This is a genomic window from Ruegeria sp. BI7 (genome assembly GCF_056537925.1).
Window position 1 is genome coordinate 734862 of sequence record NZ_JBQFSK010000001.1, and the last position, 227996, is coordinate 962857.

218 protein-coding genes, 4 tRNA genes, 1 other RNA gene and 1 pseudogene (2 of these 224 cut by a window edge) are annotated in these 227996 nt (G+C 56.9%); 127 read left to right on the plus strand and 97 right to left on the minus strand.

The features are described 5' to 3' along the window. From ACR0JB_RS03675 to ACR0JB_RS03700, 6 genes are all read right to left on the minus strand, one after another. Nucleotides 1-586, minus strand: partial view of a YceI family protein gene (locus tag ACR0JB_RS03675; protein WP_170393733.1) — the 5' portion only. 11 nt of this gene lie to the left of the window's left edge; the window shows 586 of its 597 coding nt (coding positions 1-586); it begins with the start codon at nucleotides 584-586; the stop codon falls past the left edge of the window. Continuing rightward, the gene (locus ACR0JB_RS03680; protein ID WP_170393735.1) at nucleotides 583-1797 is read right to left on the minus strand and encodes an MFS transporter; all 1215 of its coding nucleotides are present in this window, start codon (nucleotides 1795-1797) and stop codon (nucleotides 583-585) included. The genes ACR0JB_RS03675 and ACR0JB_RS03680 overlap by 4 nt, the downstream gene beginning before the upstream one ends. A 64-nt stretch (nucleotides 1798-1861) precedes the next feature. Further along, nucleotides 1862-2482 carry an ImuA family protein gene (locus ACR0JB_RS03685; RefSeq protein ID WP_170348447.1) on the minus strand — a complete coding sequence of 207 codons (621 nt, stop codon included), beginning with the start codon at nucleotides 2480-2482 and terminating at the stop codon, nucleotides 1862-1864. A 59-nt stretch (nucleotides 2483-2541) separates the two neighbouring features. Further along, nucleotides 2542-3123, minus strand: coding sequence for a retropepsin-like aspartic protease family protein (locus ACR0JB_RS03690; RefSeq protein ID WP_170393737.1), 582 nt, complete (start codon nucleotides 3121-3123; stop codon nucleotides 2542-2544). 41 nt (nucleotides 3124-3164) lie between these two features. Continuing rightward, nucleotides 3165-3785 carry a MarC family protein gene (locus ACR0JB_RS03695; protein WP_170348449.1) on the minus strand — a complete coding sequence of 207 codons (621 nt, stop codon included), beginning with the start codon at nucleotides 3783-3785 and terminating at the stop codon, nucleotides 3165-3167. Next, complete coding sequence (locus ACR0JB_RS03700; protein WP_170374964.1) at nucleotides 3782-5635, minus strand: ABC-F family ATP-binding cassette domain-containing protein; 1854 nt, start codon at nucleotides 5633-5635, stop codon at nucleotides 3782-3784. Before ACR0JB_RS03700 ends, ACR0JB_RS03695 begins: the two co-directional genes overlap by 4 nt. A gap of 104 nt (nucleotides 5636-5739) precedes the next feature. Between ACR0JB_RS03700 and ACR0JB_RS03705 the strand changes: the two genes are divergently transcribed. Together ACR0JB_RS03705 and ndk are read left to right on the plus strand one after the other, a co-directional pair. Further along, nucleotides 5740-6942, plus strand: a complete 1203-nt coding sequence (locus ACR0JB_RS03705; RefSeq protein WP_480789687.1) for a multidrug effflux MFS transporter — start codon at nucleotides 5740-5742, stop codon at nucleotides 6940-6942. Between the two features lie 102 nt (nucleotides 6943-7044). Continuing rightward, complete coding sequence (gene ndk, locus ACR0JB_RS03710; protein WP_008757405.1) at nucleotides 7045-7467, plus strand: nucleoside-diphosphate kinase; 423 nt, start codon at nucleotides 7045-7047, stop codon at nucleotides 7465-7467. Nucleotides 7468-7520: 53 nt separating this feature from the next. Here ndk and ACR0JB_RS03715 read toward each other — a convergent pair whose 3' ends face one another. Beyond that, nucleotides 7521-7868: a TfoX/Sxy family protein gene (locus ACR0JB_RS03715; protein ID WP_170348452.1), complete on the minus strand. Its 348-nt coding sequence runs from the start codon at nucleotides 7866-7868 to the stop codon at nucleotides 7521-7523. Between the two features lie 244 nt (nucleotides 7869-8112). Here ACR0JB_RS03715 and ACR0JB_RS03720 point away from each other — a divergent pair, with 244 nt between their 5' ends. From ACR0JB_RS03720 to ACR0JB_RS03730, 3 genes are read left to right on the plus strand one after another with little or no spacing between them, the layout of a single operon-like run. Beyond that, nucleotides 8113-9609, plus strand: a complete 1497-nt coding sequence (locus tag ACR0JB_RS03720) for a CHAD domain-containing protein (protein ID WP_170577476.1) — start codon at nucleotides 8113-8115, stop codon at nucleotides 9607-9609. A gap of 3 nt (nucleotides 9610-9612) precedes the next feature. After that, the gene (locus ACR0JB_RS03725) at nucleotides 9613-10368 is read left to right on the plus strand and encodes a ParA family protein (RefSeq protein ID WP_170393744.1); all 756 of its coding nucleotides are present in this window, start codon (nucleotides 9613-9615) and stop codon (nucleotides 10366-10368) included. A gap of 2 nt (nucleotides 10369-10370) precedes the next feature. Then, nucleotides 10371-10832: a CYTH domain-containing protein gene (locus ACR0JB_RS03730; protein ID WP_254442392.1), complete on the plus strand. Its 462-nt coding sequence runs from the start codon at nucleotides 10371-10373 to the stop codon at nucleotides 10830-10832. On the opposite strand, the gene ACR0JB_RS03735 is transcribed toward ACR0JB_RS03730, so the two are convergent. The 5 genes from ACR0JB_RS03735 to ACR0JB_RS03755 form a co-directional block, all read right to left on the minus strand. Then, the gene (locus ACR0JB_RS03735) at nucleotides 10829-12199 is read right to left on the minus strand and encodes a sensor histidine kinase (protein WP_170393748.1); all 1371 of its coding nucleotides are present in this window, start codon (nucleotides 12197-12199) and stop codon (nucleotides 10829-10831) included. The two genes, ACR0JB_RS03730 and ACR0JB_RS03735, sit on opposite strands and share 4 nt — an antisense overlap. Next, nucleotides 12192-12872, minus strand: a complete 681-nt coding sequence (locus tag ACR0JB_RS03740; RefSeq protein WP_170348457.1) for a response regulator transcription factor — start codon at nucleotides 12870-12872, stop codon at nucleotides 12192-12194. The genes ACR0JB_RS03735 and ACR0JB_RS03740 overlap by 8 nt, the downstream gene beginning before the upstream one ends. Before the next feature lie 181 nt (nucleotides 12873-13053). Then, a complete protein-coding gene (locus tag ACR0JB_RS03745; protein ID WP_170393750.1) occupies nucleotides 13054-14490 on the minus strand; it encodes a DegQ family serine endoprotease in 1437 nt (478 codons plus the stop codon). 767 nt (nucleotides 14491-15257) lie between these two features. Continuing rightward, complete coding sequence (locus tag ACR0JB_RS03750; RefSeq protein ID WP_170393752.1) at nucleotides 15258-15857, minus strand: nucleotidyltransferase family protein; 600 nt, start codon at nucleotides 15855-15857, stop codon at nucleotides 15258-15260. 31 nt (nucleotides 15858-15888) lie between these two features. Next, on the minus strand, nucleotides 15889-18306 hold the full coding sequence (locus ACR0JB_RS03755) for a GcvT family protein (protein ID WP_170393754.1): 2418 nt from the start codon (nucleotides 18304-18306) through the stop codon (nucleotides 15889-15891). 194 nt (nucleotides 18307-18500) lie between these two features. Between ACR0JB_RS03755 and ACR0JB_RS03760 the strand changes: the two genes are divergently transcribed. After that, nucleotides 18501-20069: an ABC transporter substrate-binding protein gene (locus ACR0JB_RS03760; protein ID WP_170393756.1), complete on the plus strand. Its 1569-nt coding sequence runs from the start codon at nucleotides 18501-18503 to the stop codon at nucleotides 20067-20069. A gap of 55 nt (nucleotides 20070-20124) precedes the next feature. Here the strand turns inward: ACR0JB_RS03760 and ACR0JB_RS03765 are convergent, their stop codons facing one another. The 4 genes from ACR0JB_RS03765 to ACR0JB_RS03780 form a co-directional block, all read right to left on the minus strand. Continuing rightward, nucleotides 20125-21432 carry an HlyC/CorC family transporter gene (locus tag ACR0JB_RS03765; protein ID WP_170358106.1) on the minus strand — a complete coding sequence of 436 codons (1308 nt, stop codon included), beginning with the start codon at nucleotides 21430-21432 and terminating at the stop codon, nucleotides 20125-20127. A gap of 63 nt (nucleotides 21433-21495) precedes the next feature. Continuing rightward, nucleotides 21496-22449 (minus strand): tyrosine recombinase, encoded by a 954-nt coding sequence (locus ACR0JB_RS03770; RefSeq protein WP_480643717.1) that lies wholly within the window; start codon nucleotides 22447-22449, stop codon nucleotides 21496-21498. A gap of 2 nt (nucleotides 22450-22451) precedes the next feature. Beyond that, nucleotides 22452-23975, minus strand: a complete 1524-nt coding sequence (locus ACR0JB_RS03775; RefSeq protein ID WP_170505060.1) for a hypothetical protein — start codon at nucleotides 23973-23975, stop codon at nucleotides 22452-22454. Continuing rightward, on the minus strand, nucleotides 23965-24114 hold the full coding sequence (locus ACR0JB_RS03780; RefSeq protein ID WP_170348465.1) for a hypothetical protein: 150 nt from the start codon (nucleotides 24112-24114) through the stop codon (nucleotides 23965-23967). Before ACR0JB_RS03780 ends, ACR0JB_RS03775 begins: the two co-directional genes overlap by 11 nt. 79 nt (nucleotides 24115-24193) lie before the next feature. Here ACR0JB_RS03780 and ACR0JB_RS03785 point away from each other — a divergent pair, with 79 nt between their 5' ends. Further along, nucleotides 24194-24781, plus strand: a complete 588-nt coding sequence (locus ACR0JB_RS03785; protein ID WP_170374987.1) for a shikimate kinase — start codon at nucleotides 24194-24196, stop codon at nucleotides 24779-24781. Continuing rightward, the gene (gene aroB, locus ACR0JB_RS03790) at nucleotides 24781-25893 is read left to right on the plus strand and encodes a 3-dehydroquinate synthase (RefSeq protein WP_170393758.1); all 1113 of its coding nucleotides are present in this window, start codon (nucleotides 24781-24783) and stop codon (nucleotides 25891-25893) included. The genes ACR0JB_RS03785 and aroB overlap by 1 nt, the downstream gene beginning before the upstream one ends. On the opposite strand, the gene ACR0JB_RS03795 is transcribed toward aroB, so the two are convergent. Continuing rightward, nucleotides 25894-26964 (minus strand): site-2 protease family protein, encoded by a 1071-nt coding sequence (locus tag ACR0JB_RS03795; RefSeq protein ID WP_170393760.1) that lies wholly within the window; start codon nucleotides 26962-26964, stop codon nucleotides 25894-25896. A gap of 18 nt (nucleotides 26965-26982) precedes the next feature. Beyond that, nucleotides 26983-27477, minus strand: coding sequence for a single-stranded DNA-binding protein (gene ssb, locus ACR0JB_RS03800; RefSeq protein ID WP_170393762.1), 495 nt, complete (start codon nucleotides 27475-27477; stop codon nucleotides 26983-26985). Between the two features lie 206 nt (nucleotides 27478-27683). Here ssb and ACR0JB_RS03805 point away from each other — a divergent pair, with 206 nt between their 5' ends. Next, complete coding sequence (locus ACR0JB_RS03805; RefSeq protein ID WP_170348470.1) at nucleotides 27684-28262, plus strand: lytic transglycosylase domain-containing protein; 579 nt, start codon at nucleotides 27684-27686, stop codon at nucleotides 28260-28262. Nucleotides 28263-28389: 127 nt separating this feature from the next. Here ACR0JB_RS03805 and ACR0JB_RS03810 read toward each other — a convergent pair whose 3' ends face one another. From ACR0JB_RS03810 to miaA, 5 genes are all read right to left on the minus strand, one after another. After that, nucleotides 28390-30477 carry a dipeptide ABC transporter ATP-binding protein gene (locus ACR0JB_RS03810; protein WP_170393764.1) on the minus strand — a complete coding sequence of 696 codons (2088 nt, stop codon included), beginning with the start codon at nucleotides 30475-30477 and terminating at the stop codon, nucleotides 28390-28392. A gap of 97 nt (nucleotides 30478-30574) precedes the next feature. Then, complete coding sequence (locus ACR0JB_RS03815; RefSeq protein WP_170348472.1) at nucleotides 30575-32038, minus strand: ABC transporter permease; 1464 nt, start codon at nucleotides 32036-32038, stop codon at nucleotides 30575-30577. Nucleotides 32039-32051: 13 nt separating this feature from the next. Then, nucleotides 32052-33098, minus strand: coding sequence for an ABC transporter permease (locus tag ACR0JB_RS03820; protein WP_170348473.1), 1047 nt, complete (start codon nucleotides 33096-33098; stop codon nucleotides 32052-32054). 136 nt (nucleotides 33099-33234) lie between these two features. Further along, nucleotides 33235-34905 carry an ABC transporter substrate-binding protein gene (locus ACR0JB_RS03825; protein WP_170348474.1) on the minus strand — a complete coding sequence of 557 codons (1671 nt, stop codon included), beginning with the start codon at nucleotides 34903-34905 and terminating at the stop codon, nucleotides 33235-33237. Between the two features lie 312 nt (nucleotides 34906-35217). Then, nucleotides 35218-36123, minus strand: a complete 906-nt coding sequence (miaA, locus tag ACR0JB_RS03830) for a tRNA (adenosine(37)-N6)-dimethylallyltransferase MiaA (RefSeq protein WP_170393767.1) — start codon at nucleotides 36121-36123, stop codon at nucleotides 35218-35220. Nucleotides 36124-36219: 96 nt separating this feature from the next. Between miaA and pyrH the strand changes: the two genes are divergently transcribed. The 10 genes from pyrH to ACR0JB_RS03880 all read left to right on the plus strand — a co-directional run bounded on the left by pyrH (nucleotide 36220) and on the right by ACR0JB_RS03880 (nucleotide 48324). Further along, nucleotides 36220-36972 (plus strand): UMP kinase, encoded by a 753-nt coding sequence (pyrH, locus tag ACR0JB_RS03835; RefSeq protein WP_170348476.1) that lies wholly within the window; start codon nucleotides 36220-36222, stop codon nucleotides 36970-36972. A gap of 210 nt (nucleotides 36973-37182) precedes the next feature. Continuing rightward, on the plus strand, nucleotides 37183-38769 hold the full coding sequence (locus ACR0JB_RS03840; protein WP_480789688.1) for a BCCT family transporter: 1587 nt from the start codon (nucleotides 37183-37185) through the stop codon (nucleotides 38767-38769). 258 nt (nucleotides 38770-39027) lie between these two features. After that, a complete protein-coding gene (locus ACR0JB_RS03845; protein ID WP_170394321.1) occupies nucleotides 39028-40254 on the plus strand; it encodes an aminotransferase class V-fold PLP-dependent enzyme in 1227 nt (408 codons plus the stop codon). Between the two features lie 48 nt (nucleotides 40255-40302). Continuing rightward, nucleotides 40303-41724: a cryptochrome/photolyase family protein gene (locus ACR0JB_RS03850; protein ID WP_170393771.1), complete on the plus strand. Its 1422-nt coding sequence runs from the start codon at nucleotides 40303-40305 to the stop codon at nucleotides 41722-41724. A 69-nt stretch (nucleotides 41725-41793) separates the two neighbouring features. Then, nucleotides 41794-43002 (plus strand): SAM-dependent methyltransferase, encoded by a 1209-nt coding sequence (locus tag ACR0JB_RS03855; protein WP_170348480.1) that lies wholly within the window; start codon nucleotides 41794-41796, stop codon nucleotides 43000-43002. A gap of 16 nt (nucleotides 43003-43018) precedes the next feature. Further along, a complete protein-coding gene (locus tag ACR0JB_RS03860) occupies nucleotides 43019-43459 on the plus strand; it encodes a TrgA family protein (protein WP_170348481.1) in 441 nt (146 codons plus the stop codon). Between the two features lie 30 nt (nucleotides 43460-43489). Further along, nucleotides 43490-44605 (plus strand): NUDIX domain-containing protein, encoded by a 1116-nt coding sequence (locus tag ACR0JB_RS03865; protein ID WP_170393773.1) that lies wholly within the window; start codon nucleotides 43490-43492, stop codon nucleotides 44603-44605. Nucleotides 44606-44674: 69 nt separating this feature from the next. Further along, on the plus strand, nucleotides 44675-45709 hold the full coding sequence (locus ACR0JB_RS03870) for a cysteine synthase A (protein WP_170348483.1): 1035 nt from the start codon (nucleotides 44675-44677) through the stop codon (nucleotides 45707-45709). Continuing rightward, nucleotides 45709-48144: a DUF3772 domain-containing protein gene (locus ACR0JB_RS03875; RefSeq protein WP_480643721.1), complete on the plus strand. Its 2436-nt coding sequence runs from the start codon at nucleotides 45709-45711 to the stop codon at nucleotides 48142-48144. Before ACR0JB_RS03870 ends, ACR0JB_RS03875 begins: the two co-directional genes overlap by 1 nt. A gap of 90 nt (nucleotides 48145-48234) precedes the next feature. Next, nucleotides 48235-48324: transfer RNA gene (locus ACR0JB_RS03880), tRNA-Ser, on the plus strand. Between the two features lie 50 nt (nucleotides 48325-48374). On the opposite strand, the gene ACR0JB_RS03885 is transcribed toward ACR0JB_RS03880, so the two are convergent. Continuing rightward, complete coding sequence (locus ACR0JB_RS03885) at nucleotides 48375-49334, minus strand: radical SAM protein (protein WP_170393777.1); 960 nt, start codon at nucleotides 49332-49334, stop codon at nucleotides 48375-48377. 1024 nt (nucleotides 49335-50358) lie between these two features. Here ACR0JB_RS03885 and ACR0JB_RS03890 point away from each other — a divergent pair. From ACR0JB_RS03890 to ACR0JB_RS03910, 5 genes are all read left to right on the plus strand, one after another. Then, entirely contained in the window at nucleotides 50359-51918 is a 1560-nt protein-coding gene (locus ACR0JB_RS03890; protein ID WP_170505078.1) for a hypothetical protein, read from the plus strand. A gap of 77 nt (nucleotides 51919-51995) precedes the next feature. Then, on the plus strand, nucleotides 51996-52304 hold the full coding sequence (locus tag ACR0JB_RS03895) for a hypothetical protein (protein WP_170348487.1): 309 nt from the start codon (nucleotides 51996-51998) through the stop codon (nucleotides 52302-52304). A 5-nt stretch (nucleotides 52305-52309) separates the two neighbouring features. Continuing rightward, entirely contained in the window at nucleotides 52310-53392 is a 1083-nt protein-coding gene (locus ACR0JB_RS03900; RefSeq protein WP_480789689.1) for a hypothetical protein, read from the plus strand. After that, nucleotides 53389-55452, plus strand: a complete 2064-nt coding sequence (locus tag ACR0JB_RS03905) for a glycosyltransferase (RefSeq protein WP_480789690.1) — start codon at nucleotides 53389-53391, stop codon at nucleotides 55450-55452. The genes ACR0JB_RS03900 and ACR0JB_RS03905 overlap by 4 nt, the downstream gene beginning before the upstream one ends. Continuing rightward, entirely contained in the window at nucleotides 55449-55925 is a 477-nt protein-coding gene (locus ACR0JB_RS03910; RefSeq protein WP_170393784.1) for a hypothetical protein, read from the plus strand. Before ACR0JB_RS03905 ends, ACR0JB_RS03910 begins: the two co-directional genes overlap by 4 nt. A 40-nt stretch (nucleotides 55926-55965) precedes the next feature. Here the strand turns inward: ACR0JB_RS03910 and ACR0JB_RS03915 are convergent, their stop codons facing one another. After that, complete coding sequence (locus ACR0JB_RS03915) at nucleotides 55966-56673, minus strand: SDR family oxidoreductase (protein WP_170393786.1); 708 nt, start codon at nucleotides 56671-56673, stop codon at nucleotides 55966-55968. A 113-nt stretch (nucleotides 56674-56786) separates the two neighbouring features. On the opposite strand from ACR0JB_RS03915, the gene gcvA reads away from it, so the two are divergent. Together gcvA and ACR0JB_RS03925 are read left to right on the plus strand one after the other, a co-directional pair. Next, nucleotides 56787-57725 carry a transcriptional regulator GcvA gene (gene gcvA / locus ACR0JB_RS03920; protein WP_170393788.1) on the plus strand — a complete coding sequence of 313 codons (939 nt, stop codon included), beginning with the start codon at nucleotides 56787-56789 and terminating at the stop codon, nucleotides 57723-57725. 66 nt (nucleotides 57726-57791) lie between these two features. After that, the gene (locus ACR0JB_RS03925; RefSeq protein WP_170393790.1) at nucleotides 57792-58403 is read left to right on the plus strand and encodes a YrbL family protein; all 612 of its coding nucleotides are present in this window, start codon (nucleotides 57792-57794) and stop codon (nucleotides 58401-58403) included. Nucleotide 58404: 1 nt separating this feature from the next. On the opposite strand, the gene ACR0JB_RS03930 is transcribed toward ACR0JB_RS03925, so the two are convergent. After that, nucleotides 58405-59274 (minus strand): LysR family transcriptional regulator, encoded by an 870-nt coding sequence (locus tag ACR0JB_RS03930; protein WP_480789691.1) that lies wholly within the window; start codon nucleotides 59272-59274, stop codon nucleotides 58405-58407. Nucleotides 59275-59440: 166 nt separating this feature from the next. On the opposite strand from ACR0JB_RS03930, the gene ACR0JB_RS03935 reads away from it, so the two are divergent. Next, nucleotides 59441-59689: a hypothetical protein gene (locus ACR0JB_RS03935; RefSeq protein WP_170393794.1), complete on the plus strand. Its 249-nt coding sequence runs from the start codon at nucleotides 59441-59443 to the stop codon at nucleotides 59687-59689. Between the two features lie 44 nt (nucleotides 59690-59733). Then, on the plus strand, nucleotides 59734-60738 hold the full coding sequence (locus ACR0JB_RS03940) for a GlxA family transcriptional regulator (RefSeq protein ID WP_170393796.1): 1005 nt from the start codon (nucleotides 59734-59736) through the stop codon (nucleotides 60736-60738). Nucleotides 60739-60746: 8 nt separating this feature from the next. Here ACR0JB_RS03940 and ACR0JB_RS03945 read toward each other — a convergent pair whose 3' ends face one another. The 5 genes from ACR0JB_RS03945 to ACR0JB_RS03965 form a co-directional block, all read right to left on the minus strand. Continuing rightward, nucleotides 60747-61307 carry a sarcosine oxidase subunit gamma gene (locus ACR0JB_RS03945; protein WP_170393798.1) on the minus strand — a complete coding sequence of 187 codons (561 nt, stop codon included), beginning with the start codon at nucleotides 61305-61307 and terminating at the stop codon, nucleotides 60747-60749. Continuing rightward, nucleotides 61300-64245, minus strand: a complete 2946-nt coding sequence (locus ACR0JB_RS03950) for a sarcosine oxidase subunit alpha family protein (protein WP_480789692.1) — start codon at nucleotides 64243-64245, stop codon at nucleotides 61300-61302. Before ACR0JB_RS03950 ends, ACR0JB_RS03945 begins: the two co-directional genes overlap by 8 nt. Further along, complete coding sequence (locus tag ACR0JB_RS03955; protein ID WP_170393802.1) at nucleotides 64242-64529, minus strand: sarcosine oxidase subunit delta; 288 nt, start codon at nucleotides 64527-64529, stop codon at nucleotides 64242-64244. Before ACR0JB_RS03955 ends, ACR0JB_RS03950 begins: the two co-directional genes overlap by 4 nt. Nucleotides 64530-64541: 12 nt before the next feature. Continuing rightward, complete coding sequence (locus ACR0JB_RS03960; protein ID WP_170348499.1) at nucleotides 64542-65792, minus strand: sarcosine oxidase subunit beta family protein; 1251 nt, start codon at nucleotides 65790-65792, stop codon at nucleotides 64542-64544. Nucleotides 65793-65876: 84 nt separating this feature from the next. Beyond that, entirely contained in the window at nucleotides 65877-66734 is an 858-nt protein-coding gene (locus ACR0JB_RS03965; protein WP_480789693.1) for a LysR family transcriptional regulator, read from the minus strand. 107 nt (nucleotides 66735-66841) lie between these two features. Here ACR0JB_RS03965 and ACR0JB_RS03970 point away from each other — a divergent pair, with 107 nt between their 5' ends. The 6 genes from ACR0JB_RS03970 to ACR0JB_RS03995 are packed head-to-tail and all read left to right on the plus strand — an operon-like array spanning nucleotide 66842 to nucleotide 72527. After that, on the plus strand, nucleotides 66842-67441 hold the full coding sequence (locus ACR0JB_RS03970) for an amino acid synthesis family protein (RefSeq protein WP_170505080.1): 600 nt from the start codon (nucleotides 66842-66844) through the stop codon (nucleotides 67439-67441). After that, nucleotides 67413-68192, plus strand: a complete 780-nt coding sequence (locus ACR0JB_RS03975) for an alpha/beta fold hydrolase (RefSeq protein WP_480643729.1) — start codon at nucleotides 67413-67415, stop codon at nucleotides 68190-68192. Before ACR0JB_RS03970 ends, ACR0JB_RS03975 begins: the two co-directional genes overlap by 29 nt. Beyond that, nucleotides 68189-69097, plus strand: a complete 909-nt coding sequence (locus ACR0JB_RS03980; protein ID WP_170358163.1) for a flavin reductase family protein — start codon at nucleotides 68189-68191, stop codon at nucleotides 69095-69097. The genes ACR0JB_RS03975 and ACR0JB_RS03980 overlap by 4 nt, the downstream gene beginning before the upstream one ends. 12 nt (nucleotides 69098-69109) lie before the next feature. Then, nucleotides 69110-70144 (plus strand): LLM class flavin-dependent oxidoreductase, encoded by a 1035-nt coding sequence (locus ACR0JB_RS03985; protein WP_170505086.1) that lies wholly within the window; start codon nucleotides 69110-69112, stop codon nucleotides 70142-70144. Nucleotides 70145-70152: 8 nt separating this feature from the next. After that, nucleotides 70153-71631 (plus strand): aldehyde dehydrogenase, encoded by a 1479-nt coding sequence (locus tag ACR0JB_RS03990; RefSeq protein WP_170505089.1) that lies wholly within the window; start codon nucleotides 70153-70155, stop codon nucleotides 71629-71631. Between the two features lie 29 nt (nucleotides 71632-71660). Next, a complete protein-coding gene (locus ACR0JB_RS03995; protein ID WP_480643730.1) occupies nucleotides 71661-72527 on the plus strand; it encodes an urea carboxylase-associated family protein in 867 nt (288 codons plus the stop codon). Here the strand turns inward: ACR0JB_RS03995 and argE are convergent. Together argE and ACR0JB_RS04005 are read right to left on the minus strand one after the other, a co-directional pair. After that, the gene (argE, locus tag ACR0JB_RS04000) at nucleotides 72524-73681 is read right to left on the minus strand and encodes an acetylornithine deacetylase (protein WP_170505341.1); all 1158 of its coding nucleotides are present in this window, start codon (nucleotides 73679-73681) and stop codon (nucleotides 72524-72526) included. The genes ACR0JB_RS03995 and argE overlap by 4 nt on opposite strands. After that, nucleotides 73678-74862 carry a M24 family metallopeptidase gene (locus tag ACR0JB_RS04005; protein WP_170393813.1) on the minus strand — a complete coding sequence of 395 codons (1185 nt, stop codon included), beginning with the start codon at nucleotides 74860-74862 and terminating at the stop codon, nucleotides 73678-73680. Before ACR0JB_RS04005 ends, argE begins: the two co-directional genes overlap by 4 nt. 85 nt (nucleotides 74863-74947) lie before the next feature. Between ACR0JB_RS04005 and ACR0JB_RS04010 the strand changes: the two genes are divergently transcribed. From ACR0JB_RS04010 to ACR0JB_RS04060, 11 genes are all read left to right on the plus strand, one after another. Continuing rightward, nucleotides 74948-75991: a pyridoxal-phosphate dependent enzyme gene (locus ACR0JB_RS04010; RefSeq protein ID WP_170394323.1), complete on the plus strand. Its 1044-nt coding sequence runs from the start codon at nucleotides 74948-74950 to the stop codon at nucleotides 75989-75991. Beyond that, nucleotides 75988-77133: a M24 family metallopeptidase gene (locus tag ACR0JB_RS04015; RefSeq protein WP_170393815.1), complete on the plus strand. Its 1146-nt coding sequence runs from the start codon at nucleotides 75988-75990 to the stop codon at nucleotides 77131-77133. The genes ACR0JB_RS04010 and ACR0JB_RS04015 overlap by 4 nt, the downstream gene beginning before the upstream one ends. Next, a complete protein-coding gene (locus ACR0JB_RS04020) occupies nucleotides 77130-77840 on the plus strand; it encodes a maleate cis-trans isomerase family protein (RefSeq protein WP_170505099.1) in 711 nt (236 codons plus the stop codon). The genes ACR0JB_RS04015 and ACR0JB_RS04020 overlap by 4 nt, the downstream gene beginning before the upstream one ends. Nucleotides 77841-77986: 146 nt before the next feature. Then, a complete protein-coding gene (locus tag ACR0JB_RS04025; RefSeq protein WP_170348510.1) occupies nucleotides 77987-79078 on the plus strand; it encodes an ABC transporter ATP-binding protein in 1092 nt (363 codons plus the stop codon). A gap of 110 nt (nucleotides 79079-79188) precedes the next feature. Beyond that, on the plus strand, nucleotides 79189-80286 hold the full coding sequence (locus ACR0JB_RS04030; protein ID WP_170393819.1) for an ABC transporter substrate-binding protein: 1098 nt from the start codon (nucleotides 79189-79191) through the stop codon (nucleotides 80284-80286). A 70-nt stretch (nucleotides 80287-80356) separates the two neighbouring features. Next, nucleotides 80357-81631: an ABC transporter permease gene (locus ACR0JB_RS04035; protein WP_480789694.1), complete on the plus strand. Its 1275-nt coding sequence runs from the start codon at nucleotides 80357-80359 to the stop codon at nucleotides 81629-81631. Nucleotides 81632-81636: 5 nt separating this feature from the next. Next, nucleotides 81637-82848 (plus strand): ABC transporter permease, encoded by a 1212-nt coding sequence (locus ACR0JB_RS04040; RefSeq protein WP_170348513.1) that lies wholly within the window; start codon nucleotides 81637-81639, stop codon nucleotides 82846-82848. Nucleotides 82849-83008: 160 nt separating this feature from the next. Further along, entirely contained in the window at nucleotides 83009-84229 is a 1221-nt protein-coding gene (locus tag ACR0JB_RS04045; protein WP_480789695.1) for an aminopeptidase P family protein, read from the plus strand. A 134-nt stretch (nucleotides 84230-84363) separates the two neighbouring features. Continuing rightward, a complete protein-coding gene (locus tag ACR0JB_RS04050; protein ID WP_480789696.1) occupies nucleotides 84364-85206 on the plus strand; it encodes a glycosyltransferase family 25 protein in 843 nt (280 codons plus the stop codon). Nucleotides 85207-85334: 128 nt separating this feature from the next. Next, complete coding sequence (locus ACR0JB_RS04055) at nucleotides 85335-85703, plus strand: group I truncated hemoglobin (protein WP_170348516.1); 369 nt, start codon at nucleotides 85335-85337, stop codon at nucleotides 85701-85703. Then, complete coding sequence (locus ACR0JB_RS04060; RefSeq protein WP_170348517.1) at nucleotides 85700-86758, plus strand: adenylate/guanylate cyclase domain-containing protein; 1059 nt, start codon at nucleotides 85700-85702, stop codon at nucleotides 86756-86758. The genes ACR0JB_RS04055 and ACR0JB_RS04060 overlap by 4 nt, the downstream gene beginning before the upstream one ends. Nucleotides 86759-86761: 3 nt before the next feature. Here ACR0JB_RS04060 and ACR0JB_RS04065 read toward each other — a convergent pair whose 3' ends face one another. From ACR0JB_RS04065 to guaA, 9 genes are all read right to left on the minus strand, one after another. Continuing rightward, nucleotides 86762-87376, minus strand: a complete 615-nt coding sequence (locus tag ACR0JB_RS04065) for a TetR/AcrR family transcriptional regulator (protein ID WP_170393826.1) — start codon at nucleotides 87374-87376, stop codon at nucleotides 86762-86764. Nucleotides 87377-87451: 75 nt separating this feature from the next. Next, nucleotides 87452-88321, minus strand: a complete 870-nt coding sequence (gene ppk2 / locus ACR0JB_RS04070) for a polyphosphate kinase 2 (protein ID WP_170375068.1) — start codon at nucleotides 88319-88321, stop codon at nucleotides 87452-87454. 49 nt (nucleotides 88322-88370) lie between these two features. After that, nucleotides 88371-89318, minus strand: a complete 948-nt coding sequence (locus tag ACR0JB_RS04075; protein ID WP_170393828.1) for an alpha/beta fold hydrolase — start codon at nucleotides 89316-89318, stop codon at nucleotides 88371-88373. A gap of 7 nt (nucleotides 89319-89325) precedes the next feature. Next, nucleotides 89326-90264, minus strand: coding sequence for a homoserine O-acetyltransferase MetA (gene metA, locus ACR0JB_RS04080; RefSeq protein ID WP_170348521.1), 939 nt, complete (start codon nucleotides 90262-90264; stop codon nucleotides 89326-89328). 39 nt (nucleotides 90265-90303) lie between these two features. Beyond that, nucleotides 90304-91176: an ATPase gene (locus ACR0JB_RS04085; protein WP_170393830.1), complete on the minus strand. Its 873-nt coding sequence runs from the start codon at nucleotides 91174-91176 to the stop codon at nucleotides 90304-90306. Between the two features lie 223 nt (nucleotides 91177-91399). Continuing rightward, nucleotides 91400-91582 carry a hypothetical protein gene (locus tag ACR0JB_RS04090; RefSeq protein WP_170393831.1) on the minus strand — a complete coding sequence of 61 codons (183 nt, stop codon included), beginning with the start codon at nucleotides 91580-91582 and terminating at the stop codon, nucleotides 91400-91402. A 635-nt stretch (nucleotides 91583-92217) separates the two neighbouring features. Further along, nucleotides 92218-93351 carry an OmpP1/FadL family transporter gene (locus ACR0JB_RS04095; protein ID WP_170348524.1) on the minus strand — a complete coding sequence of 378 codons (1134 nt, stop codon included), beginning with the start codon at nucleotides 93349-93351 and terminating at the stop codon, nucleotides 92218-92220. Nucleotides 93352-93472: 121 nt separating this feature from the next. Then, entirely contained in the window at nucleotides 93473-94378 is a 906-nt protein-coding gene (locus ACR0JB_RS04100; RefSeq protein ID WP_170348525.1) for a DMT family transporter, read from the minus strand. 95 nt (nucleotides 94379-94473) lie between these two features. Next, nucleotides 94474-96033 carry a glutamine-hydrolyzing GMP synthase gene (guaA, locus tag ACR0JB_RS04105; RefSeq protein WP_480789697.1) on the minus strand — a complete coding sequence of 520 codons (1560 nt, stop codon included), beginning with the start codon at nucleotides 96031-96033 and terminating at the stop codon, nucleotides 94474-94476. Between the two features lie 81 nt (nucleotides 96034-96114). On the opposite strand from guaA, the gene ACR0JB_RS04110 reads away from it, so the two are divergent. After that, nucleotides 96115-96552, plus strand: coding sequence for a GNAT family N-acetyltransferase (locus tag ACR0JB_RS04110; RefSeq protein WP_480789698.1), 438 nt, complete (start codon nucleotides 96115-96117; stop codon nucleotides 96550-96552). Nucleotides 96553-96834: 282 nt separating this feature from the next. After that, nucleotides 96835-98379 (plus strand): trimethylamine methyltransferase family protein, encoded by a 1545-nt coding sequence (locus tag ACR0JB_RS04115; protein WP_170358206.1) that lies wholly within the window; start codon nucleotides 96835-96837, stop codon nucleotides 98377-98379. Here ACR0JB_RS04115 and ACR0JB_RS04120 read toward each other — a convergent pair whose 3' ends face one another. Further along, nucleotides 98380-98679, minus strand: coding sequence for a DUF6477 family protein (locus tag ACR0JB_RS04120; RefSeq protein WP_480789699.1), 300 nt, complete (start codon nucleotides 98677-98679; stop codon nucleotides 98380-98382). A 241-nt stretch (nucleotides 98680-98920) separates the two neighbouring features. Here ACR0JB_RS04120 and ACR0JB_RS04125 point away from each other — a divergent pair, with 241 nt between their 5' ends. Together ACR0JB_RS04125 and ACR0JB_RS04130 are read left to right on the plus strand one after the other, a co-directional pair. Beyond that, on the plus strand, nucleotides 98921-100048 hold the full coding sequence (locus tag ACR0JB_RS04125) for a DUF6456 domain-containing protein (RefSeq protein WP_480789700.1): 1128 nt from the start codon (nucleotides 98921-98923) through the stop codon (nucleotides 100046-100048). Between the two features lie 52 nt (nucleotides 100049-100100). Beyond that, the gene (locus tag ACR0JB_RS04130; protein ID WP_170577526.1) at nucleotides 100101-101024 is read left to right on the plus strand and encodes a hydrogen peroxide-inducible genes activator; all 924 of its coding nucleotides are present in this window, start codon (nucleotides 100101-100103) and stop codon (nucleotides 101022-101024) included. 50 nt (nucleotides 101025-101074) lie between these two features. Here the strand turns inward: ACR0JB_RS04130 and ACR0JB_RS04135 are convergent, their stop codons facing one another. Continuing rightward, nucleotides 101075-101623 (minus strand): peroxiredoxin, encoded by a 549-nt coding sequence (locus tag ACR0JB_RS04135; protein WP_170505113.1) that lies wholly within the window; start codon nucleotides 101621-101623, stop codon nucleotides 101075-101077. A 264-nt stretch (nucleotides 101624-101887) separates the two neighbouring features. Between ACR0JB_RS04135 and lipA the strand changes: the two genes are divergently transcribed. Together lipA and ACR0JB_RS04145 are read left to right on the plus strand one after the other, a co-directional pair. Continuing rightward, on the plus strand, nucleotides 101888-102838 hold the full coding sequence (lipA, locus tag ACR0JB_RS04140; RefSeq protein WP_170348533.1) for a lipoyl synthase: 951 nt from the start codon (nucleotides 101888-101890) through the stop codon (nucleotides 102836-102838). After that, the gene (locus ACR0JB_RS04145; RefSeq protein WP_170393844.1) at nucleotides 102835-103977 is read left to right on the plus strand and encodes an amidohydrolase; all 1143 of its coding nucleotides are present in this window, start codon (nucleotides 102835-102837) and stop codon (nucleotides 103975-103977) included. Before lipA ends, ACR0JB_RS04145 begins: the two co-directional genes overlap by 4 nt. Nucleotides 103978-103981: 4 nt before the next feature. Here ACR0JB_RS04145 and ACR0JB_RS04150 read toward each other — a convergent pair whose 3' ends face one another. Further along, nucleotides 103982-104398, minus strand: a complete 417-nt coding sequence (locus tag ACR0JB_RS04150) for a hypothetical protein (protein WP_170393846.1) — start codon at nucleotides 104396-104398, stop codon at nucleotides 103982-103984. 33 nt (nucleotides 104399-104431) lie between these two features. Then, nucleotides 104432-104974 (minus strand): hypoxanthine phosphoribosyltransferase, encoded by a 543-nt coding sequence (gene hpt / locus ACR0JB_RS04155; protein ID WP_170348535.1) that lies wholly within the window; start codon nucleotides 104972-104974, stop codon nucleotides 104432-104434. Between the two features lie 72 nt (nucleotides 104975-105046). On the opposite strand from hpt, the gene ACR0JB_RS04160 reads away from it, so the two are divergent. Further along, nucleotides 105047-105493 carry a type II toxin-antitoxin system RatA family toxin gene (locus ACR0JB_RS04160; protein WP_170393848.1) on the plus strand — a complete coding sequence of 149 codons (447 nt, stop codon included), beginning with the start codon at nucleotides 105047-105049 and terminating at the stop codon, nucleotides 105491-105493. Nucleotides 105494-105530: 37 nt separating this feature from the next. Then, nucleotides 105531-106826, plus strand: a complete 1296-nt coding sequence (locus ACR0JB_RS04165; protein WP_170505119.1) for an MmgE/PrpD family protein — start codon at nucleotides 105531-105533, stop codon at nucleotides 106824-106826. On the opposite strand, the gene pyrC is transcribed toward ACR0JB_RS04165, so the two are convergent. Then, nucleotides 106823-107860 (minus strand): dihydroorotase, encoded by a 1038-nt coding sequence (pyrC, locus tag ACR0JB_RS04170; protein WP_170348538.1) that lies wholly within the window; start codon nucleotides 107858-107860, stop codon nucleotides 106823-106825. The genes ACR0JB_RS04165 and pyrC overlap by 4 nt on opposite strands. A 134-nt stretch (nucleotides 107861-107994) precedes the next feature. Between pyrC and ACR0JB_RS04175 the strand changes: the two genes are divergently transcribed. Next, nucleotides 107995-108903, plus strand: coding sequence for an AAA family ATPase (locus tag ACR0JB_RS04175; RefSeq protein ID WP_170393852.1), 909 nt, complete (start codon nucleotides 107995-107997; stop codon nucleotides 108901-108903). Beyond that, entirely contained in the window at nucleotides 108903-110159 is a 1257-nt protein-coding gene (locus ACR0JB_RS04180) for a vWA domain-containing protein (RefSeq protein ID WP_170393854.1), read from the plus strand. Before ACR0JB_RS04175 ends, ACR0JB_RS04180 begins: the two co-directional genes overlap by 1 nt. A gap of 3 nt (nucleotides 110160-110162) precedes the next feature. Here the strand turns inward: ACR0JB_RS04180 and ACR0JB_RS04185 are convergent, their stop codons facing one another. Continuing rightward, the gene (locus ACR0JB_RS04185) at nucleotides 110163-110663 is read right to left on the minus strand and encodes a hypothetical protein (protein WP_170375108.1); all 501 of its coding nucleotides are present in this window, start codon (nucleotides 110661-110663) and stop codon (nucleotides 110163-110165) included. Between the two features lie 234 nt (nucleotides 110664-110897). On the opposite strand from ACR0JB_RS04185, the gene ACR0JB_RS04190 reads away from it, so the two are divergent. The 5 genes from ACR0JB_RS04190 (at nucleotide 110898) to ACR0JB_RS04210 (ending at nucleotide 116810) form a co-directional block, all read left to right on the plus strand. Beyond that, nucleotides 110898-111866, plus strand: coding sequence for an XdhC family protein (locus tag ACR0JB_RS04190; RefSeq protein ID WP_170393856.1), 969 nt, complete (start codon nucleotides 110898-110900; stop codon nucleotides 111864-111866). Further along, nucleotides 111863-112861 carry a molybdopterin-binding protein gene (locus ACR0JB_RS04195; RefSeq protein WP_480789701.1) on the plus strand — a complete coding sequence of 333 codons (999 nt, stop codon included), beginning with the start codon at nucleotides 111863-111865 and terminating at the stop codon, nucleotides 112859-112861. The genes ACR0JB_RS04190 and ACR0JB_RS04195 overlap by 4 nt, the downstream gene beginning before the upstream one ends. 137 nt (nucleotides 112862-112998) lie before the next feature. Then, the gene (locus ACR0JB_RS04200) at nucleotides 112999-113484 is read left to right on the plus strand and encodes a (2Fe-2S)-binding protein (protein WP_170348544.1); all 486 of its coding nucleotides are present in this window, start codon (nucleotides 112999-113001) and stop codon (nucleotides 113482-113484) included. A gap of 79 nt (nucleotides 113485-113563) precedes the next feature. Next, nucleotides 113564-115924, plus strand: a complete 2361-nt coding sequence (locus ACR0JB_RS04205) for a xanthine dehydrogenase family protein molybdopterin-binding subunit (RefSeq protein WP_170577528.1) — start codon at nucleotides 113564-113566, stop codon at nucleotides 115922-115924. 94 nt (nucleotides 115925-116018) lie between these two features. Continuing rightward, a complete protein-coding gene (locus ACR0JB_RS04210) occupies nucleotides 116019-116810 on the plus strand; it encodes an FAD binding domain-containing protein (protein ID WP_170577530.1) in 792 nt (263 codons plus the stop codon). Between the two features lie 43 nt (nucleotides 116811-116853). Here ACR0JB_RS04210 and ACR0JB_RS04215 read toward each other — a convergent pair whose 3' ends face one another. Continuing rightward, the gene (locus ACR0JB_RS04215; RefSeq protein ID WP_480789702.1) at nucleotides 116854-117753 is read right to left on the minus strand and encodes a MurR/RpiR family transcriptional regulator; all 900 of its coding nucleotides are present in this window, start codon (nucleotides 117751-117753) and stop codon (nucleotides 116854-116856) included. Nucleotides 117754-117842: 89 nt separating this feature from the next. On the opposite strand from ACR0JB_RS04215, the gene ACR0JB_RS04220 reads away from it, so the two are divergent. Together ACR0JB_RS04220 and ACR0JB_RS04225 are read left to right on the plus strand one after the other, a co-directional pair. Further along, on the plus strand, nucleotides 117843-118622 hold the full coding sequence (locus tag ACR0JB_RS04220; protein ID WP_170393864.1) for a beta-keto acid cleavage family enzyme: 780 nt from the start codon (nucleotides 117843-117845) through the stop codon (nucleotides 118620-118622). After that, nucleotides 118619-119935, plus strand: coding sequence for an aspartate aminotransferase family protein (locus tag ACR0JB_RS04225; RefSeq protein WP_170358239.1), 1317 nt, complete (start codon nucleotides 118619-118621; stop codon nucleotides 119933-119935). The genes ACR0JB_RS04220 and ACR0JB_RS04225 overlap by 4 nt, the downstream gene beginning before the upstream one ends. A gap of 78 nt (nucleotides 119936-120013) precedes the next feature. Here ACR0JB_RS04225 and infC read toward each other — a convergent pair whose 3' ends face one another. The 7 genes and pseudogenes from infC to cobA all read right to left on the minus strand — a co-directional run. Beyond that, complete coding sequence (gene infC / locus ACR0JB_RS04230; RefSeq protein WP_437436460.1) at nucleotides 120014-120604, minus strand: translation initiation factor IF-3; 591 nt, start codon at nucleotides 120602-120604, stop codon at nucleotides 120014-120016. Between the two features lie 116 nt (nucleotides 120605-120720). Further along, entirely contained in the window at nucleotides 120721-121554 is an 834-nt protein-coding gene (locus ACR0JB_RS04235; RefSeq protein WP_170393866.1) for a ferredoxin--NADP reductase, read from the minus strand. 106 nt (nucleotides 121555-121660) lie between these two features. After that, complete coding sequence (locus ACR0JB_RS04240) at nucleotides 121661-122068, minus strand: DUF934 domain-containing protein (RefSeq protein WP_170393868.1); 408 nt, start codon at nucleotides 122066-122068, stop codon at nucleotides 121661-121663. Then, a complete protein-coding gene (locus ACR0JB_RS04245; protein WP_480789703.1) occupies nucleotides 122065-122826 on the minus strand; it encodes a phosphoadenylyl-sulfate reductase in 762 nt (253 codons plus the stop codon). Before ACR0JB_RS04245 ends, ACR0JB_RS04240 begins: the two co-directional genes overlap by 4 nt. Continuing rightward, a complete protein-coding gene (locus ACR0JB_RS04250; protein WP_480789704.1) occupies nucleotides 122816-124480 on the minus strand; it encodes a nitrite/sulfite reductase in 1665 nt (554 codons plus the stop codon). The genes ACR0JB_RS04245 and ACR0JB_RS04250 overlap by 11 nt, the downstream gene beginning before the upstream one ends. 66 nt (nucleotides 124481-124546) lie before the next feature. Further along, a complete protein-coding gene (locus ACR0JB_RS04255) occupies nucleotides 124547-124861 on the minus strand; it encodes a DUF2849 domain-containing protein (RefSeq protein WP_170348553.1) in 315 nt (104 codons plus the stop codon). After that, nucleotides 124861-125607 (minus strand): annotated as a pseudogene (gene cobA, locus ACR0JB_RS04260) (uroporphyrinogen-III C-methyltransferase); the annotation flags it as partial. The gene ACR0JB_RS04255 and the pseudogene cobA, both read right to left, overlap by 1 nt. A gap of 171 nt (nucleotides 125608-125778) precedes the next feature. On the opposite strand from cobA, the gene ACR0JB_RS04265 reads away from it, so the two are divergent. Further along, complete coding sequence (locus ACR0JB_RS04265) at nucleotides 125779-126258, plus strand: Lrp/AsnC family transcriptional regulator (protein ID WP_170358247.1); 480 nt, start codon at nucleotides 125779-125781, stop codon at nucleotides 126256-126258. A 6-nt stretch (nucleotides 126259-126264) separates the two neighbouring features. On the opposite strand, the gene ACR0JB_RS04270 is transcribed toward ACR0JB_RS04265, so the two are convergent. Continuing rightward, nucleotides 126265-127437 (minus strand): cytochrome P450, encoded by a 1173-nt coding sequence (locus ACR0JB_RS04270; protein ID WP_480789796.1) that lies wholly within the window; start codon nucleotides 127435-127437, stop codon nucleotides 126265-126267. Nucleotides 127438-127484: 47 nt separating this feature from the next. Between ACR0JB_RS04270 and ACR0JB_RS04275 the strand changes: the two genes are divergently transcribed. The 6 genes from ACR0JB_RS04275 (at nucleotide 127485) to ACR0JB_RS04300 (ending at nucleotide 134465) form a co-directional block, all read left to right on the plus strand. After that, the gene (locus ACR0JB_RS04275; RefSeq protein WP_170505137.1) at nucleotides 127485-129218 is read left to right on the plus strand and encodes a sensor histidine kinase; all 1734 of its coding nucleotides are present in this window, start codon (nucleotides 127485-127487) and stop codon (nucleotides 129216-129218) included. Next, the gene (locus ACR0JB_RS04280; protein WP_170505140.1) at nucleotides 129215-130444 is read left to right on the plus strand and encodes a sigma-54-dependent transcriptional regulator; all 1230 of its coding nucleotides are present in this window, start codon (nucleotides 129215-129217) and stop codon (nucleotides 130442-130444) included. Before ACR0JB_RS04275 ends, ACR0JB_RS04280 begins: the two co-directional genes overlap by 4 nt. Nucleotides 130445-130816: 372 nt before the next feature. Continuing rightward, complete coding sequence (locus tag ACR0JB_RS04285; RefSeq protein ID WP_302476798.1) at nucleotides 130817-131818, plus strand: DctP family TRAP transporter solute-binding subunit; 1002 nt, start codon at nucleotides 130817-130819, stop codon at nucleotides 131816-131818. Between the two features lie 120 nt (nucleotides 131819-131938). Next, nucleotides 131939-132616, plus strand: a complete 678-nt coding sequence (locus tag ACR0JB_RS04290) for a TRAP transporter small permease (protein ID WP_170505143.1) — start codon at nucleotides 131939-131941, stop codon at nucleotides 132614-132616. Then, nucleotides 132616-133992: a TRAP transporter large permease gene (locus ACR0JB_RS04295; protein ID WP_170348559.1), complete on the plus strand. Its 1377-nt coding sequence runs from the start codon at nucleotides 132616-132618 to the stop codon at nucleotides 133990-133992. The genes ACR0JB_RS04290 and ACR0JB_RS04295 overlap by 1 nt, the downstream gene beginning before the upstream one ends. 161 nt (nucleotides 133993-134153) lie before the next feature. Next, nucleotides 134154-134465, plus strand: coding sequence for a DMT family transporter (locus tag ACR0JB_RS04300; RefSeq protein ID WP_170393881.1), 312 nt, complete (start codon nucleotides 134154-134156; stop codon nucleotides 134463-134465). 8 nt (nucleotides 134466-134473) lie between these two features. On the opposite strand, the gene tpiA is transcribed toward ACR0JB_RS04300, so the two are convergent. Both tpiA and ACR0JB_RS04310 read right to left on the minus strand, forming a co-directional pair. Then, on the minus strand, nucleotides 134474-135223 hold the full coding sequence (tpiA, locus tag ACR0JB_RS04305) for a triose-phosphate isomerase (RefSeq protein WP_170393883.1): 750 nt from the start codon (nucleotides 135221-135223) through the stop codon (nucleotides 134474-134476). A gap of 140 nt (nucleotides 135224-135363) precedes the next feature. Beyond that, the gene (locus tag ACR0JB_RS04310; protein WP_170358258.1) at nucleotides 135364-135729 is read right to left on the minus strand and encodes a HesB/IscA family protein; all 366 of its coding nucleotides are present in this window, start codon (nucleotides 135727-135729) and stop codon (nucleotides 135364-135366) included. Nucleotides 135730-135908: 179 nt separating this feature from the next. On the opposite strand from ACR0JB_RS04310, the gene ACR0JB_RS04315 reads away from it, so the two are divergent. Next, entirely contained in the window at nucleotides 135909-136244 is a 336-nt protein-coding gene (locus tag ACR0JB_RS04315) for a hypothetical protein (RefSeq protein ID WP_170409671.1), read from the plus strand. Nucleotides 136245-136467: 223 nt separating this feature from the next. On the opposite strand, the gene ACR0JB_RS04320 is transcribed toward ACR0JB_RS04315, so the two are convergent. The 3 genes from ACR0JB_RS04320 to ACR0JB_RS04330 form a co-directional block, all read right to left on the minus strand. Continuing rightward, nucleotides 136468-136830 carry an SUF system Fe-S cluster assembly protein gene (locus ACR0JB_RS04320; RefSeq protein ID WP_170409673.1) on the minus strand — a complete coding sequence of 121 codons (363 nt, stop codon included), beginning with the start codon at nucleotides 136828-136830 and terminating at the stop codon, nucleotides 136468-136470. A 96-nt stretch (nucleotides 136831-136926) separates the two neighbouring features. Beyond that, nucleotides 136927-137205, minus strand: coding sequence for an NfeD family protein (locus ACR0JB_RS04325; protein ID WP_170505152.1), 279 nt, complete (start codon nucleotides 137203-137205; stop codon nucleotides 136927-136929). Beyond that, complete coding sequence (locus tag ACR0JB_RS04330; RefSeq protein WP_170348566.1) at nucleotides 137205-138095, minus strand: SPFH domain-containing protein; 891 nt, start codon at nucleotides 138093-138095, stop codon at nucleotides 137205-137207. The genes ACR0JB_RS04325 and ACR0JB_RS04330 overlap by 1 nt, the downstream gene beginning before the upstream one ends. Before the next feature lie 174 nt (nucleotides 138096-138269). On the opposite strand from ACR0JB_RS04330, the gene ACR0JB_RS04335 reads away from it, so the two are divergent. The 5 genes from ACR0JB_RS04335 (at nucleotide 138270) to lon (ending at nucleotide 143513) form a co-directional block, all read left to right on the plus strand. After that, nucleotides 138270-139181, plus strand: a complete 912-nt coding sequence (locus ACR0JB_RS04335; RefSeq protein ID WP_480789705.1) for a nucleoside hydrolase — start codon at nucleotides 138270-138272, stop codon at nucleotides 139179-139181. 66 nt (nucleotides 139182-139247) lie between these two features. After that, nucleotides 139248-140378: a tRNA guanosine(34) transglycosylase Tgt gene (tgt, locus tag ACR0JB_RS04340; protein WP_480789706.1), complete on the plus strand. Its 1131-nt coding sequence runs from the start codon at nucleotides 139248-139250 to the stop codon at nucleotides 140376-140378. 89 nt (nucleotides 140379-140467) lie between these two features. Continuing rightward, entirely contained in the window at nucleotides 140468-140752 is a 285-nt protein-coding gene (locus tag ACR0JB_RS04345) for a hypothetical protein (RefSeq protein WP_480789799.1), read from the plus strand. Continuing rightward, a complete protein-coding gene (locus tag ACR0JB_RS04350) occupies nucleotides 140676-140882 on the plus strand; it encodes a DUF6636 domain-containing protein (RefSeq protein WP_480789707.1) in 207 nt (68 codons plus the stop codon). The genes ACR0JB_RS04345 and ACR0JB_RS04350 overlap by 77 nt, the downstream gene beginning before the upstream one ends. A 222-nt stretch (nucleotides 140883-141104) precedes the next feature. Beyond that, nucleotides 141105-143513 carry an endopeptidase La gene (gene lon / locus ACR0JB_RS04355; RefSeq protein WP_480789708.1) on the plus strand — a complete coding sequence of 803 codons (2409 nt, stop codon included), beginning with the start codon at nucleotides 141105-141107 and terminating at the stop codon, nucleotides 143511-143513. A gap of 32 nt (nucleotides 143514-143545) precedes the next feature. On the opposite strand, the gene ACR0JB_RS04360 is transcribed toward lon, so the two are convergent. The 3 genes from ACR0JB_RS04360 to ACR0JB_RS04370 all read right to left on the minus strand — a co-directional run bounded on the left by ACR0JB_RS04360 (nucleotide 143546) and on the right by ACR0JB_RS04370 (nucleotide 147236). Continuing rightward, on the minus strand, nucleotides 143546-145132 hold the full coding sequence (locus ACR0JB_RS04360) for an APC family permease (protein WP_170393889.1): 1587 nt from the start codon (nucleotides 145130-145132) through the stop codon (nucleotides 143546-143548). A 128-nt stretch (nucleotides 145133-145260) separates the two neighbouring features. Beyond that, nucleotides 145261-145335, minus strand: a tRNA-Val gene (locus ACR0JB_RS04365). A 125-nt stretch (nucleotides 145336-145460) separates the two neighbouring features. After that, the gene (locus ACR0JB_RS04370; RefSeq protein WP_170505163.1) at nucleotides 145461-147236 is read right to left on the minus strand and encodes a M10 family metallopeptidase; all 1776 of its coding nucleotides are present in this window, start codon (nucleotides 147234-147236) and stop codon (nucleotides 145461-145463) included. Nucleotides 147237-147947: 711 nt separating this feature from the next. Here ACR0JB_RS04370 and ACR0JB_RS04375 point away from each other — a divergent pair. The 3 genes from ACR0JB_RS04375 to uvrA all read left to right on the plus strand — a co-directional run bounded on the left by ACR0JB_RS04375 (nucleotide 147948) and on the right by uvrA (nucleotide 151187). Further along, nucleotides 147948-148024: transfer RNA gene (locus ACR0JB_RS04375), tRNA-Asp, on the plus strand. Nucleotides 148025-148076: 52 nt separating this feature from the next. Next, nucleotides 148077-148153 (plus strand) — tRNA-Asp (locus ACR0JB_RS04380). 175 nt (nucleotides 148154-148328) lie between these two features. After that, the gene (gene uvrA / locus ACR0JB_RS04385) at nucleotides 148329-151187 is read left to right on the plus strand and encodes an excinuclease ABC subunit UvrA (protein ID WP_170505167.1); all 2859 of its coding nucleotides are present in this window, start codon (nucleotides 148329-148331) and stop codon (nucleotides 151185-151187) included. Between the two features lie 11 nt (nucleotides 151188-151198). On the opposite strand, the gene ACR0JB_RS04390 is transcribed toward uvrA, so the two are convergent. The 5 genes from ACR0JB_RS04390 to ACR0JB_RS04410 all read right to left on the minus strand — a co-directional run bounded on the left by ACR0JB_RS04390 (nucleotide 151199) and on the right by ACR0JB_RS04410 (nucleotide 155898). After that, nucleotides 151199-151528 (minus strand): hypothetical protein, encoded by a 330-nt coding sequence (locus ACR0JB_RS04390; RefSeq protein ID WP_170375148.1) that lies wholly within the window; start codon nucleotides 151526-151528, stop codon nucleotides 151199-151201. Between the two features lie 96 nt (nucleotides 151529-151624). Next, complete coding sequence (gene mmsB / locus ACR0JB_RS04395; RefSeq protein WP_480789709.1) at nucleotides 151625-152497, minus strand: 3-hydroxyisobutyrate dehydrogenase; 873 nt, start codon at nucleotides 152495-152497, stop codon at nucleotides 151625-151627. 3 nt (nucleotides 152498-152500) lie between these two features. Continuing rightward, complete coding sequence (locus tag ACR0JB_RS04400) at nucleotides 152501-153541, minus strand: enoyl-CoA hydratase/isomerase family protein (protein ID WP_170393898.1); 1041 nt, start codon at nucleotides 153539-153541, stop codon at nucleotides 152501-152503. Nucleotides 153542-153548: 7 nt separating this feature from the next. Beyond that, nucleotides 153549-154691 carry an acyl-CoA dehydrogenase family protein gene (locus ACR0JB_RS04405; RefSeq protein WP_170393900.1) on the minus strand — a complete coding sequence of 381 codons (1143 nt, stop codon included), beginning with the start codon at nucleotides 154689-154691 and terminating at the stop codon, nucleotides 153549-153551. Nucleotides 154692-154782: 91 nt separating this feature from the next. Then, on the minus strand, nucleotides 154783-155898 hold the full coding sequence (locus ACR0JB_RS04410; protein WP_170393902.1) for a carboxylate-amine ligase: 1116 nt from the start codon (nucleotides 155896-155898) through the stop codon (nucleotides 154783-154785). A gap of 133 nt (nucleotides 155899-156031) precedes the next feature. Here ACR0JB_RS04410 and ACR0JB_RS04415 point away from each other — a divergent pair, with 133 nt between their 5' ends. Both ACR0JB_RS04415 and ACR0JB_RS04420 read left to right on the plus strand, forming a co-directional pair. Beyond that, nucleotides 156032-156883 (plus strand): class I SAM-dependent methyltransferase, encoded by an 852-nt coding sequence (locus tag ACR0JB_RS04415; protein ID WP_170393904.1) that lies wholly within the window; start codon nucleotides 156032-156034, stop codon nucleotides 156881-156883. A 60-nt stretch (nucleotides 156884-156943) separates the two neighbouring features. Next, nucleotides 156944-157420 carry a fasciclin domain-containing protein gene (locus ACR0JB_RS04420; protein WP_170348579.1) on the plus strand — a complete coding sequence of 159 codons (477 nt, stop codon included), beginning with the start codon at nucleotides 156944-156946 and terminating at the stop codon, nucleotides 157418-157420. A gap of 53 nt (nucleotides 157421-157473) precedes the next feature. On the opposite strand, the gene ACR0JB_RS04425 is transcribed toward ACR0JB_RS04420, so the two are convergent. Together ACR0JB_RS04425 and ACR0JB_RS04430 are read right to left on the minus strand one after the other, a co-directional pair. Further along, nucleotides 157474-158058, minus strand: a complete 585-nt coding sequence (locus ACR0JB_RS04425; RefSeq protein WP_170394333.1) for a L,D-transpeptidase — start codon at nucleotides 158056-158058, stop codon at nucleotides 157474-157476. 212 nt (nucleotides 158059-158270) lie between these two features. Next, nucleotides 158271-159770: a CoA-acylating methylmalonate-semialdehyde dehydrogenase gene (locus ACR0JB_RS04430; protein ID WP_480789710.1), complete on the minus strand. Its 1500-nt coding sequence runs from the start codon at nucleotides 159768-159770 to the stop codon at nucleotides 158271-158273. A gap of 105 nt (nucleotides 159771-159875) precedes the next feature. Between ACR0JB_RS04430 and ACR0JB_RS04435 the strand changes: the two genes are divergently transcribed. The 3 genes from ACR0JB_RS04435 (at nucleotide 159876) to coaD (ending at nucleotide 161850) form a co-directional block, all read left to right on the plus strand. Continuing rightward, nucleotides 159876-160778 (plus strand): LysR family transcriptional regulator, encoded by a 903-nt coding sequence (locus ACR0JB_RS04435; protein WP_170348581.1) that lies wholly within the window; start codon nucleotides 159876-159878, stop codon nucleotides 160776-160778. 57 nt (nucleotides 160779-160835) lie between these two features. After that, complete coding sequence (locus tag ACR0JB_RS04440) at nucleotides 160836-161273, plus strand: CBS domain-containing protein (RefSeq protein WP_170358288.1); 438 nt, start codon at nucleotides 160836-160838, stop codon at nucleotides 161271-161273. Between the two features lie 85 nt (nucleotides 161274-161358). Beyond that, nucleotides 161359-161850 carry a pantetheine-phosphate adenylyltransferase gene (gene coaD / locus ACR0JB_RS04445; protein ID WP_480789711.1) on the plus strand — a complete coding sequence of 164 codons (492 nt, stop codon included), beginning with the start codon at nucleotides 161359-161361 and terminating at the stop codon, nucleotides 161848-161850. On the opposite strand, the gene gap (ACR0JB_RS04450) is transcribed toward coaD, so the two are convergent. The 3 genes from gap (ACR0JB_RS04450) to gap (ACR0JB_RS04460) all read right to left on the minus strand — a co-directional run bounded on the left by gap (ACR0JB_RS04450) (nucleotide 161842) and on the right by gap (ACR0JB_RS04460) (nucleotide 164145). Beyond that, entirely contained in the window at nucleotides 161842-162846 is a 1005-nt protein-coding gene (gap, locus tag ACR0JB_RS04450; protein WP_226688498.1) for a type I glyceraldehyde-3-phosphate dehydrogenase, read from the minus strand. The two genes, coaD and gap (ACR0JB_RS04450), sit on opposite strands and share 9 nt — an antisense overlap. Nucleotides 162847-162928: 82 nt before the next feature. Beyond that, nucleotides 162929-163072 (minus strand): hypothetical protein, encoded by a 144-nt coding sequence (locus ACR0JB_RS04455; protein WP_170348585.1) that lies wholly within the window; start codon nucleotides 163070-163072, stop codon nucleotides 162929-162931. A gap of 71 nt (nucleotides 163073-163143) precedes the next feature. Further along, nucleotides 163144-164145: a type I glyceraldehyde-3-phosphate dehydrogenase gene (gap, locus tag ACR0JB_RS04460; RefSeq protein ID WP_170358292.1), complete on the minus strand. Its 1002-nt coding sequence runs from the start codon at nucleotides 164143-164145 to the stop codon at nucleotides 163144-163146. A gap of 181 nt (nucleotides 164146-164326) precedes the next feature. Between gap (ACR0JB_RS04460) and ACR0JB_RS04465 the strand changes: the two genes are divergently transcribed. Then, nucleotides 164327-165289 carry a DUF808 domain-containing protein gene (locus ACR0JB_RS04465; RefSeq protein ID WP_170358295.1) on the plus strand — a complete coding sequence of 321 codons (963 nt, stop codon included), beginning with the start codon at nucleotides 164327-164329 and terminating at the stop codon, nucleotides 165287-165289. 57 nt (nucleotides 165290-165346) lie between these two features. On the opposite strand, the gene tkt is transcribed toward ACR0JB_RS04465, so the two are convergent. Beyond that, complete coding sequence (gene tkt / locus ACR0JB_RS04470; RefSeq protein ID WP_170505170.1) at nucleotides 165347-167371, minus strand: transketolase; 2025 nt, start codon at nucleotides 167369-167371, stop codon at nucleotides 165347-165349. 234 nt (nucleotides 167372-167605) lie between these two features. On the opposite strand from tkt, the gene ACR0JB_RS04475 reads away from it, so the two are divergent. The 3 genes from ACR0JB_RS04475 to ACR0JB_RS04485 are packed head-to-tail and all read left to right on the plus strand — an operon-like array spanning nucleotide 167606 to nucleotide 169148. After that, a complete protein-coding gene (locus tag ACR0JB_RS04475) occupies nucleotides 167606-168403 on the plus strand; it encodes a hypothetical protein (RefSeq protein WP_170393916.1) in 798 nt (265 codons plus the stop codon). After that, on the plus strand, nucleotides 168403-168798 hold the full coding sequence (locus tag ACR0JB_RS04480) for a cell division protein ZapA (RefSeq protein ID WP_170358299.1): 396 nt from the start codon (nucleotides 168403-168405) through the stop codon (nucleotides 168796-168798). The genes ACR0JB_RS04475 and ACR0JB_RS04480 overlap by 1 nt, the downstream gene beginning before the upstream one ends. After that, nucleotides 168795-169148, plus strand: a complete 354-nt coding sequence (locus ACR0JB_RS04485) for an MliC family protein (RefSeq protein ID WP_170393918.1) — start codon at nucleotides 168795-168797, stop codon at nucleotides 169146-169148. Before ACR0JB_RS04480 ends, ACR0JB_RS04485 begins: the two co-directional genes overlap by 4 nt. Here the strand turns inward: ACR0JB_RS04485 and grxD are convergent, their stop codons facing one another. The 6 genes from grxD to ACR0JB_RS04515 all read right to left on the minus strand — a co-directional run bounded on the left by grxD (nucleotide 169149) and on the right by ACR0JB_RS04515 (nucleotide 176201). Beyond that, complete coding sequence (gene grxD, locus ACR0JB_RS04490; RefSeq protein ID WP_170348592.1) at nucleotides 169149-169511, minus strand: Grx4 family monothiol glutaredoxin; 363 nt, start codon at nucleotides 169509-169511, stop codon at nucleotides 169149-169151. It lies immediately after the preceding gene. Beyond that, nucleotides 169498-169788, minus strand: a complete 291-nt coding sequence (locus ACR0JB_RS04495; RefSeq protein ID WP_170393920.1) for a hypothetical protein — start codon at nucleotides 169786-169788, stop codon at nucleotides 169498-169500. The genes grxD and ACR0JB_RS04495 overlap by 14 nt, the downstream gene beginning before the upstream one ends. 250 nt (nucleotides 169789-170038) lie before the next feature. Continuing rightward, a complete protein-coding gene (locus tag ACR0JB_RS04500) occupies nucleotides 170039-170275 on the minus strand; it encodes a BolA/IbaG family iron-sulfur metabolism protein (protein ID WP_155147029.1) in 237 nt (78 codons plus the stop codon). 135 nt (nucleotides 170276-170410) lie between these two features. Next, nucleotides 170411-172570 (minus strand): phosphoribosylformylglycinamidine synthase subunit PurL, encoded by a 2160-nt coding sequence (gene purL, locus ACR0JB_RS04505; protein WP_170393922.1) that lies wholly within the window; start codon nucleotides 172568-172570, stop codon nucleotides 170411-170413. Nucleotides 172571-172729: 159 nt separating this feature from the next. Further along, the gene (locus ACR0JB_RS04510) at nucleotides 172730-175012 is read right to left on the minus strand and encodes a mechanosensitive ion channel family protein (RefSeq protein ID WP_170393924.1); all 2283 of its coding nucleotides are present in this window, start codon (nucleotides 175010-175012) and stop codon (nucleotides 172730-172732) included. 280 nt (nucleotides 175013-175292) lie between these two features. Continuing rightward, entirely contained in the window at nucleotides 175293-176201 is a 909-nt protein-coding gene (locus ACR0JB_RS04515; protein ID WP_170348597.1) for a LysR family transcriptional regulator, read from the minus strand. Nucleotides 176202-176370: 169 nt separating this feature from the next. Between ACR0JB_RS04515 and ACR0JB_RS04520 the strand changes: the two genes are divergently transcribed. From ACR0JB_RS04520 to ACR0JB_RS04565, 10 genes are all read left to right on the plus strand, one after another. Next, a complete protein-coding gene (locus ACR0JB_RS04520; RefSeq protein ID WP_480643751.1) occupies nucleotides 176371-179790 on the plus strand; it encodes an indolepyruvate ferredoxin oxidoreductase family protein in 3420 nt (1139 codons plus the stop codon). Between the two features lie 81 nt (nucleotides 179791-179871). Continuing rightward, nucleotides 179872-180750: a lysophospholipid acyltransferase family protein gene (locus ACR0JB_RS04525; protein ID WP_170505183.1), complete on the plus strand. Its 879-nt coding sequence runs from the start codon at nucleotides 179872-179874 to the stop codon at nucleotides 180748-180750. Nucleotides 180751-180758: 8 nt separating this feature from the next. Continuing rightward, nucleotides 180759-181568: a glutamate racemase gene (locus tag ACR0JB_RS04530; RefSeq protein WP_170393930.1), complete on the plus strand. Its 810-nt coding sequence runs from the start codon at nucleotides 180759-180761 to the stop codon at nucleotides 181566-181568. Nucleotides 181569-181662: 94 nt separating this feature from the next. Further along, nucleotides 181663-182691: an N-acetyl-gamma-glutamyl-phosphate reductase gene (argC, locus tag ACR0JB_RS04535; RefSeq protein WP_170505186.1), complete on the plus strand. Its 1029-nt coding sequence runs from the start codon at nucleotides 181663-181665 to the stop codon at nucleotides 182689-182691. A gap of 7 nt (nucleotides 182692-182698) precedes the next feature. After that, on the plus strand, nucleotides 182699-183145 hold the full coding sequence (gene ccmE, locus ACR0JB_RS04540; RefSeq protein ID WP_170348602.1) for a cytochrome c maturation protein CcmE: 447 nt from the start codon (nucleotides 182699-182701) through the stop codon (nucleotides 183143-183145). Nucleotides 183146-183260: 115 nt separating this feature from the next. Continuing rightward, nucleotides 183261-183872 carry a holin-associated N-acetylmuramidase gene (locus ACR0JB_RS04545; RefSeq protein WP_170505189.1) on the plus strand — a complete coding sequence of 204 codons (612 nt, stop codon included), beginning with the start codon at nucleotides 183261-183263 and terminating at the stop codon, nucleotides 183870-183872. Beyond that, entirely contained in the window at nucleotides 183863-184441 is a 579-nt protein-coding gene (locus ACR0JB_RS04550; RefSeq protein WP_480789712.1) for a holin family protein, read from the plus strand. Before ACR0JB_RS04545 ends, ACR0JB_RS04550 begins: the two co-directional genes overlap by 10 nt. Nucleotides 184442-184515: 74 nt before the next feature. After that, nucleotides 184516-186480, plus strand: a complete 1965-nt coding sequence (locus ACR0JB_RS04555) for a heme lyase CcmF/NrfE family subunit (RefSeq protein ID WP_170505192.1) — start codon at nucleotides 184516-184518, stop codon at nucleotides 186478-186480. Next, a complete protein-coding gene (locus ACR0JB_RS04560) occupies nucleotides 186477-186932 on the plus strand; it encodes a cytochrome c-type biogenesis protein (protein WP_170505195.1) in 456 nt (151 codons plus the stop codon). The genes ACR0JB_RS04555 and ACR0JB_RS04560 overlap by 4 nt, the downstream gene beginning before the upstream one ends. Nucleotides 186933-187004: 72 nt before the next feature. Beyond that, the gene (locus tag ACR0JB_RS04565; protein WP_170348607.1) at nucleotides 187005-187781 is read left to right on the plus strand and encodes an enoyl-CoA hydratase-related protein; all 777 of its coding nucleotides are present in this window, start codon (nucleotides 187005-187007) and stop codon (nucleotides 187779-187781) included. A 5-nt stretch (nucleotides 187782-187786) separates the two neighbouring features. On the opposite strand, the gene bmt is transcribed toward ACR0JB_RS04565, so the two are convergent. Together bmt and ACR0JB_RS04575 are read right to left on the minus strand one after the other, a co-directional pair. After that, entirely contained in the window at nucleotides 187787-188803 is a 1017-nt protein-coding gene (bmt, locus tag ACR0JB_RS04570) for a betaine--homocysteine S-methyltransferase (protein ID WP_170393938.1), read from the minus strand. A 122-nt stretch (nucleotides 188804-188925) separates the two neighbouring features. Then, nucleotides 188926-189243, minus strand: a complete 318-nt coding sequence (locus ACR0JB_RS04575) for a DUF1476 domain-containing protein (RefSeq protein WP_170393940.1) — start codon at nucleotides 189241-189243, stop codon at nucleotides 188926-188928. Between the two features lie 187 nt (nucleotides 189244-189430). Here ACR0JB_RS04575 and purC point away from each other — a divergent pair, with 187 nt between their 5' ends. The 7 genes from purC (at nucleotide 189431) to ACR0JB_RS04610 (ending at nucleotide 198550) form a co-directional block, all read left to right on the plus strand. Beyond that, the gene (gene purC / locus ACR0JB_RS04580) at nucleotides 189431-190186 is read left to right on the plus strand and encodes a phosphoribosylaminoimidazolesuccinocarboxamide synthase (protein WP_170358332.1); all 756 of its coding nucleotides are present in this window, start codon (nucleotides 189431-189433) and stop codon (nucleotides 190184-190186) included. Nucleotides 190187-190319: 133 nt separating this feature from the next. Then, nucleotides 190320-190982 carry a MarC family protein gene (locus tag ACR0JB_RS04585; protein ID WP_170505198.1) on the plus strand — a complete coding sequence of 221 codons (663 nt, stop codon included), beginning with the start codon at nucleotides 190320-190322 and terminating at the stop codon, nucleotides 190980-190982. A gap of 116 nt (nucleotides 190983-191098) precedes the next feature. Beyond that, nucleotides 191099-191329 (plus strand): phosphoribosylformylglycinamidine synthase subunit PurS, encoded by a 231-nt coding sequence (purS, locus tag ACR0JB_RS04590; protein WP_170348612.1) that lies wholly within the window; start codon nucleotides 191099-191101, stop codon nucleotides 191327-191329. A gap of 23 nt (nucleotides 191330-191352) precedes the next feature. Beyond that, a complete protein-coding gene (purQ, locus tag ACR0JB_RS04595) occupies nucleotides 191353-192021 on the plus strand; it encodes a phosphoribosylformylglycinamidine synthase subunit PurQ (RefSeq protein WP_170505201.1) in 669 nt (222 codons plus the stop codon). Nucleotides 192022-192057: 36 nt separating this feature from the next. Beyond that, complete coding sequence (locus ACR0JB_RS04600; RefSeq protein WP_170348614.1) at nucleotides 192058-193836, plus strand: sensor histidine kinase; 1779 nt, start codon at nucleotides 192058-192060, stop codon at nucleotides 193834-193836. A gap of 13 nt (nucleotides 193837-193849) precedes the next feature. Then, entirely contained in the window at nucleotides 193850-195184 is a 1335-nt protein-coding gene (locus ACR0JB_RS04605) for a sigma-54-dependent transcriptional regulator (RefSeq protein ID WP_170358340.1), read from the plus strand. Between the two features lie 513 nt (nucleotides 195185-195697). Continuing rightward, entirely contained in the window at nucleotides 195698-198550 is a 2853-nt protein-coding gene (locus ACR0JB_RS04610) for an Rne/Rng family ribonuclease (protein ID WP_480789713.1), read from the plus strand. 55 nt (nucleotides 198551-198605) lie between these two features. Here ACR0JB_RS04610 and ACR0JB_RS04615 read toward each other — a convergent pair whose 3' ends face one another. Then, nucleotides 198606-198839, minus strand: coding sequence for a sulfurtransferase TusA family protein (locus ACR0JB_RS04615; protein ID WP_170348617.1), 234 nt, complete (start codon nucleotides 198837-198839; stop codon nucleotides 198606-198608). 105 nt (nucleotides 198840-198944) lie between these two features. Between ACR0JB_RS04615 and ACR0JB_RS04620 the strand changes: the two genes are divergently transcribed. From ACR0JB_RS04620 to ACR0JB_RS04635, 4 genes are all read left to right on the plus strand, one after another. Then, on the plus strand, nucleotides 198945-199697 hold the full coding sequence (locus tag ACR0JB_RS04620) for a cytochrome c biogenesis CcdA family protein (protein ID WP_170348618.1): 753 nt from the start codon (nucleotides 198945-198947) through the stop codon (nucleotides 199695-199697). A 55-nt stretch (nucleotides 199698-199752) separates the two neighbouring features. Beyond that, nucleotides 199753-200967 (plus strand): hypothetical protein, encoded by a 1215-nt coding sequence (locus ACR0JB_RS04625; RefSeq protein WP_170393947.1) that lies wholly within the window; start codon nucleotides 199753-199755, stop codon nucleotides 200965-200967. Beyond that, nucleotides 200964-202313 (plus strand): cytochrome P450, encoded by a 1350-nt coding sequence (locus tag ACR0JB_RS04630; protein ID WP_170393949.1) that lies wholly within the window; start codon nucleotides 200964-200966, stop codon nucleotides 202311-202313. The genes ACR0JB_RS04625 and ACR0JB_RS04630 overlap by 4 nt, the downstream gene beginning before the upstream one ends. Nucleotides 202314-202386: 73 nt before the next feature. Further along, nucleotides 202387-203268, plus strand: a complete 882-nt coding sequence (locus ACR0JB_RS04635) for a fructose bisphosphate aldolase (protein WP_170393951.1) — start codon at nucleotides 202387-202389, stop codon at nucleotides 203266-203268. Nucleotides 203269-203274: 6 nt separating this feature from the next. On the opposite strand, the gene ACR0JB_RS04640 is transcribed toward ACR0JB_RS04635, so the two are convergent. From ACR0JB_RS04640 to fumC, 4 genes are read right to left on the minus strand one after another with little or no spacing between them, the layout of a single operon-like run. Beyond that, the gene (locus tag ACR0JB_RS04640) at nucleotides 203275-203877 is read right to left on the minus strand and encodes a DNA-3-methyladenine glycosylase I (protein WP_170358347.1); all 603 of its coding nucleotides are present in this window, start codon (nucleotides 203875-203877) and stop codon (nucleotides 203275-203277) included. A gap of 59 nt (nucleotides 203878-203936) precedes the next feature. After that, nucleotides 203937-204158 carry a ribbon-helix-helix domain-containing protein gene (locus tag ACR0JB_RS04645; RefSeq protein WP_170348623.1) on the minus strand — a complete coding sequence of 74 codons (222 nt, stop codon included), beginning with the start codon at nucleotides 204156-204158 and terminating at the stop codon, nucleotides 203937-203939. After that, the gene (locus tag ACR0JB_RS04650; RefSeq protein WP_170393954.1) at nucleotides 204155-204331 is read right to left on the minus strand and encodes a DUF4169 family protein; all 177 of its coding nucleotides are present in this window, start codon (nucleotides 204329-204331) and stop codon (nucleotides 204155-204157) included. The genes ACR0JB_RS04645 and ACR0JB_RS04650 overlap by 4 nt, the downstream gene beginning before the upstream one ends. After that, a complete protein-coding gene (gene fumC / locus ACR0JB_RS04655; RefSeq protein ID WP_170393956.1) occupies nucleotides 204331-205725 on the minus strand; it encodes a class II fumarate hydratase in 1395 nt (464 codons plus the stop codon). Before fumC ends, ACR0JB_RS04650 begins: the two co-directional genes overlap by 1 nt. A 243-nt stretch (nucleotides 205726-205968) precedes the next feature. On the opposite strand from fumC, the gene ACR0JB_RS04660 reads away from it, so the two are divergent. Beyond that, nucleotides 205969-206484 carry a PH domain-containing protein gene (locus ACR0JB_RS04660; RefSeq protein ID WP_254437337.1) on the plus strand — a complete coding sequence of 172 codons (516 nt, stop codon included), beginning with the start codon at nucleotides 205969-205971 and terminating at the stop codon, nucleotides 206482-206484. Nucleotides 206485-206496: 12 nt separating this feature from the next. On the opposite strand, the gene ACR0JB_RS04665 is transcribed toward ACR0JB_RS04660, so the two are convergent. The 7 genes from ACR0JB_RS04665 to ACR0JB_RS04695 all read right to left on the minus strand — a co-directional run bounded on the left by ACR0JB_RS04665 (nucleotide 206497) and on the right by ACR0JB_RS04695 (nucleotide 211246). Next, on the minus strand, nucleotides 206497-206955 hold the full coding sequence (locus tag ACR0JB_RS04665; RefSeq protein WP_170393958.1) for an SspB family protein: 459 nt from the start codon (nucleotides 206953-206955) through the stop codon (nucleotides 206497-206499). Nucleotides 206956-207031: 76 nt separating this feature from the next. After that, nucleotides 207032-208285: a chromate efflux transporter gene (gene chrA, locus ACR0JB_RS04670; protein ID WP_480789714.1), complete on the minus strand. Its 1254-nt coding sequence runs from the start codon at nucleotides 208283-208285 to the stop codon at nucleotides 207032-207034. Next, complete coding sequence (locus tag ACR0JB_RS04675; protein ID WP_170393962.1) at nucleotides 208282-209097, minus strand: chromate resistance protein ChrB domain-containing protein; 816 nt, start codon at nucleotides 209095-209097, stop codon at nucleotides 208282-208284. Before ACR0JB_RS04675 ends, chrA begins: the two co-directional genes overlap by 4 nt. 128 nt (nucleotides 209098-209225) lie before the next feature. Then, nucleotides 209226-209657, minus strand: coding sequence for an ester cyclase (locus tag ACR0JB_RS04680; RefSeq protein ID WP_170348630.1), 432 nt, complete (start codon nucleotides 209655-209657; stop codon nucleotides 209226-209228). 100 nt (nucleotides 209658-209757) lie between these two features. Continuing rightward, nucleotides 209758-210105, minus strand: a transfer-messenger RNA (tmRNA) gene (ssrA, locus tag ACR0JB_RS04685). A 36-nt stretch (nucleotides 210106-210141) separates the two neighbouring features. Continuing rightward, nucleotides 210142-210504 carry a DUF4345 family protein gene (locus tag ACR0JB_RS04690; RefSeq protein WP_170348631.1) on the minus strand — a complete coding sequence of 121 codons (363 nt, stop codon included), beginning with the start codon at nucleotides 210502-210504 and terminating at the stop codon, nucleotides 210142-210144. A 10-nt stretch (nucleotides 210505-210514) separates the two neighbouring features. Continuing rightward, the gene (locus ACR0JB_RS04695; RefSeq protein WP_170348632.1) at nucleotides 210515-211246 is read right to left on the minus strand and encodes a FadR/GntR family transcriptional regulator; all 732 of its coding nucleotides are present in this window, start codon (nucleotides 211244-211246) and stop codon (nucleotides 210515-210517) included. Between the two features lie 86 nt (nucleotides 211247-211332). Between ACR0JB_RS04695 and ACR0JB_RS04700 the strand changes: the two genes are divergently transcribed. The 18 genes from ACR0JB_RS04700 to ACR0JB_RS04785 all read left to right on the plus strand — a co-directional run bounded on the left by ACR0JB_RS04700 (nucleotide 211333) and on the right by ACR0JB_RS04785 (nucleotide 227499). Continuing rightward, nucleotides 211333-212124, plus strand: a complete 792-nt coding sequence (locus tag ACR0JB_RS04700) for a DUF2182 domain-containing protein (protein ID WP_170358364.1) — start codon at nucleotides 211333-211335, stop codon at nucleotides 212122-212124. Nucleotides 212125-212128: 4 nt separating this feature from the next. After that, nucleotides 212129-212833, plus strand: coding sequence for a DUF1326 domain-containing protein (locus tag ACR0JB_RS04705; RefSeq protein ID WP_170393967.1), 705 nt, complete (start codon nucleotides 212129-212131; stop codon nucleotides 212831-212833). Next, nucleotides 212815-213339: a DinB family protein gene (locus ACR0JB_RS04710; RefSeq protein ID WP_254437320.1), complete on the plus strand. Its 525-nt coding sequence runs from the start codon at nucleotides 212815-212817 to the stop codon at nucleotides 213337-213339. Before ACR0JB_RS04705 ends, ACR0JB_RS04710 begins: the two co-directional genes overlap by 19 nt. Beyond that, nucleotides 213340-214443: a dimethylsulfoniopropionate demethylase gene (locus ACR0JB_RS04715; protein WP_170505210.1), complete on the plus strand. Its 1104-nt coding sequence runs from the start codon at nucleotides 213340-213342 to the stop codon at nucleotides 214441-214443. It begins immediately after the preceding gene. A gap of 99 nt (nucleotides 214444-214542) precedes the next feature. Further along, the gene (acuI, locus tag ACR0JB_RS04720; protein WP_170348637.1) at nucleotides 214543-215538 is read left to right on the plus strand and encodes an acryloyl-CoA reductase; all 996 of its coding nucleotides are present in this window, start codon (nucleotides 214543-214545) and stop codon (nucleotides 215536-215538) included. 186 nt (nucleotides 215539-215724) lie between these two features. After that, nucleotides 215725-216288, plus strand: a complete 564-nt coding sequence (gene frr / locus ACR0JB_RS04725; RefSeq protein ID WP_170348638.1) for a ribosome recycling factor — start codon at nucleotides 215725-215727, stop codon at nucleotides 216286-216288. An 8-nt stretch (nucleotides 216289-216296) separates the two neighbouring features. Next, nucleotides 216297-217028: an isoprenyl transferase gene (locus ACR0JB_RS04730; RefSeq protein WP_170577549.1), complete on the plus strand. Its 732-nt coding sequence runs from the start codon at nucleotides 216297-216299 to the stop codon at nucleotides 217026-217028. Next, a complete protein-coding gene (locus ACR0JB_RS04735; RefSeq protein WP_480789715.1) occupies nucleotides 217025-217807 on the plus strand; it encodes a phosphatidate cytidylyltransferase in 783 nt (260 codons plus the stop codon). Before ACR0JB_RS04730 ends, ACR0JB_RS04735 begins: the two co-directional genes overlap by 4 nt. Then, complete coding sequence (gene dxr, locus ACR0JB_RS04740) at nucleotides 217807-218979, plus strand: 1-deoxy-D-xylulose-5-phosphate reductoisomerase (protein WP_480789716.1); 1173 nt, start codon at nucleotides 217807-217809, stop codon at nucleotides 218977-218979. Before ACR0JB_RS04735 ends, dxr begins: the two co-directional genes overlap by 1 nt. A 4-nt stretch (nucleotides 218980-218983) precedes the next feature. Next, a complete protein-coding gene (gene rseP / locus ACR0JB_RS04745) occupies nucleotides 218984-220336 on the plus strand; it encodes an RIP metalloprotease RseP (RefSeq protein WP_170577553.1) in 1353 nt (450 codons plus the stop codon). 90 nt (nucleotides 220337-220426) lie between these two features. Next, complete coding sequence (locus tag ACR0JB_RS04750; RefSeq protein ID WP_264187062.1) at nucleotides 220427-220555, plus strand: hypothetical protein; 129 nt, start codon at nucleotides 220427-220429, stop codon at nucleotides 220553-220555. A gap of 127 nt (nucleotides 220556-220682) precedes the next feature. After that, nucleotides 220683-223043 carry an outer membrane protein assembly factor BamA gene (bamA, locus tag ACR0JB_RS04755; protein ID WP_170393979.1) on the plus strand — a complete coding sequence of 787 codons (2361 nt, stop codon included), beginning with the start codon at nucleotides 220683-220685 and terminating at the stop codon, nucleotides 223041-223043. A gap of 126 nt (nucleotides 223044-223169) precedes the next feature. Beyond that, a complete protein-coding gene (locus ACR0JB_RS04760; RefSeq protein ID WP_480789717.1) occupies nucleotides 223170-223634 on the plus strand; it encodes an OmpH/Skp family outer membrane protein in 465 nt (154 codons plus the stop codon). A gap of 72 nt (nucleotides 223635-223706) precedes the next feature. Then, nucleotides 223707-224180, plus strand: coding sequence for a 3-hydroxyacyl-ACP dehydratase FabZ (gene fabZ, locus ACR0JB_RS04765; protein WP_170393982.1), 474 nt, complete (start codon nucleotides 223707-223709; stop codon nucleotides 224178-224180). Continuing rightward, nucleotides 224177-224962 carry an acyl-ACP--UDP-N-acetylglucosamine O-acyltransferase gene (lpxA, locus tag ACR0JB_RS04770; RefSeq protein ID WP_170375239.1) on the plus strand — a complete coding sequence of 262 codons (786 nt, stop codon included), beginning with the start codon at nucleotides 224177-224179 and terminating at the stop codon, nucleotides 224960-224962. The genes fabZ and lpxA overlap by 4 nt, the downstream gene beginning before the upstream one ends. Before the next feature lie 4 nt (nucleotides 224963-224966). Further along, nucleotides 224967-225761 (plus strand): LpxI family protein, encoded by a 795-nt coding sequence (locus ACR0JB_RS04775; protein ID WP_170348646.1) that lies wholly within the window; start codon nucleotides 224967-224969, stop codon nucleotides 225759-225761. Then, nucleotides 225761-226918 (plus strand): lipid-A-disaccharide synthase, encoded by a 1158-nt coding sequence (gene lpxB, locus ACR0JB_RS04780; RefSeq protein WP_480789718.1) that lies wholly within the window; start codon nucleotides 225761-225763, stop codon nucleotides 226916-226918. Before ACR0JB_RS04775 ends, lpxB begins: the two co-directional genes overlap by 1 nt. After that, nucleotides 226918-227499 carry a cadmium resistance transporter gene (locus tag ACR0JB_RS04785; protein ID WP_480789719.1) on the plus strand — a complete coding sequence of 194 codons (582 nt, stop codon included), beginning with the start codon at nucleotides 226918-226920 and terminating at the stop codon, nucleotides 227497-227499. The genes lpxB and ACR0JB_RS04785 overlap by 1 nt, the downstream gene beginning before the upstream one ends. Here ACR0JB_RS04785 and mnmA read toward each other — a convergent pair. Next, on the minus strand, nucleotides 227496-227996 hold the final stretch of the coding sequence (gene mnmA, locus ACR0JB_RS04790; protein ID WP_170348649.1) for a tRNA 2-thiouridine(34) synthase MnmA. The gene runs 645 nt beyond the window's last position; the window shows 501 of its 1146 coding nt (coding positions 646-1146); its start codon lies beyond the right edge, outside the window; it ends in the stop codon at nucleotides 227496-227498. The two genes, ACR0JB_RS04785 and mnmA, sit on opposite strands and share 4 nt — an antisense overlap.

A 227996-nucleotide genomic window follows, 5' to 3' on the forward strand; every position in this document is an offset into this window, starting at 1 on the left:
TTTTGATTTCCGCCCGGATGTCCAGCCCGACGGTGTCCTGTACCAGATCGGCATAGCCGGACGCCCCAAAGTCGTGGCGATTGAGCGAGCCGGTCAATTGGATCGAGAGCATATCCAGGATATTTGCGGCACTGCCCGGCGGTCGATGAAGGTTGGCTTGCAGGGTGATTGGGCGGGTCACGCCGCGCAGGGTCAGGTCTCCGGTAATCTCTGCCCCGCGCGAAATTCGACCGCCTTCGCCAAGCTGCACCTTGGTTGACGTGAAGTGAATGGTTGGAAAGTTCTCAACGTCCAGCACCCCGGCGCTCAGCATTGCGGTTCGGGCAAAGGGTAATCTGGTGCGGGCTTCAGCCGCGTTCAGGGTCACGCTGACGCGGCTGTTGATCAGATTGCTCAAGTCGATCTGAATATCCGCCGACTGGATTGGCATGGTGCCGGATTGTGCAAGGCCCGACAGATCAAAGGTAAAGTCGACGGATGTGCCCTGTGACACCAGCTCGTATTGAGTAAGCGCAGCTTGGGCCGGACGCGCCATGGGCAAGGCGGCCAACCCGGCCAGAACGATGCGCCGGGACAGCAGGCTCATGCCAACGCCCCGTGCCCGCGAGGGCGCGAGCGGTGCAGCAGCATCAGCAGGATGGCGATGTTCAACCCGTTCCAAAGAAGGCCGTTGACGAAGGCCAACTGATAGCTTCCCGTCACGTCGTATATCCACCCGGACATCCACCCGCCCAAAGCCATACCCATGATGGTCATCATCAGGACGAACCCCACCCGTGCGCCGGCCTCTTTCGGGGGCATGTATTCGCGCACCACTAAGGCATAGCTAGGCACGATCCCACCTTGCGCCAGCCCGAACAGCATACTGATGACATAAAGCGAGACCATCCCATCATAGGGCAGGAATAGAAACAGGGCGATGCATTGCAGGGTAGAACCGATAAGCAAGGTCCTGATCCCACCCAACTTGTCGGCGACCAACCCCGAAACGATCCGGCTGAGGACACCACCCAACAGCATTAGTGACAACATCTCGGCCCCGACCGCAGGGCCATAGCCCAGCCCGACGCAATAGGACACGATATGAACTTGTGGCATGGACATGGCTACGCAACAGCCGATCCCGGCCAGACCCAGGATGTATTGAAGGGTGCGCGGAGGTATTCCAACGCTGCGCGTATTAATTTGAGCAGTAGCAGCTGCAGTACTGTGGGCTTCGTCCGGAACCTTACGGCCTAGTAGTAAGGAAAGAGGTATAACAACGACCAGTGTCACGATGGCCAATGTCAGGTAGACTTGCTGCCACCCTTCTCGGGCCAGAATTCCGGCCAGCAGGGTGGGCCAGATGGCCCCAGACAGGTAGTTTCCGCTGGCGACCAGCGCGACGGCGATCCCGCGTCGCCGCATGAACCAATGGGAAATGTCCGCGATCAAGGGGCCAAACCCGATGGATGCGCCCAAGCCCATCAATAGATGCGCCACCGAGAGCATCAACATGTTCGGGGCCAATGTCGCCAATAGATAGCTGACTGCACTTAGCACAGAAGCCCCGATCAGCGCTTTGGTCACGCCCAGCCGATCCACCAGTTGCCCCAGCCACATATTACCCAACGCAAAGCCGATCATGGCGAGCGTGTAGGGCATCGACACTTCGGCTCTTCCGGCGTTGAACTGTACCTCAATGGCGGGCATCACCACGACCACCGCCCACATACCGGCATTCGCGACCATGGCGATGCCAAGCGTGATCAGAAGGCGAAGCCAGGAATATCGACTGTCATGGATTGGATGGCTCATGCTGGCACGCTAGGGTGGGGGTCCGGCTTTTGCCAGTCACAAGTTGCGTGAACTGCGTGATGTGTCACACCAAAACATCTTCGGCTTCGGTCCGGGTCAGATTCAGCCCGGCGCGCGGTTTGATCTGGGTGGCGTGCCAGCTGACCGGAGGCAGGGCGCGGGCGCGGCGGCGGGTCAGGGTCCAGCGGCGGGCCTCGCCCTGATGGTTCGCGGCCATGTGCCAGCGGGTCTCGACCCCCTGCGCGCCACCGTCGCCGGGCGTCAGCAGCAGCCCTAGCGGCGCCCGCCCCATCGTGCCACCCTGTTCAGCAGCCAGATGCATGCGCCGCACCGGCGTCAGCCCCGGTGCGCCCGGCAGGTCGCCGATGATCAGCGGAATGGCCCCGCTGCGCAGCGCCTCTTCCATGCACCACAGCAGGTCTTCGGCGCGGGTGGGGCGGACGAACAGGAACCGGGCAGGATCGGCAAAGGGCATCATCCCGTCCGGGTTCAATTGGCCGGACTCCCACGCTGGGGAAATCCACAGCACCGGCCCCTGCGCCTGGCCGGCCAACCACATGGCAAAGCTGCGCCGGGCGGGGCCGCAGGCCTCGTGCACGCGGGCCAGTTGCAGAGTGATCTGAGGGTGTAGGGTCAGCCCCGGCGCCTCACGCGCAGGTTTGCGGCCAAGAAGGTTTGTAGACATGCCCGCAGCTTAGCATGTTCTTATTTTGTTCTCAATTCGGAAATGCCGCCGCAGACCCTTTAACGAGACAGGATCAGACGGCCATCCGCGAACTGGATATTCGAAAAGCGATGCAGATAATCCATGCCCAGCAGCGATTGGCGCAAATCGCCTTCGTTGACCCAGGCCGAGACGTTGTGATCGGTGATCGGCCCCAGCTCAAGGCTATCCAGCCGAACGGGTGCGGTGCGGACCTCTCCATTCGCGGTCGAGGCGCGGCCGAGATAGTTCAGTTGGTCAGGGTCAATACCAATGCGTCGGGCGTCCTGATCGCTCAGCACGATCTGGCTGGCACCGGTGTCGACAAGAAAGGTTATCGGCTCTCCGTTCACCACAACGGGCAGGTAATAATGGCCGTCACGTGCCCGAGGCACCGCGATCGTTTCGCCAGTGACAGTCATCTGCGGGGCAGGGCTAACGGTTGATCGGATGTCTTCCCACAGTCCGACAACGGCAATGGCACCGACGAAAATGAACACCCAAGCCATCGCCTGTTGCATGGTCTTGTTCAGAGACTGACGGTTCTGCGAGACGAACCACGCCACCACTGCCGCACCAAGCACGGCCAGATATACCAAACGTCCAATGCTGTCGCCGTCCATGCCGTACCCCTTACCACGCTTACTTTAATCTATATGGGGATTTACGACGCAAAGCCAAAGGCCTTGAGCCCGTCCAAAATAAACTGAACCGACAGCGCCGCCAGCAGCATGCCCAGCAGCCGGGTCAACACATTCAGCCCGGTTTTGCCCAATACACGTGCCACCGCCCCAGATGTCAGATACATCACAAAGACCATTGCCAACACGACCAGCATTACTCCGACGACCACGGCCAAGCCCTGAATGCCGGGCTGCTGACCTGCCAGCAGGATCATGGTCGCAATCGAGCCGGGGCCAGCGATCAGTGGAATACCCAGCGGAAATACCGATGGATCCGGATGTTCCTCTTCCTCGGCACTGTTTTCCCGACGTTTGGTGCGGCGTTCAAACAGCATGTCGAGCGCGGTCAGAAACAACAGAACGCCCCCTGCGACGCGAAACGCTTCCATCGAGATGCCTACAAACCCCAGAAGGGCCTCACCGAAGGCGGCGAAGGCGGCCAAAATCACACCTGCTGTCAAACAGGCCCTGATCGCGATTGAGCGACGGGTGTGCCAGTCCATGCCCTGGGTCAACGCCACAAAGATAGGTGTTTGGGCCGGCGGGTCGAGGACCACGAAAAGCGTCGTGAACGCGGTGATAAGGAATGCGCTGTCTATCATGCTGCTGTTTCTGCCTGTTCAAGTCGTTCGGCGGCTGCCACCCACAAAGTCTCGGCCTTTTTCATGGCTTCAACCACTTCGGCAAATTTCCGGTTCCAGGTTTCCAGATCGTTGATGCGGTCGTCTTCGTACAATGCCGGATCTGCTAGTTTTGCGGACAGTTTCTCATGCATGTCCGTCAGCTTTTCAATCCGGTCCTCGCATTTGCGCAGATCGGCGCGCAGGGCCTGCATCGTATCACGCGAAGGGCGTTTGGGTTTCGCTGCCTTGGGTTTCTCTTTGACCGGTTTGTCACGGGCCAGCAGCATGGCGCGATAAGCCTCAAGGTCTCCGTCAAAGGGTTTGACCGTTCCGTCCGAGACCAGCCAAAGCCGGTCCGCGACCAGTGACAGCAGGTGCATATCGTGGCTGACCAGAACGACTGCGCCGGAGTATTCAGTCAGCGCCTCGACCAGCGCCTCGCGGCTTTCGATATCCAGGTGGTTGGTCGGTTCGTCCAAGATTAGCATATGAGGCGCGTCGATGGTTGCGATCAGCAGTGACAAGCGGGCCTTTTGGCCGCCCGAAAGGCGCCCAACCAGCGTTTCCGCCTGATCCGCGTTCAGCCCGAACCCGGCCAGACGTGATCGCCATTTGCCCGGAGCCTCGTCCGGGCGCAGACGGCGCAGGTGGTCCAGCGGTGTTTCGTCCACGTGCAGCTCATCCACCTGATGCTGTGCGAAATACCCGATGCGGAGTTTGTTGCTGCGGGTCATCTTCCCCGCCATCAGGGGCAGGCGGTCGGATAGCAGCTTGGATAGCGTCGATTTACCCTGACCGTTTTTACCTAACAACGCGATGCGGTCGTCCTGATCAATGCGCAAGTTCAGACGGCGCAGCACTTCGGTTTCGCCATAGCCAGTCACACCGCCTTCGATCTGGATGATCGGGGGTGACAACTCTTCGGGCTCGGGGAAGGAAAACGCCCGCAAAGCGGCCTCTTGTGGGGTCGAGACCAGCTGGATGCGTTCGATCATCTTCAGGCGCGACTGGGCCTGAACGGCTTTCGATGCTTTGTACCGAAACCTGTCCACGAAGCTCTGCAGGTGAGCGATGCGGGCCTTGGCCTTGGCGTTCTCAGATTCCGCCTGGGCCAGTCGCTCCGCCCGGCGTTCAGCGAATTTGTCATAAGGCACCGCGTAATAGGTCAGTTTGCGGTCTTCCAGATGCAAAATCGAGCCCACCGCACGGTTCAGCAACCCGCGGTCGTGGCTGATGATGATCACCGTATGCGGATATTTCGCCAGATAGCTTTCCAGCCACAGTGCGCCTTCTAGGTCCAGATAGTTGGTCGGTTCGTCCAGCAGCAATAGGTCGGGCTGCGAAAACAACACCGCCGCCAGTGCCACACGCATCCGCCAACCGCCCGAGAAGTCGGAACAGGGGCGCAATTGATCTCCGTCATCGAATCCCAGACCCTTGAGGATCGAGGCCGCGCGGGATTCAGCAGACCACGCGTCGATATCCGCCAGCCGGGTCTGAATCTCGGCAATGCGCGCGGGGTCTTCGGCGCTGTCGGCCTCGGTCATCAGCGCGCTGCGTTCGGTGTCGGCGGCCAGAACCGTGTTGATCAGCGACACGTCGGACGAGGGGACCTCTTGCGCCACGCCGCCGATCCGTGCGCGTTTCGGCAACACGATATTGCCCGATTCCAGCGCCAACTCGCCCCGGATCAAGCGGAACAGAGTGGTCTTGCCAGTGCCGTTACGCCCCACCAGACCAACCTTGTGGCCATCGGGAATGGTGGCGCTGGCACCGTCAAACAGGGGGCGGCCTTCGACCGCATAGGTGATGTCTTCGATCCGTAACATGAGCCGCTCATAACAGAGCATGTCAGACGCCGCCAGCGGGTTGGCATGTTCATCGGTCAGCCTATGTGCTAGCGCTGGTCCGGTTGGATTTTGACGGTTTTAACATGCGCGCGGCTTCTTCGCCTCCCTCTCTGGTCACTTTGGTGTTCGCCACGGCGATTTCCGTGCTGACGTTGAATATGTTCCTGCCGTCGCTGGCCCGAATGGCCGGGGATTTTCAGGTCGACTATGCATTGGTGAATCTGTCGGTGGCCGGATATCTGGCGGTGTCTGCAGTATTCCAACTGATCATGGGGCCGTTGTCCGACCGATTTGGTCGCAGGCCCGTTTTGCTGATCTGTATGTCGGTCTTTGTTGTGGCCTCGGTTGGTTGCGTATTGGCCGAGTCGATCTGGGCCTTTCTGGGCTTTCGCCTATTGCAGGCGGCTGTGGTGGCCGGGCCGGTGCTTTCCAGTGCTGCGATCCGGGACATGCATCCGCCGAACGAGGCTGCCAGTAAACTGGGCTATGTGGCCATGGCGATGGCGCTGGCCCCGATGCTTGGGCCAATGCTAGGCGGTGCGCTGGACGGCCTGTTCGGCTGGCGGGCAGGCTTTGTTCTGTACTCGGGCTTAGGGGCGGGGATGCTGCTGTTGCTGTGGGTCGATATGGGTGAGACCAATACCAACCGTTCTTCAACCTTCGCGGCGCAGTTGCGTGAATACCCCCACCTTTTTCGTGCTCGCCGGTTCTGGGGTTATGCCTTGTGTGCATCGTTTTCGATCGGCGGGTTCTACAGTTTCATCACCGGCGCGCCCCTTGTCGCCGCTGCTTGGTTCGATCTAAGCCCCGCGATGTTGGGATTGGGGATCGGCATCATCACCGGTGGCTTCATGGTGGGGAATTTCATCACGGGTCGGATCGCCGCCAGAACACCACTGACAACCATGATCCTGATCGGACGCATCGTCGCGTCGACTGGGCCACTTTTGGGTCTTCTGCTGTTTCTTGCGGATCTGGGCTCGGTCTGGGTGTTCTTCGCGTCGGCTATTTTTGTTGGCTTTGGCAACGGATTGACCAACGCCAATGCTTCGGCCGGTCTGATGTCTGTCCGGCCCAAACTGGCAGGCAGCGCCGCTGGCTTGTCAGGTGCGATGATCGTGGCGCTTGGGGCGGTACTGACCTCGCTGACCGGGTTATGGGTCAGCCCCGACAACGGGCCGTTTCTGGTTTTGGGTATGATGTGGGCATGCAGCTTTGCCGGACTGTTGGCCGTGGTTTATGTACGCTGGGTGGACCGTCAGGACCCACTGCCCGAGACGATCTGAGCCGCTGCGCATCATAGTCCTTTTCATATCAGACAGACCGTGCTACGCGGCGCGCGATGGATTTCGGCGCGACCCCGCGCCTTATGTTAAGGAGAGGCCGACATGGCACTGGAACGCACATTCTCGATCATCAAACCTGATGCAACCCGTCGCAACCTGACTGGCAAGATCAACGCCAAGTTCGAAGAAGCCGGCCTGCGCATCGTTGCGCAAAAGCGCATCCACATGACCAAAGCTCAGGCTGGCAAGTTCTATGACGTGCATGCCGAGCGTCCGTTCTATGACGAACTGTGCGAATTCATGTCGTCGGCTCCGGTTGTTGTTCAGGTTCTGGAAGGCGAAGGCGCCATTGCAAAGAACCGCGAAGTCATGGGCGCAACCAACCCTGCAGACGCAGCCCCCGGCACCATCCGCGCCGAGTTTGCTGAATCGGTTGGTGAAAACTCGGTCCACGGTTCGGACGCCCCCGAAACTGCGGCGGTTGAAATCGCTTACTTCTTCTCGGGCATCGAACTGGTCGGCTAAGCCGCCGTCAGATCGGATTCTTGAGCCGCTCCCGTTTACGGGTGCGGCTCTTTTTATTTCGGCTTGAGGTCGTCGGCAGACACCCGCACACCGATTGCATCCAGATCCGAGATCATCTGGGTTTCAGGCATCGCGGTGACGCTGGCCTTAATGGCATCGAACCGCTGCCGCAGGGCCTTTTTCTCATCGCCCTTGCAATCGTTCCACGGGCGGCCCTGCAACCCCATGACCAGCACGTAATAGCCGATGAAATGCGGCTTGGTTCCTGTCTGCAAAAGCCGGGAATAGGCTTTATCGGGACCTAATTCGCGCAATTCCCGTGCCGAATGAATACCTGCACGGGCGCAGGCTTGTTCGTAAGCCGGGCCAAGGTTGCGGATTGAGGAGATAGGGTCGGACATGCGCTACTTTTAGCGGGGTGTTTAGGGGCTGTCGACCTGACGCACGGTCAGTAAGACATCAAGCTTGCCAGACGGAATAGTATGCGATTTCATGTCACCATGCTGTCATGAGGGTGCCGATGTTCAAGAACCGGGAGACCGCTAAGAGACACGGCAAGAACCCGCGCTGGCAGTTCGATGGCACGGCACTACGAAGCCTTGATGCCTTGAAAACGAGGCGCGGGTGATGGGGCGGAAACGCAGGGTGTTCGTCCTTTCAGGCAAGTTCGACCAGGACGAATTCTCAGGATTAGTTAAGGGGTTGACTATCGCGTTTGAACCGCCTTCCGCTGCCCGCTCCTTTGACCTGCTAGACAGTCATGATCAGTCGCTACGGGCCAAAGGCCGGTTATTGATCGAAACAGGCGGCTCGTTGCAGCTGCTGAACGACAGGGACTTTTTGTTTCAGGATGGCGGCGGCACAGGCATGTTCGTACAGGACTTGCCGGATGGACCTGTCCGCGCGGCGTTGAAAGATTTCCCAAAGTTGCGCGCGCTTATGTGTATCGGCTCTGGCACCATCAAAGGCAGCACCTTAGCCGTATTGGACGATCTGCAAAAAACACAAGTTCGCGGCCGCGCCCTGACTTTGGGCACACACCACGGGCAGGTGACGATCCTGACCGTTCAACCCCTGCGCGGGTATAACCGCCCCTTTCAAAAGGTCTGTTTGGCGCTAGGGGAATTGGCGGCTGGCGCGTCAGGTGCAGAGGTGGTCATGCAAGGCCTTTTTGCAGATTTCCCTGCCTACAATGCCAAACCCGATATCGAGTTGGGCAAACAGGAACCCTCGATCGAAGTGGCGGTGGATATCATCTGCACCTATCTGGAGGTCGCGCGCAAGAACGAGGCGGGAATTGTCGCGGATATAGACACGGAATTTCTGCATGATTATCGCGTCTCGCTCAGGCGCGTGCGGTCCGTACTAAGCCTGTTCAAAGGCGTGTTTTCGCCACAGCAGACAAGCGCACTAAAACGCGAATTCTCGGACCTGATGGCGTCTACCGGGCGGGTGCGGGATTTGGATGTCTATCTTTTGGAAAAAGATATTTATTTCAATCTGATACCGCCTAACCTTCATCCTGGTGCCGAGGCGATGTTCGCGCAGTTTGAAAAAGAACGTAACCGCGAACTTACTGTGCTGAGTCGGCGTTTGCGCAGTGCCGCCTATGGCAGACAGATGAAGCAACTTCTAGCACTGTTTGCTGATACTAAACGGTTGGAACCCGGACCCAACGCCGAGCTCAGAGCTTATGACTATGCCCGTTCGTTGATCTGGAAACGCTACCGAAAAGTATGCAAGCTTGCCCGTGGGATTACCCCGAAAACTCCAGACGAGGCGGTGCATGAACTGCGGATAGACTGCAAGAAGCTGCGCTATCTGATGGAGTTCTTTGCGCCTTTGTTCGACAAGAGTAATTTCAAAACGCTCATTAAGCCATTGAAAAAAATGCAAGATAATTTGGGTTTGTTCAATGACTATTCGGTGCAACAAGAGGCGCTGCTTAATTTTGTTTCCACTCAAAGTGATGCCCGAAATCGGACAAGTGCGCCGCTTGCCATGGCCGCCGGAGGGCTGATCGCCGTACTCGATCAGCGCCAAAAAGCTGAGCGCGACCACGTGATTGCCAATTTTCAGCATTTCGATAGCCCCGAGATTCAGAACCTGTTCCGAGCCCTGTTTCGCCAAAAGGAGGATTGACTGGTGAAGATCATTGCCTGCTACAGCAACAAGGGCGGTGTGGGTAAAACCGCAACCTCGGTAAACTTGGCCTATGCCTATGCGCAAGCAGGGTACACCGTGTTGTTGTGCGACCTTGATCCGCAGGGTGCGGCGGGGTTCTATTTTCGGGTAAAACCTTCAAAAAAGTTGACCGACGCGCGGTTTTTCGAAGATGTTTCCCGGTTCACCAAATCTATCAAGGCCAGTGATTTCGAAGGGCTGGACGTGTTGCCAGCGAACCTGACCTTCCGCGACTTTGACGTGTTCCTATCGCGTATGCGAAACAAGCGATCCCGGTTGAAAAAGGCTCTGGCCGCCGCCGGCAGTGACTACGACGTGATCATTCTGGATTGCCCCCCGAACTTTTCGACCCTGTCCGAGAACGTTTTTAAGGCGGCGGATCAGATCGTGGTGCCGGTCATTCCGACCACTTTGTCCGAGCGAACGCTTGCGCAGTTGGTGGCCTTCTTTGACCAACAGAAGCTGCCCAAGAAAAAGATTAGGGCGTTCTTTTCGATGGTGCAGCGGCGCAAAACCTTGCATCTGGAAACGATGGAGAAGATGCGTAAACAGTACAAAAAACGGTTCCTGCAAACCGAAATACCTTTTGCCGCCGATATCGAACGTATGGGCCAAAACCGCGCCCCGGTCAGTATCTTTGCTGGTCGCAGTGACGCCAGCTCTGCCTATCAGTCGTTGTTCGATGAATTGGAAAACGGAGTGATTTCAAGCAAATGAGCATGGAAATTGAACGCAAGTTTTTGGTCGCAGACCTGCCGGACCTCAGCGGCGCAGAGAAAGCTGTCGTTCGGCAGGGATATTTGACTGCGCCCGACGATTCCACCGAACTGCGCCTGCGTCAAAAGAACGACCGGTTCTTCCTAACCCTCAAAGGTGGCGGCTCGATTGTGCGGGTCGAGCGCGAGGCTGAAATTACGGCCGAGCAATTCGAAACGTTCTGGCCGGAAACTGATGGGCGCCGGGTGGAAAAGGAACGTTTCACAGGCCAGTTGTCCGACGGGCGCGTGTTTGAGTTGGACGTGTTTCAGGGCGATCTGGCCCCGCTGCAATTGGTCGAGGTGGAATTTGAGACCGAAGCCGAGGCTATGGCCTACACTCCGCCGGATTGGTTCGGTGAGGATGTTACTGCTGATAAACGCTATAAAAACAAGACAATGGCGATCAACGGCGTACCCACTTAGGGTTTGCGCGCCAATTTGATTTTCGCTTCAAGCCCCGGATTGCAATTGCTGGCTTCAAACGCGCCGCCATGCATGTGGGAAATCGCAGCGACAAGGGCCAGGCCCAGACCGGCATTCCGCTCGGTTCGGGCCGGGTCCAGTGTGACAAACGGCATTTGCAGGCGCGGCAGGTCTTCTTGCGGAACACCGGGACCACGATCGCGAACGCTCAGATTTGTATAGGCACCATCTTCGGAAAGGTGGATCGTGACAGTGGTGTCCTGCGGCGCATAGCGCATCGCGTTTTCCAGCAGGTTCGACAGGGCCTGGGACAACAGCGGGCGATGCCCCGGTATTGGCGCTGCTGTACCCGTGACCTCAAGCTGGATACCCTGATCGACTGCCACGGGATCGTAAAGCTCCACTACATCCGCCACCAGTTGCTGCAGATCGACCGGTTCGAATTGTTCCCGACCAACACCAGCTTCGGCGCGTGAGATTTCGGTCAGTTGCCCCAATACTCGCAACACATGGTCGATTTCAACACTGGCCCGCGCGATATCAATCTCGCGCTCTTGATCCGTTTTCGAAGGGTCAGACAGCGTTTCAACTCGTTGCTTCAACCGCGACAGGGGCGAGCGCAGATCGTGGGCGATTGAGTTTGACGTTGTACGTAGATTGCTAACCAGTTCCTCAATCCGGTCCAGCATGGTGTTGAGCGTCCCGGATACCTGATCGAATTCGTCCCCAGTGCCACGCAGGGGCATGCGCCGGGTTAGGTCGCCCGATACGATGTTCTCTGCCGTGTTGGCGATATCGGATAAGCGAGAAAAGACCAGGCGGGTGAAAAGCCAACCGGTGAGTACACTCAGCGCCAGGGCAATTGCCAGCGCGATTCCGACCGACCGCAGCAAAACCCGGTCGAATTGCTGCCGCGCCAGTGCGTCGCGTCCTACCAGCAGGCGTTCACCGCCGGGCAGGCGAACCGAGGCGGCCGAGACGGGCACCAATTCATCATTTTCGGCCCGGCGCAGTTCCAGATCGACCCAGCCGCTGCCAGCTGCGATATTCTCGGGCCATTGTTTGAGGTTGCCAGCCAGATTGACGCCAAAGCGATCGGTCAGAAGATATAACGCATCGCGGTCTGCGGCGGTTGGAAGACGCCGCTCAATCGCCCGCATCAACCCGATCAGGCCTCGGCGTTCGTATTCATCCGCCAACCCTGTCAGCTCTGCCGACACGACCGAGCGTGTCTCGCTTTCGATGCTGCGGTTCGCCGTTACATAGACCAACGCCAGCACGGTCGCGGTCAGTAACGTACTGAGGACCATGCTGGCCAGTACGAGGCGTGTGCGTGAATTGTTGAAGGAAAGTCGCAGGTTATCCATCAGATATCATGTAACCGGCGCCCCGGACGGTTTCAATCAACGGCGGCTCGCCGCCTTCGTCCAGTTGACGCCGCAGTTTCGAGATATGGACATCGACCACATTGGTATTGGGGTCGAAGTGATAGTCCCAAACCCCCTCAAGCAGCATGGTGCGCGATACCACGCGGTTCTTCCGGCGCAGGAAGAACTCGAGGATCTGAAACTCACGCGGGGTGAGGGTGATTTCGCGCCCGTTGCGGGTGACCTTGCGGGTCAGCAGGTCCATCTCAAGGTCGCGGCAATTCAGGGTCGGGCTTTCCTCGGCCTCTTGCGGTCGGCGCAGAAGGGCCTCAATCCGGGCGTGCAATTCCTGGAACGAGAACGGTTTAACCAGATAGTCATCCGCACCGGCACGCAGCCCTTTGACACGTTCATCAACGGCGCTCATGGCGGTCAGCATCAGAACCGGCGTTTTAACGCCCGCCGCACGCATCGATTTGATCAGCGACAGGCCATCCAAACCCGGCAACATCCGGTCCAGAACAACCGCGTCAAACCCGCCGTCGGTGGCATGATACAGACCTTCTCGGCCGTCCTCGGCCTGCTCGATGACATAACCTTCTTCGCCAAATCCCTTGGCGATGAACTCTCGGGTATCTTCATCATCTTCCACGATCAGCAAGCGACGGCTCATGATGCGAGTTCCTTTCTACCGGGATTTAAACACAATTTTTGGGCAAAGCACATGGGTTGGCTAATCAATCTGCCGGGTGCGGTGTATCGCACCCGGCAGTCCCGGCGGTTTGCGGACAATTCAAACCACCGAGGAGGCGCCCGCCAGATTTCCCCATCACGTGGCGCGCGCTGGTGTCAAATCAGGCGATTTCCACCGCTACAAAGATCTGGTTTCCACCGCGATTGATAAGAACAAGCGCGGGGTCGGTTTTTTCGCTGTCCAGAGCGGCCTTCAACGCGTCCGGTGTTGCGGTTTCCTGGCCGCCCAATTTCACGATCACATCGCCCCGTTGCAGACCGGCTTTGGCTGCCGGGCTATCGGGTTTCAGGTCAGTGACGATCACACCATCGACATTTTCAGCCACACCCATCTCGGCGCGGTTGGTGTCGGTCAGCGGTGCAATAGTCACGCCCAATGCAGTACCTGAAACGGTTTCGTCCACTGACTTATCGATCTGGGCCGATGCGCTTTGATGCTGACCGACGGTCAACTCGATCTGTTGTTCCTTGCCGTCGCGCAGAACAGTCAGAACGCTGTCGGTGCCCACTTTGGTGGTACCGACAAGGACCGGAAGATCGCTACTGGAATTGACGACTTCATCGTTGAAGGTCAGAATGACATCACCCTGTTGCAGAACGCCTTCGGCCGGGCTGTCGGCAACAACGTCTGCAACCAGCGCGCCGGTTGAGCTATCGATGCCCATGGCTGCCGCAAGCTCGGGGCTGACATTCTGGATCGACACACCCAGCCAACCCCGGCTGACCTGGCCGTCATCGCGCAGGTCGGCCGCGATGTGTTCCACAATGTTCGATGTCACCGCAAACCCCAGACCCACTGAGCCACCGGTGGGCGAGTAGATCGCCGAGTTTACGCCGACGACTTCACCTTCCATGTTGAACAACGGGCCACCCGAGTTGCCTTTGTTGATGGCTGCGTCGGTCTGAATGAACTCAGCATATGGTCCTTGCGATATGTTGCGCCCTTTGGCCGATACGATACCGGTCGTCACGGTTGAATGCAGCCCGAACGGGTTGCCGATGGCTACGACGTCTTCGCCCACGCGGATGCCGTCGCTGTCTCCCAGTTTAACCGCCTGCAGGGTTTCATCCGCGTCGATCTTCAGAACTGCGATGTCGGTCAGCGGGTCGGTGCCAATAACCTCGGCGTCAAACGTACGGTCGTCCGACATGCGAACCGTTACGGAATCGGCATTGTCTACGACGTGGTGATTGGTAACGATGTAACCCGCTTCGTCCAAAACGAAACCCGAACCCAGACCTTGTGCCGGTCCACGCTGCGGGGCGTTAAACCCTTCGGGCGCGCCAAAGCGTTTGAAAAATTCTCCGAACGGGTGTTGGTCAAAGTCAAACTCCTGTCCCTGCGTGGGAACCGGTGTGGCACCTTGTTCGGCGATGATGGTGACGACCGAGGGCGATACATTTTCAACAAGATCGGCCAGTGCTTCGTCGGCCATCGAGGGCAGGGCGGTGGTCGCCAGCAATGCGGCGCTCAGTGCGCCAGCGCCAACCCAACTGGCTGTCCCGGGCAAAAGAAGTGAGGATTTGCGGATGCTCATTTTTATCTCCTGTTTATATCACGCGGGTGCGGCCGCGCGTTGAAACAGGAGATGCGCCTTCACTCTGTGTGTTTCCTGAGCGAATTGTTAAGATATCTTAATTTTGCCACAAACTAGCGGTTCTATCGCGACGTTCGAGGACCGGAGTCGGAGGATTCGTGCGAATCACTGAGTACGAATCGGTGGATTGTTGCCGATTTGGACGCCAAAGCGCAAAAAAGGTTGAATTGAATCAAAATCGTTAACAAGTGAGCCGTCGCAAACTCCGATTTTTAGGTGGTACCGTCTTGGTTGTGTCGACCTTCAAGTGTTAATGCGGTTATCGAAAACAATTTATAACATTTAGTCCAGATAGCACATTAGGTTTATGCTTAATGGTGAAATGTGGTGTTTCGGGCAAAAATGTCACTCATCCTAAGGTTGATTCACCGTTATTAAATGTTGCGGAAAAACCATCCTGATATCGGCAAAATTAACCGTTGTTTCCAATTTTACGTTGTTTGAATCCAACGGATGGGTGACGATGAATGTGCCCAAGCGAGGGGGAGCCAAAGGCACTAGGGGGTGCCCAAGGCTTGTCACAGTCACTGGAAACGCTGAGCGGCATGTTAACGAGGGGGTCTTGTTTAGGTTCGGCGGCGGAATAGCCAGAGTGTCGACAGACATTATTGGCCGCGTTTCCGGGATTGATGAAAAGTGGTAGTCCTGTTTTGGGTGCCGGCCCGGTCGTTATCGACCGGGCCGATTTACTTTCAGACCTGTCGATTTTAGATGGTCCGCTTTGCGCGCCATGTCGCCCAATCCGCGGGCGTGTCCAAATCCAGCAGTGCGTGTTGGGCGGGCAGGGCGTGCAGATGCACCTTGTCCGCATGCGCGCGCACCACGGATTGCGCGCCTTCGTCTCCGGTCAAACGGCTAAGCTGATCAAACAGGCTGCGATCAAAGATGACCGGATGACCCGGTTTGCCGTCCTCTGTGGCGCCACGCCATATCAGGTTGTCCGGGTGGGCCTGGACCGCGGATAGCACTGCATGCAAATCTTCGGTTGTGATGTCCGGCAAATCTGCCAACAAGATCAATGCGGCTTTAGCCTCGGGTGGCACATGCGCCAAAGCGCCACGCAGGCTGGCATTCATGCCTTCCAGAGCATCCGGAATTTCGACCTTTTGCATGTCCAGCCCATCAAGCGCTTCGTATCTGGGATGCGGGGCGGGGGGCAATGCGACGATGACTGGTGCGGCTTGCCCGGCAATCAATGCCGCGCGACGTAGCAAGGGTTGGTCGTCGATGATCTGCAACAACTTGTCCTGGCCGCCCATGCGGCTGGATTGCCCAGCGGCCAATAGAATTATGGGTATTTGTGTCATACCGCCACCATGCCGCCGCAACAGGGCAGAGTCATCCCCGCATGCGCGCGCCATCTGCGTCAAATAGTGGTTCCGAGATCACCCTAGCCTTACACAGTTGACCAAGGATTTCGATTTCAACCTGCAGTCCGTCAGTCACCCGGTCCACGGGCAAGAACCCCATTGCAACCGATCTTTGGGCATGGTGCGAGTATCCGCCAGACGTGCAGAAGCCAACAACCTTACCGTCCAACCAGATCGGTTCATACGCATTCGCATCGGCGTCGTCGGCGTCCACCTCAAATGCCACCAATTTGCGCGCCGGGCCCTGCGATCGGTCTTGCTCGGCGGCGGTTCGGCCGATGAAATCGGCGTTTTTCGAGAAAGATATGAACCGATCCAGACCTGTTTCCGCGGCGGTATAGTCAGGTGAGAATTCCCTCATCCATGAGCCAAAGAACTTGTCCAGACGCAGGCTCATCATCGCGCGCATTCCAAACGGCACCATCCCGTGCGGTTGCCCAGCCTGCCATAGAACCCACCAGAGCTGTCTTTGTGCCATCTGATCGCAATAAATCTCGTACCCCAGATCGCCGGTATAGCTGACCCGCTGCACGATACAATCAGTCATGCCAACGGTCATATGCCGTACATCCAGAAAGCGAAGGTCAGAAATATCGTCCCGAGTGCAGGCGTCCAGGACTTGCTTTGCTTTTGGACCCGCGATCTGAAACCCGTTCAACCGGTCGCTGATGTTATCGATTTGTACGCCGTCCTGCTGATGTGTCAGGAACCAGCGCATGTGGAACGCCTGACTGCCGTATGACGCGGTCAGTTGAAATTCGCCTTCCGCCAGGCACGAAACGGTAAAGTCCCCGATCAGTTTACCCCTAGGTGATAGCATCGGGGTCAGAGACACCCGGCCAGGTTGTGGAATGCGCCCGGCCATAATCCGATCCAGCCACGCGCGGGCCGTAGGGCCGGTAATGCGGTACTTGCCGAAATTGTGGACCTCGTTGATGCCGACACTGTTGCGAACGGCGCGCACTTCGCGCCCAGTCGCGTCAAACGCGTCCGAGCGACGGAATGAGGGAGTTTCATAGCCCGGCTCGTCCCCTTGGGCGAAATAGTTCGGGACTTCCAATCCGTATTGCTGACCCCAGACAGCGCCCAGATCGCTGAAAATATCGTACATCGGGGTTGTTCGGTTCGGGCGCGCGGCGGGCAGTTCCTCATTCGGGTAGGCGACGCTGAAGCGTTTCTGATAATTCTCGATCACTTTCGGGCGGGTGTACCCGGGGCTGATCCAATCTCCGAACCGGGCCACGTCCATCGCAAAGACATCGCGTTCCGGTTCGCCCTCGATCATCCATTGCGCCAACGTCAGGCCAACTCCGCCACCTTGGCTGAATCCGGCCATCACGCCGCAGGCTGACCAGTAGTTGCGCATCCCCGGTACCGGCCCGACCAGAGGGTTCCCGTCCGGTGCAAAGGTAAACGGTCCGTGGATCACCGATTTCACCCCGGCTTCGGCCAGAACAGGAAAGCGACGATAGGCGAATTCGATACTGTCCGTGATTTTGTCATAGTCGTCTGGCAGCAGTTCATGCCCGAACTCCCACGGGGTGCCGTCGACAGCCCACGGCTTGCAGGGCTGTTCATAGAACCCGATGCACAGCCCGCGCCCTTCTTGCCGCAAATAGCTTTCGCCGGCAGGGTCCATGACATGCGGGTGTTCTCCGCCAGCGTCGATGATCGCTTCGATCTGCGGGATTGAATCTGTCACCAGATACTGATGTTCCATTGGGTGCAGCGGGAAGTAGACACCGGCCATCGCGCCAACCTCGCGCGCCCAGAGGCCACCGGCGTTGACTACATGTTCGGCGTGAATGGTGCCCTTATCGGTGACCACATCCCAGGTGCCGTCGGGGCGTTGGTTGGTCTCGCGCACCATGCAATGCGTTTCGATTATGGCCCCACCCATCCGAGCCGCCTTGGCATAAGCATGAGTGGTGCCCGATGGGTCCAGATGCCCGTCCAGTGGATCATACAGCGCACCGATGATGCCGTCTGTATTGGTGATGGGCGCGATCTTCTTGATCTCGTCCGGCCCGACGATCTCGGTCTCCAATCCCATGAACCGATGCTTGGCGCGCTCGGCCAGTAACATGTCGAACCGGTCCTGGTTGTCGGCTAAAGTCACGCCACCTACGTGGTGCAAACCGCAAGACATACCGGTGATCTCTTCCAGCTCTTTATACAGGCGGATTGTGTACCCCTGCAGCGCGGCCATGTTGGTGTCACCGTTCAACGTGTGGAACCCGCCTGCCGCGTGCCAGGTTGAGCCGCTGGTGAGATCTGAGCGTTCCAGCAGCATGACGTCGGACCAGCCCAGTTTGGTCAGGTGGTACAGCACGGAACAACCGACGACGCCACCGCCAATAACTGCTACGCGGGTTTCAAGTTTCATGAAGGCCTCCGTCAGTGTTTTTGCCAGTCTGATCAGTGGGGAACAGGATGCAATTCCGAATGCGACAAAACGTGTCGCCGCAGCAAATCGCATCTGCGGAAAACATCCGCTAAAGGGTGTCGCGGTTCTGTTACGGAATCGATCTACCAGGCGTCCGGGAAGGAACCTGTGTAACTACTCTACAAGGACATAAGATGAGCAAGTTTGATCCCCAACCCCAAGCGCTGAGCCGCCGTGAATTCATGGCCAAAGCTGCGGCACTTGGCCTGACAGCCACTGCTGCGAACCTGATCTGGGCCGAGGCCGGTCTGGCCGAGACGCCCCAAAAAGGCGGTCATTTCGTTTTGGGGCTGACGGGTGGTGAAAGCACCAACTCGCTGGACCCGGCGCTGTCGGCGTCGCATGTGACGGCCAAGGCGCTGCGGGCCTATGGCAACACACTGACCGTGGTCACTGCTGATGGTGGAATCGAGCCAAGCCTTGCCGAAAGCTGGGAAGCGAATGAGGACGGTAAGGTCTGGACTTTCCTGATCCGCAAAGGCGTCGAATTCCACAATGGCAAGACACTGACGCCTGAAGATGTACAGCAGACCCTAGCGCGCCACTCGAACGAAGATTCGCAGTCGGGTGCTTTGGGCATCATGCGCGGGATCGAGGATGTGCGGGTCGACGGTGACTATGTGGTGATCACGCTGACCACACCCAACGCAGACCTGCCGTATCTGATGTCGGATTATCATCTGGTCATGCAGCCGGGTGGCGGGATCGATAACCCCGGCGAGGGGGTTTCGACCGGTGCTTACAAGGTGACCGCAGATGAACCTGGAGTGCGCTATGCGTTCGAGAAGTTCGCCAACCACTGGGATGAAAGCGTTGGCCATTATGACAGCCACGAGATCCTTGTTCTGAACGATGACACTGCACGTTCGGCAGCATTGCAGGCCGGTCAGGTACACGCCATTAACGTGGTGCCACCGCGTACCGCTAAGCTGTTTGGCCGCGCGCCGGGTGTCACCATCAACGCGACCTCGGGCCGGGGGCATTACATCTTTGTCATGCACACCGACACCGCACCGTTTGACAACAAAGACCTGCGGCTGGCGCTGAAATACGCCATCAATCGCGAGGAGCTGGTCGACAAGGTTCTGCGCGGTTTTGGCTCGGTCGGGAACGATATTCCGATCAACGAAGCCTATCCGCTGTTCGATGCGTCGATGGAGCAGCGCCAATTCGATCTGGCCAAGGCAGCTGAGCATTACAAAGCGTCTGGTCATGACGGCTCACCCATCGTTCTGCATGTGTCTGACGCCGCGTTTGCCGGTGCACTTGACGCGGCGCAATTGTTCCAACTGTCGGCACAAGCAGCTGGTATCCCGCTTGAGATTCAGCGTGAGCCGGCGGACGGCTACTGGTCGGAAGTGTGGAACAACAAACCGTTCTGTGCATCCTACTGGGGTGGGCGTCCGGTGCAGGATCAGATGTGGTCGGTTGGCTATCTGTCGACCGCAGACTGGAACGACACCAACTTTAAGAACGAAGAGTTCGACGCGCTGGTATTGAAAGCCCGTGCCGAGTTGGACACCGCTAAACGCAAAGACATCTACGCCCAGATGGCGCGCATCGTCTGGGAAGAGGGCGGTCTGATTAACCCGATGTTCAATCAGTTCATCGACGGATACTCGGACAAGGTGACGGGTTGGTCGGCACATGCGAACGGTGACCTGATGGATGGCTATGTCGCTAGCCGTACCTGGTTCGCGTAACCCCGGAAATGAAACCGGCGCCCGATGGTGGGCGCCGATTTTTTCTTTAGCCGAGTTATAGCGGTCGGATTTTCAACTCGGTCACCCGGTTGCCGTCCTTCGCGGTGACTTCGAACCGAAACCCGTGGAATGAGAAGACCTGACCTACCACCGGGATCATCTGTGCCTCATGTATGACAAGCCCGGCGACTGTGTTCGCCTCATCATCCGGCAATGACCAGTCCATCGCGCGGTTCGCGTCGCGGATTGTCATTGCGCCTTCGACCAGAAACTGCCCGTCTTCGGTGCGGGTCACCGGAACGTCTTCTTCGATATCGAACTCGTCGGCGATTTCCCCCACGATTTCTTCCAGGATATCTTCCAGCGTGATCAAACCGCGCAATGATCCGTATTCGTCGACCACCAGTGCAAAATGGCTGTGCATCCGCAGGAATTCCCGCATTTGGTCGTCCAGCGTCGTGGTTTCCGGCACAAAGTAGGGGTCGTTTGCCACCTTGGAGATATCGAACTCCTTAAGTCGGTTGGTATCGCTTTCGCTGGCCCCCGCATGGGCGTACATGGCGCGAAACAAGTCTTTAGCGTGAACGACTCCCACAATGTTCTCCGGCTCATCCCGGAAAACGGGCAGACGGGTGTGCGGGCTTTTCAGACATTGTTGCAGAATGGCCTCGGGCGCGTCGTCGGCATCAATCATCTCGATATTTGAGCGATGAAGCATGATCTCTTCCACCGTGCGATCACCCAGATCCAGCGCGCCAAGGATGCGGTCGCGGTCTTCTTTTTCTACCACACCTTCGGAATGGCCCAGCTGCAGCGCGCCCGCGATTTCTTCGCGTACGGCAAGAATGTTGCTGTCCGGGTCGATCCGAACACCGAACAAACGCAAGACACCGCGCACCAGCAGGCGTACGGCTGCGACCATGGGCGAGAAAACCGTCACCACAATACTGATGATCGGCGCGACCAATGCTGCCGCTTTTTCCGCGTTGGTAATGGCATAGGTCTTGGGCAGAACTTCGGCGAAAACCAGTACCAGCAAAGTCATGACAAGCGTTGCCAGCGCCACTCCGCTTTCGCCAAACAACCGGGTGAACAAGGCCGTGGCCAGCGAGGCGGCAAGGATATTCACAAGGTTATTGCCCAGCAGGACCGAGCCGATCAGCCGTTCATTGTCATCGGTGATGTCCAGTGCCTTTTGCGCCCCGCGTGAGCCTTTGTCGGCCTGCGCCCGCAACTTGCCGCGTGACGATGCGGTCAATGCCGTTTCAGAACCCGAGAAAAAGCCCGACAGGACGAGCAAAAGCAGAATGGCGCCTGTGGTAAACCAGAATGCGCCGTCGATCAGAGAAGAAGAGGGTTCCATTGGTCCTTGGTTGTTGGTGTTGCTGCATCCGTTATGGGGGCGCGCCCCCTGCGGATCAAGGGGTTAGCCCTTGTTGTCGGGGTCTTTCGCCAGTGGGTGATGCTCTAACACCAGCTCGGCCAGACGTTCGTCGAGAACATGAGTGTAAATCTCGGTAGTCGCCACATCCGCGTGCCCCAGCAGGGTCTGGATCGACCGCAAATCGGCACCGTTGGCCAGTAGATGCGTCGCAAATGCGTGGCGCAGCGTGTGCGGCGTGACTTTTTCCGGTGACACGCCGCCCTGAACAGCCAATTCCTTGACCAGCAGAAAGAACATATGCCGAGTTAGATGCCCGGATTTGCCGCGTGAGGGGAACAGGAACTTGGATCGCTGGCCGCCATCGGCAACCACTTGATCCTCGGCGTCATCCCGCTCCATTAGCCAGACCGCCAGTGCGTCGCGTGCAGGCGGAGATAGGGGTACCATCCGCTCTTTTCCGCCTTTGCCCAGCACCAGCAACATGCGCGGATCGCCGCGTGCTGATGAAACGGGCAGCGAGACCAGTTCGGTCACCCGCATACCGGTGGCATAGAGAACTTCCATCAGGCAGGTATTCCGCACCCGGTCTGCCTTGGTGCGCCCGGTCTGGCGGGCGGCTTGCAGCAGCCGGTCCACCTCGGGCACGTCCAGCGTTTTGGGCAGGCGTTTTTGGCGTCCGGGCCCTTTGATCTGAATGGCGGGGTTGGTGTCGCGCCAGCCTTCCTCGAACGCGAAACGGTAGATTTGTTTGATCGCTGACAATCGTCGGGCACGGGTGGACTGCGCCAGACCTTGGGTGTCGCAGTCGATCAGATATGCCTCGATCTGATCCCGCTCTGCCTCGGCAAAGTTGGTTTTGCGGCGCTGCAGCCAGGCGGCGAAATCCTTTAGGTCGCGGCCATAGGCCAACAGGGTATTGTTGGCTGCCCCAAGCTCGGCCGCCTGCGCTTGCAGGAAGGAGGAAATCCAAAGCTCAGAAGTTGCCGGGGACGCCATGATCATGTGCCCTGCAGGATCAAAAGGTTCAGGGCCGCACGCCGCGCCGTATCCTCAAGGCCCACCTGGCGTAGGGTCGCAATGGCAGCCGTCAGATCGACCAGATTGCCCCTGGCGCCATGAGCAAACATTTCCATCGTTTCAAGAATAGCTTCGCCCAGCTGGTTGTTGTTCAGCATCGCCTGAATGTCCGATGGGATCGGCGCCGCCCAGGCAAAGCCTTGAGCCACCGCATCGGCCAAAGGTGAAGGGCTGCGCGCACGCCCCGGATCACCTTGCGCCAAAGCGGTAAGAAAAAGCGCATCTTCTGATTTGTCCGGCGGAGACTCGGCTGCGGTTTCATAGAGATCGGACAGCAGCAGGATACGCCACCGCAGGTTTTCGGCTTTGTCATCCGGCAGAGAGACTTGTGACAGGCGACCAGCAAATAAATCGGCGAAGGGAACCTCAAGCCCGACACTGCGCATCTGTTCCCACACAAGGGGCAATGCCATGGCGATGGCTTCGGGTTTACCAGTTTCCAGCGCGTTTTCGAATTTCTGAATGGCTGACACCCGGTCCCAGACCGCACCCGACGCCGCCGGGGCACGCTCGGTATACAAGCCCAATAGCTGGTTAGGGGTCAGCGCGCCAATCCGCGTCAGGCGTTCGGCCGCTTCGATCTGGGCTTTCCAGCCCGCCACATCGCGCAGGTCAGCGTTGGCAAAAGCCCGCGGCAGAGGGGCCGAGGGCAAACGTTCGCCAATCGCTTCAAACAATCGAAAAGTCAGCGGATCGGGATTGTCGGGCTGGGGAAGGTAATCGGCATCCTCAAACAGCTCGGGGCTCAGGAAGCGGTCCAGCACATCCAGATCCTCGGGGGGCAGGACTTGCAGCGCATGGGCCGCCTCAAGCGTTAGCGCGGCAGAGTTCCAATCGCCTCGGCGCGCCTTGCAAAAAATCTGGGCTGCATAATCCAGCGATAGGTGCGGTTGCGCGATGAGCGCTGTGCAGCTGCGATCCTCATCCCCGGTCAGAAGCGTTGCATCGAACCAACGCTGAAACCGCGCGCGGCTGTCGGTGGGTCCGGCCAGTTGCACCAGCGATTGCGTTGGATCGGCGGCACCCAGCTGCATCAAGCGGTCGAGGCGAGCTAACAAGAGGGTTTCCTCCGCACTCGGCCCGGCAGGGGCCCGCGCTTCGGACAATAGCAGAGTGAATAACAGCCGCTGCATTGCTGGGTTGTACTTAACAGGAACCCGAGCGATCAGCCGCGCCAACCGGTCGGGATCACTGTTCTGCCATAGGCTCACAGGCAGGCCCGTTACAGAGGACGACACCAACCCCAGCGGTTGCGACAGCGCCTCAAGCGGTGTGACTTCGACATCCGGCCGCACACCGGTCTGTGTCACGGGCGGTTCCAGCAAAACGGTTCCCGGCAGGTTTTCTGGCGGGTTGCTCAACCAATCAATGACAGAAAGAGGTTCCTGCTGCGCTTGCGCCGAACCGGCCAAACACAGTGCGAACACTGCGGCCTTATTCGACATTCAGGATTACCGGCTCTCGTATCTCGTCTTGCGGCGCCGAGAAATCCGCACCGAAAAACGGCCCAAGATAGGCATATGCCACCAGCCCGATAAAACCCAGGCAAATCAGATATAACAGGAACTTGATTAGACGGCCCATTGCTCAACGCTGCCCCAATTTTCTCTTTTGTCATAGTTATAGCTAGCATTTTTCCTAAGATCACGTCATTCACAGTGAAATGAGCGAAATTAAGCATAACACCCACAGCTCGGACACAGATGCGGGCTTTGCACTGCACAAAACGGTTGTACTTGTAGGCATGATGGGGGCTGGAAAGACGGCGGTGGGCCGTGCGCTGGCTGCGCGGCTGGGCGTTCCCTTTCTCGACAGCGACGCCGAGATCGAATCGGCAGCCAATATGACCATCCCCGAGATTTTCGAACGTGACGGAGAACCGTTTTTCCGCGCTAAGGAATCTCAGGTTATCGGACGTTTGCTGGATGAGGAAAAAGGCATCCTATCGACCGGTGGCGGCGCGTTTCTGGCGGAACAGAACCGCACAATGATCACGGAACGCGGGGTCTCGGTCTGGCTGCGGGCCGATCTCGAGGTTTTGTGGAATCGCGTCAAACACAAAGACACGCGCCCCTTGCTGCGTACCTCTGATCCTTATGCGACTTTGCGCGGCTTGTATGAACAGCGTGTCCCGGTTTATGCGAAAGCGGATTTGATCGCCGAGTCCGACGGCGAGACCTCGATCGAGAATATGGTGAACCGGGTGGTGGATGCGCTGGCAACACGCCCCGATGTTTTGGAACGGAAGTAATGCATCAAACCGTACATGTAGAGCTGGGCGAGCGCTCGTATGATGTAGAAATCGGCCCGGAATTGCTTGCTCAGGCCGGTACACGGATCGCGCCGTTGTTGCACCGGCCCAAAGTGGCGGTTGTGACGGACGAGAACGTGGGCGCACTGCATCTGGACGCTTTGCGTGACGGTTTAGCCCAAGCGGGGATCGAGATGACGTCGCTGACTTTGCCCGCTGGTGAGGCGACCAAAAGCTGGCCGCATTTCGAACGCACTGTAGAGTGGTTGCTGGCTGAGAAAATTGAACGCCGCGATGTCGTCGTTGCCTTTGGTGGCGGTGTGATTGGCGATCTGGTGGGGTTCGCTGCTGCGGCTTTGCGACGCGGAGTACGGTTTGTGCAAATCCCGACCTCGCTGCTGGCGCAGGTCGACAGTTCGGTGGGGGGCAAAACCGGGATCAACGCGCCGCAGGGCAAAAATTTGATCGGGGCATTCCATCAGCCGTCGCTGGTGCTGGCAGATACTTCGGTGTTGGGGTCGATGACCCAGCGCGATTTCCTTTCAGGCTATGGCGAGGTGGTGAAATACGGCCTGCTGGGAGACGCAGCGTTCTTTGAGTGGCTGGAAACCAAGGGAATGGCCGTTTCTGGTGGCGACATGGCCGCACGGGTGCGGGCCGTAACCCGTTCGGTGCAGATGAAGGCCGATATCGTGGCGCGGGATGAGACCGAGCAGGGCGACCGCGCGCTGCTGAACCTTGGCCATACCTTCTGTCACGCGCTTGAGGCTGCCACTGGTTATTCCGACCGTCTGCTGCATGGCGAGGGCGTCGCCATTGGCTGCGCGCTGGCGTTCGAGCTGTCGTCGCGCCTGGGTCTGTGTTCACAGGAAGACCCCAGCCGCGTGCGGGCACATTTGCGCGCTATGGGCATGAAAACCGATTTGAATGACATCCCCGGCGACCTGCCTGGGGCCGAAGCCTTGGTCGATCTAATGGCGCAGGACAAAAAGGTCATCGACGGTCAATTGCGGTTCATCCTGGCGCGTGGGATCGGCGAAGCTTTCGTGACATCGGACGTCCCGCGTGAGGCGGTGATATCCGTGCTGGAAGACGCCCTGGCGACGGCCTGATCAGCGCCCCCGGATCACCATCAGCTCACCAATGTTTTCCCGGGTGATATAGCCGACCATTTTACCAGTCTGCGTGCAGACGGCGATAGCCGGTGCGCCCATGTGGAGCGTTTCCAGAACCATCTCAAGCCCGCTGGTCAGTTGCACCCTTGGGATATTGGTTTCCATGACCGACGTGGCGAGGTCGGACCGCGGAGTTTCCCCGGCTAGGGCTGCAAAAAGACGACCGCGGGTGACAAACCCAAGCAATGCGCCGTCACCATCCAAAACGGGAAATTCGTGCTGAGTGGTGTGGATGACGGCCTGCGCTGCCGTCGCCAGCGTATCGGACGGGGACAGGGTGTGGAACTCAGTGATCATCGCATCACGCGCCAGAACCCGCCGCGCGACCGAACGCATGGCCACGTCCTGACTTTCGGAATTGGCGGCGACAAAAACGAAAACCGCAATCAGGACCAGAATGGCGTTGCCGGTACTCAGCCCCCAAAAGCCAAAGGCGACAGCCACGATCTGTCCTGCGATTGCCGCGATCCTTGTTGCCTTCACCCGATCCATTTTGAGACATAACAAGGCGCGGAACACCCGCCCGCCGTCCATTGGGAAAGCTGGTATCATATTGAAGGCGGCCAGCAGCAAATTCACATATGCCAGACGGTTCAACAAACCCGGAACAGTGGTGTCGATTTGCGCCATTGTCTCAAACGGCATCCCAGCCCCCAGCGCGACCAGAATGATCCAGATGACGATATTCACTGCCGGACCGGCAAGGGCCACCCATACCTCTTGCATCGGCTTTTCCGGCATTCGTTCCAGCCGCGCCAGACCGCCGATCGGCAGCAGGGTTATGTCAGGGGTTTTGATTCCGTATCGCCGTGCCATCAGCGCGTGGCCGAATTCATGCGCGACGACGCAGGCAAACAAGGCCAGCACAAAGATCAGGTTTTCGATGGCGTCTGGCAGTCCGCCGCGGGAATAGGCGGCGAAACCGACCCAAGCCAGCAGCAGGAAAAAGGTGACATGGACCTTCAACTCGGACCCCAGAAACCGGCCGAGTGAGAAGGACCATGTCATGATTTGCCTCCGTTACGCTTAGAACGGAATCTCGTCGTCGTCGATTCCACCAGATGCCGGGGCAGGGGCGCTGGACTGTGCGCCATAAGGATCGCCGTATCCGCCCCCGGCCTGACCGCCGCCGTAACCGCCCGATTGGCCGCCACCGCCGCCGCCTTCGCCGCGGCCATCCAACATCACAAGGGTAGAGCCAAAGCCCTGTAGAACAACCTCGGTCGAATACCGATCCTGTCCGGATTGATCCTGCCATTTGCGGGTCTGCAGTTGGCCTTCAAGATAAACCTTGGACCCTTTGCGCAGGTATTGCTCGGCCACGCGGACAAGCCCCTCGTTGAAGATCGCGACCGAGTGCCACTCGGTACGTTCGCGACGCTCACCTGTGTTGCGGTCTTTCCAGGTCTCGGATGTGGCGATGCGCAGATTGCAAACCTTGCCACCGTTCTGGAATGTCCGGACCTCGGGATCGCGGCCAAGATTTCCGACCAGAATGACCTTGTTGACTGAACCCGCCATGTATTTCCCCGTTCTGAATTGACGTATGCGCGCCGAATCTGGCGCAGTGTTTCCCAGCGACCCTATACGGCCTGCGTCTTGGTTGAAACACAGTTACTGCATGCAACACTGAGCAAGAAATTACTCAGGTTCGGTTAACCATGCTTTCATTATAAACTGAGATATCTATACTCCATAAGGTTCCTGACTAGGCGAGATTGGCTTTAATGCGTTTTCTGGTTGGTTGTTTTGTTGGTTTATGTGTTGCTCTGGTCTCGGTTCCGGTGGCCGCACAAACGTTGTCGACCAAAAGCCGGAAGGACATTTTCCTTAAACAATCTAAGATTTTGGACACGCGCGCCGCAACCCAATATCGGGATTCCGAGCGGCTTAAACCCAAGACGGCTCAGCCGAAGTTCAACAAACGCTATACCGGGAAGTATCGCGGTCAGTATATGACACTGGCGCGTCAGGCGGCACGCAAACATAACGTCCCGGAAGAGCTTTTCCTGCGCTTGGTTCAACAAGAAAGCGGTTGGAATCCACGTGCAGTATCACACAAAGGCGCTTTGGGACTGGCACAGCTGATGCCCGGTACGGCGCAGCTTTTGGGTGTGAATCCGCATGATCCACAGCAAAATCTGGAAGGTGGCGCGCGGTATCTATCCTGGCAATACCGCAAGTTCAAATCGTGGCGTCTGGCGCTGGCGGCCTACAATGCCGGACCTCAGGCGGTTGAGAAACACGGCGGCGTACCACCTTACAAGGAAACCCAGAACTACGTGAAGGTTATCTGGGGCGGTTGAGCAAAATTCGATGCTTAGGTCTCTTTTGACCAGGTACATTTAGCTAAAATGCTTATGAGAAAATTTGTTCAAGTAATGCCAAAGGGCGCCGATCAGAAACCGACGCCCTTTGCACCAATTTTGAAGCCTATTCCGCGGCGATTTTGATGACCGGTTCCATACGGGCCAGAATATCGTCGGCCAGATGACATTTCACCTGATGACCATCGGCCAGAGTTTTCACTGGCGGTACGTCGCGTTCACACAACCCGCCCGGAACTTCGGATTTCCAACGGCACCGGGTCTGGAACGGGCAACCCGGCGGTGGATTCATAGCTGACGGAATATCGCCCTCAAGCACGATGTGCTGCTTCTCGATCGACGTATCCGCAATGGGAACAGCGCTCAGCAGGGCTTCGGTATAGGGGTGGTAGGGCGGCGCAAAGACCTGATCGGTGGTGCCCAGTTCGACCACATGACCCAGATACATCACCATCACCCGGTCGCTGAGGTAACGCACAATGGACAGGTCGTGGCTGATGAACAGCAGCGTGGTCTTGTGCTCGCGCTGAATCTCCATCAGCAGATCAGTCACCGCCGCCTGAACGGACACATCCAGGGCCGAGACGGGCTCATCCGCCACCACAATGCGCGCGTCCCCTGCAAAGGCGCGGGCGATACCGACGCGTTGCTTTTGTCCGCCTGACAACTGGCGTGGCATCCGATCCGCAAAGGCGCGGGGTAGCTTCACCAGATCAAGCAGTTCCAACATACGTTGCTTACGTTCGGATTCAGAATTGCCGACGCCAAAGATTTCCAACGCGCGAATGATCTGACGGCCCACAGTCATCGATGGGTTCAGCGTATCGAACGGGTTCTGGAACACCATCTGAACCTCGCCCACGGTCTTGGTGTCGCGTTCCTCAATCGGGACAGCCTCGATGTTGCGGTTGTCCAGCAGGATCTGACCGTCGGTGGCGGTTTCCAGCCCCATCAGTACCTTCGCGAACGTGGATTTGCCGCAACCGGATTCACCCACAATGGCCAGTGTTTCGGATTCATGAGCCTCAAAACTTAACGTTTCATTGGCCTTTACAACCTTGGTCTCTCCCCCCCCGAACAGGGCATTTGCGGCCACCTCATAGTATTTCTTGAGATTGTCCATCTTCAGAATTGTGCGCCCGATTTCGCCCTTTTCCTTCTGTTCAGCCATGGTGATCGGTGCGTTCCAATCGATTTCCTGGAACTTCAGACAGCGCGTGTGGTGCCGATCATTGCCCGGTACCGGCTCCATCAGAATGTTTTGCGTGTCGCAACGGCCTTCCTCAAAATAGTCGCAGCGCGGACCAAAGTTACAGCCCGACGGGCGTTCATGCGGCAGAGGGAAGTTCCCCGGAATGGCCACCAGCGGGCGTGCGTTCTTGTCAGCGCCCGGCAAGGGGATCGAGCGGAACAGCGCCTGCGTGTAAGGATGCTGCATCTCGTCGAACACATCATGAATCGAGCCACGCTCGACCGCTTCACCCGAATACATCACGCACAGCCGGTCACAGGTCTCAAGCACTAGACCCAGGTTGTGCGAGATGAAAAGCATCGAGGTGCCGTATTTCTTTCCTAGATCCTTGACCAACTCTACCACGGCGGCCTCAACCGTCACATCCAACGCGGTGGTTGGTTCGTCCAGGATCAGCAGCGCTGGTTTTGACATCAACGCCATGGCGATGACGATCCGCTGCTGTTGACCACCCGACAACTGATGGGGGAAGGAATTCAGCATACGCTCGGGGTCGGGCAGGCGTACATCGGTGACTACCTCAAGCGCGCGCGCATAGGCCTCTTCCGCGCCGACGCCTTCGTGGATCATGGGCACTTCCATCAACTGTTTGCCGATCTTCATCGCCGGGTTCAGCGAGGCCATCGGCTCCTGATAGATCATCGCGATTTCATTGCCACGAATGTCACGCAACTCGTCCGAGGTCATCTCGGACAGATCACGCCCCTTGAACTTGATGGTGCCGCCGACGATCCGACCGTTTTTGCCCAAGTCCTGCATGACACCCAGTGCCACTGTGGATTTGCCGCAGCCTGACTCACCAACCAATCCTACAGCTTCACCCGGTTGCACACTGACCGAGAAATCCATCACGGCCGGAATTTCCCGCAGACGGGTAAAGAAGGAAATCGACAGCTTGTCGATCTCGAGGATCGGGCCGTCATATTCCGCCAGTTTGTTCATCGTTTCCTACTCCCTGATGAAATTGATCAAGCGACCATTTTCATCTTTTCGAAAATACTTCTGGGGTCCGGGGGCAGGGCCCCCGGCCTCGATCACATCAGTCCTTCAGACTTTCCTCACGCAGGCCGTCCGCCAGCAGGTTCAATCCAAGAACCAGTGACAACAGGGCCAGCGCAGGCGGAAGGGCAGGGTGCAGATAGATCGACAACAGCTTGCGCCCCTCGTTGATCGTCGAACCCCAGTCTGGGCTTTCCGGTGGCAGCCCCAGTCCGAAGAAACCTAAGGTTCCTAGAAGGATGGTGGTGTAGCCAATCCGCAGGCAGAAATCGACGATCAGCGGACCGCGCGCGTTTGGCAGAATTTCCCACAGCATGATGTACCATGGACCTTCTCCACGGGTTTGCGCCGCCGCCACATAATCTCGCGTCTTTATGTCCAACGCCAAACCACGCACGATGCGGAACACGGTGGGTGAATTCACGAACACAACGGATACGAACACCACCAGGATGCCGCCAGGAATATCGAACAGGTCCAGATAAGTCGGCAGTCCCCAGATGCGATAGCTATCGGTATTGATGATGTAACCACCGGTCGAGATCAGCGACAGGTAGAACCAGATCGCAACGCCCAAAACCCCGATCAGCAGCGGTGTGCGGAAATTCGGTCGCGTGTAATAGCGTGAATTCAGCAGAACGCCTATGAATAGGATCGGAAAGACGAACAACACAGCAGCCATATAGTTCGGCACGCCCGTCGCTACGATTTCCGGTGTCACCAGCAGGTAGAACAGCAAGATCACCGGGAAGGCCAGGATAAGATTGGCCAGGAAGGACAGGAACGTATCCAACCGACCGCCATAGTAACCCGCGGGCAGACCCAGAGTGATCCCGACCATAAAGGCAAACAACGTTGCCAGCGGCGCAATCTGCACCACGATCCAGGCACCTTTGACCATGCGGCTGAAGACGTCGCGGGCAAGGTTGTCACCCCCCAACAGATACCAGGTGTATTCCCCCTCTTCCGGGCTGGGCAGAGGTGTTCCGGGAACTTTGTTTTTCATTCCAGAAATCTGTGACAGCGGGTCATGGGTAACGATCAGGTCCAATGCCCCAAAGATTCCGGTGAAAACCCAGAACATCACAAGGCCGAAGCCGATCATGCCGATGGGGCTGTCGAACAGTTTGCCATAAAGGCCCAGACGTCGCTTAAACGCGATCGACATGGCGTACAGGATGATCAGCGACAGCCAGACAGGTAGAAACTGCTGTGAGATCGCACCGATGATCCCCGCGCTGGTACCCAACACGATGCCCAGCACGATATAGGCCACGGCAAGCGCGACACAGGCAGCAAAGCTGTAGCGCAGCGCCTTTTGCGTCAACCCACGCATGCCCGATCCTGAGCTGAGCGTGCCGTCCAGATTCACACTCATCGGCGCCTCGGGCAGTACGATACTGCCAACTATCCAAGTCACGATGGAGACCAGAAGGGCTGCGATTGCGATCATCAGCAGCGGGTTCAGGAAGGCGATAGAGCCGGTCCAGGTAAGTGGTTCCATGTTCTAACCCTCCTTAAGAAATGCGAATGCGCGGGTTGAGGTAGACATAGCCGATATCCGAGATCAGCTGGGTCAACAGCACCACAAAGACCGACACCACGGAAATCGCTAGCAATAGCTGGATGTCGTTGTTGCCCGCCGCCTGCACCAGCGCCCAACCGAAGCCCTTGTAGTTGAACAGCGTCTCAACAATCACCACGCCGTTCAGCAGCCATGGGAACTGCAGCATAATGACGGTAAAGGGCGCGATCAGCGCATTGCGCAGCGCGTGTTTCATGACGATGTTGGGGAAGGATACGCCTTTCAGCCGTGCGGTGCGGATGTACTGCGCTGTCATCACCTCGGTCATCGAGGCGCGGGTCATTCGGGCGATATAACCCATACCATACAACGCAATGGTCAGTACCGGCAGGAAAAAGTTCTCGAAGGTCGGATTGTCCATCGCCTGCGTTGCAGTGCCTTTGAACCATTTCAGACCAACGGTGGATGAGGTGAAGATGGCAATGAAGATCACGCCCGACACATATTCTGGCGTCGCCGTCGTTATGATTGAGAACGTAGACAGAGACCGATCCAGCGCTGAGCCTTCGCGCATCCCGGCCAGTACGCCCACCAACAGGGCTGAGGGGACCATCAGGATCAAAACCCACATCATCAAGTAGCCGGTATTGCCCAATCGCTTGGCGACAATGGTGCCGACCTCATCCTTGAAAACAGTGGAATAGCCCCAGTCCCCCTGAAGGATGCCGCAAAACCGGGGCGTGGTTTCCTCAGTCAATCCGGGTCGGGTGCAGGTGCCCACGAATGTGCCGTCATCCAGAGTTTTGGAAAACCCCGGTGCCACGCCCAGCCATTGGCCATATTTGACCAACGTGGGTTGCAGGTAGCCACGATTACCCAGCCAGGCCTCGACCTGTTCGTCGGACATCCGTTGGTTGCCCTGGGTTTTGGCCAGCTTTTCCAAGTTTGGGTATAGGTTGGTCAGAAAGAAGACCACGAACGTCAGGCACAATGCTGTCAACAGCATGACGCCAAACCGTCGGAGGATGAATAGTCCCATGATGGCCCCTGTTTTTCGGGTGTTCCGCAGATCTTTGGACCATTTTCTGGCCTCGGACTTCCGACTTGACGCCGGGTTGTCTGCGGCTGGAAAGGGGCGCCTGGATCAGGCGCCCCCGTTGATTGTCTGACAGGTTTTAGGCCGACCAGCCCCACTTGTAGTGGTGATGTTCGAAAGCGATATGCATATCGGTTCCGACCAGACCATCTTTCATATGGCGATACAGCGCGCGCCAGTAGGGTTGAATGGTCACGCCTTCTTCCTGAATCAGCGCCTCGCCTTTGGCGACCACTTCGCGCCGTTTGTCGGCGTCGGCAATGGCCAGGGCTTCGGTCAGGATGGCGTCGAATTCGGAGTTGGCCCAACCGAACTCGTTCCAAGCTTCACCGGATTTATACGCCAATGCCCAGATCTGTACGCCCAGAGGGCGGTGGTTCCAGTTGGTTGAACTGTAGGGGTATTTCGTCCAGTCGTTCCAGAAGGTGTTCCCCGGCAGAACCGTGCGTTTTACATTGATGCCCGCGTCCCGCAGCTGCGCGGCAACAGCGTCGGTTGTGTTACGGCGCCAGTCGTCGTCAATCGACAGCAGTTCGTGCTCGAAATCAGCCATGCCAGCTTCTTCCATGAGCTTTTTCGCCCCAGCCGGATCGACCGTTTGCTTGGGCAGTTCTGCATAGTCCGGATGGATAGGCCCGACATGGTGGTTTTCAGCCAGCGTGCCGCGGCCGCCATAGCCCAATTCAAGCAGAACGCTGTTGTCCACCGCCATTTGCAGAGCTTTGCGCACGCGTTTGTCGGCATAAACCTGTTTGCCGTCAACTTCGGCCAGCTGATTGGGACGGATCACGAGGGTTCCCATGGTGATCACTTCGGATTTCTCATAGCCGAGGCCGTCCATCACATCGATGAATTCACCCACGGATTCGTGCAGCATATCGACTTCGTCCGATTCCAGGGCTGCCAGCCATGCCGACGGATCGGTGCCGTAGTCGATATATTCGATACGATCCAATGTCGCGGGACCAAACACTTCTTCACCCCACCAGGTGTGGTCAGGTGCGCGCACCAATGTGCATTTGACCCCGACTTCCAGCTCTTCAAGGATGTAGGGACCGGTTCCGACGTTGTTGAGTAGGTCGTTTTCATTGAACGAACTATGCACGATGGCCGACGGATAGTCGGACATGCCGGCAATCAATGAAATATCCGAGCTTGGCAGGTTCAGTTTCACCGTCGTCGGATCAACAACTTCGATCGAGCCTTCGATAGCCTGGCCGGTGTCCGCGTCGATCAGTGTCGCAAAGCGACCTGCCATCGAATTGGTTTCCGAGCTTTTGTCACACCAACGCGCAATATTGCGTGCCACGTCATCTGCAGTGAAATCATCGCCGTTGGTCCACTTCACACCCGGGCGCAGTTTCAGTGTGTAGACAGTGGCGTCATCATTGATTTCCCAACCTTCCAGCAACATTCCGCGGAATGTACCGTCCGAGTTGTATTCGACCAGGTATTCCATTGTGCCGCGGGTTTGGTTGCCCATTTCCGACCAGTCATACGTGCGTGGGTCTTTCAGGGCACGAACGCTCATCTGGACGCGCAGGGTGCCGCCTTCTTGTCTGGTATCTTCGCCCTCGGCGCGGACAGGGGCTGCCAAGCCAATCATGCCGTAAGCACCTACAGCAGTAACACCCAGACCCGTGGCGCGGGTCAGAAACTCGCGCCGGCTTAATTTGCCGTCCCGATATTCCTGAGCATGCATCTCTGCCGCCCAGTGAATCGGTGCTCCGGTAAAGGTTTGCTTATTCATCGATGTCTCTCCCTGTGACATGTTCTTTTTATTGAAGAAGGTTGGAACCGTTCAGACCATATTGAGGCGAACAGCAGGTTCTCGGAATACTCGTTGGATTTTCATCATCCCCATGGGGCTATTCCGCCCTAGAATTCAAATGAGGTCAATGTTCGAAATCGACGTAGATGGCACAAAAACGACATGGCTGGGAGTGTTTGCTGTTGTCTCGGGCCCGCAGCGTCTTATTTCAAGCGATGTATACAGTCGTGAACCGAAACAATTGGCGTTTTTGGGAATCGCTGGAAAGGACTCTCGGCGATGAAGTTTGAACTACGGCTTGTATCGTTTTGAGAAATCTATCTGATTCCAATTCTTCATCCGTGCGCGAAACCAGGTGCGCTGACGTTTGGCGAATCGGCGGGTGGCAATCGTTGCATGCTCTTTGGCGGCGTCCAGCGTAAGATGACCCTCAAGATAGGCCAGCAATTCGGGAACGCCGATGGCTTTGAAGGCGGGCAACGTCGGATCATAGAGGTCTCGCATCGCTTCGACCTCTTGCAGCGCGCCAGAGTCCAGCATCAGATCGAACCGCCGGGTGATGCGATCAAGAAGCCATTGTTTATCCACGTCAAAAACGATCGGAACCGTGTCAATCAAATTCAGAACGGGCGGCGGTGTCTCAGCCTGCCAGTCGCTCAGGCTTCGTCCGGTAGCCCGCTGCACCTCCCAAGCTCGCTGAACACGGGCGCGGTTCTGCGTGTCGATCCGTTCCTGTGTCCGCGTATCGACACCAGCAATTAATGCGGTCAGGTCCAGTTGATCTGCCTCGGCTCGGATTTCCAGCGGCGTGGCGGGGATGTCGGCCATCCCTTCGGTTAACGCCGAGAAATACAAGCCGGTGCCGCCCACGATGATCGGGCGCTGCCCCCCGGTCAGCAGTGGCGTTACCTCGCGCAGCCAATGACCCGTCGAATACTCCTGATCATACGCGATGTGGCCGTAAAGCAGATGCGGCGCGCGGGCCTCTTCTTCGATCGAAGGGCGGGCCGAAATTACACGCCAGCAGTCATAGACTTGGCTCGCATCCGCATTGACGATCACGCCGCCGAACGTCTCGGCAATCTGCAGGGCCAGGGCCGATTTGCCCGAGGCGGTCGGCCCCGCAATCAACACCGGTTTGTCGTCGGGGATGGGGGGCAGGCGGTCCCAAATCTGCGATCTGTCGTTATTGTCCATTCGGGCTGCCTCAATCGTCACCAATCGCATTGAACCTGCGGAGGTTTTGCTTCATTTTGCGCCGGAAAATAAACCCGTGCCAGCCCGGAGCGCAACATGAGCCTTTCCCCGACCCTCGAATCCACCGAGACCGCCAAAACCAAGTACAATCGCGTGATGCTGAAAATCTCGGGCGAGGCGTTGATGGGCGATCAGGGGTTTGGCTTGCATCCCCCCACCGTTCAGCGCATCGCACAAGAGGTCAAGTCGGTGCATGATCTGGGGGTCGAGATTTGCATGGTCATCGGCGGTGGCAACATTTTCCGCGGCCTCAGCGGTTCAGCACAGGGGATGGAGCGCACAACAGCCGATTATATGGGCATGCTGGCCACGGTGATGAACGCGCTGGGGATGCAGTCGGCACTTGAGGAAATCGGTGTGTTCACTCGTGTCATCTCGGCCATTCGCATGGATGAGGTGTGCGAGCCCTATATTCGCCGTCGCGCTGTGCGCCACCTTGAGAAAAAGAGGGTTTGCATTTTTGCTGCGGGAACTGGCAACCCGTATTTTACCACCGACACCGCCGCGACCCTGCGTGCCAATGAAATGGCGTGTGAGGCGATTTTCATGGGCAAAAACGGTGTGGATGGGGTTTATGACAAAGACCCCAAAGAACACGCGGACGCAGTGCGCTATGACACGGTTACTTATGATGACGTGCTGGCCAAGCGGTTGCGCGTCATGGATGCCTCGGCCATTGCACTGGCACGTGACAACAACCTGCCGCTGATCGTATTTGGCTTGGATGAGCCGGGCGGGTTCCGCGGAATTCTGGCGGGTGAGGGGACCTATACCAAGGTTCAGGGCTAAATCCTTCGACAGCTTTTTGTGTGCAGGCCGGGGCGATTGCCCGGCCTGTTTTCATTTACAGCGACCGATTTTCGTCATGGCGGTCATATGAAGCAAGCCTTTCACTTTTACGCATTTTGTCGCTTTTAAGTAATAGGTGGTCTTCTCAGTTACGCCCTTGCCGATCCGGATATTGGATGTCCTGCGCATCGATAAGGGGAAGGAAAGATAATGTCCGACAATTCGGAAACCGACTATGAAGTCGGTCAGGACAACGTTCAGATCATGGGTCTGGACGTCCACAATCCGGTCTTTGCCGTTTCGGGGCTAACCATCATTGCATTCGTGTTCTTCTCGCTGGTGTTCCGCGAGCAGGCGAGCGAGTTCTTTGGGTGGCTTCGACCGGCTTTGACCAGCAATTTCGACTGGGTGTTCATGATTGCGGCGAACATCTTTGTCGTGTTTTCACTACTGCTGATCGTCACGCCGTATGGTTCGATCCGTCTGGGCGGGGATGATGCCAAGCCGGATTACAGCTATGCCGGATGGTTCTCGATGCTGTTTGCCGCGGGTATGGGCATCGGTCTGGTGTTCTGGGGCGTGGCCGAGCCAATCTCGCATTACGGGTCGTCGCTGGGCGGGGTTGCCGCTGGCGAGGATGGTCTTCGCACCGACTGGGCACCGTTAGGTGCCGGTCTGGAGGACCCCGAAGCCTCGAAGAAGCTGGCGATGGCAGCCACCATTTTTCACTGGGGTATGCACCCTTGGGCCGTGTATGCGGTAGTGGCACTGGCGCTGGCGTTCTTCAGCTTTAACCGCGGTCTGCCGCTGACCATGCGGTCGGTGTTCTACCCACTGTTTGGCGAGGCGACATGGGGTCCGTTGGGTCACATCATTGACGTTCTAGCCGTGTTCGCCACGATCTTCGGTTTGGCGACATCGCTGGGCTTGGGCGCAACGCAAGCGCTGGCTGGTCTGAATTATCTTTTCGATGTTCCGATTACGGACGGGATGAAAGTTCTGCTGATCGGTCTGATCACGGCATTCGCATTGATCTCGGTGGTTGCTGGCCTCGATAAGGGCGTAAAGCGGTTGTCCGAGGCCAACATGATCCTGGCCGCGGCCTTGTTGCTGCTGGTGCTGATCCTTGGCCCTACCGTGGCGATTCTGACCGGCTTCTTCGACAGCCTGATTGAATACGTCGTCGCATTGCCTGCATTGTCGAACTGGGTCGGTCGCGAAGACACCAACTTTATGCAGGGCTGGACCACCTTCTACTGGGCGTGGTGGATCTCCTGGTCACCTTTCGTCGGCATGTTCATCGCCCGAATCTCGCGCGGCCGAACCGTGCGCGAATTCGTGACTTGCGTGATCCTGATCCCAACCGTTGTAGGTGCCCTGTGGATGAGCGTTTTTGGTGGAGCCGCGTTGGATCAGGTTATGTCCGGTTCGGGGCAGGCCCTGTCGGATGCTGCGCTAGAACTCAAGATGTTCTCCATGTTTGAACAATTCCCGATGACAGGTTTGCTGTCCTTCGTTGGCATCGTTCTGGTGGTTGTATTCTTCGTCACCAGCTCGGATTCCGGCTCGTTGGTGATTGATACGATCACGGCAGGTGGCAAAACCGATGCGCCGACGGCGCAGCGTGTGTTCTGGTGCATTCTGGAGGGCGCTATCGCGATCGTTCTGTTGCTGGGTGGCGGTCTGGGTGCGCTGCAGGCTGCTGCGATTGCAACAGGCTTCCCGTTTGCGATCGTTCTGGTACTGATGTGCGTGTCGATCTTCATCGGTCTTGCGAACGAAAAGCGACGCCGCTGAATCCAATTCAGCCCTTCGAAAGCCCCGGACAAGCGCCGGGGCTTTTTTGTTTCATGTCGGGTTGACCGAGCTTAGGGCCGCTGGCTATGTATCCGCGTCTTTTGATTGCCAGATTTGGTCCTGAAAGACTGCCCGTGCTCCTGTTTGTTTGACTGGGGCTGTGGCTGGGCTGGAAGACCTGCCGTGATTTCCGAGTTGTCCGAAATCATGCACGGGCACGTCATCGGAACAAGCAGCATGAGCAAGGAGCGACGTGCCATGGGCACTCTTGATATCGATTTCGTTAGGGCGCAGTTCCCGGCTTTTTCCGAGCCCAGCCTGCAAGGTCAGGCGTTCTTTGAAAATGCAGGCGGGTCATATACTTGTAAGCCGGTGCTGGACCGGTTGACGCGCTACTATACGCAACGCAAAGTGCAGCCCTACGGCCCCTATGACGCCAGCCGTCTGGCAGGCGAAGAGATGGATGAAGCCCGCGCACGCATGGCTGCGATTCTAGGTGTGAACACCGATGAGCTGAGCTTTGGCCCCTCGACCACTCAGAACACCTATGTTTTGGCGCAGGCATTTCGCCAGTGGATGCAGCCGGGCGATGCCATCGTTGTCACCAATCAGGATCACGAGGCCAACTCGGGACCGTGGCGGCGTCTGGTCGAGGACGGGTTTGAAATCCGCGAATGGCAGATCGACCCGGAAACCGGATCGCTCAACCTGCAGGATCTTGAGAACCTGCTGGACGAGAAGGTGCGTCTGGTCTGTTTCCCGCATTGTTCCAACGTGATCGGAGAGATCAACCCGGTCACCGAAATCACCGCTATTGCCCATGCGGCGGGGGCGTTTGTCTGTGTAGATGGCGTTTCATACGCGCCACATGGGTTCCCAAATGTCGGCGATCTGGGGCCGGATATCTATCTGTTCTCGGCCTATAAAACCTACGGTCCTCATCAGGGTTGCATGGTGATCAGGCGTGCGCTTGGAGAGCTGCTGCCAAACCAGGCGCACTATTTTAATGCAGACGCGCTGTACAAGCGTTTCACCCCGGCGGGCCCGGATCACGCGCAGATCGCGGCCAGTGCAGGAATGGCGGATTACGTTGATCTGTTGTGCTACCACCATAACGGCCCCAAGGGTAACGCAACCGAACGTGGAGCCTTTGTGCATGACCTGATGCGCGGGCAGGAGGTTGCGCTGCTGCAGCCCGTATTGGACGCGATCAAGGATCGAAATGCAGTACGCTTGATCGGTACCTCAGATGCTACACGTCGCGCTCCGACTGTAGCGTTGTCGCTGAGCCGGAATGCCGAAGCCGTGGCCACCGATTTGGTTGAACACGGGATCATGGCAGGAGGTGGCGATTTTTACGCCGTGCGCCCGTTGCAGGCGATGGGTGTGGATTTGGATCACGGCGTGCTGCGGGTCAGCTTTACGCACTATACCTCGCAACAGGAAATTGATCAGTTATTGGGCGCACTTGACGCCGTTTTGTGATCCGGTTTCTGCTCGGCTTCGTAATGCGAAGAAAACAGCCGGGCGGTCATGGAAAACAAACAATCACCGATCATCATGTGGTTCCGGCGGGATTTACGTCTGTCGGACCATCCCGCGCTAAGTGCCGCGGCCCAAACGGGTCGTCCTATTCTGCCGGTTTTCATTCTGGATGATTTGGCTCAAGCGCTCGGTGCCGCGCCGAAATGGCGGCTTGGGCTGGGGCTTGAAACTTTCGCGCAATCTCTGTCGCACATTGGCAGCCGGTTAATCTTGCGGCGCGGGGACGCGCTGACTGTTTTGCAGAACCTTATCGCAGAAACCGGAGCCAGCAGCGTCTATTGGACGCGAGCGTATGATCCTGATGCCATCGACCGTGACACACGCATTAAGTCTGCTTTGGCAGAGCAGGGGGTAGAGGCCAATTCCTTTGCGGGTCACTTACTGTTTGAGCCCTGGACCGTAGCGACCAAAACGGGCCAGCCGTTTCGTGTGTTCACGCCGATGTGGCGATCCGTTCAAAGCCGAGAAGTTGCCACGCCTGATGGCGTGTCGTCGATCAAAGCACCCTTGACTTGGCCGACTTCGGAAAACCTGACCGATTGGAACTTGGGTGCGGCAATGAACCGGGGCGCAGCCGTGGTCGCACCTTTTGTCCGCCCCGGCGAGAATGCCGCCTTTGAGGCTTTGCACGAGTTTCTGGACCGAATCCAAGACTATTCGCACGATCGGGACTGTTTGGATTTGGAGGGCACCTCGGATCTGTCCGAATACCTTTCGCTTGGCGAAATCAGCCCCCGCAGTGTCTGGCATGCGGTACAGCGAGCTGCGATGACCGGCACGCAAGGGACAGACGCCTACTTGCGTCAATTAGTTTGGCGTGAGTTTGCGTATCACTTGATGTATCACACACCGCGTTTGCTCAGCGGGAACTGGAAACCAGAATGGGACAGTTTCCCTTGGAACACGGACGCCGATCATCCCGCAATTGTCGCTTGGCGACAGGCCCGCACCGGAATTCCGGTTGTCGATGCGGGATTGCGTCAAATGTATGTGACCGGCCGTATGCACAACCGCGCGCGCATGATTGTCGCCAGCTACTTGACCAAGCATTTGATGACGCACTGGAAAATCGGATTAAACTGGTTTGCAGATTGCCTGATTGACTGGGATCCGGCGGCCAACGCGATGGGCTGGCAGTGGGTTGCAGGCTCGGGTCCAGATGCTTCACCGTTCTTTCGGATATTTAACCCGCTGACACAGCAGGAAAAATTTGATCCTGATGATATCTATCTAAAGCACTGGATCGCCGAAGGGCAGGCCAAGCCTTCGGCTACGGCGTTGGCTTATTTCCGGGCGGTGCCGCATTCGTGGGCGCTTGATCCGGCGGAAAACTACCCTTCACCAGTGGTTGATCTGGCCACTGGCCGAGCACGGGCCTTGGCGGCTTATGAAGGCCGAAAAACCGGGTAAGGAACTGAAAACTTGCCAGAAACACAAACTCGGCCTAGCTTTTAACTGCGGCCGCACAGGGGAGAGCGGATGATCCTGACGACAACTGAAGGGCAAAAAGACCTGCCCAGATACTTTGCTCAAGTGTTCAAAATGTTGAACCGGATGGGTTCGGGGCGAATGGATATCGCTTTGCCCGATGGGCGCGTGTTCCGATCCGAGGGTGCCAAGCCGGGGCCAGTGGCGCGCGTGGACATTCACGATCCCGACGTATTTGCGCGTTTGATCCGAGAGGGTGAACTGGGTTTTTCGGATTCTTACCTAGAGGGTGGGTGGAGTACGCCCGACCTGCGATCTTTCATGGATCTGGTGCATTTAGGAACCGAGACGGTGTATGACGATTTCACCGGAAGGTTCCTGGTGCAAGCCTATGAACGCCTTCGATTTTGGTTGCACAACAACAACCGTCGACAGGCCAAGAAGAACATCTCGTACCATTACGATTTGGGGAACGATTTCTACAGGCTGTGGCTGGATGAAACGATGACCTATTCCAGCGCGTTGTTCGAAACAGGGCAGGAAAGCTTGGAAAAAGCGCAGACTGCGAAATATGCCAGCCTAGTCGATGAAATGGGTGCCAAACCCGGTGACCACATCCTTGAGATCGGTTGCGGATGGGGCGGTTTCGCTGAATATGCCGCAAAAGAGCGTGGCCTTCGGGTCACAGGTTTGACGATCAGCCAGGAACAGTTGAACTTTGCGCGACAAAGAATTGAAAAAGCAGGACTTTCTGACCTTGTTGAGTTCAAATTGCAAGATTATCGCGACGAGCGTGGCCAGTATGACGGCATCGCCTCGATTGAGATGTTCGAAGCCGTCGGACAGAAATATTGGCCGGTTTACTTTGAGACTGTGCGTGATCGGCTAAAACCCGGTGCGCACGCGACCCTTCAAATCATAACCGTTGCCGATCACCGCTGGGACATTTACAAGAACGGCGTTGATTTCATTCAGAAATATATCTTTCCCGGCGGAATGCTCCCCGCGCCGACGATCCTGAAACAGCAGGTGGCAGAGGCAGGATTGAACGTCGTGAAATCGCGGGAATTCGGTAAAAGTTATGACCTGACATTGCGGCGTTGGTACGAAACGTTCAACGACAAATGGGACGAAATTTCGGAAATGGGCTTTGACGAACGTTTCCGGCGCATGTGGAACTATTATTTAACCGCGTGTGGCGCGGCCTTTGACACTGGCAACTGCGATGTGACACAGATCACTATAGCAAAACCCAGTTAACAAAGGGAAATTCCGAATGCCCACTGCGCCGCGACTTGTTGCTTCACTATGCCTATTGGCAGTGGCCTTTATCGTGTCGAGCATGATCATCAGCAACGGCGAAGAGGGCAAGGACTATGGCTGGTTCACCTATGTCAACATGATTATTGCGGTGGCCTGTGGTTGGAAGGTGATGGGAAAGCGCGTTGGTCGCGGCTGGACCGCCGCGGTCAATAATGGCATCGCTGGGGTTGTATCATTGGTATTCTGGGCCCTTTTTGTTCAGGGTTGCTACGAGATGTTCCGACTGGCCATGCGTCATCGCTATGACGGCCCGTTTGAGGCGCTCACGGCCATTTTCCAGATTGGTGTGGAGTACGGCAAACTGCTCATCGTTCCGGAAATTCTGTGGACTTTGGCTATCGGAGCTCTTATCGCAGGGCTTGCAACCGAAGAAGCCGGCCGTCGCTGGCGATAACTCACCAGAATTCAGACGAGCTTTACTCTAGTGTCCGATTTGTTTTTTTACGGCACGCTCAGGCATTTGCCGCTGCTGGAATGTGTGCTTGGCCACCCGCTGTCACAAATAAAAATATCTCAGGCCAGTTTGCCGGACCATGCGGTTTATGGCGTGGCAGGCCAGGCCTTCCCGATGATTGTTCCAGAAAAGGGCAGTCAGGCCATGGGGTTGCTGGTTCAGGGTTTCAGCCCCGAAGACCTGAAACGATTGGCTTTTTACGAAGGTGGGTTCGACTATGACCTCAGCCCGCACGGTGTGGACGTTGCTGACGGCTCACGCGCCGAGGCTAGTGTGTTCTTTCCCGAACCCGAGTTGTGGACACCAGACAAGCCGTGGTCGTTGCAGGCCTGGGTTGATGAATGGTCCGAAGTGACCTTGCTGGCTGCACAAGAAGAGCTGGCCTATTACGGTAAGGTCGGCGCAACCACGATCGCTCGTAACTTTGCGCCGATCCGCACCCGGGCTTGGGCTAAGCTGGCTGCGCGAAAACGCCAGACGGGCGATCCGCGTGACGTCGCAAAAGATGTGATCGTGCAAAGCCATCGGCGGGCCTATGTCAATTATTTCGGTGTGGAAGAATTGGATGTGCAGCACCGCCAGCATGACGGAACGATGGGTCCCGTGCTGCACCGGAGCGGATTGATGCAGGGGGCCGCCGTCGTTGTTCTGCCTTATGACCCGGTGCGCGACACTGTTCTTTTGGTTGAACAATTCCGCGCGCCGGTTTTTCTGATCGACGATCCCGAACCGTGGATGTGGGAGCCGGTAGCAGGCATGATCGACCCCGGTGAAACGCCGGATCAGGCCGCCCACCGCGAAGTGCAGGAAGAGGCGCAGGTGTCGCTGAACGCCTTGGAATATGCAGGCGGTGCCTACTCCTCGAGCGGGTCATCGACCGAGTATGTCTATCTTTATGTTGGGTTGGCTGATTTGACCCGGACCATCGACAATGGTGGAGTTGCTACGGAAGGTGAGGATATTCGCACACAAATCCTGCCATATGACGCGTTCCTTCAAAAGGTCGACAACAACGAATTCAAGGATTTGCCCCTGTTGATGATGGCAAATTGGCTGGCCCGGCATCGCGATCGTTTGCGTGGTTAACTATCGCCGCTTGTGGTTGTCGCACGGCATCTGTAAATCTTCGTTGATACGTAATGAAATGAGGGCGCCATGCGCATTGCACGAGACCTTGCCGACGCAGTCGGGAAAACACCGCTGATCCGGTTGAAGCGCATCAGTGAAGAGACCGGTTGCGAGATTCTCGGGAAGGCCGAGTTCATGAACCCGGGGCAATCGGTCAAGGATCGCGCAGCGCTCTACATCATCAAGGACGCAATTGCGCGCGGTGAGCTGAAGCCCGGCGGAACCATTGTCGAAGGCACGGCCGGTAACACCGGTATTGGCCTTGCATTGGTGGGCGCGTCGATGGGGTTCAAAACGGTGATCGTGATCCCGGAAACCCAATCCGAGGAAAAGAAAGACATGCTGCGTCTGGCGGGCGCGCAACTGGTTCAGGTTCCGGCCGCCCCTTACCGCAACCCCAACAACTTTGTGCATTATTCGCGCCGTCTGGCCGAGGAACTGGCGCAGACTGAACCCAATGGCGCCATCTGGGCCAACCAGTTCGACAACGTTGCCAACCGTCAGGCCCATGTGGAAACCACCGGCCCCGAAATTTGGGAGCAGACGGGCGGCAAAGTCGATGGCTTTGTCAGTGCAGTAGGCTCGGGTGGTACGCTGGCCGGCGTGGCCGACGCGTTGCAGCCCAAGGGCGTCAAGATCGCTTTGGTCGATCCGATGGGGGCAGGACTATACTCGTACTACACCACTGGTGAAATCGCTATGGAGGGCAGCTCGATCGCCGAAGGTATCGGTCAAGTGCGCATTACCAAGAACCTTGAAGGGTTCAAGCCAGACTTCTCGTACCAGATGACCGATAACGAGGCGCTGCCATACATCTTTGATCTGCTGCGCGAGGAGGGTCTGGTCATGGGTGGGTCGACCGCGATCAACATGGCGGGTGCGGTGCGTCTGGCCAAGGATCTGGGGCCAGGCCACACCATCGTGACGATCCTGTGTGACTTTGGCACGCGGTATCAGTCCAAGCTGTTCAACCCTGAATTCCTGCGCGAAAAAGAACTGCCGGTGCCGGATTGGATGACCGAAGCCCCGCGCAGCATTCCCGGCGTATTCGAGGACGTATGATGCTGCGGCAGGTTCGCCTGTTTCTTGCGTTTCTTCTGGTTTGTTTTGCCATGCTGGGCGGCCCCGTTGCCGCCCAGTTGACTGATCGGCAAAGCGAATATTACCAGAACTGGCTTGAGACGGCGGATCGCGCCGAGAAGGATATCGAATCCGATCGCACGTCAAACGCGGCATTGGAAAACCTGCGGGCTGAAATCCACAACTATCGTGAGGATTTCAACAAGGCACGTGGCGCCAATACCGACCGTATCCAGACGCTGGACGCGCAGATCAAGGCGTTGGGGCCAGCCCCCGAAGGGGATGCGACCGAACCCGAAGAGATTGCCAAGCTTCGCGAGCATCTGGAAAACCAACTGACCAGCCTGCAGGTGCCGCAAATCATCTCGGAAGAAGCGTTCAGCCGCGCCAACGGCCTGATCAGCGAGATAGACAGCCTGTTGCGCGAGCGGCAGACAAAAGAGCTTTTAGAACGCGGTGTATCGCCGCTTAACCCTGTCTATTGGGGCCCAGCCTGGGTCGATATTGTCGAGGCCGTGCGAGGCCTGATCAATGAATCTGCGCTGAACCTGAAAACCAAAATCGTTCAAAAACACCTGAAAGAGCGCGGGCTGGGCATTTTCTTCCTAACCGTCGCTGCGGGGGTTTTGCTGTATTACGGGCGTTACTGGTCCGAGGCTGCCGGTGAATATCTGCGGCAGTTGGGCGGCCGGGGCAGCGGCGTGTGGTCGTTTCTGGTTTCACTGCTGCGGATTCTGCTGCCATGGCTGGGTGTCTGGTTGCTGGTTCAGGCGATCATCATGACTGGCCTGCCGGGATTGCGCGGAACGCTATTAATCCAGAATGTTCCTTATTGGGCCGCGATTATCTTTTATTACGACTGGATCGGGCGTCAGGTTCACATCTCGCAGGCGGCACAGAACTTTAACCGGCTATCCCGCAAGAGTGTCACGCAGTTGCGGGTATACTTGGATATTCTGGCGATCTTCCTGATCGTGTACGAATTCGGGCTGCTGTTTGATCAGATCGAAAACATTTCGGACGCGACCCGGGCCGTTATCAGCTTTCCTGTGGTAGTGGGAACCGCGCTGGTTCTTCTGCGTATCCGCCGGATTCAGACCTCAAAACCGGAAGCCGAAGATGGGCAATCTGGTGAAACGCCGCGAAGTGCCGGGCTGACCCAGCTGATGGACTTTCTGCGCAAGGCGATTTTTTTGCTGGGGATCGCGAGCCCAATTTTGGCGGCTATTGGATATACCAACGCAGCCGAGGGGATCGTTTTCCCGGCGGTGAAAACGCTGGTTCTGTTTGCGGCTTTGACGATCTTTCATCGCTTTATCACCTCGGTTTACGGCTGGCTCAGCGGGCAAGGTGAGTCGGCGCGGGACTCACTGTTTTCGGTGTTGGCCGGGTTTATAATCGCCATTCTGACCTTGCCGGTTCTGGCGCTGTATTGGGGCGCACGAAAGACTGACTTGCTTGAAGTCTGGTCGCGTTTGCTGCTTGGTTTTGACATTGGCGGCGTTACGATTTCGCCCAGAAACTTCTTTACCTTCCTGATCGTGTTTGTCATCGGCTACGGACTGACCCGGCTGCTGCAAAGCGGGCTGCGGAATTCGTTGCTTCCCAAAACCAGTATCGATCCGGGCGGTCAGAACGCTATTACTGCTGGCACCGGTTATGTGGGGATTTTCCTGGCCGCGCTGGTGGCCATCATGTTGGCGGGATTTGATCTATCCTCGCTAGCCATTGTCGCGGGTGCCTTGTCGGTTGGTATCGGTTTTGGTCTGCAGACCATCGTGTCGAACTTCGTCTCGGGCATCATCTTGTTGGTTGAACGTCCGATTTCAAAGGGGGACTGGATCGATGTGAATGGGATGATGGGTTATGTGCGCGATATCTCGGTGCGGTCTACGCGGATTGAGACGTTTGATCGTACCGATGTGATCGTTCCCAACTCGGACCTGATCAGCGGGGTGGTGACGAACTACACGCGGGGCAACACGATCGGGCGTGTTATCGTGCCGGTGGGCGTGGCCTACGGCACGGATACCCGCGTGGTCGAGAAGATTTTAGGTGAGATTGCCAATTCCCATCCGATGGTTCTGGCGCATCCAGCGCCCAGCGTGGTGTTTCAGGGCTTTGGTGCGGATTCGCTGGATTTTGAAATTCGCGCCATCTTGCGCGACGTGAACTGGGTGCTTTCGGTGAAATCGGATATGAACCACGAGATCAATCGCCGGTTTGTCGAAGAAGGTATTGAAATCCCCTTCGCGCAGCGCGATGTCTGGCTGCGCAATCCTGAGACGCTGCGAGGGCAGGGGCCTGCGCAAGAAACCGAACCTGCAACGGAAAAAACACCTACCGAACCCCTGTCTTCCAAGCCTGCGGACATGACCGAGGCCGATCTTGCAGACGGTGATGGGGACGAGCTGTAACGGGGTCTGTGGCGGAACTGCGGAAGGTTGAATTTTCGCTTTAATCGCCCCTTGCAAATCCCTCGGCGATGGTCCAAATATCGCGCGCACGGAGAGGTGGCCGAGTGGTCGAAGGCGCACGCCTGGAAAGTGTGTAGGCGGGAAACCGTCTCCAGGGTTCGAATCCCTGTCTCTCCGCCATCCTTACCTGATTTTCGCATTTGAACTTTGACCTATTAATTGCGCGGAAGTTACATCTCCTTACGGATCAGGATGTCGGCCAGACAAGAGCATGCGTCTTTTGTGCATCGAATTTGACCGCGAGGCAGGTCAAGCACGTCGCCGAGAGTCCCTATTTTGCCCCCAACGCCGCAGACGCCCCGGAAGATTTCGCCATTCCCCCGGACCCGAAGGGATTCAAGCCCTACGTTGCATTTATATCCACGCCAGCGGTTCATATCCCTAAGAAGGAAGTCATTGGGGCGGAGTATCTCAGTGTGGCCCGACCGCGTGGTTGCGCGCATCACTGATCGAGGTTCTTCACCAACCGGGGCCCTGTCCGAGGGCAAACCCATTGCGAGAACCTGCAACTGGTCGTCGGTGTAGTCGTACAGCTGCACTCCGAAATCTTTCCGCAACGGTTTCAAGGAAATCGAAGCGGTGGGCAGCGCCGCGCGTAATTCTCGCGCATCTTCAAGCGTCTGATCAAAACGATCTGGATGCATCGTCACGTTGATATGAACGGTGATACGGTCAGTCATCGTACCCGCCACTTGGATAAAATGGCTCAGCTCCGCAAATTCGGCATGATAGGTCAGGATAACGCTGTTCAGGCGGCTGTTGATCATCTCCCAAAACCGAAGTGTGCGCGACGCATTGCTGATCAGGCTGACCTTGAACCCTATATCGGACGCATGACCTAGCAGATCAATGATGCGAGGATGCATTGTGGGTTCGCCGCCTGTAAACTGCAGCCAGACAATCTTGCCTAATTCATCCACATAGTGTCGATTTAATTGACGGTACAGTTTCAGAACGTCATCGGTTTTCTGCCACTCAAGCGAACCGTCGTGCAAAGCCTTTGGGCAATAACTGCACGCATAGCTGCACGAATTCCCGAGCGTCCAGTCCACCACGACCATGTTGCCACACGCAGGATCGGGGTGATCAATCAGAGTAAATAGGTCCGGATGGTTCTGGATATCTTCCATTAAAATCCATGCGTTTAGCTAAGTTCCTCCGACAGTGCGACCAGAGTGGCCCTGTGGCCCCCACCAATTTTCCACAGCTTAGCTTGAAATTGGAATTGGAACAAAATTTTTGGAACACTAGGCAACAATGGCGCTTTGGTGGACGGTTTCGGATACCTGAGAACCCATTTCACAAGGCCAATTGCCTATGTGACAGGGCGATTGCGGGTTCGGTCGACTTGTTTTCGAGTGGCCATCTTTTTATAGTTTAAACATAATCTTTTAGAATTTACGGCGCTAAGGCGTAATCGGTTTGTCGAATTTACAATAAATTAGGGCCTGTTTCGGCGGCCAGTCGGGGGAATTTATGACAAAGGCTAACGGCCCAAGAACTCGACCTAAAGTTGCCAAGAAAACTGCCAATCAAACGGCGGATATTTATGATTTTGTGCAATCCCCCGAGTGGCAGAAGGTGCTTGAAAAAGCGCGGGTAGAACGAGAGAAAAACCTTTCGGCGCCTGCGCAGCAAAACAAAGAGGGTCAACAACCCAAACCGGTTCGCCGTAGGACCAACCAATCAACCACAAATGAGCGTGCCCAAAGCATGCAAAAGCCATGGTCCGCTCAGGTCGAGGAAGCAAGACACAAAAGAAATGAAGTGCTTGCCCGTCGTGCAGCCGAGTCGAAAAAAGCAGACCCCAGTAGTCCTGAGGCTCGTCAGGGAGATCTGCAAGGCGGAGACAAAGCAACCTCTACACGGACACCCAGACAGAAAGACAAGCCGACCAATCGTGAACAGACTGATCGTGCAGCTGCTAAACCAGACCAAGCAACAGCCAAGAGCGTTCTGGAAGAAAAGGACGCAGGGAGGCCGGGCCCGTCTGATGACGCTCTGGTCAGCGAAGACGCGTCCTTAAGCGCGCTGACGAGGGCAGAGTTAAGTTTAATACTGTCTTCCGAGGAAGTTGATCATCGCCTGTCCAAAAAGCTCCTGCAACAGCTGAAAGATCACCAACGGACGCGGCGCAGGATCAGGTGGAGCTTGGTGGCCCTTGGATGCACCATCGGTGTGGTTGCTTCGTCTTCGATATTTCTGACTTTGTTCGGATTGGGTGTATCGAACCCGATTGAAAGCGCGGCTATTGGGTCTACTGATGGTACAGCGGCAGACGATTTTGGCCAAACCGGACCATCGCAACCTGATGTGCCGAGTGGAGCAGGGGGCGAAGCTGTCATTTCCGCCGATTTGTTCGACGCGTCATCATTGCCGTCGTCATCCGGCGCAGAATTGGAAGAGACGCAGGATTTGAGCAGTCTTGCCTCATCAGCGCCCCTTCAGTCCGAGTTGGCGGAAACGGCCGAGATCGTTGAGCCCGGCACTCCAAGTCTGGCCCCTAGCGTTCTGTCGTATGTTCCGACGCTTGAACCACCGTTACTACCGGTAGGCGGCGCTGGCTATTTGCCGAGACGAGAGGCTAATCCCAGTTTCCTGCCTTATGAGTTCGAACCAGAGTTTTTTACTACGTCGATCGCTTTGCTGGACGAAGTTTCGGCAGGCTTTGATCCAGTGGCGATTTCGATTGACCCGATCCCGCCCTCGCGGCGTACGACTACTGTTTCTTCTAGCACCGAGGTTGTTGAGCCCAGCACCTCAAGCGTGCCGCCTAGCGTTTTGTCATTTGTTGCGGCGCTTGAACCACCGCTGTTGCCGGTGGGTCGGGCTGGTGACCTACCAAAACAAGAGGCAAACCCGAGTTTTCTGCCTTATGAACTTGAACCAGAGCTTTTCGCCACGCGGATTGCCTTGGTGGATGAGTTTTCCACAGAAATTGATCCTTTGACGATTTCGATCGAGCAGATCATTCCCCCGCAGCGCGCGCCCAGCGTGTCTTCACAGCTTGTGTCGTTGCAATCTCCGGTGGCTTTGGAAGCCGCAGAAGATCACCAGTTGCCGTCAATTCGGATCCAGGAACCTCAGCCAGATCGTCCTTTGGCGGGTAATCCTGCTGAGCGTCTTTTGAAAGTCGTTTCATCTGATCCTTCGATCCTGCTGGAAGACGTGGCGCTTAGCCCGCCAATCCCACAGGCGCTTACTTTGAAACAGATGCCAAACCCGCTGGATTCGGCCACGCCCGCGGCATTGCCTGCCGAGGATATTGCGGCGCTACCGGGCGAAGATGCCAAGCCATCGAATCCGAGTGCAAGTGGTGGCGGCGCGTCATTCAGGCTCTACGCGCCAAACAAGATTCCCAATGATGCTGTGGACTCATTTGTTGCTGAATTAACAACGACGGGGCATGAACTTAGCGGAACGGCGCGCGTTGGTTACAAAGTATCCCAATCCAATGTGCGGTTTTATCACAGACAGGATGCGGCCAAAGCTGCCGCCCTTGCTAAGGACGCAGGCGCCTTGTTGCGCGATTTCACTGGATCGAAATCCAAAACACCCACTGGGGTGATCGAATTGTATTTGGCCGGCGAAGGTCTTGGGCAAGCTCCGGTCAAACGGGTGGCCAAGAAAAGCCGCCGGTCCACAACCCAAAGTAGCCCGGTTAACCGCCTTAAAAGTCAGGTTCTGAAAAAACTCAGGACAACGACAAACTAATGGCGCTATTATAGGGTAAGTGCGAAGGACTAAGTTGAATTGTGAAAAGTTAAAAAGTATCGACGGGTTTTTGTAAAATGACTGAAAGCAGACTTATTGGCATAGTAACCGCGCTACTATTTCTGACGACGGCGCAGGATGCGCGCGCTGAGATCACGCTTGAGCATCTCCTTGCCATCGATCAACTCTTGTCGGCCAACGACACCCAGGCGCTACGCTCGTATCTGGAAAGAAATCCCGGATTGCTGACCGGAACCGATGAACTGTCGGTCGAATTGCGCAGCTTTTACGAGGCCGCGTCCACGGGCACTTTGAATTTTGGCTATACCGCCGGACCGACAGCCGGTACCGCGGCTGCTGCGACCGACAACGAGCTGGCGCATTAAAGCTTATGTCGGCGCTTGAGGCCATCAATTGCTCAGCGCGTCCAAAGATCGCCTACATCATTGAATCGCGGTTTTCCGGTGGAACGTCAGCAGCGGTTGCGGCCGAACTGCGGGTGGCTGTGGACTTTGGAACGCTAGAGGTGCACGCGATAACTTCGCGAACTTTTGGTGAAAATCAATATGTTGCGCCGGCACTGCGGCAGGTGTTGGACCAATTGCATATCCCGCTGATTTGGGATGTACCGCGTATTAGTGCAGATTACGTGATCCTGCACAATCCATCGTTTCTAAAGTTCAACGAGGCACTGAACACCAAAATTTTTGCCCGTGATCTGATCGTGGTGACGCATGAAAATTTCTTGCGTCCGGGCGGCGAGGAAGGGTTCGACGTTTCCGGCTGCCTGAACCAGATTGAGGCGTCATCTTTTGTGCTGAGGCGAACCCTGGCACCGATTTCACCCCATAATCGCAAGACCGTGAACGATTGGTTGGACAGCTCGCGCTTGGCAAGGCAGTGGAGGGTTCGGGACACCGACTGGTTCAACATCTGCCATACGGATGTAAGTCTTCCGTGCGAAAAGCCACAGGACCGTCGGGGCAGGCATTCACGACCGGGGTTTGAAAAGTTCCCATCGCTTTCCGACCTCGACATGTGCTTTCCCGAGCATTCTCAAAGCAATGTAATTCTGGGTGCTGATGCCATGCTGAACGCGGGTATTCTTCGGGCCCATTGGACCTTGCTGCCTTTTGACGCCATTAGTGTGGACGAGTTCTTTGGAATGATCGATTTCTACGTCTATTTTACAGCGCCGACCTGGCAAGAGAGCTTTGGTCGCGTCGTGACCGAAGCGCTGGCCGCTGGCAAAGTGGTTCTTACCAATCCGGAAACCGGGGCAAATTTCGGCGATGGTGTCCTTACGTGTCATCCGGGCGACGTGGACCGGGTCATATCTGATCTGGTCGCTGACCCGCAACGATATCATGAACAGGTCTCACGGTCGCAAAAGGTGCTGGAGCGTTATTCGGCAGAGAGTTTCAGGGCAATGTTGTCAAATGTCCTGACCGCAGACAGCGGGGTTATGAAATGATTTTTATCGAGGCCGGCACGCGCTCGCTGCGGACCTTTGATGCGCAATTGATCTTTGCCGATCAGCTGACCGCACGCGGTTTCAACGTGTGTATCGATGCCGAATACTTGCCGAAAGACGCGGGTCGCGGCCGGGTTTACGATGCTGCCAAGTTTTTGGTCGATCCGGGCGAGCATGAGGTCGAAAGGGTATTTGTGCTTGGCGCCGAGGAGATTGATGATCTTCTTCTTGCGTCCCTGCGGCAAAGGCAACTGGCGGCAAACGTACCAGTGGTTGCCACGGGCCGTTTCGAAACGCAGCAAAGTTATATCGGTGCAAAGGCGCGTCTGGCATATGCCCTTGGGCGTGAAGCCACGGTGTTGGACCTTGCGGACTTCCAGCCGCGCTTGATGCTACCTTCGGCGGCCTGTCCCTTGGTCGCCGACATTCGGCCAACGGCCCGTTCTGCGGTCGAAAAGCCAAATGTTGCCGTGGTCTTGGGGTCCATGGAACTTGACGCGCCCGAGACGCTCTCTTGCTTGGCCCGGATGAGCAATCGCAGTGACTATACTCTGCAACTTATCGTCAACGGGGCGCAGAACAAGGTGATCAATGAGTCGCCCTTCTACGATTTGCCTACCATTCTGTATACAGATCTTTCAGCCCGCATCCTGGCAAATACGACAGACGTCTTAGTGATGTTTGGTCATGGTGTCGCCGGGGTTCGCATGGCCGCGCTTGCAGTCGAACTGATCGCCACTGCTGGGGTCGCGATAGATTGCACGGATGATGAGGCCATTGTGTCCTCTGGCGCCCCGGCTTTGATCGGGCCTAAAACGCCGCTTGCGCTGGACGGGTACCTCACAGGAAAGATACTTGAAAACCTTGCCGGGGTGGCTGAACAGGCGACAAAATCCCAGTGGCTGCATTCGGTGGACATTTCCCGTTTGGAAAAGGCAGCAGACCTAAAGCCCCAAAAACGGGAACCTATTCGAACGGCACAGCGAACAGTGTTTTTTCCAACCAACGGGGTTGGATTGGGGCACGCTCAGCGATGCGCTATCATTGCCAAAGAATTGCCGGATGATGTGGCCCCGATTTTTGCGGCCTTTCCCAGCTGCGTTCCACTTGTGCGCCGCGAAGGCATGGACAGTATCCCTCTGGTTCAGCGGACTGAAGTATCAGCCAACTTTAATGGCAACGATATCCTGACTTACCGCCGACTTGGCGCAGCGCTGCAGGAAAATGACAGGTTGGTGTTTGACGGCGGCTATGTCTTTGATTCCGTCTACCGAACGATCCTTGAGCGCAACTTGTCGGCGGTTTGGATACGGCGTGGGTTGTGGCCTGATGGGCGGTCCAGGCCAAGAATGCTCCAGCGTGAGGCCGTATTCGACAAGGTCATAGTGCCATCCGAAGCCTTTGAAGAGCTAAACGACACCTACAGTTACGGCGATCACGTTCGAAACGTTGGCCCGATCTTTCGCCATGTGGTTCAGTCGGGTGATGAACGCCAAGGACTTAGGGGTCGGCTGGCTGAACGGTTTGGGCGTGAGTTTGATCATCTGGTTGTCAGCATGTTAGGCGGCGGCGTGGCGTCGGACCGGTCAGCGCAACTTCAGGCAATTTCCGGGATGCTTGAGGACCGGTCAGATTGTTTGCACCTTGTCGTAACCTGGCCGGGCAGTAAGGTTCAGCCGGCCACCTTCGGTTGGTCAAATACTCACGTCGTTCAGACCTTTGAGGCCACAACCCTTTGCCTGGCCGCGGATTTGGTCATTTCGGCGGCCGGATATAATTCTGTTCTCGAAATCCTTTACAATAAGATTCCGGCAATCCTGATCCCCCAATCAGCACCGTATCTGGACAATCAGGAACGACGCGCCCAGGCGTTGGCTGACCGTGACCTGTGCGCGATCATCACCGAAAAAGAGTTCATGAAACTCGAGCGAACGGTTTCAGACTGCCTGGATCAAGGTGATCTGGAGGTCTATCGGACCGCATTGAATAAAATTGAATTGCCAGAACCGGGGGCGGCGAAAGCGGCCGAAATCATTGCAGAGGCCAAGTACAGAAAATGACAGATATTTCATGGTACGATATCCTAAGCAGAACGACGCCAAAACGGCCGGTTCAATTGGATGACCTGATCTCTGGCGATCAAGGACCCAAGCCGCACGGGATTGTTGTATTTCCTGAAATGAGCCTGATTCCTTCCGTTGCGCTTTGGGAGCGGGATGAGGGCGGGCCAACGCATATCGGTGTTCGGATCGTGAGCCCCATGAAATCAGTGTACAATGTAGCGAGATTTCTTGCTGCAGCTGCGTTGGAGCGCGAGGTGTATCCGGTCATTCTAAGCCGCATAGATTACAGCGGATTTGAGCAGTTCGGCTTCCGCGTTGAGCGCGTACCGGATGAACCGATGGCTGCGCAGTTCGCTGAAGAAGAGATCCGAAAATTCTGGGATCTGGCGATCATTATCGACGGCGACGATATCGGGCTTTGGGCCGGTCAAAAGGCTCAGTCCCAGAGCCCGGCGGATAACAGCAAATGACCGTACAGTGTTATGAGCCGGGGCAGGGCGGTCGCCGGTGTTACACCGACCGTGTCAGCCCACCGTCTACTCGGATGTTCTGGCCGGTGATATATGCTCCACCGTCCGACGCTAGAAAAGCTACGGTTGCTGCGATTTCGTCATAGGCCTTGCCATATCGTTCCATCGGAATACGGGCCTTCCAGTCCGGGTTTTCCGGCAGGCTGTCAATGAAGCCCGGCAGCACGTTGTTCATGCGCACATTGTCAGTCGCATGTTTGTCCGCGAACAATTTGGTGTAGGCTGCCTGACCCGCCCGCATCACACCAGACGTTGGAAACACCGGGTCGGGTTCGAACGCCGCGAAGGTCGAGATGTTGATGATTGCTCCGGACTTTTGGTCGATCATGATCGGGGCGATGATCCGCGTGGCCCTTACCGCGTTGAGGAAATAGACCTCAAGCCCTTCGTGCCAGTCGTCATCACTGATCTCAAGAACCGGGGCGCGGGGGCCGTGACCAGCTGAATTCACCAACACATCAACGCGACCCCAGCGGTCCATGGTCATGTCCACCAACCTTTGCATGTCTGCGCTGGATCTGTTGGTGCCGGTCAAGCCGATGCCGCCCAATTCAGTCGCCAAAGCTTCGCCTTTACCCGATGATGACAGGATGGCGACGTTGAACCCATCAGCTGCCAAACGACGGGCGCTTTCCGCGCCCATGCCGCTGCCGCCGCCCATGATGATTGCGACTTTGTTGTCCGACATGTTGCACCTCATTGTGTCTACTTAGGATGAAAAATGGCGTCAGCGGTGGCGTTTGACCAATCAGTAATTCTGCCTTAACCTTGTAGAAAATCTATCGTGTTGAATCCCTAACCATGCGTAATTTACCCCCCTTGAACGCGTTAAAGGCTTTTGAAGCGTCCGGGCGCCATCTGAACTTCAGTCGGGCCGCTGATGAGTTGGGCGTCACGCAAGGCGCTGTGGCCCAACAGGTGCGGTCGCTTGAGGAAATATTGCAAATCAAACTGTTCCACAGGCAGGCCAGAGGGCTGTCCCTGACTGATGAGGGTCGGGCTTACCTTGCACCGATCCGTCGCGCTTTTGATATGATGGCCGAGGCAACGGAGAACTTATCACCGCAAGACGTTGTTGCCACGATCAGTTCAACCCCTTCTTTTGCTACACGGTGGTTGGTGCCGAGATTGGGGTATTTCGCACAGGATCATCCCGATATCCGGCTACGTCTGGATGCGTCGAACACGCTGGCGAATTTCCAGACGGACGGGGTCGATATTGCGATCCGGCAGGGTAAGCCACCGTTTGGTCCGGGATTGGTCTCCGTGCCTTTGTTTTCTGCAGAGTTGATCGCTGTCTGCCATCCTGATCTCGCGTCAGGGCATAGCCCCATTCAGTCGCCTGCAGACCTGATCAACCATGTTCTGCTCGAAGACACCCATGGCCAGTGGCCTCTGTTTCTGGAGGCCGCTTTGGGAGAGGTGCCTGTATCCGGGCTAAAGACGATGGCGTTCAGCCAGACTTCGCTGGCCATCGATGCAGCAATCGCCGGGCAGGGCATCGCGCTGGCCAACCGGGAATTTGTCGCTGGGGACCTTGAGGCCGGGCGCTTGTGCCAACCCGTTTCTTTTGCAACCCCGGTGCAAGAAGGGTACCACGTCGTCACCCAACGCACGCCCAGACAGGCAAAGGTCGCCGAGGCGGTTCGGAACTGGTTGATCAAACAGGTTCAGGAAGCGTCATCGCCAGTTCAGGCTGAAACAAAGGTGAATTGTCACGGAAATCAGAACGCCCTATGAAGGGCACTGATTTTAGCACTAAGTGCCCCTGCGGCGCACGTTTCTCATGATTGGGACCTGACAGACATGATTGACCTAAGCGGCCACACCCCGCTGCGCGAAAGCCGCAACTACAAGATTTTCCAACACCCTGAAATTGAAGGCGCGTTGTTGAAAGTTCGGGTGGATGAACCTATTCGACATCATACGATTCCGCGATATGCGGCCTGGCGCTATGGCAATCTGCGGCAGTGGAATCGAGAAGCGAACGAATATCTGGCCGCGTTGAATCGCGGCTGCCCGGAAATCGAACGCCTCGCGCGGTTCATGGGGTATGCGCCGACGTCGCAAGGCCCGGCATTGGTTGTTGAAAAACTGACCGGTTCAGATGGTGGGCTTGCGCCGACCCTGCAATCCGAAAAGCGTGCGGTTGCGTCGGACAAGGAGGCGCGCCAACGGCTGCATGATGAGTTCATGGAACTGATGGACGATCTCAAAAAAGGGCAGATCATTGTCGGTGACATGGGGTTTGAAAACATCGTCCGCGCGCAGGAACGCGGCGGAAAGCTGGTCATCATCGACGGGCTAGGGGAACGGGTGATGTTCCCGCTTGTTTTGTTCAGCAAGTTGGCGTTTCACAAGTCGATCGAACGTCGCCGGGAACGTATGTCCAAAGCGTTCAACCTCGGGGCGAGTTAACTTAGCCTGCGCTGGTCACAGGCATCGTGGTCTCAACCTCTTTGCGGATTTCCTGAATGAGAGCTATTGCAGCCGGGTTTCGGCGCTTTAGATGCGTGCGCGCGACAAAGGCGATACGGGGCGGGACAGGGAATAGCTTGTCGATGATTTCCATGTCCGAAGTGATGTGCATACCGTTCAACAATGCGACACCCAAACCCGACCGCACCGCCGATTGGATGCCCGCCGCACTCGGGCACTCCAGAACGTTATCGAACTGGTGCAGCTTTCGTCCCATGCCCCATTGTTTGTAAAAACATTGGCTATCGAAGGATAGAAATGGCACGGGTGAGGATAAATCCAAGTGAAATTCCGGCGATTTGACCCAGTGCAGCGTGTCTTCAAACAGGATCAAATCGTCAGGCAGAATGTCCTGACGAAAGATCTGCATCACCGCCACATCCAGCTCTCCGGCTTTCAACCAGGTCTGCACGTTTAGGCTTTGACTGGTGCGGGTGCGGACACGAATGTCAGGGTACAACCGCGTGAAACGACCCACAATTCGGGCGATGTCGCTTGTGGCGGTGTCCTCGGTCATGCCCAGGCGGATGGTTCCGGTCAGAGGTTTCTTGCCCAAAGATGACAACGCTTCGTCATGCAAATCAGTGATCCGGCGTGCATAGTCGCACAGCCGTTGACCGGCTTCGGTAAACAAGGGGCCACCGGCGCGGCGGGCCAGCAAGTTACAATCCAACGTCTGCTCTAGCCGACGAATTTTGTGGCTGACCGCAGATTGAGACAACGCCAGATGTTCCGCCGCGCGGGTCACGCCACCATGTGCAGCAATGGCCAGCAAGGCGCGTAGGGCGTCAATTTCTAGGCGTTCGTTCATGTGCCGCCATATGACAAAATAAGATCACAGAATGACAATCATTCATTTGAGTCACATGATAACCTTGGTCTAGTCACAGGAAAAGACAAAACGTCAAAGGCCCAAAATGACATTTTTTATCACTAAGCCCGCTCCGATAAACCGCATGACAGGACAGGGGTGAAGCATGGAAAAACTCGAAACCTCGCGTCGCAGTCTGACTACGGTGTTTGAAATCACCGGGTCCGTGTTGGCGATGGCCTATGCCTTGCTGATCGCCTCGAATATCGGGGCGGAGTTGTTGGGTTTTACGCTTCTGCTATTGTCGTCGGGTCTGTTCGCAGCCTGGGCTGTAATCGACCGTCGCTGGACATTTCTGTTGCTACAGGGGTTTTACGCAACATCAGCCATCATCGGGTTGATCCGCTGGGCTTGAAACTTCGCTTAGGGCAACGGCGGATTTCCTGCTAGGACAGGTCCATGCGGACTGAAAACAGAATCGAGATCGGCTTTTTGCTGTTTGATGGCTTTCCCATGGCATGCCTGACCTCGGTGATCGAGCCGCTGCGGGCGGCCAATGAAATCGCGGGGCAAGAAGCGTTCCTCTGGTCGCTGATTTCCGAGAATGGCCAAAAGGTCCAATCCAGTGCAGGTGTCGGATTCGAAGCCGAGCGATCTCTGGCAGCCTGCAAGGACATTGACATTATTTTCCTTCTCAGCAGTCCGACTTCGGTCTTCGACAACCCGAGTTTTGGCAACGGTGCCCTGCGCAGTCTAGGCCGCCACGGGACGGTTCTGGGCGGGATCAGCGCAGGTGTTTTTCCGTTGGTTCGGTCGGGTGTCATGCAGGGTCATCCGGTGTCGGTTCATTGGTGTTATGAGGCCGCGTTCAAAGCTGAATTCCCTGACATGGATGCCCGCAGTGAAGTGATCGTCAGAGATGCGAGTCGAACAACCGTTTCGGGTGCGGCGGCAGGGTTTGATCTGGCATTGCATCTTATTCAGGATAGGCTGGGTGGGGACGTCGCACATGAAGTCGCCTGTTGGTTCCAGCACCCGATGATGCGCGGCGCCGGTGTTCAACAGCAGGTGCCCAGAGCAACTGCGCCCGACACGGGCGATAACCTGCCGCCTCTGGTTTCCCGCAGTGTTGCGTTGTTCGCTGCGCATATGAGCGAGCCGATTTCCGTGGCAGAGGTGGCGCAGCAGATGGGGGTGACGCCCCGACAGATCGAACGGGCTTTCAAACAGGCAACCAGTCAAAGTCCCAGCCACTATTACCGCGCCATGCGCATGAAGGCGGCGCGGCAGATGGTGGTTTATACCAAGGACCCGATCCCCCAGATCGCCTCAGCCGTCGGGTACGGTTCGGTCGCGCCTCTGGTGACGCATTATCGGGCGGCCTTCGGACTAAGCCCCAGCGAAGATCGCCGCAGAATCAACCGTTTTCGCGTTGAAGATAACGCGCCGCTCCCGTCGGTCTGACCGATGGATCAAAGTGCCGAGCGCATCGCCGTCAAAAGGGCATGATGCAGTGAACCGGCCGAGGATCGTGGACCGTAGAAACTGAAGCTCTCGGGTGCACGGCCCAGAACAAAACAACCGATATGATGGATCGAACAGCGCGCCGCGCTGCCTGGGTCAAGCTTGCGCAGATCAAGCTGGCACAGGAGTTCCAGAACCGCAGGAATATGATCTCCGTTCAGGTCGAACCGCGTCCAGCCGTCCGTTTGCTCGGTGACCGAGGCGGCATCTCCCATGGCGGTTTTGACCTGTTCGGCAAGCGCTTCGTGGGTGTCAAAGGGGGCCTCAATCATCCATTGATCGGGGCCGGCCCAGAACGCGCTGATCGTTGTACCCGCCCAGCGACCAATATCGGGGGTGGGGGCATCGATCAACTTGGCCAGAGAAGTGGCGGCTTTGTCTTCCTGCCCCATTCGGGCCGCGACCGAGGCTAGCGCCACGCCGGGCACTTCGGTACATGTGACACCTCCGACGGTGTCCACGTGTGGGTCAGTCCCGCCCAGGGCGGTTATCGCAACAAGATCATGCACGTAGACGCTCTCCTTCAGGGTCGACGAAATGGGCCGAGACAAGTTCCACCTCGACAGTCAGGTCAGTCAGCGGCGAGACCAGACGCATTTTCTCGCCCAGCCGCTCAGCCCCGTTTTTCACAAGGCCTAGACCGATATTGCTGTTGAGGATCGGCGAGTAGACAGCCGAAGTGACATACCCCTGATCATGCGCCGCATCGACCGGGCCTTCGCTGTTCATCAGATGCCCGCCTGCTGTGACCTTATCTTCGGGTTGCAGAGGTTTGATCCCGACAAGTCGCAGGACATCCGGCTCGACCAGAGCCTCGCGTTCGGACAGGACCGAGCCGATGCTGTCTTTCTTCTTCGACACCATTTTACCCAAGCCAAGGTTCAATGCCGTGGTGGTGCCGTTCAGTTCACTTCCGGCAGCATGGCCCTTTTCAACCCGCATCACGCCCAGCGCTTCGGTGCCATAGGGGGTGACGTCAAATTCCTCACCCTCGGCCATCAGCCGCCGCATCAGCGCGTCGCCATAACGTGAGGGCACCGCGATTTCATAGGCCAGCTCGCCCGAGAACGAGATCCGGAACAGCCGCGCCCGTAGCCCACCGCAGACGGTGACGTTGCCGCATGCCATGAACGGGAAGGCGTCGTTCGAGAGATCAAACTCTGGGTCCACGATCTTTTGCAGCAGTTTGCGCGAATTGGGTCCGGCCACGGCGTATTGTGCCCAGGCTTCGGTGGTAGAAATCAGTTGCACATCCATGTTCGGATACAGGCACTGGCGCGCAAATTCCATGTGACGATAGACACTTACAGCGTTCGCCGTGGTTGTGGTGACAACGAAGTGATCCTCGGCCATCCGCGCGGCGGTGCCGTCATCCATGACCATCCCGTCTTCGCGCAGCATCAGGCCGTACCGGGTTTTTCCAACCGCCAGCTTGGCAAAGCCGTTGGCGTAGATGCGGTTCAGAAACTCGGCCGCATCGGTGCCTTGCACGTCGATCTTGCCCAGCGTCGTACAATCGCACACCCCGACTGAGGCGCGGGTTTGACGCACCTCACGGTCCACCGATTGCCGCCAATGGGTTTCACCGGGCAGGGGGAACCACTGCGCGCGCAGCCAGTTGCCAACCTCGACAAACACCGCGCCGCGTTCCTTGGCCCAATAGTGCGAGGGCGTCAGGCGGGTCGGGTGGAATTCCTGCCCCTTCATCCGGCCCGCAAAGGTGCCAATCGGCACGGGCGAATAGGGCGGGCGGAAGATGGTGGTTCCGACTTCGGGGATCGATTTGCCAGCCACCTCGGCCATGATCGCAAGGCCGGTGATATTCGAGGTCTTGCCCTGATCCGTCGCCATGCCCAGTGTTGTATAGCGTTTCAGATGCTCGACCGAGCGGAACCCTTCCTGATAGCTGAGCTTGACGTCCTTGACTGTCACGTCGTTCTGCTGATCCACCCAGGCGCGCTTGCATCCTTGCACATACCAGAATGGCGTTTGCGAGACCGGAGCATCCTCTGCTTCGGGCAAGTCGGGCAGGGCACCTGTCAGTTCCAGCGCGTTGGCCGCGCCTTCCGCACCGGATTGCAGGGCGCCATGTGTCGACATCAACCCGTTTGCCGCCCCGGCAACAGACATGCCAATGGGCAGGTTATCACCGGGCGCAAAAGCGGCCAAAGCGTCATCCCAGATCGGGCGTCCGCGCTGGTGACATGTCATATGCACGTTCGGGTTCCAGCCGCCGGACACGCCCAGCGCCCCGCTTTCCAGAGTACGGGTTGAGCCGTCAGCCAAGGCGACCTCGACAAAGGTCAGCCCGTGGCGGCCTTTGGTATCAATGACTTGTGCGCCTTTCAGGACCTCATAATCATAGCAGGTAGGTGCGTCCTCGCGCACATCCACGACGGCAGTGATTGTGACGCCCTTGGCATGCAGATCGGCTGCGGTGCGATGGCCGTCATCATTGTTGGTAAAGATCGCCACACGTTGCGACGCGGTGGCAGCGAACCGGTTGGCATAGGTTCGCAATGCGCTGGCCATCATGATGCCGGGCCGGTCGTTGTTTTCGAACGCGATGGGGCGCTCCGTGGCTCCGGCACAAAGCAGTGCTTTTTGAGTGTAAATACGCCATAGGATCTGACGGGGTTTGCCCACTGGTAGGGTGGCTAAATGATCCCCAGTCCGCTCCACGGCTCCATAGACGCCATGATCGAACGCGCCGATCACTGTGGTGCGCGGCATCAGTCGGACGTTGGGCAAAGACGATAGCTCTGCAACCGCTTGAGCCGCCCAGTTCGGGGCGCTGTGGTCACCCAGCGCATAGGTCTCGCTGTTTAGACGTCCGCCAAGGGTGAAATCCTCATCCGCCAGAATAACGTCTGCCCCGGCACGTCCTGCGGTCAGGGCAGCCATCAGGCCAGATGGTCCAGCGCCGATGATCAGCAGATCGCAGTGACGGAACCCTTTGTCATATTCATCCGGGTCAGCCTCTTGCGACAACGATCCCAAACCGGCGGCGCGGCGGATCATCGGTTCGTAGAGTTTTTCCCAGAACGCGGCAGGCCACATGAAGGTCTTGTAGTAAAACCCTGCCGACAGGAAGTTCGAGAACATATCGTTCACGGCCAGCGCGTCGAATTTCAGGCTGGGCCAGCGGTTCTGCGAATTCGCCTCAAGCCCGTCGAACATTTCAATCGTTGTGGCGCGGGTGTTGGGTTCCTTGCGGGCACCGGTGCGCAGTTCGACCATGCCGTTGGGTTCTTCGGATCCGGCGGTCAGCAGCCCGCGCGGGCGATGGTATTTGAACGACCGCCCGATCAGCCGCACGTCATTGGCCAGCAAGGCCGAGGCCAGAGTATCGCCGGGATGCGCGGTATAGTTGCGCCCGTCAAATTTGAAGGACAAAGAGGTGTTGCGGTCGATCTGGCCGCCATTCAGCCGGTTTGTCTGCGTCATTTGGATCGCCCCCGTGCGCGGGCCACGTCGCGGGCCAGTTCCACCTTTGAAATCTCATGCGTCAGCGTGTTGCGCGTTACGACCAGCCAGGATCGGTCTCCGGCCTCGTGATACCACAGTTCCTGATGCTCACCGGCCGGGTTGTCGCGGACATAGCCGTATTCATAGAACGCCTCAGCTGCGTTTTCAGACTGCCAGTCCGGGCGGTCGATCAGCGACGCGTCACCCAGATAGGTGAATTCCGAGGCATCGCGCGGACCCAAAAGGGGATGGTTGATAATCATTGTACAGTCCCCTCAGTGCAGATTGGGCTGGTTGCCCACGCCTTTTTCGTCGATCATCCGGCCCGTCTGGAACCGGTCGAGGCGGTAGGCGGTGGCTACCGGGTGCGGCTCGTCCTTCGCCAACAGATGCGCAAAGCAATGGCCCGAGGCCGGGGTTGCCTTGAACCCGCCGTAACACCAACCGCCGTTGAAATAGAGCCCCTCGACCGGCGTACGGTCGATGATGGGCGAGCCATCCATCGACATGTCCATCACACCGCCCCACATTCGCAAAAGGCGGGCGCGGCCGATCATGGGCATCAGGGCCACGCCGCCTTCACAAACATCCTCGACCACGGGCAAGTTGCCGCGTTGGGCGTAGGTGTTATAGCCGTCGATATCACCGCCAAAGACCAGCCCTCCCTTATCGGATTGGCTGACATAGAAATGGCCCGCGCCAAAGGTGATGACACTGGGCAGAACTGGTTTCAGACCCTCGGACACAAACGCCTGCAAAACGTGGCTCTCGATGGGCAATCGCATTCCGGCCATTCCCATCACGCGGCCGGAACTGCCCGCAACCGCACAGCCCACTTTGTTCGCGCCGATGAAGCCCTTAGTCGTTTCAACGCCCAGGCATTTGCCATTCTCAATCCGCAGGCCTGTGACCTCGCAATTCTGGATGATGTCGACGCCGTGCAGGTCAGCCGATCGCGCAAACCCCCATGCCACCGCGTCATGACGAGCAGTACCCGCGCGGCGCTGAACCAAGCCGCCTTTGATCGGAAAGCGGGCATCGTCGAAATTCAGATAGGGATGTTCCTTACGAACCTGATCAGCGTCCAACAGTTCAGCGTCCGCACCGTTCAGGATCATCGCATTGCCGCGCCGCGTATAAGCATCTCGCTGACCGTCGGTGTGGAACAGGTTGATGATCCCGCGCTGGCTCATCATCGCGTTGTAGTTCAGGTCCTGTTCAAGCCCTTCCCACAGCTTCATTGAGAACTCGTAGAACGGTTCATTCCCGTCCAGCATATAGTTCGAGCGCACAATCGTCGTGTTCCGCCCCACATTGCCGCCGCCGATCCAACCTTTTTCGACCACCGCCACATTGCGCTGACCATAGACCTTGGACAGGTAGTGCGCTGTTGCCAGCCCATGACCACCACCGCCGATGACGATGATGTCGTAATGCGCCTTGGGTTCGGGCTCACGCCAGACCGGTTTCCACCCTTTGTGGCCGGTGAGCGCCTCTTTGATGACTCGGAAGCCGGAATATCGCATGAATCGGACCTTTTTCGCCAGAATTCACTAAAATAAGGCCCTTGGATATCCTCAGATGCGACATCCACTTGTTTGAATCAGACGTTAAATGCGACTTATCTCAGGCAGTGCGCCGGAAAACCAATCCAGAAATGCGTCTACCTCGGACGAGCGGCGTTGGACCGCCAGAAAATACCCTTCGGTTGCGGGGGCCGAAGCTTCGGTGGCACGTTTGACCCGACCGGTGCGCAATGCGTGTTCCGCGACCAAAGCGTTGACCAAAGCCACCCCGTTTCCGGTGGTGGCGAGTTGTAGAGCGAGACCGTAAGAATCCACGTAGAAGGTGGGGGTTGGGATTGTGTACCCAGTTGCCTCGGACCAGGACGACCAATTGCCGGATGTGCCGACCGCCTCGATCAAAGGCAGGTCCGGCAAGTCGCCGTCCAACTGGGGAGATTTCACCGCGATCAGGTCATTGGGCAACAGTTCGGTTGCGTCCCGACCCACCTGTTTTGCAGATCCGAACCGTATTTCGATGTCCGCGCGAGAGGCCGAGTATTCATCCGGCCAGATCGTGCTGACAAAACGCACGGATGTGTCCGGGTTTCGCGACCGGAAATGCGGCAACGCGGGGGATATCACCCATTCCAGCACGCTGACCGACGCCGCAACGGTAAGGTGACGCGCGCGTTCCTCGGCCAGATACGGTGACGCCGCCGAGTGCAGCATCTCCAGCGCGGCTTCGACCTGTGGCAGCAGCTTGCGGCCCTCGTCGGTCAACGACAGGCCACGCGCGTGGCGGTGAAACAACACCACACCCAACCGCGTTTCCAGCGATCTGATCTGTTGGCTGACGGCGGATTGCGTCAGGCCGATCTCATCAGCGGCTGCGGTGGAACTGAGCCGTCGTGCGGCGGCTTCGAACGATCTGAACCACGTGAGCGGGGGCAGGGTTTTGGGCATTTGTAACCTACATATTAGAGTCACTAATACCTAAGACCAAAGTTCTTTCGTTTGTCAAAGCAGCCCCTGGCCGAGGATAGTTTGCCAATCAATCACAGGGGGCGTTTGTGCAGCCAAATATTCGAAAAATCGTGACCTACGACGAAGAGGTTCTGGTTGAAGGGTTTCGCAAGGCAGACCGCCCATGGCGGATGTTCGCGGTGGCGGCTGTGGTCACCAACCCGTGGGCCGGACGTTATGTCGAGGACCTGAGGCCTGAGATTCTGCGCTTTGCCCCTGTTTTAGGTGAGGAACTGACCGGACGAATGATTGCGTTGGCTGGCAGCGGCGATGCAATCGAAGCCTATGGTAAGGCCGCTGTTGTCGGGCTGGACGGAGAGGTCGAGCATGCCTCGGGCCTGATCCACACGCTGCATTTCGGTAATCATTTCCGGCAGGCGGTTGGGGCGAAATCCTACCTGTCTTTCACCAATACCCGAGGGCCAGCCAACGCACCGATCATGGTGCCGCTGATGGACAAGAACGATGCCGGTCGCCGGTCGCATTATCTGACGCTGCAATTCGCCATTCCCGACGCACCGCGCGCTGATGAGGTTGTAATTGTGCTGGGCGGGGCGACGACGGGGCGTCCGCACCACCGGATCGGGGATCGTTATCAGGACTTGAAGGATTTGGGTCATGACGTGGACAACCCGGCCTCGGTCTAAGTTCGATGATCTGGCCGCGATTGACGTGGGCGAGGGGCCTCTGGTCGTGCTGTTGCACGGCGTCGGTCTGCGGGCCGAAGCATGGGGCGGGCAGATCGAGCCTTTGGTTTCTGCTGGGTATCGCGTGGTTTGCCCGGACATGCTGGGTCACGGGGAAACGCCATTTACCGCGTCAAGTGGACTGAATAGCTTCGCCGCGCCGATTGCCGCGTTGTTGAACGAGCCTGCGGTGCTGATCGGGCATTCGATGGGTGCGCTGATTGCGACGCAAATAGCGGCCTCGGACAATCGAAATGTCAAAGGGGTTGCGGCCCTGAACGCCATCTACAAGCGCTCTGACGCGGCGCGACAAGCGGTTTTGTCGCGGGCTCATGCGCTTGATGCGCAGCAGCCGAACGACGCCTCGGTCACTCTGCGCCGGTGGTTTGCAGAGAGTGCATTAACGGAACGCGACGCCTGCGCGCGATGGCTGCAAGAGGTCGATCCACGCGCCTATAAGGCGGCCTATACGGTCTTTGCCGAAAGCGACGGCCCGACCGAAGCGCAGTTGGCTGCGGTTACATGTCCGGCCATGTTTGTGACCGGCGCGGATGAGCCGAACTCGACCCCCGTTATGTCGCTACAGATGGCCAGCCTTGCACCAAAGGGGCGGGCAGAGATCATCCCCGGTGCAGCACACATGATGCCGATGACCCATGCGGCGCAGGTCAACGCCACGCTGTTGCCCTTTGTTCAGGAGTGCCTGACATGACCACGTTGGACCCACGCGCCCTGCGCGATGCCTTTGGCAGCTTCATGACCGGCGTGACAGTGGTGACCACCCGCGATGAAAATGGCGTGCCGGTTGGATTCACGGCAAACTCGTTTTCCTCGGTGTCTCTAGACCCGCCGCTGCTGCTGGTGTGCCCAGGCAAGTTCCTGTCCAGCTATGAAGTGTTCACCGATTGCCGTCATTTCGCCGTCAACATTCTGGCTGAAGGTCAGCAAGAGGTTTCGAACACTTTTGCAGGGTATAAAGGCGACCGGTTCGCGAAAGTTCCCCATCATAACGGCGAGCATGACTTGCCGCTGATTGACGGAGCGGTGGCGCAGTTTTGTTGCGAAACCCATCAGGCCATTCCGGCAGGCGATCATACCATCCTGATGGGCCGTGTGCTTGAATTCTCACACGTTGCAGGCGACGGATTAGGCTATGTGGGCGGATCGTATTTCAGCCTGGGTCTTGAGGCCGAAATGGACGCCAAAGTCCCAACGGTTTGCGGTGCGATTATTACTGCTGGCGACCAAGTGCTTCTGGAACGCCATGGCGCTGCGTTTCGCCCGGTTCAAGTCTCGGGTGCTGAGACTGGTGGTCAACGGAACAGGCTGGCGCAGGGGTTGTCGGAACGCGGTATCCATGCGCGGATCGAACAGGTTTATTCGTCGTTCAATGACGCCGAGACCAAGCTGCAATATACGTTTTTCCTGGCGTCAGCAGATCAGCCCTGCGCATCTACGAATGCCCAGTGGGTACCGGTTGCGAACCTGCCCAACCTGACCTTCGCCACCCAAGGCATTCACCACATGATGACCCGCTTTGCACGCGAGGTTCAGACCGGGGATTTCGCCTTGTATCTGGGCGACGCCGAACGCGGCGACATTCACAGTTTTCGCTAAAGGAGCCGATTGATGGAGTTTTCGCTGTTTGCCCATATGGAACGCCTGACGCCGGATCAGCCGCAAGACGTTCTGTATGACGAGTTCGTTAGTCTGGTGAAAATGGCCGATGAGGGCGGCATGCGCGCGGTTTGGACGGGCGAGCATCATGGCATGGAATTCACCATTGCGCCGAATCCGTTCCTGTCTCTGGTCGATCTGGCGCATCATACAAAGAATGTGCGCCTTGGCACGGGTACGGTGGTCGCGCCATTTTGGCATCCGATCAAGCTGGCCGGTGAGGCCGCAGCGGCAGATCAGATCACCAAGGGCCGGATCGAATTGGGCATTGCACGCGGGGCCTATTCCTTTGAATACGAGCGTCTGATGCCCGAGATGGACGCTTGGGAAGCCGGCCAAAGGATGCGAGAGTCTACGCCACTATTGCCGCAAATTTGGCGAGGGGACTGCGCGCATGATGGTGAGTTCTATACCTTCCCGGCCACGACTTCGGCCCCGAAACCGTTGCAGGATGGTGGCCCGCCTATATGGATCGCCGCTCGAGACCCGAACAGCCACGAGTTCGGCGTCCATAACGGATTTAACATTCAGGTCACGCCGCTGTGGCAGGGCATGGAGGAGATCGAAACGCTGATGGGCCGCTTCAACGATGCCTGCGACACCTATGCGGGGCCGCGTCCAAAGATCATGTTGCTGCATCACACCTATGTTGGAAAGGATGATGACGACGTGGCGCAGGGCATTCAGGATTTGCGGCGCTACTATAACTATTTCGGTGCGTGGTTCCTGAATAAACGACCAATCCAGCAGGGCTTGATCGAACCGATCACGCAGGCCGAAATGGACGCCAACCCGATGTATACCACCGAAAAGCTGGGCCGCGATCTGACCGTAGGAACCACGCAGCAGGTGATTGACCGGATCAAACGGTACGAGGATCTGGGATATGATGAATTTTCGTTCTGGGTCGACAGCGGCATGACCAACGAACGCAAACGCGCCTCTCTGGCGCGGTTCATCGACGACGTTATGCCAGCTTTTCAGTGAGGACCACCATGGGAAATCTTCCGCATTTTCAACTGTTCATTGATGGCAAATGGTCCGAAGGGTCAAACGCACAGGTCATGACATCAGAAAACCCAGCGACGGGGCAGGGATGGGCCACGTTCGCCTGTGCCTCGGCCGCGGATGTCGATCGCGCAGTTGCGGCTGCCAAACGCGTTCTGGACGATCCGGCGTGGCGGGATATGACGCAGACCGCACGAGGCAAGCTGTTGTACCGGCTGGCCGATCTGGTGGCCGAACATGCGACTAAGTTGGGTGAACTGGAGACGACCGATAGCGGCAAGCTGCTGGCGGAAACTTCGGCACAAACGGGTTATGTAGCGGACTACTACCGCTATTTCGCGGGTCTGGCGGATAAGGTCGAAGGAACGGTTCTGCCTATTGACAAGCCCGACATGCACGTCTTTACGACCCGCGAACCTATCGGAGTTGTTGCTGCCATCGTGCCATGGAACGCGCAGATGTTCCTGACGGCGACCAAATTGGGTCCGGCACTGGCGGCGGGGTGCTCGGTCGTTTTGAAGGCTTCAGAAATTGCGCCTGCGCCGATGCTGGAGTTTGCGCGGTTGATTGAACAGGCCGGGTTTCCACCCGGCGTCGTCTCGGTCATCACGGGTGACGCTGAAAACTGCGCCATTCCGCTGACCCGCCACCCGGATATTGACCGTATTGCCTTTACGGGTGGGCCAGAGACTGCGCGGCATGTGGTGCGCAACTCGGCCGAGAACTTTGCTGTCACCTCGTTGGAACTGGGGGGCAAATCCCCTATTCTGGTGTTTGAAGATGCCGATCTGGATGGCGCGGCCAATGGTCTAATTGCCGGGAACTTTGGCGCCTCGGGGCAGAGTTGCGTAGCAGGAACACGAGGTTTGGTGCATCGATCCACTCTGGAACCGCTGATCGAACGAATTGAGCAAAAGGCCAACGGCATCCGGCTGGGCGACCCGCTGCAGGCGGAAACGCATGTGGGGCCGCTTTGCACCGCAACTCAGGTGCGACGGATCGAGGAGACGCTGGCCAAAGCGCGCGGGCAGGGCGCGACGGTCCGCTTTGGGGGCGAGATCGCGGATCGACCGGGGAATTACATGAAGCCAACACTGGTTCAGTGCGCCTCGGCTGATACAGAAACGCTGAAGGTCGAAATGTTCGGGCCAGTGATGTCTCTGTTGCCGTTTGATACCGAGGATGAAGCGATCGCGCTGGCGAACAGCACACCTTATGGGCTGGGGTCAGGCGTGTTCACGCAGAATCTCGCGCGGGCGCATCGGGTGTCGAAACGGATCAGAGCAGGGATTTGCTGGGTCAATACGTATCGTGCGATCTCACCGATTGCGCCCTTTGGCGGGTTCAACCAATCGGGCTATGGGCGCGAGGCCGGGGTTGAGGCAATATTGGATTACACCAGAACCAAAACAACCTGGATCAACACCGCGCAGGAGCCGATGGCGAACCCGTTCATTATGCGCTAAGCCTGTGCAAAAGCATGGGGAGAGCGTTGATGAAACTGGTAAACCCGAACTTCGCGGCACCAACGGATGCAGATGACCGCAAGGCCATCCAACCGGTCATTTGCTACCCGCCCGAGACGTTGACGCAACCGGACCTGACCGCGTTGGCCAAACTGCGGCAGGGGGCCAGCAAGACCGCCGAGGCCATCGCAGCGCCACGTGATGCGGCCTGTATCGACGTACCCGCAGGCGCGTTTGTTCGGGTGTTGTCGGTCGATGGGCCGCAGGTCGGCGACCTGAACATGTGGAACAAGCACGACCTGTCCGAGCGGTTCTATTCCGGCAAAACCCGCGCTTTGCACGGCACCCATCTGTCGACCGGGGATCGCATGTGGTCGAGCTTTCCCAACATGCGCCCTATGGCGACTGTCGTCGATGATACGCTGGATTGGTACGGGTTCGACGCGTTCGGCGGTTCGGTCCATGACGTAATCGGCACGCGCTGCGATCCCTATACGGGGCGGTTGTTGTCCGGCGACGATTACCATTATTGCTGCCATTCCAACCTGACCCGTGCGCTGGCCAGCCATTGCAACCTGCCGCTGCACGAGGCCGAGATGCTGGTGCATGACGTCCTGAACGTGTTCATGTGCACCGGGTTCACCCGAGACACCGGGCAGTATTTCATGAAGGCAAGCCCGGTGCGCCCCGGCGACTATCTTGAGTTCTACGCCGAGATCGACTTGATCGTCGGTCTTTCGGCCTGTCCCGGAGGGGATTGTTCGTCGGAGCATTCCTCGGACGCTGCCGCCTGCTATCCGCTGGTGATGGAGGTCTATGATCCGGGCGAGGATGCGCGCGCCGCGCATGTGCAACCCGCGCGCTCGGCCTATAACCGCACACACGGAGCTGGTTAAGCGATCAGGCGGCGGCCCAGGCGGTTCAGCATTCGGCAGCACAGATCAAGCTGCTCGATCTCGACATACTCGTCCGCCTTGTGCGCTTGGGTGATTGAGCCCGGCCCGCAGACAATGGCGTGAACGCCCAGTTGCTGAAACAGACCGGCCTCGGTGGCAAAGGCGACGACGCCGGTGCCATTGGCACCGGTCAGTTCGGTCACCAGCTCGCGCGCGGCGTTTTCGTCCATGGGCTCAAGACCCTCAACCTCGGCCACGGCTTCCTGCGAGATGCTCGCCTCGGGGTGGACGGCCTGCATTTCGGGCAACAAGCTGTGTTTGACGTAATCCGACAGGGTGTTTCTGACCAGTTCGGCGTCGCTGGATTGTACAGGGCGCATTTCCCACGCGACCTCGGCTTTGCTCGCAATAACATTATGGGCAACACCGCCCGAGATCCGCCCGACATTGACCGTGGTCCAGGGTGGTTCAAACGGGCTGCCCTTTGGGGCGCGCGATTTCAAGATATGACGCAGTTCCAGCAGCTTTCCGATATAGCGCGCCGCGTATTCAGCCGCATTGACGCCGTCATCAGGGGCCGAACTATGCCCTTCAAGCCCGACGAAACTGGTGGTGTATTCGAAGCATCCCTTGTGCCCTTCGATCACGCGCATCTCGGTCGGTTCGCCGATGATGGCAATGTCTGGTACGATGCCGCGCTCGGATAGGTCACTGACAAGGTTCTGCGCGCCCAGACAGCCGGTTTCTTCGTCATAGGTAAAGGCGAAATGCAGCGGTTGGGTCAGCTTTCTTACGTCCAGCGTTTCGGCAAAAGCCAGCGCGGCGGCGATAAACCCTTTCATGTCACAGGTGCCGCGACCGTAGAGTTTACCGTCTCTCTCGGTCATCTCAAACGGGTTCGTTGTCCAGTCCTGATCGGCCACCGGAACCACATCCGTATGGCCTGACAGCAGGATGCCGCCCGCCATATCCGGGCCAAGCGTGGCAAAGACATTGGCCTTTTTCCCGGTCGCGTCCCGCGTTTCGATACAGCGCGCGCCCAAAGCCTCAAGGCGGTCGGTCAGATAGCGGATGATCTCAAGGTTGCTGTCAGCGGATACCGTTTCAAAGGCGATCAGATCGGCAAGGATTTCCGTGGTTCTTAATAGGGTCATGGCTTTACGAACAGTTTTCGGGGCCGGTTGCAAAAGCACTCCGCGGCTCCGGTCTCGGTGATCAGGATCGACTCGGTGATCTCAAGCCCCCAGTCGTCCATCCAGAGACCGGGCATGAAGTGGAAGGTCATGCCGGGTTCCAGAACGGTCTCATCCTCGGGGCGCAATGAGATTGTGCGCTCGCCCCAATCCGGCGGATAGCTGAGGCCAATCGGATAGCCGCACCGCGCACCGCGTTCGATTCCGGCGCGTTCCAAAGGGACAGCCAGAGCCAGTGCAATATCCCGCGCCTGATTGCCCGCGCGGGCAGCGTCCAGCCCGGCCTCTAGCCCTTCGACCAACGCCGCTTCGGCTCGCAGCAGATAATCGGGTGGTTGACCCAGAAAAACTGAGCGGCAGAAAGGCGTGTGGTAGCGGCGGTAACAGCCAGAGAGTTCAAAGAATGTGCATTCGCCGGATTTGAACGGCGCACCATCCCATGTCAGATGCGGGGCGGCAGCATCCGAGCCGGAAGGCAACAGCGGCACGATGGCGGCATAGTCCCCCCAATCCTCGCCCACACCCAGGATCGTATCGTGGTAAATCTGCGCGACCAGTTCGTTCTTACGTAGGCCGGGTTCGATCCGGTCAAGCACACCGTCGATAACATGTTCCGAGATCCGCGCGGCCTTGCGCATCAGGGCAATTTCTTCATCCGATTTCACCGCGCGTTGCCAATTCACCAGCCCATTCGCGTCGACCAGTTCGGCCTTCGGTAGTTCGGCCATCAAGGTCAGATGCGCCTTGGCCGAGTAATAGTAGTTGTCCAATTCGACACCGATCCGACCCGCTGACAGTCCACTGTCCCGGATCAAAGCCGCAAGGTCCTGCATCGGGTGGCGGACGGTCGATTGCACATAGTGATCCGCGTATCCGCGAATCCGATCGTCTTTCATCCAGACCGTGCGCCGCGCGCCGTTGGCGTCCTGATTGCGGCCCCACCAAATCGGGTCACGGTCATGCAGAACCAATACGCCCTGATGCACGTAGAATGACCAACCCTCATATCCCGTCAGCCATGTCATATTAGACGGGTCTTCAATGAACAGCGCATCCAGACCAGCTGCTGCCACGGCAGCACGCGTCTTTGCCAGCCGACGATCATACTCAGATGGGCTGAATGCCGGATTGGCATGGGCCATGGGACGCTCCTGTGGTGACCGAGTTTTGTTGACAGAACTTGACGAATCCGATCACGTCAATGGGCAACTCAGGAAAGACGCTCAATTGAAAATCACATCCAACCCTCATCGCGGCGGCCAGAAACTGATCGAGGCCGCGCCGTACCCTTCGACCAATGTCGCGCGCGCGTCAGAATTGATCGCACGCTGCCTGTCGGACAAAGAAACGCCTCTGACCGAAGTGAAGGGGTTGGCCGATGTCGCACACCTGTGGGCAAAGGATGAACGTGGTCGGATGGATCTGGGGTCGTTCAAAGCCTTGGGTGCGGCCTATGTCATCGCGCGCCACGCGGCGGATATCGCGGAAAACCCGGACGCCTCGACACTGGCTGGTCGGACCTATGTCACCGCCAGCGCAGGCAATCACGGCCTAAGCGTCGCGTCCGGTGCGAGCCGTTTCGGGGCCAATTCTGTCGTCTTTATCGCAGACACCGTACCAGAAAGCTTTGCCGAACGCCTGCGTGCGCAGGGTGCTGATGTTGTGCGCGAGGGCGTGGACTATGCCGCCAGCATGGAGGCCGCAAGTAAAGCAGCGCAGGATAACGGATGGATATTGCTGTCGGACAGTTCGTGGGAGGGGTATTACGAACTGCCGCATACTCTGATGGAGGGGTACCTGCAGATGGCCGCCGAAGCTGTGCGCCAATGCCCGCAAGTGCCGACCCATATCATGTTGCAGGCCGGTGTTGGTGGTTTGGCCGGAGCGGCCGCAGCCTATATGAGGACGGCTTGGGGACAAGAACCTCAGATCATCGTTGTCGAACCTGATGCAGCTCCGGCCTTGCAAGCCAGTATTGAGGCTGGCGCTTGCGTGTTCGCCGATGGTCCGGACAGCGTCATGGGGCGTCTCGATTGCAAGGAACCGTCTCTGATTGCCTTGAACGGATTGGCGAGGGATGCCGACAGTTTCCTGACGCTGACCGATGAACAGGTGACTGAACATCTTCCCGCAATGGCCGATGCTGGCATCGCTACAACGGCTTCGGGCGGGGCGGGGGTTGCCGCCGTGATGAATGCGGATGCGCGGGCGGGTCTGGGCATCGAACCAAATGCTCGTGTTCTGTGCATTATCTCAGAGATTGCCGAATGAGGGGCTTTGAAGCGTCCGAATTCCAGTCGCGGACCGAGCGTGCGCAACATCGGATGGCGCAAGAGGGGCTGTCGGCGCTGTTGCTGACCACAGAACCCGAGGTTCGCTATTTTACAGGATACCTGACCCGATTTTGGGAAAGCCCGACACGCCCGTGGTACCTGATCGTGCCCGCAACTGGCAAACCGATCGCTGTCATCCCCTCGATCGGGTCGGCATTGATGGCGACAACCTGGATCGAAGACATTCGCACCTGGAGCGCACCAGACTTGACCGACGATGGTGTTAGCCTGCTGGCCGACGCTTTGTTCGAAATCTGCCCTGCAGATGCGGTAATCGGTCTGCCGGATGGTCACGAAACCCATGCTCGCATGCCTTTGGCCGATCTTAACAGGTTGCAGGAAAGGTTGGGTTCCCGTCGTCTGGGCAGCGACGGAGGTATTCTCCGTGCGTTGCGAATGGTGAAATCCGAGGCAGAGATCGCCAAGATCGAAACCGCCTGCTCAATCGGGGGCAGGGCCTTTCAACGCGTGCCCGAGATCGCCGGAGAAGATGTTGCTTTGGACGAGGTGTTCCGCCGTTTTCAGATGCTGTGCCTTGAGGAAGGCGCGGATTGGGTGCCGTATCTGGCTGGCGGGGCCGAGCAGGGCGGGTATGCCGATGTGATTTCTCCAGCCCGTCCAACCGCATTGGTGCCGGGGGATGTTTTAATGCTGGACACGGGTTTGGTGTGGGACGGGTATTTTTGCGATTACGACCGAAATTGGTCGGTCGGGCAGGCGTCGGCGCAGGTGCGCGACGCTTATGCCACGTTGATCGAAGCATCAGATGCGGGGTTTGAAGCGGCACGCCCAGGCGCAACTGCAGCTGATCTGTTCCACGCAATGAACGCGATCTTGTCCCGAAACAGCGAAGACACCGGTGCAGGGAGGTTGGGACATGGCCTTGGCATGTCGTTGACGGAATGGCCTTCTCTGATCCCATCGGATCACACGGTATTGGAACCCGGGATGGTCCTGACATTAGAGCCAGGCATCGCCGTGGGCGATAAAATACTGGTCCACGAAGAAAATATCGTCATCACGCAAGGCGCACCGCGCTTTATCAGCCCAAGAGTCGGCCCGGAGTTGCCCCAGATATGAGCTATCTTCCCTATACGTTGGATGCGGATGATCCAGCTGCCTCACCAATGGGCCTGATCGTTTTGCAAACGGATGAGACCATTGAGCCAGAGTTCAATGCCTATTTCGCCGATCGAACCTATCCGATCTATGTCTCGCGTATTCCAAGTGGGACAGAAGTTACGACTGATACCTTGGCGCAAATGGAAAAGGCTTTGCCCGCAGCGGCGGATTTGCTGCCGAAAATTCGCCCCTACAAGGTGGTTGGATATGGATGCACATCCGCCAGTTCGGTCATCGGATCCAAACAGGTCGAGCGTATGGTGCAAGAGACCTGCAATACTGCCGTGGTCACCAACCCTTTGCGTGCCGCATCTGCTTGCGCGGCGCATTTGGGAGTCTCAAAATTCGCGCTGCTGTCGCCATATATACAAGATGTGAACGAACCATTACGTCGGGCATTCGCCGAAAACGGGGTTTCAATGGATGTTTTCGGCTCGTTCGGAGAGGCTGAAGAATCGAAAGTTGTGCGCATTTCGCGGCGCTCTGTGGTTGATGCAGCGCTCAAGCTTGGGGCTGATTCTTCGGTTGAAGCTATTTTTCTAAGCTGCACAAATCTAAGAACTTTTGATGCGATCCGTGAGATTCAGGAGCGGCTAGGAAAGCCGGTTTTGTCCAGCAATCAAAGCCTTGCGTGGCACATGCGGGAACTGAATTCGCATCATTGAAGGGGTAACCGTATCTAAAATTGTAGTGCTTCAAATATATTTTTGGTTGCACGGCGCGCCCTGCATGTCCTTAAATGTCCCCAATGGTCTTTGAGATCCGGATAAACCGGGCAACCAACAGACCGCACAGGGAGCCAAGTCGGTATATGTCCAATGACGCTGCGTTCGTCGAGTTTCAACGTGTCCAGAAGTCTTATGATGGTGAAATACTCGTTGTAAAAGATCTAAACCTCTCGTTACCAAAAGGTGAGTTTCTGACAATGTTGGGCCCGTCAGGGTCTGGCAAGACAACTTGCCTGATGATGTTGGCAGGGTTTGAAACCGCCACACATGGCGAGATCATGTTGGACGGGAAACCGATCAACAATATTCCCCCGCATAAACGTGGAATCGGGATGGTGTTCCAGAACTATGCCCTGTTTCCGCACATGACCGTGGCCGAAAACCTGTCCTTTCCTTTGGAAGTGCGGAAAATGGGCAAGGATCAGCGCGAGGAAAAGGTCAAGCGCGCGCTGGATATGGTTCAGATGGGGGCCTTTGGCAGCCGCCGCCCGGCGCAGCTTTCGGGTGGTCAGCAACAGCGTATCGCCTTGGCGCGGGCGCTGGTCTTCGAACCCGAATTGGTGCTGATGGACGAACCGCTGGGCGCGCTGGACAAACAGCTGCGCGAACATATGCAGTTTGAAATCACCCGACTGGCGCATGAGCTTGGGATCACCACGGTCTATGTGACACACGACCAGACCGAAGCGTTGACGATGTCGGACCGTGTCGCAGTGTTCGACGATGGGCGCATTCAGCAATTGGCCCCACCTGATCTTCTGTACGAAGAACCCGAAAATAGCTTCGTTGCGCAGTTTATTGGCGAAAACAATACGTTGGAAGGCGTTGTTAAATCCATCGACGGCGATTCATGCGTGGTGGCTTTGGACGATGGGTCTGAGATTGACGCCAAACCGGTAAACGTCCACAACCCGGGAGATCGGACCAAGGTTTCAATCCGTCCCGAACGGGTTGAGTTCAACAAAGACCGTCTGCACGCAGATGCGCATACGCTGAAGGCAACGGTCAAAGAATTCATCTATATGGGTGACGTGTTCCGTTTCCGCCTGTCTGTTGCGGGGAACGACGATTTCATCATCAAAACCCGAAACGCGCCGGATGCGGTAAAACTGCAGCCGGGCCAAGAGGTTGAAATCGGCTGGCTGGCCCATGACTGCCGGGCGCTTGACGCCTGAGCAGGGAAATACCCGCGCGCTCTGCCCGGACGCGCGGGATATCAGATGATCAGGCACCCCGTGACCTGATCTGAAAAGCTAAAATTAACGGGAATAACAGGGAGTTAACAATGAAAGTTACCAAAACCACTCTATTGGCGAGTGCGGTTGCCGCAATTGCTGGTGGCGCTATGGCCGAAGAGATGACAATCGTCTCGTGGGGCGGCGCGTATTCCAAATCGCAGTTGAAAGCGTACCACGAGCCCTATTCGGAAAAGACTGGTGTCACCATTCTGAATGATGACAGCTCGCCCGAAGGTGTTGCCAAGCTGCGCGCTATGAACGAAGCGGGCAACGTCACGTGGGACGTTGTCGATCTTGAAGCCGCTGACAATATTCGAGCCTGCGACGAAGGCCTGATTATTGAAATCGACCCAGACGTGCATCTGGCCCCTGCGCCTGATGGGACACCAGCGTCTGAGGACTTTGGCGATCAGCTTGTCTCGCCTTGCTACATTCCGACGATTGTTTATTCGACAACCTTCGGCTATCGCACCGATATGGTGCCTGAAGGTGTAGATGCTCCGACCGGAGCATGTGACGTATTCGACCTTGAGAAGTATCCAGGCAAACGTGCACTCAACAAACGCCCGATCGCCAATATGGAATGGGCCCTGCTTTGTGATGGCGTAGCGTACGAAGACGTATACGACACGCTTGAAACTGAAGAGGGTGTTGAACGTGCGTTGGCCAAGCTGGACACGATCAAGGACCAGACGATCTGGTGGTCGGCCGCCGCCGAGCCGGTTCAGCTTTTGGCTGATGGTGAGATCTTTATGGGATCCACCTATAATGGCCGTCTGTTCTCGATGATTGTCGAGCAGAATCAGCCTGTTGGCATGGCTTGGGACTGGCAGATGTTTGATCTGGACGGCTGGGCCATCCCGGCTGGTCTGAGCCCTGAGCGTGAGGCACGGGCCTTGGATTACATCCGGTTCTCGTCCGATACACAGCGTCTGGCGGATCAGGCAAAATACATCTCGTATGGTCCGGCACGTAAGTCCTCGGCGCCTCTGGTCGATAAGCATGCCGATCTGGGTATCGACATGGCACCGCACATGCCGACTGATCCGCGTAACGCGAAAAACACCTTTGTGAACAACTACGAATGGTGGGCTGACTACCGCGATGATCTGGACGCACGTTTCCAGGCCTGGCTGTCGCAGTAACCTTTCAAGTTCAAAAAACCAGTCAGGGGGCGGCACGCTGCCCCTTGACCCATAAAACCAAGGGGCACTGATGACTGACGCAAGCCAAAACGCAGGACCGATGCTGGCCGCGGACGGAACGCCGCTCAAGCAATCTCTGGCACGTTCATTAAGACGGCAAAAGCTGCGCGCTCTGTTATTGATTGCGCCCCTTCTTCTGTTCGTTCTGTTCTCGTTCATAATTCCGATTGCGTCGATGCTGTTCCGTTCGGTGGAAAACGGTATCGTGGAAAAAACGCTGCCTCTGACGGTCGTGGCGTTGGAAAATTGGGATGAAAAAAGCGGCGAACTGCCGGACGAGGCCGTCTATGACGCCTTTGTCAATGACATGATCATTGCGGTTGCTGAAAAGAAACACACCCGGTTGGGATCACGGTTGAACTATGAAGAACCGGGCATCTCGTCCCTGTTCCGTAAATCCGGTCGAAAAATCCGGAAATGGGACCCTGAAACGGATGCGCCGTTCAAAGAAAAGCTTATTGACGCGGACAAAGGATGGGGGGACGTCGAAAACTGGCGTGTGATCAAGACCCATTCCCGAAACGTGACCCCCGGCTATTTTCTTGCAGCCGTCGATTTAAGGCTGACGCCCGACGGCGTTGCTGCGCAGCCGGAAGACAAGCAGATACTTGTAAAGCTGTTTGGCCGTACGCTGTTCATGTCCCTGATCATTACTGGGTCCTGTATCCTGCTGGCCTATCCGGTTTCCTACCTGTTGGCGAATTTGCCGATGCGTGTTTCGAACATGCTAATGATCCTGGTGCTGTTGCCCTTCTGGACATCGCTTCTGGTGCGAACTTCGGCTTGGAAAGTGATGCTGCAACAACAAGGTGTCATTAACGAAACTCTGGTTTGGCTTGGGTTGGTCGCAGATGATGCGCGACTTGTGATCATCAACAACCAGATCGGCACGATAGTCGCGATGACGCATATCCTGCTGCCGTTCATGATCCTGCCGATGTATTCGGTGATGCAGACGATCCCGCCGTCTTATACCCGTGCGGCCAAGTCGATGGGGGCCACCAACTGGACCACCTTCTGGCGAATTTACTTCCCACAATCCATTCCGGGAATTGGGGCCGGTTCGATCCTCGTGTTCATTCTGGCCATTGGCTACTACATCACGCCCGAGATCGTGGGTGGCACCAAGGGTGTCTTCATATCGAACCGGATTGCGTATCACATCTCGTCCTCGCTGAACTGGGGACTGGCTGCGGCGTTGGGGACGATCCTGCTGGCGGTCGTCATGCTTCTGTACTGGTGCTACGACAAGATCGTGGGCATCGATAACGTGAAATTGGGATAAATATCATGGCAGCACTTACACCAATATCCCGCAAGCCGTTGTCGATGGTTCTGCCCACAGTCGCCGCCGCCGGAGGTTTCCTCGGCATGTTCGTCGGGGCCGGGCAGGGCAGTGCCCTGCTGGGCATCCTGATAGGTGCCGCGCTGATGGCGGCGCTGGCCTGGGTCTATATCACGGTTCTGGACAATGAACGTGTCGCACGCTGGATCACCATTCTTGGGATGGGGGTGATCGGTTTTCTGTTCGCCGGATTCACGGGGTTGATCGTCGGCTTGCTGGCCGGTTGGTTCTTTGCCTTCTTCATCTTCTGGCTGTACGAAGGGCGCTATCGGCAAAGGCTGCTGCCCTATTTGACGGGCCAGCAGGTGTTTGGACATTACCTGTTTCGGGTTATCTGCGGCGCGATCTTCGTGTTCCTGATCACGCCCATCCTTGTGGTTTTGCCGCTATCGTTCAACGCGCAGGACTTCTTTACCTTCACGCCTGAGATGTTGCGTTTGGACCCCGAAGGCTACTCGCTCAAGCATTACCGTGATTTCTTCACCAACAATGAATGGCAGCGCAGTTTCAAAAACTCGCTGATTATCGCGCCAATCGCGACCGTCATATCGGTTTCACTGGGGACGCTGGCTGCCATTGGTCTCAGCCAGTCGCACGTGCCCGGTCGTCGGGCGATCATGGGTATCCTGATCTCGCCCATGATTGTGCCGCTTATCATTTCGGCCACGGGTATGTTCTTTTTCTACAGCGACATCGGTCGTTTCATGGAGGGAACATTGGGCATGGACAAGAACTTTGTCGGATACATCAAAGTTGTTCTGGCTCATGCGGTTCTGGGTATTCCGTTCGTTATCATTACGGTGACGGCGACGTTGGTCGGGTTTGACCGATCCCTGACGCGGGCCGCGGCGAATATGGGGGCAGGGCCAGTACGGACCTTCTTCAAAATCCAGATGCCGCTGATCTTGCCGGGCGTAATCTCGGGTGGCTTGTTCGCCTTTATCACGTCGTTTGATGAGGTTGTTGTGGTTTTGTTCGTCGGTTCGGCCAGTCAGAAAACGTTGCCCTGGCAGATGTTCACTGGCCTGCGCGAGCAGATCAGCCCGACCATTCTGGCGGTTGCGACCATTCTTGTTGTGATCTCGATTGCGCTGCTGACCACGGTCGAACTGCTGCGGCGTCGGTCTGAACGCTTGCGGGGTCTCAGCCCGGCTTGACGCGACTCGAAAGCTGATTTAGCGATTTCACCATGCACCTCGGTCACGATGGCGTCGTGACGCAACGCGGGGTGCATGGCTCTCGGTTCCCGAGGCCGCTTGTCCTGAACGCCGGGACTTGTGGCCGGGCTTTGCCTGTCCGGCATTGAGGAGAGAGAAGATGAAAGACCTGATCAATCGCCCCGAGTTCTTCACCAGCCACAATGGTGACAAGGCGCCGTTGCCGTTTAGCAAGGCAGAATATGACCGACGCCTAGCCAACCTGCGTGCGACGATGGCGGCACGTGATATCCCGGCGGTGCTGCTGACGTCGATGCACAACATCGCCTACTACTCGGGCTTTTTGTATTGCGCGTTTGGACGCCCGTATGGCTGCGTTGTCACCCAAGAAAGCTGCACCACGGTTTCGGCGAATATCGACGCTGGCCAGCCTTGGCGGCGCTCGGTCGAAGAGAATGTGATCTATACCGATTGGCAACGGAACAACTATTGGCGTGCGGTGGCCAGCCTGATTGGGTCTGCGGGACGGATCGGTATCGAGGGCGATCACATGACACTGGCGATGCGCGATACGGCGTTGGACATGTTGGGCGGGCCGGAACTGGTGGATATCGCACCGGATACGATGGCTGCGCGCATGGTGAAATCCGCGGAAGAAATTGATCTGATCAAAGGTGGTGCGCGTACGGCTGATGTCGGTGGCGCGGCCATCCACGCCGCGATCCGCGAAGGCGCGACCGAGATTGAGATCGCCATGGCCGGTCGCGACGCGATGGAGGCTGAGATTGCGCGCGCCTATCCAGATGCAGAATATCGCGACACGTGGGTTTGGTTCCAGTCCGGTCTGAATACCGATGGGGCGCATAACCCGGTCACAAAACGGGCGCTGCAAAAGGGCGATATCCTGTCGCTGAACACGTTCCCGATGATCTCGGGCTATTACACTGCGCTGGAACGCACCTTGTTTCTGGGTGAACCCGACGCCGAAAGCCTGCGCATCTGGAAGGCGAATGTCGCTGCGCATGAGTTGGGCCTGAGCCTGATCAAACCCGGCGCGACCTGCTCTGGAATCTGTGAAGAGATCAACCGGTTCTTCGCTGACGAAGGTTTGCTGCAATACCGCTCGTTCGGCTATGGTCATTCCTTCGGCATTCTCAGCCACTATTACGGTCGCGAGGCTGGGCTTGAGCTGCGCGAAGACATCGACACTGTGCTGGAGCCCGGTATGGTCGTATCCATTGAACCGATGCTGTGGATCCCCGAAGGCCAGAAAGGCGCAGGCGGGTATCGCGAGCATGACATCCTTGTGGTCGAGGATTCTGGAGCCGAAAACATCACCGGCTTCCCCTATGGCCCCGAACACAACACGATCAGCACCTGATCGGATCGGCAGGAAGGGCGATCTGCCTTTCCTGCCTCACGTTGACGGCAAGGGTCAGCGTGGTCACGCCCTGGTGGGGTTGATTGTCCGGCTCAGCGGTGTGTATCTGACGACAGTGTTTGAAAGGATGCGCCGTGGGACATTACGAACTGCCATCGGGAGCTGCTGCCTATTTTATTAACCTGGATCGGGTGCCCGAGCGGGCCGAGTTCATGGAAGGTCAGTTCGCCGACACAGGATTGCGTGGCGCACAGCGGTTCAGCGCAGTGGACGGTCAGCAACCCGGCGCACTGGATGACAATTGCTACGTTCCCGGCGCCGGTACCCGATGGGGGCTGACACAAAGCGAAATCGCCTGCTTTGAAAGCCACCGGGCCGTTTGGCGGGTTGCTGTGGATCAGAACCTGAGCAAGGTTGCGATTTTTGAGGATGACGTTGAAATGTCGGCTCAGGCCGGGGCCGCCATCGCGGCTTTGCTGGCGGATGATGCGGGTTTTGATCTGATCAAGCTGGATTATTCGCCACGTTCCATGCGGTTTGGGCCGCTTGAGTCGATTGCAGACGTTCCAGTTCGCCCAATGTTGGAAATGGCCCCCAGTTCTGCTGCCTACATTCTGACGCAAGCGGCTTGTCGCAAACTGCTGTCCTGGTCTGAGGAGTATTCGGACCATCTGGACGACTTTATCTCGCTCCCACGTCCCGACTGGCGCATGTGTCAGTGTTTTCCGGCTGTGGGGGTGCAGATGATGTGGTCCAAGCAGCAGGATCAGACTGCCGAACCCGTAAAGGTCAGTGAGCGGTCGCAGGATCAGAAAACCAACAGCGGGTTGGACAAGGGGCCATTGGGGTTCCGTATACGCCGCGAGCTGCAAGCCGCGCGGCGCAAACTGTATTGGCGCGCAGGCGGGCAGGACAGGTTGTTGGCACAGGGTGGGTTTGCGGGCTTTATTCCCTGCGCCGAAGACCTGAACGTCTAACTTGTTACATAGGCCGCCCAAAGGGCGTTCGTGACCATTGATCTGGTAACCCTCGCATAAGCGTTAACAAAACTGTCAGTTTGATATAAGCTTTCAGTGTTTTTGTGGTTGAAGCTTGGGTGTGCGGTGTGAGTCAGACAATCTATGAAAGATACGGCGGATTCAAAACGATCAGTCGGATCGTTATGACGTTCTATGAAATGGCATTGGACTCCGATCAGATCGGTGGTCATTTCGAAGACATCGACATGCCGCGCCTGATCGATCACCAGACCAAGTTCGTGTCTTCTCTGGTTGGTGGTCCTGCTTCTTTTAGCGATGACAGGATTGAGGCGGTTCATCGACACCTGAATATCTCTCATGCGGATTTTGATGAGATGGCCGAACTATTTGCCGAGGCCCTTTCTATGCACGGTATGGAAGACGGTCACATCAAGATCGCCTTGAACGCCATTGAATCCAAACGCGCAATTATTGTAACCCGTGACGCCGCATGAGTATTTCAGCGATAAACGAACAGTTGCTGCGGGCGATCGGAGTTGGCGTGGCTGTTGTGCGTGCCTCAGACCTGAGTTTTGTGTTTCACAATGGGCCGTTTGCCGAATGGTTTGGGGTTCCGACCGAAGGACAGACGCTGCTGGATTTGCTCCCATCTTTGGATCAGCGTGAATTGGAGGACGTCAAGCAATCGGGGCTTCGATACACCGTTGAATTGCAGATCAAGCCAAAACGCAGAACGCTGATTTTTGCAACGGCTGTATCGCTCGCGAATGGCTTGTCTGAACAGGTTTTGGTTGTGGAATGCCAGAACATTACTCGCATCCGCGAGCTGGAAAGCATGATCGATAGCTACTCGACAATGGTCGAACGCAACACGCGCGAATTGGAGCGTGAGAAAGAGCGTGTCGAGCGGTTGTTGCTAAACCTAATGCCGCGGGCGGTGTACGAAGAGTTCAAGACTTTCGGTGTCGTCACGCCGCAACTATATGATCAGGTGTCGGTGGTGATGCTGGATTTCGTGGGCTTTACCGATTTCGCCGCCAAGACCGATCCAACCGTCACGCTAAGCGAGTTGAATGACATTTTCACCGCGTTCGACCGTATCGTCGAACAATTCGGATGCGAGCGGATCAAGACCATCGGTGACGCCTATCTGGCGGTGTCTGGTATGCCTGACGCGACACCGGATCATGCCACGGCCGTGGCACATTGCGCCGTTCGCTTCCTACGGTATCTGGAGCGGCGAAACGAAAGTCACCCCCATAAATGGCAGGCCCGGATTGGCCTTGGCATGGGGGCTGCGGTGGGCTCTGTCGTTGGGATACAGAAATACGTCTATGACGTGTTCGGTCCGGCTGTGAACATTGCTTCGCGCCTGCAAGTCTTTGCAAACCCAATGCATATCGTCGCCCCAGAAGAGATGAAATTTGCCTTGATTGATGAGTTCCAGGTCGCGGATATCGGGCGCGTGGATATCAAAGGCATGGGGGAAATGGAGTTGATTAACGTCACCTCTGGCCTCAGCGCGCCACAGCCGCTGAGCAGGTTCTGATTGTCAGTCGTCCTGCGGCACCAACCCCAAACCCCGCAAATAAATGCCGATGCCGGATTCCAGCAAGTCTTCGGGTGAAAATGGGGAACTGGCGCCAGTGTTGCGGGCGTAAAGTTCAACAACGCCGTGGCTCATGGCCCAGATATGGGCGCTGAACATGGATGCGGGCGGGCGCTTTTCCGGTGGAATGTGTTGCGACAGATCAGCCGCCGCTTTCTCCAGTACTGATTTGGCACGGTTTGCGGCCAAGGATAGTTCAGGCGTTCGATTGATCGAAATCCCGCTTTCGAACATCGCGATGTAGTGGCCAGGATGTTTGCGGGCAAATGCCAGATAGGCACGGCCTGTCGCCTCGAACGCGGCGAGCGCCGAGGGCTGGCCCTTGTCATAGGCGTATTGCATCAGATCCGAGAACATCTCGAACCCTTGCCGGGCGGCTTCGGCGATCAGGTCTTCGCGCCCGTGGAAATGCCGGTAAACCGCAGCGGGGGTGACGCCGGCGGTTTTCGCAGCTTCGGACAGGGTAAAGCCGGTCGGACCTTTTTCTTCGATCAGAGACAGAGCAGCCTCGATCAAAGCCTGTTTCAGGTTCCCGTGGTGATACCCGCGTTTTGTCATTCCTGCTTCAGGTGCCCTTTTTCAAGTTATAGAATTCATGACATAATTCGCGAAAAGACATTCGTCCACCACCTGTCACGCATCCCAAATCTCTGGCCCGCCACAGATATCGGGGTCATTCGCGCCTATGGCGTCTTCGTCCTTTTCGTCATAGTCCAGCGCGTGCAGAACCGTACGAATGGCCGCCAGCCGCGCGCGTTTCTTGTCGTCGGATCGCACGATGGTCCAGGGGCAGTGTTCCGTGTGGCTGCGCGTCAGGGTTTCTTCGATCGACTGGCTGTATTCATCCCATTTGTTCAGACCCGCGATATCAATCGGGCTGAGTTTCCATTGCTTCAGTGGGTCAGTTTCACGCGCCAGAAAACGGTTGAGCTGTTCTGCTCGCCCGACATTGAGCCAGAATTTAAACAGTTTGATCCCGTCATTCACCAAACCGGTTTCCAACGGCAGGACCTGTCGGAAAAACCGTTCACGTTCTTCTGCTGTGCAAAAGCCAAAGACGTTTTCAACAACACCGCGGTTATACCAGCTGCGGTCAAAGAACACGATCTCACCAGCGGCAGGCAAATGTGCGATATATCGTTGAAAATACCACTGACTGCGCTCAGTGTCCGAGGGTTTGCTTAGCGCAACATTGCGTGCGCCGCGTGGGTTCAGGTTTTCGCGGAACCGCTTGATCGTGCCCCCTTTGCCAGCGGCGTCCCGACCTTCGAAAATAAGCAATATGCGATGGTCGGTTTCCTTGAGCCAGGACTGCATCTTGACCAGTTCGATCTGAAGCATTTCCATCTGTTTTTCGTATTCCTTACGCTTCATTCGTTCGTCGTAAGGGAAGGTGGGGTTCAGGATGTCGCCTTTTTCGGACTTTTCGATGGCCGAACGCACCTCTTTCGGGGCGTCATTCTTAAAGTACTTTTCGATGGAGCCTTTTTCGGAACGGGCCATGTGTTACCTCGCCATAAAATCCATATCCTACTATGGATTAGCGGCGGGCCTAACGCAAACCCGCACGTTGCGCGGCACGGTCGATGGCGGCAGCAACTTCTGGTGCAGCAACGACCTGTGGCATGTGCCCAATTCCAGGCAGTTCAATCAGTTCCGCGCCGGGGATTTGTTCGATCAGTCGATGTGAATGCCAGCCCAACCCAACGGTATCATCGGCGGTACCATGGACGATCTCGGTCGGCACGTCGATCTCGCCGTATCGCGGTTGTAGGGCGCGGACTTCTTCCAGCAAATTGGCGCGCTGCTTGGCATTTGCATGCATCGAGGCCCGGCGCATGGTTAGTCCGGGGCCGAAATGGTCGGCATATCCTTCGGGTGCGGTTTGCGGTTCGAACACCTTGTCCAAAGCTTTTTCAACGTACCATTCGGGCACGAAGGCAGTGATCAGGGGCAGGGCGGTGACACTGCCGGTGGGTGTCGCCGCCAATGTGTTGAACCCGTCCAGAGGTGTCTCCCAGGGGATGGCGGCAGCTGCGATCAGGACCAGCCCCGAGATATTGCCTGGCCGCGTAACAGCCCAAGCAAGTGAGACGGATCCGCCATAGCTTTGCCCTGCGACGATGGGCTTTTCCGCACCTAGTTGCGCGGCAGCCTTTTGCAGGATTTCCGCTTGCTCCTCAATGGTCTCACCGTCCGAATTGAAGCTGGCGCTATATCCCAGACCCGGTCGGTCAAACACAATCACACGGTAGTTTTCCGCCAGGATAGGAGCCAGGGCAAAGGTCATGTCGCGCGTGTTGCCGCTGGACCCATGGATCAGCACAACATCCGGGCCTTCACCCATCACCACCGCATGCACTGGGATGCCATTGACTTCGACGATTTGACCTTCGGGGGGAAAGGCGGCTTCGGCACGGGCTTCATTCCGACCAGCGCGCCAGAGTGCGAGGGCCCACAGCACGACCAGCAAAGTCAAAGCTATGAGGCCGACGCGCATCACCGGATCAGGCCCTCAGATCGGTCTGATCGACACCGATCCGATTGATATCATAGGGCGTTGTCCCATAAATCTCGCTGATCCAGTTGCCATAGAGCAAATGCGCATGGCTGCGCCACCTGTTCTGTGGTGTCTGGCTTGGATCGTCGTCCGGATAGTAATTCATGGGCACGTTGATCGGCGTGCCGTTGGCAACATCGCGGTCGTATTCTTGCTTCAACGTATCGCTGTCATATTCGAAATGGTTGAAGATATAGATGGCACGATGGTTCCGATCTTCGACCAGACAGGGACCGACATCGTCGCTGCCCAGCAGGGTTACCAAACCGTTAGCGGCATCAATCTCATTCTGTTTCATTTCCGTCCAGCGGCTGACCGGAATCACGCAATCATCCGAGAATCCGCGCAGGAACGGCGAGGCCGGATTAAGGTTCGCATGCCGGAAACAACCAAACGCCTTAGCGTCCAACATATGTTTCTTGACGCCATGGAAGTGATTGATCATCGCCATTCCACCCCAGCACACACCAAAGGTAGAATGCACATTGGTCTGCGTCCATTCGAACACTTCGCGCATTTCGTCCCAATAGGTGACGTTGTCGAATTCCAGATGCTCAATCGGGGCACCGGTGATGATCAGCCCGTCAAATTTCTCGTCCTTCACCTCCTGAAAAGGGCGATAGAATTCGGCCATATGCTCGGCCGCGGTGTTCTTGGTGCGGTGTTCCGTCATCCGGATCAGCGACAAATCGATCTGCAACGGAGTCGCCCCGATCAGGCGGGCAAACTGATTTTCAGTCTGAATCTTCTTGGGCATCAGATTCAGCAACCCGATCCGCAGGGGGCGAATGTCTTGACGCATTGCCTGATCCTCGGCCATGACCGATACGCCCTCTTGGGTGAGAACGTCAAATGCGGGCAGGTCAGAGGGGATCTTGATCGGCATCAGGTACAAGCCTTTGGAGTTACAGTGTAGAGGCCGTAATTAAGCCCGGTTTGCGCGGGTCTCAAGGGTGCGTTCGATCAACTCATCGAAATCAGCGGCATCACGGACCTTGTGCATGTCATCAGCGGTGACTGTTACACCCCAATTGTCCGCCATCGCCTGATAGCGGGGTTGCCGATGCGCCAGCGCCTGCGCGTAAGTCCAGCGGATGAACGCGTCGGGGTCTACATCCTCGGATCGGCAGTTATACTGGGTCAGGTAGTCGTCCCAAACACGGACCAGAAATTCCGGCTGATAAGACATCGGTTTGGGCGCTTTATCAAAGCGGCTGATCAGCTCTGCCGTGTGATCTTCATCCCCTTGAATCCAAATCATCAAGGTTTGGCGAGACAGTTCGGACAACACGTGATCTGTAGAATTTTCCGGGTCTACCCATTCGCAGATCGACCCGCCGGTGTCGCAGATAAAATGCGGGTATTCGTACAGACGTTGTGCCCGGTCGATGAAATACTCGGTATCCAGAAGCGCGTGAATTTCCGCCTGCCGGAATTGTTCCTGCCTGCGTTTGTATTCGGGCAGCTTCAAACCACCTAGCGCTGGATTTCCGGGCTTACCCAAATAGGCGGCGACAGGCGTCAGGTTCTCGAACGAGATATTCGAGCCGATAAAGATCGAATCCGACAACAGCAGTTCGCGCAGAAAGGGGACTTTCATCGCCTCGGCTTTGGCGTTGTCGGCTATGTATTCGCCCATGTACCGGGTACCGATGCGGTAATCGATCGAATAGTGGAACCAATCGCCCGAGTCGCGCAGCACGTTCGACACATAGGTTTTGCCCAGGCCCGACATGCCAAAGAACAGCACCTTTTTTCGCGCCGCATCGCGCCAGTCTTTAGCCGAGCCGTAGATCATCTTCCGACATCCCTTTTTCCGACCTTGCTAAAACGGGCAGCGGGTGGCGTCAATCGCGTGTGTCCGAACGGTTTGGGATTAGCCGCCTGACAATGGTCGCACCCCAATAAACTAACCGGCCCCCTCTGGCACGAGATCTGGCTAGTATCGATATACAACTGCTCTCAAATCATCCCGGAAAACGGAATGGCGATGATCAGCAGCCCTATGATCCCAAATGCCATCAAGACGCGCGGGCTGTGCTGTTGAACAGAGTGGAGGAGGTGGGGCCGCTAAGGGGGAATGTCAGACCAAAGCGAAGGGTATCGATATCGCCGCTTGCACGGCCGATTTCGATATCCGTTCTGGCCTGTTCCAGAGACACTTGTCCGAGAGCTTCGCTGGTCTCAAGCAGGTTATAGTCCACGCCGATACCCTGCGTTGTGGAATCCAAATCGAGGTAGCTAAACGACTGATGCACGAGACTGGCGTAAGTTCCCAACCGTTGTTGAATCGATAGTAACCACCCAAGCCGACGCAATACAGATCAAGGTTTACACCACCACCCGGCACATCGCTGCGAACATAGTGACCACCGAATACCGCATTGTCCGACACTTGATAGTGGAAGCGCGCACAGAAATCGGCTCAATCCGTGCTGTTTGGCAGGCTTGAGGATGTATCCAAGTCGCCGATCCAGGCTTCGAGCCCGGCATAGTCGAGGTTGCCACCCAGAACGCCGCAGTTATCAAATTGGTAACCCTGCGTCGCGCCCAGATCTCAGAAGGTAAGATCCCCAGAAACATTGTCGGGATCGGCGTTGTAATACTTGGCGTCAATCCCCAATGCAGACGGTTGTCGAAGCTCAAAGCGACAGTGAAATCTCCGGTGAAGGTGCCGAAATCGCCACCACCGTTGGAAGTGGAAGATTGTCCATAACCCAAGGTTGCAGCACGGTGAAGTTCCTGTGCGCCTGCAATGGCCGAGGTAATTGAAATCTTGGTAACGCACAAAGAAAAACCCCGCCGGAAGGGCGGGGTTCAACGTTCATTGTTTTATGGATCAGCCCAGCGAGTAAGTGATCTGGAAGCCGACGCTCCAAGCGCTGTTGCCGCTGAATTCTCCCCCGGTGGTGGTAGTGGCGTCTCCAATGTCTGTATACCGGACACCACCGGAAATCTGAGCGCGTTCGAGAGAGTAGGTTCCACCGAGCCCAAGACTCCAGAACCCATCTGTCGGGCCCAAATTTGTGACTTCGGAACCAGTGGATGTTTCATACCCAGCAGTTACCGCACCCGAAAACTCTTCCGAGAACTGATAGCCGAGCCCCAGTGTATACGTGAACGTATCATCTTCGTAGTCGACGAGGTTATCCCCGACAATGTTGACATAGTTGGGCGGCGCAAAAACAGTTTGCGGCCAGTCCACCCATCGAATTGAACCAAACAGCAATGTTTTGGGGGCTACACCGGTTTGGAAATCCAGATTGATGGATTGAGGTGATTCAATCTCAGACTCGGTTTCCGCTGTGACCAGCACCGCACTAGGCGGGAATACAGGCGGCACGAAGTTGAATGACTCTGTCTGGGAAAAATCGTGTGTGATTTTTGAGTTGTAAGTCAGAGCCACACGTGCGGCAATTTCTGGCTTTTCCCACGCAACGCCGACGACATACCCAAATGCGATGTCAGAATCTGTGTCGACTTCGTACCCCGCAGCGGCGGGCACAGCCACGTTGGCTTTCAAACGTTGCGCGCGCAGACCTCCGATAGCGCTGAAGCCACCGTCGAACTTATACCGAACAAGCGCAGTAATTGCGTCCACATCTGCTTTGGCGCGCAGAACATCCGTGCGCCCACCAAACGGCGTTGTCGGGTTGATCGACAACGGGTAGTTTGACGGATACTCGATATCCGCGCCGAACGGCTCATCATAGACCAGTGCGAAATCCAGCCTGTCTGTAAAAGCATGTTTATAGGCTAAATGCGGTGTGAAGAATGACTCGGCAACGTTGCCTGAATCTACGCCATTTTGAGTGCCGCTTACGCTTGGATCAGTATAGCCGAGACGGAATTGTACAACTGATCCCTCTTCGAACAGGATATTGACACCCTGTCCGCTACGATCCAGACCGCCGGCGTAAGCTCCTGTTGTCCCAACGCACACCGCGCACGCCTGTAGAAGCGCTTTTTTCATTCTGTCCTCCCAAAAGGTGTCCTGTTATTCAGACCGGACTATCGAGTGGTGAAGGCCGATCTGTCTTGTGGTGCTCGATACTTTCTTGAGGGTTATATTACCGTCAACTAGTGACGGTGCGTTATTCAGGGTGAGTGTGTCGGGAAACTGTTGCCAAACTGTTACGATTTTCGGCGTGCACGTTCAAAAAGATGCCCGAAAAGATCACGACGGCCCCTAGCAGCGTCCAGTGATCCAGCGGCTCGTGGTACAGAATCATTCCGATCACGGCAATTGTGGGCAGGCGGACAAAATCGAACGGTACAACCACAGTCGCAGGCGCAATAGCCAGAGCGTTGGTGATGCAATAATGCGCCAGTAGTCCTGCCAACCCAATCAATACCAGGAAGGGGATCGTGTTCGCGGTTGGCAGAGCGATCTGCCCATCGATCCCTGCGGCCATCAATCCCAGGACAGCCTGCATGACGGTCAGCCAGAACATGATGCATCCAATGCTGGCAAAACGGGTCAGGGTTTTGGTGGAAATCGTTGTAAATGCGAAGAATACCGCAGACATGGCAGCAGCCAAAATACCAGCGCTCAGAGGCACGGCACCGGGGCGGGTAATAAGCAGGACACCGGCAAAACCAATCAAGGCAGACAGCGCGCGTACAGGTGTTAGCCGTTCCTTCAGCAGCAGCGGAGACAGCAGGATCACCCAGATGGGTTGCGTGAACTCAAGCGCAAAAACCTGTGCCAGAGGAATGACGGTTACCGCGTAGAACCACAAATTCTGACCAATAAAATGCGTCAGGTTTCGGACGCCGTGCAGCCCCAGTCTGTATGTCGAGACCTGATCCCATTTGCGCGACAGTGTCAGAATCACCGCTACAACGAGGATGCCGACGAGGCTGCGGTAAAACATGATTTCGAATGTATCGTGGGCCACGCTCAATTCGCGGCCGGCAACCGCCATCGATGAGAAAGAGGCAATTGCCCCCGTCATCCAAAGCGCGGCTTTGCCGATCTGCGGTCTGCTGCTGTCCATTTACCTGCCTGCGGGATTCGCGGAACTCTAATTTAAAACCTATGGGTTTCTTGCAGGACTTAAACAAAAAAGCCGGGTCAAAGCCCGGCTTTTTGTCATTCCCACTCAATCGTTCCCGGAGGTTTCGAGGTGATGTCATAAGTGCATCGGTTGATGCCCTTGACCTCGTTGATGATCCGCGTGGCGGTCTCACCGAGGAATTCGTGGCTGAACGGATAGTAGTCGGCGGTCATGCCATCGACCGAAGTTACAGCCCGCAGCGCACATGCATAATCATATGTGCGTCCGTCACCCATCACACCGACGGTGCGTACCGGAAGGATGGCAACAAAAGCCTGCCAGATATCATCATACAGACCATGTTTGCGAATCTGGTCGATATAGATGGCGTCGGCTTCGCGCAGGATTTCCAGTTTTTCACGGGTGATCTCGCCTGGGCAGCGAATCGCCAGACCCGGCCCGGGGAAGGGGTGGCGCCCGATGAAGCTCTGCGGCAGGCCAAGTTCGCGGCCCAGTGCGCGAACCTCGTCTTTGAACAGCTCTCGCAGGGGTTCGACCAGTTTCAGGCCCATCTTTTCAGGCAGGCCTCCGACATTGTGGTGCGATTTGATCGTGACCGAGGGGCCGCCCGAGAACGAAACCGATTCGATCACGTCAGGATAGAGCGTGCCCTGGGCCAGGAATTCGGCCCCTTCGATCGTATCAGCGTGTTTCTGGAACACGTCGATGAACAGCTTTCCAATGATCTTGCGTTTGGTTTCCGGGTCGGATTGGCCGTCCAGCTCGCCCAAAAACAGGTCGCTTTCATCTGCGTGTATCAACTGAATGTTGTAGTTGTCGCGGAACATACCGACGACTTCTTCGGCCTCGTTCTTGCGCAACAGGCCGTGATCGACAAACACGCAAGTCAGTTGATCACCAATCGCCTCATGGATCAGGATCGCCGCGACCGAGCTGTCGACGCCGCCGGACAGGCCGCAGATGACTTTTTTGTCGCCGACTTGCTCGCGAATCTTTTCGATCATCTGTTCGCGATAGGCACCCATGGTCCAATCGCCGTTGAAGCCAGCCAGTTTTACGAAGTTTTCGTACAGTTTCGCGCCTCTGGGCGTGTGGTGCACCTCGGGGTGGAACTGAACGGCATAGAAGTGCCGGTTGGTATCAGCCGTGATCGCATAGGGCGCGTTGGGAGAGGTGCCGAAGACCTCGAACCCGGGGGCGATTTCGCTGACGTGGTCGCCGTGGCTCATCCAGACTTGTTCGTCGCCATCCGCGAACCAACCGTTCAGAATATCCAGTTGGTTTTTCGGAGTGACAAAAGCGCGACCGAACTCGGCAGTGCCATGGCCGCTTTCGACCTTGCCGCCAAGTTGATGCATCATCACCTGTTGACCGTAGCAGATGCCAAGTATCGGCACGCCGTAGTCAAAAATCTCTTGCGGGGCGCGGGGGGACCCCTCGCGCGTCACGCTGTCCGGCCCACCGGAAAAGATCACGGCCTTGGGCGCCATTTCGCGCACAAAGTCCATCGTGACGTTTTGATAGGGGTGGATTTCACAATAGACATTCAACTCGCGCAGGCGGCGTGCGATCAGCTGCGTCACCTGGCTGCCGAAGTCGATGATCAGAAGGCGGTCATGGGATGTCTGGCTCATGACTGGCTCTTAGGTCGCGCGGCGGTTATGTGCAAGCGTTATGAAGGCGATTTCAGCCAGATGCAGAGGGAGATGGGATCAATGGCCGTCATTCGTTTCACGGATGCAACGCAGGATGACGTCGAGGCGGTCACAGACTGCATTGCGGCGGCTTATGCCAAGGCGCTTAAAAGCATCGCAGATCTGCCCGATGTAACGGGTGGTTTAGCGAAGGACATCGCGGACCATCGCGTGGTCCTGGCCCACAATGATGATGGGTTGGCAGGGGTGATTATCTTTGCGCAACAAGGTGCTGTGATGAAGGTCGTCAACTTGGCGGTCTCACCTTCGGCGCAGGGGCAGGGAGTTGCCGGAAAGTTGTTGTCTTACGCCGAGGCCGAAGCGTGCGAGGTTGGCTGCACCCATATGGAACTGCGCACCCATCGTTTGAAGCAGGATACGAGGGCGATTTACGCGCATCTCGGCTGGATCGAAGCTGAAGTGGCCGGGAATTCGGTTGCTATGCGCAAAAACCTTTGAGGTTTGTCAGCCCGTCAATTTAGATTTCTCATAACCATCTTGCGAAATGCGACGTACCCAAATTCTGTCGCGTAAAGGGGTTTTCGCTCAGCTAGCGGTTAGGCGGTTTTTGCGAATTCGGTTCCATGCTTTTATCATGAGCGTCAGGAATTAGGGGTTCAAACGACATCGAATAGGCGATCATGTCGCTTTTACCCCTATAGCGCCGTAATCCACGTCTGGTGTGATCTGCGGTTCCGGTAACACGATTTGCAACGTGAACATGACTAACGGGATTATCTCATGGCAGAGGCAAACACCCGACGCAGAGCCAGAGGCGGTGGTGGTGCCGCCCGCAGGGCCGAGCGCACCGCAGTTCGAATCGAAACTGCAAAATACATCGAACGGAATATTCCGAATTTCGAGGTCCTCAACGCAGAAGCGTTGGAGATCATTGAAACCAATGCGGAAACCATTCTGGCTGAGGTCGGCGTTAACTTCGTCGACAATCCGGGCGCGCTGCAGCGCTGGAAAGATGCCGGAGCCGATGTCGATGGTGAACGTGTTCGCATCCCGCGCGGTTTGGCGCGCGAGCTGATCAAAACTGCCCCTAGCGAGTTCACACAACACGCGCGCAACCCCGAGAAATCGGTTGTCATCGGGGGCCGCAATCTGGTGCTGGCACCGGTATACGGCCCTCCATTCGTGCGCGACGCGCAAGGTGGCCGTCGCTATGCGACCATGGACGATTTCAACAAGTTCGTGAAACTGGCCTACATGTCCAAGTGGTTGCACCACTCGGGCGGGACTGTGTGCGAACCGACCGACGTGCCGGTGAACAAGCGTCACCTGGACATGCTGATGGCGCACATGACCCTGTCGGACAAGCCATTCATGGGCTCGGTCACCGACCCCAGCCGGGCGCAGGATTCGGTAGAGATGTGCGAGATCTTGTTCGGCAAAGAGTTCGTGCAGGAAAACACAGTGATGACCTCGCTGACCAACATCAACTCGCCGATGACATTCGACGACGTGATGATGGGATCGCTTGAAGTTTACGCGGCTAACAATCAGGCCTGCATTATCTCTCCCTTTATCGTGGGTGGCGCGATGGCACCGGTTTCGGTGGCAGGGACGCTGACGCAGGTTCTGGCCGAAGTTCTGGCCGGTGTCGCGTATAGCCAGATCATCCGTCCGGGTGCCCCGGCAATCTTTGGTGCCTTCGTGTCATCGATTGACATGAACTCGGGCGCACCGACCTTCGGTACGCCCGAGGCGTCGATGGTTACCTATGGTGCGGGTCAGCTGGCGCGTCGCCTGAACCTGCCGTTCCGCTCGGCCGGGTCGTTCTGTGGCTCGAAACTGCCCGACGCGCAGGCTGCTTACGAAACAGCAAACTCGCTGAACATGGGCCTGATGTCAGGCGTGAACTTCATGCTGCATTCCTGCGGTTGGCTTGAAGGCGGTTTGGTTGCGGACTTCGAGAAGTTCGTCATGGATGCGGATCAACTTGGCGTGCTGCACGGCTTGGCCAAAGGCGTGGCTTACGACGAGAACGCGCAGGCGATGGATGCTATCCGCGAGGTTGGTCCGGGCGGCCACTATCTGGGTTGTGCGCATACGCAGGCGAACTTCAAGGACGCGTTCTGGAAGTCGGAATTGCTGGACTACAAACCGTTCGAAACCTGGGAAGATGAAGGCGCGCGTGACACGCGCCAACTGGCCTCTGCCCGGGTCGAGCATCTGCTGGCCAACTATCAGCAGCCACAACTCGACCCGGCAATCAATGCTGCTCTGAACGAGTACATTGACAAGAAAAAAGCATCCATGCCGGATGCCTTTACCTGATCACTGATATTGCGCGGCGTGGCTTGCCTGAAACAGCTGCGCCTCGCCCAACAACGCGATCAGCAGGTCCAAATGACGGACCAGCGAATAGGCTGCGTCCTCTTCTACGCGCTGCGTGTTAACCTCTCGCTCCATTTCCATCAGACGCATCAGTGCCGCGCCCGTGCCGGGTAGTGATCCATAGCCAAGGATGCGCTGCAGGTGCCGATCCCGGTCATAGTCCTGCGCCCCGTGTTTCGCGGCCCGTGCCAACAGGCGAGGGCGGCGGAGGGTGGTAATCATGGTCATCAGGTCCTGCATTCCGGGGTTCCCTTGTGTGAGTGAACGTCCCTGAATGTGTGACACAACCTAAGCGGGTGTTGCCTTGATTGGGTTCGCGCCGAACTCTGACTTCATGAGTGTTTATGTTTTTGAATCAAATCTGGTCCTTGTCGCTGCGGGTTAACGAACGAGTAACGAAAGCAACTCTAGTTAGAATTGGTTAACAAATTCATCGGGGGCGATTGAAAACAGATTGTTGTGTCGACGAGGGCAAGTAACTATGGAAAACAACATGGCATTCACCATTCCGGCTTGGGTACCTGAGGGGGCACAACGATATCTTGCCCACACAGAGACCGGACAGTCGATCCGCGATATTGCGCGATCTGCAGGGTGCCATGCTTCGACCATACTCAGACAAATCAGGCGCATCGAAATGCGACGGGACGATCCCTTGGTGGATGCCGCGCTGCAATCTCTGGCGGAAACGCATTTCTCGGATTCAGCCGATGGCACGGGCTCGATCCAATTCGGGGCCTTGGCTGTGACCGAACAGGAAACCGCCGCCGCCAAGGACGAAGAATTCAACCGCGAGGCACTGCGAATTTTGCGTCGTTTGTGTGAAACGGGGTCAGTGCTTGCAGTGGCTGAGGAAATGGACAAGGCCGTGGTGGTCCGCGACACCGGAGACAGCGGCGCCACACGAACAGCTGTTGTGGATTGCAAGATTGCGCAGGCGCTGGCGCTGAAAGACTGGATTTCCTGCGACAATCCCGGACGGATTTCGCGGTATCGGATTTCTTCGTCGGGCCGCACGGCGCTGAGTCGCCTTATTGCCGAGGCCGAGAACAAAGCGCGTGAGCGTAGTGAATTTGGATTTGGAATGGCAGATGCACAAGCGCCGTTCCAAGCGCAAATGGCGCCCTGTCAGAGCGTGACTGCAAAACCCGACCGGCCTCGGCGGATTCGCTATAGTGCAGCGGAAAGCCCCCTGATCGCATTGGCACGTCGGCGAGATCGGGACGGAAAGCCTTTTCTTGATGAAACACTTGTGGCGGCGGGCGAACGCCTGCGTGAGGATTTCGAACTGGCGCAGATTGGCCCTCAGGTCGCACAGAATTGGGACCATTTTCTGACTGCAGGGGGGCGCGGTGGTTTCAACAGTGAAGCCCATGCTGGGCACGGGGCGTCGGACGCACGGAATCGGGTTGAACATGCTTTGTCAGATCTGGGTCCGGGTCTCAGCGATGTTGCTTTGCGCTGCTGTTGCTACCTCGAAGGGCTAGAGCTTGCGGAAAAGCGGATGGGCTGGTCGGCGCGCTCGGGCAAGATCGTGTTGCGGATCGCGTTGCAGCGGCTCAAGCGACATTATGAAGGGCAGTCCGAGCGCAATCGCATGATCGGTTAACGGTGCGATATGTTTTGGTTGCACTTGGGTGGATGGGTGATAATCAAAGGTTATGAATTTTACCCTTAGACAGCTGAAATACTTCAGTGCAGTCGCAGAACAGCGCAATTTTGGTCGGGCCGCCCAGGTGTGCCACGTGTCTCAGCCCGCCTTGTCCGTGCAGATCAAGGCGTTAGAGGACAGTTTGGGCGGTCCGCTTTTTGAACGTCAGGCGCGTGACATTCTGCTGACCCCGCTAGGGCGCGACGTGCTGGATCATGCGCGTCAGGTTCTTGGAGCGGCGGACAGGTTAGATCAGTTTGCCAAGGATCGCTCTGGGGGGCACAGGTCGTTGGCGATCGGGATCATCCCAACGATCGCGCCGTATTTGCTGCCGGGTGTGCTGGCTGGGTTGCGATCGTCCGATGTGTCGTTGCGCGTGCAGGTGCGCGAAGCCAGAACTGAGCGTTTGCTGACTATGCTGCGCGCCGGGGAAATCGACGCCGGCGTCATGGCTTTGCCCGCCGGTGGGAGTGAGTTGTTTGAGCTGCCTTTGTTTCAGGATCGCTTCCTGTTGGCTGGCAGCTCAGCGCGCTTGAAGGGCATGGTCCCCAACCCCGAAGCATTACGGCCGCTGGACCTGCAGACCGCGCAACTGATGTTGCTTGATGACGGTCACTGTCTGACCGATCAGGCGCTTGAGGTCTGCGGTCGGGATCGAAGCAGCGGCCTGATCAATATGGGTGCGTCATCGCTTGCGACGTTGTCACGATTGGTGGCTGAGGGGTTTGGTCTGACTCTCATGCCCGAACTGGCCGCGCGCGCGGAATCTGACGCCGTTCCCGGATTGAAACTGCTGCGCTTTGGCACGCCGCAACCGGCGCGGACGGTTGGTCTGGTCCGGCGTGCATCGACTGTGAGCGAGGATTGGTTCGACGGTCTGGCTCAGGTCATCCGCCAAGTCGGAGAAGGCATCGTCACCGCAACACGCGCCTGAAATGAAAAGACCCGCCATGGGCGGGCCTTTGCTTTGATTTAGCGCGAAGCTTAGGCCAGTGCGGGCTCTTTGGCTTCGTTCAGGTGCTTTTTAAGGTTGTCCGGGGACGACACGCCATAGGGGTCTTCGGGGCAGTTATCCATCAGGCCGGGCTCTTCGAACCATGCCTCAACCACACCGTCATTGATGATGGCGGCATAGCGCCACGAGCGCATGCCGAAACCCAGATTGTCCTTGTCGACCAGCATGCCCATCTTGCGAGTGAACTCGCCAGATCCGTCTGGAATGACCTTGACGTTTTCCAGACCTTGGTCCTGTGCCCATTTGTTCATGACAAAGCTGTCATTTACTGACATGCAATAGATGTCGTCGATGCCTTTTTCCTTGAATTCGGCATAGCCGTTTTCAAAGCCGGGCAGTTGGTAGGTCGAACAGGTGGGGGTGAATGCACCGGGCAACGAGAACAGGATCACCCGTTTACCGGCAAAGTAATCTGCAGTGGTCTTGTCTTCCCAACGGAACGGGTTGGGGCCTTCGACAGCCTCGTCACGGACGCGGGTGTGAAAGGTTACGTCAGGCAGTTTAGTACCGGATTTCATGCTCAATTTCCTGTGATTCATCTGTGAACTGATGAAGATTTAAAACAGTTCTAAATTGGCTTCAACGTGATTGTTGCTGCGAACGCGAATTCTTGTGAAGTCCTCAAAGCGTGCTGTTTTCAATGAAACTTTGTCGGGATTTTCTGGGTGCTCTTCTGCAATTGCATAGTGCGCTGTTATGGCAGCTATGCATGGGTGGCGTAGCTAACCGCTGCAGTTTATATTATGTCGAAGCAAAATGACCCAAAGTCAGGAAAGCAAACCGTGCGTGATCTGAAGATCCCCGAACAACGTCATCCCGAAAAGGCGCATCGTCAGGACAATGCGCAACCGAAAAAGCCGAAGTGGATTCGCGTAAAGGCACCCGGTGGTAAGGGCTATGCTGAAACTCACAAAATCATGCGAGAGAACAATCTGGTTACGGTCTGCGAAGAGGCCGGGTGTCCGAATGTGGGCGAATGCTGGAGCCAGGGCCACGCCACCATGATGATCATGGGCGAGATCTGTACCCGCGGCTGTACATTCTGCAACATTGCCACCGGCCGCCCAGATGATCTGGACGCGTTTGAGCCCGGACGCGTGGCACACGCCGTGCAGAAACTGGGGCTGAACCATGTGGTCATAACGTCTGTGGACCGCGATGACCTGGCCGACGGTGGGGCGGAGCATTTCGCGCAGACCATTCGCGCCGTACGGCACCGTTCGCCCAAGACAACGATCGAGATTCTTACGCCAGATTTTCTGAAGTGTGACCCCTCGGTTCTGGAAGTTGTAGTCGAAGCCAAGCCGGACGTGTTCAACCACAACCTTGAAACCGTCCCGGGGCTGTATCCCGAAGTGCGCCCCGGTGCGCGCTATTTCCATTCGCTGCGCCTGTTGCAGCGGGTCAAAGAAATGGACCCTTCGATTTTCACTAAATCGGGCATCATGGTCGGTCTGGGGGAAGACGAACAGCAGGTCCGGCAAGTCATGGATGACATGCGCGCCGCTGACATCGATTTTCTGACCATCGGCCAATACCTGCAGCCCACGCCGAAACACCATGGCGTCGACCGCTTTGTCACGCCTGAAGAGTTCGCATCTTATGAGAAAGCGGCCTTTGGCAAAGGCTTCCTGATGGTGTCGGCAACGCCTCTGACCCGGTCGTCCTACCACGCGGGCGACGATTTTGCCCGCCTGCGCGATGCACGTCAGAAGAAGTTGGAGCAAGGGTGACACCTGACACACGCGCGCAGCTTAACCGCCTGCGTCACGAACTGCACCAATCCCCGGAACTTTCGGGCCAAGAAGAGTTGACGGCCGCTCGGATCGCGGACGAATTGCGTGCCCGTGGCGCAGATCAGGTTTTGACGGGAATCGGTGGGCACGGCGTGGCGGGTGTGTTCGACAGCGGGCAGGCCGGGCTGACAGTTGCCATTCGATGCGAGCTTGATGGTTTGCCCATTCAAGAGCTGTCCGGCGCAGCCTATGCCTCGCGCATTCCAGGCAAAGGACATCTGTGTGGGCATGACGGGCATATGGTGATGGTTCTGGGTGTCGCAGACCATCTGAACCAGAATCGTCCTCAGCTAGGCCGGGTGGTTTTGATCTTCCAACCCGCTGAGGAAACCGGGCAGGGGGCCATTGCCTATCGGACCGATCCCAAGTTTCCCGAGGTAGCGCCGGATTATGTGTTTTCCCTGCACAATCTGCCGGGGCTACCATTGGGTGATGTGCAGTTGTGCGAAGGACCAGCGAACTGCGCGTCTCGCGGGATGAAGGTTGTTCTGTCGGGCAAGACCTCGCATGCGGCGGCGCCGCAGGATGGCGTTTCTCCGGCTGGGGCGCTGGCCGCGTTGATGCCGCAAATGGCACGGCTGGGAAGTGGCGGTTCGCTGGACGCCGATTTCGCGCTGACGACCGTGACGCATGTCAATCTTGGTGAACCGACCTTTGGCGTGGCGCCGGGCCGGGCTGAGCTGTGGGTGACATTGCGCACCGTCGCTGATGCGCGGATGCAAAGCCTGATCGATGAGGCCGAAGCGCTGGTTGCCCAGGCGGCTTCGGATCAAGGGTTGGGATATGAGATCACCTATGAAGATGTGTTCGAAGCCTGTGTGAACGCGCCTGACGCCGTCGATATCCTAAGCGGGTCTTGCGCGCGCGCAGGAGTGAACTGTGAAGTGACACCTTACCCGCAAAAGTTCTCGGAAGATTTCGGACAGTTTGGCAAAGACGCTAAAGCGGCGATGTTCTGGCTGGGGTCGGGTGAGAAGCACCCGCAACTACATAACCCGGATTACGATTTCCCGGATGAACTCACACCAGTGGGGGTCTCAGTGTTCGTGGCGACAATCCAATCCCTGCTGAGGTGAACGCTCAGTTTACAAGGTCGCTGACAATTCCAACCGCCTCGATGACGGTTTGCGTATCATTCGAGATCGAGAGAATTTCATCATCGACACGAATATAACGTTGCCCTTTGGGCAGAGGTTTGAGCTTCCAGCCGTTCAAATCATCAAGGTAGTCGAAATCCAAATCGTCAGGCAGTTTCTGGCCGCGCGTGTACCGCTTGATCTGTCCCGGTGGAACAGCGACCCCGTTGTTGGACTTAATCGGCTTTTCGATTTTGGCTTTGTCCGCCCCTTTACCCTTGCCTTTGTTGTCTTTGGCATCGGCAAACCCTGAAAACAGGACTACGGCGCTGGCGGCAAGAATACCTGCTGGCAATAATTTCATGTGCGAAAACCTCCCATAATTTTGCGAGGTTAATCCGCAGTCCACCCAAATGTCCATTAATATTCCGAATTGAGAATTTGTTCGGTGAACTCAATCCTCGGTAAAGCGCACCTTGCCAATGAATGGCAGGTTTCGGTTGCGCTGCGCATAGTCGATTCCATAACCCACAACAAATTCATCCGGAATCTCGAACCCTATCCAGTCGGACCGGAAATCGACCTCGCGCCGGCTGGGTTTGTCTAGCAGAGCAATGGATCTCAGTCGCGCGGGTTTACGGCTTTGCAGCAAATGGGTGACGTGGTTCAGCGTGTGACCTGTATCGACGATATCCTCGACGACCAGAACGTCGCGCCCTTCGATAGCGCCACGCAAGTCCTTAAGAATGCGAACTTCTCGACTACTTTCCATTGAATCGCCATAGGATGAAGCTTCAAGGAAATCCACCTCGATCGGCAGGTCCAGCTCGCGCACTAGGTCGGCAATAAAGACGAAACTACCGCGCAACAGGCCGACCACGACCAGCTTGTCGGTGTCTTTGTATTCAGTGCTGATTTCGCGACACAACTCCTCGATCCGGGCGGCGATGGCCTTCGCCGAGATCATCTCATCTATCACATATGCACGGTCGCTCATCGCTGCCCCCTTGATCTTTGGCGCGCAACATACGAAATCACGCGCCATTGTCACCTGTTAATACTGGACGCCATGCCTACTCATTCGGAAACCCGCCACCTGCCGTATACGGCGCAGCAGATGTACGACCTGATCGCGGACGTGGCGAAGTATCCCGAATTTCTACCCTGGTGTGCCGCGGCCCGTATTCGCCGGACCTATGCCGCGGGCGAGGCGCAGGTGATGGAGGCGGACCTGATCATCTCGTTCAAAGTTTTCCGTGAAAGGTTTGGCAGCCGGGTGACGCTGTTTCCTGATCAGATGAAGATCGACACGGAATATCTGGACGGCCCGTTCAAATACATGAAATCCGATTGGCAGTTCGAAGACGCGCCTCAGGGGGGCTGCAACGTGTCCTTCCATGTGGACTTTGAATTCAAGAACGCCATCCTGCAAGGTATCATCGGTGTTGTGTTCAACGAGGCCATGCACCGGATCGTGCAGGCGTTCGAAACCCGTGCTGCGGATTTGTACGGCTAGGTCTTTACCCGCATACGGCGCACGCTAGACTGCGCCCATGAGCGATTTTTCCACATCACTTGCAGGGTTTGCTGCCGGACCCGTCGAGACGACAATGCAAACGCGAGTCGTCACGTCTTTGTCTGTATTAGACTGGATTGCTGTAGGTCGGGCTGGGGTTGATGAGCCTGTCTCTAAGACGGTGCGTGACCTTGTGTTAGGCGAAGAGGGCGCCGCGCAGGCGCATCTTTTTGGCGGTAGGTCGGCGCCGTTGCGTGGGGCGGCATTGGTCAATGGCACCGTGTCGCATGCATTGGATTACGATGACACGCACTTTGCCCATATCGGTCACCCTTCTGTTGCGATTCTGCCCGCCGCGCTGGCGCTGAGCGAATGGGATGACCGCATCCTGGTCGATTTCCTTGAGGCCGCGCTGGTGGGGATGGAGGTTTCGATCCGTGTAGGGCTGTGGCTTGGACGGGATCACTATCAGGCGGGGTTTCACCAAACCGCTACGGCAGGCGCGTTCGGTGCGGCCGTTGCGGCAGGGCGTATCCTCGGCTTCGACGCGGATCAGATGCAAAAAACGCTTGGGTTGACGGCCACCCGCGCGGCTGGCCTCAAGACGCAATTCGGAACAATGGGCAAACCCTATAATGCTGGGCTTGCGGCCTCGGCCGGGGTCGAGGCAGCGTTGCTGATCGCTAAAGGCTTCACGCCGAACATGAACGCTTTGGAAGGTCAGTATGGGTTTGGTGCGACCCATAGCGGCCAGGCGGATGCGCAAACCGCTTTAGATGGGTTGGGTGATGAATGGCTGTTCGAAACAGTCAGCCATAAGTTCCACGCCTGTTGCCACGGCCTACACGCCGCGCTTGAGGCCGCGCGTGATCTGGACATCGCCGAACCCGAAGTGGCCGAGATCAAGATCAAGACCCACCCGCGCTGGATGAGCGTTTGTAACCAGATGTCTCCGACGACCGGGCTGGGGGCGAAGTTTTCATATCGCACCGTGATCGCCATGCAGGCGCTTGGCCATGATACGGCCTTGCCGGGGAGCTATTCGGAAAAGGTCTGTGCTGACCCGCGACTGATATCTTTACGCGACAGGATCGCGGTTGAGGCGGATGAGACCCTGACGGAAACGCAGGCGCATCTGACCCTGCTGCGCCGTGACGGTGCGCAGCTTGAGGTAACGCATGACCTGATGGCACCGATGACCCTGTCTGATCGCGAAGACCGCGTGCGCGGTAAGGCAGGCAAGCTGATCGGTGGCGAAGAGGCGGACGCGATCTGGTCGATGCTGCGCACCGGCGGTCGCGCCCGCGATTTGGCACGGATGCTGGCGGGTTAAACCACGCGCCAGTGCAAAGCGAAGCCCGGCTCAAACACCGTCACGGGGCCGTCCTCGGTCTCGATTTTGTTCGGGTATTCCACGGGGGCGCCTTTGGTCAGGGTAATGGTGTCTTCGTTCACCGGTAGGCGGTAGAACGCAGGCCCGTTGAGCGAGACGAAGCCTTCCAGCTTGTCCAGCGCACCTTGGGATTCGAACATCTCGGCCACCAGCGACATTGTGTTTGTCGCGGTGAAACAGCCGGCACAACCGCAGGCCATTTCCTTATTGGCATCCGTATGCGGCGCGCTGTCGGTGCCCAGGAAATACCGCGCATCGCCCGAGGTTGCAGCGGCCAGCAGCGCCAGTCGGTGTTCCTCTCGCTTGGCGACAGGCAAGCAGTAATAGTGCGGTTTGATCCCACCGACCAGAATGTGGTTGCGGTTGATGATCAGGTGGTGCGCCGTGATGGTCGCGCCCAGATCAGCGTTGTTCGATTTCACATAGTCCACACCGTCTTTGGTGGTGATGTGTTCCATCACCACGCGCAGTCCGGGTGTCGCCTTGCGGATCGGATCCAGAATACGGTCGATGAACACGGCCTCACGGTCGAAGATGTCGACCTCAGGGTCGGTGACCTCGCCATGGACGCACAAGGGCAGTCCGATCTCGGCCATCTTTTCCAACACCGAGCGGACATTGTCGAAATCCTGCACGCCCGAGGCTGAGTTGGTCGTGGCGCCCGCCGGATACAGTTTGACCGCTTTGACCAACCCGCTGGCATGCGCGGCGGCGACATCGTCGGCATCGGTGTCTTCGGTCAGATACAGCGTCATCAGCGGCTCAAAGCTCATGCCATCGGGCAGGGCAGCCAGGATACGGTCGCGATAAGCGGCGGCCTGATCGCCGCGCACGACAGGCGGCACCAAGTTCGGCATGATGATGGCACGGGCAAAATGTCGCGCGGTTTCGGGCAAGACGGCCTGCAGCATTGCGCCGTCGCGCAAGTGCAGATGCCAGTCGTCGGGGCGGCGGATCGTGATGCTATCGGTCATGGCGCACCGGCTAGCACAGAGCCCGCCGCCGGAAAAGACCTTGTCAACGACTCAGATCACCGTATGTCTGGAAAGGTTATGGCCTTGACGCTTGAACACAGCCATGACCAGTTGAGGCGAAGGAGAAGATTGACATGACACAGCCGGATTCCATCGACGCCGTTCAAAAAATGCTGGGCGCGCAGGGCTATGTCTGCGGGCGGGCGTTGGCTACGGTTGTGTTCCTTTCGCTGAAACTGGGTCGCCCCTTGTTTCTGGAGGGCGAAGCCGGAGTTGGCAAAACCGAGATTGCCAAGGCACTGGCCGCCGGGCTGAACCGGCGGCTGATCCGACTGCAGTGTTATGAGGGGCTGGATGCGTCCTCGGCTGTGTACGAATGGAATTTCCCGGCACAGATGGTGGCAATCCGCACGGCCGAGGCGGCGGGCGGGGCAGATCGCGGGACCTTGCAGTCTGAGTTGTTCTCGGATGAGTACCTTGTCGAGCGCCCATTGCTGCAGGCCATGCGCCCGGACGAAAATGGTGCGCCGGTCCTGCTGATTGACGAACTGGACCGAACCGACGAACCCTTTGAGGCCTTTTTGCTTGAAGCGCTCAGCGATTTTCAGGTCACCATTCCCGAACTGGGTACTGTTAAAGCGCCCCAGCCACCGATCGTGATCGTGACCTCAAACCGCACGCGCGAGGTGCATGACGCGCTGAAACGGCGTTGCTTATATCACTGGGTCGACTATCCCGATTTCGACCGTGAGATCGAAATCCTTCACACCAGAGCCCCCGAAGCGACCGAGGCGCTCAGCCGTGAGGTCGTTGCTTTTGTCCAACGTCTGCGCACCGAGGATCTGTTCAAGAAACCCGGCGTGGCCGAGACGGTAGACTGGGCCAAATGCTTGCTGGCGCTGGACGTGATCAACCTAAGCCCCGAAGTGATCGGCGACACGCTGGGCGCGATCCTGAAATACCAAGACGACATTCAAAAGCTGCAGGGGTCCGAGGCTAAGCGGATTTTGGATCAGGCGAAAGCTGATTTGGAATTGGCCTGATGGCCGAACAACTGCCGCTTGATATCCCCGACGATCCAAAGCTGGCGCAAAACATCACTCATTTTGCGCGAGCCTTACGCAAGGCCGGTTTGCCCATCGGGACAGGTCGGGTGGTTGATGCCATACGTGCCGTTCAAGCAGCAGGATTTACAGAGAAACAGGATTTCTACTGGACCTTGCACGCTTGTTTCGTGAACCGCCCCGAACATCGCACGGTGTTTGCGCAGGTCTTTCGCCTGTATTGGCGCGACCCGCGGTATCTTGAACATATGATGTCCTTGATGTTGCCCGCGATCCGCGGCGTGCAAGAGGAACGCAAGGCCGACGCCGCCGAAAAGCGTGCGGCTGAGGCGTTGTTGGACGGAGTCGAGCGTGACCCGCCAGACGTTGATGAGGACGAGGGCGAAACAGAACTGGAGATCGACGCCTCAAAAACCGCGTCGACCGAGGAATTGTTGCGCAGCCTGGATTTCGAACAGATGAGTACTGCCGAGATCGCGCAGGCCAAACGCATGCTGGCGCGATTGGCTTTGCCCGTAAAGCCGATCGAATCTCGCCGTGGGCAAGCCAGCCATCTGGGGCACCGGATTGACCGTGCGCGGACCTTACGAGCGGCCATGCGCCAGGGCGGAGAACTGCGCGATATCGCCCGCCTGAAGCCTAAGCCGCGTTGGCCCAACCTTGTGGTACTGTGTGATATTTCGGGATCGATGAGCCAATACAGCCGGCTTATCTTGCACTTCCTGCACTCTGTTTCGAACACCAAGGGGGCGGGATGGGCAAAGGTGCATGCCTTTACCTTTGGCACACGCCTGACCAACATCACCCGTCATTTGCAACAACGCGATGTGGATGCAGCACTTGCTGCGGCTGGTGCCGAAGCGCAAGACTGGGAGGGCGGAACCCGGATCGGAGAATGCCTGCACGCGTTCAACCGCGATTGGTCGCGCAGGGTTATGGGGCAGGGGGCGGTGGTTTTGCTGATCTCAGACGGGCTGGATCGCGGCGACCCCGACGCGTTGGGTCGAGAGGTGGAACGGCTACATCTGTCGTCTCGCCGCCTGATCTGGCTTAATCCGCTGTTGCGTTGGGATGGGTTCATGCCCAAGGCGCAGGGCGTGGTGGCCATGCTGCCGCATGTGGACAGTTTCCGCGCCGGTCATTCAATTGCGTCACTGGAAGACCTAGCCGCCGCAATCTCAAAGCCTGATGATATGGGTGAGAAAGCGCGGCTGATGACCGCGCTTTCCGGCTGACCCTTAGCCCAGCTGTTCTTCGTTGCACTTACGCGCCATTTCCATGGCCTTGTAGGTGCCGGTCAAATCAACGGTGAAGGCGAATTCCTTTTCCGGGAACACGATCATGACCTTTTGTTTTGCGATATCCTCAGCGAATTGGGGATCATCTGACAGAACATAGCCGCCAGAATAGCCCTTGGTAATGTTACCCTTCATGCCGGTGGCTTCGCCGACATAAACGTTGTCGCCCAGCAGAATCGCCACGGCTTCTTTTTCGCCACGCTTGATGTCGGTCTTGGCTTTGGTGAATACGCCCACATAGCCTACGCCACGATCTTCGGTCAGCCCCATCTGCACCACGTTTTCAGCGCTATCTACGGCCTCGATCAGGCAGGATTTCTTTTCTTGGTCGATGAAGACCTTCCACCCTTCAACTTCGCCATAACGCAGGAATGTGTCCGCGCTGACTGCGGTTGACGCCAACAGGGCAATTGCTGTTCCGAGTGTAAAAATGCGTTTCAAGTCTCTGTCTCCCTTGCGAAAATAAAATATGCGCATACTAAAATGCACTAGTCGCGCGTGTAAGCTAGAATCAGGCTCCGTGACAATCAATCCCTTGCGGTTATGGCGGGTATCCGGGCTAAATTGCGCCGAAGGTTCCGAACTTCGAACTCACGCACAGAGTTGATGACCGGGTTTCCTTTTCATATGGCGAAACCTGCCTATGTTGGGTCAGAACGCTGGCGGAGAGTGTTAATGGACAGATTCGACAACAGCCCGGAAACGGCCTTGCGCTGGTTCAGTGAAGGGCAGCCCACAGCCCTGGCCACAGTGGTGGAGACCTGGGGCAGTGCCCCGCGCCGTGTTGGTGCGCAACTGGTCATAGGTGCGGATGGACGGATCGAAGGCTCGGTCTCGGGCGGTTGCGTCGAAGGCGCCGTTGTGGTCGAGGCGCTGGAGGCGATCGACGAAGGCGAAGCGCGCCTGTTGGAATTCGGCGTCAGCGACGAGGACGCCTTTGCCGTGGGTCTGGCCTGTGGTGGTACTATCCGGGTTCTGGTCGAGCCGGTGGGCAGCGTGCTGCCCGAACCTATGCTGCGTGAGCTGGTTAAGGCGCGTGCCGGGCGTGACCCCGTGGCATACGAAGTGAACATCGAAACCGGTCATCGAGCCCTGCGCCGCAACGCTTATGCAGACCGGTTGCGTATGGACCGTTCGGGGTTTGAGGAAGATGGCCAAACATTCGTCGCGGTCCATAATCCCCCGCTGCGGCTTATCATTGTCGGTGCAGTTCATATCGCGCAGGCGTTGGTGCCGATGGCGCGGATCGCCGGGTATGACCCGGCTATCATCGATCCTCGCGACGCCTTTGCTTCGGACGCACGATTTCCGGGTGAGAAGATTTTGACCGATTGGCCGGATGAGGCGGTGGCCAAGCTGGGCTTGGACGTGCGCACGGCGGTGGTGCTGCTGACCCATGACCCAAAGCTGGACGATCCAGCCTTGGAATCAGCTTTGCAGGCGGGTGTGTTCTATATCGGCGCCCTGGGATCGACCCGAACTCATGCCAAGCGGGTGGCACGGATGAAAGAGGCTGGCTTTACCGACGCACAGATCGCCCGCATTCATGGCCCCATCGGGTTGGATATCGGGGCTGCGGGGCCTTCGGAAATCGCCGTGGCCATTTTGGCACAAATGACAGCCGTGCTGCGAGGCAAAGCGTGAAGTTCGGCTCCGTTCCCGTCGATCAAGCTGCCGGAGCCATCCTTGCGCATTCCGTGCAGGTCCAGGACGCCAAACTGCGCAAAGGGATCGTTCTGACACCCGAGCATCAGGAACAACTGGCCGCCGCTGGGTATGAGGCCGTCACGGTCGCCCGGTTGGAGCCCGGAGATTGTCATGAGGACAAGGCCGCTGGGATGCTGGCCGATGCCCTGGCGCCCGATCCGAAAGCTGCCGCGCTCAGGGTGACCCAGCCATTCACCGGGCGCGTGAACCTGTTGGCGGACGGGCCGGGTGTTGTGGTTCTAAAAGTCGAAGCGCTTGAGGCGTTCAATCAGGTCAACCCAATGATCACAGTTGCCACCGTGCCGCAACATCAGCAGATGGGCGCAGGAGGTATGGTCGCGACGATCAAAGTCATATCCTATGCCGTTCCAAAAGCGGATGTTTTTGAAGCCTCACAAGTGGCAAAGGGTGCCATCCGCCTTGCCACACCAGTTTACAAAAAAGCCGGGCTGGTGGTGACCGACATTCCTGGCGGGCCTTCGAATGAAAAAGGCATTGCCGCAATCCGGGGCCGGGTCGAGGCACTGGGGATGGAGATGACCGATGTCCGCATCGTCCCGCACCAGACGGATGCGATTGCGCAAGCTGTCTCTGAGATACAAGGCCAGGTAGCGATGATCCTGACCGGGTCGGCCACCTCGGATGTGGCTGATGTCGCCCCTCAGGCGGTGCGGGCTGCAGGTGGGCAAGTGGATCGGTTCGGCATGCCGGTCGATCCGGGCAATCTGCTATTTCTTGGCTCGCTAGGATCGCGACCGGTGATCGGGTTGCCGGGATGCGCGCGGTCACCAGCGTTGAACGGGGCCGATTGGGTGCTGTCCCGTGTCGCCTGCGGAATCAACACGACCGGAACAGACATTGCCTCAATGGGCGTGGGTGGGTTGCTTAAAGAGATTCCGACGCGGCCGCAACCGCGGGCATCGCGGCGATAATTTGCCTTTCTGAGTCAACGTAATACTTATGAAGGCTACCCAAATGACCTCCTGGGCAAATCGCTAAATATTTTTGTTCTCAAACAAAAATTCCCGTGTTTAACTCGGGCCAGGGAGTTTCATTTTGGGAGGAGCGAATGACACAGGTCTCAATGACCGTGAACGGAAAACCCGTGAGCGGTGATGTCGAGGGCCGGACATTGCTGTCCAGTTTTCTGCGCGATCATCTGTCACTGACCGGAACGCATGTAGGATGCGACACTGCACAATGCGGCGCGTGTGTGGTCCATGTGAATGGCGAGGCGGTCAAATCCTGCAACATGCTGGCGTTGGAAGCTGACGGCGCAGATGTTGGCACGATTGAAGGGCAGGCCAACGACGATGGTTCGCTCAACACCATCCAACAGGCCTTTCAGGATCATCACGGGTTGCAATGCGGTTTCTGTACGCCAGGCATGGTGATGAGTACGGCGGCGTTGCTGAAAGACAATCCGCGCCCGACCGAAGCTGAAATCCGCAAGTATCTGGAAGGCAACCTGTGCCGTTGCACCGGATACCACAACATCGTTAAGGCGATCATGGCCGCGTCAGGCCAGGACGTCAGCAGCATCGCTGCCGAATGATGCCGCTGCGGGCGTAAGCGAGACGCCCGTGGGATGACAAAGGGTGCATAAGCATCCGTTAATGGGAGGAGAACAAGCAATGCCCAAAGACAGTGGCATCGGAGCCAGTTCCAAGCGCCGCGAAGACGTGCGCTTTCTGACCGGAGACGGCAATTATACCGACGATATTAACGTGGCCGGCCAGGCCTATGTACATTTTCTGCGTTCCGACATCGCGCATGGACGGATCAAAAGCGTCGACACCTCGGCCGCCGAGGGTATGCCCGGCGTGGTCAAGGTATTCACCGGTAAAGATTTCGAAGGTGTGGGGGGGATGCCCTGCGGCTGGGAAGTCACCGACAAGCATGGCGCGCCTATGCAAGAGCCGCCGCATCCCATTCTGGCGCAAGGCAAGGTACGCCATGTGGGCGACCCGATTGCGGCGGTTGTCGCTGACAGTCTTGAACAGGCACGTGATGCCGCCGAGGCGATTGACGTCGACATCGAGGAATTGCCTGCCGTCATGGATATGAAAGCCGCCGCGCAGGATGGCGCGACGCTGGTTCATGACGATCTGAAGAACAACATCTGCTATGACTGGCAGTTGGGTGAGGCAGATGATGCCAAGGTAAATGAGGTTTTCGCCAATGCGGCGCATGTGACCACATTGGATCTTGTGAACAACCGTCTGGTGGCGAACCCGATGGAGCCGCGCGTGGCCGTAGCCGAATACAAGCGCAGCACGGACGAATATACGCTGTACACAACATCACAGAACCCGCATGTGATCCGGCTGCTGATGTGTGCATTTGTTCTGGGCTTGCCCGAACATAAGGTGCGCGTTGTGGCCCCGGATGTCGGCGGCGGCTTTGGCACCAAAATTTTCCACTATGCTGAAGAGGCGTTCTGCACCTTCGCCGCCAAGGCCTGCAACCGTGCGGTCAAATGGTCGTCCAGCCGGTCCGAGGCTTTTATGTCGGACGCCCATGGCCGCGATCACGTCAGCACCATCGAGCTGGCGCTTGATGCAGATAATAACTTTGTCGGTCTGCGCACCAACACCTTTGCCAATCTGGGCGCTTATCTGTCGACGTTCTCAAGCTCGGTTCCAACATGGCTGCACGGCACGCTGATGGCGGGCAATTACAAGACGCCGGTTATTCAGGTGAACGTGAAGGCGATGTTCACCAATACGGTGCCGGTGGATGCGTACCGAGGAGCAGGGCGGCCCGAGGCGACATTCCAACTGGAGCGTGTCGTGGACAAGGCCGCGCGCGAGTTGGGCGTCGATCCGATTGCCCTGCGCCGTCAGAACTTTGTCACCCAGTTCCCTTATGACACGCCGGTGGCGCTGACCTATGACACCGGGGACTATAACGGGACAATGGACAAGCTTGAATCCGCAGCTGATCTGGCAGGGTTTGCTGCGCGACGAGCAGAAAGTGAGGCGAAGGGCAAGCTGCGAGGTTTGGGCATCAACTGCTATATTGAAGCCTGCGGTATCGCGCCTTCGAACATCGTTGGCATGCTTGGCGCTCGTGCGGGTCTTTATGATGCGGCGACGGTGCGGGTGAACGCCACCGGCTCGATCAGCGTAATGGTAGGAGCGCACAGCCATGGGCAAGGGCATGAAACCGCCTTTCCGCAGGTTGTGGCTGACATGATCGGCATTGACGAGTCGATGGTTGAGATCGTGCATGGCGATACCTCCAAGATTCCATTCGGCATGGGCACTTATGGTTCTCGTTCGTTGGCGGTTTGCGGCTCGGCCATGGTCAAGGCGACCGAGAAGGTGATCGATAAAGCCAAGCGGATCGCGGCGCACCTGCTTGAGGCGTCCGAGGCCGATATCGAGCTGAAGGACGGTCAGTTTAGTGTCGCAGGAACCGATAAATCGGTTGCTTGGGGAGATGTGACCCTCACGGCTTATGTTCCGCACAATTACCCGTTGGAGGTCGAACCGGGATTGGAGGAAACCGCGTTCTATGATCCGGCCAACTTTACCTTCCCCGCAGGGGCCTATGCCTGTGAGGTTGAGGTCGACCCGGAAACTGGACAGGTCAGCATCGAAAAGTTCACTGCCGCGGACGATTTCGGCAACATCGTCAACCCGATGATTGTGGATGGCCAGGTGCACGGTGGTATCGGTCAGGGCATTGGCCAAGCGCTGTTAGAGAACTGCGCATATGACGAGAACGGCCAGCTGCTGAGCGCCTCCTACATGGATTACGCCATGCCGCGTGCCGATGATGTTCCGTTCTATGCGGTCGACCACTCCAGCCAAACGCCCTGCACGCACAACCCGTTGGGTGTCAAAGGCTGTGGTGAGGCTGGCGCGATCGGTTCGCCGCCCGCAGTGGTGAACGCGGTGCTGGATGCGCTGAACTCGGGTGGCAAGGCGGTGGATCACATCGACATGCCAATGAGCCCATCGCGCGTTTGGGCGGCGATGAACAGCTGAGTGGTTTGGGGTGCGAGGGGCCACCCCTCGCGCTCTCCGAAAAAATTACAGCCAGATGAAGGGCGGTTCCGCGCCTTTCGGAAAGGAAGACGAAATGTACAATTTCGAGTTTGAGAAACCCTCGACCATTGCGGATGCGGTTGCTGCTCTGGCGGTTGAGGATGCCCAAGCCCTAGGAGGCGGGCAAACACTGATTCCGACGCTAAAACAACGGCTGGCGGCACCTTCCGCTCTGGTCTCGCTGAGCGGGATAGCCGAGATGAAGGGTGTATGTGTTGACGACGACGGCTCGGTGTCGATTGGGGGAGCGACAACACATGCAACCGTCGCGGCAGAGGCGGCGGGCAGCTATCCTGCACTGGCGGCGTTGGCTGGTCAGGTTGGTGACCCCGCGGTGCGCAATCGCGGCACCATTGGCGGTTCGGTTGCCAATAACGATCCTGCAGCTTGCTATCCGGCGGGCGTTTTGGGGTCGGGCGCGACAATTATCACCAATACGCGCCAGATTGCGGCGGATGATTTCTTTGAAGGGATGTTCTCGACCGCACTGGATGAAGGTGAGATCATCACCACAGTCCGGTTCCCGGTGCCACAGGCGGCGAGCTACCAGAAGTTCCTGCAGCCTGCGTCGCGGTTTGCACTGGTTGGGGTCTACCTTGCACGTTTTGCGGATGGGGTGCGCGTTGCTGTGACCGGTGCCAGTGAAGACGGTGTCTTCCGTTGGTCCGAAGCGGAGGAAGCTTTGAACAAAGAGTTCAGGGCTGATGCTCTGATGGATCTACGTATCAATCCGGCAAACATGATCGGTGATCTGCATGGTAGCAAAGAATACCGCGCGCATCTTGTTGGTGTCATGACAAAACGGGCCGTCGAAGCCTGTATGTGAATGGTAGAAAACCCTAGAAGCCCCGGCCGCAAGTCGGGGCTTTTTACGTACGGCGTAGTTTTGGGGGTTTTGAGGGCTGCCAGTATGCGCCGGTGTCTTCGCGGGCTTTTTGATAGGCTTCCAGCCGTTGACGGGCCGCGTCACCTCCTGCGTCGAAAAGATGACCCAGCAGGCACTCCAGAACGGCCATTGCGCCTGTGAAACAGGAAAACGGGTGCAAGGCGCGGGTGCTGACGGTGAAGGCAACATCAGGCTCGACACCTGGTGCAATCACGTCACTGTCCGAGATCAGGATCAGGCGCAGCCCCTGTTGCTTCGCAATTCGCATCGATTGGATTGTATCTGCCGAGTAGGGATGAACAGTGATGGCGATCAGGCAATCCTGTTGGTCCGCATCCAATAGGTCGTCAGTTGCGGATCCCACATGGCGCGGCACCAGTTGAATGCCCGGATGCGCCATGCGCCCTGTATAGGAAAAATAATAGGCCAGCGCATAGCTGGCGCGCGTGGCCGCCACGAAACACCGGTGAGACGTGTTCATGTACTGGATGGCCTCGCGCACTCCTTCGAGTTTCATAAGGCGCAGCGACCGTGTGACGACGTTCTGTTCGTTCTGCACCAGTTTGGCTTGAAAGGTGCCAAAAGTATCCTCGGATTGAAGGGCTGTCAGCCAATCTTGTCCCAGATCGCTTTCCCTGTCGGTAACCAGAGCATTTCGGAACGGGGTGCGGAAGGCCTCGAAACCATCGAAACCCATGCGTTGCGCCAATCGAACCAGAACATTCGAGCTGACGCCGATCCGGGTGGCTGTGGTACGAATCGGATCAAGGCCGAAGTCTCCGGGGTAGTCGATGATGTATTTGGCAGCAGCTTGCAGGGCAGCTGGCATCTGTTCAATCTCTTGACGCAGATGGTCGATGATCTGGGTTGGTGTGCTGTTCATAGCTGTAAAAAAACAAATGTTATGCAATTAGCAAGTAAAAAACAATTTTTGGCGGATTAGATAGGGCAAGTATTAGCCGAGGAATGTGCATGTCGGACTCGCAATCAAAAATCCAAACTGTTGGACGGCCCTATGTTCTTGTCGCCCCAAATGGCGCGCGGCGTGGGGTGTCGGATCACCCGGAATTACCGGTATCCACTGATCAGATCATCCAGACCGCACGCGCCTGTTTTGCGGCGGGCGCGAACGGATTGCATCTGCATATCAGGGATGCGGAGGGGCAGCATTCTCTGGACGCTGGTCAATACCGGGAAACGATGGCCGCGCTGCGTCAGAGTGTACCCGGGCTGGACTTGCAAATCACGACCGAGGCCGCGGGCGTGTTCGATGTGGTCGCCCAGTTTGCGTGTCTGGAACAGGTGTGCCCGGATTGGGCGTCGATTTCCATACGGGAGATTGCGCGCTCGACTGAATCGGCCGACCGGGTTTACGGCCTGTGTGCTGCGCAGGGGACACGGGTGCAGCATATTCTGTACGATGCTGACGATGCCGACTTGCTGGCGCAATGGCAAAAGGCCGGAATTGTGCGTGAAAATCAGGCGGAGTGTATTTTTGTTCTGGGGCGCTATACGGCCGGCCAGCAATCTACCCCGCAGGACCTGGACAGATTTACCAAAGGGTCGTCGCCATGGATGGTGTGTGCCTTTGGAGCGCATGAACATGCCTGTCTGGCATACGCTGCTGGGGAGGGCGGGGACGTTCGCGTCGGGTTTGAAAACAGCCTGACCGATGAGAGCGGAACCCCTTGGAAAGACAATGCCGAGTCGGTGTCGGCGCTTGTTGCCAAGTTGGAAGGGGTAGTCAAATGAGTCACGTATTTCCACGCCATACAAAATCAGAGCTGCCGATCGCGGCTGGTGGGGACGGGTGTTACCTGTTTGATGCGCAGGGCCGCCGCTATCTGGATTGTGGTGATGCTGCGGTGTCGTGTCTGGGGCATTCCAATCCATCCGTCATCCGGGCAGTGCAGGAACAGGTGGAACAGATCGCCTTTGCGCATACCGGGTTCATGACCTCGGAACCGGCCGAAGCGTTGGCGGATTTGCTGGTCGAGCATGCTCCGGGTGACTTGGACCGGGTGTATTTCGTGTCGGGTGGATCCGAGGCGACCGAGGCTGCGATCAAGCTGGCGCGGCAATACTATTTGGAAATTGGCCAGCCTGAGCGGCGACATGTAATTGCCCGGCGGCAGAGCTATCACGGGAACACTCTGGGGGCTTTGTCAGCCGGAGGTAACGCGTGGCGGCGGGCGCAGTTCGCACCGATGCTGATCGAGATGACTCATATCGCGCCCTGCTATGAATACGCGGAGAAACCCGACGGCGAGAGCAGCTTTGACTACGGTCAGCGCGTGGCCAATGAGCTTGAAGCCGAGATCCTGCGGCTGGGCCCTGATACCGTGATGGCGTTCATGGCCGAGCCGGTTGTTGGCGCGACCTTGGGCGCGGTGCCAGCGGTTGAGGGGTATTTCAAACGCATCCGCGAAATCTGCGACCAGTATGGTGTGTTGTTGATCCTGGATGAGGTGATGTGCGGCATGGGTCGGACCGGGCATCTGTTTGCCTGTGATCACGATGGGGTTGCCCCGGATATTCTATGCATCGCTAAAGGGTTGGGCGCTGGATACCAACCCATCGGCGCGATGATGTGTACCGCACAGATTTTTGATGCGATCCGCAATGGGTCTGGTTTTTTTCAGCACGGCCACACCTATATCGGCCATCCGGTCGCGACAGCGGCAGCCCTGGCAGTTGTCCGCGAAATGACACAACGCGATCTGCCTGCTCGGGTGGCGGTCATGGGTCAAAGGATTCAATCCAAACTTGAGGCTGCTTTGGGCCAGCATCCGAATGTCGGAGATATCCGGGGTCGGGGATTGTTCCGGGGCATTGAACTGGTGGCGGATCGTGACACCAAGGCACCGCTTGACCCCGCGCTTGGGGTGGCTAGCAAGATCAAAAAGGCCGCGCTGGCCGAAGGCCTGATCTGCTATCCCATGTCTGGCACACGCGATGGGCAGCTGGGGGATCACATCCTGTTGGCACCGCCCTTCATAATCGAAGACGCGCAGATTGATGAGATGGTCAGCAAGCTGAGCAAGGCTATTGCGTCCGTGATCTAGCGGTATGGGACAGCGCGCTTGAAATGAAAAAAGCCCCCTTATGAAAAGGGGGCATTAATCATTCATTCTGTGAGAACTTTATTTCTGTGGCAGAGGCCCGATCATCATGATCATCTGACGGCCTTCCATTTTGGGCATGTTTTCGATCTTGCCCAGATCCTTAACGTCTTCGGCCACGCGTTCCAACAACTCACGGCCCAGGTTCTGGTGCGCCATCTCACGACCACGGAAACGCAGGGTGACTTTGACCTTGTCGCCGTTTTCAAGAAACTTGAACACGTTGCGCATTTTCACATCATAATCATGCGTATCGGTGTTGGGTCGGAATTTGACCTCTTTCACCTCGATGATTTTTTGCTTTTTGCGTGCTTCGCTTTCGCGTTTCTGCTGTTCGTACTTGAACTTGCCGAAATCCATGATCTTGCAGACAGGCGGGTTCGCATTGGGCGAGATTTCAACCAAATCAAGTCCGACATCGGCGGCCATTTGCATTGCTTTGGCGGGATGAACCACCCCGACGTTTTCACCTTCGGCGCCAATCAGGCGAATTTCGGGGGCACGGATCTTATCATTGACGCGCGGGCCGGTGTCTCGCTGCGGCGGCGCGTTGTGAGGTCTGCGAGCTATTGGTTCATTCCTTTGATAATTGCAGAATTTCGAGCCCGAAATTTAGACTGCTGCGCGGCCCGTTTCAAGCGCCATCCGCGCGGAAATGGCTGAAATTCACAGGTTTGCAGCGGGTTTATGCGCGAGCCACAGTAATTCCAGCGGCCCGCGACAGAAGATCAGCCCACAAAGGCCTTTTCGATCACGAATTCCTTGGGTTCGGAATTGGCGCCTTCGCGCAGGCCGAACTCTTCCAGGATCGCCTTGATGTCCAGGTTGAAGGCCAGCGAACCGCAGACCATGGCACGGTCGGTGTCAGGGTTGATGCCGCCTCCGATGCCCAGATCGGCAAACACGGTCCCGTCCTTCAGCAGGTTGGTGATGCGGCCCATCTTGGGGCTCTCTTCGCGGGTCGTGGTGGGGTAATAGCGAATCTTGTCGGCAAAGCCTTCACCCATCAATTCGGCCAGCATCTCGTCCTGACGGATGCTTTCGATCAACTGACGGCCGTATTCCAGTTCCGCCACTTCGCGGCAGGTGTGTGTGATGATGACCTCGTCATAATCCTCATAGGTCTGCGGCTCACGCAGCAGCGAAGCGAAGGGTGCAAAGCCGGTGCCGGTGGCGAAGAACCACAGGCGTTTGCCGGGCAGCAGGGCGTCATGGACCAGCGTGCCAACGGGTTTGGGCCGCAGGATGATCTGGTCACCTGGCTTGATGTGCTGCAGTTTCGAAGTCAGCGGGCCGTCCTGCACCTTGATCGAGTAGAACTCCAACTCTTCGTCCCAAGATGGCGAGGCGATGGAATATGCGCGCAACAGCGGCTTGCCGTTGTCGCCCAACAGGCCGATCATCACGAACTCACCCGAGCGGAACCGCAGCGAGGCAGGGCGCGACACCTTGAACGAGAACAGGCTGTCGGTCCAGTGTTTGACGTCGGTTACGGTCTGGGCGTCCGGCAGAACGGGGGCCTTCACGGCGGTTGCTTCGGTCACGGGCTTCATCTCTGTCATGGTTTCACTGTCGGTCAGCGTGACCGGCATCTCCGTTTAAACGTTGTTTCAAGGCAGGAAAAGGGGACAGTTTGCCCCCTTTAGTCACAAGCTGGCGATTGCGATCTCAGCCGCGCAGGCGGTCCTGATAGTGGTGATCTTTCCAGTTGGCGCGGGCCAGCCACTGATCTTCGGTCTGACGCTTAGCAAGCACGTGATCGATTTCAACCTCGTCAAAACCACTGCGGCGGGCCATCGCGTATTGGTCGGCCAGCACATGACCCTTGGCACGCAGGCGACCGGTGTAACCTTTCAGGCGCAGGACACGCGCAATGGTGAAGCCGCGACCATCGGCCGAGGATGGAAAATCTACACGCACCATTTTGGCGTTGCCTAGGCGGTCAAACAACTCATCCGGGTCCGTATCCGAGGCCACGTCAAGTGCGACCACATCATTGGCCGCATCTTCCAGTGTGACAAAGCCATCGGTCCAGTCATCGGGGGCGAACCCCGTATCCGTTACGATTACGTTCATGTTTTCTCTCCTGCGCGCACCATCTTACCATCGACAAAATGGATGCCGCATTCTTCCTTGTTCTGATCGCGCCAACGTCCGGCGCGGGGATCTTCGCCCTCTTTGACCGGCGAGGTGCAGGGCGCACAACCGATCGAAGGGTATCCTTTGGCCACCAGCGGATGCCGGGGCAGGTTGTTCTCTTCCATATAGGCGCGCACATCTTCGGGCGCCCAATGGGCCAGCGGGTTGACCTTGATCCGACCGGTTCCGTCCTCGACCTCAAAGAAATCCAGGGCGGACCGCGAGCCGGACTGGAACCGTTTGCGCCCGGTAATCCAGCCGTCGAATCCCGCCAGCGCCTTTTGCAGTGGGAAGGTCTTGCGCAGGTTGCAGCACGCATCCATGTCGTTCAGCCGCAAAGCACCGTATGGGTCGTCACGCTCAAGGTCTTCGTCCTCGGCCCGAATGATGCGGACATTCGACAGGCCCAAACGCTCGCTCACCTCCTGCTGGTATTCCAGCGTTTCGGTAAACAGCATTTGCGTATCCACAAACAAAACCGGTGTGGCCTTGTTCACCACAGCCGCCATATGCAGCAGCACAACCGATTCAGCCCCAAAGCTTGAGACCAGAGCAAGTTCGTCGATCTCTTCAATCGCGCCGTGCATCACATTATGAGCGCTGTGATGGCGGAACTGGGCGTTCAGTGCTTCGACCTGTTCGGTCAGTTCAGCACGATCTTTACCCAGTTCCGTCTGGATTAGGTCAAGCGGCATTGGCCTGCGCCTCGGGGTAGAGGGCAGCCTTGAATGGTGCCATGCCTACCCGGCGATAGGTTTGCAGGAATTCTTCCTCTGCGCTTTCGCGTTGTTCAAGATACGTGTCAACGATGCGTTCCACGGCAGGCACGATTTCGTCATAGGCAAAGCCGGGACCCGTGCGATCGCCGATGGCCGCGTTCTCGGTGCCGTCACCACCCAGAGTGATCTGGTAGTTTTCGACGCCTGCACGGTCTAGACCCAGAATACCTATATGACCAACGTGGTGGTGACCACAGGCGTTGATGCAGCCCGAGATCTTGATCTTCAGGTGGCCGATATCATGCTCAAGCTTGAGGTCATCAAAGCGTGTCGCGATTTCCTGGGCAACAGGAATTGAGCGCGCTGTCGCCAGGGCACAGTAGTCCATGCCAGGGCAGGCGATGATGTCGCTGATCAGGCCGATGTTGGCGGTCGCCAGCTCGTACTCTTTCAGCTTCGCGTGGATCGCGGGCAGGTCCGACTTGTGGACGTGCGGCAGGATCACGTTCTGCTCATGGCTGATGCGCAGCTCGTCATAGGCAAACTCTTCGGCCAGATCGGCCATCACGCGCATCTGCTCGGCAGTCGCGTCACCCGGTGTCGCGCCGTGTTTTTTGATCGAGATCGTAACAATCGCATGATCCGCGTTCTTGTGCGGCGCGATGTTGGTGTCGACCCACGAGCGGAAGACCGGATCGTCGGTATAGGCGCTTTCAAACGACGCAACCGAACCTTCGCGGAAGGCAGGCGGGGCGAAGTGGCCCTTGATTTCCTCCAGCAGGGCCATATCGGCCCCTTTGAACTGCGAGCGAACCTGCAGGAAGCGCTCGTTAACCTTCGCGCGAATTGCGTCAATGCCGTGCTCATGCACGGTGATCTTGATGCGCGCCTTGTACTTGTTGTCACGGCGGCCGATCTGGTTCCAGACGGAAACGGTGGCTTCGAGGTAAGCCAGCAGATCGTCAAAGGCGACGAATTCGGACAGTTCCTTGCCAATCATCGGCGTGCGGCCCAGACCACCGCCCACGATGACGCGGGCACCCAGAACGCCGTTACGCTCGATCAGTTGCAGGCCAATGTCATGCGCCTTGATCACGGCGCGGTCCTCTTCCGAGCCGGTGATGGCAATCTTGAACTTACGCGGCATGAACTGGAATTCCGGGTGGTCGGTGGACCACTGGCGCAGAAGTTCGGCATAGGGGCGTGGATCGGCGACCTCATCAGCCGCGGCGCCGGCAAAATGGTCGGCTGTCACGTTGCGGATGGTGTTGCCCGAGGTCTGGATGGCATGCATGCCAACCTCGGCCAGCGCGTCCAGCATATCCGGAACGTCGTTCAGTTTCGGCCAGTTGTACTGAATGTTCTGGCGGGTGGTGAAATGGCCATAGCCCTTGTCCCATTTCTCGGCCAGCAGAGCCAGCTGGCGCATTTGCGCACTGGACAGCGTGCCGTAAGGGATCGCGACGCGCAGCATATAGGCGTGCAACTGCAGATACAGGCCGTTCATCAGGCGCAAGGGCTTGAATTCATCTTCGGTCAGCGAACCGTCAATGCGGCGCTCGACCTGGGCGCGGAACTGTGCGTTACGCTCTGCCAGAAAATCGTGGTCAAATTCGGAGTAGCGATACATGTCTAGCTGTCCTTAGTTGCAGCCCCGATACCGAGGGGCCTTGAAGGGGAGAGATTAGGCCAGAGGTCAGGCCCGGGGCTGCGTTGCTGTTTCCTGCTTGCCGTGGGCATAGTTTGACGGGCCGGTACGGCGGAAATCCTCGCGGAAATGGGTGGGTTCGGGGCCGGTTGCGCCAGCGACGGCATCTGCCAGATAGGCACCGACAATCTTGTTGGCCTGGCGTTGGGCATCCAGCAAGCGAACCTGCGCATGTGCTTCGTCAGTGATCAGTTCTGCTTCGCGCAGATCACGCGACCAGCGGTCGTCCTCGGTCAGGTAAATGACGTCACCTTCCAACAGATCGTTGGCGGTCACTACTTTGGGGGTAAAAGCGCGGGCCATCAGGCGTGCTCCTTCTTGAATTCGGTCAGGGCCTGGGCCGCTTGGCGCGGGGCGAGGCCATAAAAGGTCAGGGCGGGGCCGTCCATTTCAGCGGCGGCCAGGTCATTGGGCAGTTGGTCCAGATTGGTAGCCAGAATGCGTTGATCGGGGCGCGAGGCATTTTCGACCAGCGTCACCGGCGTGTCCCGGTCGGCACCGTGCATGATCAGGCGGCCCTGAATGAAGCGGGCGGATTTCTTACCCATATAGATCGCCGCAACGGAACCAGCACGTGCCAGCGCCGCCCAGTCGTGATCGGCAAATCCTTTCATGTCATGGCCGGTCAGGATGCGCACGGACGAGTTGCGGCCACGGCAAGTCAGGCTTTGACCAATCCCGGCGACGGCTGCCGACGCAGCAGTGATACCAGGCACGATTTGCCAGGTGATGCCTGCGGCCTGAACCGCTTCGATCTCTTCATCCAGGCGCCCGAAAACGGTCGGATCGCCAGACTTCAACCGTACCACGCGCTGACCTTTCAGAGCGTAATCCACAAGCAGGGCATCAATGTCTTCCTGCTTCCATGACGGACCAAACCCGGCCTTGCCGACATCGACCAGAACAGCGGTCTTTCCAGCCAGTTCCAGAACCTCGGCGCTGATCAGGCGGTCATGCAGTACGACGTCAGCGCGCCCGAAAGCTTTCAGCGCCTTGAGCGTCAGCAATTCCGGATCGCCCGGGCCTGCGCCGACAAAGTCGACGTGCCCTGTGCCATCATATGAATGCGTAAACTGCATGTTCTGTACCGCTTGGTTTGACTTGACCTGCAATATAGGAAATATTCCCGGTAATGCGCCATATGGGCGACCAAATAAGGACAAATGTTCTTCTGGCATCGCCAATTGGGACGCTGGTTTCGAAACAAAGGGAAAATTGGAATGTCGGTGCGGATAGATGACACGGATCGGAAAATTTTGGCCGAGCTACAGCGCGATGCCAGCCAATCGCTGGATGAAATAGCCGCCCGTGTCGGCAGCTCCAAGACCCCCGTCTGGAATCGAATCCGCAAGCTGAAAGGGGCCGGAGTCATCGGTCAGCAGACCGTTTTGCTGGACGCCGAAGCGCTGGGGTTTGAGGCCACATTCTTCGTTCTGATCCGAACCTCTGAACATGAGGCAGAATGGCAGCGCAAGTTCCTCAAGGCCCTGCGTGACCGGCCCGAAGTGCAAGAGGCACACCGACTGGCCGGTGACATTGATTATATCTTGAAGGTGCGGGTCAAAAACGCGCGGGCCTATGACGTCTTCTATCAGACCCTAATTTCCGAGGTGCGCGTGCATAACGTGACCGCCTTGCTGTCGATGGAAGAGATCAAATCCACCACAATGCTGCCGCTGAATGCGCTGATCGAAGGCTAAAGCCGCTTAGAGCTGAACCATCAACCGGGTCAGCCCGTGGAAATGATAGGTATTCGAATACTCCGGTTCGTCGACCAAGCGCAGTTCTTGGCATCGGTCGAACAACGCTTGTAACGCAATTCGCATCTCTAACCGGGCCAGCGGGGCACCGACGCAGAAATGCAAACCGCCACCGAAACTGGTATTGGTGACAATCGGGCGCGAGGGGTCAAAGCGCCTCGGATCGCTCCAGATCAAAGGGTCACGGTTTGCGGCACCCAGTAGCAGGGCAACCTCTTCTCCACGTTTGAAGTCGTGGCCGAAAACCTCAATATCTTCATACGCATAGCGCGTGAACATATGAAGGGGCGGATCGTAACGCAGGATTTCCTCGACCAACCTGTCCGGATCACAAGTTCGGGGATCAAATCCTAGTTGCAGAACCGTTTTCACACCGTTGCCCAATGAATGAACCGTCGCCTCATGCCCCGCATTCAGCAGCAATATGCAGGTGGCGACCAGTTCATCGTGCGAAAGCTTTTCACCCTCTTCCTCGGCCGCGATCAAGCGGGTGATCAGATCGTCCTGGGGATCGGTCCGGCGCTGTTCGATATAGTCAGTGAGGAAAAGTGTAAAATCACGCGCGGCGTCTGCGGCTTTGTCCTCGGTCTGGCATGTCCGGCTGGCCTGATACATTGCCACCATGGCATGCGACCATCGTAACAGATCCGGCGATATTTCTTCGGGTACACCCAGAAGACGGCAGATGGTGATCACGGGAACCTGCGTGCAAAACGCGTCCAGCAGGTTGAAAGGCGTGCCGGGAAATTGGTCGATCAAGCTGTGGCTGAGGTCTTGGATGGAAGGTTCCAACGCGACAATCGCACGCGACGTAAAGGCGCGCATGACCAGCGCGCGCAGCCGCGTGTGGCGGGGTGGTTCAGCCTCAAGCAGGGAATGCGCCTCGGTCATCAACCAGGGCGCCAAGTGGTCAGGCCCTTGGCGTTGCAGTTCGGTGGGAACCTCCCGACCAAAGCGGCGATCTTTCAGGAAGGCCTGTACAGCCCGGTGCGAAACTGCTGCGACCTTCTGGTAATCCTCCCAATATACAAGGTCCCCATGCGCACGGACGGCGTCATAGAACGGATAGGGGTTTTGAACAAAACCCAGTTCGACCGGGGATTGGAACACCGTCTTCATGCTCGGCAGACTTGCCATGTGGCCCGTCGAATGCAAGACCCTAAGTCATGCAAAGGATTTGGTTGATCTTGGGTTTTCTGTGTGTCGTCGGGCTGTTGTCCGCCGGGGTGTGGTCTTATGGGTATCGGCAGGCGCTGTCACAGCTGAGTGAAAAGGCCGAAGCGGATCTGGAATTGGCTGCAGATCGGCTCAGTACTCAGTTGCAGGTGTATCAGGAGCTCGCCGTTCTAATGTCAGGGCACCCTGAATTGCGCAACCTGAACAATCCTGTGGATTTGGCTGTTGCCCGTGCCTTGTTGCTGGAGGTTGCTGACAAAACTGCGGCTGTCGATGTTTTGTATGCTGATGCTTCGGGACGCGTATTGGCGGCAGCGCATGACGTTGTAGGCGGCAATGTTTCGGGTCAACCTGCGTTCGAACGTGCGATGCAAGGCGCATTAGGCAGTTCCCACGGCGTCCTGCCCAAGATGGGAAGCCGGATTTTCACCTACGCTGCGCCGGACTTTGCACCCAATGGTAAAGTCTTAGGCGCTTTGATCGTCATCGCCGATGTCGAGGGTATCGAGCAGACCTGGCGCGGTAGCACCGAAGCCGTATATTTTGTTGATCGCACCGGCTTGGTGTTCATTTCCAACCGATCTGAATTGTTGTTTTGGCAACGCACAGAGGGGCAATTGGGATTGATCCCTCCGAACGGTGAAAGGGTTGTGTTTTCCGAAACCCGCCTTGGTTCGTTCGAGTTATGGCAGCTGGGGTGGGGGCCATACCTGCCGCAGCGCGCCTTACATCTCAGTCGGGATTTGCCGGTGATCGGTATGACGGGCGAAGTGGTCATGGATGTGGCGCCCGCACGGCGACTGGCCGGATTGCAGGCGGCTACCGTTGCGGCGATCTGCCTGGCCTTTGGCGCCCTGCTGTTTCTGGCGACCGAGCGCAGGCGTACCCTGGCCGAGGCCAATTCGGAACTTGAGATTCGCGTCGCCGAGCGCACCCATGCTCTGACTGCGGTCAATACTGCTTTGCGCCGCGAGGTTCACGAGCGGCAAGAGGCTGAGGCCGCGTTGAAACACGCGCAGGAGGAACTTATTCAGGCCGGCAAACTGAGCGCCCTGGGTCAGATGTCGGCGGGCATCAGTCATGAATTGAATCAGCCTCTGATGGCAATCCGGCAATTTGCTGACAATGGGGCTGCGTTCCTGTCGCGAGGCCGCGCAGAAAAGGCTGGCGAAAACCTGACACGCATTTCTGATATGGCCGCCCGGATGGCGCGGATCATCAAAAACCTGCGCGCTTTTGCCCGCAATGAAAGTGAGCCAATGGGCAAGGTCGATTTGGTGCAGGTGATTGACACGGCTGTGGAGCTGACCGAAGCGCGCCTGCGTGCCGAGAGCGTCACGATGGAATGGCATCCCCCAGAAACGTCGGTATATGCGTGGGGCGGGGAAGTGCGGCTGGTTCAGGTCTTTGTAAACCTGATCAACAACGCCGCAGACGCGATGAGCCAGCAGGATGATCGGCTTATTCGAATTGCAATCAACAACAGAAAGAAGCTGTCTGTTACTGTGCGAGATATCGGGCCCGGCATTGAAAACACGGAAAAACTGTTCGAGCCGTTCTACACGACAAAGGCTGTTGGTTCGTCCGAAGGGATGGGTCTTGGCCTTTCGATATCGTATGGTCTGGTACAGAGTTTTGGCGGTAACATTCGGGGGTCCAACGCCGGAACAGGTGCGATGTTTACGGTCGAGCTTGAATATTACCGGGAAGATAAAGTGGCATGACGCGCAAGGTTCTATTGGTCGATGATGACGCCGCCGTTCGCGAGGCATTGGCGCAGACGCTGGAATTAGCAGAATACCATCCGGTCACGGCGGGGTCGTTTGTTGCGGCCAAGGACCACATTCGTGATGATTTTCCGGGTGTGATCGTGTCGGATATCCGCATGCCGGGGCGGGACGGGTTTCATCTTTTGAACTACGCGAATGAGGTCGACCCGGAACTGCCGGTTGTTCTGTTGACAGGCGAAGGGGATATTCCCATGGCAGTGCGGGCCATGGGACAGGGCGCTTTCGATTTTCTGGAAAAACCCTGTGCGGCTGCGGACCTGCTTGAGGTGTTGAATAAGGCTTTTTCTGCTCGCGCTCAGGTTCTGGAACGGCGAGCCTTGAAGAACGAACTGATGCGCGGAGATCCGGCCGCGCGATTGCTATTCGGTCTATCCGCACAGGCCGAAGCGTTGAGAGAGCGTGTTCGGACCGTCGCCCCCACCGGGGCCGAAGTTTTGGTTACCGGGCCCGCAGGCAGCGGGATTTCGAAAGTGGCCGAGGTCGTTCATCTGATGTCGCCGCAGGTTCATGGCTCGTTCGTGAAACAGCCGTCATCGGGTTTGACGCCTGATGCGCTGGTCCAGGTCTGCGAAGATGCCGCGGGGGGATCACTGTTTTTGGATGAGATTTCAGCTATGCCAGAGGCCACTCAGTATGCCGCGCTGGAGTTGGTCGAGCAGGGCGTGGGCGCGCGTATTTTGGCGGGCACAACGGCTGATTTGGCCGCACTGTCTGCTGAGGGGCGGTTTCATGCGGACCTGTTCTATCGCTTGGATGTGATGCGCGTGCGCATTCCGTCTTTGGCGGAACGGCCTGAGGATATACCGGTGATCTTTCGCCACTATGTGGCTCAGGCCGCCGAACAGTCGGGCATTGCGGAACCCGAGATAACTTCGGATCATCTCGCCACGCTCATGGTCAGAGAATGGCCAGGGAACGCGCGATCCTTGATGTCTGCGGCGATGCGGTTTGTTCTGGGGATGCCCGAAGAGGTTTCACAAGCCGTCGACTTGGGGCTGAGCGAACAGATGGCGCGGGTTGAGAGGTCATTGCTGATTGCAGCGCTGGGGCGGCACAACGGAAAGGCATCAGAGGCGGCAAAGGCGCTGAAGCTGCCGCGTAAAACCTTCTATGACAAACTGGCCAGATATCAGATTCGCCCAGAGGATTACCGCAGGTAGTCGCAGGTTATCCCGCCCCCTTTGACCGCATTATCATGCGGTTAAAGGCGTTGGGCAGGGCAGCCCGCTGGCGCGGGCTGCTGTTGGATCAAGCCAAGAGAGACCTGATTCTTTCGAAGTGATTCGAGAGAAGTGCGAGAATCCGCACAACGATCGTCAGGCGTGTGCGGATATTCACACAGCGGGTCATGTTGCGTTATAGGTTAATCGAAGGTTCACCATTTAACAGACTAATTTAAAAGGGAAAAAATTTGAATGTGGCGCGTTGTAACAAATCGTTGAGCCGTACCTGCTGATTCAGTTCACTTCCCGGCATCCGGCGCTGATCAAGCGCCAATTGGAGTATCTAGGAAGTCCGGGAGGAAAAGGCTGATGAAATTTCTGACAACCGCTGCAACGGCGATTGCACTGTCCGCAATTGCGACGACTGGCATGGCGGCTTGCGACGATGGTGAAATCGTTGTGAAGTTTGCGCATGTGACGAACACTGATAAGCACCCCAAAGGCATCGCGGCATCGCTGCTGGAACAGCGCGTGAATGATGAGATGAACGGCGTGATGTGCGTTGAGGTCTATCCGAACTCAACACTTTATAACGACGACAAGGTGCTTGAGGCGATGCTGCAGGGCGACGTGCAATTGGCTGCACCGTCGCTGTCGAAATTCGAGAAGTTCACTAAGCAGTTCCGCCTGTTTGACCTGCCGTTCATGTTCAAGAACATCGACGCTGTGGATGCATTCCAGGCCTCGGCGGAAGGTCAGGCAATGAAAGACAGCATGCAGCGCCGTGGCCTGCAAGGTCTGGCGTTCTGGCACAATGGCATGAAGCAGATGTCGGCCAACAAGCCGCTGGTTGATCCGTCGGATGCGGATGGCCTGAAGTTCCGCGTGCAGTCCTCGGACGTGCTGGTTGCACAGATGGAGGCCATCGGCGGCAGCCCGCAGAAAATGGCGTTCTCGGAAGTGTACGGCGCACTGCAACAGGGCGTTGTGGACGGGCAGGAAAACACCTGGTCGAACATCTATGGCAAGAAGTTCTTTGAGGTGCAGGACGGCATCACCGAGACCAACCACGGCATTATCGACTATCTGGTCGTAACCTCGGTGGATTGGCTGGACAGCCTTGATCCAGAAGTGCGTGAACAGTTTCTGACCATTCTGGCAGAGGTTACTGAGACCCGGAACAAAGAAGCCTTTTCTGTGAACGAAGCGGCCAAAGCCTCGATCACCGACGCGGGTGGAATCATTCGTGATCTGAACCCCGAACAGCGTCAGGCCTGGGTCGATGCGATGAAACCGGTTTGGGACAAGTTCGCCGACGACGTGGGTCAGGACAAGATCGACGCTGCTCAGGCAATCAACGCCGGGTTCTGATCCTGGTTGAGGCCGCGCGTCAGGGGGCTGGGGAGTTGCTGACGCGCAGGCCGGGCGGGCCGACATAACAGGCCCGCCCGCTATCACTCTCATCACAAAAAATTTGCGGGGACTAAAGAGATGTCTGGTGCGAAATCCGGCCAAGGCGGGCTGGTCGACCATATCGAAGAAACCCTGATCGCGTTGTTGCTGGGCCTGATGACGGCCGTGACCTTTGCCAATGTGATCGCGCGGTTCGTGTTCAATTCCAACATTCTGTGGGCGCTTGAGCTGACGGTGTTCACCTTTGGCTGGCTGGTGCTGCTGGGGGCGTCATATGCGGTGAAAAAGCACGCGCATCTGGGTGTGGATGCCATCCTGAATATGCTGGCCCCAGCGCCACGTCGCGTTCTGGCGTTAGTTGCAGTGGGGTGCTGTCTGGTGTTTTCGCTGCTGATGCTCAAAGGCGCGTATGACTATTGGGCTGTATTCGCTGATCTGCCGCCCACGTCGGGCCGTTGGTTCCCGACAGGTTTCAATTTCGACGCCCGTAGTCAGAGTTTCTACGAGGTCGACGATATCCCCATGGTCGCGCCGCTGCGATTCCTGGAAGCGATGATCAACTACGACGAGGCCTACGAGAAACTGCCTAAAGTCGTCCCGTATCTCATCCTACCGTTGTCGATGCTGCTTCTGGTGATCCGCTTTACGCAGGCCGCCATTCAGATCTGGCGGGGCGAGGCCGATCGCATTGTCGCCAGCCATGAGGTTGAGGACGAGATCGAAGAAGTGCGCGCTCAACAGGGGGAGCATGACTGATGGACGTTGTATTCCTTTTCTCGATGGTCATCGGCTTGCTGCTGATTGGGGTTCCGATTGCGGTGGCTCTGGGCCTAAGCTCGACCCTGTTCCTGCTGATGTATTCCGACAGTTCGCTGGCTTCGGTGGCTGGCACGTTGTTCGAAGCGTTTGAGGGGCATTTCACACTGCTGGCGATCCCGTTCTTTATCCTCGCGTCATCATTCATGACGACGGGCGGTGTAGCGCGGCGGATCATCCGGTTTTCGATTGCCTGTGTGGGCCATTTGCCGGGCGGTCTTGCAATCGCGGGCGTGTTTGCCTGTATGTTGTTCGCGGCGCTGTCGGGGTCATCTCCGGCGACTGTTGTGGCCATCGGCTCGATTGTGATCGCAGGGATGCGCCAAGTGGGTTATTCCAAGGAATTTGCCGCCGGTGTGATCTGTAACGCGGGTACGCTGGGCATTCTGATCCCACCGTCAATCGTGATGGTTGTGTATGCCGCGGCCGTTGAAGTCTCGGTTGGGCGTATGTTCCTTGCCGGTGTTATTCCGGGCCTGATGGCCGGTCTGATGCTGATGATCACCATCTATGTCATGGCTAAGGTCAAGAACCTGCCGAAAGGTGAATGGAAAGGGTGGGGCGAGGTCTTTACCTCGGCACGCGAAGCCGGTTGGGGGCTGTTCCTGATCGTCATCATCCTTGGCGGGATCTATGGCGGTATCTTTACCCCAACCGAAGCTGCGGCTGTGGCTGCCGTCTATGCGTTCCTGATTGCTAGCTTTGTCTACAAGGATATGGGGCCACTTAGCACGGAAGAGGGTCAGGCGAACCTGTCGCTGATCAAGAAACCCTATGCACTGATCACGGCCTTCTTCCACCCTGACACCAAACACACCTTGTTTGAGGCCGGTAAGCTGACCGTCACGCTGCTGTTCGTCATTGCCAACGCGCTGATCCTGAAGCATGTGCTGACAGACGAACAGGTGCCACAGCACATCGCCAGCGCCATGCTCTCGGCTGGTCTGGGGCCGGTAACCTTCTTGATCGTGGTTAACGTGATCCTACTGATTGGCGGTCAGTTCATGGAGCCTTCGGGCCTACTGGTCATCGTTGCACCACTGGTCTTTCCGATTGCGATTGAGCTGGGCATCGACCCGATCCATCTGGGCATCATCATGGTGGTGAACATGGAGATCGGGATGATCACGCCCCCAGTCGGTTTGAACCTGTTCGTGACATCCGGCGTGGCGGGCATGCCGATGATGGGTGTGGTGAAGGCGGCGCTGCCGTTCCTGGCCGTCCTGTTCGTCTTCCTGATCATGGTGACGTATATCCCGTGGATATCGACCTTCCTGCCCAATACCTTCATGGGGCCGGAAATCATAACGAACTAGCGAAGAGAACCCTTCGTTCAGGCCGGGCAGCGCAATCTGCCCGGCCTTTTTCTTTGCCAGCCACTTGAAGTTGTGGCCAACCTTCCCACATCGGTGGCAGAGGACGACCTCCCCATTAGGGTGATCATTCGGGACGACCCGAAGAGTTTCGAGGTGTCCTTATGTCCTGGATTTATCTGTTGTTCGCTGGCCTGCTTGAAATCGTGTGGGCCGTCGCCATGAAGCAATCCGCGGGTTTCACGCGGCTTTGGCCGACCGCCATCATGGGGGTGTCCATGGTTGGCTCGTTCGGTTTGCTGGCCATGGCGATGCGTACACTGCCCTTGGGCACGGCCTATGTTATCTGGACCGGCATCGGCGCAGTAGGGGCGTTTGTTGTCGGAATCATGCTGTTGGGCGAAACAGTAAATGCCGCGCGTATCATCGCGGCGGTTCTGATCGTGACAGGTCTGGTGACAATGAAACTGGCCTGAGCTGCCGCTCAGGCCTTTTGCAGCGCATCAACAATGCCTGAGAAGTCCTGCGCCTTCAGGCTGGCGCCACCGACAAGCGCGCCGTCCACATTCGACACGGCAAAGATATCGGCAGCGTTGTCGGGCTTGACCGACCCCCCATACAGCAGGCGCACAGACCGGCCAACTCCTTCACCGAAGCGCCGCTCCAGACGGTTGCGGATAAAGTCGTGAACCTCTCCGATTTCGTCCAGCGTAGGCACCTTACCTGTGCCGATGGCCCAGATCGGCTCATAAGCGACGATCAGGTTCTCACCGGTCGACTGATCCGGGATCGAACCCGACAATTGGCCGCCGATGATATCCAGCGTATTGGCGGCCTCACGCTGTTCCAGACTTTCGCCGACGCAAATGATCGCCTTCAACCCGGCATCCATGGCTGTGCGGGCCTTGGCGCGGACGGTTTCGTTCTGTTCACCGTGATCTTCGCGACGTTCGGAATGGCCCAGAATGACGGCATTGGCTCCGGCATCGACTAGCATATCCGCGCTGATATCACCCGTGTGCGCGCCCGAGGGCGCAGCGTGACAGTCCTGTCCTCCAGTGGCGACACCGGTCTCGCGTACAGTTTCGGCGGCACGGTGCAGCAACGTTGCAGGCGGGCAGATCAGAATGTCGATCGTCGGCGAAGGAAAGGCGCGGGCCAGAGCGTCCAACTCGCTCAGCGCTGCTGTGGTTCCGTTCATCTTCCAATTCCCAGCCGCCAGCTTGCGCCGCATATCCCGATCTCCTTGAAATTCGTAAATTCTGGAACCGGATAGCATCGCCAGCTCGGGCTGACAATTGCGGTTCCAGCGCAGCCATCAAAACGGCAGCTTCCACCGCAGTCGAAGGCAGGGGGTCGTTAACTTCGGGGGACTTAAGATTGAGAAGACAGTTTTTCGTCGAACTTAATCGATTCGCCACACCCACAAGCGTCAACGACATTTGGATTGCGGAACTTGAACCCGGATTCCAGCAGCGAGACCTCATAGTCGATCTCGGTTCCGAACAAGAACATCTGCGCCATCGGTGCAATCATGATCCGCGCGCCATCCTGTTCTACGACTTCGTCGTTCGTTTCTGGCTGATCGACATAGTCCATCGTGTATTCCATGCCAGCGCAGCCACCTTTTTTGATGCCGATGCGCAGGCCCGCATGGCCGCCAGTATCCATCAGGCGGGCAATCTGCTCTGCCGCCTTAGGCGTCATGGTCACGGCCTGTTTGCCGGGAATGCCGAACATTGTGATCTCCGTTGTCGCGCGTAGCCTTCAATTTAGTGCCGACCGGACAATGGCTCAAGGCATAGCAGCCATTCTTACCTAACAATTCGCGACTTTGGGGATTGTTCTTGCGTTTTTAAACAAGCTGACCTTAGCTGAGCATAGGTTATTTCCGGCAGTTTGATACAGGGTGAAGCAAAATGGGAAAGATAAATTTTACCTGCAAAAGCATTGCGTTGGCGTCGTTTGTTGCTATGTCTCCGTTAATTTCAAGCGCGGCTTTGGCTGAGGCAAAGTTAAAAAGACATCCCGTTAATTGTGCAACTGCCGAAGGTGACTTGCGCGCAATTGCAGCCGAAAAAAAACATGCGCAGGATCAGCAAGTGGAAAGTGTGGTATCAATTCTGCCCGCTGGGGCGCTTTTGGGTCTAATAACAGGAACCGAAAACAAGAGATTGTCCATGTTGTCAGGCGATTATGTAGAAGCCTTGGATGAACGAGCGGCGGAAATTAAATCCAAATGTGGCGTGCAATAAGTTGCGCTTTGGCATGAAAAAGACCGCTCTCGGGCAAGAGCGGTCTAGTGTTCTGGTCGTTAAGCCGGGTCTTTAACGGGGGGGGGCAAGCACAGGCCCGGCCAGCGCTTGGTGGGGTGCAAGCATGGACACGTGGAAACTATCACCAGGTTTTGGTAACGGTTTTTCAACGCGGTGATGACAGAAATATAAAGCTTTTATGTCAGGGGGATATTTGCCCGGCTTACATAAAGCCAAGCTCAAGCCGCGCTTCGTCGGACATCATTTCCATGCCCCAGGGGGGTTCCCATGTCAGCTCGACGTCAACCTCTTTGATGCCTGCGACGGGCTCTACCGCTTCGACGATCCAACCAGGCATTTCACCGGCAACCGGGCAGCCGGGTGCGGTCAGCGTCATGATGATTTTCACTGCGTTTTCTTGACTGATATCGATCGTGTAGATCAGACCAAGGTCGTAGATATTCACCGGAATTTCAGGGTCAAAGACCGAGCGGCAGGCTTCTACCACGTTGTCATATAGGGGGTGTTCAACGCTCGAAGGTGCAATCAGTGGGGTGCCTTCCAGGTGTTCACTCGGATGAGTCATTTGTGCCTCGGGTCTGTTACCTGAGCAATTATATAGGGAAAGCCAACGGCAGCGTCCAGAGGCGCAATGACGCCCCCTGAGGGGCGCCAGAAACTTTTAATCGTTAATGTCGTGCCGGAAGGTTTTCACCTGACCATGGGGCAGGGAATACACCCGGCGCAACACCAACCAGGCGATCAGCGACAGTGCCGCAAAGATCAACAGAAGGATTGGCAGAGACAGTGTGAGACCGGGGATAACCAGCAACACCCCTGTAACAGCGGCCCCTACCGCAAAGCCCAGAAAGATAAAACCGGGCAGTACGATCTCAAGGATACCCAAGGCCAGCGCTCCGGCCAGCCATAGCCACCAGGTCAGCCAGAAGGGATCGGCCATTATTTTCCTCCTTTCAGCATCTTGAAGGCGTCGCCAAAGGCCTCCAGCGCATTGGCGGGCACAACGATCGTTTGCGAACCGGTGCCGTTGCCCAGGGCGTTCAGAGCTTCGACCTGCTTCAGGGCAACCTGATATTGCGCGGCTTCAATGCCGTTGTCCTGAATGGCCTTGGCGACCACGCCGGTTGCATAAGCTTCAGCCTCGGCCTGAATGCGACGCGCCTTGGCGGTTTGCTCGGCGGCATACAGTTCGGCATCTGCCTGCAGCTCGACCGAACGCTTTTGACCTTCGGCCTCGGTTACCTGCGCACGGCGGGCGCGTTCGGCGTTCAGCTGCTGCAGCATCGCGTCGCGGGTGGCCTGATCCAAATTCACGTCCAGAATCTCGGCCCGGGTCACTTCGATACCCCAGTCATCCACGGCGGTTTCGACGCTTTCCTGAATGCGTTCGATCAGTTGTGCGCGGTTCGATTGGACCTCATCCAAGTCCATTTTACCGATTTCCGCCCGTACGATACCGGCCACAGTTGTCGCAATCGCACCGTCTACGTCACGGATACGATACACCGTCTTTTCCGGTTCGAGAATGCGATAAAACACCGAGGTGTCGATCTGCACAAGAACATTGTCTTTGGTAATCGCATCTTGGGTCGCGTTGGGCAACTGGCGTTCCAAAATAGATATCTTGTGACGTGCAACATCCAGAAAAGGAACGATAAAATTGATGCCGGGGCCAAGCACCGAATGCAGGCGGCCAAACCGTTCGACCACGTATTTTTCCGATTGAGGGACGATTTTAATGCCCTTGAAAATGACAACGACGATCAGCACCGCCGCCAGCACGTAAATGATATTGGACGTCAGCAAGCCAATAATCTGGTCTTCGATCATATCTGTCCTCTTTTATTGTGTACTATGGTATACATGTGGGGATTGAGTCGCCCGATTTCAACTCTGGTATGGGGTGAACAGGCGCAGATGCAAATCTTTGAAGCTGCGGATGCGGGGTGGAAATTCAGGAATGTGACCGCTTTGCATCCTGACTAGTTTGCGGTATCGGGCGCTATGAAAATGATTATCGATACAGACCCCGGCATCGACGATGCCATGGCGATCGCTTATGCCGCTGCCGCGCCCGAGATTGACCTGATCGGTCTGACGACGGTTTTCGGTAACACACACATTCACCAATCCAGCCGCAATGCGCGGTTTTTGCTGGACAAACTGGGGTTGGAAGTACCAGTGGCCGAAGGTGCGGCTTTTGCAGTGGGACAAAGCAGTCATGACCCCTCGGATCATGTGCATGGGCCTGAAGGTTTTGGCGATGTGACCGAGATTCCAGAGATTGGGGCCAATCATACGCTGACAGCAGCTGAGTTTTTGGTCGATATGGCGCGTAAACATAAGGACGAGTTAGTCGTTTGCGCAGTTGGTCCACTGACGAATGTCGCCGCTGCTATGCGTTTGGATCCGCAGTTTGCGACAAATATCAAACGGTTGGTGATCATGGGGGGCGCGGTTTACTGCCCCGGAAACGTCACTCAATTCGCCGAAGCCAACATCTATCACGACGCCCTGGCTGCAGATCAGGTATTCGCTGCACCACCACAGACCGTATTGGTGGGTTTGGATGTAACGTTGAAAACCCTTTATGAAACCGCGGATTTCGAGGCGTTGGCGAGCCGATCACCGAATATGGGTGGGTTCCTGCGCGATATCTCTCGGTTCTATTTGAAGTTCTACAAAGAGGTTGGCGGGCTAGAGGGATGTGGGTTACACGACTCGACGGCAGTGATTGCCTACACCCATGAACCAATGTTCGATATGGTCGAAACAGGGTTGCGCGTGGTGACCGAGGGGGCTGAAGTTGGCGCGACTCGTCCCGATCCTTCGCGACCTTTGGTTCGTGTGTGTCGGGATGTAGATGGGGCAGGGGTGGTGAATCTGTTTACCGAGCGCGTCGCCTCGCTTCCCTGACGGGTTGCATTGGACCGACAGATCGGGCAAATGCTGCCCGGTTCAGAGACCCCGAGGCACCCCCCCATGACCGAGCGTTTTTCATTTGACCTGAAAGCCACCGATGGCAAGGCCAGAACCGGTGTGATTAACACGCCGCGGGGCGAAGTGCGCACGCCAGCCTTTATGCCAGTGGGCACCGCAGCGACGGTCAAGGCGATGATGCCGGAAAGTGTGCGGGCGACCGGGGCGGATATTCTGCTGGGCAACACCTATCACCTGATGCTGCGTCCCACGGCGGAACGTATCGACCGGTTGGGTGGGTTGCACAAATTCATGAACTGGGACCGACCCATTCTGACGGACTCGGGTGGGTTTCAGGTCATGTCACTGGCCGGGCTGCGCAAGCTGACCGAAAAGGGTGTGACGTTCAAATCCCATGTCGACGGATCCAAACACGAGCTGACGCCGGAACGGTCGATGGAGATTCAGCGCTTGCTGGGGTCTGACATTGTCATGTGTTTCGACGAGTGCCCCGCCTTGCCTGCCGACCGCGACCGCATCGCTGAGTCGATGCGCCTGTCGATGCGTTGGGCCGAACGCTCACGCGAAGCCTTCGGGGATCGCCCTGGTCACGCGTTGTTCGGCATTATGCAAGGCGGTTTGGAACAGGACTTGCGCGAAGAAAGCGCTGAGGCCCTGAAAGCCATCGGTTTCGAAGGTTACGCAGTCGGTGGTCTGGCTGTGGGTGAGGGGCAGGAAGCGATGTTCGATTGCCTCGACTATGCGCCTGACTTCTTGCCCACCGATAAACCGCGTTATCTGATGGGGGTCGGCAAGCCGGACGACATCGTCGGCGCAGTTGCGCGTGGCATCGACATGATGGACTGCGTCTTGCCTTCACGTTCGGGGCGCACTGGCCAGGTGTTCACTCGCTATGGCGTTGTGAACATCAAGAACGCCCGTCACGCCGATGATCCGCGACCGCTGGATGAGGCATGCTCTTGCCCGGCCTGTTCGAACTATTCGCGGGCCTACCTTCATCACGTGTTCCGGTCTAACGAGATGATCTCGGGCATGCTGTTGACCTGGCACAACCTGCATTACTTTCAGGAAATCATGCAGGGCATGCGAGACGCCATTGCAGCCGGTATTTTCGAGGCTTGGCAGGCAGAGTTTCACGCACAGCGGGCGCAAGGCGATATCGAACCGCTGTAGCGCTGAACCCTTGATGACAGAACGTTGATTTTTTGGTAATCTACAGACTGATTAACCAAGAAATTTTCTGTTTTTCGTTGGGGGTTACGATGCCTCGCCTATTTGGATTCTTACTTGTTCTATCTGCGATTGTGACGTCGGCTTATGCCGACGTCTGGACTTTTGAAACTCCGTCGGAAAACATCCAATGCTCGGTTGGACAAGAGCTGAACACCGCAGATATCTACTGCACCATCATTGAGCGCCGGGGTGATCCAGCCCTGCCGCGCCCGTCTAATTGCCAATCCGATTGGGGGCATGATTTTTTCATGGCAAATACCGGGCCAGTCGAAATGCTGTGCCGTCCTCTCAACCGTCATCGCGACGGATTTTGATCGGGCCGAATATGGTGTGACTGGTAAATTCGGTGGATTTGTTTGCCATTCCTCGAAGACGGGTTTGGAGTGCAAAAATGAGGACGGGCACGGGTTTTTTCTGTCTCGTGCAGTTCAAAGGGTATTCTGACGCACGCATTCTAAGCCTTGTTGGCATGTTTTGTTAAATTCCGTGGATATGTTCGTTGGACGCCTTGCAGTCCGCTAAACCTCGGGCCATTCTGAATCGCGATACATGGCGGTAAGGTTGAAAAAGGGCGATGAGGCCCCACCTTTATCGTCCAAGACAGGAGATGGCCGAGCGTTGCCTGAACAGGGACCGGAGCCATCTTGCCAACGATAAGGATTGAGCATGCAAGAGCCCCTTAATTCCTCATACCCCGTACTTCCGCTGCGCGATATTGTGGTGTTCCCGCACATGATCGTACCGCTGTTCGTGGGTCGGGAAAAATCCGTCCGCGCACTGGAAGAGGTGATGCAGGACGACAAACAGATTTTGCTGTCTAGCCAGATTGATCCGGGTGATGATGACCCGGCAGAAGATGGAATTTACCGCTCGGGTGTTCTGGCCAATGTTTTGCAGTTGCTGAAGCTGCCCGATGGTACCGTAAAGGTGCTGGTCGAAGGTCAAGCACGCGTGCAGATCACCGAGTTCCTTGAAAATGAAGAGTTTTTCGAGGCTCGCGCCGAATATCTGACCGAAATTCCGGGCGATGTCACCACGACCGAGGCGCTTCTGCGCACCGTTGCGGATGAGTTCGAGCGCTACGCAAAAGTGCGCAAAAACATCCCCGAAGAAGCTTTGACCGCCGTAGGTGAAACCGCCGAACCCGCCAAGCTGGCCGACCTTGTGTCAGGTCATCTGGGTATCGAGGTCGAGCAAAAGCAGGAACTGCTGGAAACCCTCAGCGTTAGCGAGCGGCTTGAGAAGGTCTATGGCCTGATGCAGGGTGAAATGTCGGTTCTGCAGGTCGAGAAAAAGATCAAGACGCGCGTCAAATCCCAGATGGAGAAGACGCAGCGCGAGTATTATCTGAATGAGCAGATGAAGGCCATTCAGAAGGAGCTTGGCGACGGCGAGGACGGCAGTAATGAAGTCGCTGAGCTGGAAGTCAAGATCAACGAGACCAAGCTGTCGCAAGAGGCGCGTGAAAAGGCCGAAGGCGAGCTGAAAAAGCTGCGCAACATGAGCCCAATGTCGGCTGAGGCCACCGTTGTTCGTAACTATCTGGACTGGATTCTGTCACTGCCGTGGGGCACCAAATCCCGCGTCAAAAAGGATTTGGGCCGGGCGCAGGACATTCTGGATGCCGATCACTATGGCCTGGAAAAGGTCAAGGAACGGATCGTCGAATATCTGGCAGTTCAACAGCGATCGAAAAAGCTGAAGGGCCCGATCCTGTGCCTTGTCGGTCCTCCGGGTGTTGGTAAGACCAGCTTGGGTAAATCGGTTGCACGGGCAACGGGGCGCGAGTTCATTCGCATCTCGCTGGGTGGCGTGCGCGACGAATCCGAGATTCGCGGCCACCGTCGGACTTATATCGGCTCGATGCCGGGCAAGATCATCCAGGCGCTGAAAAAGGCAAAGACCACGAACCCTCTCATCCTGCTCGACGAGATCGACAAGATGGGTCAGGACTTCCGTGGCGATCCGGCCTCGGCCATGCTTGAGGTGTTGGATCCTGAGCAAAACAGCACGTTCATAGACCATTACCTTGAGGTCGAATATGACCTGTCCAATGTGATGTTCTTGACCACGTCGAACAGCTACAACATGCCAGGGCCTCTTCTGGACCGGATGGAGATCATCCCGCTGGCCGGTTACACCGAAGAAGAAAAGAGCGAGATCGCCAAGCAGCACCTGATCAGCAAACAAGTGAAAAACCATGGTCTGAAAGCCAAGGAGTTTGAACTGACGGATGAGGCGCTGCAAAAGATGATCCGCACTTACACTCGCGAAGCGGGCGTGCGGAACCTTGAGCGTGAGATCGCCAAGGTAGCGCGGAAATCGCTGACCAAGATCATCAAGAATGAGGCGGAAGAAGTCATTGTTACGCCTGACAATCTGGATGAATTCCTGGGCGTGCCGAAATTCCGTTATGGTCTGGCCGAACAAGATGATCAGGTCGGTGTGGTCACCGGTCTGGCGTGGACATCCGTAGGTGGCGACCTGCTGCATATCGAGGCGCTGAAACTGCCGGGTAAGGGTCGGATGAAGACCACCGGTAAGCTGGGCGATGTGATGAAAGAATCCATTGACGCGGCTTCGTCCTATGTGCGGTCAATCTCGCCCCAGATCGGGGTGAAGCCGCCGAAATTCGACACGTTGGATATTCACGTCCACGTGCCGGATGGTGCCACGCCCAAGGATGGCCCAAGCGCCGGTTTGGCGATGGTGACCTCGATCGTGTCTGTGCTGACCGGTATTCCGGTGCGCAAGGATATCGCGATGACGGGTGAGGTTTCACTGCGTGGTAACGCGATGCCGATTGGTGGTTTGAAAGAAAAGCTGCTGGCGGCTCTGCGTGGTGGTATCAAGACCGTTCTGATCCCGGAAGAAAACGAAAAGGATCTGGCGGAAATTCCGGACAACGTGAAAGAAGGGTTGGAAATCATCCCGGTTACACATGTCTCGGAAGTTCTGAAACACGCGCTGATCCGCAAGCCCGAGCCTGTCGAATGGGATGAAGCCGCAGAAGAGGCCGCCGCAGCAGCAGCCAAGGCGGCCGAAGGTGCCAGCCCATCGGCAACAGCGCATTGAGCAAATCAAAGGCGGGGGAGACCCCGCCTTTTTTACAACCCGATGATGGGTTTTTTCGGGTCCAGAATCTCTTCTTCGTCGATGTATTCTTGGAACTTTTCCTGGGGCAGGGCAGAACGTACTGCCAACCCAAAGATCACAGCAGAAAACAACACGCACAACGCAATATCCCACCCAAACGGGATTTGCTTCAGCGCGCCATCCCCGAACTGTCCGAGATATGAGATCAGGCCGACACCCACCAGATAAGGGAGCAGCCATAGCGCTTCGGTCACGTCCATCTCATCCAACCTGTTGCGGAACCGTACCAGCAGCAGGGCCATCCCGATGGCAAGGGCGACACCCAGACGCCAGACCGTGTCCCAACCGCTCCAATAAACCACAAGGGTTGCGATGGCGAAGGCCGAGACCGCAACCAGTTTCACGGCGGGGATGCGGATGGATCTGGGGCGATCCGGCATTAGATGGCGCAGGCACACGACGGCTATAGGACCGACCGCAAAAGACAGCACGATGGCGGCGCCATTCAAGGCGATGACGGTGGTGAAGGGAACCGTCAAAAGAAACAAGGTGCCGATCAGAAAGTTCAGTGCCAGTGCCCAAAGGGGCACTCCGAACGACGACAACATCATCAGGCGCGACGGTAAAAATCCGTTTTTTGCCAAAGCCATAGAGATCCGCGCATTTGATCCGGTTGAGACAAGGCCATTGCCGAACGGACCGATGACCGATCCGATGTTCAGTACGCTCAGGAACCAGACAAACCCGACCGATATGATGACGCCGTCCAACGGGCCCTGACCGCCGAAACTCAAGCTGGCCCAACCGTTGCTCAGCATTTTCGAGTCGAGCGCACCGATAAAGGCGATTTGCAAGCCCACATAGATCAACGCGCAAAGCACGATGGACAGAATCAGTGCGGCAGGGATGGCGAATTTGGGGTTTCGAACCTCACCGGCCATATCAACCACATGACGAAAGCCGATGAAGGAGAAGATAACGCCTCCGGTCGAGACAGCAGCCATGATGCCTTGCAGCCCATAGGGTGCGAATCCATCTGGTTGAGTGAAGTTCTGAGTGTCGAACCGATTGCCGATCAACAAGGCGGCCAATACGATTGGAATCGCGATCTTGGCCCATGTCAGCGTCGCGTTCACCTGAGTGAAGAACTTGACGCCTAACGCGTTAACCGCGACGAACAGCAGCATGAAGAACAGCGCCACGGTGATTCCCGCGCCAGTCAGGTCACCTGTGTCTGCTGTGTGGAGCCAAGGGGCGTAGGGGGCCAGGTACTTCAGCATCGCCTCGACCTCGATCGGGGCGGTGGTGTTATAGCCGATCCAGGCGGTCCAACCCATCGTCATCGAGACGATATTGCCGTGTGAAAACTGCGGCACCCGCGCGATGCCCCCTGGGATCGGCAGCATGGCCGATATTTCGGCGAAGGTGATTGCCAGAATGAACATGGCCGCGGCGCCAATGATCCATGAAAAGATGGCAGCAGGCCCTGCATGTTGCACCGCCAGCAGCGGACCGAATAGCCACCCAGAGCCAATGATTCCACCAACCGAGATGAAGGTTAGCCCAACGAGGCCGATGTCCCGCTTCAATCTGGCCACGTTCCTACTCCATCCCAAGGCGCCACAAAATTATGCGGCCGTTCAAAACAGGATACGCAGCCCAGGAGAAATCTGGCAAGCATCCGTCAAGAAACGGAAATTTGGATGGTGCCTACCAATGAGAGGAATGGTGGGTGATAAGAGATTTGAACTCCTGACATCTTCGATGTGAACGAAGCGCTCTACCACTGAGCTAATCACCCATAAGCGCGCCTAATACAGAGTGTTCCGCAGGCTTGCAAGGGTGCCCGAAGGGTAAATTTTCTATGCTGCGGACACAAAAAAACAGGCAGCATAAACCTGCTGCCTGTTGATTTCGCATACAGCCTTACAGGATGAAGTCGTTCGCTGTCAGGTCATGCAGACCAGATAGCTTGATGACCATCTCAGGATCACTGTCATTGTCTGTGTCAACGTAAACCAGGGTCTGGTCGAATGCCGTGCCAGCGTTGTCCTGCTTGACGAAATAGATCTCACCTTCGTCGGACGATCTGATTGGGGTCGTGCCGTTGAAGACGAAAGCGTCATCGCCAACAAGAACCGTGCTGGCGTCGATACCGCTCAGATCGATCTTGTCTTCGCCTTGGGTGAAATCCGTGATCTTGTCGGCCAGAGACCCTTTGGTACCGCTGTCGGTGATATCATTAAAAACAAACGTATCCGTTCCGATACCGCCGGTCATCGTATCCACGCCGGCGCCGCCGATGATCGTGTCGATCCCTTTGCCACCGAAGATCGCATCATTGCCTAGACCACCGTCAATGATATCAGAGCCGTTGCCACCACGCAGTGTATCCCAACCATTGCCACCGGAAATCGTATCTTTGCCAACGCCACCCTGAAGCAGATCCGCGCCTTTCTGGCCGTCAAGCGTGTCGTTTCCATCGTTACCAATAAAGGTGTTTGCCAGATCATCGCCAGTAAGCTGATCGTCCTGCGCAGTTCCTACGGCGTTTTCGACCAAGGTGATCGTATCCATGCCGTATCCGGTATCCTGAGCGGTCGTAACCGACAGATCCACGGTCGCAGCAGATGAGCCGTTGAACGAGAGGGTATCAATCCCAAGGCCACCTGTGATGGTGTCGTTGCCATCGCTGTCTTTGATGATGAAATTGTCCAAACCGTTGCCGCCGGTCAGGGTGTCGTTGCCTTGACCACCGATCAAGAAATCGTTTCCTTGGCCGCCTTTAATGGTGTCGTTGCCATTTCCGCCTGCAATCAGGTCATTGCCACCATTACCGACCATGAGGTTTGCAACGTCGTTGCCATAAAGGAAGTCTCCGGCGTGGCCACCAGCAGCGTTTTCAATGACAACACCATTGGCGATCGTGAAGCCACCGCTGACGCCGGCCGCGTGCGACGGCGTTCCCCCAGCATCGTGACCTTCCAGATCAGCTGCCTTCAGGCTGATCCTCACGCTTTTCCAAAGGCCACTGGCTGAAATTGTATCAGTTCCACCCGTATCCCAGATCGCCTCCCAATAGGTGCCGGGAGCATTGGACCCTTTCAAAGAATAGACGTTGTTGCCGGTATTGTTTGACGTGGTTCCATAAATCGCTTGAAGCGCGGCGATGTCCAGTGCCATGGGCGAGGCCACGCCGCCGTAGTTGAACGAAGGCAGCGGCACAACCTGCGGGTAGCCAGAATTATAGGACATGATCGTGTAAACGGCTTGGTTCTGACCATCGGTTCCATAGTCATCGAACGCTTGTGTCACACCGTCGAAGACGGTTGATTGTCCACCGTCATCATGCGGATGGGCCAGGCCAAGGCCGTGCATGATCTCGTGCAGAATGGTCGCAAATCCTTCACCGCCTTTGGCCAGTGCAGCTTGGCTGAACAGAGGTGTGTCATAAGCAAACAGTCCAAACAAGGTGTCGATGCCCTGGTTTTCGTAAACCGGAGTGTCGCCAGGCACCTGATGAAAACCCAACGCGCCACCAATATCCTCAGATTTCACAAGACCCCAGGAGATGTTCACGTTGTTGATGGTTCCTTGAGGCGCGAGGAAGTTCGCCTCAACAAAATCAATCGGAATGTATTGCTCGATCACGGCCAAGGCTTGGCGGAACGCTTGTTTTTCATGGGGGAAAAAATCTACCAAACCCTGAACCGACGAGTCCCCGAATGAATAGGTAATCGTGCCAGCCGGTCCTCCGTTATTTGTGCCGAGGTTCCAAGAGGTCCCCCAAATTAATCCGTCAACATACTCATGACCAGTTGGGCTGGCGCCCGGGTAATTTTGGTTTGCAACTGACATTCCGCTAATTCCATAATTAACAACGCAACCCATAGGTCATCACAAATCATGACTTTTGATTGCGTTAAGCTTCCTTCCGATCTCGTAAGCCGAGATTTTGTTATCCGCTGGGATACTTCACTTCGAGACTTGCCTGCGCAAGTTTGCCGGCACGTTTTTTTGATTTTGTGAGGGCGGTGTCGCCTCTTGCACACGCAATGTGGCTGAATAATGGCAGGGTGCCAAGCCTCGCAAAAGGCCGTTGCGTTAGGTTCAGATATATCGAGGATTATGTTCGGGTTTTTCAGAAATCATACATCTTATGCGTGTGCTTCGATGGAATCGTTTGAAAGTATAAATCCTTGGATACCTCAGCATTTCCAATAGAAGGAATCATCTTAGCCAAAGGGTGTTTGGGATCTTGCGGTAGATTCGGAAGGGTTTGGTTCCGAGGAAGCTGGGACGTGATGCCCGGAAACAATTTCTGCCTTCTTTAAAAAAACTTCAAAACCCCGCTTGACGATGCCGGGGCGTGGCCATAATACACCCCAACGTTCAGCAACGAACGGGCAGCGGGCGGTTGTAGCTCAGTTGGTTAGAGTACCGGCCTGTCACGCCGGGGGTCGCGGGTTCGAGCCCCGTCAACCGCGCCATCGCTGCCAGCCTTTGATCCGGGTTAATGGATCGCACATAGACCCTAAATGCGCGGTTGTAGCTCAGTTGGTTAGAGTACCGGCCTGTCACGCCGGGGGTCGCGGGTTCGAGCCCCGTCAACCGCGCCATTTTCCTGAAATACCGAATATTCAATCAACCCCTTCCGGGGCACGCATCGGATCGGGGTCATACTGTCAGGAGATGTCGGCAATAATCCGATTGTTCACACTTTGTTCTAACTTTTCTATTGGAGACTCGGAGCCGCTCGCCTATTTCTAGGACACTTGTGTGTTGGGGGCCAAAATGGCTGAGCTGAAAAATATCGAGGTGCGCGGCGCGCGCGAGCATAACCTCAAGGGCATTGACGTGGATATCCCGCGCGATCAGCTGGTGGTGATCACCGGGTTGTCGGGTTCTGGCAAGTCGTCTTTGGCCTTTGATACGATTTATGCAGAAGGTCAGCGTCGCTATGTCGAAAGCCTGTCGGCTTATGCGCGTCAGTTCCTGGACATGATGGAAAAGCCGGATGTGGATCATATCAGCGGCCTTTCCCCGGCAATTTCGATTGAACAGAAAACCACATCGAAAAACCCGCGTTCGACCGTTGGGACGGTGACCGAGATTTACGACTATATGCGTCTGTTATTTGCGCGCGCAGGCACGCCCTACAGCCCCGCGACCGGTCAACCGATTGAGGCGCAACAGGTGCAGGACATGGTCGACCGTATCATGACGATGGAGGAGGGCACGCGCGGGTATCTTCTGGCGCCCATCGTGCGGGACCGGAAGGGGGAGTACAAAAAGGAATTCCTCGAACTGCGCAAACAGGGTTTTCAGCGCGTGAAAGTTGATGGCGAGTTCTATGAGCTCGATGAGCCGCCCACGCTGGACAAGAAGTTCCGCCACGATATCGATGTCGTGGTCGACCGACTGGTTGTGCGCGAGGGGATGGAAACGCGTCTGGCCGACAGCCTGCGGACCGCTCTGGATCTGGCAGACGGGATCGCGGTTCTGGAAACCGCGCCGCGCGAAGGTGATCCTGAGCGGATTACCTTCAGTGAAAATTTTGCGTGCCCGGTCAGCGGCTTCACCATCCCCGAGATCGAGCCCCGCCTGTTTTCATTCAACGCGCCGTTCGGGGCCTGTCCGGACTGCGATGGCCTAGGGGTCGAGCTGTTCTTTGACGAACGGCTTGTAGTGCCGGACCAGACGCTGAAACTCTATGATGGTGCCTTGGCCCCGTGGCGCAAAGGAAAGTCGCCCTATTTCCTGCAAACCATCGAAGCCATCGCGCGGCATTACGAATTCGACAAGAATACGCCTTGGAAAGACCTGCCGCCAAAGGTCCAACAGGTGTTTTTGCGCGGGTCTGGCGATGAGGAGATCCAGTTCCGTTATGACGAAGGCGGTCGGGTGTATCAGGTCACTCGCAGTTTCGAGGGCGTGATTCCCAATATGGAGCGCCGTTATCGCGAGACCGACAGCGCCTGGATTCGGGAAGAGTTCGAACGCTACCAGAACAACCGCCCCTGTGGGTCCTGCGAAGGGTATCGCCTGCGCCCCGAGGCTTTGGCCGTCAAGATCGCAGGTCTGCATGTGGGACAGGTTGTTCAGATGTCGATCAAAGAGGCTCTGGCGTGGGTCGAGGATGCTCCGAACCACCTGAGCGTTCAGAAGAACGAAATCGCGCGGGCGATTCTGAAAGAGATTCGCGAGCGGTTGGGTTTCCTGAATAACGTGGGTTTGGAATACCTTACGTTGTCCCGTTCAAGTGGAACACTGTCCGGGGGCGAAAGCCAACGGATTCGTCTGGCCAGCCAGATCGGTTCCGGCCTGACCGGCGTTCTGTACGTGCTGGATGAGCCCTCAATCGGGCTGCACCAGCGGGACAACGACCGCCTTCTGGGCACGCTCAAGAACCTGCGCGATCAGGGCAACACGGTGATCGTCGTAGAACATGACGAAGAGGCAATCCGTGAGGCCGACTATGTGTTTGATATAGGACCTGGAGCCGGTGTTCATGGCGGACAGGTGGTCAGTAAGGGCACACCTGAACAGATCGCTTCAGATGCCGCCTCTATGACCGGTCAGTATTTGGCAGGCACAAGGGAAATTGCCGTTCCAACAGAACGGCGCAAGGGGAATAAGAAAAAGGTCTCGGTGGTTAAGGCGACGGGCAACAACCTGAAGAACGTCACCGCCGATTTCCCGCTGGGTAAGTTCGTCTGCGTGACCGGAGTGTCGGGCGGTGGCAAATCGACGTTGACGATTGAGACGTTGTTCAAAACCGCTTCGATGCGTCTGAACGGTGCGCGCCAAACTCCGGCACCCTGTGAGACGATCAAGGGACTGGAACATCTGGATAAAGTCATCGACATCGACCAGCGGCCTATCGGGCGGACTCCGCGTTCGAATCCAGCAACTTACACTGGGGCCTTCACTCCGATCCGTGATTGGTTCGCCGGTTTACCCGAAGCCAAGGCGCGTGGTTACAAGCCGGGTCGGTTCAGCTTTAACGTCAAGGGCGGCCGGTGCGAAGCCTGTCAAGGTGACGGCGTCATTAAGATCGAGATGCACTTTCTGCCCGATGTTTACGTCACCTGCGAAACCTGCAAGGGCGCGCGCTACAACCGCGAAACGCTTGAGATCAAGTTCAAGGGTAAGTCCATCGCCGATGTTCTTGATATGACAGTGGAAGATGCGCAGGAGTTCTTTAAGGCCGTGCCCTCGATCCGCGACAAGATGGATGCGCTGGCACGGGTCGGGCTTGGCTATATCAAGGTCGGTCAGCAGGCGACTACGCTGTCTGGTGGTGAGGCGCAGCGGGTGAAGCTGTCAAAGGAGTTGTCCAAGCGTTCAACCGGGCGGACTTTGTATATCCTGGACGAGCCGACTACCGGTCTTCATTTCGAAGACGTCCGTAAGCTATTGGAAGTGCTACATGAACTGGTCGATCAGGGCAATACGGTTGTGGTGATCGAACACAACCTGGACGTTGTGAAAACCGCCGACCACATCATTGATATCGGCCCCGAAGGTGGCGATGGTGGTGGTGAGATCGTCGCGACCGGCACACCCGAGGATGTGGCTGCAGTGGAACGCAGCCATACGGGGCGGTATCTGAAGCAGATGCTTGAGGGCGCGCGTGTTGCTGCGGAATAGGGGGCTGATCCTCAGTTGAGGATGTCAGCCACCGCACCGATCAGGTTCAGCACTTTTCGTGTATCAGGATCGACGCGATAGACATAGTCACCTGCGCGGATGTAGCTGCCACGGTTCAGCCCATAGCGATACGGGTCGTTGATCCAGCGATAGTCGCGGTTGATGTAGTCGCCCGTGCGATAGAGGTTCTTAACCTGACCCGGCGGCACACACGGAACGGCTTTCTTGGCCAGTCCAGGAGGGCAATGCCCGGCTTTCCCTTTGCCGTTCCCGGCGTCGGCAAGCCCAGCGCTGAGCGCTAGCGCGAGGATTGACGTGGAAATAGTTAAGACTCGCGACATCTAACTTCCCTCTGCAAACATGCCGTATTAAAGACAAATGGCCGTTGGTTCCTGTATGGTCAACCCCGTGGGCAAGAAGCCGCCCACGCAGCGCGCCTAACTACGACCGCGCTTTTCGAACCGCGGCAGCATGGCAGAGAAGTCCATGCCCAATCCCCCCTCAGACTCAACGAACTGTTCATAAAGCGCGGTTGCGGCCTGACCCATCGGCGTATCGGCATCCGAGCTTTCGGCGGCCTGTTGGCTTAGACGCAGGTCTTTCAGCATCAATTCAGCGGCGAAACCGGGTTGGTAATTGTTGTCTGCCGGGCTTTCCGGCCCCACGCCGGGCGCGGGACAATAGGCGTTCATGGTCCAGCTATAGCCCGAGGATGTGCTGACCACATCAAACATCTTTTGCCTGTCCAGGCCCAGTTTATCTGCCAGCGCAAAGGCTTCGCACGTGGCAATCATGGTGACACCGAGGATCATGTTATTGCAGATCTTGGCAGCCTGACCGGCGCCGGATTCACCGCAATGAACGGCTTTTTGACCCATGATTTCGAACAGCGGCGCTGCTTTCGCAAATGCGGCATCGCTGCCACCTGCCATGAAAGTCAAAGTGCCAGCCGCTGCGCCGCCGATTCCACCCGAAACAGGGGCATCTACCGCCAGAATTCCAGCCTGCTTTGCCTGATCCGCGACAGCGCGGGCGCTGTCGACATCGACGGTTGAGCAGTCGATCCACACAGACCCGGATTGCATTGCAGGGATGATCTCATCCCCGACAGCGCGCAAGATTTTTCCGTTTGGCAGCATGGTGATGACGATATCGGCGTTTGCGGCAGCTTCGGCACCCGAACCGGTCATGGCGACACCAGCGACACTGACCTCGGCCATGTCAAAACCAGTTACCTCATGCCCGGCCTTTGCCAGATTGGCGGCCATTGGATTGCCCATGTTGCCCAGACCGATAAACCCGATTTTCATCTCTCAAACCTCCTCAAATGTCAGCATGTCTTTGCCCAGTGGCTGCAGCATTTTCGACACCGCCACCGCTGGTACGGATTGGTCGGCAAACCGCCATTGTGGATTACGGTCCTTGTCGATGATCTGAGCGCGAATTCCTTCCAGAAAGTCGCCATGCTCCATCGCGCGGAACGTATAGCGGTATTCCAGTTCCAACGCCTTGCGCAGCGTCAGGCTGGGCCCCCGTAGGCGATGCAGCGCTTCGATCGTACAAGCCATCGACAGCGGCGAATTGCGGCCCATCAGCGTCAGCGCGTCCGCAGCCATTGCGTCGCTGGAATGGGTCAATGCGTTCAGGACATCGCCCAGGCTTTCCCCGGCGAATAGGGCTTCGATAACGGAGTGCTGTTGTTCCAACGTGCTTTCGGGCGGCGGCGTGGAGTGTTTTGCAATCAGTTCGGCATCACCCGAAGCCTCGAGCATCTCGATTAAGGCGGACCAATCCGATATCGGGATGAAGTGGTCGGCAAAACCGGCAAAGACGGCGTCTCCGGGGCCCATGCGATGACCGGTTGTGCCCAGGTATTCGCCTAGACGACCGGGGGCCATCGCCAGCATCAATGTGCTGCCCACATCCGGCAAAAGCCCAATCGAACATTCCGGCAGAGCAATCTTCGAACTTTCCCCAACGATCCGGTGGCTGCCATGGCATCCAATGCCCACGCCACCGCCCATGGTGAAACCCTGCAGAAAGCTGATGACCGGTTTGGGGTATTCGAAGATCAGCGCATTCAGCCGGTATTCATCGCGCCAGAAGGTACGTCCATAATCGAAATCCCCCTTGCAACCTGACGCGTAAAGGTCGGCGATATCGCCGCCCGCACAAAAGGCCTTGTCGCCTTCGGCGTCCATGATGACCAGATCCACGGCATCATCTTCGCGCCAGTTGCGCAGGGCCGTGTCGATGGCCATGCACATATCATAGGTCATCGCGTTCAGGGCCTTTGGTCGGGTCAGGGTGATGCGCCCGGCGCGACCAGTGATGCGGATGTCGATGTCTGGCATGTGTTCCTCAGTGTTCGGCAAGCATTTGACGGGCGACGATGACCCGCATGATTTCATTGGTGCCTTCCAGAATCTGGTGAACGCGCAGATCGCGCACCAGTTTTTCGATGCCATAATCGGCCAGATAACCATAGCCACCATGCAATTGCAGGCATTGGTCGACAACTTTCGATCCAGTCTCGGTCACAAATTTCTTGGCCATGGCGCAAAACTTGGTGGCATCGGGCGTGCCCTGATCCAGCTTCCAGGCGGCCTGCCGCAGGAAGGTACGGGCGGCTTGCAGTTCGATCTCCATATCCGCCAGCCGGAATTGCAGCGCCTGAAACTGGTCGATCGATTGGCCGAATGCCTTGCGTTCAGACATGTATTGCAAGGTCATGTTGAGCCCGGACTGGGCAGCCCCCAGGGAACAAGAGGCGATATTGAGCCGCCCGCCATCCAGACCCTTCATCGCATATTTAAACCCATCCCCTTCGGTGCCCACCAGATTTCCGGCCGGGATGTGGCAGTCATCGAATTGCACCTGCGCTGTCGGCTGGCTTTTCCAACCCATCTTCTGTTCCAGCGCGCCAAAGCTGAGGCCCGGCGTGCCGTCCTCGACATAAACCGTTGAAATGCCCTTTGGCCCATCCTGGCCGGTGCGCACCATGCAGACATAGGCATCAGAATAACCACCACCCGAGATAAAGGCCTTGGTGCCGTTCAGCGTATAGCCCTCATTCGTGCGATCCGCGCGGGTTTTTAGTGCAGCCGCGTCCGAGCCTGATCCGGGTTCCGTCAGGCAATAGCTGAGGATGGTATTGAGGCTTAGCACATCCGGCATGATGCGGGATTTCAGATCGTCGCTTCCGAAACTGTCCAACATTTTGGCGCACATGTTGTGGATCGACAGAAAGGCCGCGACGGAAGGGCAAGCCATTGACAGCGCTTCGAACACCAATGTCGCGTCCAGACGGGTAAGGCCGGACCCGCCGCTGTCTTCCGAGACATAAAGCCCGCCGAACCCCAGCTCGCCAATTTGCGGCCAAAGGTCTTTAGGGATGGTTCCGTCAGCCTCCCACTGGCGCGCGTTCGGGGCGATCTTGTCCTGCCCGAAATCATACGCCATGTCGAAGATTGCGGTTTGCTCTTCTGTTAGTGCGAAATCCAAGGCTTGCCTCCCACGCTGCCGAATGAATTGAACGACTGTTTATTTCCGAATTCTTACAGAAATTTTGCACGGCCAGCAATCGGCAGGGGCATTAAAGATCGTGATGAAATTCTTCGATCAGGTGCTGCACGACGGCTTTGCCGGGATCATCGCCGCGTGCTGCAGCTTCGGCATGGACGCGGCGCTGTCGGGTGGCCGACGTGCCGGTCTGTGCGATTTGCTGCAGGCGCGCCAGCTCGGTCATGGTGCCCAGTGCCTCGGCGTCTTCAGCCAGCATTCCCATCAGTTCACCCATCAACTCGGGCATGGGTTTTATTGAACGGTCGCCAAAGTCGATCAGACCTTCGCCCACGCCATAGCGCTGCGCGCGCCAACGGTTTTCACTGATCAGGAACTGATCGTAATGCCGCCAGCGCAGATTGCGGTCCTTCAGGCGGCACAGCATGCGGGTCAACGCCTGGACCAGGGCCGCCAACGATAGTGTGTGCTCTAACCGTGGCTGCACATCCATGATGCGCGTTTCCAGCGTGGGAAATCGGTGTGACGGGCGAAGGTCCCACCAGATTTTTGTCGTGTCTTCGATCACGCCCAACTCGACCAGAATGCCGGTGGTGCGTTCATAATCCGACCAACTGGCTAGAACCGGTGGCAACCCTGTGCGTGGCAGGTTGTCAAACACGGTCAGGCGGTAGGAGGAAAGGCCAGTGTCCTCTCCATTCCAGTAGGGGGACGACGTCGACAGGGCCAACAGATGCGGCAGGAAGTAGGATAGCTGAGGCATCAGGTCGGCCCGCAGGGCAGGGTCTTCGACACCAACGTGAACGTGCATCCCGCAGATCAACATGCGCCGGGCCACGCCACCAAGGGCATGTTGCAGCGCGTCATAGCGATCCTTGCGGGTGTGGTGCTGTTTCTTCCAGTCGGCAAACGGGTGGCAGGACACAGCAATTGGCGCGAGGTTGTATTCAGCCGCCCGATCCGCAACGCATGAGCGCAGGCGTTTCAAATCTTCTCGGGCCGATTTGATCGTCGAATGGGGCCGGGTGCCGACCTCAATCTGGCATTGCAGGAATTCGGGGCTAACCTGTCCTTCGAAATCCGCCTGACAGGCCTCCATCAGTGCCGTGGGCGCTTGGGCAAGTTGAAAGCTGTCGCGATCGACCAGCAGATACTCTTCTTCAATGCCCAGCGTAAATTCCTGCTGCATGGCAACCCTCGTGCTACTATTCTGACCAGTGAATACGGAAATTTCTGTTTTGCCAAGCGTTTGGGGCGGCTCTTCTTGCACAAGCCCGGCCTGCAAAGGTATGGAACACACGAACCGCCAAGTGGAGCCGCCCGTGAAACCCAGAAAATTCCCGCAGATCAACGCAGCCCTTGAAGAGTTAGGGGTGAAGCTGGTCGATAAGGTCACGGAACTGGACGAGCGTGCGCGGCTTGAGGCGTTTGAACGGGCAGGCGGGTTGACCCGCCCGGCCTATGCCTTGTCGCCGGGGATGGAGGGATTTGATATCACCGAGCTGGTTGCAGAATATGGTCAGCACGCTGCCGCACTGGAGGCGTTGAAAGACCCTGCGCGCAATCAAACCGGCTATCGCCTGGGCAATGGATATTACGACAGCCCGGATGCTGACGCGTTGTACCTGATGATCCGGCGGTTCGCGCCCAAACGGGTGATTGAGGTCGGCTGCGGCAATTCAACCCGCGTCACCCGGCAGGCCATCATCGACGGTGGTTTGGATACGCAGATCACTGCGATTGATCCGTATCCACGGGCGGATATCGCGCATGTCGTCGATCACTTTGAACAGAAGCGGCTGGAAGAGGTCGATCCGGCGCTGTTCGATCAGCTTGAAGCAGGTGACGTTCTGTTCATCGATTCCAGCCACGTCGTACGGATGAGCAACGACGTGGCACATCTGTTCTGCCGCATCATTCCCGCGCTAAAGCCGGGTGTGGTGATTCACGTACATGATGTTTTTCTGCCCTTCGAGTACCCCAAGCGGTTCTTCTATGATTGCCCCGGCTGGGGAGAGCAGTACATCCTGCATGCTTTGTTGCAATCTGGCGCGTATTCATTGCTTTGGCCGGGGTACTTCCTGCAACAGGATCGTCCTGATGCGGTTGAAGCATTGCCGTTTCTCAAAGACGGGCGCGCGCAGAGTATCTGGATTCAAGTCAAAGAAAAGTGATCCGGGCTGGCTAAACCTCCGTAACCCTTTTCATAACAAGCTGGAGAGGAGATAACAGCCATGTTTCGCCGCACATTCATGGGCGCCGCCGCCGCACTTGCACTTGCACTGCCCGTCAAGGCACAAGCTGCCGACATCGTGGACACCGCCGTTTCGGCCGGATCGTTCAACACTCTGGTCGCCGCTGTGCAGGCCGCAGGTCTGGTTGACACGCTAAAAGGTGATGGACCGTTCACCGTTTTTGCACCCACAGACGAAGCTTTTGCCGCTTTGCCTGAAGGCACGGTTGAAACGCTGCTGTTGCCGGAAAATAAGGATCAACTGGTCGAGATTTTGACCTATCACGTGGTCCCGGCCAAGGTGATGTCAGGTGATATTGCCGGCAAACGCGCCAAGGTTCGCACGGTACAGGGCGACCAGCTGAGCGTGAACGCCAAAAAAGGCGTCAAGGTCAATGATGCCAAGGTTGTTCAGGCGGATATCGAAGCCAGCAATGGCGTGATCCACGTGATCGATGCAGTGATACTTCCGGAATAAACTCGATCCCCGTCAAGTAGAAAGCCCCGGTCCTGATGGCCGGGGTTTTTTTGTCAAACCAGTCTGACCTGAGTTCCAACCTGGACCAGAGGGTACAGTTCCTCAACGTGCTGGTTGTAAAGGCCGATACACCCTGACGAACTTTGGCGGCCAATCTTGCGCGTGTCATGGGTGCCATGCACCAGATAAGCGGGCCAGCCCAGATACATCGCGCGAGTCCCCAACGGGTTGCCGGGATCGCCACCTTCCATGCGTACGGGCAGGGACGGATCACGTTCACGCATAGACGCGGTTGGAGTCCAGCTTGGATTTTCAGTCTTGCGCTTGACCTCGGTATAGCCGCGCTTGGTAAGCTCTTCGCTCATCGGGACTGAGCTGGGGTACAGCTTATACGTTCCGTCCGGTCCCCAGTAATGCACTGCTCGGCTAGTGATATCGGCCAGCAGGCAGCCAACGCCCAGCTCATCGAAGTGATCCTGCCAGTTCTGCTGTGAGAATGATGACACATTGCGGCGTACTGGCAATTGCGTGCTGATGGCCTCTTCATCCACCGGGAAGGCATCAGAGCTTTGAGCGCGCACCAAGGTGGGCGTCGCCAAAAGAGAAGCTGCGCCCAACAGGGCAGAGCGGCGGGTCATGTACGGATTTGACAAAGCGGCCTCCGGTATTCGTACTGCTCGAAACTAGGAAATTGGCAACAAACTATTGTCGCTGTAGTTGCTTTTCCAGTGGCAGAGCTGTGAATTTATCGTGAAGCCCGGATTTTCTTAACCACTGTGGCAATACTTCGCCAAAAAATACCGGCCCGTTGGGGGCCGGTATTGGTGGTAGGCAATTTTGCGGATGCAGATCAGTCCATCGCTTTGAAGTTGAACTCACCACCTTCTTTGATGCCCGACGGCCAGCGCGAGGTCACGGTTTTGGTGCGGGTGTAGAACTTGAAGCTGTCTGGGCCGTGCTGGTTCAGGTCACCAAACATGGACTTTTTCCAACCACCAAAGGTGTGATAGGCCAGCGGAACCGGGATCGGAACGTTGATGCCGACCATGCCGATGTTGACACGGCTCGCAAAGTCACGCGCGGTATCTCCATCGCGGGTGTAGATTGCGGTACCATTGCCATATTCATGGTCCATCGCCAACTTCAGCGCTTCTTCATACGAACCTGCGCGAACGGTAGACAGAACTGGGCCAAAGATTTCTTGGGTGTATATGTCCATGTCGGGTGTGACATGGTCGAAGAGGTGCGGGCCAACAAAGAAGCCGTCTTCATATCCCTGCAAGCTGAAATCGCGGTTGTCGACGACCAGCTTTGCACCTTGTTCAACACCCGAGTTAATCAGGCCAAGAATACGCTCTTTAGCAGCACCGGTTACAACCGGTCCCATATCAACATCGTCCCCGGCGGTGTAGGGGCCAACCTTCAGTTTCTCGACACGCGGGATCAGTTTCTCGATCAACGCGTCGGCGGTCTCTTCGCCTACGGGTACAGCAACCGAAATTGCCATACAGCGTTCGCCAGCTGCTCCGAAACCAGCTCCGACCAGCGCGTCGGCGGCTTGATCCAGATCGGCATCCGGCATGATGATCATATGGTTCTTCGCACCGCCAAAGCATTGTGCACGCTTCCCGTTTGCGGTTGCGCGGGAATAGATATATTGCGCGATCGGTGTTGAACCGACAAAGCTGACGCCTTGAATGATTTCGCTGTCAAGCAGAGTGTCGACCGCTTCCTTATCGCCGTTCACGACCTGGAATACGCCCTTGGGAAGGCCAGCTTCGACGAACAGTTCTGCCAGCATCAGCGGCACGGAAGGATCGCGCTCGGACGGTTTCAGTACCACCGCGTTGCCGCAGGCCAAAGCCGGGCCGACATGCCACAGAGGCATCATGGCCGGGAAGTTGAACGGCATGATCGAGGCGACAACACCTAGAGGCTGGCGCATCGAATACATGTCAATGCCGGGACCTGCGCTGTCGGTAAACTCACCCTTCAGCATCTGCGGTGCGCCGATGCAGTACTCGATCACTTCCAGGCCACGCTGAAGGTCACCCTTGGCATCGGGGATGGTTTTGCCGTGCTCGCGGCTCAGCGCTTCGGCAAGTTTGTCCATGTCGCGGTTCATCAAGCCAACCATTGCCATCATCACGCGAGCACGTTTCTGGGGGTTCGTTGCTCCCCATTTAGGCTGAGCAGCAGCGGCGTCGGCAATCGCTGCTTCGGTTTCGGCAACACTGGCCATCGGGCAATGGGCCTGAACCTCGCCGGTGGCGGGGTTGAACACGTCGGCGAAACGGCCAGATGTACCTTCTACATTCTCGCCGTTGATATAGTGGGTCAGGTTCTGCATGACAAATTCCTTCCGGGTAGATCTGTCGGCAAAATAGACTTGCAAAAATTTGGTGAACAGAGGCAATGTTTCAAAATTGCTTTGCAAAAATGCAAAAGGGAAAATATGAATCCGAACTGGGATGATATGCGGGTTTTCCTGGCCGTCGCGCGCGAGGAAAGCCTGTCATCGGCGGGCCGTATCCTCAAGATTGATCCTGCAACTGTAGGGCGGCGCATTGCGCGGCTTGAGACAACATTGGATGCGCTGTTGTTTACGAAGTCGCAACAGGGATACATCCTGACCGCCGCAGGTGAACGCCTGTTGGACCACGGTTTGCAGGCCGAAGAGGCGATGCGCGCGGCGGCTGGTGTGGTCACTGGGTCGACCAAATCCCTCAGTGGGCAGATACGGATTGGTGCGCCCGATGGCAGCGCCAATTACCTGTTGCCACAGGTTTGTGCGAAAATCAGTGATGCCAACCCTGATCTGGACATCCAGATCCTGGCGCTGCCAAGGATCATAAACCTATCCCGGCGCGAGGCCGACATGGCCGTAACTGTCAGCGCGCCCACAGCAGGAAGGTTGCTGGTCAAGAAGATCAGCGATTATAAGCTGCATATGGTGGCCACGCAGGATTATCTGGATCGCCATGCGCCTATTGGTTCAGTCAACGATCTTAAGGGGCACCGCCTGATTGGTTACATCCCGGATATGATCTTTGACCGAGAGCTGGACTATCTCAACGATATTGGCGTTGACCGTGTCGCACTTGCATCGAATTCGGTCTCGGTTCAATTGCGACAGGTTTCATTGGGTACCGGTGTTTGTGTTGCCCATGACTTTACTTTGCCGTTCCATCCAAACCTGCGGAAAATCTTGACGGATCAAGTGGGTTTGACGCGAAGCTTCTATCTTGTCCGGCATCAGGGCGATCAGCGCAACGAACGGTTAAACCGCTTTGCCGAGGCTTTAACGCAAGGCATCCGTGACGAAGTTGCGCGGCTTGAAGCCGATGCCAACGCTTGACAGGTCGACACAATCGCGCAACGCTTTGGATAAATTCATTATTCCGGAGGTGCTTTCATGCTCGTTCAGGGCATTCTAAAATCCAAGGCGACAGACAGCGTCGTGACGGTCGAGCCTTCGATGACTGTGTCGGAGGCTGCGAAAATCCTTGCGGAAAAGCGCATTGGTACCGTCATCGTTTCCGAAGATGGTGGTCAAACGGCAGCCGGCATTTTGTCTGAACGCGATATCGTTCGTGAATTGGCTGCCAGTGGCAGCGGATGTTTGACGCAGCCGGTCAGCTCTTACATGACAAAGGATCTGATCACCACCACACGACAGGCCACCGTACAAGACATCATGGCCCGCATGACCGAAGGCCGCTTTCGCCACATGCCCGTGGTCGAAGAGGGTAAGCTGATAGGCATTGTGACCCTGGGCGATGTGGTCAAGGCGCAATTGGCCGAGCTGGCGATGGAAAAGGATGCCCTACAAGGTATGATTATGGGTCACTGACAGGGCTGGTTGCGATAGCAACCTCTTGCGCCGACAGCAAAGTTATGTTTGCTGACGCAGAATTTCCAGAACGCAGGAGAGCGTGATGCGGGTTGGTCTATACCCCGGAACCTTTGACCCGATAACTCTGGGCCATATTGACATTATCCGGCGCGCCTCGGCTTTGGTCGACAAGCTGGTGATCGGAGTAGCGATCAACCGCGATAAGGGACCGTTGTTTTCTCTGGAAGAGCGCGTGACCATGATCGAGGCGGAATGCGCGCTTTTGTCTGAACAAACCGGAACCGAAATTGTCGCTCATCCGTTCGAAAACCTTCTGATCGATTGCGCCCGCGATGTGGGTGCACAAATCATTGTTCGCGGGCTGCGGGCCGTGGCGGATTTCGAGTATGAATTCCAGATGGTCGGAATGAACCGTGCTTTGGACGATTCAATCGAAACCGTCTTTCTAATGGCCGAAGCACGGCATCAGGCCATCGCATCGAAACTGGTTAAGGAAATCGCGCGCCTGAACGGGGACGTGTCGAAATTCGTGACGCCCCGCGTTCATACTGCATTGAGCGAAAGGTTAGGCTAACGCGCCCATCGCGGCGGCTGTGTCCAGCATCCGGTTCGAAAAGCCCCACTCATTGTCATACCAGGCCAGAACGCGCACCAATGTGCCGTCGGTGACTTTGGTCTCGGCCAATGACACAGTCGAGCTATGGGAATCGTGGTTGAAATCCATCGACACCAGTGGGCGGCTTTCGGCGGCCAGAACGCCCGGTATTTTGGCGGCGGCTTCGACGAACAGCGCGTTGACCTCTTCTTCGCTGGTGGGGCGCGATACTTCGGCCACCAGATCGACAACAGACACGTTGGGCGTCGGAACACGGATGGCCTGACCGGTCAGCTTGCCTGCCAATTGCGGCAGGACAAGACCGACAGCCGCTGCGGCACCCGTGGTGGTCGGGATCATCGACAAAGCCGCAGCGCGCGACAGATAGGGGTCTTTACCCGCGGCATCGTGAACTGGCTGGCTGGCGGTATACGCATGGACCGTGGTCATGTTGCCATGGACGATGCCAAGCCCGGCATCCAGCGCGGCGGCAACTGGCGACAAGCAGTTGGTGGTACATGAAGCATTTGAAACAACGGTATCCCCGGCTGTCAGCTCATGCTCATTCACACCATAGACGATTGTTTTGACGGCACCTTCGCCCCGCGCAGGCGCAGAGATCAGGACTTTCTTGGCACCGTTTTTCAGGTGACGTTCAGCCGCTTCGCGGGTGCGGAAAACGCCTGTGCATTCCAGAACTACGTCGATATCCGACCAATCTAGCGCTTCGGGGTCGCGCTCGCTGGACAGACGAATGGGGCCTGCGCCAACGTCCAGGCGTTCGTCGGTCAATGTCACCTTGTTGGAATAACGGCCATGTACGCTGTCGAACTCGAACAGATGAGCGTTCATCTCGGGTTTTGCCAAATCGTTGATGGCAACAATTTCTACATCTGTGCGTCCCGATTCCATCACTGCACGCAGAACTCCGCGTCCGATCCGACCAAATCCGTTGATTGCCAGCTTGAGTGTCATGTTCCGCTCCGTCCGAATTTCGACTTTAGTAAAGTTAGCGCTAACAAAGCCAGATGAGCGGAAAAGTCAAGCAAAACCTCTGTCAGCGCCAGAAAGCCAGCCAATCCAGAAAGGCGTAAAGCTTTTTCCCGAGGAAAACCAAATGTTCGGGTCCAAAGATGGCGTAGTCCAGAATCAACCCGCCAAGGATCAAGAGGCCAAGCCAGATAGCGATTTGGTTGGTCATAGCGGCCCCGAACGAAAATGCCCGCCCAGATAACCTGAGCGGGCAAAAATGTTCAAGATTTCAAACCGGTCTTAGTTAAGCCGACCCATGGCAACGGCGACATCGGCCATGCGAACCGAGAAGCCCCATTCGTTGTCGTACCAGGCCAGAACCCGGACAAGGCGGCCGTCTACAACGCGGGTTTGTTCCGGCGCAAAGATCGAGCTTTCTTCGGTGTGGTTGAAATCGGTCGAAACCAGCGGCGCGGGTTCATAACCCAGAACGCGCTGCATCGGGCCAAGCGCGGCTTCGCGAACGATTTCATTGACCTCTTCGACAGACACTTCGCGCGATGAGCGGAAAGTCAGGTCCACCGCCGACACGTTCGGGGTAGGTACGCGGATGGCGGAACCGTCCAGACGGCCTTTCAGGTTCGGCAGAACCTCACCCAGTGCTTTCGCAGCTCCGGTCGATGTCGGGATCATCGACATGGCAGCGGCACGGGCGCGATACAGATCGCTGTGACGGCGATCCAGGGTCGGCTGGTCGCCAGTATAGGCGTGGATCGTGGTCATGATGCCGTTTTCGATGCCGACACCTTCGTCCAGAACCTTGGCAAGCGGAGCAAGGCAGTTCGTGGTGCAAGACCCATTCGAGACCATGTTGTCGTTGGCGGTCAGCGTGTTGTGGTTCACACCAAACACGATGGTTTTGTCGACGTTCTTGCCCGGTGCGGACAACAGAACCTTGCCAGCGCCACGCTCGAGGTGCGTTTTCGCCTTGGTGCCGTCATTGAATTTGCCGGTGCATTCCAGAACGACGTCGCAGCCTTCCCAATCCAGCTCGTTCATGTCGTAGGTCGAGAACATCTCCATCGGGCCGCGGCCCAGATCCATGGTGTTGCCATTGATGGCGATGTCGCGCGGAAACCGTCCATGAACGCTGTCGTATTTCAGCAGATGAGCCGAAGTTTCCAGCGGTCCGGTCGCGTTGACCTTGATAACTTCGATATCGTTCCGGCCTGACGCCGCGATATGCGACAGGGTACAGCGGCCGATGCGGCCAAAACCATTGATGCCGACCTTTATGGTCATGTGACGTCTCCAAATGCGCTTGCCTTGCAGGCCATATAGCCGCGATTGGTGAATCTCAAAAGAGCAAAAGCGGCATATTTTTAATGTGTTAGCGCAAACTTCGTACGATTGCGCTAACGCTTGCACTGGCTGTAAGATTGGGTAGGTTCCTGAGGCGGCAGGTGACAGGAAAGGTAGCGCGATGAGCGGTCTTTTGGCTCTTTTGGATGACGTGGCGGGGATCGCCAAGGTTGCAGCGGCGTCGGTGGACGACGTGGTGGCGGCGGCGGGAAAGGCCGGGGCCAAGACGGCAGGGGTGATTATTGACGATGCAGCCGTCACTCCGAAATACGTTCAGGGTTTTGCGCCTGCGCGCGAGTTGCCAATCATCTGGCGGATTGCGCGTGGATCGGTATTCAACAAGATCGTGCTGTTGCTGCCTGTGGCCCTTTTGCTGGCCAATTTTGCGCCCTGGCTTATTACGCCGCTGCTTATGATCGGTGGGTCTTACTTATGCTTCGAGGGGGCTGAAAAAATATTTCATGTTCTGTTTCCACATGGCAGCCATGCCATTGATGAAGACATGAACGTGCGCGACCCTGGTCATCTAGAGGAGCAGAAAGTCAAAGGTGCGATCAAAACGGATTTCATCCTGTCCGCCGAAATCATGACCATCGCTCTGGCCGCGATCGAGGCGCCGAATCTGTGGATGCAGGCGGCGACTCTGGCGGTTGTGGGCATCGGGGTGACGGTGGCCGTCTATGGCTCGGTCGCGTTGATCGTGAAGATGGATGATGTCGGATTGTTTCTGGCAAACAATGCCCCGACACCTGTCGGGCGCGGGCTGGGGCGTGGATTGGTCAAGGCAATGCCCGGTGTGATGAAGACCCTGTCTATTGTTGGAACCGCGGCGATGCTGTGGGTCGGCGGGTCGATCATCATTCACGGGATGGAAGTTCTGGGCTTCGGCTGGCTGGGCCATCACATCCACGACTGGGCATATGCGATTGGGCATTCCGTGTCAGACGGCTGGGTAGGGGCTGTCGAATGGATTTCCAAAGCAGCAATGGATGGTGTGTTTGGTCTGGCGTGGGGCTTTGTTCTGATCCCTGTAGCCACCAAGGTGATCGGGCCATTGCTATCAAAGAAGACCGCAACACATTGAAATAAAAATAAAAAGGGCGGCTGATGCCGCCCTTTGTCTTATTCTTCGTGTGCTGGATTACAGTCCGAGCAATTCCTTGACCTTAGCAACGGTCGCCTCGGCAGTGATGCCAAAATGCTTGTACAGCTCATTCGCCGGAGCGGACGCGCCGAAGCTGGACATACCGATGAAGCCGGCCTTGGCTTCGCGGCCACGCTCACCCAATAGCCATCGATCCCAGCCACCGGCGCGAACGGCGGCTTCGATACCGACGCGGACCGGACCACCGGGCAGAACGCGCTTGCGATAGGCTTCGTCCTGCTGTGCGAACAACTCCATACAGGGCATGGACACGACGCGAGTACCGATGCCTTCAGCCTCAAGCATCGCTTTGGCTTCTATAGCCAAAGAAACCTCGGAACCCGTTGCGATCAGGATGGCCTGACGTTTGCCTTCGGCATCAGCCAGCACATATGCACCTTGCGCGGTCAGGTTCTTGGCTTTGTGTTCCGTGCGTACGGTCGGAACGCCCTGACGGGTCAGCGACAGAACCGAGGGGCTGTCCTTGAACGTCAGTGCTAGTTCCCACGCTTCGGCGGTTTCCACAGAATCTGCGGGGCGGAACACATAGGTGTTCGGGGTCGCGCGCGAAATTGCCAGATGCTCGACCGGCTGGTGGGTCGGACCGTCTTCGCCCAGACCGATCGAGTCGTGAGTCATCACGAAGACCGAAGGAACCTTCATAAGCGCCGCCAGACGCATGGACGGACGGGCATAGTCGGTGAAGGCCATAAACGTGCCGCCATAGGGGCGAATGCCGCCGTGCAGCGCCATACCATTCATTGCCGCGGCCATGCCGTGTTCGCGGATTCCGTAATGGATGTAACGACCCTTACGATTTTCCGGCAGGAAGACACCCATATCAGCTGATTTGGTGTTGTTCGACCCGGTCAGATCAGCCGAACCGCCCACGGTTTCGGTCATGATCGGGTTCACGACATTCAGAACCTTTTCGGACGAAGCGCGGGTGGCCAGTTTCGGTTGATCTTCCGAGATCTGCTTTTTGAACGCGCGGATCGCACCGGCCAGTTTTTTGGGCGCTTCAAACGCATAGGCGCGGTTGAATTCGGCTTGCTTGCGCTCGGACAATTGCGCGAAACGTTCTTCCCAAGCCTTACGCTCGGCGACGCCGCGGGAACCGATGGCCTCCCATGCGGATTTCACTTCGGCGGGAACATGGAACGCGTCATGCGGCCAGCCATAGCCTTCTTTCGCAGCCTTCAGTTGGTCCTGATCGGTCAGCGCACCGTGACCTTTCGAGGTATCCTGAGCTGCGTGACCCAAAGCGATGTGACTTTCGCAGGCGATCATAGTCGGCTTGTTCGACTTTTTTGCCTGCACGATGGCTGTATCGATGGCTTGCGGATCATGCCCGTCAATCTCGATCACGTGCCAGCCCGAAGCTGCGAAACGGCGCACCTGATCGGTGCGATCAGCCATATCGACGGTGCCGTCGATTGTGATGTTGTTGTTGTCCCAGAAGACGATCAGCTTGCTCAGCTCATGACGACCGGCCAAGGTGATTGCCTCTTGGCTGACGCCTTCCATCAGGCAGCCGTCGCCGGCGATCACATAGGTATAGTGATCCACAACCTTCTTGCCATAATGCGCGCGCTGGATTTCTTCGGCCATGGCAAAGCCCACAGCGTTCGAGATGCCTTGGCCCAGCGGGCCGGTCGTGGTTTCGATGCCATCAACCAGGAAGTTCTCCGGGTGACCGGCTGTCTTTGCACCCAACTGGCGGAAGTTCTTGATTTCCTCAAGGGTCACATCGCCGTGGCCGGTCAAATACAGCAGCGAATAGATCAGCATTGAACCGTGACCGGCCGACAGGATGAACCGGTCGCGGTCAGGCCAATTCGGGGCCGAGGCGTCGAATTTCAGGTGCTTTTCGAACAGCACGGTCGCAACGTCGGCCATGCCCATCGGCATACCGGAATGGCCGGAATTGGCGGCGGCGACGGCGTCAAGGGTCAGGGTGCGGATGGCCGCAGCTTTGTCCCAGTGTTCGGGGTTTGCATTGCGCAGCGCAGTCAGGTCCACGGGCGTTGTTCCTTTGGATTACAGGCAGATGTGGCGCTCAATACCATCCAGCCTCCAAAGTGCAAGTAGAACCGGGATTTCTGATGAGGTAGTGGTTCAAGAAAGCTGCCCAAGTTGTTGAAAGCAAACAGTGGGTATTTTCCGCCTCGTTAGGTTAGACTAGGGCAAGACGTGGATGATATTGATTCGGACTATCCGCGATACAAGGAACCTTGGTTAAGAGGTGGCAGGGGCATGAGCCAGATCGAAGAATTACATCGCCGTATTGTTGCTGCAATGGATCGGATAGGGACCGGCGTCGATACGCTGCGGGATACGTCTCCGGTCAGCGGTGGTGCAGATGACGCTCTGCGGACGGCATTGGATGATGAACGTGTCGCCAATGCGCAGTTGGAAGAACGTCTGAAATCGCTGAAAGAGCGCCACGAACTAGAAGTCGACGCCATGCGTTCGGACATGGAACGGCTGCGGACCACGCCCGTTGAAAGCCCGGAAAACGGGGCATTGCGCGAGCAATTGGCAGAGGCGCAGGCAAAACTGGCCTCGGTTGAGGCCGCCCGCGCCGAGTTGGCCGCGGCCAAGGCCGCGCTGGAAAATCAGGATGAGGTTGAGGCGCTAAAGGCCGAAAATGCACAGCTCAAGGCCGCCGCGGCTGCGACACAGGGTGTCGAAGCCGAAAACGCTCGCCTGCGGTCTGAACTGGCGGACAGCGAACGCGTCTCCGAGTTGAGCGCCGAGCTGGATATGTTGCGCGCTGAGCGATCCAGTCACGGGGCGGCGATGTCCCGTCTGGATGACGATCTGCAACGCATGCGCAAGGCGAATGAACAGTTGCGGCAATCGGTGGATGAACTGCGCGCCGCCGCCGAAGACGGCGTGCCGGATGCTGATCTGCTTAACCGCGCAACAGTGGCCGAACTTGAGGCGACGCGCGCCGCACAAGCAACCGACGCTGCCGAAGCGCACGCAGTTCTGGCGCGGTTAGAGCCGTTGCTGTCGAAGGCGAAACTGGCAGAAGGAGAGGTTGAATAATGCCCGAATTGACTATTCAAATCGGTGGCCGCGGCTTTGATGTCTCGTGCCAGGAGGGGGAAGAGGCATTCCTGCATTCGGCTGCCAAATTGCTGGATGACGAGGCGCAAGTTTTGTCCGATCAGATCGGGCGCATGCCAGAATCACGGATGCTGCTGATGGCCGGGCTGATGCTGGCCGACAAGGCCGCCGGAACCGATGACAAGATCAAGGCGCTCGAGGCAAAGCTGGCCGAGGTTGAGACCGAGCTTCGAACCCTCAGAAACATGCCACAGCCCGAGCCTGAGCGTATCGAGGTGGCCGTGGTACCTCCTTCAGTGACGGACACGCTGGCGGAAATAGCCGCGCGGGCCGAAGCCTTGGCTTCCGTGATCGAGGAGAAGTCAGCGGGATGAACTCTGTAAAGACGGTCGCCTGCGCCGTGGCATTTGCTTTGCCCGGTGGCTTGGCTTGGGCTGAGATCGACATTCTGCCAGTGACATTCACATGCCAGAACGGCGTGCCATTGGAAGTGGCCTATTTCAACGCGCCGGACGGGTCGAGTGCAGCAGCAATGATGGTAGACAACCAATTGGTCACTCTGCGTCAGGTCCAAAGCGGTTCCGGCATACGCTATGAATCCGACGGAGGGACAGGGACGTACATCCTGCGCTCAAAAGGATGGGACGCAACGGTGAGCTTTCTGGCGACAGGATCGGATGCCGCCAGTGAGCAGGTCATTCTGGATAATTGCGTCAGCCGCTGATCAAGCGTTTGCTTCGCGAATCTTGTCGGCTGCTTCTTTGTTATAGCCGACACCGTTGTCGTCAAACAGCGTGTCCAACTCGCCTGACAGGGTCATCTCGGTGATGATATCGCAGCCACCAACGAACTCGCCTTTGACGTACAGCTGAGGCACGGTCGGCCAGTCGGAATAATCCTTGATGCCCTGACGCACGTCTTCATCGGCCAGAACGTTCACGTCAGTGAAATCCACACCCATGTAGTTCAGTACACCGGCCACACGGGACGAAAACCCGCACTGCGGCATGTCCTTGGTGCCTTTCATGTACAGTACAACATCATTGGCTTTGACGGTTTCGTCGATTTGGGTCTTAACGTCGCTCATCTTGCTTGTCCTTTTCGCCCGCATCCGGGGCGGTCGTTTCATTCTGTGACGGGTCAGAGGTCCATCCTTCTTCCTCCAACCGTCGGTGTTCGGCTTGCGCCAGGGCCAGCGGATCCAGCCCGTATCTTTCAATGCCGCCGACCTTACTGATTTTGTCCGGGTCGGGACGCATATCGGCGAGGTTACGTTTCCGGTTGCGTTTCACATAGGCTTCGATCAGCGCGGCGGCAACTATCAATGTTGCGAGTACACCTATCCAAAAGAGCCAGCTGTTCATTTTTTCGGAGCCATGGCTTTGGCATATTGTTGCGGATCGCGAGGGATCGCCATGGCGCTTACCCCACCGCCTTTACCAGTGTCGGTGGTTGATGCAACTAAACTTGAGTCCTGACTAGGGGTCGCACCTTTGGGGGTCCGGGTAACTCGTTTTCGTTCTGATCTGCTACGTCTGAAAATTGCCACCACGTACACACCGATGATGGCTAACAGCACAATGCCCCAAATCGAGTATGCCCAAAAACCTGTGCTCATTCAGGCACTTTCGTCGTCAACGCCAGCGCGTGTAACTCTCCATCCGGGCCGTCCATTTTGCCTTTCAACGCAGCATAGACCGCGCGCTGCTGCTGAACCCTGTTTTTCCCACGAAAGCTCTCGTCCACGACCATGGCCGACATATGCACGCCGTCATGCCCGCCAACCTGTATTTCCGCATCCGGAAAGGCTTCGCGCAGCAAGTGTTCGATTTCGTGGGCGCTCATCGGCATGTAGGTAACTCCTGAAGATCTTTCCCAAGATGTAGAGCGCCGGGGCGGGGCGCGCAAGGGTGTGATGGTTGGCTTGAAACGACAAAACCTGCGCCGGTGTGGGCACAGGTTTTGCGAATAAGTTTCAAGATATGATCAAGCCACGGCAGCGGCAAAGCTGTCGCGGAACGTGTCCGTCAACTCGGCCAGAGGGACCTCGGAATTGCCGACCTTGACGGCGTCACCAGTAAAGCGACCGACCGAGACCAGTGGAACACCGGCCTGACCTGCTGCGATCATCAACGCCTCGGCCTGGTCAAAGTTGCAGGCAACCAGATATCGGGCCTGATCTTCGCCAAACAAAAACTCGGTCGAGGCTTCGTCGAGGTGAACGCCAACGCCTGCGGCTTCGGCCAGTTCGAAAGCCGCCAGGGCCAGACCACCATCACCCAGATCGGTGCAGGCTTTGATCATCTCGCGATTGGCGCGGATAAACTCACCATTGCGCTTTTCGGCGTCGAGATCGACATGCGGCGCGTCGCCGTCTTCGCGGTTGAACACTTCGGCCAGAAGGGCCGACTGACCCAGATGCCCATTTGTTTCGCCGATGACCAGCGCGACGTGGCCTTCGCGGACCTCGTTACCGATGATTTCGTCGGTGTGGTCCAACAGGCCAACCGCGCCAATGGTCGGGGTAGGCAGGATCGCTTGACCGTCGGTCTCATTATACAGCGACACGTTGCCCGACACGATGGGCATGTCCAGCGCGGCGACCGCAGCGCCGATACCCTGAATTGCGCCAACAAACTGGCCCATGATCTCGGGCTTTTCGGGGTTGCCGAAATTCAGGTTGTCCGTGGTGGCCAGTGGTTTTGCCCCGACGGCAGTCAGGTTGCGGTACGCTTCGGCGACGGCCTGCTTGCCACCCTCAACCGGGTTGGCGCGCACATAGCGGGGGGTGACATCACTGGTGAAGGCCAATGCCTTGTCTGTGCCATGCACGCGAACCATGCCCGCACCCAGACCCGGCGTGCGCGCGGTGTCGGCCATGACCATGGTGTCGTATTGTTCGTACACCCATTGCTTGCCCGCATAGTTCGGCGAAGCGAGGAGGGCGCGCAGGCCGTCGATCGGGTCGATCTGCGGAACCTCGGCCAGTTCTTCAGCTTCGGGCGTAGGTTCCCACGGGCGGTCGTATTCCGGTGCGGTGGAAGACAGCTTCGACAGCACAAGATCGGCTTTAACCTCGCCGTTATGGACAATCAGGAAGCGATCTTCGGCGATGGTCTCGCCGACAATGGCAAAATCCAGATCCCATTTCTCGAACACGGCGCGGGCTTCTGCCTCAAGCTCAGGCTTCAGGACCATCAGCATGCGTTCCTGAGACTCAGACAGCATCATCTCGTACGCTGTCATATCCTCTTCGCGCTGAGGGACGTTCTCCAGATCGAGGCGCACGCCCAGACCACCTTTGTCGCCCATTTCAACGGCGGAACAGGTCAGACCAGCTGCACCCATGTCCTGAATCGAAATCACGGCACCGGTTCGCATCAATTCCAGCGTCGCCTCCATCAGGCGCTTTTCGGTGAAGGGGTCACCGACCTGAACGGTGGGACGTTTTTCCTCGATCGTGTCGTCGAACTCGGCCGAGGCCATGGTTGCACCACCAACCCCGTCGCGACCGGTTTTGGCACCCAGATAGACGACGGGCATGCCAACGCCTGAAGCCGCCGAGTAGAAAATCTTGTCACTGTCGGCCAGACCTGCGGCAAAGGCGTTCACAAGGCAGTTGCCGTTATAGGCGGGATGGAATCGAACTTCGCCGCCGACGCAGGGTACTCCGAAGCAGTTGCCATAGCCGCCGATGCCTTCGACAACGCCATTGACCAACTGGCGGGTCTTGTGGTGGCCGGGCTCGCCAAAGGACAGTGCGTTCATTGACGCAATGGGACGCGCACCCATTGTAAAGACATCGCGCAAAATACCACCAACCCCGGTCGCCGCGCCCTGATAGGGTTCGATGTAAGACGGGTGGTTGTGGCTTTCCATTTTGAAAACAACCGCTTGTCCATCGCCAATATCAACGACACCGGCGTTCTCACCTGGACCGCAGATCACCTGCGGACCCGAAGTGGGCAGGGTGCGCAGCCACTTCTTCGAGGATTTGTACGAGCAGTGCTCATTCCACATGGCGGAAAAGATGCCCAGCTCGGTGAAGGTCGGCTCGCGGCCGATGATCTCAAGGATCATGTCGTATTCGTCGGGCTTCAATCCGTGGGCGGCAATCAGATCCGGTGTGATGGCGGGCTCTTGCATCGTCTGTCCTGTTCTCAAGGTGGCCGAGATTGCGCGCCTTTTAGGGCAAGGGCGCGTCGGTGGAAAGGGTTAAGACCGGGGTCTGATGGTTTCCTGTGCCAATCCGATGAAAAAAGGCCGCCCTGAGGGCGGCCTTTGCGTGTTTGTAGTGTCAGTTCGTTATTTTGGCGCACCGTGTTCGGAACCCGATTTCTGACCCTGCTGTTCCGCTTGTTGGTTTGCTGCTTCTCCGGCTGCTGCACCGATAGCTGCCTTTTGCTCCTCGTTCAGGTTATCCGCGTCATCCAGGCCGGGGATCGCAACGCGCACCTCGCGGCGGGCAAAGTCGATGCCGTTTTCCTTGAACGCGGCCTTAACACGGTTGAAGATTTCCTTGCGCAGGGTGAACTGCTTGCCCGGCTTGGCCATGAACTTACCGCGGATAATCATGCCGACATCATCAAAGTCGAACACGCCTTGCGACTTAAAGGGCTGCAGGAAACCGTCCTTGTGGGTTTCGTCCTCCATCATCTCGGCACCGATCTTCTTAAAGATCTTCTTGACCTTGTTGGGGTCGGTGTCGAAGGGCACGGTGAACTTCAGCTTCATGATGACCCAGTCACGGCTGTAGTTGGTCAGCTTTTGAATCTCACCGTAGGGAATAGTGTGAACCGGCCCGCGGTGGTGGCGCAGTTGCATCGAACGGATCGAGATTTTTTCGACCGTACCGGTGGTGCCGCCGACATCCACGTATTCTCCAACGCGGAAGGCGTCATCGACCAGGAAGAAGATTCCGCCCACGATATCCGCCACTAGCTTTTGTGCGCCAAAACCAATGGCCAGACCCAGGACACCAGCACCGGCCAGCAGGGGGGTGATGTTGATCCCCAACGCCCCAAGCGCCAGCAGCACAAAGATGACCGCGATAGCGACCTGAGCGGTCACACGCAGCAGGGGCAGGACGGTGGCCAATCGTGACCCACCCGAGCCACCACCTTCGCCAGCCTCTTCATCCGGGCTTTGATCGGCTGCTTGTTCTTTGGCCAGACGGCGATTGACCCAAAGCGACACAAGCTCGTTGAGGATGTAGCCAACGGCAATAATAATAAAGAACTGGATAACCTTGCTGCCGGATTCATCGCCGCCGCCTGCGATTTCCCGAAGATCAAGGTCCCAGGCGTTGGCGATCATCAAGATGACCAGAATGCCAGCCAATACCCGTCCGATGCGGATATAGCTGCGCTTAGTCGATTTATACGCCTTTTCGGCAACCGGCCCTTCGCCCTGCATCGGTGGCTGCAGATGGCGCACCAAACCACGTATCAGCGTGTCCAGAGCGGGTGCAATCAGCAGCCAGAACATGGTGGTGAAATGGGCACCCTGCAACAATAAGGCCCGTAACATCGGGTCGCGCTGTGCAGCCAGAAACTCGACAAGTAGCCAGATCACCGCCGATACGCCGATGGCGAAATAAGGGTAATAGTGAGCAACCTCCTCGTCGAACTTGGTGTGGTCCGGGTCTGTCCCCAGCATCATCTGGGACAGGCCTTCACGGGCTTTCCAGGCAATCACTCCGATATAGATGTGGATAGCACCGTTCAGCCAGAACCCGATCCGGGTTTCACGCCCGGTGATGCCGTTCAATTCGTTGAAATGGATAATGAACAACGTCAACCCGATCAGGATCAACAGCCCGATCAGATTGCGGTGCAGATATTTTGCCCAGTGGTCGTCAATGTTGACCAGCCGATATTGGGGTTGGTTCGGGGCCAGTATGAACCGCGAGGCAGCCGCGCCCAGGCGTGGAACCCAGATCAGGTAAAGGACGAAAGGTGCGGCGTAGGTCAGTTGTTCAGGCGTCAACAATCCGCGTCCCAAGGCGCGGATCACGACATAAAAAACGACTAGCCCAGCGATCTCGCGGCAAAAGCGGCGAAACAGGAAGCTTACCGCACCCCAAAGGTCACTTTCCTCGGTCGCACTTGCTTGACTGTGCCATCTGTTGGTGAGCAGGTAGAAAAGTTTTTCCGCAATGTAGCCTGCAATCAAAACGCTCAGAATCAAACCCATCAGCGTAAGAGCGCCGCTTGATCCGAATGTGCCTATAAAGTTCTTGGCCGCATGGGCCTGAGCGCTGAATATATTTGGCACCGTGACTACGACCTGCGTCCAGGACGTCACCATTGCCGCCCAAATCGCGCCGATTTCCTTGATGGGATCTTCGCGATCCTCTGCTTCGGCAGCCTTTTGTTCAGCGACCGCGTCCAAACGCTCAAGCAAAATGGCGCGGACCTGATCGTCAGACATACGCGCGACCAGATCGTCCACCTGTTCAGGCGTCAGATCATCGGGAATGCTGATAGTGGTTGAGGAACCGGTCGATCCGCTATCCTGCGCAAGAACCGGCCCTGAAAGGCAAATGACGGAAAGTATCGCCAACAAAAGGCGAAGGGGCTGAAACATCGAATCTGTCCTCGAACACAAGTCTTCGTGAATTTTTCGTGATCATAGGTCTAAGTGCCCGAGTTTCCCAGATGTTTTGCCAGCCGAACACAGCGCGCGTTGCCGAATGGCCAAAAAAAAGGCCGAGCACTAAGCTCGGCCGTAGTCCAACAGGGAGGTATGAAGATGATGAGCGTTTCAGCATCACCGCCTTCAAGAGTTCATTTAGGGATCACTTTGTGAACGATCAAGAGATTTCAGATTGATTGCTGATCAACCCCGCTATGCCAGTGGTGCATAGCTAGAGTTTTCCCATCTGCTTCAATTGTTTGCGTTGTGTTATGATCTCATCCTGAACAAAGTCACGGAAGGCCGCGACGCGTTTGGAATGGCGCAATTCCTCGGGATAGGCGAGGTATACGGGAACATCCGCGCTTTCGATATCCGACAGGATCGGCGCAACATTGGGAAGCCCTTGGGTAACGTAATCCGGCAGGACGCCGATACCCAAGTTATGCAGCACCCCCTGAAGAACACCAAAATAATTGTTCACGGTCAGCAGCGATCCCGGATTGTACGTCATCAGATGGCGCACCATCGCAGCGCCCGCGCCAACCTGCGGTGCCGAAGGTGTCTGACAGATCAGCCGGTGATTTTTAATTTCGTCCAGGGATTTCAGCATACCGCCATGAGTATCGATGTATTCCTGCGTCGCATACAGCTGCATCTGCACGGTCATCAGGCGTTTGCGGACCAGATCAGCCTGGCTGGGCTCTTTCATACGGATGGCTACGTCAGCCTCGCGCATGGGCAGGTCTAGCACGCGCTCTTCCAGCATCAGGTCGATATTGAGATCAGGGAACTGATCATAGAGTTTCGGCAGGCGCGGCGCCAGCCAAAGCGTGCCAAAGCCGTAAGTAGTTGTGACGCGCAGAACGCCAAACACTTCTTCTTCGCTGTCGCGAATGCGCGCAGCAGCAGCGTCCAGACGTTTTGTCATGGCCGAGGTTGCGTCAAACAACAACTCGCCCTGTTCCGTCAGGATCAGCCCACGCGCATGGCGGTGGAACAAGGTCGAATCAAGCGACTCTTCCAACGCTCGGATCTGTCGGCTGACGGCCGATTGCGACAAGTTCAGCTTGTCACCCGCATGAGTCAGGCTGCCTGCATCCGCAACTGCGTGAAATATTCTAAGCTTGTCCCAATCCATCGCCGCAACTTTCGTTATCTTTCGAACTGCCTATATGAAATAGGTAACAACTTCTACAATCAAACGGTGAAATCCTTACGTTTCAGGGGATAAACCCTATGCAGGTCAGTATTTGTGACCTAATATGTTGAAACATGTAGCACACTGATCTGACGAGGGGAGGCGTTTGATGAGTCAGCCACAAATATCGCTGAATGATCGGTTCGATCTGGATAAAAACCCAATTCTGTTGAATGGCACGCAAGCGTTGGTGCGCCTGATGCTGATGCAGAAGGCGAGGGATACGCGGGCGGGGCTGAACACAGCGGGCCTAGTGACCGGATATCGTGGGTCACCGTTGGGTGCGGTGGATTTGCAAATGACACGGGCGCAGAAACAGCTGACCGAAAGCGACATCACTTTTCAGTACGGTTTGAATGAAGATCTGGCCGCCACGGCGCTATGGGGCAGCCAGCAAGCTGGGCTGCGCGGCGACGGGCGGTTCGATGGCGTGTTTGGCCTCTGGTACGGCAAAGGGCCCGGCGTGGATCGGTCCGGCGATGTTATGCGTCACGCCAATATGGCGGGTACGGCCAAGCACGGTGGCGTGCTGGTGGCGATGGGTGATGACCATACCGGCGAAAGCTCGACCGTTCTGCATCAGTCGGAATGGTCTTTGGTTGATATGTACATGCCAATTGTCAGCCCTGCGGGTGTGCAAGAGATTTTAGACTATGGCGTTTACGGTTTCGCGCTCAGCCGGTTTTCGGGGCTTTGGGTTGGCCTGAAGACGATGAAGGACACGATTGAGGTCACGTCGGTCGTTGATGGCAGTGCTGACCGGATGAAGCTTGTCGTGCCCGAGTTCGACATGCCCGAGGGCGGATTGAACATACGTTTGGGCGACACGCCGCACCTGCAAGAAGGGCGGATCATCGACCATAAACGTTTCGCGGCCGAGATGTTCTCGTACGCCAACAAGATGGACAAGCGTGTGTGGGGCAAACCCGGCGCTAAGATCGGGTTTGTCGCGGCCGGCAAGAACTGGCTGGATCTGTCCCATGCCATGTCGTTGCTGAACATCGACGCGGATGAGGCTGAACGGTTGGGGATCACAACCTACAAGATCGGCCAAACTTTCCCATTGGATATGACTGGATTTCACGACTGGGCTGAGGGACTGGACCTGATTGTTATCGTTGAAGAAAAGCGAAAATTGATCGAGGTTCAGGTCAAAGAAGCCATCTTTGACGACCGTCGCGGTCGCCGGGTTTATGGCTGGTACAAGGGTGGGGCCGGGACTCTGCATCGCGAGGAACTGTTTCCAACCCGCGGCGCGCTTGACCCCAACATGATCGCCGAAAAACTGGGCGAGATTCTGATTGAAGAGGGCCACGACACAGAAGGCGTCCGCGCCGGTTTGGCCAAACTGTCCGAGGCCCGCCGAGCCGACAACGCCGAAGAAATCGCGACTCGTCTGCCGTATTTCTGTTCGGGCTGTCCGCATAACAGTTCTACCCGGTTGCCCGACGGCAGTCGCGCCTACGCGGGTATTGGCTGTCATTATATGGTGCAATGGATGGACCGCGAGACCACCGGGTTCACGCAGATGGGGGGTGAGGGCGCAAACTGGATTGGCGAAGCGCCATTTTCGACCACCAAGCACGTGTTCCAGAACCTTGGTGACGGGACGTATAACCATTCCGGTGTGCAGGCGATCCGGGCGGCGTTGGCTGCGGGCACCAACATCACTTTCAAAATCCTGTTCAACGATGCGGTTGCCATGACCGGCGGCCAGGAAAACGAGGGCGGACTGTCGGCGGAACGGATTGTTGCAGAGGTCAAGGCTATGGGCGTGCAGAACGTGGCCGTAGTCTATGATGAAAAGGAAGATGTGAATTTCAAGGCGATGCCTGCTGGTGTGGAAACCTTTGAGCGCGCGGATTTGATGCGGGTACAAGAACAGTTCCGCGAGACCGAGGGTGTTTCGGTCATCGTCTACATCCAAACCTGCGCAGCCGAAAAACGGCGTCGGCGCAAACGAGGTGAGTTTCCTGACCCCGATAAGCGCGTATTCATCAATACTGACATTTGCGAGGGATGCGGCGATTGCGGCGTGCAATCGAACTGCGTCTCGATTGTGCCGAAAGAGACGGAGTTCGGTCGCAAACGGGCTATTGATCAATCAAGCTGCAACAAGGATTTCTCTTGCCTCAACGGGTTTTGCCCGTCGTTCGTAACCTTGGAAGGTGCAAAAATCCGCAAGGAAGCAACCACCGATATCGATCTACCGGATCTACCTGAACCAGTGCTGCCTGAAATCAAAGGGACACATAACGTGGTGATCACTGGTGTTGGCGGCACAGGTGTGGTGACGCTGGGTGCGATCTTGGCACAGGCGGCACAGATCGACGGTAAAGGCGCCGGAATGATGGAGATGGCAGGTCTTGCTCAAAAAGGTGGTGCCGTTCATATCCATTGTCGCTTGGCAAACCGGCCCGAGGATATCAGCGCCATTCGTGTTGCCACAGGTGAGGCACATGCACTGATCGGTGGCGATCTGGTTGTCTCTGCCGGGGCCAAGACGCTGGGTCTGACGCGCGCGGGTCAAACCGGGGCCGTGATCAACAACCATGAGACGGTGACCGGAGATTTCACCCGCGATACCGATTTCCGTATTCCGGGTGACCGGCTTGAACTGGCCTTGCAGGCGCGGTTGAAGGATGACGTCTCACTGTTTGACGCAACCGATCTGGCGCGCGCGGTGATGGGCGACTCGATCTATTCCAACATGATGGTTTTTGGTGCGGCCTGGCAGAAGGGCTTGCTGCCCATCAGCCATGATGCCGTAATTCAGGCCATCGAACTGAATGGAACTGCGGTCGAGCGCAACAAGCGTGCTTTTGACATTGGCCGTTGGGCGGTTCTGCACTCGCAGGAGGTCGCAGGTATTTTAGAGCCTAACGTGTCAGATATGCCAAAATCTTTAGAGCAAAAGATCGACTATCGTGCGCAGCACCTGACAGCGTATCAAAGCGGTCGGTTGGCCAAACGATATCGCAAAATGGTGGACATGTTTGATGATGAAGCAATCCGCGAAGCCGTGGCAAAAGGCTATCATAAGTTGTTGTCTTACAAGGATGAATACGAGGTTGCCCGGTTGATGTTGGACAGCCGCGAAAAAGCCGTGGCCGAGTTTGACGGGGATTTCAAAATGACCTTTCATCTGGCCCCGCCCATCCTTGGCGGAACTGGTGCTGACGGACGTCCGCGCAAACGTTCCTTCGGTGAGTGGATTTTGAAGCCGATGAAACTGCTCACGCGGTTGAAGTCACTGCGGGGAACACCTCTGGATATTTTTGGTTACAGTGCAGAACGGCGGATGGAACGCGCGTTGATCAAACAATATGAAAATGATCTCAATGAGATAAAGCCTCTTGTTACACCTCAGACCCGCGACGCAGTGATTGCGCTGGCGCAATTGCCGCTGGACATTCGCGGGTTCGGGCCGGTGTTGCAGGCCAACGAGGCCAAGGCGGCCAAACGGCGCGAGGAATTATTGGCCACCATACGGAACGGAGGACCAGAGCTGCGCGCTGCCGCCGAATAAACCGTAACGGGATTGTCACGAAACCTAGGCAAAATTGCCGCTTATACTTATCTTGCAGGCCGCAAACTCTCGGAGAGTCGTATGCCCTCGCGCCGCCATATCGCTCGTGACATATCCTATGCCTATTCCGCCGCAACCAAAGGGGGGCGGATGGTGATCAAGCTGATAGAGAACACCACTGGGCGTTTGCGCCTAATCAAGCGCGCAGACGGTTATGAGAAAGAGGTCGCCAAAGGGCGCGACTTTTGGTCGGTCATGGTGGGTCGCTATGGTCTGTCGCTGGATATTGTCGACGGTTCGTTGACGAATATTCCGACGACCGGGCCTCTGATTCTGATTGCCAATCATCCGTACGGTATTCTGGACGGGTTGATGATGGGCCACATCCTGTCTCAGACACGTGGCGATTTCCGAATTTTGGCCAATCACGTGTTTCGCAAAGCCGAGGATCTGAACAAGATCGTCCTGCCGATTGCGTTTGACGAAACCAAAGAGGCGATGAGACAGAACCTTGAGACGCGCAAAGCGGCCTTGAAATATTTGGGCGAGGGCGGAGCCATCGGGATATTTCCGGGTGGTACGGTCAGCACCGGGCTCAAACCCTTTTCACACCCGATGGATCCGGGCTGGCGTGGGTTCACGGCAAGAATGGTGGCCAAATCGAACGCCACTGTAGTGCCGGTCTTCTTTGACGGCCACACGTCGCGCTTGTTCCAGATCGCCAGTCATTTGCACAATACTTTACGCATGGGACTGCTGATCAAAGAGTTCAAAAAACGCGTGGATACGCCTGTCAAAGTGGTGATCGGAGAGCCCATCGGCCGCGACGTTCTGGACCCATTGGCCACGGATACGCGCAAGATGATGGATTTCTTGCGCAAAGCCACGTATGAGCTGTCCCCGACGCCGTTGAAATCTTATGATTACGGCTATGAATTCGAGGAACGGCATCGCGCCTAAAGAGGCTAATGGCAGTAGGCATTTTTGATTCTGGTTTGGGCGGTTTAACCGTTCTTGACGCCGCGCAGAAACGTCTGCCGGACGTGGATTTTCTGTACTTTGCGGACAGCGCGCATGCGCCCTATGGCGTGCGGGACGCCGAGAACATCTATGATCTGACACGGCACGCTGTTTACAACTTGTGGGACCGTGGCTGCGATCTGGTGATTCTGGCCTGTAACACCGCCAGCGCCGCCGCGCTGCGTCGGATGCAGGAAGAAGGTGTGCCTGCCGGCAAGCGTGTCTTAGGCGTCTTCGTGCCCTTGATCGAGGCATTGACTGAGCGGCAGTGGGGCGACAACAGCCCTCCGCGTGAGGTTGCAGTAAAGCACGTTGCTTTGTTTGCCACGCCCGCAACGGTGTCTAGTCGAGCCTTCCAGCGAGAGCTGGCGTTTCGCGCGATTGGCGTGGACGTCGAGGCGCAAGCCTGTGGCGGCGTGGTCGATGCCATCGAAGACGGCGACATGATCTTGGCCGAGGCACTGGTACGCAGCCATGTAGATGCGCTGAAGCGGAAAATGCCAGAACCGCAAGCAGCCATTCTGGGTTGCACGCATTACCCGTTGATGGCGGAAACCTTTCAGGCCGCCTTGGGTCCGGATGTTCAGGTCTACAGTCAGGGCGCTTTGGTTGCTGAAAGCCTTGGGGATTACCTTCAACGTCACCCCAACATGCAGGGTGAAGGCAAGGGCGGCTTCTTGACGACTGGAAAGCCAGATTTTGTCAGCGACCGGGCGACGCAGTTCCTCCGACGACAGATTTCGTTCGAAGCTGCCTGACTTAGGTCAAGGACGCTGCTGCGCGCTCTCCATTATTCGAAGACTGTCACATAGGCGGTCGTGATTTGTGACACACTGGAACAAGAGGTCTGACATGACCCATAAAATCGCAATTTTGGGCGCATCCGGCTATACCGGCGCCGAACTGGTGCGGCTGATCGCCGAGCACCCGAATATGGAAATCACTGCCTTGGCCGCCGAGCGGAAGGCCGGCATGTCAATGGCACAGGTCTTTCCGCATCTGCGCCACATGGATTTGCCAGACCTGTGCAAAATCTCTGAGATCGACTTTTCGCAGATCGACTTGTGTTTCTGCGCCTTGCCACACAAAACCAGCCAAGAGGTCATTCGTGACCTGCCAAAAAACCTGAAGATTGTCGATTTGTCTGCAGACTTCCGCCTGCGGGACCCGGACGAATACGAAAAATGGTACGGAAACCCGCACGCCGCGCTGCAACAGCAGGAAGAGGCCGTCTATGGCCTGACCGAGTTCTACCGGGATGACATCCGCAATGCGCGGTTGGTCGCGGGAACCGGGTGTAATGCAGCGACGGGTCAGTATGTGCTGCGCCCGTTGATTTCTGCAGGTGTTATCGATTTGGATGATATCGTGCTGGATCTGAAATGCGCCGTTTCCGGCGCAGGCCGGTCGCTGAAGGAAAATCTACTGCATGCGGAGCTCAGCGAAGGCTACAATGCGTATGCCGTTGGCGGTACGCACCGGCATCTGGGTGAGTTCGATCAGGAATTCTCGGCACTGGCGGGGCGTACGGTGCATGTGCAGTTCACGCCGCACCTGATCCCGGCTAACCGGGGAATTCTTGCGACGACTTACGTCAAAGGGGACTCGGCAAGTGTGTATGAGACACTTGCCAAAGCCTATGAAGATGAACCCTTTATTCAGATGTTGCCGTTCGGCGAAACACCTTCGACCCACCATGTACGCGGTTCGAATTTCTGCCATATCGGTGTTGTCGGCGATCGGATCGAACGCCGCGCCATTGTGATTGGCGCATTGGATAACCTGACAAAAGGTAGCAGCGGCCAAGCCTTGCAGAACGCCAACCTGATGTTAGGTGAAGGTGAAACCCGGGGGTTGATGATGGCCCCGCTATTCCCGTGAGGACGGTATGAAAACGCTCAAGAAACGTCGTCGAGTACAAGTCATTCTTCTGGCCGTCGTGGCTTTGGTCTTGGCGACGGGGTTGATTGGGTTTGCGATGCGCGATGGCATTAACTTTTTCCGCTCTCCCAGTCAGGTGATTGCTGAACCCCCGAAACCGACAGAAGTGTTTCGTATCGGCGGTCTGGTCGAGGAAGGCTCGATCATTCGCGGGCAGGGCGAGACGGTGCGTTTCGTCGTGACCGATGGCGGTGAAAGTGTGCCGGTGGCGTTTACCGGGGTTCTGCCGGATCTGTTTGCGGAAAACCAGGGCATGGTGGGGACGGGTTCTTACGTGAACGGTGTATTCGAAGCCACAGAAATTCTTGCAAAACACGACGAAACATACATGCCGAAAGAGGTGGTGGATGCCTTGAAAGAACAGGGTGTTTACAAAGAGGCTGGTGAAAGCTGATTTACCTTAGCTAACAAGCAAGAACTGATGGGCGTTGCGCATGCAGCGCCCTTTTTCATTGCGCCAAATTAACCGGTTAGCCTCAGCGTTTGGTCAACGGCAGGCGGAGGGTGCGATGCAGACGGTGCGACAGATTGCAACTGAGATCGTGGCGCGAGAAGGTGGCTTTGTGGACGATTCGGACGATCCCGGTGGCGCGACGAAATACGGGGTGACCATTCACACGATGCGGCGTCTCGGGCTTGATCTTTCAGGTGACGGGATAATCAACCGCACCGATGTTCGGATGCTCGGCAAATCTCAGGCCATTGATATTTTCGTGCAGCATTATTTTGAACAACCGCGGTTGGACCTCTTGCCGCACGAATTGCGGGCTTCGGTTTTTGACATGTATGTCAACGCTGGCAGTCACGCGGTCAAAATCCTGCAACGTCTGTTGCGCGATATGGGGTTCGAAATCGTGATTGATGGGGCAATTGGTCCCATAACCGCGCAGGCCTGCCGGGATGCGGCTGATCCCGATCCGGATGCACTCAGGGATGCGTACGGTGTGGCGCGGCGGAACTACTATTTCCGTCTGGCAGATCACCGGCCTGCGTCACGCAAATATGCCCGCACACGGGCGGGTCGCAAGGGGGGGTGGATACGCCGGGCCGAGGAATTTGTTTCGCCGACTTACCACCTGAGTGACGCGGAATTTCAAGCGAGGGTTTCAGGATGGGTTTGATCTCGGACGTGTTGACGTTTGTGTTTGGCGGTGGCCGTAATGTCGTGCGGGAAACTGCTGAAATATTTAGGGAAAATGCTGAAAACGGGGCAGAGCGTGGTCTGGCTTTGCGACAGCAGGCGATGGTTCAGTTCGGAGATGAATTTGAGGGCCCGAATAAGGGCGCGTTTGACCGATTCATGGATGGGCTCAACCGTCTGCCGCGACCGGCTATGGCACTTGGTACTTTGGGTTTGTTTGTCGCGGCGATGGTTGATCCGCTGTGGTTTGCGGCCCGAATGCAGGGGATTGCCCTGGTGCCGGAACCCCTGTGGTGGTTGCTGGGGGTGATTGTGTCCTTCTATTTCGGCGCGCGTCATCAGGCCAAGGTGCAGGATCTGCAGCGAGAGATCACCGCCACGATGCAGCGCACGCCTCAGGTTTTAGAAAACCTGCAAGCCCTGAAGGTAATGCACGGCGACGCTGTCGGCGCAGCAAATCCCGGAACGGACGCCGCGTTGGCGGAAAAAGCAGGCCGTCCTGATGCAAATCCGGCGCTTGAGGATTGGCGACGCAATCGCGTGACCTAAACCGCGACACTATGCTCGCCTCAAAGGGGCGAAAGTGATTGGTGCTTGCCCCGGAACAGGAATATACCCGGGCCATGATTACCGAACTTGGCCACTTTGCCCTGATCCTCGCTTTTCTGGTTGCCATCGTGCAATCGGTGGTTCCACTGATAGGCGCAGCGAAACGCTGGCCTAGCTGGATGAATTTCGCTGAACCGGCGGCAATCATTCAATTTACGATGGTTGCCTTTTCGTTCGGTGCGCTGGTCTGGGCCTTTGTGACGTCCGATTTCTCGCTGAGGATCGTGGTTGAAAACAGTCACTCGGCCAAACCAATGTTGTACAAGATCAGCGGAACATGGGGTAACCACGAAGGCTCAATGCTGTTGTGGGTTCTTATCGTGTCCTTGTTTGGCGCGATGGCCGCGTTTTTTGGGGGCGGTTTGCCGCCGACTTTGAAGGCGCGGGTATTGGCGGTGCAAGGAGCAATTGGGGTCGCGTTTTTCGCGTTTATCCTATTCACCTCGAACCCGTTTGACCGGTTGATCGTGGCCCCCTTTGACGGTCGCGATCTAAACCCGTTGCTGCAAGACCCCGGTTTGGCCTTTCATCCGCCGTTTCTGTATCTGGGCTATGTGGGGCTGAGCATGGCGTTCAGCTTTGCCGTCGCCGCCCTGATCGAAGGGCGCGTAGATGCCGCGTGGGGCCGCTGGGTACGCCCATGGACGCTGGCGGCTTGGGTGTTTCTGACCATCGGTATCGCGCTGGGGTCCTGGTGGGCCTATTACGAGCTCGGCTGGGGTGGGTTCTGGTTCTGGGATCCTGTCGAAAATGCCTCGTTCATGCCATGGCTGCTGGCCGCTGCGCTGTTGCATTCGGCCATCGTCGTGGAAAAACGCGAGTCGTTGAAAAGCTGGACGATCCTGCTGGCAATCATTGCTTTTGGCTTTTCGCTGATTGGTACCTTCATTGTGCGTTCGGGCCTTCTGACTTCGGTCCATGCGTTTGCCAATGACCCCGAGCGTGGAGTATTCATCCTGATTATCCTCGTGATCTTCATCGGCGGCGCGCTGACCCTGTTTGCCGCGCGGGCGCAGGCGATGGAGGCCAAGGGCGTTTTTGGTATGGTTAGCCGAGAAAGCGCGCTGGTGTTGAACAATATCCTGCTGGCCGTCAGCTGTTTCGTCGTATTCGTCGGAACAATGTGGCCGATGGTGGCTGAGATGGCCTTTGAGCGCAAACTCTCGGTCGGCGCGCCGTTCTTCAATTCGGCATTTACGCCCTTCATGGTGGCGTTAGGGATTGCATTGCCAGTGGGTGCGATGTTGCCGTGGAAGCGCGGCAAGCTTGGCAAAACTGCCTATTCGCTGCGCTATGCCTTTGTTCTGGCCGTTGCGCTGGCATTGCTGGTCTGGGCAATGCAAACAGGGCGCAGTGCGCTGGGTCCGGTTGGGCTGTTCCTTGGCGCGTGGATCACCTTTGGCGCGGCGGTTGATTTGTGGAGCCGTACGGGCCGCAAAGGCAATCTGAAACGTCTGTTTCGTTTGCCCGGTGCGGATTGGGGCAAGGCCGTTGCTCATACAGGTATGGGCGTGACCATGTTCGCCATCGCCGGGTTGACCGCGTGGGAGGTCGAAGACATTCGTGTTGCACAGCCAGGTCAGCCGTTCAAGGTGGGGCAGTTTACTCTGACCTTGGAAGACGTCCGGCTTGTGGAAGGGCCAAACTATTTCTCGACCACTGCTGACGTTCGGATCGAAAAGCATGGACGGCCTATGGGAACATTGCATCCTGAAAAGCGCGATTACCCAGTGGCACGGATGCCCACGACCGAAGCTGCGATTGATTATCGGTTCCTGGGGGATCTTTACGTGGTAATCGGCGATCAGCAAGCGGATGGTGGCTGGGTGATGCGGACCTATATCAAGCCGCTGGCCAACTGGATCTGGGGTGGGTGTATCCTGATGGCTCTGGGCGGGCTGCTCAGCCTGTCGGACCGCCGGTTCCGTGTGGCGGCAGGTGCGCGCAAGGCGCCATCGGGCGGAGTACCTGCGGAATGAAACGTCTGATCCTGATCCTGTCCCTCATCGCGTCGCCCCTGTTTGCCGTACAGCCGGACGAAGTGCTGGACGATCCAGCGCTGGAACAGCGGGCGCGCGACCTTAGCACCGGCCTTCGCTGTCTGGTTTGTCGCAACGAGAGCATCGACGAAAGCAACGCCGAACTGGCCCGTGACTTGCGCCTGTTGTTGCGTGAGCGACTGGTGGCCGGGGACACGGATGACGAGGCAATCGCTTTCATTGTCGATCGCTACGGTGAATATGTCTTGCTGAAGCCAACCACTTCGGGATCGAATCTGATGCTGTGGCTTGCGGGCCCAATCATGTTGTTGATCGCAGCCGTCGTGGGCTGGAGTTTCCTGCGCAAACGGTCCCGGGTTCAGGTCACGGGTGAAAAGGACACTCTCAGCGACGCTGAGAAAGAGCGTTTGCGCCAGATTCTTGAAGACTGACCCCGCGTTCATCTTTTCCTTCCCCTCCATTTCGGTCAGGGTTCCGAAAAGTTTGGAATTGGGGGAAGGTTCATGGAGTACGAAACAATCCTTTTGGACATCACGGATGATTTGGCTGTTGTCACCCTGAACCGGCCCGACAAGATGAACGCGATGACCGCGCAGATGCGGGCCGAAGTCACTCATGCAATGAAACATGCGGCGCGTCATGCAAGGGCGATCGTTCTGACCGGAGCGGGAAGCGCCTTTTGTTCAGGACAGGATCTGGGTGATGCGTCCAGCACCGGCAAGGTCGATTTAGAACGCACGCTGCGCGATGAATATGAACCGATGCTGGAAACGATTTATGATTGCCCGGTGCCCACAATTGCGGCTGTGAACGGACCGGCAGCCGGGGCAGGGGCAAACCTTGCGCTGTGCGCTGATGTGGTGATCGCTACCGAAAGCGCATACTTCCTGCAGGCGTTCGCCCGGATCGGGTTGTTGCCGGATGCGGGCGGTACGTGGTTCATGCCTCGTCAGATGGGGTTCGCCAAAGCGATGGGGGCCGCCTTGTTCGCTGACAAGATCAGCGCGCGGCAGGCAGATGAATGGGGTCTGATTTGGGAAGCCGTGTCCGACGACACATTCGATGCCCATTGGCGCAAACGTGCAGCCTATCTGGCGAATGGTCCCACAGCCGGTTTTGGCGCGATCAAACAGGCCATCCGCGGGACGTATGAGAAAACGCTGCCACAGCAATTGGCCGCCGAAGCACATTTACAAGGGGAATGCGGGCGCAGCCGTGATTTTGCCGAAGGTGTCGTCGCCTTCATGGAAAAACGCCCCCCGAAATTCGAAGGGCGCTGAACCGTTCAGGCGCGGCGGCGACGGCGCGTGCGCCGCTCGGGTGCGTTGGCTTCGTCGCCGGTACCATCCGAGGCCGAGGAAAACGGCCCCAGGGCATCCGTAATCTGATCCAAGGTCGGGCGTGACCCGCGCGGTTTTGTGTCCAACGCTTCGCGCATCTTGCGCAGGTGATCGGGCATGGTGCCGCAGCAACCACCGATGATTGTGGCTCCAGCATCGCGCGCCATGGCGGCGTATTCACCCATCAACTCGGGCGTCCCGTCATAGTGGATGTGGCCATCCACGTATTTCGGAATACCGGCATTGCCCTTCGAGATCACGGGCCGCTCGGTGCCTTGTGCTGCAAAGCCCAGAACGGTGCGCAGGATATCAGACGCGCCGGTGCCGCAGTTGGCCCCGAAAGCAATCGGCGGGTTGGGCAGGGTTTCGACCAGTTGAGCCAAATCGGACGAAGTAACACCCATCATTGTACGCCCGGCAGTGTCAAAGCTCATGGTGCCGCACCAGGGCATATCGGCCAAAGCGAACGCCTCAGCGGCAGCGCGGAATTCTTCGGGGGCGCTTATGGTTTCCAGCCAAACAACATCGGCGCCACCAGCCTTGAGCGCATCGGCCTGTTCATGGAACATTTCGACAGCGTCGGCATGGGTCAGACTGCCAACGGGCACCAGAATCTCGCCGGTTGGGCCGACCGATCCGGCCACAACGATCGGGCGTCCGGCTTTGTCAGCAACCTCACGTCCCAACTCGGCACCGATCCGGTTCAATTCGGCCACGCGGTTTTGCGCATCATGCAGCTTTAGCCGGGCCGACGTGCCCCCAAAAGTGTTGGTCAGGAAAAGATCACTGCCTGCGTCCACCGAGCTTTGATATAGAGCGCGGATCTTATCCGGCGCGTCCACGTTCCACAATTCGGGCGCATCACCCGATTGCAAACCCATGTTGAACAGGTTGGTCCCAGTTGCACCGTCTGCCAAAATGGCATCTTTGGTCTTGAGAAGTTCGGTCAATGCATTTGTCATTGGGGTTATCCGGAAAAAGGCGCAATTGGCCTGATAATAACAGAGGCGCCCCGTGTCTCATGACCGGGACGCCAAAGCAAACTCATAAATCTCATGAAGATCATGAGGTGGGGCAAAAGCCCTTAGTCAGTCTCGCTAAGAATCTGCGACTTGGCTTCGGGCAGAAGCTCGGCCATCTTGGCGCGAATTTCATCGTCAGACGACAAAGTACCTAGATCGCCGGAAACCTTGCGCACGACGTCTTCGTGACCGGCTTCTTCAAAATCAGATTTCACGACTGCTTTGGCGTATTCTTCCGCTTCGTCACCGGTTTTGCCCAGCTTTTCCGCGGCCCATAGGCCAAGCAGTTTGTTGCAGCGGGCCTGTGCCTTGAACTGCATCTCTTCATCATGCGCAAACTTGGCTTCAAATGCGTATTCGCGTTCGTCAAACGTCGTCATAGGTTGGGGACCTCTTCGAGTAACATATCGTTGATGTTGATATGACCATACAGAACGCCGCGTGCAAGGGATTTGCGTTGTATCAAAGTCTTTCTTGTGTGCGAACTTGCGGGAAAGGGGGGCTTGCACTATGAGGACGCCAACGTGAGGGGACTCATTCCCTCTTACCAGACTGGAAGGGTCGCTTATGGCGCGTCGCAAGAAAATCTACGAAGGTAAAGCTAAGATTCTGTATGAAGGCCCAGAGCCGGGCACCATCGTGCAATATTTCAAGGATGATGCCACCGCGTTCAACGCCGAGAAAAAGGACGTGATCGACGGCAAGGGCGTGCTGAACAACCGCCTGAGCGAGTTCTTCATGAACGGCCTGACCCAGATCGGCGTGCCGACCCACTTTATTCGCCGCCTGAACATGCGCGAACAGTTAGTGCGCAGCTGCGAGATCGTGCCGCTGGAAGTGATCGTGCGTAACTATGCCGCCGGTACGATGTCGAAACGTCTTGGCATTGCCGAGGGAACGCAGTTACCGCGCCCGATCGTGGAATACTGCTATAAGGATGATGCGCTGGGTGATCCTCTGGTAACCGAGGAACACATTGCCGCCTTTGGCTGGGCCAGCCAACAGGACATGGAAGATATCCTGAGCCTGGCGCTGCGCGTGAATGATTTCCTGAGCGGCGTGATGCTGGCCGTGGGTATCCGCCTGGTCGATTTCAAGATTGAGATTGGCCGCGTTTACGACGGCGACTATCAGCGTCTGATTATCGCGGACGAGATCAGCCCGGACAGCTGCCGCCTATGGGATATCGAAACCGGACAGAAACTGGACAAGGACGTGTTCCGCCGCGATCTGGGCAATCTGACTGATGCCTATTCCGAGGTCGCACGACGTCTGGGCGTTCTGCCTAAAAGCAACGTGACCAAGCCCACGCTGATAAACTAAGCCGGTTTTTGGATGTAAATTCTGTCAAAAGCGCCGTTTCTAAGACGGCGCTTTTTTCTTTTGCTCTGGTGGTTTGACAGACGGTCCGCACCTTCGCATTGTCGGGGCAGGTGCAATCAAGGATAGTCCCGAAATGGCCGAATTGTTCGATCAGGCGGTTTTTCTGAAATTCCTCGCGGCGTTACTGGCGATCTTCAATCCGCTTTACGGTATCCCGATCTTTCTGAGTATGACCGAAGGCTACTCGGGTCCCGAACGCAAGCGCGTGGCACTGGTCGTAACCGGAACAGTGGTTGTCGTGGCCTTGATCGCGGTATTGGTTGGCGAAGAGATTCTGGCGGTCTTCGGCATCGACATTCCGTCCTTCCGCATTGCCGGCGGGTTGATCATTCTGGGGGTCGGCATGTCGATGCTGAACGCGTCTGACCTGCCAAAAGGTGATCAAAGGGCGGTTGCAGAGGGCGAAAAGAAGAAAAGCAACATTGCCGTCGTGCCGTTGGCAATACCCTTGACCATCGGACCCGGCACGATTGCCACGACCATCGTGTTTGCTCATACGCTTTCGGATGGGGCCGAGATCGTGACATTGGGCTCAGCCGTATTGATCGCCTGCGCCATCGTCGGGCTGGGGTTGCTGTTCGCCGACCCGATCTCGCGGTTTTTTGGGCCAACCATGATCAACGTGATCACCCGCGTTATGGCAATCATTCTTGTGGCCGTGGCCGTCGAAATGGTGCTGACCGGTACGTTTAACGCCATTGATGCGCATTACCCCGGATTAACCGGCAGTGGCTGAGCGTCACACCTGCGGCAAACTGTGTGCGGACAAGGGTTGTCGAACGCGGTTTGTCGCGTTATCCCCCGCGCAACGGAACGGGCCCGGAACCATGGCCCTTAGCTGGAGTTGCAGGAATGAAAGCACGGGTGCATGTGATGCTCAAGAATGGGGTCCTTGACCCGCAGGGTGAAGCAGTGCGGCACGCATTGGGCGCTATGGGCTTCGATCAGGTCGAAGGCGTGCGTCAAGGCAAGGTGATCGATCTTGAGCTGGCTGCAGGTGCGACCGAGGCCGACATCACCGAGATGTGCGAAAAGCTGTTGGCCAACACGGTCATCGAACGCTACGAAATCGAACTGGTCTGACTCTTTACCCCGGAGGCCCCGCCATGCGCGCTGCTGTTATCGTATTCCCTGGGTCCAATTGTGACCGGGACCTTGCCGTCGCTTTTGAACAGGCGGGGTTTCAGGTCGACATGGTCTGGCACAAGGATGCCGCGCTACCCGAGGGCATCGACATCGTGGGCGTTCCCGGCGGGTTTTCCTATGGTGACTACCTGCGTTGCGGCGCGATTGCCGCGCAATCGCCGATCTGCAAAGCGGTTGTCGAACATACCAACCGTGGTGGCTATGCCGTGGGTGTCTGTAATGGCTTCCAGATTCTGACAGAAACTGGCGTTCTGCCGGGTGCGTTGCTGCGCAATGCGGGTCTGAAATACATCTGCAAAACCGTCGGTCTGAAGGTGGAAACCAGCGACAGCGCGTTTACCCAAGGTTACAACGCCGGTGATGTGATCGGTATTCCGATTGCACACCATGACGGCAATTATTTCGCGGATGACACCACTCTGGCTGCTTTGCGGGATCAGGATCGGATTGCATTCACCTATACCGAGAATCCAAACGGCTCGATCGGCGATATTGCTGGTATCCTGTCAGAAAACCGTCGGGTGTTGGGGATGATGCCGCATCCCGAGCGGGCGGCGGATGAAGGTCACGGCGGCACTGACGGAACGGCATTGTTCCGCGCATTGTCGGGGGTCCTCGCACCTGCGTGACTTGAGGTTGCGATCAAGCCCGCGTAATTTCCCGGGATGAGTTCTGATGTACGCTCTGGCTGGTCCATTCTGACAAAACCTTTTCGCGGCGCGCCCCTTGGGTGGCGCCTGCGATTGGCCGTTATTACCCTTCTGGTGGTCGCTGTTGCGACGATCTGGATCACAAACCGGCTGCTGACGGACAGATTTACTGAGTCCACCCGCAACCGCGCCGAGCTGCGTCTAGCCCTGTACTCCGGCAACCTGCTAAGCGAACTACGCAGAAATGCTATTGTGCCGCAGCTGCTTTCGCGGGATCCAACGCTGATCTCGGCGCTTCAATCCAGCGATTATTCTCTGTCGACCCAACGCCTGATCTCATTTGTGGAAGAAATTGGAGCAGCCTCGCTGATGCTGTTGGATGGGGATGGGCGTTCGGTCGCGTCCACCGATCGCAACCGTTTGGGTGAGGCACACAGGAGTTTGCCTTATTTCATTGATGCTGTACGCTCGAACGCCACGATCTTTACGGTAATCCCGAAGGAATCCGGCGGCTATAGCTTTGTCTATTCGCGTCGTATGGAAGCCAACGCCGAAATCCTTGGCGTCATCGTGGTTGAGGTCGATTTGCACAAATTCGAACTGGCCTGGGCAGGGATTTCGGACGCGGTGATGGTGGCGGATAGTACCGGCACGATCATCTTGTCGACCGAACCACAGTGGCGCGGCGTGCAAGAAGGCGAGGCGATGCTGCGTCAGCCGCCCGAAGGGGCCATCCAGCGCGCAATCCGGGCAACGACCGATTGGACCGCCTTGCCGCCTGATGCCTACCTGCAGGGTGAGGCCGTGATGCGCATGGAGACGCGCATTCCATTCCGCGGTTGGCAAATGACGTCATTCACCACCTATGCGTCGATCCGGGAAAAGGTGAACAGCGTTCTGGCGCTTGAGATTATGGGATTCGCGATTCTGCTGGCGCTGGCCTTTTACGCGCTGAGCCGCCGAGCGACGTTGCGGATGGCCTTGTTCCAGCGCGAGTCGGCAGAGCTTCGCGCATTGAACATGCGGCTACAGCGGGAAATTGCTGAACGTGAACGGGTTGAAAAGACACTGGAAGTTGCCGAGCAAACGCTGGCGCAGAGTTCGAAACTTGCAGCCTTGGGTGAGATGTCGGCCGCTGTCAGCCACGAGCTGAATCAACCGCTGGCTGCAATGAAAACTTATCTGGCTGGCGCGCGTCTGTTGCTGCGCAGAAACCGCCCCGAAGAGGCGCTGGCCAGCTTTGGTCGCATCGACGGCTTGATCGAACGGATGGGGGCGATCACCCGACAGCTTAAATCCTATGCGCGCAAGGGCGCGGATGCGTTTTCACCAGTAAATCTTGGCGAAGCGCTGGCTTCCAGCCTGTCAATGATGGAACCTCAGCTGCGGCAGCGGCACGTTAAAATAACGCAGATCCTGCCCGAAGAACCCGTTATAGTGATGGGGGACCGGATGCGGATCGAACAAGTGATGGTGAACCTCTTGCGCAATGCGCTGGACGCCACCAAATCTGTATCAGAGCCGGATGTTGAAATCATCCTGGCAGCTGGTGACATGGCGGTGCTGACCGTCCGCGACAATGGTCACGGGATCGAGAATATCGAGAATCTGTTCGAGCCCTTCTATACCACCAAGCAGCCCGGCGATGGGGTCGGGTTGGGGCTTGCCATCTCGTCGGGTATCGTGAACGACCATGGGGGACGGTTGACTGCGCGCAACGGCCAGCACGGCGGCGCGGTGTTTGAGATGCAATTGCCGATACTAGGAAGCGACGGCCTGGAGGCCGCTGAATAACAAAGGAATGACTATGGCACAGGCCATGAAAATCGCCATTGTGGATGACGAACAGGACATGCGCCAGTCGATCAGCCAATGGCTGGCACTGTCGGGATATGACACTGAAACGTTCTCGAGCGCCGAGGACGCGCTGAAGGTACTGGGACCGGAATATCCGGGCATTGTGATCTCGGACATCAAGATGCCGGGAATGGATGGCATTCAACTACTGAAAAAGCTGATGGGGGCTGATAGCACCTTACCGGTCATCATGATCACCGGTCACGGCGATGTTCCGATGGCGGTTGAGGCGATGCGCGTGGGCGCGTTCGACTTTCTTGAAAAGCCTTTCAACCCGGACCGCATGTCAGAACTGGCAAAACGCGCCAGCAATGCACGCCGTCTGACATTGGACAACCGGGCCTTGCGGCGCGAACTGTCCGGCGGCACTCAGATCATGAACAAGCTGATCGGGGCCAGCCCGGTGATGGAGCGCTTGCGAGAGGATATCCTGGATTTGGGGCAGGCGGACGGCCATGTTCTGATCGACGGTGAGACCGGCACGGGTAAAACCCTGGTTGCGCATGCTCTGCATGCTGTTGGCAGCCGGGCGGGCAAAAAATTCGTTCTGGTTTCGTGCGCAGCGCTGGAAGAAGAGGCGCTGTCGAAACGTCTGTTCGGTCCGATGATGCCCGAAGACGCGCAACTGCCCGCGATTGAAGAGGCGCGCGGTGGTACGTTGGTGCTGGAGGATGTCGAGGCGCTCAGTGACACGCTGCAGGCCCGACTGCTGAGCGTCATGAACGATCAGGGCACACCGGCCGAGACCAGGATCGTGGCAATTTCGAACCTGCAAGAGGCAGGTAAGACAAGCGAAGATGTCCTGCGTCCGGACCTGTTTTATCGCTTGGCGGCGTTGCGGATCACCATGCCGCCCTTGCGCCAGCGCGGCGAAGATATCCTGACGCTGTTCACCCGTCTGAGCGAGCAATTTGCAGAAGAATATGGCTGTGATGCCCCGCAGGTCAGCGCGCAGGAGGCCGCGCAGTTGCTGCAGGCCCCGTGGCCGGGCAATGTGCGTCAGCTGATCAACATCGCCGAACGCGCCGTGCTGCAATCTCGCCGGGGTTCCGGGACGATTGCCTCGTTGCTGATGTCGGATCACGAAGAAATGCAGCCGGTTATGACGACTGAGGGCAAGCCGCTGAAGGAATATGTCGAGGCGTTCGAAAGGATGCTGATCGACAACACGATGCGCCGTCACAAGGGCTCGATTGCGTCTGTGATGGAAGAGCTATGCCTGCCGCGACGGACGTTGAACGAGAAAATGGCCAAATACAGCCTGCAGCGTTCGGATTACCTGTAAACACCAGAGAGGGGGGCAGCCCCCTCTCTTGGCCTTTTGGGCCAATTTACTCCCCCGAGGTATTTTTGACCAGATGAAGCGATCCTAGCCGGTGTTCGGAGTGAACCGTGCAGTTTGCCCATTGTCTTTTCCACAGGACTGCCTTTATGGTGGCGGGACGGGCCGGGCCTTTTTACGCCCTTAAGCCCCAAGCTTTGAGTTTCGCTGCTTTGCCGCGGATGGTGATGATCCCCACGAGGCAAAGCAGACCGATTATGCCCTTAACCGGGCAGTTGAACGCCTGAGCCCGCCTGAGCGGGCGAAAGGAAAAAATGGGCAGGACGCGGCATTCCGCACCTGTCGGAGAAGAACCGCGATGACGCGCGCGCAACGATCGAGAGTACGGGCAGGGGGCCAAAGCGCCAGACCCTGCCGCGCGCCGTCCAATATCGCCCTGACAAGACACCACCCCAAAAGCGCCTGTCCTCCCGGACGGGCCAGGACAACGCGTTTGGCGCGGTGCACCAAGGACAAATGGCTAAGAAAATGCTTATCGATGCCACCCACGCGGAGGAAACCCGCGTTGTGGTGGTCGACGGAAACAAGGTCGAGGAGTTCGATTTTGAGTCCGAAAACAAACGTCAGCTTGCTGGCAATATCTATCTAGCAAAAGTTACGCGAGTAGAACCGTCCCTTCAGGCGGCCTTTGTGGATTACGGCGGGAACCGGCATGGGTTCCTCGCGTTCTCGGAAATCCACCCGGATTACTATCAGATTCCGGTCGCCGACCGCGAAGCGCTGATGGAAGAAGAGCGCGCCTATGCCGAGGCGATGAAGGCGCGGGACGAGGCGGAAGAAGCCAAGCCTAAAAAGCGCCGGTCCCGGTCGCGGACCAAGGCGGCGGATGTGAAATCCGACGACGCAGTCGAATCCATCGAGGTTTCGTCTGAGCCAACGGGCATGGAAACGATTGATCTGGATGAGGGCGAAGAAGGGGCTGATCTGTCTGTTCCAGAAGGCACCTCTCCGATGGATCATGTCGCTGAGACGCCGGTTGAGGAACCCAGCGATGACGCAGAAGCCTCGGATGAAGTTGAGGCACTTGCCGCTGAGACAGAAGAGCCTGCGACCGCGGAGGAGCCTGCTGCCGAGGCTGAGGACGCCGCCACGGAAGAGGAATCTGCGGAGCCTGTAGAAGAAACTGCAGACGTAGAGGCGAAAGATGCCTCTCCCGAAGGGGAGGCTGAAGCCGAAAGCGCTGCGGACGACAACGCAGACGACGCGCCTGCTGCGGAAGCCACCAAAACCGACGCCGAAGACGAAGACGAGGCCGAAGAAAAACCTCGTTCAGATGCATCGGCTAAGGATGACAGCATTGAGTCAGTTGCTGATGAGGACGACAGCGAGGACATCCGTCCGCCGCGCAAGCCACGTCCGCGCCGGTACAAGATTCAAGAAGTGATCAAGGTACGCCAGGTTCTGCTGGTACAAGTCGTCAAGGAAGAGCGTGGCAACAAGGGTGCCGCGTTGACCACATACCTGTCGCTGGCGGGTCGCTATTGCGTTCTGATGCCCAACACCGCGCGTGGCGGTGGCATCAGCCGCAAGATCACCAATGCCCCGGATCGTAAGAAACTAAAGGAAATCGCGGCTGAAATTGACGTGCCGACTGGTGCGGGCCTGATCATTCGGACTGCGGGGGCCAAGCGCACCAAGTCCGAAATCAAACGCGACTATGAGTATCTGCAGCGCATGTGGGAGCAGATCCGCGAGCTGACGCTGAAGTCCATCGCGCCCGCCAAGATTTATGAAGAGGGCGACCTGATCAAACGCTCGATCCGCGATCTCTACAATCGTGAGATTGATGAGGTTCTGGTCGAGGGTGAAGGCGGTTACCGCATCGCCAAGGACTTCATGAAAATGATCATGCCGTCCCACGCGAAGAATGTGAAACGGTATGAAGACGCACTGCCGCTGTTCGCACGCTATCAGGTCGAAAGCTATCTGACCGGCATGTTCAACCCGACGGTGCAGCTGAAGTCCGGCGGGTATATCGTGATCGGCGTGACCGAAGCGTTGGTGGCGATCGACGTGAACTCGGGCCGGGCAACCAAGGAAGGCTCGATCGAGGAAACCGCGCTTAAGACCAATCTTGAGGCCGCTGAAGAAGTGGCGCGGCAACTTCGGTTGCGCGATCTTGCTGGTCTGATTGTCATCGACTTTATCGACATGGACGAGCGTAAGAACAACTCGGCCGTTGAAAAGCGTTTGAAAGACAAGCTCAAGACAGACCGCGCGCGTATTCAGGTGGGTCGGATATCCGGCTTTGGCCTGATGGAGATGAGCCGACAGCGTCTGCGCCCTGGCATGCTGGAGGCGACAACACAGCCGTGCCCGTCCTGTCATGGCACCGGATTGATCCGGTCGGATGACAACATGGCACTGACCATCCTGCGTCAGATCGAAGAGGAGGGCACTCGCCGCCGCTCGCGCGAGGTTCTGGTGCGCTGCCCGGTCAGTATCTCTAACTTCCTGATGAACCAAAAGCGGGAACATATTGCGCAGATCGAAGCACGTTATGGCTTGTCAGTTCGCATCGAAGGCGACGTGCATCTGGTCAGTCCCGATTTCTCGATGGAGAAGTTTAAGACCGCCAGCCGTATCGTGCCCGAGGCGACAGCGCCGGTTGTATCCGTGGACGCAACGCTGATGGATCTGGTGGATGCGGACGAGGACGAAGCCGTCGAAGAAGAAACGGCGGTTCAGGCCGAAGAAGAGACTAAGCCCAAGCGCAAACGTCGCCGCCGTCGTCGTAAGAAAAGCAACGGCTCGGGGGATACACCCGAAACTGGTGCAGAGGACAGTGAGGCCGCAGCCGAAGCTACGGATGAAGCATCTGCTGAGGCTCAATCCGAAGAACCCGCTGCGGAAGAAAAGGCTGAAAAACCGAAACGCCGCCGTGCGCCGCGCCGTCGTAAGAAGGACGCGGAAACGGTTGAAGCAACTGACGAAACACCCGCTGATAAAGCTGAGGAAGCAGTCGCTAAGAAGGCCGAGGAAACCGCTGCAGAAGAACCTGCGCCGGAACAAGCCGTTGAACAGCCCGAAGCTGCTGAGGTGGTGACCGAACCGGTTTCAGCGGAAACCGATGCGCCGACAGCGGATGAGGTAACCGAGACAGAAGTGATTACCGAAGTTGCTGTCGAAGCTGAAGAAGCTGTGGAAGAGGTTGCCGAGACTGTCCAGACCGCTGAAGTCGAAGTAGCGCTGGAAGAGCCGGTTGCAGAAACGCCTGAGCCTGTTCTGGAAGTTGTGGCCGAAGAGCCTGAGCAACCCAGCGAACCGCCCAAGCCGAAACGGCGCGGGTGGTGGTCCTTGGGGCAATAAATAAGAAAGGCGGGCTTTGAGCCCGCCTTTTTCTTGAACCAGACGTGTTTCCACCTCAGCCTGATTTTTGTATCAGGTAGATCTGATGTCCGTCCGCATCCTCTTGTGACACCAGCTGGTGCCCACTTTCGGTGCAGAAATGCGGAACATCGATGATGGCGGCAGGATCATCGGCCAACACGCGCAAAATTGCCCCCGAGGGCATAGATTTAAGGCGTTTTCTGGCTTTCAGGACGGGCAAAGGGCACAAAAGACCCAGCGCATCCAATGTTTCAGTGGGGCTAGACATAATGTGCAGATATTTCCAAGTTGACGCAGTGTCCAGCGTCCAAGCACGGGGATGTGACCGAATGGCCCCGTGACGTGGCGGGGTTGATACCATATGTGCTGATTTATGTTCGGAATTGATATCATAGACGCGGGCCTGCTGCCCGCCATGTTCATCGCGATGCTGGGCGGGCTGATCAGCTTCTTGTCGCCTTGCGTTCTGCCCATCGTGCCACCTTATCTGGCGTATATGAGCGGTGTGACCATCAACGAGATGCAGGATGAGGCGCGTGCGCGGCGTAAGGCGACGATGTCGGCGCTGTTCTTTGTGCTGGGTCTGTCCACGGTGTTCTTGTTATTGGGGTTCACAGCATCGGCCTTTGGGGTATTCGTGCTACAGAACCAAGTGCTTTTCGCCAAACTCTCCGGTGCAGTGGTGATTGTCTTTGGTCTGCATTTCCTGAATGTTTTCCGCATTCCTTTCCTGGATCGTGAGGCGCGGATCGAAACCGGAGATTCCGGCGGCTCAGTCTTTGGTGCCTATATCCTGGGTCTGGCCTTTGCGTTCGGCTGGACTCCGTGCATCGGACCGCAACTGGGTGCGATCCTGTCGCTGGCGGCGTCCGAGTCCTCGGTTGCGCGGGGTACGTTGTTGCTGGGTGTTTATGCGGCAGGTCTGGGTATTCCGTTCCTACTGGCCGCGATGTTCCTGAACCGGTCGATGTCAGTGATGAACCGGATCAAGCCTTACATGGGAACGATTGAAAAGGTCATGGGGGGTCTGCTGCTGTTCGTCGGCATCATGCTGATCACTGGCCTGTTCACCGAGTTCAGCTGGTGGCTGCTGGAAACCTTCCCCGCACTCGCCAATTTCGGATGATCTGACTTACCTTGGCGGCAAGGCTGCGTTAACCTGCGCCGCAGAAGGTAAGGCCATGAGCAGTCACACAAATCAGCCTCAGGTAAGACGGCGTCGGGTTTTCTACATACCCGGCTACGATCCGATTCACCCTCGGCGATACCGAGAGCTGTACCGAAAAGAAGGTCGGGCGCAGGCGGAAATCTCAGGCTACGAGATCTCACTGTCGCCCAAGTCAGGTGACGGTCCGTACGGCTGGCATGTCCGCTCGCACCAGGATGGCGTCGACGTCGAGGCAGATATCGAGGTCTTGGTCTGGTCGGACATCGTGCGCGACAGCATGTCGAATTCGATCCCCGCGGCCTACTTGCAGCTTGTGCGCACGGCCTGGATTTACATTGGGTCAGGGGCATTGTGGCGCCTTATGCGCTTGCGCAAAGGGCCAGTGATTGCAGCGTTGTATCCTGTCGGCATGCTGATTGCGCAATTGGCCTTGTCGCTAGGCGTGCTGTGGATATTTGCGGCGTTGCTATGGCCTGTTGCTGGGTGGGTGGCGTTGGTGCCGGCAATAGCGGCCGCTTATGGCTTGCTGCATTGGTTTCGCAAGATCGATAATCGCTTGTTTGCGTACTACCTGATGCATGATTATGCCTATTCGGCTGCTTCGAACGGCTCCACCCCAGCCGAGTTACGGTCACGTCTGGCCGACTTTACCAAACATATTCAACGCGTACTTGAGACGGATGTGGATGAGGTTCTGGTCGTTGGCCATTCATCGGGGGCGCATCTGGGTGTGATGGTATTGGCTGATCTGATCCGTTCGCAAAACCTTCCCAATGACGGCCCGATCCTGTCCTTTCTAAGCCTTGGGCAGGTGGTGCCTATGGTCTCATTCCTGCCGGACGCCAGGGATTTGCGCACCGATCTGCAATTTCTGTCGACCCTAAGTGAACTCACCTGGGTTGACGTGTCCGCCCCGGGGGATGGGTGTGCCTTTGCTCTATGTGACCCAGTGGGCGTCAGTGGCGTTGCCCCCGATCAAAAACGTTGGCCGCTGGTGCTGTCCGCAGCCTTTACACAGACTCTGTCGCCAGAACGCTGGCACGAGCTGCGCTGGCGGTTTTTCCGGCTGCATTTTCAGTATCTCTGCGCGTTTGATCGCCCCGGCGATTATGACTATTTCCGCGTTACCGCAGGGCCGCTTTCATTGGCGCAAAGGTTTCAAGGCCGTGATCCGTCAAAATCGCGTATCGACCAGCCGGTTTCGAAACACAGGTCGGTTCTTCCGTGAAGCCGCCCAAACCAACATCCCGCCCGGATAAGGTCTCTCTGTGGCGCTATCTGAAACTGTTCCGCAAGGACCTGTTATCGGCCCAACCACAGCGCCTGTACCGGGCCTGGATGGCCGAGTTCCGAACGCCGTTCTTTCGGTCCTACATGATCAACCAGCCCGAGCTTGTAGAAACCGTCCTTAAGCAGCGCCCCGACGATTTCCCGAAATCTGGTCGCATAAGCGAGGGGTTGCGCCCGCTATTGGGTGACTCGGTCTTTCTGACCAATGGTGAGACCTGGAAACGGCAGCGCCGCATCATCGACCCGGCCTTTGAAGGCGGGCGGTTGAAAGACACGTTCCCAGCCATGCTGGAAGCTGCGCAAGCCTGTGTCACGCGGTTGAAAGGGCAAGCGGGGCAGGTGATTGAATGCGAGGAGGTTACCAGCCACGCCGCGGCGGACGTGATTTTCCGAACGCTCTTCTCAGTTCCGATTGAACATGAAGTAGCCGCGCAGGTGTTCGAAAAGTTCCGAGCCTATCAGCGGCAACAGCCTTTGTTGAACCTGGCGGCCTTTATTCCGGTACCGAAGTGGGTGCCCCGGTTGCATGCGCGCAATACACGCAGAAACGCGCAGGATATCCGGGCTTTGATTTCGGGTCTAATAGCAGAGCGTGCCGATCTGATCGCAACGGGTCAGGCGCCGGACGACTTGGCAACCAAGATCATGAGCACACCTGATCCGGAAACCGGTCGTTGTTTCGACACGCAAGAGATGGTGGATCAGGTCGCCATCTTTTTCCTGGCTGGGCATGAAACCAGTGCATCAGCGCTGGCCTGGACGCTGTATTTGATGGCGCTTTACCCCGAATGGCAGGAAAAACTAAGCGCTGAGGCGGATACTCTGAATGATCCCAGCTTTAGCGCAGTGTCCAAATTGAAGCTCAGCCGCGATGTATTTCGCGAGGCGCTGCGCCTGTACCCTCCGGTACCAATGATGGTGCGCGAGGCGACGTGCCCCGAACAATTCCGAGGGCGGGACGTTCCCAAGGGCGCGCAGATCGTCATCAGCCCCTGGCACCTGCATCGGCAAGAGCGTTTGTGGGAACGACCCGATGATTTCGATCCTACTCGATGGTCTACCGAAAACGGGAAAACCTGCCAGCGCCACGCATATATCCCGTTTTCCGCCGGTCCCCGCGTGTGTACCGGGGCCGGGTTCGCCATGGTCGAAGGGCCATTGCTGTTGTTGATGTTGTTGCGAAATTTCCGGTTCGAACTGGTTGAAGATCGCACACCAGTGCCAGTGGCGCATCTGACGGTTCGGTCCAAAGATGGCATCTGGCTGCGCGTGGTTGAGCGCTAACACGCTACCATCGCCCGCCGCCTTGCTGTATGCGAGTGCAAAATGCGGAATCATTGTTAAACGGGAAAGTCTTATGTCCAAAGCAGAACAGCGCGAGCAGATGTCCAACGGCGCGGGTTTCATTGCGGCCCTGGATCAAAGCGGCGGGTCGACGCCCAAGGCGCTGGCTCTTTATGGGGTTGAGGCCTCGGACTATAGCTCGGACGAGGAAATGTTCGGTGAAATCCAGAAGATGCGCGCCCGCATTATTCTGGCTGACGATTTTACCAAGGACAAAGTGATCGGCGCGATCCTGTTCGAACGCACGCTGGGCGAGGAAATCGATGGCCGCAAAGTCGCCGATTACCTGTGGTCGCAGAAAGGTATCGTGCCGTTCCTGAAGATCGACAAGGGTCTGGAAGATCAGGCCAACGGTGTACAGATGATGAAACCGATTCCTGGCCTGACGGAAACACTGGCCAAGGTGGATGGCGTGTTCGGCACCAAGGAACGCTCGGTGATCCATGAAGCCAACGCCGAAGGAATTGCCGCCGTAGTTGCCCAGCAATTTGACGTCGCGCGCGTGGTTGTTGCCGCAGGCATGGTTCCGATTGTCGAGCCCGAAGTGAACATCAATTCCGCCACCAAGGCCGAGGCCGAGGAAATTCTGAAGGCCGAAATCCTGAAGAACCTCGATCAACTGGACGAGGGGCAGGACATCATGCTTAAACTGACCATCCCTACCAATGCCAACCTGTTCGACGAACTGGCCGACCACCCTCGTGTTGTCCGCGTAGTGGCTTTGTCTGGTGGTTATTCAACCGAGCAAGCCTGTGATCTGCTGAACCAGAACGGCAAGATGATTGCGTCGTTTTCGCGCGCGTTGACCGAAGGGCTGTCCAAACAGCAATCAGATGCTGAGTTCAATACGGCTCTGGGCGGCAATATTGACAAGATCTTCCGCGCCTCGGTCTAAGAGGCGCTATTCCGGCTTGATGAATTCGCGGCGCATCTGCGCCGCTTTTTCACGCATGGTACAGCCGATTGCGTGGTCGTTGACCAACCCCATGGCCTGCATGAAAGCAAATACCGTGGTTGGACCAACAAACTTCCAACCGCGTTTTTTCAAATCCTTCGACATTGCAATGGACTCGGCGGAGGTTGACGCAGTTTGCGGCGCAGGCGGGTTGTCGGCCTCGTATCGCCACACATAAGCGGCCAGAGAACCCTCGGCCACGATAAGGTCCTGCGCGCAGCGGGCATTGTTGATCACGGCCTCGATCTTGCCGCGATGACGTATGATGCCTTCGTTCTGTAAGAGACGCTCGATGTCTGCATTAGTAAATGCAGCTACAGCGTTAAAATCGAATTGATTAAACGCTTTGCGAAAATTCTCGCGCTTGTTCAGTATTGTTCGCCAACTAAGTCCGGACTGAAAGCTTTCAAGGCACAGCTTTTCGAACAATCGCTGATCGTCCGCGACCGGATAGCCCCATTCTTGATCGTGATACTCAAAGAACTCAGGGGCGGCTTGGCACCAAGCGCAGCGCGGTTGTCCATCGGGTCCGGTTACAGTCTTGCTCATATGATGTACCCCTTTTGTTCCGGATCAGGGTACATGCAAAGGAAACAGGGTGACAAGCATCAATCGCGGGTGCGGTACCAATTCAGAACATAGACGCGAATGGCTGAAGCTAGACCGATATCGGGGTCACGTTCGACGTCAATCTCAGCCGCCAACGCATTTATTGCCATTTCTTTTTCTTTCGAAATGTCGCGAAAGGCTTGCCAGAACTCATCCTCAAGGGACACCGAAGTGCGATGACCTTTCAAAGTCAGTGAGCGTTTGACCGGGCGACCGCTCATTCATCCAACTCGTGATTGTCCATGTCGCGGCGCTGTTTGTCCTGCTCGAACTTGGCCTCGGCCTTTTCGACCTTGTTGCGCCCGAATTTTACAGCGTTCTGGTCGGCGCGGGCCTTTTTCTCGGCCCGAGCCTTTGCTTTTCTGTACCGGTTCAGATTGACCGGCTTACCCATCAGTCTTTCGGGCCGATCATATGTTCAGGACGTACGACTGCGTCAAAGGTTTCTTCGTCGACAAAGCCCAGCGCGATGGCCTCTTCCTTGAGGGTGGTGCCATTTTTGTGCGCGGTTTTGGCAACCTTTGTGGCGTTGTCATAGCCAATCGTCGGGGCCAGAGCGGTCACCAGCATCAGCGATTCCTTCATCAGCTTGTCGATGCGCGGCTCATTAGCCTTGATGCCCAGCAGCATCCGCTCAGTAAAGCTGTCGGTTGCGTCGCCCAGCAGTTGAATCGATTGCAACAGGTTATAGGACATCATCGGGTTATAGACGTTCAGCTGGAAGTGCCCCTGCGAACCGGCAAACTTCATCGCGGCATCATTGCCCATTACATGGGCAGCCACCTGAGTCAGAGCCTCGGCCTGTGTCGGATTCACTTTGCCCGGCATGATCGACGAACCGGGTTCGTTTTCCGGCAGGATCAACTCACCCAGACCTGAGCGCGGCCCCGATCCCAGCAGGCGGATATCGTTGGCGATCTTGTAGCAAGAGCCCGCGATGGTCGCCAAAGCACCCGACAGGAACACCATTGCGTCATGGGCGGCCAGTGCCTCGAACTTGTTCGGTGCGGTGATGAAGGGCAGGCCGGTGATGTCTGCCATGTTCTTGGCCACGGCCTCATCCCAGCCGTTATGGGTGTTCAAACCAGTACCAACAGCCGTACCACCTTGCGCCAGTTCATAAATTCCGGGCATCGACGCATGGACACGGGCGATACCCTGACGGATCTGGTGCGCATAACCGCCAAATTCCTGTTCCAGCGTCAGTGGCGTCGCGTCCTGAGTGTGGGTCCGGCCGATTTTGATGATGCCTGCAAACTCTTTTGCTTTGGCTTCCAGCGCCGAAGCGAATTTTTCAAGACCCGGCAACAGCACATCGCGCACGCTCATCGCGGTAGCGATATGCATGGCGGTGGGGAAGGTGTCGTTCGACGATTGACCCATGTTGCAGTGGTCGTTGGGGTGAACAGGCTCCTTCGAACCAATAACGCCGCCCAGAATTTCGATCGCGCGGTTGGCGATCACCTCGTTCGAGTTCATGTTCGACTGCGTACCCGAACCGGTCTGCCAGACGACCAGAGGGAAATTGTCGTCAAACTTGCCTTCGATCACTTCGCCAGCGGCTTGAATGATGGCATCTGCGATCTTTGCATCCAGCTTACCAATGGCTTTGTTTTCCATCGCACAGGCTTTTTTGATCACGCCCAGCGCGCGCACGATGGCAACGGGTTGCCTTTCCCAACCGATCGGGAAGTTCATGATTGATCGCTGCGTTTGGGCACCCCAATACTTGTCAGAAGGAACCTCCAACGGGCCAAAGCTGTCGGATTCGGTGCGGGTCTGAGACATCTATCACTCCGTAGTGTATACGTTCGTATGCCATTTACCCGCAACATAGTTGCAGAGCAATCGGCCAGTTGCGCGCACCATAAACTTAAGGGTGCCAGAGGTATAGGTGGAAGGGACGGTGAAATTTCTTGTGAATCGCATTGTGCGTGCATACGTGTCCGCTACAATAATAGGATCACCATATTGGAGGCTCCGGTGGGCAAATTGGTTCAGACTTATTTCTTGAAATATATAGTCTTTTCGCTGTGCTTCCTGTTTTTGATCGCATTATCTGGCGTTCCTGTCCAAGCGGCGGATATTTCGCCTTTTGTCGGCGACTATGTTGGATCTGCAAGTGTTGTCGATGATGACGGTACCGAAACGCCACGCGACATGAGCGTGTCGATTCACGAGATGAAGAACGGTTTTAACATCAGTTGGACCACAACGACCTACAAGGCGGATGGCCGCATCAAGGAACAGAAATTCTCGATTGATTTCAAACAGTCCGACCGGGCAGATGTATTTTCGGCTGCGATGAAACGCAATGTGTTTGGACACGAAGTACCGCTTGACCCGATGCAAGGCGAACCTTTTGTCTGGGGCCGGATCCAAGGTGATACTCTAACCGTATTTTCGCTGTTTATCGGCGAAACCGGCGACTATGAATTGCAGCAATACGACCGTACATTGGCTGAGGGTGGTCTGGACCTGTCGTTTTCGCGGTTCCGCAATGGGGAAAAGTCCCGTTCGGTCGAGACTTTTCTTAAAAAACAATAGTCTATTGAGCAATTATTTACGGAAACTGTCCAGCGAGACGACCTCGGCGTCTTGTTGATCTGCCCCTTCCTCAACCTCGATTGATTCCTCGACGATGGGGTCGGCTTCTTCCTCATCATCGGGGCTTTCAAACCGCAAGCCGAATTCGACGGATGGGTCGACGAAGGTTTTGATCGCCGCATAAGGGATGTATAGCGGTTCCGGTGCGTCTCCAAAGTTCAGCGTGATGGCAAAGCCTTCGTCGCCGACCTCTAGATTTTCGAACCAGTGCTGCATGACGATTGTCATCTCTTCGGGGTACCGCTCGCGCAGCCAATCCGCCAGCTGAACGCCATCCTGACGCGTATCAAAGGTGATAAAGAAATGATGCGTCCCAGGCAGGCCATTATCGGCAACGCTGTTTAGAACGGATTTGATGAGCCCGCGCATCGCGGTGTGCATCAAGTTTCCATAATCGATGTCTTGCGACATGTGTCATCCTCAAAAGTGGTTACCCTCAGCATAGGGGATTTCGACGGAAACGAAAGACCGGGTATGCGAGGATTGTTCAAAGGAAGTGAATTCCCGTTCCAATCATGGCCATGATGGCCAGAGTTGTTGCCATCCCAAATTTAAACCTAAAAATCAATAGCCCAGCCAATAGTGTCAGGATCAGAGCGGCAGGATCCAGGGTGGCTGGATCGGGCCTGGGGATGGTCACCGGACCCCAGGACTGTTGGGGAATAGTCTGAAACAGAACGTTCAGGCTGAACCACACTGACAGGTTAAGAATCACACCTACCACAGCGGCAGTAATCCCGTGCAGCGCGGCGGACAACCTTGGACGGGACGCCAATTGGTCCAGATAGGGGGCGGCCAAAAAAATCCAAAGAAAACACGGTACAAATGTGGCCCAAAGGGCAACCGCTCCAGCCGCAATCGCAAGCGGCGCCCCGCCGTTGATTTGACCGGTCAACATGGCGACAAACTGTGTCACCAGAATCAACGGCCCCGGAGTCGTTTCGGCCAGACCCAGCGCGTCGATCATCTGATCTGTGCTGACCCATTGATATTTTTCAACCACGGTCTGGGTCATATAGGCCAGAACGGCATAGGCCCCGCCAAACGTGACAACGGCAAGGCGAGCAAAAAACCAGCCCAGATCGCTCAACAGTTTTTGTCCCGCCAAGGTCAATGCCAACAGTGGCCCCAGCCACAGGGCCAGCCAGATTGCGGCGGTGCCGAGCATGCCTTTGGCCTGTGGGGCAGGGGGTGCATCTGCGGTAGTGACCTCGCCGTTAAAGGTGACATAGCCCCAGATTGCTGCCGCCAGAATGATCAGCGGAAAGGGAAGGTTCAGCGCGAAAATCGCAAGAAAACCCAACCCTGCGATCACTCGATGCTGCTTGTCGGTCAGCGCTTTGCGCGACAGGTTCCTAAGAGCCTGAAGAACGATGACAATCACAGTTGCTTTCACACCCAAAAACCCAGCCTGCACCACTGGCAGGTCGCCAAACGCAGCATAAAGCCCCACGAGAATGGCGATGACAAACGCACCCGGTAGTACGAAAAGGGCACCTGCGATCAACCCGCCGGTCACACCACGCAGACGCCAACCGGCATAAGTGGCCAGTTGCATGGCCTCGGGGCCGGGCAGAAGCATGCACAGGGACAAGGCGCGCAGATAAGCCTGTTCGTCCAGCCACGGGCGTCTCTCGACCAGTTCCTGGTGCATCAGTGAGATTTGCGCGGCCGGCCCTCCGAACGACAACAACCCGATGCGGCCAAACACCCGGACAAGTTCTGAAAGGGATGGCGTCATGATTTGCGATCCGTTGGCCAGTCGTGACCCTCGTCAAACGCGTCCCGTGCCCAGCGGTACAGCGCGTCATACAGATGCAGCCCAGCCTCGAGGTTCTGGTGATCATCGCGGTATTGACGTGACAGGCCGACCGAGATTGCCAATAGTCCGGTAGCTTCGGGGGCGAGATCATGGCGATTGGTGTCGGCGGCCCGAACGACCGTGGCTAATCGGTCAAGCGCGGGCATGTGCAGCTGAAACTCGTCCAGCATGGTGTCAAAGGTGCAGCGATCCTGTCTGTGGGACCAAAACGTATCCTCTATATCGAACGGCGTTGCGTCAAAGGCCTCGGCGGTGGCTTGCACCTCGGACGGTGCCACGAATAGAAACTGCGCGTCCGGGTCGACAAAGCGGCGGATCAGCCAGGGGCATGCGATCCGATCGATTTTGGGCCGGTGACGCGTGACCCAGACGGATCGACCACCCTCGTGCCATGGTACGGCCGAGGCTGGAACCCGCGGCGCGTCGGGCATTTCCCGCCAGCCAAACATACCACCTTCCAGGTATTCCGCCACACAACCTTTGCTGCGCAGCCAAGAGACAACCCCTTGGCTGAGCTTTTTGCCCTTTTGGCAAATGATGACAGCCGCACGGTCGCCAATCTTTTCGGCGATCCCGTCGATATCTTTGGCGGAATGACGCAATGAGCCGGGGATTAGATAGGGGTCAGCTGTGAAATCCTCATCGAGACATATGTCGACCAAAACCGGAGCCTGTGGTGTTCCGATTAGGCGCATCAGCTGTTTAGGTGTAATTGAATTGGGCGCAGGCATAGCATGTCTCCTGTTTTGGGCGGATACATGCGAAACTTGGGCTGGCGCCTCACGGGGCGTTCGCAATCTTACCCCATGATCTTTGCTTACGGCTAAGCGCCAAAGGGGTCAAGATTGCCTGAACCGTGTTACGCCCAATCTAGCCTTTGACCTGTCATGCAGACAGGCAAAGTGTCTTGCGGAAACTGCCCGAGTTGTTCGAACAAAGAGATGAAGTCGAATTGGTTATAAGCCTCGACCATGCGACCGTCCTTGACCCGCGCGAACACACTGCCCGTGGCCTTTAGTGGAGCGCCATTGTCCGCCCGCGTCGTGCTGACATGCAAAATGGCAGAAACCCAGTCCCCATCTTCGACGATCTTTGGAATTTCAACCTTGATGTCCCCAAGAACGTGACGAAATGCCATGACCAGATCGCGGAAATCATCCGCGCCGACTTGCATTTCGGGGATCAACCCTTCGGCCATCGTATCAGCGCTAAAGTACTGATCTATCGCATCAAGGTTCCCGTTTTCCCAAACCTCGGAATACCATCCTTTGACGACATCTGTATGGGACATCCCGACTCTCCTTTTTCTGTCGGGGTCAGCATGAGACCAAAGGGTGAATAAACTCTGAACGTGAACAAGATCAGAGATAAACCGCAGACATTAGGGAGAAAATGCAGGTTTCTGTTGCCAGGTACCTGCGAACCCCGCCTTACGCGGCTAGGCGCAAGGACTTAAGTTTCGGTCTTGTTACTGCTTACGCAGCAACTGCAACCGGAGCACGATTGTCGTTTGCAATTGTACTATTTTCGCCGGTAACGGTGGCAGACAGCCGAGACAAAGCTAACCCCTTTAGACGTTCGTCGATCCTATTTCGGCCCCAAAATCCTCAAACGAAGGATGGTTGGTGGAGCCGCCGGGTACCGCCCCCGGGTCCGATCCGCTTATTACGAGCGCGTTTATGTCCATAGTCCCGAAAGACATATCCTATATAGGTGAGCGCGCGCGTGGATGCAAACCAGGAATTCCAATCTACGCTTGCTTTAAAAACAGATGCTTACGCAGCCCTGTTGATGTTCGCCAAGATCAACCACAGCGCCAGGGCCAATTCGATTCCTCCGAATGTCATAGCTTTGATGAGTGGCGGATTGTCAAAAATGACCGAGACAAACCTCCCAAGCGCCGCGCCCGCATAAACAACGCCCAACATGGCATAGGCCATGGGATTGTTCAGCCACAGCACCACCGCGCCGGTTACGACAAATAGCCCACCGACTGATGCACGCATCTCGCTAAGACCCATGTTGCTGTCGGTTGGTGTCAAATCCAATGAGGCCGCAGTGAACGCGGGCGCCAGAAAACCGAAGAGGCCAAAACCTATGGTCAAGAGGGCGGCAATTACGTTCAGAGCTGTTGTCATCTGTCCCTCATCAAGCAGGTTTACGATGTTGCTGGGCGACATCCTGGGCCAGCTTACGGGTGTATTCTTCTAGCTCAACTAGTTTTGCATCTACCTTTGCCGCATCCCTTTCTTCCAGCGCATCGGCAATCTGATTGTGCAAGGAGATGATTTGTTCACGCGATCGGGCGGTGAAGGTGATCATGTTCATCAAGGGCTGCATGGCCTCGACAGCGCCGGCCAACTGGTAAGAGAGCACCGGGTTGTCGGCACCATCTACCAAGGCCCGATGGAATGTGACGTCTGAAGCGCAAAAGGCCTCATCCGAAAGCCCAGGCTGTGCCTGACGGAAAATCTCGGCCCGCATGGTGGCCAGTTGATCCGAAGTACGGCGTTGCGCAGACAAGGGCGCGCAGGCGCGTTCCAACGAAAATCGGGCCTCGCAGGCAGTATCAAAGCTGACCGCATTCATCGACAACAACAGTGTTGAGGTCGTGATTTGCTGCGAATACGCGTCCTCAAAGCTGATCCGATTAACAAAAGCCCCCCCGCTGGCGCCCCGCTGCGTTCGGATCAAGGATTGCGCGGCTAGACGTTTCAATGCCTCGCGCACCGTGGGGCGTGAGACCTGAAACTGATCGGACAGTTCTGCCTCGGACGGCAAACGCTCATCCACGATCAATTCACCCGAGATGATGGCATCACGGATGGCCTGCGCGATTTGCGCAGACAAATCGGCGGGTTTTCGTGGGTCGATTTTCATATTCCGGGGACCGTTGGTAAGATTTTATTTGTCTGACATTTAAAAGTCTGACATTTGAATTGCAAGGACTGAGTCGGGAGGGACGCATGAGTCGCGCAGTTCTACGCAGCGGTTTGTGGCTTGGGTTTTACAGCCTGATTCTGTGGGCCTGGTGGATGATGTTCACCATGAGCCGCGGAATGGATCTGGATTGGATCGGGCGCCCCGGCCCAATGGGGCAAGCGATGGCCGCCATGGATCCGCGCATGGATATGTACATGCCGATGGCCGAATTTAGCCCGCTGTTCTGGATGTGGGCCATCATGATGGCCGCAATGATGTTGCCGACCCTTGTGCCGACCTTGCGCAGCTATGATGACCTGATCCACAGCGCAAATGGCACACGAGCTGGTTGGCTGGGCGTTCTGGCGGGGTATTTCATCGTCTGGGTCGGGTTCGCGGCGCTGATCACGGGGGTTCAGCTGGTTTTACTGTTCGGTGGCGTTGTCGACATGCTGGGCATCGCCAAATCCAGCTTTGTGGCCGGTGGTTTGATGATCGCAGTTGGCGCTTTTCAGTTCACCCGCGCGAAAGAGGTCTGCCACGGAGTTTGCCACGCGCCCATGACCTATTTTCTAGTTCATTGGAAAACCGGTTTCACAGGCGGGTTGCGCATGGGCCTGGGGCTGGGTGCCTTTTGCGTCGGATGTTGTTGGGGCTTTATGGCGCTGGGTTTCGTTGGAGGCGTCATGAGCTTGCTTTGGATGGGGTTGGCGACTCTGTTCATGGTTTTGGAAAAATTGCCTCAGATCGGTCACGCAGTGACGCGACCAATGGGGTTTGCTCTAGTTGCAGGGGGAATTCTCCTGTTGATCTATCCCTTTATTTTCGGAGGATAAGTATATGGCTAAGAACAGAAAACCTGAAGCCGACAGGTTGCCTATCAGCCAACGTATCGACAGTCGTATGCCAAATCCCAAGCGGCGTGAGATGAGTCCGACTGATTGGGTCATCAAGGGAGAGTTGATCCTCAACTGCTCGTGCGATGTGTTTTGCCCCTGCGTTGTATCGCTAGGGGCGCATCCTCCGACCGAAGGGCATTGCCACGCGTGGATGGGGGTCATCATCGATGAAGGCCATTACGAGGGCGAGGACCTGTCGGGTTTGAACGTTGGTCTGCTGGTCGATATTCCCGGTCGCATGGGCGAGGGCCAGTGGAAAGTCGCGGCTTATGTCGATGAACGCGCTAGCGGCAAGGCCTATAACGGTCTGCTGCAAATCTTCAGCGGGCAGGCGGGCGGTACAACTGGTCTGTTCACTATGCTGGTCAGCGAGATCATCGGGGCCGAGCGGGCCCCTGTCCAGATCGAACGCGATGGCAACAAGCGCCGCATCGTAATCGGTCGCAAGATTCAGGGCGAGATTGAGATGTTAGCGGGTAAAGACCCCGAGCATCCGGTGATGGTTTCGAACTCGAAATACTGGATGGGACCGGATATCATCGTAGCGCGTGGAACCAAATCCAAGGTGCGTGATTACGGCCGCGTCTGGGATTTCGGCGGTAAGTCGGCCGAGATTTGCCCGATTGAATGGCATGGACCAAAATAATGATCACCGGGGCTTATGCACAGGAAATGGCGCGGTATAATCAATGGCAGAACAGCCAGTTGTCCGCTTTTCTTCAAGACCTGACGCCCGAGGAGTTAGCGAAAGATCGCAGCGCTTTTTTTGGCTCGATCATGGGGACTGCTAACCATCTTTTGTGGGGTAACTGGATTTGGATTTCGCGTTTTGATCAGGGCGATGGTCCAGGTGGCGGCATCCCGGAAAGTGTGTCTTTGTGCGCTGATCTGGCCGAGTGGTTGCCGCTGTGCAAAACAGTCGACGCCCGCATCTCCAATTGGGCTGGATCGCTTGAAGAGGACCTTCTGACTGGTGAATTCACGTGGTTCTCGGCGGCAAAAGAAGCTGACGTTACATTGCCTTACGCACAATGCGTCATCCATATGTTCAACCATCAGACCCATCATCGCGGGCAATTGCACCAAATGCTGACCGAGACCGGATCAGCCGCACCTGTTAGCGATTTGGTGTTTATGCCAAAGGAGGTTTGAATGCCGCAAATTTCCTTATCCCGCCGGTTGCGGCGCACGCCCTTCTCAGACGGTGTCGAGGCTGCGGGAGTTAAAGCATACACGGTCTATAACCGCATGTTATTGCCCACAGTTTTCGAAAACGTCGAGGCAGATTACAGGCATCTGAAATCCCACGTTCAGGTCTGGGATGTTTCCTGTGAACGGCAGGTTGAGCTGCGCGGCCCGGACGCGGGCAGATTGATGCAAATGCTGACGCCGCGTGATCTGCGGGGGATGCTGCCGGGGCAGTGCTTTTACGTGCCCATCGTCGATGAAACCGGTGGGATGCTGAACGATCCTGTGGCGGTGAAGTTGTCCGATGATCGTTGGTGGATTTCCATTGCCGACAGTGACCTGCTTTTTTGGGTCAAAGGGGTCGCCAACGGGTATCGGCTGGATGTTCTGGTGGATGAACCCGACGTGTCGCCCTTGGCAGTTCAGGGGCCCAAGGCGGATGATCTGATGGCGCGCGTTTTCGGGGATCGCGTGCGGGATATCCGGTTTTTTAAATTCGATATGTTCGACTTTGAAGGTCGCGACCTGGCCGTGGCTCGGTCGGGTTATTCGAAACAGGGTGGGTTCGAGATCTATGTCGAAGGCACTGAAATAGGCATGCCGTTGTGGAACGCCCTTTTTGCGGCGGGTGAGGACCTACAGGTACGGGCGGGCTGTCCCAACCTGATCGAGCGGATCGAAGGTGGTTTGCTGTCTTATGGCAATGACATGACCGACGACAACACGCCGCACGAATGTGGTTTGGGCAAGTTCTGCAATACTCACACCGCGATTGGGTGTATCGGTCGGGATGCATTGTTGCGTGTGGCTAAGGAAGGCCCGGTACAGCAGATTCGCCCAATTGCGATTGAGGGCAACGCAGTGCCGCCCTGCGATCGACCGTGGTCTGTGTTCGCAGGTGGAAGGCGTGTGGGGCAGGTGACCTCAGCCGCGTGGTCCCCGGATTTCGGGACGAATGTCTCAATCGGTATGCTGCGATTAAGCCACTGGGAAGCAGGAACGATTGTCGAGGTTGAAACACCAGACGGCATGCGCCGCGCCACAGTGCAGGAGCGTTTCTGGATCTAAGGGAGGGTTTGGGCGTCGCCCTCGTCGCTACACGGCGCACCCGAACTCATTCAGCCAGGCGTAGAACGGCCTGGCGCTAGGAAAACGAAAGGAAATCGGATGTTCAACGCATTGGTGATGGAAAAGGATGAAGAGAGCGGCTTGGCCAGCCCCTCGGTCAAGCAGTTGTCTCTGGATGATTTGCCAAATGGTGACGTGACCGTGGCGGTCGAGTATTCGACGGTGAATTACAAGGATGGTTTGTGTACGTCGCCAAAGGGTGGCGGGCTGGTGCGCAACTACCCACATGTACCGGGCATTGACTATGCCGGGACCGTCGAAGCGTCATCAGATGACCGCTATAAGCCCGGTGACAAGGTAGTTTTAACCGGCTGGCGCGTGGGTGAGGCGCATTGGGGCGGGTATTCGCAAAAAGCCAATGCGCTGGCCGATTGGTTGGTGCCCTTGCCCGATGGCTTGGATGCGCGCCAGGCAATGGCTGTAGGCACGGCCGGATTTACTGCGATGCTGGCTGTGATGGCGCTTGAGGATCACGGAATGACACCCGATCACGGGCCGGTTTTGGTAACCGGGGCCGCAGGTGGGGTCGGATCTGTGGCCACGGCCATTCTGTCCAATCTTGGCTACGAAGTGGCGGCTGTTACCGGTCGGCCCGAGGCGGGGGATTACTTGAAATCTCTGGGGGCCAGCACAATCGTCCCGCGGGAAGAGCTGAACGAAACCACCAAGCGGCCTCTGGAAAGCGAAAGCTGGGCTGGCTGCGTGGATGCGGTCGGAGGAGAGATGCTGGCGCGTGTCCTGGGGCAGATGAAATACGGCGCCTCGGTCGCGGCTGTGGGGTTGGCGGGTGGTGCTGCTTTGCCTGCGACGGTCATTCCATTCCTTCTGCGCGGCGTAAATCTGCTGGGCATCGACAGCGTGATGCAGCCTTATGAAAATCGCGTCCGGGCGTGGCAACGTATCGCCACCGATCTGCCGATGGATAAGCTTGAGGCAATGGTTCAGCCAGCAACCCTTAACGATCTGCCTCAACTGGGCGCCGATATTCTGAAAGGTCAGGTCAAAGGCCGCGTCGTCGTTGACGTAAACGCCTGATCGGAAAAGCTTCCTTCAGACCCGCCGACTAGGATGTCGGCTGGTCTGTTTGGTATTTTATCAACCGAAAAAATGCTGAAGACACCTCTGGTCAATGGCGCATTTCCACATCATCATTGCTATACATCCCAATTGCAATGGCTTAGAAGCCATGCAAACAGCACCTGAATATGGGGAGTGAGCAGCATGTCTGACGATTTCGAACTGGATACCGATGATCTGAAACGGCGCATGGAAGGCGCCATGGCCAACCTCAGAACCGAATTCGCCTCGCTTCGGACCGGGCGGGCGTCGGCCTCGATGCTTGAGCCGGTGATGGTGGATGCCTATGGCTCGATGACTCCGATCAATCAGGTTGGGACGGTGAATGTACCCGAACCGCGCATGGTGACCGTCAACGTCTGGGACAAGGGTCTGGTGGGCAAGGTCGAAAAGGCGATCCGCGAAAGCGGGCTGGGGATCAATCCGCAGCTGAACGGTACGATCATCATGCTGCCGATCCCGGAACTGAACGAAGAACGCCGCCGCGAATTGGGCAAAGTTGCCGGGCAATATGCTGAACACGCCCGTGTCTCGATCCGGAATGTGCGCCGCGACGGGATGGATCAGGTCAAAAAAGCCAAAGCGGACGGTATGTCCGAGGATGATCAGAAATTCTGGGAATCCGAGGTTCAGGACCTGACCGATGAGATGATCAAATCTGTAGACGCCGCGCTTGAGACCAAGCAGGCCGAGATCATGCAGGTCTGAGACAGGGAATGCTCAACACCCCTCATACTTCGCCCGCGCTTGGGCCGCGCCATGTCGCTATTATCATGGACGGAAATGGTCGCTGGGCGCAGGCGCGTGGTCGGCCAAGGCTGTTTGGACACCACGCCGGGGCGCGGCGCGTGCGCGAGGTGGTTGAGGCCTGCCCGGAACTTGGAATCAAATACCTGACGGTTTTTGCCTTTTCGACTGAGAATTGGAAACGCACGCAGGCTGAGGTTGCCGGGCTGATGAGCCTATTTCGGCGCTACATCATCAAAGAAACCCGGACTCTGAAGGAAAATGGTATCCGGGTTCGGTTCATTGGGGATCGCGTTCGATTGGACGCCAAGCTGATCGCCTTGATGGACGCGCTGGAAGAAGAAACCAAGAACAACGATCTGGTACACCTGACGGTCGCCCTGAATTACGGCGGTCGGGATGAGGTTGCGCGGGCCACCAAACGTCTTGCGCTGGACGTAGCCGAAGGACGGTTGCGCCCCGAAGAAGTTGATGAAGAAACTCTGCCCAAGTATCTGGACACGCATGTTCTTCCTGATCCCGATCTGGTTATCCGGACCAGTGGTGAGGCGCGGATATCGAATTTCCTGCTGTGGCAATCGGCCTATTCCGAATATGAATTCATCGACACGCTCTGGCCGGATTTCACAGCGGCCGAGCTGGAACGGCTGTGCCGCAACTTTGGCTCTCGCGAGCGCCGGTTTGGGGCAGTGCGGGTATGAGCGACGGCCGATGGTCTGACCTAAGCGCCCGGATTCTGTCCGCAGCCGTTTTAATTGCCATCGGTTCGGTCGAGGTTTGGCTGGGCGGCCTTTGGTTCGAAGCATTCATCGCAATTGCCTGCGGTTTGATGACCTGGGAGCTGGTGCGGATGATCGACCCGGACAAGGTCGGCGTGCGCGTTCAGCTTGGCATTCTGACCGGAGTGGCCGTCTTGATCAGCTACCACGTGCCGCCGCTTTTTAAGCTTCCGGTTCTGGTGGCTCCGGCTTTGGTTGGGGCGGGGCAGGTCGGTCGTTCGAAAACGATTTATGCGCTATTTGCCGTCTGGATTGCGGCATCTGGTCTGGGCTTCATCTCTATCCGCGAGACGATGGGTTTTGGCTGGATGGTTTGGCTGATTTCGGTGGTCGTAGCGACGGATGTAGCTGGGTATTTTGTTGGCAAAACCTTTGGGGGCCCTAAGTTCTGGCCCAAGGTCAGCCCCAAGAAAACATGGTCGGGCACTGCCGGAGGCTGGGCCGCAGCAGCCATCGTGGGGGCTGTTTTTGCGATCTATGCCGGATTTGGGTTCATGTTTGTTGTGATTTCGGTTTTGGCCTCGATGGCCAGTCAAGCCGGAGATATCGTCGAAAGTGCGACCAAACGGAAATTCGGGGTCAAGGACAGTTCGAACCTGATCCCGGGACATGGCGGATTTCTCGACCGGTTTGACGGGATGATGGGGGCGGCCTTGTTCGTTCTGATCGCGGGAATGATTTACTCCCCCGGGGGCATGTAATGCGCAGAGTTTCCATTTTCGGCGCGACCGGATCGGTCGGACAGAACACAATCGACCTGATTGACCGGAATCCGTCGGCCTATGACGTGGTGGCATTGACCGGCGGTGCAAATATCGAAAAGCTGGCCGACGATGCACGCCGACTGCAGGCTGATTTGGCCGTGACCGCGCATGAGGATCAGCTCGAGGACCTGCGTGCTGCACTATCCGGCAGCGGTGTCGAGGCTGCGGCCGGACAGGCTGCGCTGACCGACGCGGCAGCGAGGCCAGCGGATTGGGTTATGTCAGCCATCGTCGGTGCGGCCGGATTGCCACCGGGTCTTGAGGCATTGAAACAAGGTGCGACCCTAGCCCTGGCAAACAAGGAAACGCTCGTTTGTGCCGGACCGTTGGTGTTGGAAACGGCGCGAAAACACAATGCCCGACTTTTGCCGGTGGACAGCGAACACTCTGCCGTGTTTCAGGCGCTGGCGGGCGAGGATATGGATGCAGTTGAACGGATCATTATCACCGCCAGCGGTGGCGCGTTCCGCGATTGGCCGTTGAGCGATCTGGTCAATGCCACGGTCGAGCAAGCCTCGAGCCATCCGAACTGGGATATGGGTCAGCGGATCACCATAGATAGCGCTTCGATGTTCAATAAAGCACTCGAAGTGATCGAAACGCGGGAATTCTTTGGTGTTTCCCCTGATCAGATCGAAGTGTTGGTGCATCCCGAATCCATCGTGCATTCGCTGGTTGGGTTCAATGACGGCGCGGTCATGGCTCATATGGGCGCACCGGATATGCGCCATGCAATTGGCTATGCGCTGCACTGGCCGGATCGGCGCAAGCTACCGGTCGAACGTCTGAACCTGGCGAAACTGGGTCAGTTGCGCTTTCAGGACCCGGACGAGACCCGCTATCCAGCGCTGCGCCTCGCCCGTAACGTGATGCAACGCGGCGGTCTGTCAGGTGCGGTGTTCAACGCCGCGAAAGAGCGGGCGCTGGACCTGTTCATCGCACGCCGGGTCAGTTTTCCAGAGATGGCCCAGATCGTTGAAAGTGTATTGGACAGATTTGAGACGTCAGACGGCCTTCTTGATGCCTCTTTAACCCTTGATAACGTACTGCAAACGGACCATCTGGCACGTAAGTGGGCAGAAGAAGCCGTGATGCAGAAAGCAGGATAGAAACTTGGACGTACTCTCTCTGATCCCTCAATTCGGCAACTTGCTTTATACCATCGTTGCCTTTGTGATCGCCTTGTCCGTCATCGTCGCGGTACATGAATACGGCCATTATATCGTCGGGCGTTGGTCCGGCATCCATGCCGAGGTGTTCTCGGTCGGGTTTGGCCCGGTATTGTGGAGCCGTATCGACAAACGCGGAACACGTTGGCAGATCGCAGCCTTGCCTTTCGGCGGGTATGTCAAATTCCTTGGGGATGCCAACGCCGCATCCGGCAAGGACGAAGGCGCGATGCAGGAAATCACCGAGCAAACCCCCGAAGAGCTGCGCCGCACCATGCACGGCGCGCCCTTGTGGGCGCGGGCAGCCACTGTTGCCGCAGGGCCGGTGTTCAACTTTGCTATGTCCATTGTGGTGTTTGGCCTGATTTTTATGTCTCAGGGCGTTACGCGCGACCCTTTTACAGTCGGCGAATTGCGCTCGTTGCCTGGTTCGGTGCAGGAATTGCAGGACGGGGATGAAATCGTCGCAATTGCGGGTCTTCCCGTTCCTGATTTTGATCAGCAGGGGGCCTGGTCTGATTTTACGGATGCACTGCCTGTTGAACCGGAGTTGGATTACACGGTGATCCGCGATGGGCAGACACTGGATGTATCTGGCCCCTGGTTGTTCCCGGCGCTGATCCAACAGGTCGTTCCACGCAGTGCAGCCATGGATATCGATCTGAAGTCGGGCGACGTTATCACGGCCGTCAACGGCGATCCTATCTTTGCCTTTGAGCAGCTCAAAGAACATGTAGAGGGATCGGACGGCAAGGTTCTGTTGCTGAACGTTTGGCGCGACGGGGCCGAGCTTGAATTTGCCCTGGCCCCGCGTCGCACGGATGAGCCGCAGCCGGAAGGTGGCTTTGTGACCCATTGGCGCATCGGGATTGTGGGTGGAATGGCTTTGGAACCAGCGACGGAACCCGCGGGCCTTCTGGCATCTCTTTCCGGCGGTGTGCAGCAGACCATTCGCATTGTTGACGGCTCTTTGTCGGGCGTCTGGCATATGGTGACGGGGGCAATCAGCACCTGCAACATTTCCGGTCCCATCGGCATTGCGGAAACTTCGGGCGCTATGGCCAGTCAGGGTGCTCAGAATTTCATTTTCTTTATTGCCGTTCTGTCGACCGCAGTAGGCTTGCTGAACCTTTTTCCCATTCCGGCATTGGATGGGGGCCATCTGGTATTCTATGCGTATGAGGCTATTGCAGGCAAACCACCCAGCGACGGTGTACTGCGCGTGCTTATGGGGGTTGGCGTATCGTTGATCCTTGGACTTATGGTCTTTTCGGTTACGAACGATCTGTTCTGCTGATTGTGGCATCGATCACAAGAAAATGCCCCAATTCCGCCTCAATTCCAGCTTAGGTTAATAGCCGGTAATTAAACCGTGTCAGAGGTAGTTATGACAAAGGCCCTGCGTAAATCCGCCAAAAGCTTTGGGTGCTTGTTCGTGTTGAACTGGGATACATTGCTGTTCTTCGGTGTGACTGCCGTGGCAATGGGCGGTTGGGCCTATTTGATCACTATGTGATTCTTAAGACCTGTTATTGAAACTACACAAGGCGGCCCACGGGCCGCTTTCTGTTTTGGTCTTTTGACAAGGCTAAATATTCTCGCTAATCAGCTTTAAAGTCCAAAAATATTGGGTAGTGAAAAATATGACTGATAGGCGAGGCGCGGGCACATCCTGCGGTGGGCAGAAGCCGAAAAACAAGATTTTGTGGCGGTCACTAACGTTATTATTCCTTCTTACATTGGTAGGTTTTGTACCGTTTCCACAGGCCGCGTGGGCGCAAAATTTCGTCTTTAATTCGTTTGATGTCGAAGGCAACCGACGTATCGAAACCTCCACCATTATTGAACGTACAGGAATCGAGCCGGGCCAGTCGGTCACAGCGGGCGAATTGAACGATGCCTATCAGCGTTTGCTTGACAGTGGTGTTTTTGAGACAGTCGAATTGACGCCGCGTGGCAGCACGCTGGTGATCGAAGTTGAAGAATATCCGACAATCAATCAGATCAGCGTTGAAGGTAACAGCCGCGTAAAAGATGACGTGCTGCTTGAAGCAATCTCATCAGAGCCACGCCGCGTCTTTACACCGCAAGTCGCGGAGGCTGACGCCGACCTGATCGCCGAGATCTACTCGTCTCAGGGACGGGTGTCTGCAACGGTCATTCCCCGCATCATTCGCCGCAGTGACAACCGTGTCGATCTGGTATTCGAGGTCGCAGAAGGGACCACGATCGAAGTCGAGCGTGTGAGTTTTGTCGGCAACCGAGCTTATTCTGACCGGCGCCTGCGCAGGGTTCTGGAATCGAAACAGGCGAATATCCTACGGACGTTTGTCAGCAGCGATACTTTCATTGCTGACCGGATCGAATTCGACAAACAGGTCATTCGGGATTTCTATTTGTCGCGTGGTTATGTCGATTTCCGCGTGAACAGCGCAAATGTGGAATTCACTCGCGAGCGCGACGCTTTCTTCTTGGTGATGAACATCACCGAAGGTCAAAAATTCTCATTTGGGCAGATCAGCACTGTCAGCGAAATTCCGGGTGTGGATCCTGCTCCGTATCAGGATGCACTGAAAATTCGACCGGGAGTGACTTACACTCCGATGCTGATTGAAAACTCGATTGCGCGGATGGAACGTCTCGGCATCAAGCAGGGCGTCGATTTCCTGCGTGTGGAGCCGCGCGTGACGCGCAACGCACGTGACCTGACGCTGGATGTACAGTTTGTTCTGACCAAAGGCCCAAGGATTTTTGTAGAGCGGATCGATATTGAAGGCAACACAACCACGCTTGACCGTGTGATCCGCCGTCAATTCGATACGGTGGAAGGCGACCCCTTTAACCCGCGTGAGATCCGTCAGGCCGCCGAACGTATCCGGGCCTTGGGTTTCTTTGCTGCGGCCGATGTCGAACCGCGCGAAGGGTCTTCGCCCAGCCAAGTGATTGTGGATGTTGATGTCGAGGAACAACCGACAGGCTCGCTGAGCTTGGGTGGTAGCTACTCGGTGTCTGATGGTTTCGGGGTAGCGATTGGGCTTCAGGAATCTAACTTCCTGGGACGCGGGCAAACGGTTGGCCTTACTTTGTCAACCGCACAGGACTCTGAGCAGTACATATTGAACTTCACGGAACCTTACCTGTTAGGGCGTAAACTGCGGTTCGACTTGGGTTTGGGTCTTTCTACGACCAACTCAAGCTTTGCCAGCTACGACACTGAAACTTTGTTTTTCCGACCTCAGTTGAGCTACGCGATCGGCGAACTGTCGGCTTTGCGCCTGCGCTATACTTGGGAAAACAGCGAAATGACCCAGCAGGACGATGAGATCAACGGTGCGGTCATTGCTTCGGAAATTGCTCAGGGTGAGCGTACGACCAGCTCACTGGGTCTTTCCTATGTCTACGACAGCCGAGTTGGAGGATTGAATCCGAATGCTGGCGTCCTGTTTGAGGCCGGTATCGATGCCGCGGGTCTGGGCGGTGACAACGAGTTCTTCAAGACCACGGCTCGCGGTATTGCACAAACTCGCGTTTGGAACGAAGAAGTTGTTTTGCGGGCCACGATGGAAGTCGGTGCGTTGCACTGGCGTGGTGATGATTTCAGCCGCACGCTCGACCGCTTTTTGTTGGGGCCCAGTGTCTTTCGCGGGTTCGAGCCCGCGGGTCTTGGTCCACGCGACTTGTCCAATGGTCAGGATGATGCAATCGGGGGCAATTACTATTGGGTTGCGCGTCTGGAATCGGACTTTCCACTGGGTCTGCCTGAAGAATTCGGCCTGCGTGGTGGCGTGTTCTATGACTTTGGTAACCTGTACAACCTTAACGACGTCAACACGGCCGGAGCCGATATCGTAGGTGAAGACGGTTCTATCCGCCACGTACTTGGTGTGTCGGTTCTGTGGGAAACTCCGTTTGGTCCGCTGCGCTTCAACTTCTCGAAAGCGTTGAAAAAGGAAGACTTTGACAAAGAGCAGAATTTCGACCTGACGGTTCAGGCTCGGTTCTGATCCTGAATGTTGAAAACTGTGTTCATGAATCTGCAGGGCCCTTTATGGGCCCTGTGTGTATTTCTGACCCTTGTCTTTTCGGAGTCAGTAGCGGCCCAACAATTGGGGGTTCCGCAAAGCAGTGTGGTGACGTTGTCCAGCGAGCGTTTGTTTGCTGAATCTGCCTTTGGTCAACGTGTCCTGCGAGAGATCGAGGCCGAAGGCGTTCTTTTAGGGGAAGAAAACGAACGGATCGTGGCCGAGCTGAGCCGCGAGGAAAAGGTTCTGACGGAACAGCGTGCGACCATGACGGCCGAAGAATTTCGCCCCCTGGCTGATGCCTTTGACGAAAAGGTTCAGTCGCATCGGGAGGGGCAGCGCGCAAAACTGGACGTGTTGGCACGACGCAGTGAAGAGGCTCGGCAGATGTTTCTGGAACTTGCACGGCCGGTTTTGATTGACCTGCTACGCGAATCCGGCGCTTCGATCATTATTGAACGATCCAGCGTTTTCCTCAGTTCGGATCGAACCGATATCACCGATGCCGCCATTGCGCGGATCAATGCGGAGATCGGCGACGGCAGCGCCGCTGAAAATGGGGCCGGTGAATAGGTTTGCTTGCCCTTAGGGCGCGGTATTGCTAACCACGCCGCAAACAGAAATCCAGAATGGGACTACAACACCATGAGCACGGAAACCAAAAGCGCCGACATCCAGTTGATCCAACGGATTTTGCCGCACCGCTATCCGTTTCTGCTGGTCGACAAGGTGGTTGATATCTCGGGTTATCAATCGGCCGTTGGCATCAAAAATGTCACAATGAACGAACCACATTTTCAGGGCCATTTTCCCGGAACGCCGATCATGCCCGGCGTGACCATTGTTGAAGCGATGGCGCAAACTGCAGGTGTGATGCTGGGCGTCGGTATGGACGTGATCGACAGTGAATTGCTGATCTATTTCATGAACATCGACAAGTGCAAATTCCGCCGCAAAGTGATCCCTGGCGATGTGCTTGAAATGCACGTGGATACCGTGCGCGGTAAGAAGGGTGGCAAGATCTTCAAGTTCAGCGGCCAGGCGACGGTTGATGGCGAAGTCGCAGCCGAAGCCGAATTTTCGGCCTATGTCGACTGGGACATGGAAAAGACAACATGAGCGGCATCCACCCAAGCGCAATCATCGAAGACGGTGCGCAGATCGGTGAAGGCTGCTCCATCGGACCATTCTGCTTTGTCGGCAGTCAGGTTAAGCTGGGCGACCGGGTCGAATTGAAGTCCCATGTCGTCGTGACCGGCGAAACCCAGATCGGTGATGAGACCGTGATCTTCAATTTCTCGGTGATCGGAGAAATTCCGCAGGACCTGAAATTCGGGGGTGAGGATACACGGCTTGAGATCGGCAAGCGTAACCGCATTCGTGAACATGTGACGGTGAATACCGGAACCGAGGGCGGCGGCGGTGTGACCCGGATCGGCGACGATTGTCTTTTGATGGCAGGTGTGCACGTGGCGCATGACGTTCAGATCGGAGATCGTGTGATCATGGTGAACCATTCCGGCGCGGCAGGTCATTGTGTCATCGAGGATGATGTGATCGTGGGCGGAATTTCCGGCCTGCATCAATGGGTGCGCGTGGGCCGTGGCGCGATCATCGGCGCACTGACTATGGTGCCCAATGACGTGATCCCATATGGCCTGGTTCAGGCGCCTCGGGGTGAGTTAGACGGACTGAACCTGGTTGGCTTGAAACGGCGCGGTGTCTCGCGCGAGGATATCTCGGCCCTGCGTGCTGCGTTCCGCGAATTGTCGACCGGCGATGGAACGTTCATGGAACGCGCGCACCGGGTAGGTGTGGACAACGAAAGCGAATATGTGCAGCGGATCGTGGATTTCGTGACCGGGCAATCGGATCGCTCGTTCCTGACACCGAGGAAATAAACTAATGCTGGCATTGATTGCTGGAACAGGCGCATTGCCGGGCGAAGTGGTTGCCCGTCTTTCCGACCGTCCGCTGATCTGCGCGATGGAAGGTTTTACGCCTGACGCTCTGATCGCGGATATCGTCTTTCCATTGGAACAGCTGGGAAGCTTCCTTGCAGATTTGAAAGCGCGCGGCGTGACCCAGATCTGCATGGCTGGCGCGGTGCGCCGTCCCGCTATCGATCCATCGCGGATTGATGCGGCCACGATGCCTCTGGTTCCAGTACTGCAACAGGCGATGATGTCCGGGGATGACGGGGCATTGCGCGCCGTGATCGGCATATTCGAAAACTCTGGACTGACCGTTCGTGCCGCTCACGAAATTGCCCCGGCGTTACTGCCGGAACTAGGTTGCCTTACCGAAACGCAGCCATCCGAGGCTGAACTGTCCGATGCAGACAGGGCAGCGGGTATTCTGCGGGCCATGGGAGCTGCGGATATCGGTCAGGCTTGTGCGGTGTCCAAAGGGCAGGCGCTTGCGGTCGAAAGCATCTACGGCACAGATTGGATGCTGCAATCCTTGACCCAAAGACCGGATGCGGGGGGTGGCGTTTTGTTCAAAGCGCCGAAACCCGATCAGGACCGACGTGCTGACTTGCCGACCATTGGCCCTGGGACCGTTTCTGGTGCGGTGGCAGCTGGGCTGGCGGGTATTGTCATCGAAAAAGGTGGCGTGATCGTGTTGCAACAGGATCGTGTGATCGACGAATGCAACCGTCTGGGCCTGTTTCTGTATGTGCGTGAGCGGGCGATCTGATGCGCGTCTTCCTGGTCGCCGGTGAACCTTCGGGCGACCGTTTGGGCGGCGCCTTGATGGAAGGATTGCGCAGTCTCGTACCCGATATCCAGTTCGATGGCGTTGGCGGACCGCTGATGCAGGCACAGGGTTTGGACAGCCGCTTTCCAATGGCTGAACTGTCGGTGATGGGGCTGGTTGAGGTTTTGCCCAAGTTCTTCCACCTGAAACGCCGGATTTCTGAGACCGCTCAGGCCGTTCTGGATACGCAGCCCGATGTATTGATTACCATCGACAGCCCGGATTTTTCACTGCGCGTCGCCAAGCAGGTAAAAGCGCAGAGTGATATCAGAACGGTGCATTACGTCGCCCCCAGTGTCTGGGCATGGCGCCCCGGGCGCGCGGACAAGATGGCCAAGGTGATCGACCATGTTCTGGCGTTGTTACCATTTGAACCGCCCTATATGGAACGTGCGGGGATGGAGTGTGATTTCGTTGGTCATCCGGTGGCCAGCGAACCGATAGCTTCGGATCAGGATATCCAGGATTTTCGCGCGACCTACGATCTGGGCGACGCACCGATCATACTGGCGCTTCCTGGTTCGCGTGGAGGCGAGATTGAGCGTCTGGCTCCGATCTTTGGTGAGGCGCTGCGCCTTTATCTGAATGAACGGCCGTGCGCACGTATTGTGGTGCCCGCGGTTGCGCATATGGTGGATACCGTCACCGAGCATATGCAAAGCTGGCCCGGAAACCCTGTTGTCGTCGATCCGCGCGAGATGCCTTCGGATCAGGCACAAGCACAAAAGCGGGTCGCGTTTGCGGCGGCAGAGTTGTCACTCGCCGCTTCGGGGACGGTTTCGTTGGAACTGGCCGCGCAATCGACGCCTATGGTGATAGCGTATAATCTGAACTGGCTGACCACTCTGATTGCCAAGCGGATGGTCAAGCTGGATACTGTAACGCTAGTCAATCTGGTGTCCGAGACCCGAACAGTCCCCGAGTGTTTGCTGGATGATTGCCAGCCTGAACAGATAGCGGAGGCGTTGAAACGGGTCGCGTCTGCCCCCGATGCGCAGCGCGATGCCATGACCCTCACGATGGAACGTCTGGGGCGCGGAGGTGAGGCCCCCGGTTTGAGGGCCGCCCAAGCCGTTCTTGATCGGATGACTCCGTAATGCTGGATTTCGTGCTGTTCGGACTTTCCGCCTTTATGGCTCAGATTCTGACCAATCTGGACAATCTGGCGGCGCTGCTGGCGCTATCGCTGGTGTCGGGGGCCAAACGCGCGGTCTTTGGCTTTCTGCTTGCGCAGGGGGTCGTGATCAGCGCAGCGCTCTTGCTGGCGTTGGGGGTTGAGGATGTCGTGCCGCACTGGTCCGGGTATCTGGGTCTGATACCTCTGAGTTTGGGCATCTTAGCCTTGATCCGGCAAAGGCGGGGAACCGAGACTGAAACGCACGCAAATCTGGATGCCGGGGCGTCGGTGATCATGGTCACGCTGCTGTTCATCAGCCTGTCGATGGATACGTTTGCCGTCCTTGCGCCTCTGCTGGCCGACTCGGCCCCCACGTTCAGAACGGCTGGTGTTATCGGGGCCGTGTTGGCGGCACTTGGTCTGGCAACCGTTGCGCTGTTAGGGGCCAAAGCGCCGTTCATGAGCGGCACGCTGGCCCGGCGGTTGGAACGACTGGTTCCCTATGTGATGATTTGCGCCGGGCTCTATATCCTTAGCAACTCGTGGACGGACGCGATTTAGTACCCGCGCCAGATCCAGCCGCCGCCAAAGATACGGCTGCCTTCCGACGCGTAAAACACACAGGCCTGACCGGGTGAGACACCTTCTTCGGGCGTCAACAGCTCGACCTCGGCCGTGGTATTGGACAAAGGTCTTACGATCGCCTCGCGCGGGGGGCGGGTCGAGCGGACCTTGACCAGAACATGCCATTCATCTCGTGAAGTGAAGGGTTCATCCCCAAGCCAGTTGATTTCACGCACAGGAATGGTTCGGGTGGCCAGCATCTCTTTGGGGCCAACAACGACTTGTTTCGCATCCACGTCCAGTTTTACGACATATAATGGCTCGCTAAGGCCACCGATGCCCAGACCGCGGCGTTGTCCGATGGTATAGTGGATCACGCCGTTATGTTGCGCCAGAACGCGACCGTCCGCATGCACGATCTCACCGGGTTCTGCCGCACCGGGGCGCAGTTTTTCGATGACGCTGGCATAATTGCCGTTGGGCACGAAGCAGAT

Coding starts and splice junctions, on each gene's coding strand:
- ACR0JB_RS03690 (WP_170393737.1), bottom strand. CDS start 3,123: ATGGACGGCGACAGCATTGGACGTTTGGTATATCTGGCCGTGCTTGGT.
- ACR0JB_RS03750 (WP_170393752.1), bottom strand. CDS start 15,857: ATGACACAAATACCCATAATTCTATTGGCCGCTGGGCAATCCAGCCGC.
- ACR0JB_RS04100 (WP_170348525.1), bottom strand. CDS start 94,378: ATGGACAGCAGCAGACCGCAGATCGGCAAAGCCGCGCTTTGGATGACG.
- ACR0JB_RS04250 (WP_480789704.1), bottom strand. CDS start 124,480: ATGTATCGCTACTCCGAATTTGACCACGATTTTCTGGCAGAGCGTAAC.
- ACR0JB_RS04005 (WP_170393813.1), bottom strand. CDS start 74,862: ATGGCCCATGCCAATCCGGCATTCAGCCCATCTGAGTATGATCGTCGG.
- coaD (WP_480789711.1), top strand. CDS start 161,359: ATGCGGGTTGGTCTATACCCCGGAACCTTTGACCCGATAACTCTGGGC.
- acuI (WP_170348637.1), top strand. CDS start 214,543: ATGTTCAACGCATTGGTGATGGAAAAGGATGAAGAGAGCGGCTTGGCC.
- ACR0JB_RS04275 (WP_170505137.1), top strand. CDS start 127,485: ATGCAAAGGATTTGGTTGATCTTGGGTTTTCTGTGTGTCGTCGGGCTG.
- purS (WP_170348612.1), top strand. CDS start 191,099: ATGAAAGCACGGGTGCATGTGATGCTCAAGAATGGGGTCCTTGACCCG.
- ACR0JB_RS03840 (WP_480789688.1), top strand. CDS start 37,183: ATGTCCGACAATTCGGAAACCGACTATGAAGTCGGTCAGGACAACGTT.
- ACR0JB_RS03870 (WP_170348483.1), top strand. CDS start 44,675: ATGCGCATTGCACGAGACCTTGCCGACGCAGTCGGGAAAACACCGCTG.
- ACR0JB_RS04735 (WP_480789715.1), top strand. CDS start 217,025: ATGAGCGACGGCCGATGGTCTGACCTAAGCGCCCGGATTCTGTCCGCA.
- ACR0JB_RS04205 (WP_170577528.1), top strand. CDS start 113,564: ATGCCCAAAGACAGTGGCATCGGAGCCAGTTCCAAGCGCCGCGAAGAC.
- ACR0JB_RS04680 (WP_170348630.1), bottom strand. CDS start 209,657: ATGTCCCATACAGATGTCGTCAAAGGATGGTATTCCGAGGTTTGGGAA.
- ACR0JB_RS04075 (WP_170393828.1), bottom strand. CDS start 89,318: ATGCGCGTCGGCCTCATAGCTTTGACTTTGCTGGTCGTGCTGTGGGCC.
- ACR0JB_RS04285 (WP_302476798.1), top strand. CDS start 130,817: ATGAAATTTCTGACAACCGCTGCAACGGCGATTGCACTGTCCGCAATT.
- ACR0JB_RS04125 (WP_480789700.1), top strand. CDS start 98,921: ATGGAAAACAACATGGCATTCACCATTCCGGCTTGGGTACCTGAGGGG.
- ACR0JB_RS03895 (WP_170348487.1), top strand. CDS start 51,996: ATGACTGAAAGCAGACTTATTGGCATAGTAACCGCGCTACTATTTCTG.
- ACR0JB_RS04220 (WP_170393864.1), top strand. CDS start 117,843: ATGTCGGACTCGCAATCAAAAATCCAAACTGTTGGACGGCCCTATGTT.
- ACR0JB_RS03765 (WP_170358106.1), bottom strand. CDS start 21,432: ATGGAACCCTCTTCTTCTCTGATCGACGGCGCATTCTGGTTTACCACA.
- purQ (WP_170505201.1), top strand. CDS start 191,353: ATGCGCGCTGCTGTTATCGTATTCCCTGGGTCCAATTGTGACCGGGAC.
- ACR0JB_RS04190 (WP_170393856.1), top strand. CDS start 110,898: ATGGACAGATTCGACAACAGCCCGGAAACGGCCTTGCGCTGGTTCAGT.
- ACR0JB_RS03930 (WP_480789691.1), bottom strand. CDS start 59,274: ATGAACGAACGCCTAGAAATTGACGCCCTACGCGCCTTGCTGGCCATT.
- ACR0JB_RS03820 (WP_170348473.1), bottom strand. CDS start 33,098: ATGGGACTATTCATCCTCCGACGGTTTGGCGTCATGCTGTTGACAGCA.
- ACR0JB_RS04265 (WP_170358247.1), top strand. CDS start 125,779: ATGTCGGTGCGGATAGATGACACGGATCGGAAAATTTTGGCCGAGCTA.
- ACR0JB_RS04645 (WP_170348623.1), bottom strand. CDS start 204,158: ATGAGCGGTCGCCCGGTCAAACGCTCACTGACTTTGAAAGGTCATCGC.
- ACR0JB_RS03950 (WP_480789692.1), bottom strand. CDS start 64,245: ATGACGCAGACAAACCGGCTGAATGGCGGCCAGATCGACCGCAACACC.
- ACR0JB_RS03730 (WP_254442392.1), top strand. CDS start 10,371: ATGGAAATTGAACGCAAGTTTTTGGTCGCAGACCTGCCGGACCTCAGC.
- ACR0JB_RS04565 (WP_170348607.1), top strand. CDS start 187,005: ATGGAGTACGAAACAATCCTTTTGGACATCACGGATGATTTGGCTGTT.
- ACR0JB_RS03960 (WP_170348499.1), bottom strand. CDS start 65,792: ATGCGATATTCCGGCTTCCGAGTCATCAAAGAGGCGCTCACCGGCCAC.
- ACR0JB_RS03735 (WP_170393748.1), bottom strand. CDS start 12,199: ATGGATAACCTGCGACTTTCCTTCAACAATTCACGCACACGCCTCGTA.
- ACR0JB_RS03755 (WP_170393754.1), bottom strand. CDS start 18,306: ATGAAACTTGAAACCCGCGTAGCAGTTATTGGCGGTGGCGTCGTCGGT.
- ACR0JB_RS04060 (WP_170348517.1), top strand. CDS start 85,700: ATGAGTATTTCAGCGATAAACGAACAGTTGCTGCGGGCGATCGGAGTT.
- ACR0JB_RS04730 (WP_170577549.1), top strand. CDS start 216,297: ATGCTCAACACCCCTCATACTTCGCCCGCGCTTGGGCCGCGCCATGTC.
- ACR0JB_RS03855 (WP_170348480.1), top strand. CDS start 41,794: ATGATCCTGACGACAACTGAAGGGCAAAAAGACCTGCCCAGATACTTT.
- lon (WP_480789708.1), top strand. CDS start 141,105: ATGCAAGAGCCCCTTAATTCCTCATACCCCGTACTTCCGCTGCGCGAT.
- argC (WP_170505186.1), top strand. CDS start 181,663: ATGACCCATAAAATCGCAATTTTGGGCGCATCCGGCTATACCGGCGCC.
- ACR0JB_RS04610 (WP_480789713.1), top strand. CDS start 195,698: ATGGCTAAGAAAATGCTTATCGATGCCACCCACGCGGAGGAAACCCGC.
- ACR0JB_RS04315 (WP_170409671.1), top strand. CDS start 135,909: ATGGGAAAGATAAATTTTACCTGCAAAAGCATTGCGTTGGCGTCGTTT.
- ACR0JB_RS04270 (WP_480789796.1), bottom strand. CDS start 127,437: ATGAAGACGGTGTTCCAATCCCCGGTCGAACTGGGTTTTGTTCAAAAC.
- ACR0JB_RS03795 (WP_170393760.1), bottom strand. CDS start 26,964: ATGACATGGTCCTTCTCACTCGGCCGGTTTCTGGGGTCCGAGTTGAAG.
- ACR0JB_RS03980 (WP_170358163.1), top strand. CDS start 68,189: ATGACCACGTTGGACCCACGCGCCCTGCGCGATGCCTTTGGCAGCTTC.
- ACR0JB_RS04290 (WP_170505143.1), top strand. CDS start 131,939: ATGTCTGGTGCGAAATCCGGCCAAGGCGGGCTGGTCGACCATATCGAA.
- ppk2 (WP_170375068.1), bottom strand. CDS start 88,321: ATGGCCCGTTCCGAAAAAGGCTCCATCGAAAAGTACTTTAAGAATGAC.
- ACR0JB_RS04750 (WP_264187062.1), top strand. CDS start 220,427: ATGACAAAGGCCCTGCGTAAATCCGCCAAAAGCTTTGGGTGCTTGTTC.
- ACR0JB_RS04515 (WP_170348597.1), bottom strand. CDS start 176,201: ATGGATTGGGACAAGCTTAGAATATTTCACGCAGTTGCGGATGCAGGC.
- ACR0JB_RS04695 (WP_170348632.1), bottom strand. CDS start 211,246: ATGAAAATCGACCCACGAAAACCCGCCGATTTGTCTGCGCAAATCGCG.
- ACR0JB_RS04175 (WP_170393852.1), top strand. CDS start 107,995: ATGACACAGCCGGATTCCATCGACGCCGTTCAAAAAATGCTGGGCGCG.
- ACR0JB_RS04110 (WP_480789698.1), top strand. CDS start 96,115: ATGGCCGTCATTCGTTTCACGGATGCAACGCAGGATGACGTCGAGGCG.
- chrA (WP_480789714.1), bottom strand. CDS start 208,285: ATGACGCCATCCCTTTCAGAACTTGTCCGGGTGTTTGGCCGCATCGGG.
- ACR0JB_RS03925 (WP_170393790.1), top strand. CDS start 57,792: ATGATTGACCTAAGCGGCCACACCCCGCTGCGCGAAAGCCGCAACTAC.
- ACR0JB_RS04530 (WP_170393930.1), top strand. CDS start 180,759: ATGGCAGTAGGCATTTTTGATTCTGGTTTGGGCGGTTTAACCGTTCTT.
- ACR0JB_RS04435 (WP_170348581.1), top strand. CDS start 159,876: ATGAATCCGAACTGGGATGATATGCGGGTTTTCCTGGCCGTCGCGCGC.
- ACR0JB_RS04560 (WP_170505195.1), top strand. CDS start 186,477: ATGAAACGTCTGATCCTGATCCTGTCCCTCATCGCGTCGCCCCTGTTT.
- ACR0JB_RS04700 (WP_170358364.1), top strand. CDS start 211,333: ATGAGTCGCGCAGTTCTACGCAGCGGTTTGTGGCTTGGGTTTTACAGC.
- ACR0JB_RS04320 (WP_170409673.1), bottom strand. CDS start 136,830: ATGACTCATCCGAGTGAACACCTGGAAGGCACCCCACTGATTGCACCT.
- aroB (WP_170393758.1), top strand. CDS start 24,781: ATGCATCAAACCGTACATGTAGAGCTGGGCGAGCGCTCGTATGATGTA.
- purC (WP_170358332.1), top strand. CDS start 189,431: ATGGCGCGTCGCAAGAAAATCTACGAAGGTAAAGCTAAGATTCTGTAT.
- ACR0JB_RS04095 (WP_170348524.1), bottom strand. CDS start 93,351: ATGAAAAAAGCGCTTCTACAGGCGTGCGCGGTGTGCGTTGGGACAACA.
- ACR0JB_RS03915 (WP_170393786.1), bottom strand. CDS start 56,673: ATGTCGGACAACAAAGTCGCAATCATCATGGGCGGCGGCAGCGGCATG.
- ACR0JB_RS04600 (WP_170348614.1), top strand. CDS start 192,058: ATGAGTTCTGATGTACGCTCTGGCTGGTCCATTCTGACAAAACCTTTT.
- ACR0JB_RS04625 (WP_170393947.1), top strand. CDS start 199,753: ATGAGCAGTCACACAAATCAGCCTCAGGTAAGACGGCGTCGGGTTTTC.
- ACR0JB_RS04350 (WP_480789707.1), top strand. CDS start 140,676: ATGATTTTTTCATGGCAAATACCGGGCCAGTCGAAATGCTGTGCCGTC.
- ACR0JB_RS03775 (WP_170505060.1), bottom strand. CDS start 23,975: ATGTCGAATAAGGCCGCAGTGTTCGCACTGTGTTTGGCCGGTTCGGCG.
- ACR0JB_RS04430 (WP_480789710.1), bottom strand. CDS start 159,770: ATGCAGAACCTGACCCACTATATCAACGGCGAGAATGTAGAAGGTACA.
- ACR0JB_RS04475 (WP_170393916.1), top strand. CDS start 167,606: ATGAGCCAGATCGAAGAATTACATCGCCGTATTGTTGCTGCAATGGAT.
- ACR0JB_RS03900 (WP_480789689.1), top strand. CDS start 52,310: ATGTCGGCGCTTGAGGCCATCAATTGCTCAGCGCGTCCAAAGATCGCC.
- ACR0JB_RS03740 (WP_170348457.1), bottom strand. CDS start 12,872: ATGAGCCGTCGCTTGCTGATCGTGGAAGATGATGAAGATACCCGAGAG.
- hpt (WP_170348535.1), bottom strand. CDS start 104,974: ATGAGCGACCGTGCATATGTGATAGATGAGATGATCTCGGCGAAGGCC.
- gap (WP_170358292.1), bottom strand. CDS start 164,145: ATGACCATAAAGGTCGGCATCAATGGTTTTGGCCGCATCGGCCGCTGT.
- ACR0JB_RS04065 (WP_170393826.1), bottom strand. CDS start 87,376: ATGACAAAACGCGGGTATCACCACGGGAACCTGAAACAGGCTTTGATC.
- ACR0JB_RS04200 (WP_170348544.1), top strand. CDS start 112,999: ATGACACAGGTCTCAATGACCGTGAACGGAAAACCCGTGAGCGGTGAT.
- tgt (WP_480789706.1), top strand. CDS start 139,248: ATGACCGAGCGTTTTTCATTTGACCTGAAAGCCACCGATGGCAAGGCC.
- ACR0JB_RS03700 (WP_170374964.1), bottom strand. CDS start 5,635: ATGTTACGGATCGAAGACATCACCTATGCGGTCGAAGGCCGCCCCCTG.
- ACR0JB_RS03695 (WP_170348449.1), bottom strand. CDS start 3,785: ATGATAGACAGCGCATTCCTTATCACCGCGTTCACGACGCTTTTCGTG.
- ACR0JB_RS04455 (WP_170348585.1), bottom strand. CDS start 163,072: ATGACCAACCAAATCGCTATCTGGCTTGGCCTCTTGATCCTTGGCGGG.
- fumC (WP_170393956.1), bottom strand. CDS start 205,725: ATGTCTCAGACCCGCACCGAATCCGACAGCTTTGGCCCGTTGGAGGTT.
- ACR0JB_RS04640 (WP_170358347.1), bottom strand. CDS start 203,877: ATGAGCAAGACTGTAACCGGACCCGATGGACAACCGCGCTGCGCTTGG.
- ACR0JB_RS04300 (WP_170393881.1), top strand. CDS start 134,154: ATGTCCTGGATTTATCTGTTGTTCGCTGGCCTGCTTGAAATCGTGTGG.
- ACR0JB_RS03845 (WP_170394321.1), top strand. CDS start 39,028: ATGGGCACTCTTGATATCGATTTCGTTAGGGCGCAGTTCCCGGCTTTT.
- frr (WP_170348638.1), top strand. CDS start 215,725: ATGTCTGACGATTTCGAACTGGATACCGATGATCTGAAACGGCGCATG.
- ACR0JB_RS04025 (WP_170348510.1), top strand. CDS start 77,987: ATGTCCAATGACGCTGCGTTCGTCGAGTTTCAACGTGTCCAGAAGTCT.
- ACR0JB_RS04085 (WP_170393830.1), bottom strand. CDS start 91,176: ATGATCTACGGCTCGGCTAAAGACTGGCGCGATGCGGCGCGAAAAAAG.
- ACR0JB_RS04665 (WP_170393958.1), bottom strand. CDS start 206,955: ATGTCGCAAGACATCGATTATGGAAACTTGATGCACACCGCGATGCGC.
- purL (WP_170393922.1), bottom strand. CDS start 172,570: ATGCAAGAGCCCGCCATCACACCGGATCTGATTGCCGCCCACGGATTG.
- pyrH (WP_170348476.1), top strand. CDS start 36,220: ATGAGCCTTTCCCCGACCCTCGAATCCACCGAGACCGCCAAAACCAAG.
- ACR0JB_RS03955 (WP_170393802.1), bottom strand. CDS start 64,529: ATGATTATCAACCATCCCCTTTTGGGTCCGCGCGATGCCTCGGAATTC.
- gap (WP_226688498.1), bottom strand. CDS start 162,846: ATGACACTCAAGCTGGCAATCAACGGATTTGGTCGGATCGGACGCGGA.
- ACR0JB_RS04130 (WP_170577526.1), top strand. CDS start 100,101: ATGAATTTTACCCTTAGACAGCTGAAATACTTCAGTGCAGTCGCAGAA.
- ACR0JB_RS03770 (WP_480643717.1), bottom strand. CDS start 22,449: ATGGCGTCCCCGGCAACTTCTGAGCTTTGGATTTCCTCCTTCCTGCAA.
- ACR0JB_RS04710 (WP_254437320.1), top strand. CDS start 212,815: ATGGCATGGACCAAAATAATGATCACCGGGGCTTATGCACAGGAAATG.
- ACR0JB_RS03785 (WP_170374987.1), top strand. CDS start 24,194: ATGAGCGAAATTAAGCATAACACCCACAGCTCGGACACAGATGCGGGC.
- ACR0JB_RS03910 (WP_170393784.1), top strand. CDS start 55,449: ATGACAGATATTTCATGGTACGATATCCTAAGCAGAACGACGCCAAAA.
- ACR0JB_RS04675 (WP_170393962.1), bottom strand. CDS start 209,097: ATGCCTGCGCCCAATTCAATTACACCTAAACAGCTGATGCGCCTAATC.
- ACR0JB_RS04705 (WP_170393967.1), top strand. CDS start 212,129: ATGGCTAAGAACAGAAAACCTGAAGCCGACAGGTTGCCTATCAGCCAA.
- ACR0JB_RS03760 (WP_170393756.1), top strand. CDS start 18,501: ATGAGCAAGTTTGATCCCCAACCCCAAGCGCTGAGCCGCCGTGAATTC.
- ACR0JB_RS04575 (WP_170393940.1), bottom strand. CDS start 189,243: ATGACGACGTTTGACGAACGCGAATACGCATTTGAAGCCAAGTTTGCG.
- ACR0JB_RS04410 (WP_170393902.1), bottom strand. CDS start 155,898: ATGCAGCAGGAATTTACGCTGGGCATTGAAGAAGAGTATCTGCTGGTC.
- ACR0JB_RS04345 (WP_480789799.1), top strand. CDS start 140,468: ATGCCTCGCCTATTTGGATTCTTACTTGTTCTATCTGCGATTGTGACG.
- gcvA (WP_170393788.1), top strand. CDS start 56,787: ATGCGTAATTTACCCCCCTTGAACGCGTTAAAGGCTTTTGAAGCGTCC.
- ACR0JB_RS04225 (WP_170358239.1), top strand. CDS start 118,619: ATGAGTCACGTATTTCCACGCCATACAAAATCAGAGCTGCCGATCGCG.
- ACR0JB_RS04480 (WP_170358299.1), top strand. CDS start 168,403: ATGCCCGAATTGACTATTCAAATCGGTGGCCGCGGCTTTGATGTCTCG.
- ACR0JB_RS04035 (WP_480789694.1), top strand. CDS start 80,357: ATGACTGACGCAAGCCAAAACGCAGGACCGATGCTGGCCGCGGACGGA.
- ACR0JB_RS04160 (WP_170393848.1), top strand. CDS start 105,047: ATGCCTACTCATTCGGAAACCCGCCACCTGCCGTATACGGCGCAGCAG.
- ACR0JB_RS04550 (WP_480789712.1), top strand. CDS start 183,863: ATGGGTTTGATCTCGGACGTGTTGACGTTTGTGTTTGGCGGTGGCCGT.
- ACR0JB_RS03860 (WP_170348481.1), top strand. CDS start 43,019: ATGCCCACTGCGCCGCGACTTGTTGCTTCACTATGCCTATTGGCAGTG.
- ACR0JB_RS04030 (WP_170393819.1), top strand. CDS start 79,189: ATGAAAGTTACCAAAACCACTCTATTGGCGAGTGCGGTTGCCGCAATT.
- ACR0JB_RS04465 (WP_170358295.1), top strand. CDS start 164,327: ATGAGCGGTCTTTTGGCTCTTTTGGATGACGTGGCGGGGATCGCCAAG.
- ACR0JB_RS04690 (WP_170348631.1), bottom strand. CDS start 210,504: ATGACAACAGCTCTGAACGTAATTGCCGCCCTCTTGACCATAGGTTTT.
- ACR0JB_RS04555 (WP_170505192.1), top strand. CDS start 184,516: ATGATTACCGAACTTGGCCACTTTGCCCTGATCCTCGCTTTTCTGGTT.
- argE (WP_170505341.1), bottom strand. CDS start 73,681: ATGACCCTATTAAGAACCACGGAAATCCTTGCCGATCTGATCGCCTTT.
- ACR0JB_RS03705 (WP_480789687.1), top strand. CDS start 5,740: ATGCGCGCGGCTTCTTCGCCTCCCTCTCTGGTCACTTTGGTGTTCGCC.
- lpxA (WP_170375239.1), top strand. CDS start 224,177: ATGAGCGGCATCCACCCAAGCGCAATCATCGAAGACGGTGCGCAGATC.
- ACR0JB_RS03905 (WP_480789690.1), top strand. CDS start 53,389: ATGATTTTTATCGAGGCCGGCACGCGCTCGCTGCGGACCTTTGATGCG.
- ACR0JB_RS04150 (WP_170393846.1), bottom strand. CDS start 104,398: ATGGACATTTGGGTGGACTGCGGATTAACCTCGCAAAATTATGGGAGG.
- grxD (WP_170348592.1), bottom strand. CDS start 169,511: ATGAGCGACGTTAAGACCCAAATCGACGAAACCGTCAAAGCCAATGAT.
- ACR0JB_RS03990 (WP_170505089.1), top strand. CDS start 70,153: ATGGGAAATCTTCCGCATTTTCAACTGTTCATTGATGGCAAATGGTCC.
- ACR0JB_RS03935 (WP_170393794.1), top strand. CDS start 59,441: ATGGAAAAACTCGAAACCTCGCGTCGCAGTCTGACTACGGTGTTTGAA.
- guaA (WP_480789697.1), bottom strand. CDS start 96,033: ATGAGCCAGACATCCCATGACCGCCTTCTGATCATCGACTTCGGCAGC.
- ACR0JB_RS04120 (WP_480789699.1), bottom strand. CDS start 98,679: ATGCAGGACCTGATGACCATGATTACCACCCTCCGCCGCCCTCGCCTG.
- ACR0JB_RS04390 (WP_170375148.1), bottom strand. CDS start 151,528: ATGTCGCGAGTCTTAACTATTTCCACGTCAATCCTCGCGCTAGCGCTC.
- ACR0JB_RS04495 (WP_170393920.1), bottom strand. CDS start 169,788: ATGAACAGCTGGCTCTTTTGGATAGGTGTACTCGCAACATTGATAGTT.
- bmt (WP_170393938.1), bottom strand. CDS start 188,803: ATGACAAATGCATTGACCGAACTTCTCAAGACCAAAGATGCCATTTTG.
- ACR0JB_RS04115 (WP_170358206.1), top strand. CDS start 96,835: ATGGCAGAGGCAAACACCCGACGCAGAGCCAGAGGCGGTGGTGGTGCC.
- ACR0JB_RS04335 (WP_480789705.1), top strand. CDS start 138,270: ATGAAAATGATTATCGATACAGACCCCGGCATCGACGATGCCATGGCG.
- ACR0JB_RS04235 (WP_170393866.1), bottom strand. CDS start 121,554: ATGACAGAGATGAAGCCCGTGACCGAAGCAACCGCCGTGAAGGCCCCC.
- ACR0JB_RS03685 (WP_170348447.1), bottom strand. CDS start 2,482: ATGTCTACAAACCTTCTTGGCCGCAAACCTGCGCGTGAGGCGCCGGGG.
- bamA (WP_170393979.1), top strand. CDS start 220,683: ATGACTGATAGGCGAGGCGCGGGCACATCCTGCGGTGGGCAGAAGCCG.
- ACR0JB_RS04255 (WP_170348553.1), bottom strand. CDS start 124,861: ATGGCCCGCGCTTTTACCCCCAAAGTAGTGACCGCCAACGATCTGTTG.
- ACR0JB_RS04715 (WP_170505210.1), top strand. CDS start 213,340: ATGCCGCAAATTTCCTTATCCCGCCGGTTGCGGCGCACGCCCTTCTCA.
- ssb (WP_170393762.1), bottom strand. CDS start 27,477: ATGGCGGGTTCAGTCAACAAGGTCATTCTGGTCGGAAATCTTGGCCGC.
- ACR0JB_RS04215 (WP_480789702.1), bottom strand. CDS start 117,753: ATGAACAGCACACCAACCCAGATCATCGACCATCTGCGTCAAGAGATT.
- ACR0JB_RS04425 (WP_170394333.1), bottom strand. CDS start 158,058: ATGACCCGCCGCTCTGCCCTGTTGGGCGCAGCTTCTCTTTTGGCGACG.
- ACR0JB_RS04605 (WP_170358340.1), top strand. CDS start 193,850: ATGGCACAGGCCATGAAAATCGCCATTGTGGATGACGAACAGGACATG.
- ACR0JB_RS03875 (WP_480643721.1), top strand. CDS start 45,709: ATGCTGCGGCAGGTTCGCCTGTTTCTTGCGTTTCTTCTGGTTTGTTTT.
- metA (WP_170348521.1), bottom strand. CDS start 90,264: ATGCCGATCAAGATCCCCTCTGACCTGCCCGCATTTGACGTTCTCACC.
- ACR0JB_RS03965 (WP_480789693.1), bottom strand. CDS start 66,734: ATGCCCAAAACCCTGCCCCCGCTCACGTGGTTCAGATCGTTCGAAGCC.
- ACR0JB_RS04775 (WP_170348646.1), top strand. CDS start 224,967: ATGCTGGCATTGATTGCTGGAACAGGCGCATTGCCGGGCGAAGTGGTT.
- ACR0JB_RS04045 (WP_480789695.1), top strand. CDS start 83,009: ATGAAAGACCTGATCAATCGCCCCGAGTTCTTCACCAGCCACAATGGT.
- ACR0JB_RS04650 (WP_170393954.1), bottom strand. CDS start 204,331: ATGGGTAAGCCGGTCAATCTGAACCGGTACAGAAAAGCAAAGGCTCGG.
- fabZ (WP_170393982.1), top strand. CDS start 223,707: ATGAGCACGGAAACCAAAAGCGCCGACATCCAGTTGATCCAACGGATT.
- ACR0JB_RS04615 (WP_170348617.1), bottom strand. CDS start 198,839: ATGTCTAGCCCCACTGAAACATTGGATGCGCTGGGTCTTTTGTGCCCT.
- ACR0JB_RS03805 (WP_170348470.1), top strand. CDS start 27,684: ATGCGTTTTCTGGTTGGTTGTTTTGTTGGTTTATGTGTTGCTCTGGTC.
- dxr (WP_480789716.1), top strand. CDS start 217,807: ATGCGCAGAGTTTCCATTTTCGGCGCGACCGGATCGGTCGGACAGAAC.
- ACR0JB_RS03995 (WP_480643730.1), top strand. CDS start 71,661: ATGAAACTGGTAAACCCGAACTTCGCGGCACCAACGGATGCAGATGAC.
- ACR0JB_RS03680 (WP_170393735.1), bottom strand. CDS start 1,797: ATGAGCCATCCAATCCATGACAGTCGATATTCCTGGCTTCGCCTTCTG.
- ACR0JB_RS04180 (WP_170393854.1), top strand. CDS start 108,903: ATGGCCGAACAACTGCCGCTTGATATCCCCGACGATCCAAAGCTGGCG.
- ACR0JB_RS04135 (WP_170505113.1), bottom strand. CDS start 101,623: ATGAAATCCGGTACTAAACTGCCTGACGTAACCTTTCACACCCGCGTC.
- ACR0JB_RS04485 (WP_170393918.1), top strand. CDS start 168,795: ATGAACTCTGTAAAGACGGTCGCCTGCGCCGTGGCATTTGCTTTGCCC.
- ACR0JB_RS04310 (WP_170358258.1), bottom strand. CDS start 135,729: ATGTTCGGCATTCCCGGCAAACAGGCCGTGACCATGACGCCTAAGGCG.
- ACR0JB_RS04440 (WP_170358288.1), top strand. CDS start 160,836: ATGCTCGTTCAGGGCATTCTAAAATCCAAGGCGACAGACAGCGTCGTG.
- ACR0JB_RS03780 (WP_170348465.1), bottom strand. CDS start 24,114: ATGGGCCGTCTAATCAAGTTCCTGTTATATCTGATTTGCCTGGGTTTT.
- ACR0JB_RS04210 (WP_170577530.1), top strand. CDS start 116,019: ATGTACAATTTCGAGTTTGAGAAACCCTCGACCATTGCGGATGCGGTT.
- ACR0JB_RS04500 (WP_155147029.1), bottom strand. CDS start 170,275: ATGCCGATGAGCGCCCACGAAATCGAACACTTGCTGCGCGAAGCCTTT.
- ACR0JB_RS03975 (WP_480643729.1), top strand. CDS start 67,413: ATGACGTGGACAACCCGGCCTCGGTCTAAGTTCGATGATCTGGCCGCG.
- mmsB (WP_480789709.1), bottom strand. CDS start 152,497: ATGAAAATCGGGTTTATCGGTCTGGGCAACATGGGCAATCCAATGGCC.
- ACR0JB_RS04280 (WP_170505140.1), top strand. CDS start 129,215: ATGACGCGCAAGGTTCTATTGGTCGATGATGACGCCGCCGTTCGCGAG.
- ACR0JB_RS04330 (WP_170348566.1), bottom strand. CDS start 138,095: ATGATCGAAGACCAGATTATTGGCTTGCTGACGTCCAATATCATTTAC.
- ACR0JB_RS04520 (WP_480643751.1), top strand. CDS start 176,371: ATGAGTCAGCCACAAATATCGCTGAATGATCGGTTCGATCTGGATAAA.
- ACR0JB_RS04420 (WP_170348579.1), top strand. CDS start 156,944: ATGTTTCGCCGCACATTCATGGGCGCCGCCGCCGCACTTGCACTTGCA.
- ACR0JB_RS03985 (WP_170505086.1), top strand. CDS start 69,110: ATGGAGTTTTCGCTGTTTGCCCATATGGAACGCCTGACGCCGGATCAG.
- ACR0JB_RS03940 (WP_170393796.1), top strand. CDS start 59,734: ATGCGGACTGAAAACAGAATCGAGATCGGCTTTTTGCTGTTTGATGGC.
- tpiA (WP_170393883.1), bottom strand. CDS start 135,223: ATGCGGCGCAAGCTGGCGGCTGGGAATTGGAAGATGAACGGAACCACA.
- uvrA (WP_170505167.1), top strand. CDS start 148,329: ATGGCTGAGCTGAAAAATATCGAGGTGCGCGGCGCGCGCGAGCATAAC.
- ACR0JB_RS04545 (WP_170505189.1), top strand. CDS start 183,261: ATGCAGACGGTGCGACAGATTGCAACTGAGATCGTGGCGCGAGAAGGT.
- ACR0JB_RS04510 (WP_170393924.1), bottom strand. CDS start 175,012: ATGTTTCAGCCCCTTCGCCTTTTGTTGGCGATACTTTCCGTCATTTGC.
- ACR0JB_RS04635 (WP_170393951.1), top strand. CDS start 202,387: ATGTCCAAAGCAGAACAGCGCGAGCAGATGTCCAACGGCGCGGGTTTC.
- ACR0JB_RS03715 (WP_170348452.1), bottom strand. CDS start 7,868: ATGTCCGACCCTATCTCCTCAATCCGCAACCTTGGCCCGGCTTACGAA.
- ACR0JB_RS04015 (WP_170393815.1), top strand. CDS start 75,988: ATGAGGGGCTTTGAAGCGTCCGAATTCCAGTCGCGGACCGAGCGTGCG.
- ACR0JB_RS04785 (WP_480789719.1), top strand. CDS start 226,918: ATGCTGGATTTCGTGCTGTTCGGACTTTCCGCCTTTATGGCTCAGATT.
- ccmE (WP_170348602.1), top strand. CDS start 182,699: ATGAAAACGCTCAAGAAACGTCGTCGAGTACAAGTCATTCTTCTGGCC.
- ACR0JB_RS04020 (WP_170505099.1), top strand. CDS start 77,130: ATGAGCTATCTTCCCTATACGTTGGATGCGGATGATCCAGCTGCCTCA.
- ACR0JB_RS04240 (WP_170393868.1), bottom strand. CDS start 122,068: ATGAACGTAATCGTAACGGATACGGGGTTCGCCCCCGATGACTGGACC.
- ACR0JB_RS04525 (WP_170505183.1), top strand. CDS start 179,872: ATGCCCTCGCGCCGCCATATCGCTCGTGACATATCCTATGCCTATTCC.
- ACR0JB_RS03885 (WP_170393777.1), bottom strand. CDS start 49,334: ATGGAAGATATCCAGAACCATCCGGACCTATTTACTCTGATTGATCAC.
- lpxB (WP_480789718.1), top strand. CDS start 225,761: ATGCGCGTCTTCCTGGTCGCCGGTGAACCTTCGGGCGACCGTTTGGGC.
- ACR0JB_RS04400 (WP_170393898.1), bottom strand. CDS start 153,541: ATGCCAGACATCGACATCCGCATCACTGGTCGCGCCGGGCGCATCACC.
- ACR0JB_RS03745 (WP_170393750.1), bottom strand. CDS start 14,490: ATGAGCATCCGCAAATCCTCACTTCTTTTGCCCGGGACAGCCAGTTGG.
- ndk (WP_008757405.1), top strand. CDS start 7,045: ATGGCACTGGAACGCACATTCTCGATCATCAAACCTGATGCAACCCGT.
- pyrC (WP_170348538.1), bottom strand. CDS start 107,860: ATGACCGATAGCATCACGATCCGCCGCCCCGACGACTGGCATCTGCAC.
- ACR0JB_RS04040 (WP_170348513.1), top strand. CDS start 81,637: ATGGCAGCACTTACACCAATATCCCGCAAGCCGTTGTCGATGGTTCTG.
- ACR0JB_RS04325 (WP_170505152.1), bottom strand. CDS start 137,205: ATGGCCGATCCCTTCTGGCTGACCTGGTGGCTATGGCTGGCCGGAGCG.
- ACR0JB_RS04620 (WP_170348618.1), top strand. CDS start 198,945: ATGTTCGGAATTGATATCATAGACGCGGGCCTGCTGCCCGCCATGTTC.
- ACR0JB_RS03825 (WP_170348474.1), bottom strand. CDS start 34,905: ATGAATAAGCAAACCTTTACCGGAGCACCGATTCACTGGGCGGCAGAG.
- miaA (WP_170393767.1), bottom strand. CDS start 36,123: ATGGACAATAACGACAGATCGCAGATTTGGGACCGCCTGCCCCCCATC.
- ACR0JB_RS04295 (WP_170348559.1), top strand. CDS start 132,616: ATGGACGTTGTATTCCTTTTCTCGATGGTCATCGGCTTGCTGCTGATT.
- ACR0JB_RS03810 (WP_170393764.1), bottom strand. CDS start 30,477: ATGAACAAACTGGCGGAATATGACGGCCCGATCCTCGAGATCGACAAG.
- ACR0JB_RS04165 (WP_170505119.1), top strand. CDS start 105,531: ATGAGCGATTTTTCCACATCACTTGCAGGGTTTGCTGCCGGACCCGTC.
- ACR0JB_RS03850 (WP_170393771.1), top strand. CDS start 40,303: ATGGAAAACAAACAATCACCGATCATCATGTGGTTCCGGCGGGATTTA.
- ACR0JB_RS04585 (WP_170505198.1), top strand. CDS start 190,320: ATGGCCGAATTGTTCGATCAGGCGGTTTTTCTGAAATTCCTCGCGGCG.
- ACR0JB_RS03815 (WP_170348472.1), bottom strand. CDS start 32,038: ATGGAACCACTTACCTGGACCGGCTCTATCGCCTTCCTGAACCCGCTG.
- ACR0JB_RS04245 (WP_480789703.1), bottom strand. CDS start 122,826: ATGCCGCTTGACCTAATCCAGACGGAACTGGGTAAAGATCGTGCTGAA.